The 230,686-nt window shown below is 72.5% G+C and carries 185 protein-coding genes, 5 tRNA genes and 2 pseudogenes (2 of these 192 only partly in view); 83 read left to right on the forward strand and 109 right to left on the reverse strand.

Going from position 1 to position 230,686, the window contains the following annotated elements; all coding sequences use genetic code 11:
- A protein-coding gene (locus tag ACFC51_RS06345; RefSeq protein WP_376367240.1) for a SpoIIE family protein phosphatase crosses the window boundary here: on the forward strand, window positions 1-342 show its end. The gene continues 2,004 nt to the left of window position 1, outside the view; 342 of the gene's 2,346 nt are visible here — the last part of the coding sequence; its start codon lies off the left edge, out of view; it ends in the stop codon at window positions 340-342.
- Between the two features lie 100 nt (window positions 343-442).
- On the opposite strand, the gene ACFC51_RS06350 is transcribed toward ACFC51_RS06345, so the two are convergent.
- Window positions 443-649 (reverse strand): DUF4287 domain-containing protein, encoded by a 207-nt coding sequence (locus ACFC51_RS06350; RefSeq protein WP_376367238.1) that lies wholly within the window; start codon window positions 647-649, stop codon window positions 443-445.
- Window positions 650-905: 256 nt separating this feature from the next.
- Here ACFC51_RS06350 and ACFC51_RS06355 point away from each other — a divergent pair, with 256 nt between their 5' ends.
- From ACFC51_RS06355 to ACFC51_RS06365, 3 genes are read left to right on the forward strand one after another with little or no spacing between them, the layout of a single operon-like run.
- Entirely contained in the window at window positions 906-1,514 is a 609-nt protein-coding gene (locus tag ACFC51_RS06355; RefSeq protein WP_376527241.1) for a hypothetical protein, read from the forward strand.
- Window positions 1,515-1,519: 5 nt separating this feature from the next.
- Window positions 1,520-4,240, forward strand: a complete 2,721-nt coding sequence (locus ACFC51_RS06360) for a caspase family protein (RefSeq protein WP_376527244.1) — start codon at window positions 1,520-1,522, stop codon at window positions 4,238-4,240.
- Entirely contained in the window at window positions 4,237-5,673 is a 1,437-nt protein-coding gene (locus tag ACFC51_RS06365) for an extracellular solute-binding protein (RefSeq protein ID WP_376367232.1), read from the forward strand. The genes ACFC51_RS06360 and ACFC51_RS06365 overlap by 4 nt, the downstream gene beginning before the upstream one ends.
- 96 nt (window positions 5,674-5,769) lie before the next feature.
- Here the strand turns inward: ACFC51_RS06365 and ACFC51_RS06370 are convergent, their stop codons facing one another.
- A complete protein-coding gene (locus ACFC51_RS06370; protein ID WP_376367230.1) occupies window positions 5,770-6,777 on the reverse strand; it encodes an SEC-C domain-containing protein in 1,008 nt (335 codons plus the stop codon).
- A gap of 87 nt (window positions 6,778-6,864) precedes the next feature.
- Complete coding sequence (locus tag ACFC51_RS06375) at window positions 6,865-8,289, reverse strand: MFS transporter (protein WP_376527247.1); 1,425 nt, start codon at window positions 8,287-8,289, stop codon at window positions 6,865-6,867.
- 132 nt (window positions 8,290-8,421) lie between these two features.
- Between ACFC51_RS06375 and ACFC51_RS06380 the strand changes: the two genes are divergently transcribed.
- The 4 genes from ACFC51_RS06380 to ACFC51_RS06395 all read left to right on the forward strand — a co-directional run bounded on the left by ACFC51_RS06380 (window position 8,422) and on the right by ACFC51_RS06395 (window position 11,176).
- Entirely contained in the window at window positions 8,422-8,955 is a 534-nt protein-coding gene (locus ACFC51_RS06380) for a winged helix-turn-helix transcriptional regulator (protein WP_376367227.1), read from the forward strand.
- A gap of 44 nt (window positions 8,956-8,999) precedes the next feature.
- A complete protein-coding gene (locus tag ACFC51_RS06385; protein WP_376527249.1) occupies window positions 9,000-9,332 on the forward strand; it encodes a DUF6412 domain-containing protein in 333 nt (110 codons plus the stop codon).
- Window positions 9,333-9,419: 87 nt separating this feature from the next.
- Window positions 9,420-10,190, forward strand: a complete 771-nt coding sequence (locus tag ACFC51_RS06390) for a YidC/Oxa1 family membrane protein insertase (protein WP_376527252.1) — start codon at window positions 9,420-9,422, stop codon at window positions 10,188-10,190.
- A 125-nt stretch (window positions 10,191-10,315) separates the two neighbouring features.
- The gene (locus ACFC51_RS06395; RefSeq protein WP_376367221.1) at window positions 10,316-11,176 is read left to right on the forward strand and encodes a fumarylacetoacetate hydrolase family protein; all 861 of its coding nucleotides are present in this window, start codon (window positions 10,316-10,318) and stop codon (window positions 11,174-11,176) included.
- Window positions 11,177-11,242: 66 nt separating this feature from the next.
- Here the strand turns inward: ACFC51_RS06395 and ACFC51_RS06400 are convergent, their stop codons facing one another.
- On the reverse strand, window positions 11,243-11,722 hold the full coding sequence (locus ACFC51_RS06400) for a heme-degrading domain-containing protein (RefSeq protein WP_376367220.1): 480 nt from the start codon (window positions 11,720-11,722) through the stop codon (window positions 11,243-11,245).
- Complete coding sequence (locus ACFC51_RS06405) at window positions 11,719-12,825, reverse strand: Gfo/Idh/MocA family oxidoreductase (protein WP_376367218.1); 1,107 nt, start codon at window positions 12,823-12,825, stop codon at window positions 11,719-11,721. Before ACFC51_RS06405 ends, ACFC51_RS06400 begins: the two co-directional genes overlap by 4 nt.
- Before the next feature lie 56 nt (window positions 12,826-12,881).
- Here ACFC51_RS06405 and ACFC51_RS06410 point away from each other — a divergent pair, with 56 nt between their 5' ends.
- The 5 genes from ACFC51_RS06410 (at window position 12,882) to ACFC51_RS06430 (ending at window position 17,408) form a co-directional block, all read left to right on the forward strand.
- On the forward strand, window positions 12,882-14,021 hold the full coding sequence (locus ACFC51_RS06410; protein WP_376527254.1) for an ROK family protein: 1,140 nt from the start codon (window positions 12,882-12,884) through the stop codon (window positions 14,019-14,021).
- A 217-nt stretch (window positions 14,022-14,238) separates the two neighbouring features.
- Window positions 14,239-15,144, forward strand: a complete 906-nt coding sequence (locus tag ACFC51_RS06415; RefSeq protein WP_376367214.1) for a hypothetical protein — start codon at window positions 14,239-14,241, stop codon at window positions 15,142-15,144.
- A gap of 142 nt (window positions 15,145-15,286) precedes the next feature.
- Entirely contained in the window at window positions 15,287-16,081 is a 795-nt protein-coding gene (locus ACFC51_RS06420; RefSeq protein WP_329229234.1) for an HAD-IIA family hydrolase, read from the forward strand.
- Between the two features lie 66 nt (window positions 16,082-16,147).
- Complete coding sequence (locus ACFC51_RS06425; protein ID WP_376367212.1) at window positions 16,148-16,708, forward strand: hypothetical protein; 561 nt, start codon at window positions 16,148-16,150, stop codon at window positions 16,706-16,708.
- Between the two features lies 1 nt (window position 16,709).
- Entirely contained in the window at window positions 16,710-17,408 is a 699-nt protein-coding gene (locus ACFC51_RS06430; protein ID WP_376367210.1) for a class F sortase, read from the forward strand.
- Window positions 17,409-17,879: 471 nt separating this feature from the next.
- Here the strand turns inward: ACFC51_RS06430 and ACFC51_RS06435 are convergent, their stop codons facing one another.
- The 4 genes and pseudogenes from ACFC51_RS06435 to ACFC51_RS06450 form a co-directional block, all read right to left on the reverse strand.
- Entirely contained in the window at window positions 17,880-19,076 is a 1,197-nt protein-coding gene (locus ACFC51_RS06435) for a CU044_5270 family protein (protein ID WP_376527257.1), read from the reverse strand.
- A complete protein-coding gene (locus ACFC51_RS06440; protein ID WP_376527259.1) occupies window positions 19,073-19,741 on the reverse strand; it encodes an RNA polymerase sigma factor in 669 nt (222 codons plus the stop codon). The genes ACFC51_RS06435 and ACFC51_RS06440 overlap by 4 nt, the downstream gene beginning before the upstream one ends.
- Before the next feature lie 142 nt (window positions 19,742-19,883).
- A pseudogene (locus ACFC51_RS06445) lies at window positions 19,884-20,251 on the reverse strand (glycosyl transferase); the annotation flags it as partial.
- Between the two features lie 508 nt (window positions 20,252-20,759).
- Window positions 20,760-20,833 (reverse strand) — tRNA-Lys (locus tag ACFC51_RS06450).
- Window positions 20,834-21,002: 169 nt separating this feature from the next.
- Between ACFC51_RS06450 and ACFC51_RS06455 the strand changes: the two genes are divergently transcribed.
- The 3 genes from ACFC51_RS06455 to ACFC51_RS06465 all read left to right on the forward strand — a co-directional run bounded on the left by ACFC51_RS06455 (window position 21,003) and on the right by ACFC51_RS06465 (window position 25,042).
- Complete coding sequence (locus ACFC51_RS06455) at window positions 21,003-22,289, forward strand: peptidoglycan-binding protein (RefSeq protein ID WP_376367204.1); 1,287 nt, start codon at window positions 21,003-21,005, stop codon at window positions 22,287-22,289.
- Between the two features lie 37 nt (window positions 22,290-22,326).
- The gene (locus ACFC51_RS06460) at window positions 22,327-24,294 is read left to right on the forward strand and encodes an SPFH domain-containing protein (RefSeq protein WP_376528004.1); all 1,968 of its coding nucleotides are present in this window, start codon (window positions 22,327-22,329) and stop codon (window positions 24,292-24,294) included.
- A 157-nt stretch (window positions 24,295-24,451) separates the two neighbouring features.
- Window positions 24,452-25,042, forward strand: coding sequence for a lytic polysaccharide monooxygenase (locus ACFC51_RS06465; RefSeq protein ID WP_376367200.1), 591 nt, complete (start codon window positions 24,452-24,454; stop codon window positions 25,040-25,042).
- Window positions 25,043-25,100: 58 nt separating this feature from the next.
- Here ACFC51_RS06465 and ACFC51_RS06470 read toward each other — a convergent pair.
- Window positions 25,101-25,174, reverse strand: a tRNA-Lys gene (locus ACFC51_RS06470).
- A gap of 213 nt (window positions 25,175-25,387) precedes the next feature.
- Here ACFC51_RS06470 and ACFC51_RS06475 point away from each other — a divergent pair.
- From ACFC51_RS06475 to ACFC51_RS06500, 6 genes are all read left to right on the forward strand, one after another.
- A complete protein-coding gene (locus ACFC51_RS06475; RefSeq protein ID WP_376527262.1) occupies window positions 25,388-26,398 on the forward strand; it encodes a LacI family DNA-binding transcriptional regulator in 1,011 nt (336 codons plus the stop codon).
- A gap of 158 nt (window positions 26,399-26,556) precedes the next feature.
- On the forward strand, window positions 26,557-27,930 hold the full coding sequence (locus tag ACFC51_RS06480) for an ABC transporter substrate-binding protein (protein ID WP_376367196.1): 1,374 nt from the start codon (window positions 26,557-26,559) through the stop codon (window positions 27,928-27,930).
- Between the two features lies 1 nt (window position 27,931).
- Window positions 27,932-28,906 carry a carbohydrate ABC transporter permease gene (locus ACFC51_RS06485; RefSeq protein ID WP_376367194.1) on the forward strand — a complete coding sequence of 325 codons (975 nt, stop codon included), beginning with the start codon at window positions 27,932-27,934 and terminating at the stop codon, window positions 28,904-28,906.
- 15 nt (window positions 28,907-28,921) lie between these two features.
- Window positions 28,922-29,809 (forward strand): carbohydrate ABC transporter permease, encoded by an 888-nt coding sequence (locus ACFC51_RS06490; RefSeq protein WP_376367192.1) that lies wholly within the window; start codon window positions 28,922-28,924, stop codon window positions 29,807-29,809.
- A gap of 30 nt (window positions 29,810-29,839) precedes the next feature.
- Window positions 29,840-32,788, forward strand: coding sequence for a carbohydrate-binding protein (locus ACFC51_RS06495; protein WP_376527264.1), 2,949 nt, complete (start codon window positions 29,840-29,842; stop codon window positions 32,786-32,788).
- A gap of 49 nt (window positions 32,789-32,837) precedes the next feature.
- Window positions 32,838-34,481, forward strand: coding sequence for a glycoside hydrolase family 13 protein (locus ACFC51_RS06500; RefSeq protein ID WP_376527266.1), 1,644 nt, complete (start codon window positions 32,838-32,840; stop codon window positions 34,479-34,481).
- A 67-nt stretch (window positions 34,482-34,548) separates the two neighbouring features.
- Here the strand turns inward: ACFC51_RS06500 and ACFC51_RS06505 are convergent, their stop codons facing one another.
- From ACFC51_RS06505 to ACFC51_RS06530, 6 genes are all read right to left on the reverse strand, one after another.
- On the reverse strand, window positions 34,549-35,307 hold the full coding sequence (locus ACFC51_RS06505; protein ID WP_376367186.1) for an IclR family transcriptional regulator: 759 nt from the start codon (window positions 35,305-35,307) through the stop codon (window positions 34,549-34,551).
- Between the two features lie 176 nt (window positions 35,308-35,483).
- Complete coding sequence (ehuA, locus tag ACFC51_RS06510) at window positions 35,484-36,317, reverse strand: ectoine/hydroxyectoine ABC transporter ATP-binding protein EhuA (protein ID WP_376367185.1); 834 nt, start codon at window positions 36,315-36,317, stop codon at window positions 35,484-35,486.
- Entirely contained in the window at window positions 36,307-36,948 is a 642-nt protein-coding gene (gene ehuD, locus ACFC51_RS06515) for an ectoine/hydroxyectoine ABC transporter permease subunit EhuD (RefSeq protein WP_376367183.1), read from the reverse strand. Before ehuD ends, ehuA begins: the two co-directional genes overlap by 11 nt.
- A complete protein-coding gene (gene ehuC, locus ACFC51_RS06520) occupies window positions 36,945-37,679 on the reverse strand; it encodes an ectoine/hydroxyectoine ABC transporter permease subunit EhuC (RefSeq protein WP_376527268.1) in 735 nt (244 codons plus the stop codon). Before ehuC ends, ehuD begins: the two co-directional genes overlap by 4 nt.
- Window positions 37,680-37,698: 19 nt before the next feature.
- Window positions 37,699-38,601: an ectoine/hydroxyectoine ABC transporter substrate-binding protein EhuB gene (gene ehuB, locus ACFC51_RS06525; protein ID WP_376367179.1), complete on the reverse strand. Its 903-nt coding sequence runs from the start codon at window positions 38,599-38,601 to the stop codon at window positions 37,699-37,701.
- A 209-nt stretch (window positions 38,602-38,810) separates the two neighbouring features.
- On the reverse strand, window positions 38,811-39,779 hold the full coding sequence (locus tag ACFC51_RS06530; RefSeq protein WP_376367177.1) for a D-2-hydroxyacid dehydrogenase: 969 nt from the start codon (window positions 39,777-39,779) through the stop codon (window positions 38,811-38,813).
- 184 nt (window positions 39,780-39,963) lie between these two features.
- Here ACFC51_RS06530 and ACFC51_RS06535 point away from each other — a divergent pair, with 184 nt between their 5' ends.
- Window positions 39,964-40,728, forward strand: coding sequence for a decarboxylase (locus ACFC51_RS06535; protein ID WP_376367175.1), 765 nt, complete (start codon window positions 39,964-39,966; stop codon window positions 40,726-40,728).
- 114 nt (window positions 40,729-40,842) lie between these two features.
- The gene (locus tag ACFC51_RS06540; protein ID WP_376367173.1) at window positions 40,843-41,943 is read left to right on the forward strand and encodes an LLM class flavin-dependent oxidoreductase; all 1,101 of its coding nucleotides are present in this window, start codon (window positions 40,843-40,845) and stop codon (window positions 41,941-41,943) included.
- A 43-nt stretch (window positions 41,944-41,986) separates the two neighbouring features.
- Here the strand turns inward: ACFC51_RS06540 and ACFC51_RS06545 are convergent, their stop codons facing one another.
- Window positions 41,987-43,825: a putative bifunctional diguanylate cyclase/phosphodiesterase gene (locus ACFC51_RS06545; protein ID WP_376527271.1), complete on the reverse strand. Its 1,839-nt coding sequence runs from the start codon at window positions 43,823-43,825 to the stop codon at window positions 41,987-41,989.
- A 424-nt stretch (window positions 43,826-44,249) separates the two neighbouring features.
- On the opposite strand from ACFC51_RS06545, the gene ACFC51_RS06550 reads away from it, so the two are divergent.
- A complete protein-coding gene (locus tag ACFC51_RS06550; RefSeq protein WP_376367169.1) occupies window positions 44,250-45,491 on the forward strand; it encodes a M6 family metalloprotease domain-containing protein in 1,242 nt (413 codons plus the stop codon).
- A gap of 56 nt (window positions 45,492-45,547) precedes the next feature.
- Here the strand turns inward: ACFC51_RS06550 and ACFC51_RS06555 are convergent.
- From ACFC51_RS06555 to ACFC51_RS06585, 7 genes are all read right to left on the reverse strand, one after another.
- A tRNA-Lys gene (locus tag ACFC51_RS06555) sits at window positions 45,548-45,621 on the reverse strand.
- Window positions 45,612-46,310: a hypothetical protein gene (locus tag ACFC51_RS06560; protein WP_376367167.1), complete on the reverse strand. Its 699-nt coding sequence runs from the start codon at window positions 46,308-46,310 to the stop codon at window positions 45,612-45,614. The genes ACFC51_RS06555 and ACFC51_RS06560 overlap by 10 nt, the downstream gene beginning before the upstream one ends.
- Before the next feature lie 162 nt (window positions 46,311-46,472).
- Entirely contained in the window at window positions 46,473-46,814 is a 342-nt protein-coding gene (locus ACFC51_RS06565; protein ID WP_376367165.1) for a hypothetical protein, read from the reverse strand.
- A gap of 73 nt (window positions 46,815-46,887) precedes the next feature.
- Complete coding sequence (locus tag ACFC51_RS06570) at window positions 46,888-48,222, reverse strand: AAA domain-containing protein (protein ID WP_376367164.1); 1,335 nt, start codon at window positions 48,220-48,222, stop codon at window positions 46,888-46,890.
- A complete protein-coding gene (locus tag ACFC51_RS06575) occupies window positions 48,219-49,952 on the reverse strand; it encodes a hypothetical protein (protein WP_376527274.1) in 1,734 nt (577 codons plus the stop codon). Before ACFC51_RS06575 ends, ACFC51_RS06570 begins: the two co-directional genes overlap by 4 nt.
- A complete protein-coding gene (locus ACFC51_RS06580) occupies window positions 49,943-51,127 on the reverse strand; it encodes a hypothetical protein (protein WP_376367159.1) in 1,185 nt (394 codons plus the stop codon). Before ACFC51_RS06580 ends, ACFC51_RS06575 begins: the two co-directional genes overlap by 10 nt.
- Window positions 51,024-51,971 (reverse strand): phosphatase PAP2 family protein, encoded by a 948-nt coding sequence (locus tag ACFC51_RS06585; protein ID WP_376367157.1) that lies wholly within the window; start codon window positions 51,969-51,971, stop codon window positions 51,024-51,026. The genes ACFC51_RS06580 and ACFC51_RS06585 overlap by 104 nt, the downstream gene beginning before the upstream one ends.
- Window positions 51,972-52,287: 316 nt before the next feature.
- Between ACFC51_RS06585 and ACFC51_RS06590 the strand changes: the two genes are divergently transcribed.
- A complete protein-coding gene (locus ACFC51_RS06590; RefSeq protein ID WP_376367155.1) occupies window positions 52,288-52,884 on the forward strand; it encodes a histidine phosphatase family protein in 597 nt (198 codons plus the stop codon).
- A 61-nt stretch (window positions 52,885-52,945) separates the two neighbouring features.
- Here the strand turns inward: ACFC51_RS06590 and ACFC51_RS06595 are convergent, their stop codons facing one another.
- Window positions 52,946-54,295, reverse strand: coding sequence for a tetratricopeptide repeat protein (locus tag ACFC51_RS06595; protein WP_376367153.1), 1,350 nt, complete (start codon window positions 54,293-54,295; stop codon window positions 52,946-52,948).
- Window positions 54,296-54,547: 252 nt separating this feature from the next.
- On the opposite strand from ACFC51_RS06595, the gene ACFC51_RS06600 reads away from it, so the two are divergent.
- Window positions 54,548-54,910 (forward strand): hypothetical protein, encoded by a 363-nt coding sequence (locus ACFC51_RS06600; protein ID WP_376367151.1) that lies wholly within the window; start codon window positions 54,548-54,550, stop codon window positions 54,908-54,910.
- Between the two features lie 85 nt (window positions 54,911-54,995).
- Window positions 54,996-55,883, forward strand: coding sequence for a spermidine synthase (locus ACFC51_RS06605; protein ID WP_376367148.1), 888 nt, complete (start codon window positions 54,996-54,998; stop codon window positions 55,881-55,883).
- 20 nt (window positions 55,884-55,903) lie between these two features.
- Here the strand turns inward: ACFC51_RS06605 and ACFC51_RS06610 are convergent, their stop codons facing one another.
- On the reverse strand, window positions 55,904-56,449 hold the full coding sequence (locus ACFC51_RS06610; RefSeq protein WP_376527277.1) for a hypothetical protein: 546 nt from the start codon (window positions 56,447-56,449) through the stop codon (window positions 55,904-55,906).
- Between the two features lie 78 nt (window positions 56,450-56,527).
- On the opposite strand from ACFC51_RS06610, the gene ACFC51_RS06615 reads away from it, so the two are divergent.
- The 9 genes from ACFC51_RS06615 (at window position 56,528) to ACFC51_RS06655 (ending at window position 69,323) form a co-directional block, all read left to right on the forward strand.
- A complete protein-coding gene (locus ACFC51_RS06615; protein WP_376367144.1) occupies window positions 56,528-57,238 on the forward strand; it encodes a response regulator transcription factor in 711 nt (236 codons plus the stop codon).
- Entirely contained in the window at window positions 57,235-58,698 is a 1,464-nt protein-coding gene (locus tag ACFC51_RS06620) for an ATP-binding protein (protein WP_376367142.1), read from the forward strand. The genes ACFC51_RS06615 and ACFC51_RS06620 overlap by 4 nt, the downstream gene beginning before the upstream one ends.
- A gap of 129 nt (window positions 58,699-58,827) precedes the next feature.
- A complete protein-coding gene (locus ACFC51_RS06625) occupies window positions 58,828-60,315 on the forward strand; it encodes a cellulose binding domain-containing protein (RefSeq protein WP_376527279.1) in 1,488 nt (495 codons plus the stop codon).
- A 646-nt stretch (window positions 60,316-60,961) separates the two neighbouring features.
- Complete coding sequence (locus ACFC51_RS06630; protein ID WP_376527282.1) at window positions 60,962-62,284, forward strand: ABC transporter substrate-binding protein; 1,323 nt, start codon at window positions 60,962-60,964, stop codon at window positions 62,282-62,284.
- A 169-nt stretch (window positions 62,285-62,453) separates the two neighbouring features.
- The gene (locus tag ACFC51_RS06635) at window positions 62,454-63,452 is read left to right on the forward strand and encodes a carbohydrate ABC transporter permease (RefSeq protein ID WP_376367134.1); all 999 of its coding nucleotides are present in this window, start codon (window positions 62,454-62,456) and stop codon (window positions 63,450-63,452) included.
- Between the two features lie 15 nt (window positions 63,453-63,467).
- Window positions 63,468-64,391 carry a carbohydrate ABC transporter permease gene (locus ACFC51_RS06640; protein WP_376367132.1) on the forward strand — a complete coding sequence of 308 codons (924 nt, stop codon included), beginning with the start codon at window positions 63,468-63,470 and terminating at the stop codon, window positions 64,389-64,391.
- A 191-nt stretch (window positions 64,392-64,582) separates the two neighbouring features.
- Window positions 64,583-66,040 carry a GH1 family beta-glucosidase gene (locus tag ACFC51_RS06645; protein ID WP_376367129.1) on the forward strand — a complete coding sequence of 486 codons (1,458 nt, stop codon included), beginning with the start codon at window positions 64,583-64,585 and terminating at the stop codon, window positions 66,038-66,040.
- Window positions 66,041-66,261: 221 nt separating this feature from the next.
- Window positions 66,262-67,308 (forward strand): LacI family DNA-binding transcriptional regulator, encoded by a 1,047-nt coding sequence (locus ACFC51_RS06650; protein WP_376367127.1) that lies wholly within the window; start codon window positions 66,262-66,264, stop codon window positions 67,306-67,308.
- A gap of 182 nt (window positions 67,309-67,490) precedes the next feature.
- Window positions 67,491-69,323: a TerD family protein gene (locus ACFC51_RS06655; protein WP_376528006.1), complete on the forward strand. Its 1,833-nt coding sequence runs from the start codon at window positions 67,491-67,493 to the stop codon at window positions 69,321-69,323.
- A gap of 213 nt (window positions 69,324-69,536) precedes the next feature.
- On the opposite strand, the gene ACFC51_RS06660 is transcribed toward ACFC51_RS06655, so the two are convergent.
- From ACFC51_RS06660 to ACFC51_RS06670, 3 genes are all read right to left on the reverse strand, one after another.
- Window positions 69,537-69,609, reverse strand: a tRNA-His gene (locus tag ACFC51_RS06660).
- A gap of 129 nt (window positions 69,610-69,738) precedes the next feature.
- Window positions 69,739-70,344 carry an oligoribonuclease gene (orn, locus tag ACFC51_RS06665; RefSeq protein ID WP_376527285.1) on the reverse strand — a complete coding sequence of 202 codons (606 nt, stop codon included), beginning with the start codon at window positions 70,342-70,344 and terminating at the stop codon, window positions 69,739-69,741.
- A gap of 10 nt (window positions 70,345-70,354) precedes the next feature.
- Window positions 70,355-71,587: a helix-turn-helix domain-containing protein gene (locus tag ACFC51_RS06670; protein ID WP_376367122.1), complete on the reverse strand. Its 1,233-nt coding sequence runs from the start codon at window positions 71,585-71,587 to the stop codon at window positions 70,355-70,357.
- Window positions 71,588-72,410: 823 nt separating this feature from the next.
- On the opposite strand from ACFC51_RS06670, the gene ACFC51_RS06675 reads away from it, so the two are divergent.
- The gene (locus ACFC51_RS06675; RefSeq protein ID WP_376367120.1) at window positions 72,411-72,932 is read left to right on the forward strand and encodes a universal stress protein; all 522 of its coding nucleotides are present in this window, start codon (window positions 72,411-72,413) and stop codon (window positions 72,930-72,932) included.
- A 69-nt stretch (window positions 72,933-73,001) separates the two neighbouring features.
- Here the strand turns inward: ACFC51_RS06675 and glmS are convergent, their stop codons facing one another.
- From glmS to ACFC51_RS06740, 13 genes are all read right to left on the reverse strand, one after another.
- Window positions 73,002-74,831, reverse strand: coding sequence for a glutamine--fructose-6-phosphate transaminase (isomerizing) (glmS, locus tag ACFC51_RS06680; protein WP_376367118.1), 1,830 nt, complete (start codon window positions 74,829-74,831; stop codon window positions 73,002-73,004).
- Window positions 74,832-74,890: 59 nt separating this feature from the next.
- Window positions 74,891-75,166 carry a hypothetical protein gene (locus ACFC51_RS06685; protein WP_329229136.1) on the reverse strand — a complete coding sequence of 92 codons (276 nt, stop codon included), beginning with the start codon at window positions 75,164-75,166 and terminating at the stop codon, window positions 74,891-74,893.
- 148 nt (window positions 75,167-75,314) lie between these two features.
- Complete coding sequence (locus ACFC51_RS06690; RefSeq protein WP_376527288.1) at window positions 75,315-77,096, reverse strand: IucA/IucC family protein; 1,782 nt, start codon at window positions 77,094-77,096, stop codon at window positions 75,315-75,317.
- Window positions 77,093-77,686 carry a GNAT family N-acetyltransferase gene (locus tag ACFC51_RS06695; RefSeq protein WP_376527291.1) on the reverse strand — a complete coding sequence of 198 codons (594 nt, stop codon included), beginning with the start codon at window positions 77,684-77,686 and terminating at the stop codon, window positions 77,093-77,095. The genes ACFC51_RS06690 and ACFC51_RS06695 overlap by 4 nt, the downstream gene beginning before the upstream one ends.
- Window positions 77,683-78,969 (reverse strand): lysine N(6)-hydroxylase/L-ornithine N(5)-oxygenase family protein, encoded by a 1,287-nt coding sequence (locus ACFC51_RS06700; protein WP_376367112.1) that lies wholly within the window; start codon window positions 78,967-78,969, stop codon window positions 77,683-77,685. The genes ACFC51_RS06695 and ACFC51_RS06700 overlap by 4 nt, the downstream gene beginning before the upstream one ends.
- A complete protein-coding gene (locus ACFC51_RS06705) occupies window positions 78,953-80,401 on the reverse strand; it encodes a pyridoxal phosphate-dependent decarboxylase family protein (RefSeq protein ID WP_376367110.1) in 1,449 nt (482 codons plus the stop codon). Before ACFC51_RS06705 ends, ACFC51_RS06700 begins: the two co-directional genes overlap by 17 nt.
- 159 nt (window positions 80,402-80,560) lie before the next feature.
- Window positions 80,561-81,415, reverse strand: coding sequence for a siderophore-interacting protein (locus ACFC51_RS06710; RefSeq protein ID WP_376367108.1), 855 nt, complete (start codon window positions 81,413-81,415; stop codon window positions 80,561-80,563).
- 81 nt (window positions 81,416-81,496) lie between these two features.
- Window positions 81,497-82,525, reverse strand: a complete 1,029-nt coding sequence (locus tag ACFC51_RS06715) for an ABC transporter substrate-binding protein (protein WP_376367106.1) — start codon at window positions 82,523-82,525, stop codon at window positions 81,497-81,499.
- Window positions 82,526-82,725: 200 nt separating this feature from the next.
- The gene (locus tag ACFC51_RS06720; RefSeq protein WP_376367104.1) at window positions 82,726-82,857 is read right to left on the reverse strand and encodes a hypothetical protein; all 132 of its coding nucleotides are present in this window, start codon (window positions 82,855-82,857) and stop codon (window positions 82,726-82,728) included.
- A 16-nt stretch (window positions 82,858-82,873) separates the two neighbouring features.
- A complete protein-coding gene (locus ACFC51_RS06725; protein WP_376367102.1) occupies window positions 82,874-84,040 on the reverse strand; it encodes an acyl-CoA dehydrogenase family protein in 1,167 nt (388 codons plus the stop codon).
- Between the two features lie 7 nt (window positions 84,041-84,047).
- Window positions 84,048-84,968: a hydroxymethylglutaryl-CoA lyase gene (locus ACFC51_RS06730; protein WP_376528009.1), complete on the reverse strand. Its 921-nt coding sequence runs from the start codon at window positions 84,966-84,968 to the stop codon at window positions 84,048-84,050.
- Between the two features lie 17 nt (window positions 84,969-84,985).
- On the reverse strand, window positions 84,986-87,034 hold the full coding sequence (locus tag ACFC51_RS06735) for a biotin carboxylase N-terminal domain-containing protein (protein ID WP_376527293.1): 2,049 nt from the start codon (window positions 87,032-87,034) through the stop codon (window positions 84,986-84,988).
- 13 nt (window positions 87,035-87,047) lie between these two features.
- Window positions 87,048-88,664 carry a carboxyl transferase domain-containing protein gene (locus tag ACFC51_RS06740; protein WP_376527296.1) on the reverse strand — a complete coding sequence of 539 codons (1,617 nt, stop codon included), beginning with the start codon at window positions 88,662-88,664 and terminating at the stop codon, window positions 87,048-87,050.
- Window positions 88,665-88,772: 108 nt separating this feature from the next.
- Between ACFC51_RS06740 and ACFC51_RS06745 the strand changes: the two genes are divergently transcribed.
- On the forward strand, window positions 88,773-89,387 hold the full coding sequence (locus tag ACFC51_RS06745; protein ID WP_376527299.1) for a TetR/AcrR family transcriptional regulator: 615 nt from the start codon (window positions 88,773-88,775) through the stop codon (window positions 89,385-89,387).
- 24 nt (window positions 89,388-89,411) lie between these two features.
- Here the strand turns inward: ACFC51_RS06745 and ACFC51_RS06750 are convergent, their stop codons facing one another.
- Window positions 89,412-89,906, reverse strand: a complete 495-nt coding sequence (locus tag ACFC51_RS06750) for a MarR family winged helix-turn-helix transcriptional regulator (RefSeq protein WP_073746696.1) — start codon at window positions 89,904-89,906, stop codon at window positions 89,412-89,414.
- 97 nt (window positions 89,907-90,003) lie between these two features.
- On the opposite strand from ACFC51_RS06750, the gene ACFC51_RS06755 reads away from it, so the two are divergent.
- Window positions 90,004-90,411, forward strand: a complete 408-nt coding sequence (locus ACFC51_RS06755) for an HGxxPAAW family protein (RefSeq protein WP_376367094.1) — start codon at window positions 90,004-90,006, stop codon at window positions 90,409-90,411.
- Between the two features lie 55 nt (window positions 90,412-90,466).
- Entirely contained in the window at window positions 90,467-91,252 is a 786-nt protein-coding gene (locus ACFC51_RS06760; protein ID WP_376367092.1) for a phosphatase, read from the forward strand.
- 97 nt (window positions 91,253-91,349) lie between these two features.
- On the opposite strand, the gene ACFC51_RS06765 is transcribed toward ACFC51_RS06760, so the two are convergent.
- The 9 genes from ACFC51_RS06765 to ACFC51_RS06805 form a co-directional block, all read right to left on the reverse strand.
- Complete coding sequence (locus ACFC51_RS06765) at window positions 91,350-92,318, reverse strand: helix-turn-helix domain-containing protein (RefSeq protein WP_376527301.1); 969 nt, start codon at window positions 92,316-92,318, stop codon at window positions 91,350-91,352.
- A 576-nt stretch (window positions 92,319-92,894) separates the two neighbouring features.
- Window positions 92,895-94,118 carry a cytochrome P450 gene (locus ACFC51_RS06770; protein ID WP_376367088.1) on the reverse strand — a complete coding sequence of 408 codons (1,224 nt, stop codon included), beginning with the start codon at window positions 94,116-94,118 and terminating at the stop codon, window positions 92,895-92,897.
- Between the two features lie 1,213 nt (window positions 94,119-95,331).
- Complete coding sequence (locus tag ACFC51_RS06775) at window positions 95,332-95,931, reverse strand: ATP/GTP-binding protein (protein ID WP_376367086.1); 600 nt, start codon at window positions 95,929-95,931, stop codon at window positions 95,332-95,334.
- Complete coding sequence (locus ACFC51_RS06780; RefSeq protein ID WP_376367084.1) at window positions 95,909-96,259, reverse strand: DUF742 domain-containing protein; 351 nt, start codon at window positions 96,257-96,259, stop codon at window positions 95,909-95,911. Before ACFC51_RS06780 ends, ACFC51_RS06775 begins: the two co-directional genes overlap by 23 nt.
- On the reverse strand, window positions 96,256-96,678 hold the full coding sequence (locus tag ACFC51_RS06785; RefSeq protein WP_103514904.1) for a roadblock/LC7 domain-containing protein: 423 nt from the start codon (window positions 96,676-96,678) through the stop codon (window positions 96,256-96,258). The genes ACFC51_RS06780 and ACFC51_RS06785 overlap by 4 nt, the downstream gene beginning before the upstream one ends.
- Window positions 96,675-98,141 (reverse strand): ATP-binding protein, encoded by a 1,467-nt coding sequence (locus ACFC51_RS06790; RefSeq protein WP_376527303.1) that lies wholly within the window; start codon window positions 98,139-98,141, stop codon window positions 96,675-96,677. The genes ACFC51_RS06785 and ACFC51_RS06790 overlap by 4 nt, the downstream gene beginning before the upstream one ends.
- Window positions 98,142-98,640: 499 nt before the next feature.
- A complete protein-coding gene (locus ACFC51_RS06795) occupies window positions 98,641-99,600 on the reverse strand; it encodes a cation diffusion facilitator family transporter (RefSeq protein ID WP_376367079.1) in 960 nt (319 codons plus the stop codon).
- A 29-nt stretch (window positions 99,601-99,629) separates the two neighbouring features.
- The gene (locus tag ACFC51_RS06800; protein WP_376367077.1) at window positions 99,630-100,505 is read right to left on the reverse strand and encodes an acyl-CoA thioesterase; all 876 of its coding nucleotides are present in this window, start codon (window positions 100,503-100,505) and stop codon (window positions 99,630-99,632) included.
- Between the two features lie 21 nt (window positions 100,506-100,526).
- On the reverse strand, window positions 100,527-101,684 hold the full coding sequence (locus ACFC51_RS06805; RefSeq protein ID WP_376367075.1) for an acyl-CoA dehydrogenase family protein: 1,158 nt from the start codon (window positions 101,682-101,684) through the stop codon (window positions 100,527-100,529).
- Between the two features lie 277 nt (window positions 101,685-101,961).
- Between ACFC51_RS06805 and ACFC51_RS06810 the strand changes: the two genes are divergently transcribed.
- Window positions 101,962-102,396 (forward strand): Asp23/Gls24 family envelope stress response protein, encoded by a 435-nt coding sequence (locus ACFC51_RS06810; RefSeq protein ID WP_376367073.1) that lies wholly within the window; start codon window positions 101,962-101,964, stop codon window positions 102,394-102,396.
- Window positions 102,397-102,447: 51 nt separating this feature from the next.
- On the opposite strand, the gene ACFC51_RS06815 is transcribed toward ACFC51_RS06810, so the two are convergent.
- The 7 genes from ACFC51_RS06815 to ACFC51_RS06845 form a co-directional block, all read right to left on the reverse strand.
- Window positions 102,448-104,787, reverse strand: a complete 2,340-nt coding sequence (locus ACFC51_RS06815; RefSeq protein WP_376527306.1) for a glycoside hydrolase family 3 N-terminal domain-containing protein — start codon at window positions 104,785-104,787, stop codon at window positions 102,448-102,450.
- A gap of 38 nt (window positions 104,788-104,825) precedes the next feature.
- Complete coding sequence (locus tag ACFC51_RS06820) at window positions 104,826-106,760, reverse strand: cellulase family glycosylhydrolase (RefSeq protein ID WP_376527308.1); 1,935 nt, start codon at window positions 106,758-106,760, stop codon at window positions 104,826-104,828.
- A gap of 52 nt (window positions 106,761-106,812) precedes the next feature.
- Window positions 106,813-107,865: a LacI family DNA-binding transcriptional regulator gene (locus ACFC51_RS06825; protein WP_376367068.1), complete on the reverse strand. Its 1,053-nt coding sequence runs from the start codon at window positions 107,863-107,865 to the stop codon at window positions 106,813-106,815.
- Entirely contained in the window at window positions 107,862-108,689 is an 828-nt protein-coding gene (locus tag ACFC51_RS06830) for a carbohydrate ABC transporter permease (protein ID WP_329229080.1), read from the reverse strand. The genes ACFC51_RS06825 and ACFC51_RS06830 overlap by 4 nt, the downstream gene beginning before the upstream one ends.
- Before the next feature lie 13 nt (window positions 108,690-108,702).
- A complete protein-coding gene (locus ACFC51_RS06835; protein ID WP_376367066.1) occupies window positions 108,703-109,644 on the reverse strand; it encodes a carbohydrate ABC transporter permease in 942 nt (313 codons plus the stop codon).
- Window positions 109,645-109,676: 32 nt separating this feature from the next.
- Complete coding sequence (locus ACFC51_RS06840) at window positions 109,677-110,969, reverse strand: ABC transporter substrate-binding protein (RefSeq protein ID WP_376527311.1); 1,293 nt, start codon at window positions 110,967-110,969, stop codon at window positions 109,677-109,679.
- 325 nt (window positions 110,970-111,294) lie between these two features.
- Entirely contained in the window at window positions 111,295-111,930 is a 636-nt protein-coding gene (locus ACFC51_RS06845; protein ID WP_376527314.1) for a TetR/AcrR family transcriptional regulator, read from the reverse strand.
- A 159-nt stretch (window positions 111,931-112,089) separates the two neighbouring features.
- On the opposite strand from ACFC51_RS06845, the gene ACFC51_RS06850 reads away from it, so the two are divergent.
- From ACFC51_RS06850 to ACFC51_RS06860, 3 genes are all read left to right on the forward strand, one after another.
- Window positions 112,090-112,650 carry a hypothetical protein gene (locus ACFC51_RS06850; RefSeq protein WP_376527316.1) on the forward strand — a complete coding sequence of 187 codons (561 nt, stop codon included), beginning with the start codon at window positions 112,090-112,092 and terminating at the stop codon, window positions 112,648-112,650.
- Window positions 112,651-112,864: 214 nt separating this feature from the next.
- A complete protein-coding gene (locus ACFC51_RS06855) occupies window positions 112,865-113,314 on the forward strand; it encodes a hypothetical protein (RefSeq protein WP_376527319.1) in 450 nt (149 codons plus the stop codon).
- A gap of 220 nt (window positions 113,315-113,534) precedes the next feature.
- Window positions 113,535-116,426 carry a BTAD domain-containing putative transcriptional regulator gene (locus ACFC51_RS06860; RefSeq protein ID WP_376367056.1) on the forward strand — a complete coding sequence of 964 codons (2,892 nt, stop codon included), beginning with the start codon at window positions 113,535-113,537 and terminating at the stop codon, window positions 116,424-116,426.
- Window positions 116,427-116,722: 296 nt separating this feature from the next.
- Here the strand turns inward: ACFC51_RS06860 and ACFC51_RS06865 are convergent, their stop codons facing one another.
- A complete protein-coding gene (locus ACFC51_RS06865) occupies window positions 116,723-117,298 on the reverse strand; it encodes a M23 family metallopeptidase (protein ID WP_376527321.1) in 576 nt (191 codons plus the stop codon).
- Window positions 117,299-117,567: 269 nt separating this feature from the next.
- Window positions 117,568-119,076, reverse strand: coding sequence for a PucR family transcriptional regulator (locus ACFC51_RS06870; RefSeq protein ID WP_376527324.1), 1,509 nt, complete (start codon window positions 119,074-119,076; stop codon window positions 117,568-117,570).
- 125 nt (window positions 119,077-119,201) lie between these two features.
- Here ACFC51_RS06870 and ACFC51_RS06875 point away from each other — a divergent pair, with 125 nt between their 5' ends.
- From ACFC51_RS06875 to ACFC51_RS06885, 3 genes are all read left to right on the forward strand, one after another.
- On the forward strand, window positions 119,202-120,665 hold the full coding sequence (locus ACFC51_RS06875; RefSeq protein WP_376527327.1) for a sodium:solute symporter: 1,464 nt from the start codon (window positions 119,202-119,204) through the stop codon (window positions 120,663-120,665).
- A gap of 168 nt (window positions 120,666-120,833) precedes the next feature.
- Window positions 120,834-121,802, forward strand: a complete 969-nt coding sequence (speB, locus tag ACFC51_RS06880) for an agmatinase (protein WP_376367048.1) — start codon at window positions 120,834-120,836, stop codon at window positions 121,800-121,802.
- Window positions 121,799-123,481: a thiamine pyrophosphate-binding protein gene (locus ACFC51_RS06885; RefSeq protein ID WP_376527329.1), complete on the forward strand. Its 1,683-nt coding sequence runs from the start codon at window positions 121,799-121,801 to the stop codon at window positions 123,479-123,481. The genes speB and ACFC51_RS06885 overlap by 4 nt, the downstream gene beginning before the upstream one ends.
- Window positions 123,482-123,516: 35 nt before the next feature.
- Here ACFC51_RS06885 and ACFC51_RS06890 read toward each other — a convergent pair whose 3' ends face one another.
- Window positions 123,517-123,873, reverse strand: coding sequence for a hypothetical protein (locus ACFC51_RS06890; protein ID WP_376367044.1), 357 nt, complete (start codon window positions 123,871-123,873; stop codon window positions 123,517-123,519).
- Window positions 123,874-124,061: 188 nt separating this feature from the next.
- Between ACFC51_RS06890 and ACFC51_RS06895 the strand changes: the two genes are divergently transcribed.
- From ACFC51_RS06895 to ACFC51_RS06905, 3 genes are all read left to right on the forward strand, one after another.
- Complete coding sequence (locus ACFC51_RS06895) at window positions 124,062-127,805, forward strand: ABC transporter ATP-binding protein (RefSeq protein ID WP_376527332.1); 3,744 nt, start codon at window positions 124,062-124,064, stop codon at window positions 127,803-127,805.
- Between the two features lie 120 nt (window positions 127,806-127,925).
- A complete protein-coding gene (locus ACFC51_RS06900) occupies window positions 127,926-128,351 on the forward strand; it encodes a hypothetical protein (protein WP_376367040.1) in 426 nt (141 codons plus the stop codon).
- 77 nt (window positions 128,352-128,428) lie between these two features.
- On the forward strand, window positions 128,429-129,925 hold the full coding sequence (locus tag ACFC51_RS06905) for a S28 family serine protease (RefSeq protein ID WP_376367038.1): 1,497 nt from the start codon (window positions 128,429-128,431) through the stop codon (window positions 129,923-129,925).
- A 73-nt stretch (window positions 129,926-129,998) separates the two neighbouring features.
- On the opposite strand, the gene ACFC51_RS06910 is transcribed toward ACFC51_RS06905, so the two are convergent.
- The 4 genes from ACFC51_RS06910 to ACFC51_RS06925 all read right to left on the reverse strand — a co-directional run bounded on the left by ACFC51_RS06910 (window position 129,999) and on the right by ACFC51_RS06925 (window position 134,909).
- Window positions 129,999-131,837, reverse strand: coding sequence for a glycoside hydrolase family 3 protein (locus ACFC51_RS06910; RefSeq protein ID WP_376527335.1), 1,839 nt, complete (start codon window positions 131,835-131,837; stop codon window positions 129,999-130,001).
- 146 nt (window positions 131,838-131,983) lie between these two features.
- Window positions 131,984-133,285: an MFS transporter gene (locus ACFC51_RS06915; RefSeq protein ID WP_376367035.1), complete on the reverse strand. Its 1,302-nt coding sequence runs from the start codon at window positions 133,283-133,285 to the stop codon at window positions 131,984-131,986.
- Window positions 133,282-133,890, reverse strand: a complete 609-nt coding sequence (locus ACFC51_RS06920; protein ID WP_376367033.1) for an ArsR/SmtB family transcription factor — start codon at window positions 133,888-133,890, stop codon at window positions 133,282-133,284. The genes ACFC51_RS06915 and ACFC51_RS06920 overlap by 4 nt, the downstream gene beginning before the upstream one ends.
- A 104-nt stretch (window positions 133,891-133,994) precedes the next feature.
- Window positions 133,995-134,909, reverse strand: a complete 915-nt coding sequence (locus ACFC51_RS06925; protein ID WP_376367031.1) for a LysR family transcriptional regulator — start codon at window positions 134,907-134,909, stop codon at window positions 133,995-133,997.
- A 98-nt stretch (window positions 134,910-135,007) separates the two neighbouring features.
- Between ACFC51_RS06925 and ACFC51_RS06930 the strand changes: the two genes are divergently transcribed.
- Window positions 135,008-135,910, forward strand: a complete 903-nt coding sequence (locus ACFC51_RS06930) for an EamA family transporter (protein ID WP_376367029.1) — start codon at window positions 135,008-135,010, stop codon at window positions 135,908-135,910.
- Between the two features lie 23 nt (window positions 135,911-135,933).
- On the opposite strand, the gene ACFC51_RS06935 is transcribed toward ACFC51_RS06930, so the two are convergent.
- The 7 genes from ACFC51_RS06935 to ACFC51_RS06965 form a co-directional block, all read right to left on the reverse strand.
- Window positions 135,934-136,722: a sugar phosphate isomerase/epimerase family protein gene (locus ACFC51_RS06935; protein ID WP_376367027.1), complete on the reverse strand. Its 789-nt coding sequence runs from the start codon at window positions 136,720-136,722 to the stop codon at window positions 135,934-135,936.
- Window positions 136,723-136,827: 105 nt separating this feature from the next.
- Entirely contained in the window at window positions 136,828-137,403 is a 576-nt protein-coding gene (locus tag ACFC51_RS06940) for a GAF domain-containing protein (protein ID WP_376367363.1), read from the reverse strand.
- 4 nt (window positions 137,404-137,407) lie between these two features.
- Window positions 137,408-138,289 carry a S8 family serine peptidase gene (locus ACFC51_RS06945; RefSeq protein ID WP_376367025.1) on the reverse strand — a complete coding sequence of 294 codons (882 nt, stop codon included), beginning with the start codon at window positions 138,287-138,289 and terminating at the stop codon, window positions 137,408-137,410.
- A gap of 3 nt (window positions 138,290-138,292) precedes the next feature.
- Window positions 138,293-141,451 (reverse strand): adenylate/guanylate cyclase domain-containing protein, encoded by a 3,159-nt coding sequence (locus ACFC51_RS06950; protein WP_376527337.1) that lies wholly within the window; start codon window positions 141,449-141,451, stop codon window positions 138,293-138,295.
- Window positions 141,452-141,585: 134 nt separating this feature from the next.
- Window positions 141,586-141,831 (reverse strand): aroma-sacti cluster domain-containing protein, encoded by a 246-nt coding sequence (locus ACFC51_RS06955; RefSeq protein ID WP_376367021.1) that lies wholly within the window; start codon window positions 141,829-141,831, stop codon window positions 141,586-141,588.
- The gene (locus tag ACFC51_RS06960; RefSeq protein WP_376367019.1) at window positions 141,828-142,562 is read right to left on the reverse strand and encodes an iron-containing redox enzyme family protein; all 735 of its coding nucleotides are present in this window, start codon (window positions 142,560-142,562) and stop codon (window positions 141,828-141,830) included. The genes ACFC51_RS06955 and ACFC51_RS06960 overlap by 4 nt, the downstream gene beginning before the upstream one ends.
- Window positions 142,559-143,644: a radical SAM protein gene (locus ACFC51_RS06965; RefSeq protein WP_376527339.1), complete on the reverse strand. Its 1,086-nt coding sequence runs from the start codon at window positions 143,642-143,644 to the stop codon at window positions 142,559-142,561. Before ACFC51_RS06965 ends, ACFC51_RS06960 begins: the two co-directional genes overlap by 4 nt.
- A 322-nt stretch (window positions 143,645-143,966) precedes the next feature.
- Between ACFC51_RS06965 and ACFC51_RS06970 the strand changes: the two genes are divergently transcribed.
- The 3 genes from ACFC51_RS06970 to lanKC all read left to right on the forward strand — a co-directional run bounded on the left by ACFC51_RS06970 (window position 143,967) and on the right by lanKC (window position 148,265).
- Window positions 143,967-144,125, forward strand: coding sequence for a hypothetical protein (locus ACFC51_RS06970; protein WP_198959660.1), 159 nt, complete (start codon window positions 143,967-143,969; stop codon window positions 144,123-144,125).
- Between the two features lie 174 nt (window positions 144,126-144,299).
- Window positions 144,300-145,607: an MFS transporter gene (locus ACFC51_RS06975; protein ID WP_376527342.1), complete on the forward strand. Its 1,308-nt coding sequence runs from the start codon at window positions 144,300-144,302 to the stop codon at window positions 145,605-145,607.
- A gap of 72 nt (window positions 145,608-145,679) precedes the next feature.
- Window positions 145,680-148,265 carry a class III lanthionine synthetase LanKC gene (gene lanKC, locus ACFC51_RS06980; RefSeq protein ID WP_376367013.1) on the forward strand — a complete coding sequence of 862 codons (2,586 nt, stop codon included), beginning with the start codon at window positions 145,680-145,682 and terminating at the stop codon, window positions 148,263-148,265.
- On the opposite strand, the gene ACFC51_RS06985 is transcribed toward lanKC, so the two are convergent.
- The 5 genes from ACFC51_RS06985 to ACFC51_RS07005 all read right to left on the reverse strand — a co-directional run bounded on the left by ACFC51_RS06985 (window position 148,252) and on the right by ACFC51_RS07005 (window position 158,077).
- Complete coding sequence (locus ACFC51_RS06985) at window positions 148,252-150,135, reverse strand: BTAD domain-containing putative transcriptional regulator (protein ID WP_376527344.1); 1,884 nt, start codon at window positions 150,133-150,135, stop codon at window positions 148,252-148,254. The two genes, lanKC and ACFC51_RS06985, sit on opposite strands and share 14 nt — an antisense overlap.
- Window positions 150,136-150,449: 314 nt before the next feature.
- Window positions 150,450-153,365 (reverse strand): AAA family ATPase, encoded by a 2,916-nt coding sequence (locus ACFC51_RS06990; RefSeq protein ID WP_376367009.1) that lies wholly within the window; start codon window positions 153,363-153,365, stop codon window positions 150,450-150,452.
- Between the two features lie 80 nt (window positions 153,366-153,445).
- On the reverse strand, window positions 153,446-153,640 hold the full coding sequence (locus ACFC51_RS06995; protein ID WP_376367007.1) for a hypothetical protein: 195 nt from the start codon (window positions 153,638-153,640) through the stop codon (window positions 153,446-153,448).
- Between the two features lie 11 nt (window positions 153,641-153,651).
- Window positions 153,652-156,876 (reverse strand): type 2 lanthipeptide synthetase LanM family protein, encoded by a 3,225-nt coding sequence (locus tag ACFC51_RS07000; RefSeq protein ID WP_376527347.1) that lies wholly within the window; start codon window positions 156,874-156,876, stop codon window positions 153,652-153,654.
- A gap of 136 nt (window positions 156,877-157,012) precedes the next feature.
- Window positions 157,013-158,077: a LacI family DNA-binding transcriptional regulator gene (locus tag ACFC51_RS07005; RefSeq protein ID WP_376527350.1), complete on the reverse strand. Its 1,065-nt coding sequence runs from the start codon at window positions 158,075-158,077 to the stop codon at window positions 157,013-157,015.
- Between the two features lie 111 nt (window positions 158,078-158,188).
- On the opposite strand from ACFC51_RS07005, the gene ACFC51_RS07010 reads away from it, so the two are divergent.
- From ACFC51_RS07010 to ACFC51_RS07020, 3 genes are read left to right on the forward strand one after another with little or no spacing between them, the layout of a single operon-like run.
- The gene (locus ACFC51_RS07010) at window positions 158,189-159,340 is read left to right on the forward strand and encodes a Gfo/Idh/MocA family protein (protein ID WP_376367001.1); all 1,152 of its coding nucleotides are present in this window, start codon (window positions 158,189-158,191) and stop codon (window positions 159,338-159,340) included.
- Window positions 159,337-160,479 (forward strand): dihydrodipicolinate synthase family protein, encoded by a 1,143-nt coding sequence (locus ACFC51_RS07015; RefSeq protein ID WP_376527352.1) that lies wholly within the window; start codon window positions 159,337-159,339, stop codon window positions 160,477-160,479. Before ACFC51_RS07010 ends, ACFC51_RS07015 begins: the two co-directional genes overlap by 4 nt.
- Window positions 160,476-161,318 (forward strand): sugar phosphate isomerase/epimerase family protein, encoded by an 843-nt coding sequence (locus tag ACFC51_RS07020; RefSeq protein ID WP_376527354.1) that lies wholly within the window; start codon window positions 160,476-160,478, stop codon window positions 161,316-161,318. The genes ACFC51_RS07015 and ACFC51_RS07020 overlap by 4 nt, the downstream gene beginning before the upstream one ends.
- Window positions 161,319-161,543: 225 nt before the next feature.
- Here the strand turns inward: ACFC51_RS07020 and ACFC51_RS07025 are convergent, their stop codons facing one another.
- Complete coding sequence (locus tag ACFC51_RS07025) at window positions 161,544-161,927, reverse strand: winged helix-turn-helix transcriptional regulator (protein ID WP_376366995.1); 384 nt, start codon at window positions 161,925-161,927, stop codon at window positions 161,544-161,546.
- Window positions 161,928-162,055: 128 nt separating this feature from the next.
- Between ACFC51_RS07025 and ACFC51_RS07030 the strand changes: the two genes are divergently transcribed.
- On the forward strand, window positions 162,056-162,463 hold the full coding sequence (locus ACFC51_RS07030) for a RidA family protein (protein ID WP_376527357.1): 408 nt from the start codon (window positions 162,056-162,058) through the stop codon (window positions 162,461-162,463).
- A 570-nt stretch (window positions 162,464-163,033) separates the two neighbouring features.
- Window positions 163,034-164,068: a hydrogenase expression protein HypA gene (locus ACFC51_RS07035; protein WP_376366992.1), complete on the forward strand. Its 1,035-nt coding sequence runs from the start codon at window positions 163,034-163,036 to the stop codon at window positions 164,066-164,068.
- Window positions 164,069-164,107: 39 nt separating this feature from the next.
- Here ACFC51_RS07035 and ACFC51_RS07040 read toward each other — a convergent pair whose 3' ends face one another.
- The 3 genes from ACFC51_RS07040 to ACFC51_RS07050 all read right to left on the reverse strand — a co-directional run bounded on the left by ACFC51_RS07040 (window position 164,108) and on the right by ACFC51_RS07050 (window position 166,215).
- Complete coding sequence (locus tag ACFC51_RS07040) at window positions 164,108-164,872, reverse strand: class I SAM-dependent methyltransferase (protein WP_376366990.1); 765 nt, start codon at window positions 164,870-164,872, stop codon at window positions 164,108-164,110.
- Between the two features lie 307 nt (window positions 164,873-165,179).
- Complete coding sequence (locus ACFC51_RS07045; protein WP_376527360.1) at window positions 165,180-165,404, reverse strand: DUF397 domain-containing protein; 225 nt, start codon at window positions 165,402-165,404, stop codon at window positions 165,180-165,182.
- Complete coding sequence (locus ACFC51_RS07050) at window positions 165,397-166,215, reverse strand: Scr1 family TA system antitoxin-like transcriptional regulator (RefSeq protein WP_376527362.1); 819 nt, start codon at window positions 166,213-166,215, stop codon at window positions 165,397-165,399. The genes ACFC51_RS07045 and ACFC51_RS07050 overlap by 8 nt, the downstream gene beginning before the upstream one ends.
- Window positions 166,216-166,384: 169 nt before the next feature.
- Here ACFC51_RS07050 and ACFC51_RS07055 point away from each other — a divergent pair, with 169 nt between their 5' ends.
- Window positions 166,385-166,726, forward strand: coding sequence for a hypothetical protein (locus ACFC51_RS07055; RefSeq protein ID WP_376527365.1), 342 nt, complete (start codon window positions 166,385-166,387; stop codon window positions 166,724-166,726).
- Window positions 166,727-166,756: 30 nt separating this feature from the next.
- Here ACFC51_RS07055 and ACFC51_RS07060 read toward each other — a convergent pair whose 3' ends face one another.
- Window positions 166,757-167,140 (reverse strand): VOC family protein, encoded by a 384-nt coding sequence (locus ACFC51_RS07060; protein WP_376527368.1) that lies wholly within the window; start codon window positions 167,138-167,140, stop codon window positions 166,757-166,759.
- A gap of 101 nt (window positions 167,141-167,241) precedes the next feature.
- On the opposite strand from ACFC51_RS07060, the gene ACFC51_RS07065 reads away from it, so the two are divergent.
- A complete protein-coding gene (locus ACFC51_RS07065; protein WP_376527371.1) occupies window positions 167,242-169,509 on the forward strand; it encodes an ATP-dependent RecD-like DNA helicase in 2,268 nt (755 codons plus the stop codon).
- A gap of 197 nt (window positions 169,510-169,706) precedes the next feature.
- Entirely contained in the window at window positions 169,707-171,005 is a 1,299-nt protein-coding gene (locus ACFC51_RS07070; RefSeq protein ID WP_376366978.1) for a citrate synthase, read from the forward strand.
- Window positions 171,006-171,617: 612 nt separating this feature from the next.
- Here the strand turns inward: ACFC51_RS07070 and ACFC51_RS07075 are convergent.
- The 3 genes from ACFC51_RS07075 to ACFC51_RS07085 form a co-directional block, all read right to left on the reverse strand.
- Window positions 171,618-174,077, reverse strand: coding sequence for a heavy metal translocating P-type ATPase (locus ACFC51_RS07075; protein WP_376527373.1), 2,460 nt, complete (start codon window positions 174,075-174,077; stop codon window positions 171,618-171,620).
- A 189-nt stretch (window positions 174,078-174,266) separates the two neighbouring features.
- Window positions 174,267-174,569, reverse strand: coding sequence for a heavy-metal-associated domain-containing protein (locus ACFC51_RS07080; protein WP_376366974.1), 303 nt, complete (start codon window positions 174,567-174,569; stop codon window positions 174,267-174,269).
- A 96-nt stretch (window positions 174,570-174,665) separates the two neighbouring features.
- A complete protein-coding gene (locus ACFC51_RS07085; RefSeq protein WP_376527376.1) occupies window positions 174,666-175,409 on the reverse strand; it encodes a TetR family transcriptional regulator in 744 nt (247 codons plus the stop codon).
- 157 nt (window positions 175,410-175,566) lie between these two features.
- On the opposite strand from ACFC51_RS07085, the gene ACFC51_RS07090 reads away from it, so the two are divergent.
- Together ACFC51_RS07090 and ACFC51_RS07095 are read left to right on the forward strand one after the other, a co-directional pair.
- Complete coding sequence (locus ACFC51_RS07090; protein WP_376527378.1) at window positions 175,567-177,813, forward strand: MMPL family transporter; 2,247 nt, start codon at window positions 175,567-175,569, stop codon at window positions 177,811-177,813.
- 55 nt (window positions 177,814-177,868) lie between these two features.
- On the forward strand, window positions 177,869-178,924 hold the full coding sequence (locus tag ACFC51_RS07095) for a zinc-dependent alcohol dehydrogenase family protein (protein ID WP_376527381.1): 1,056 nt from the start codon (window positions 177,869-177,871) through the stop codon (window positions 178,922-178,924).
- Between the two features lie 162 nt (window positions 178,925-179,086).
- Here ACFC51_RS07095 and ACFC51_RS07100 read toward each other — a convergent pair whose 3' ends face one another.
- Both ACFC51_RS07100 and ACFC51_RS07105 read right to left on the reverse strand, forming a co-directional pair.
- Window positions 179,087-179,278, reverse strand: coding sequence for a helix-turn-helix transcriptional regulator (locus ACFC51_RS07100; protein ID WP_376527383.1), 192 nt, complete (start codon window positions 179,276-179,278; stop codon window positions 179,087-179,089).
- 189 nt (window positions 179,279-179,467) lie between these two features.
- Entirely contained in the window at window positions 179,468-180,394 is a 927-nt protein-coding gene (locus ACFC51_RS07105) for a sugar phosphate isomerase/epimerase family protein (protein ID WP_376366966.1), read from the reverse strand.
- Window positions 180,395-180,562: 168 nt separating this feature from the next.
- Here ACFC51_RS07105 and iolC point away from each other — a divergent pair, with 168 nt between their 5' ends.
- From iolC to ACFC51_RS07140, 7 genes are all read left to right on the forward strand, one after another.
- A complete protein-coding gene (iolC, locus tag ACFC51_RS07110) occupies window positions 180,563-181,585 on the forward strand; it encodes a 5-dehydro-2-deoxygluconokinase (protein WP_376527386.1) in 1,023 nt (340 codons plus the stop codon).
- Window positions 181,582-182,472, forward strand: coding sequence for a deoxyribose-phosphate aldolase (locus ACFC51_RS07115; protein ID WP_376527389.1), 891 nt, complete (start codon window positions 181,582-181,584; stop codon window positions 182,470-182,472). Before iolC ends, ACFC51_RS07115 begins: the two co-directional genes overlap by 4 nt.
- Window positions 182,473-182,673: 201 nt before the next feature.
- Complete coding sequence (iolB, locus tag ACFC51_RS07120; protein WP_376527392.1) at window positions 182,674-183,555, forward strand: 5-deoxy-glucuronate isomerase; 882 nt, start codon at window positions 182,674-182,676, stop codon at window positions 183,553-183,555.
- Window positions 183,552-185,465, forward strand: coding sequence for a 3D-(3,5/4)-trihydroxycyclohexane-1,2-dione acylhydrolase (decyclizing) (gene iolD, locus ACFC51_RS07125; protein WP_376366958.1), 1,914 nt, complete (start codon window positions 183,552-183,554; stop codon window positions 185,463-185,465). Before iolB ends, iolD begins: the two co-directional genes overlap by 4 nt.
- Window positions 185,466-185,477: 12 nt before the next feature.
- Window positions 185,478-186,986, forward strand: a complete 1,509-nt coding sequence (locus tag ACFC51_RS07130) for a CoA-acylating methylmalonate-semialdehyde dehydrogenase (protein ID WP_376366956.1) — start codon at window positions 185,478-185,480, stop codon at window positions 186,984-186,986.
- Between the two features lie 216 nt (window positions 186,987-187,202).
- The gene (locus ACFC51_RS07135) at window positions 187,203-188,147 is read left to right on the forward strand and encodes a DUF5829 family protein (protein WP_376366954.1); all 945 of its coding nucleotides are present in this window, start codon (window positions 187,203-187,205) and stop codon (window positions 188,145-188,147) included.
- 106 nt (window positions 188,148-188,253) lie between these two features.
- Window positions 188,254-188,847, forward strand: a complete 594-nt coding sequence (locus ACFC51_RS07140; protein WP_376366953.1) for a DUF4291 domain-containing protein — start codon at window positions 188,254-188,256, stop codon at window positions 188,845-188,847.
- Here ACFC51_RS07140 and ACFC51_RS07145 read toward each other — a convergent pair.
- Both ACFC51_RS07145 and ACFC51_RS07150 read right to left on the reverse strand, forming a co-directional pair.
- Complete coding sequence (locus ACFC51_RS07145) at window positions 188,813-189,382, reverse strand: hypothetical protein (protein WP_376528011.1); 570 nt, start codon at window positions 189,380-189,382, stop codon at window positions 188,813-188,815. The genes ACFC51_RS07140 and ACFC51_RS07145 overlap by 35 nt on opposite strands.
- A 186-nt stretch (window positions 189,383-189,568) precedes the next feature.
- Window positions 189,569-190,003 carry a GNAT family N-acetyltransferase gene (locus ACFC51_RS07150; RefSeq protein WP_376527394.1) on the reverse strand — a complete coding sequence of 145 codons (435 nt, stop codon included), beginning with the start codon at window positions 190,001-190,003 and terminating at the stop codon, window positions 189,569-189,571.
- A gap of 131 nt (window positions 190,004-190,134) precedes the next feature.
- On the opposite strand from ACFC51_RS07150, the gene ACFC51_RS07155 reads away from it, so the two are divergent.
- From ACFC51_RS07155 to ACFC51_RS07165, 3 genes are all read left to right on the forward strand, one after another.
- The gene (locus tag ACFC51_RS07155; RefSeq protein ID WP_376527395.1) at window positions 190,135-192,924 is read left to right on the forward strand and encodes an alpha/beta fold hydrolase; all 2,790 of its coding nucleotides are present in this window, start codon (window positions 190,135-190,137) and stop codon (window positions 192,922-192,924) included.
- Window positions 192,921-193,808: an ABC transporter permease gene (locus tag ACFC51_RS07160; RefSeq protein WP_376527398.1), complete on the forward strand. Its 888-nt coding sequence runs from the start codon at window positions 192,921-192,923 to the stop codon at window positions 193,806-193,808. The genes ACFC51_RS07155 and ACFC51_RS07160 overlap by 4 nt, the downstream gene beginning before the upstream one ends.
- A 126-nt stretch (window positions 193,809-193,934) precedes the next feature.
- On the forward strand, window positions 193,935-195,527 hold the full coding sequence (locus tag ACFC51_RS07165) for a von Willebrand factor type A domain-containing protein (RefSeq protein WP_376527401.1): 1,593 nt from the start codon (window positions 193,935-193,937) through the stop codon (window positions 195,525-195,527).
- A 77-nt stretch (window positions 195,528-195,604) separates the two neighbouring features.
- Here the strand turns inward: ACFC51_RS07165 and ACFC51_RS07170 are convergent, their stop codons facing one another.
- The 8 genes and pseudogenes from ACFC51_RS07170 to ACFC51_RS07205 form a co-directional block, all read right to left on the reverse strand.
- Window positions 195,605-195,919, reverse strand: a complete 315-nt coding sequence (locus tag ACFC51_RS07170; RefSeq protein WP_376366944.1) for an L-rhamnose mutarotase — start codon at window positions 195,917-195,919, stop codon at window positions 195,605-195,607.
- A gap of 17 nt (window positions 195,920-195,936) precedes the next feature.
- A complete protein-coding gene (gene rhaS, locus ACFC51_RS07175; protein WP_376527404.1) occupies window positions 195,937-197,022 on the reverse strand; it encodes a rhamnose ABC transporter substrate-binding protein in 1,086 nt (361 codons plus the stop codon).
- Window positions 197,023-197,103: 81 nt separating this feature from the next.
- Window positions 197,104-198,159, reverse strand: a complete 1,056-nt coding sequence (locus ACFC51_RS07180) for an ABC transporter permease (protein WP_376527407.1) — start codon at window positions 198,157-198,159, stop codon at window positions 197,104-197,106.
- The gene (locus ACFC51_RS07185) at window positions 198,143-199,195 is read right to left on the reverse strand and encodes an ABC transporter permease (RefSeq protein ID WP_376366938.1); all 1,053 of its coding nucleotides are present in this window, start codon (window positions 199,193-199,195) and stop codon (window positions 198,143-198,145) included. The genes ACFC51_RS07180 and ACFC51_RS07185 overlap by 17 nt, the downstream gene beginning before the upstream one ends.
- Entirely contained in the window at window positions 199,192-200,715 is a 1,524-nt protein-coding gene (locus ACFC51_RS07190; protein WP_376366936.1) for a sugar ABC transporter ATP-binding protein, read from the reverse strand. Before ACFC51_RS07190 ends, ACFC51_RS07185 begins: the two co-directional genes overlap by 4 nt.
- Window positions 200,716-201,020: 305 nt before the next feature.
- Entirely contained in the window at window positions 201,021-201,590 is a 570-nt protein-coding gene (locus ACFC51_RS07195; protein ID WP_376366934.1) for a GNAT family N-acetyltransferase, read from the reverse strand.
- 133 nt (window positions 201,591-201,723) lie between these two features.
- Complete coding sequence (locus ACFC51_RS07200) at window positions 201,724-202,998, reverse strand: phosphoribosyltransferase family protein (protein WP_376527410.1); 1,275 nt, start codon at window positions 202,996-202,998, stop codon at window positions 201,724-201,726.
- A gap of 282 nt (window positions 202,999-203,280) precedes the next feature.
- A pseudogene (locus tag ACFC51_RS07205) lies at window positions 203,281-203,532 on the reverse strand (TerD family protein); the annotation flags it as partial.
- Window positions 203,533-203,621: 89 nt separating this feature from the next.
- Here ACFC51_RS07205 and ACFC51_RS07210 point away from each other — a divergent pair.
- Window positions 203,622-204,692: a hypothetical protein gene (locus ACFC51_RS07210; protein WP_376527413.1), complete on the forward strand. Its 1,071-nt coding sequence runs from the start codon at window positions 203,622-203,624 to the stop codon at window positions 204,690-204,692.
- A 30-nt stretch (window positions 204,693-204,722) separates the two neighbouring features.
- Here the strand turns inward: ACFC51_RS07210 and ACFC51_RS07215 are convergent, their stop codons facing one another.
- Entirely contained in the window at window positions 204,723-205,439 is a 717-nt protein-coding gene (locus tag ACFC51_RS07215) for a hypothetical protein (RefSeq protein WP_376366928.1), read from the reverse strand.
- Between the two features lie 372 nt (window positions 205,440-205,811).
- Window positions 205,812-205,884: transfer RNA gene (locus tag ACFC51_RS07220), tRNA-Arg, on the reverse strand.
- A 318-nt stretch (window positions 205,885-206,202) separates the two neighbouring features.
- On the opposite strand from ACFC51_RS07220, the gene ACFC51_RS07225 reads away from it, so the two are divergent.
- The 7 genes from ACFC51_RS07225 to ACFC51_RS07255 all read left to right on the forward strand — a co-directional run bounded on the left by ACFC51_RS07225 (window position 206,203) and on the right by ACFC51_RS07255 (window position 215,333).
- A complete protein-coding gene (locus ACFC51_RS07225) occupies window positions 206,203-207,846 on the forward strand; it encodes an ATP-binding protein (RefSeq protein WP_376527416.1) in 1,644 nt (547 codons plus the stop codon).
- The gene (locus ACFC51_RS07230; RefSeq protein WP_376527418.1) at window positions 207,843-209,816 is read left to right on the forward strand and encodes a GTPase; all 1,974 of its coding nucleotides are present in this window, start codon (window positions 207,843-207,845) and stop codon (window positions 209,814-209,816) included. Before ACFC51_RS07225 ends, ACFC51_RS07230 begins: the two co-directional genes overlap by 4 nt.
- A 438-nt stretch (window positions 209,817-210,254) precedes the next feature.
- Window positions 210,255-210,680 (forward strand): single-stranded DNA-binding protein, encoded by a 426-nt coding sequence (locus tag ACFC51_RS07235; RefSeq protein WP_376366922.1) that lies wholly within the window; start codon window positions 210,255-210,257, stop codon window positions 210,678-210,680.
- Window positions 210,681-210,868: 188 nt separating this feature from the next.
- Window positions 210,869-212,341, forward strand: a complete 1,473-nt coding sequence (locus ACFC51_RS07240) for a Cys-Gln thioester bond-forming surface protein (protein WP_376527421.1) — start codon at window positions 210,869-210,871, stop codon at window positions 212,339-212,341.
- Between the two features lie 207 nt (window positions 212,342-212,548).
- On the forward strand, window positions 212,549-214,213 hold the full coding sequence (gene ettA / locus ACFC51_RS07245; protein ID WP_376366918.1) for an energy-dependent translational throttle protein EttA: 1,665 nt from the start codon (window positions 212,549-212,551) through the stop codon (window positions 214,211-214,213).
- A 5-nt stretch (window positions 214,214-214,218) separates the two neighbouring features.
- Complete coding sequence (locus ACFC51_RS07250; protein WP_376366916.1) at window positions 214,219-214,641, forward strand: acyl-CoA thioesterase; 423 nt, start codon at window positions 214,219-214,221, stop codon at window positions 214,639-214,641.
- Window positions 214,638-215,333 (forward strand): hypothetical protein, encoded by a 696-nt coding sequence (locus ACFC51_RS07255; RefSeq protein ID WP_376366914.1) that lies wholly within the window; start codon window positions 214,638-214,640, stop codon window positions 215,331-215,333. The genes ACFC51_RS07250 and ACFC51_RS07255 overlap by 4 nt, the downstream gene beginning before the upstream one ends.
- A 27-nt stretch (window positions 215,334-215,360) precedes the next feature.
- Here ACFC51_RS07255 and ACFC51_RS07260 read toward each other — a convergent pair whose 3' ends face one another.
- From ACFC51_RS07260 to ACFC51_RS07300, 9 genes are all read right to left on the reverse strand, one after another.
- The gene (locus tag ACFC51_RS07260) at window positions 215,361-216,335 is read right to left on the reverse strand and encodes an ABC transporter ATP-binding protein (RefSeq protein WP_376366912.1); all 975 of its coding nucleotides are present in this window, start codon (window positions 216,333-216,335) and stop codon (window positions 215,361-215,363) included.
- Window positions 216,332-219,103, reverse strand: coding sequence for an ABC transporter permease (locus tag ACFC51_RS07265; RefSeq protein ID WP_376527424.1), 2,772 nt, complete (start codon window positions 219,101-219,103; stop codon window positions 216,332-216,334). The genes ACFC51_RS07260 and ACFC51_RS07265 overlap by 4 nt, the downstream gene beginning before the upstream one ends.
- A gap of 1 nt (window position 219,104) precedes the next feature.
- The gene (locus ACFC51_RS07270; protein ID WP_376527427.1) at window positions 219,105-222,446 is read right to left on the reverse strand and encodes an FtsX-like permease family protein; all 3,342 of its coding nucleotides are present in this window, start codon (window positions 222,444-222,446) and stop codon (window positions 219,105-219,107) included.
- A 159-nt stretch (window positions 222,447-222,605) separates the two neighbouring features.
- Window positions 222,606-223,010: a globin gene (locus ACFC51_RS07275; protein ID WP_376527430.1), complete on the reverse strand. Its 405-nt coding sequence runs from the start codon at window positions 223,008-223,010 to the stop codon at window positions 222,606-222,608.
- 76 nt (window positions 223,011-223,086) lie between these two features.
- A complete protein-coding gene (locus ACFC51_RS07280; protein WP_376527433.1) occupies window positions 223,087-224,541 on the reverse strand; it encodes an FHA domain-containing protein in 1,455 nt (484 codons plus the stop codon).
- Window positions 224,542-224,653: 112 nt separating this feature from the next.
- Window positions 224,654-226,015, reverse strand: a complete 1,362-nt coding sequence (locus ACFC51_RS07285; RefSeq protein WP_376373996.1) for a VWA domain-containing protein — start codon at window positions 226,013-226,015, stop codon at window positions 224,654-224,656.
- A gap of 252 nt (window positions 226,016-226,267) precedes the next feature.
- Entirely contained in the window at window positions 226,268-227,626 is a 1,359-nt protein-coding gene (locus ACFC51_RS07290; RefSeq protein WP_376527436.1) for a protein phosphatase 2C domain-containing protein, read from the reverse strand.
- A gap of 2 nt (window positions 227,627-227,628) precedes the next feature.
- On the reverse strand, window positions 227,629-230,400 hold the full coding sequence (locus ACFC51_RS07295) for a tetratricopeptide repeat protein (protein ID WP_376527438.1): 2,772 nt from the start codon (window positions 230,398-230,400) through the stop codon (window positions 227,629-227,631).
- On the reverse strand, window positions 230,397-230,686 hold the 3' portion of the coding sequence (locus tag ACFC51_RS07300) for a hypothetical protein (RefSeq protein ID WP_376527440.1). 1,045 nt of this gene lie beyond the right edge of the window; only the last 290 of its 1,335 coding nucleotides appear in the window; its start codon lies beyond the right edge, outside the window — the gene reads right to left on this strand; it ends in the stop codon at window positions 230,397-230,399. Before ACFC51_RS07300 ends, ACFC51_RS07295 begins: the two co-directional genes overlap by 4 nt.

Raw genomic sequence — 230,686 nt, forward strand, 5'->3', positions numbered from 1 at the left:
TCCGACTGGCACGTCGACGACGACACCGGGGACGCGACCGAGCTGATCGTCAGCGAACTGGTGACCAACGCCGTCCGCTACGGCAGCCCGCCGGTGGAGCTGCGTCTCATCCTCGACCGGGGGCTGACCTGCGAGATCCGGGACGCCAGCACCACCGCCCCGTACATGAAGTACGCCGGAGCGGTGGACGAGGGCGGGCGAGGGCTCTTCATCATCTCCCAGCTCGCCTCGCTGTGGGGCACCCGGTACGCGGCCGAGGGCAAGACCGTCTGGTCGGAGCAGACCATTTCCCCCGAGGACGCGGATCCCCCCGACGACACGGGCCCCGGCGACGAGACGTGAGCCACGGCCGGGGCCTCCGGGACCTCTGGAGCCTCCATGGCCTCCGGGAGCTCCGGCAGCTCCGGGACCTCCCGGACCGCTGGGGCCCAGCGGCCTCGGCCTACGCGCCCTCGGCGAGGGTGTGTGCGACCAAGGCGTTGGCGTGGCCGTGGCCCAGGCCGTGCTCGGTCTTCAGCCAGGCGACGAGCTCCATGTGCCGGGTCAGCGGCGACGAGCGGATGAGGCCCTTCCACTCCTCGACCGGCCGGCCGTACTTCTTCTCGATCGAGGGGAAGTAGCTCGCGGGGCCCTTCACTGCACCGGTCATGTCCTGTGTCCCATCCCTGAAGTCCTTCGCGGCGAGCATCGGTGTGGTGCTCGGTGCCTTCTCGGTATCTGGACCGGCGGCGGAGGGAAAAGTGATCGCCGGGCGGAAAAATATCCGGCCGGCGTACAGCCGACCGATGAGTGGGTCGCCCCCCGACCGAAGTGGAACAGAGGGGTGCCCCGTGTCAACTCCCGTGAAATAATTGCATGTTGGTGATCAGTCCCACCGTGGGGCTACGGGGTCGATGGGGGCGGGAATGACGGACGGGGCGAGCACGCGTGAGCCGGAGCCGGGGCACGGGAGAGTCGCTTTACGGATCAGCCTCAGCGGGACGCACACCCGGCGCGACGACCTCGAAGCGCTGCACGTCTGGCTGAAGAACGCCCCGGTCCTCGAGGACGCACTGGAGCGCGACGAACTCGCCCTGGAACGGGCGGACTCGCTCACGCAGACGGAGGCGATGGGCGGGGAGCTGATCCAGGACATCATTCTCGTCGTCTCCGTCGAGCTGGCGCGCTCCGTGGCCGAGAACGCGTGGCGTTCCGTGGAGACCTGGCTGCGCAACCGGCGCCGCTTCGCCGATCCCGAGGAGACGCCCCGCGTCACGCTCGACGCACCGCCGCAGGGGCCGGGCTCCGATCTGAGCCGCGACACCGGCCGTGACGGCGACCGCAGGACCAGCCGTGCCGACGAGCCCGGGGCCGACCCCGCTCCCGGCACCGGCGGTGACCGCGCTTCCGGCCCCGGCACCGGCCCCACTCCCGGCACCGGCGGCGACGGGGACGACGACGGGGGCCCGGACGCCGGGCCGGGGTCCGGTGGGCGGAACCGAACGCGCGGCGGCGACGAGCCCGGAGAGGTCTAGTCACCGTGCCGCCGTACAACGCGCGCGGCGAGGAGAACGGGACCAAGCGGCACAGGGCCGTGCTCATCGGGGTGGAGCACTACACCGGCAGCCGGAACGACCTCCCGGCGGTCACCACGAACCTCCGGCTCATGCGCGAGGCACTGACCGCCGAAGGCACCGGAGTGATCGACCCGGAGGATCTGGTCGTCATCCCGGAGCAGGACGGCCCGGCGGTCACCGTCGATCCGCTCCGGGTGAGCGCCGAGCTGAGGAACGCCCGGGACCAGGTGACCGGACTGCTGGTCGTCTACTTCGCCGGGCACGGCATCGTGCGCCCCGACGGCAGCGACCTCAACCTGATGTTCACCGACTCGCGGGTGACCAGGGACCGTCGCCACCCTTTCGTCGACACGCTGTCCTGGCGCGACGACGTCATGCCCGACCTGCGCAACTCCCGCGCCGACTGGGTCGTCGTCATCCTCGACTGCTGCTTCGCCGGCAACGCCCTCTGGGCCTTCAGCCCCGCGGCCGGACAGAACTTCGCCCTGCTCACCGCGGCGGAGCCGGGGGTGGAGATCCCGCCCGGTGATCCCCGTACCGGCACGGAGTTTACGGCCGCCCTCCACCGTCTGCTGACCACCGGGGAGGGGCAGCCCGTCACCTTCACCCGGATCGTCACCGGCATCCGCCGGGAGATGGCCGCGCTGAAGGCCGTCGACGGCCACCCCTGGATCCCGGACGAACTGAGGCACGGCGACGACGTGGTGCTCGCGCTCCCCGCGGACGTGGGACCTCCGCCCGTGGTGCCTTCACCGCCCCCTCCGGTGCCGGCGCCCTCGGGCGGCCGGGGGGCGGAGCACACGGGGCGACGGGCGTGGCCGGCGGTCACGGCCCTGCTGCGCCGCCTGCTCCCCGTCCGCCGTGCGACACGTGCGACGGCCGTCGTCATAGCGGGCGTCGCCGCACTCGCCGGAGCCGGTGCGTGGTACCTCCTCGGCGGGAGCCAGAGCGGCGGATGCGCCTCGCCCCTGGAGCTCCGCGTGCTCACCGACCCCGATCTGCTGCCCACCGTGCAGAAGGCCGCCGACGCCTACCCCAAGCGGGACGGCGACGGCTGCCGGACCGTCGGCATCAACGTCTACGACGTCAAGGCGACCGACGCCGTGGCGGGCTTCCGTTCCTCGTCCCTCTGGCAGGAACCGCCCGCCACCTGCCCGGCCTCCGGCGACTGCCTGCGGCCCCAGCGGGACATCGGCGCACAGCCGGACATCTGGATCCCGGCGGCCGGCACGGCGTGGCAGAGGGCGACGGCCCGCGGGACCAGCGGCGGCGACGCCTCCGCCGGACCCGCCGCGAGTGCCGCGAGGAGCGTCGTGGACCTCGACCGGCTGGGCTCCGTCGCCTACACGCCGATGGTCCTCGGCGTGCCGGACACCCTCGCCCTGGCGCAGTCCCTGCAGACCGACGACCCGCTCGGTGCCATCGTCTCCGGGCTGGAGGACGCCCAGCCGGACACGGTCGAGATCCTCCGCCCCGACCCCGAGGGCACCGAGGGCGCCCTGCTGTCGACCCACGCGCTCTACGCCTCCTCCGGCGCAGGGCACGCGTCCACGGTGGAGCAGGACATGGCCCAGGCGCTGCGGACCGTGCCCTCCACCGCGAGGGAGCTGATGTGCACCCTGGCGGACGGCACGCACAACCCACTGGAGGACCGGGCGGCGGTCCTCGTGCCGGAGCAGACGCTGGCACTGTTCAACCTGTCGGCCGGCGAACCGGGGCGCCCCGACTGCGCGACGGAGGCCCTGGCGCACCGGGTCGCCCACTACCCGGCCGACGTACCGATGCTGGACCTGCCCTTCGTCCGGGTCACCTGGGCGGGGGCCGACCGGGACGCCGACGCGCGGACGGCAGCCGTCGAGGACTTCTACGACTGGCTGGCCACCGACCCGGCCGCACAGAGGTGCTTCACCGACGACGGCTTCCGGGGCGTACAGCAGCAGGGCGCGCAGAAAGGGAGGCCGGCCCCGCCCGGTGAGGCGTCCGTGCTGAGGGCCGAGGACAACAAGGCAGCCGTGCGCGAACTGATCCCGGCGACCGGCGTCGGCACCGACGTCTCGCCGTCCCTCGGCTCCACCCTGAGCCGCTACCGGGGCGCGCTCGGGCCCGGCCGCGTGCTCTACCTGCTCGACGACTCGACCTCGATGGCCGACAAACGGGTCTGGGACGGCACCGGCGGTGCCAAGGCGCTGGTGAGCCGCTCGATGAGCTCCCTGGGGTCCCGGGACGCGTACGGGGTACGCACGGCCGCGGTCCGGAAAGGGGAACAGGCCGCGGACCTCGTGACGTTCGGGCAGCACACCCGCTCCGACGTGCAGCGGGCGGTCGCCGGCGCGAAGGCCGTCGGTCTCGACGCCCGCTTCGCGGACGCCATGCACGCGGCGCTCGGCACCCTGCGCGAGGAGCCGGTCGAGGCGGAACAGCCACGGCTCCTCGTCCTGGTCACCGACGGCGAGGACTTCGAGGGCGTCACGGCGAAGGAACAGAAGGAGCTGGTCACCGAGGCCGGGCGGTCGCCGCTCGTCAGGATCGTGACCGCCTCGCTCCAGGACGGCGCGTGCACGCCGGGCCGGTTCGGCGAGCAACTCGCCGCGGCGAGCGGCGGGCGCTGTCTGGACCCGGCCGGCGACATCGCGGCCGAGCTGGCGGCGGAGGTCGCCAAGGCCGGAACGGGGGACGCGGAATGACCTACGGCGACCGGAGTGCCGGCCGGCGGTTCAGGACCGCGGTCGTCCTCGGCTGTCTGCTCGCCCTCGCGTCCGCCGCCTGTACGGGAGGACCGGGGCGGTCCCGGTCGCCGGGCGGGCAGGAACACGCCGCGGAGGGGCCCCTCGTCGTGGCCAGCGGGCTCGACGTGACCGGCTCAGGCAGCGTACGGCAGCAGCTCATCGAGGAATGGAACCGCCGGCACGCGGGGCCGGGGGACCGGCAGGCCAAGCTCGTCGAGCTGCCCGGAGGAGCCGACCAGCAGCGCAGCCAGCTGCTGGGTGCGCTCCAGTCGGGCAGCGCCCGCTACGACGTGGTGAACCTCGACATCACCTGGATCCCCGAATTCGCCGAGGCCGGACTCATCAGCCCGATGCCGGATCCGGAACCGGGTGCCGCCGCCGACGACGCCCTCGACTTCATCCGGCAGGTGCACGCCACCACCGTCTGGAAGGGCCGCTCCTACGCACGGCCGTTCAACACCGACGTGGGTCTCCTCTACTACCGGACCGACCTGCTGACCCGGGCCATGGCGGCGGACAGGCTCCCCACCGCCACGTGGACGTGGGAGCAGCTCTACTCCTCCGTCAAGACCCTCGGGCTGAACCCGGTCCGTCCCGGCGAGCGGGCGGGCTGGACCACCCAGCTGAAGCAGTACGAGGGGCTCACCGTCAACACCGTCGAGGCCTTCGCCGACGCGGGCGTCGAACTCACCGACGACGAGGGGCGGTACACCTCCAGTCCCGGAGAACTCAAGAAGGGGCTCGACGCGCTGCTCGACCGTGTCGACCGCGGCCGCGTCCAGCCCGCCGCGTCCGGCTCCGACGAGACCGCGTCCCTCACCGACTTCGTCGAGGGCCGCGCCGTCTTCCTGCGCCACTGGCCCTATGCGTACGGGGCTCTGGGCGGCCTCATGGACCCGGCCGCCTACGACGTGAACCGGCTGCCGGGGAAGGCCGTGCTCGGCGGGCAGAACCTCGCCGTGACCGCCGACTCGCCCCGCGCCGACGACGCCCGCGCGCTCATCACCTTCCTGACCTCGCGCGAGAGCGAACGCTGCCTGCTCGACGCGGGCTTCGCAGCGACCCGGGACTCCGCGTACCACCACGTGGAGGAGCGCTGCTGGCCACGCGTCGCCGCGGCGCTCGCCCCGGCCGGGGACGCACCGAAGGCGGCGGCCACGGAGGAGGAGACGCCGGAGGAACAGCCCCCGGCGGAGCGCGACGCGTACATCCGGACCCTCGGCGCGGCGCTGACCGAGGCGGTGCAACGGCCCCGGACCCCGTACTACGGCGCGTTCACCCAGGTCCTGCAGACCCAGGTGCACGCGCTGCTGACCGCCGGGCGACCCGACCTCGACGAGGCCGCCGCGAAGCTGGACGCGGCGCTGCGGGACGTGTTCGCGGGCCGGTGAGAGCGGGCCCGGCCCTCCTCGGTCAGGAGGAGGGCCGGGCCCTCCCGGTCAGGAGGAGGCCTGGCCTCCCCGGGCGGGCGGGAGGGCCGGCGCCTCTCAGGCCGCCCCGTGGCACTCCCGGTACGAACGCTCCGAGCCGCACCAGCACGCCGCGCTGCGCGCCGGGGGCCACGGGACGGCCCGGCCGCGGGCCGCCAGCGTCGTGGCGTACTGGGGGAGCAGGTCGGGGTCGGACGGCGACGCCGCCTCCGACGCGGCGAACGCCTCGTAGGAGGGGACCGTGCCCGTCACGATGCCGAGATTCGGCGTGCCGGCGGCGTGCAGGTCCCGCAACGCCGCCTCCAGACGGGCCAGATGGTCCTCGTGCGAGACGTACTCCTGGGCCAGCTCCGGGTAGGTGGTGAGCAGTTCGCGCAGCTCGTCCTCGGGCCAGTGGAGCACGGCGACGGGGAACGGGCGGGACAACGCCGTGCGGTAGGTGCCCAGTTCGGCGCGGAGGCGGGTGATCTCCGCCTGCAGCTCGCCCGGGTCCGAGGAGCCGAGGGACCACAGGCGCTTCGGGTCGTGCAGTTCGTCCAGGGGGACGGCGGCCGTGTGCAGCGTGTCCGCCAGCTCGTCCCACGCGTCGTGGGCGACCCCCATCAGCCTGCGCACCCGGTGCCGCCCGATCAGCAGCGACTGGGTGGCGTAGGGGACCTCCTCGCCCGGGGCGAGGAGCAGCCTCAGCGCGGTCGAGAAGAAGTCGTGGGCGGCCTCCAGCTCGTCGTGCGCCTCGAGCGTCTCCGCGGCGATCTCCCACGGTGCCGCGTCGAGCGGTCCCGCGGTGCGGATGCCGTCGATGATCGCGCGGGCCTCCGCCTCGTGGCCGTACTCCCAGAGGTTGGCGGCCTTGAGCGCTTTGACCAGGTGCGGGCGGTCGACGGCGGTCTCGGCGGAGCCGAGCAGTTCGTCGTAGAGGGTGCTCGCGCGGGCGCGCTCACCCGCGAGCTCCAGATGGGCCGCGGCCTGGAGGAACAGCGGTTCGTGGTCCTCGGGGTACTGCGCCGCGGTGCGGAGCAGACGCTCGGCTTCGGTGATGTGGTCGGCAGGCGTGTCGGGGCGCATGGACCACACGGTACTGCGGGACGGGTGGGAGGTGAGAGGGCGCGTGCCGGAGTGCCGGTGAAGGCCCGGCGGCGCCGGGGAGAACACTCAGCGCTCCCGCAGGAACAGGACGCCCGCCGTGCCCGCCAGCGCCACCGCTGCGGACAGCAGGATCGCCCGGTCGGCGCCCGCGGCGGTCGGGGCCACCGCGATCGTCAGGGCGACGCCCGCGGAGGAGCCGAGATAGCGGGCGGTGTTGTTGGCGCCGGACCCCATGGCCGCACGCTCCGGCGGTACGGACTCGACCGCGAGGCGGGGCAGCGCCGCGTTGATCAGGCCGCTGCCGGCCCCGGCCACGATCAGGGCAGGGACGAGACGCAGCCACACCGAGGTCCCCGCGCCGCCCGGTGTGCCGGTCAGGGTCCCCAGCAGCGGGAGCAGCGCCACCGCGTGGAGCGCGAAGCCCGCGGCGAGCTGGTGGCGGGCCGGGATCCGGCCGGTGAGCCGCCGCGACTGGAGCGCCGCGACGAACGCCGCACCGGACCAGAGGAGGAACAGCCAGGCCGAGTCGAGGGCCGAGAGGCCGAGGGAGTGCTGCAGGAGGGTCGGCAGGTAGCTGAACAGGCCGATCACGGAGAGCCCTGTGACGAGGCCGCCCAGGGAGGCCGCCAGGAAGGTGCGGCTGCGCAGCAGCGACAGCGCGATCAGGGGGGCGGCCGCCCGGCGCTCCACCGCGGCGAACACGGCGGTCAGGGCGAGGGCCGCGAGCAGCAGCAGGCCGACCGGCGTGCGCAGCCAGCCGTCCCGGCCGAGCGTCAGGGCCGTCAGAAGCGCGGTCATCGCCAGTCCGAGCACGGCGGCGCCCGCCAGGTCGGGGCGTCCGGGGCGGGGTGCGCGGGACTCGGTCAGCGCGGGGAAGGCGAAGGCCGCAGTGGCGAGGGCGCCGGCTCCCAGGGCGAGATAGGTCAGGCGCCAGTCGACCTGGCCGAGCGAGCTCGCGAGCAGGGGGCCGAGTGCGATCCCCGCGCTCACGAAGGCGCCCCAGACGCCCATCGCCTTGATGCGTGCGTGGCCGGCCGGATACGCGCCGACCAGGAGCCCCAGGCTGGCGGCGAGGATCGCCGCACTCGCGGCGCCCTGGCCCGCCCGGGCGAGGGTGAAGCCGAGGGTGTTCGTGGTGAGGGCCGCGAGTGCGGTGGTGAGGCCGAGACCGAGGGTGCCGATGAGGAAGAGCCTGCGGCGCCCGAAGTCGTCGGCGAGGCTCCCCGCGACGAGCAGGAGGACCGCGAGGCCGAGCGGGGCTCCGTTGAGGAGCCAGGCCTGGGCGGCGGGCGGAGTGGCGAAGGCCGCCGAGAGGGCGGGCAGCGCCGCCATGGGCGCGGTGTAGTTCATCAGGGCGACGGCCGTGGCGGCGCTGGTCACGGCAAGGGTCGCGCCGGGGCGGTGCGCCCGACGGGGGCCGGCGGGAGGCCGCACGCGGGTGGGTCCGGTCCGCGCGGGGGCGGCTCCGGTCTGTACGGGCTGCTGGGTCATGACGTCCCTCCGGGGGATCGGCCCGCCTGATGTCCAGGTCCATGGCCAAGGTTCGGTGAATGAACCTACTGGAGATCCGACGCTAGCACGGGTCGGTTCATTCACCGAACCGAAAGGAGTAAAGTGATTGCCATGGCTCTCGGCAAGGACTACGCGGCGCAGCAGTGCTCGATCGCCCGCGCGCTCGAAGTGATCGGCGAGCGCTGGACCCTGCTCGTCGTGCGCGACGCCTTCTACGGGGTGCGCCGCTACAACGACTTCCTCGGCCACCTCGGGATCCCCCGCGCCGTCCTCGCCTCCCGCCTCCAGGCGCTCACCGAGGCGGGCGTCCTGGCCAGGCGGCGCTACCAGGAGTCGCCCCCGCGCGACGAGTACGTCCTGACCGACAGCGGCAAGGCGCTCTGGCCGACCCTGCGCTCCCTCGGCCTCTGGGGCCGCGAGCACATCGAGGGCACCCTCCCCATGCGCCACTTCGTCCACGCCGACTGCGGCACCGAACTCGGGGCGTTCGGACAGTGCACGGCCTGCGGCAACACCGGCGTACCGCTGGAGGACGTGGAGATGCGGCCGGGCGCCGGACTCGACCCCGACCCCGCCGACCCCGTCAGCCGCGCCCTGCTCGCCCCCCGCCGTCTCCTTCAGCCGCTGGACACCGATCGTGTATAACGGCTGAAGGACACAACCGGGCGAAACGTGAAGGGGGAGGGCTGATGGACGACGCTGTGAACCGCGTACGCCGAGCGGTCGGCCGCCTGCTCCGCCCCGCCGCCTTCCTGGTCCTGTTCCTCACCGAGGTCCTGCTCGCCGAGGGCGGCAGCCTCTCCGCCGCCGTCGCGCTCGCCGCCACCGCGGCCGCCGGCTCGGCCCTCCTCGTCTGCTCCGTCATCAGCGCCCGCTGCGCCGCCCCCGTACCCCGTACGAGCGTGCGCACCGCCATGCGCGACCGGGAGAAGCGCACCGCCTTCCTCCCGCAGCGCGACCCCGACGCCCGGGGCCGCACCAGGCCCCGAGCACCCGGGGCCGCCCTCCTGACGGCCGCGTAGAGGGCACACCTTCCACGACCTTCTGCGCGGGTCGTCCTGCCGAGTCGCTCGTTCCCCGGCACGACGAGACCCCCGGAGGGCTCACCCATGTCCGCATTCATGTCCGCTTTCGCGAGCCTGGTCGGCGCATTCGCCGACCTGCTCCAGCCCCTGTTCCAGAACGCGTCCACCGCCGCCGCGATCGTCCTCTTCACCGCCCTCGTGCGGCTCGCCGTCCACCCCCTCTCGCGGGCGGCGGCGCGCGGGCAGAAGGCCCGCACCAGGCTCCAGCCGCAGATCGCCGAACTGCGCAAGAAGCACGCCAAGAACCCCGACCGGATGCAGAATGCGCTCATGGAGCTCCACGCGAAGGAGAAGGTCTCCCCCCTCTCCGGCTGCCTGCCGAGCCTGCTCCAGATGCCCGCCTTCTTCCTGCTCTACCACCTGTTCTCCAGCCGGCGGATCGGCGACGACCCGAACTCGCTGCTCGGCCACGAGCTCTTCGGTGCACCGCTGGGCGAGCGCTGGCACGACGCACTCGCCGACGGCGGGGTCTTCGGGCAGCAGGGCCTGGTCTACCTCGGGCTCTTCGTGATCGTCGCCGCCGTCGCCACCTTCAACTACGGACGCACCAAGCGGCAGATGGCTGCGAACCCGATGACGCCGGCCACCGGCCCGGACGGACAGCCCGTGCCGGGCATGGGTGCGATGACGAAGGTCATGCCGCTGATGTCCTTCCTCACCCTGGTCTCCGTCGCCTACGTGCCGCTCGCCGCGGCCCTCTACATCGTCACCAGCACCACCTGGACCGCCGTCGAGCGCGCCTACCTCTACCGCGACTCCCCGGCGGCCGAGGCCGCGGCCGTGCCCGCCGTCTAGGGCTTCCGGGTCCAGGGTGTGAACAGGGTCTTGCGGAGTGATCCGATGTCTTGGAGGATCGGCCAAGCCTCTCGCTGGCCGCAACCCATCGACGGGCTCGATCTCGACCAAGGGGAGATGGACCGTTGAAGCTTCTTCGAGTGGGTACGGCGGGCTCGGAACGCCCCGCGCTGCTTGACCGTAACGGGACCTTGCGTGACCTTTCGGGCCTCGTCACCGACATCGACGGCGAGCTCCTCGCCGACGCCTCGGCGCTCGCACGCGTACGGGAGGCGGCGCAGACGCCCGACGTCCTCCCGCCGATCGAGGCGGACGGCCTGAGGGTCGGACCTCCCCTCGGCCGGATCGGCAAGATCGTGTGCATCGGGCTGAACTACCACGACCACGCCGCCGAGACCGGGGCGGCGATCCCGGACGAGCCGATCCTGTTCTTCAAGGCCCCCGACACCGTCGTCGGCCCCGAGGACACCGTCCTCGTGCCGCGCCGCAGCCGGAAGACCGACTGGGAGGTCGAGCTCGCCGTCGTGATCGGCCGCACCGCCCGCTACCTGGACTCCGCCGAGGAGGCGCTCGGGCACGTCGCCGGATACGCGACCTCGCACGACGTCTCCGAGCGGGAGTTCCAGATCGAGCGCGGCGGCACCTGGGACAAGGGCAAGAACTGCGAGACGTTCAACCCGCTCGGTCCCTGGCTCGTCACCGCGGACGAGATCCCCGACCCGCAGGCGCTCCCGCTGAAGCTGTGGGTCAACGGGGAGCTCAAGCAGGACGGCACGACGGCCCGGCAGATCTTCCCGGTCGGCGAGGTCGTGCGCTACCTGAGCCACTTCATGACGCTCTACCCCGGCGACGTCATCAACACGGGCACCCCGGCGGGCGTGGCCATGGGACGGCCCGAGCCGAAGCCCTACCTCCGCGCCGGTGACGTGGTGGAGCTCGAGGTCGAGGGGCTGGGACGCCAGCGCCAGGAGCTCAAGGACGCGTAGGCGGACACGACGGAGCGGCCGCCGGGATCACCCGGCGGCCGCTCCGTCGTCGTGGGCGGTCCGCCCTCAGGTCCGGGGGAGCGCCGTGAACTGCTCCAGGGCCTCCACCACCAGCGCGTGGTCCTCGGCCTGCGGCAGACCCGAGACCGTGACCGACCCGATCACTCCCGCACCTTCGACGGCGATAGGGAACGAGCCGCCGTGCGCGGCGTAGATGTCCGGGTCCAGCCGCGAGGACTCCTCGAACGTCGTCCCCTTCGCCCGGAACCGCGTCCCGACCAGGTAGGAGCTCTCCCCGTACCGCTCCACCACCCGCCGCTTGCGGTTGATCCACGCGTCGTTGTCCGCGCTCGACCCCGGCAGGGCGGCGTGGAACAACTGCTGGCCCCCACGCCGGATGTCGATCGCGACCGGGGCGTGCCGCTCACGGGCCAGCGCGACCAGCAGGCCGCCCAGTACGTACGCGTCGTCGTAGCCGAAGCGGGGCAGCGTCAGGCGCCGCTCCTGCGCGATCAGCTCGGAGATGGTCGGAGCGCTGGGGCTCATGCGTGCTGCTCCTCTTCGTGGTGGGGAAGGAGGGTCACGGACACGCCCTCGCGGGCCGAGCGCCGGGCCGCCTCCAGGACGTCGAGGGCGGCGGCGGCCTGGAGTGCCGTCACCGGGTTCTCCCCTGTGCCGCGGAGCGCCGAGGCGACGGCGGCGTAGTACGCGGGGTAGTCGCCCGGCACCGTACGGACGGGGTCGCCGCCGCCGGTCAGCGCGGACTCGCCGGAACCGACCCGGCCCCACAGCGACTCCGGCTCCTCGCCCCACGGCTTCCCCGCCGCCGGACGCGCACCCTCGCGCAGGGCGGCCTCCTGCGGGTCCAGGCCGTACTTCACATAGCCCGCCTTCGAGCCGAGCACCCGGAAGCGCGGGCCCAGCTGCGCCGTGGTGGCGCTCACGTACAGGTGGGAGCGCACCCCGTTGGCGTGGGTGATCGCGATGAAGGTGTCGTCGTCGGCCGCCGCACCCGGGCGGCGCACGTCGGACTCCGCGTACACCTGCACCGCGGGACCGAACAGCGTGAGGGCCTGGTCGACGACGTGGCTGCCCAGGTCGTAGAGGAGCCCGCCGATCTCCTCCGGGTCGCCCGACTCGCGCCACCCGCCCTTCAGCTGCGGACGCCACCGCTCGAAGCGGGACTCGAAGCGCTGCACCTCGCCGAGCTCGCCGTCCTCGATCAGGCCGGCCAGCGTGAGGAAGTCGTTGTCCCAGCGGCGGTTCTGGAAGACCGAGAGGAGCAGACCCCGCTCGGCGGCCAGCGCGGCCAGCTCGCGGGCCTCGGCCGCCGTACCGGCGATCGGCTTGTCCACGACCACCGGGAGCCCCGCCTCCAGCGCCGCCCTCGCGAGGGGGACGTGGGTCTTGTTCGGCGAGGCGATCACGATCAGGTCCAGCTCGTCCGCGCGCGGCCACAGCTCGTCGGGCGAGGCCGCGAACCGTACGCCGGGGAACTCGGCGCGGGCCTGCGCCTGCCGCTCCTCGTTCGACGTGACGACCGTGTCGAGGACGAGCCCCTCGGTCGCGGACACCAGCGGGGCGTGGAAGACGGAACCCGCCAGGCCGTAGCCGACGAGCCCGACGCGGAGAGGAGCGTTGGCAGTCATGCGTTCCACTTAAGCAACGCTGTTGCCAAAGTGCAAGCGATGAGGACAATGGAGCGGTGAACAGGAGCAACAGTAGGAGCGGCGGGGCGAATCTTCCGGCTCTGCGCCACCACAACGCGTCGCTCGTCCTCGATCTGCTGCGGACCGCCGGTGAGCAGGGCATCAGCCGCCTGGAGCTCGCCGAGCGCACCGGACTCACGCCGCAGGCCGTCAGCAAGATCACCACTCGGCTCCGGGCGGAGGGCCTCGCCGCCGAAGCCGGCCGGCTCGCCTCCACCGGCGGCAAGCCCCGCACCGTGCTGCGCCTGGTCCCGGACGCCGGACACGCCGTCGGGCTCCACCTGGACCGCGACGAACTCACCGCCGTCCTCGCCGATCTCGCCGGCACCACGGTCGCGACCCGCACCTTCCCGCTCGACCTCGGAGCCCCGGCCGCCGAGGTCCTCGCCTCGGCAGCCCGCGCGGTGCGGACCGTACGCGCGGAGATCCCCCGGGCCCCCGGGACCGAGACCCGCCCGGTCTTCGGCGTGGGCGCGGCGCTGCCGGGCCCCCTCGACCACCGCAGCGGGGTGCTGCACCGGGTCACCGGCTTCCCCCAGTGGGACGGCTACCCGCTGCGCGACGCCCTCGCCGCGCACACCGGGCTCCCCGTCGTCCTCGACAAGGACACCAACGCCGCCGCCCTCGGCCTCGCGCTCCGCGAACGCGCCGACGCCGACTTCGCCTACCTCCACCTGGGCACCGGCCTCGGCGCCGGGCTCGTCCTCGGCGGGGCCCTGCACCGGGGGGTCCGCACCGGGGCCGGGGAGTTCGGCCACCAGACCCTCCAGCTGGACGGGCCCCCGTGCGACTGCGGCGGCCGCGGCTGCATCGAGGCGCTCTGCCTGGCCGCCGCCGCCCGCGGGGACGTCGCGGAGGCGGCCAGGGTGCTCGGGGCGGGCGCCGCCAACCTCGTCGGGCTGCTCGACATCGACCGGGTCGTCCTCGGCGGCCGTACCGTCGCCGCCCACGAGGACGTCTACGTCGACGGGGTCCGCGCCGTCATCGAGGAGCGCGCCCGGCGGGAGGGTGTCACCGCCGCCGTGCCCGTCGCCGTGGCGGGCGGCGGCGACCGGCCGGTCGCCGAGGGGGCGGCCCACCTGGTCCTCGCCCCGCTCTTCGGCCGGGCGGGCGAGGACGGCGGCGCGGGGGCCTGAGACCTCCGCGTGCGCCACGCCCTGAGCCGTTCGGGCGGATTCCGGCGCCCGAACGGGCGGAGTACGCCGCCCGCAGGTGGCGAGCGCCCGCGCGCGCGTGACAGCGTCGCGGACGGAAACGTATTGCCATGGCCGTACGTCCGGCCCGGGTGTGGCGGTGCCGCCGCCGGAGCCGGCCACCCGCCCCGGCCGTTCGCGAGCAGCGAAGGGTGATCCCATGTCCACCAGACCCCCCGCACGACTGCGCGACGGCCGTGCCCTGACCCGTCTCGGACTGGCCGCCGGACTGGTCGTCCCGGCCGGACTCCTCGGTGTCCCGGCGGCCATCGCCATCCCGGTCACCGCCCCCGCCGTCACCCCCGTCGTGGCGGGCGCGGCGAGCGGCACCGCCGGAACCGCGGCCGCCGGCCCGGACCTGCCGGCCTGCGGCGATCCGGACAGCGAGGACTTCCCCCTCACGACACGGATCCACGGCGGCCCCGACTCCTACGCCTCCGGCGGCGGCTACGGGACCTGGTACCTCGACCTCACCAACACCACCGCCGAACCGTGCCACTCCATCCACCCCGTCCTGGTCCTCACCGACGAGGACCGGACGCTGACCGCCGAACAGATCCAGCTGGAGTTCACCGAGCGGGCCCACCCGGACGAGGAACACCGCGTGAGCTGGGAGTCCACCGACCGCGACGAGCAGATCGGCGTCTTCGGCAGCGGCGAGCAGGGCGACGACTTCCCCGGCTTCACCGTCCCCGCGAAGAAGACCGTCACGGTCGAGGTGCGGATGGCGTTCACCTCCGACACCAGGCCCGGCAAGGTCACCGCCCGCGCCGCCATCGTCCAGCGGCACACCGCCCGGGACGAGGCCGAGCAGGCGGGCGCGGCCGCCGACGGGGACTGGGTGGGGGAATCGGCCGCGTACGAGTTCGTCATCGCCGAGAGCGGTATCGAGGCGCCCGAGGACACCGGGACCACGAGGGACGCGGAGGGCGACCCCGTGCCCGAACTCGCCCGCACCGGCCAGGCCGCCCGTGCGCGCTGGGCCGGCCTCGCCTCCGGAGCGCTCGTCCTCGCCGGTGCGGCCGCGATGATCCACGCCAGACGCCTGCGGGCCGGACACCGCTGACCCACCGCGGACGGTTCACCGTGATCAACCGGTTCCGTCCGGCGGAACGGGCAGCCTAAAATCGGGGCGTCGGCGCTGCACAACGCGGTGCCGCCGGCGTCCAGCACCCCGGTGCACAGCGCGTACGGCAGGAGCCCGTCCCATGGCAGAGCGCAAGCCGATCGAATCCTGGCTGACCGACATGGACGGAGTCCTCATCCACGAGGGCACGCCGATCCCCGGCGCCGACGCCTTCATCAAGCGGCTGCGGGACTCCGGACTGCCCTTCCTCGTCCTCACCAACAACTCCATCTACACCGCCCGTGACCTGCACGCGCGCCTCAAGCGCATGGGCCTGGACGTGCCCGTGGAGAACATCTGGACCTCCGCCCTGGCCACCGCCCAGTTCCTGGACGACCAGCGCCCCCGCGGCACGGCCTACGTCATCGGCGAGGCCGGTCTCACCACCGCGCTGCACGACATCGGCTACGTCCTCACCGACCACGAGCCGGACTACGTCGTCCTCGGGGAGACGCGTACGTACTCGTTCGAGGCGCTCACCAAGGCGATCCGGCTGATCAACGGCGGCTCCCGCTTCATCTGCACCAACCCGGACGAGACCGGTCCGTCCGCCGAGGGCCCGCTGCCCGCGACGGGTTCGGTGGCCGCGCTGATCACCAAGGCCACCGGCAAGGCCCCCTACTTCGCGGGCAAGCCCAACCCGCTCATGATGCGGACCGGGCTCAACGCCATCGGCGCCCACTCCGAGACCTCCGCCATGATCGGCGACCGGATGGACACCGATGTGCTCGCCGGACTCGAAGCGGGCATGCAGACCTTCCTCGTCCTCACCGGCCTGACCACCGAGGCCGACATGGACCGTTACCCCTTCCGGCCCTCCACGGTCGTCGAGTCGATCGCCGACCTCGTGGACCTGGTCGACCTGCCCGTGCCGTAACCCGACCGGGCTACAGCGGATGCGGGATGCGGCCCCACGCGTGAACCTTCCTTCAGGAGGTTTACGATGCGTTCACTGCCCCTCACGTTCTGTGCCGCACTGGTGGCCGGGACGATAGCCCTTCCCGCGTCCGCCGCTCTGGCCGAGTCGAAAGCCGACGACACCAGGGACGAGAAGCGTTCGGGAACGGTCTCGGTCAGCCCGTCCCGCGTCTCCCCCGGCGGGGAGGTGGAGCTCCGGGTCGACATCTGCGGCAGGGGGAAGTCGGCCCGGGGCAACTCCGAGGCGTTCGCTTCCGAAGCGCGCTTCGAGCCGGCCGGCGGCAAGGGCCTCGTCGCCGAGGCCCGGATCCGCTCCGACGCCGCGCCCGACGACTACGAGGTCTGGGTGACCTGCAAGGACGGCCACGGCAAGGCCACCGGCACGGTCACTGTCGTCCATCACAGCCGCCCCTCGCCCGTCGCCCCCGTCCGGGCCGGCGGCGGAGGCACCGCGGTGCTCGCCGAGGGAGCCGCCGACGAAGGCCCGGGGACCCGCCACGCCGTGATCGGCCTCGGACTCGGTGCCGTCGCGGCCGTCGCCGTCGCGTTCCGCAGCACACGACGCCGCCGTTCGGCGCAGCACTGACATGACCGCCACGGACCGTCCCGCCGGAACGGGACGACTGCTGACCGGGGTCGCGTGGGCCGTGCTCCTGCTGGGGCTGTGGCTGTGGGGCCGGGCCGCCACCGCCGGCAACTCCGCCCCGACGACCGGTGACGTCGCGGCGGTCGGCCGCCCCCTGGGCGTGCCGCTGCCCCCGGCTCACGACCCCCTCGACGGGGCGTCGCCGCAGCGGGTGGAGATCCCCTCCGTCGGGATCGACGCGACCGTCGTGCGGCGAGGGCTGGACGGGGAAGGGGCGATCGAGCCCCCGCCGTTCGAGACACCGAAAGCCGTCGGCTGGTACGCCGCGGGCACCGAGCCCGGCACGGAGGGGGCGGCGCTCTTCGTCGGCCACGTCGACACCGAGACGAAGCCCGCCGTGTTCTACGGGCTCAGTGCCGCCAGGCCGGGCGAGAAGGTCCGGGTGAGCCGGTCGGACGGGAAGACCGCCGAATTCACCATCGACGACGTCCAGGTCTTCACGCGGGAACGCTTCGACGCGCAGAAGGCGTACGGGCCGCGCAAGGACGGGCGGGCCGAGCTCCGCCTGATCACCTGCGGCGGCACGTACGACCACACGTCCCACGCGTACACGGCCAACGTCGTCGTCTCCGCCTATCTGACGGCGGAGAAGAACACGGAGAAGAGCACGGGGGAGGGCGGCGCGGAGAACCGCGTCTGACGTGCCCGACACGGGAAAACCTGGCCCGGCCGGCGCCCGCTCCCTCTGGGAGCCGCCGGCCGGGCCGGTTCCTCGACCGCGGTGACCGGGCCGCGGGAGTGGCCCGGTCACGACGCGGGAGGTCGGGTCGTTCGTGCTGATACGCCACTGTAGGCCGACAGGGCGTGGCACCCGGCGCGTTCTTGGCAGGATGTCCTGATCCGGGCGGGAGCGTCCGGGGACGGACCCGCCGTGCGACGATGGGTCCGACCGGCAGTGCGTCAGTACAAGGCGGAGCGGATGTACGGCAGTTGCACCGGGACGCGTGTGCGTGCCGCAGTCGGGACGGGCCTCGTCGGACGGCGACTGCAAGGGCGGGCCGATGGCCGGGGACTGGTGGCCGGAGTACGCGCTGGGGCTGGCCCGCGCCACGACGTGGGCGGGCCGGCCCCGGTGCGCTGCCGGGCACGCCCCGGCAGCGCACCGCCGGGATCAGGTCGTCGTCGACGGCCGCCCGTGCGAGGCGTTCCCGGTCGAGGTGCTCCCGCTCGACGGCTGCCCGTGCGAGGTGCTCCCGCTCGCCGCCTTCCCGCTCGCCGGCTTCCCGTTCGCGGGCTTCGCGCCTACCGGCTTCTCGCGGAGGGTGTCGACGACCGCCCGCTCCAGGACCGCCGATGCGTTGACCAGGGTGCCCTTGCCGCCCATCGAGGTGTCCCTGATGAGGTAGGTCCGTTCGCCCAGGTACCCCAGCGTGGCCGGGTCGAAGATCCAGGCGGTGCGCCATCCGGCCCGGGTGTCGTCGCGCGCCACGCCGATCCCGTGCCGGCCGGCCGCGTCCACCGCGTCGGGGTCCACGGTCACGCCAGGGATCTTCGCCGCGGCCTTGTAGAGGGCGGCCGCGGTCCTCGGCGGCATCAGGGTCTCGCGCAGCAGCTCACCGATGGTGTCGAAGGTGTCCTGGGCCCGGTTCCGCTCCTCGGCCGGGGTGTCGCGCGCGTCCTGGTCCCGGGTGATCTCGGTGGCGAGCCGCCTGAGCAGGACGTCGGGGTCGGTGGGCAGCGAGGCCAGCCACGTGTACGTCGGCCGGCTGAGGCCCGCCGGAAGGCCGACGGGGGTCTCGCCGTCCGGCACCCCGACCTCGATCGGGACGTACGCGCCGTCCTCGTGGATCAGGCCGACCTGGATCACGGGTCCTGCCGTCTGCGCCATCCAGACCTCACGTGCGCGGGGCTCCGTCAGTTCCACCGGGCCGCCGAAGACGCCCTCGTTCTGCGTATGCAGTGTCCTCACGTAGACGAACTGGTCCCCGGTGACGGTCTGTCCGCCACTCTCCTCGGCGACGGCGGCGATCCGGTCGAGCAGTACGGCCGCGCCGCGCGGGGCCGTCGCGTGGGAGCCGTTCCCCGCGACGGACGGGGCCGGAGCGCGGCCCTGGCCGGTCACGGCGAGCGTGGTCAGCAGCACCCCGCCCAGGGCGAGTCCGGCGGCGGGCAGCAGGACGGCGGGGCGCAGGAGGCGGCGGCGGGGCCGTGCGGTGGCGCGGTCGCCGTCCTGGTCGATCAGACGCATCAGGGTGTCCTTGTGGTGGAGATGGCGGCCCGGGGGCAGGTCCCGTTCGGCCGGGGCCGGCAACAGCTGCGCCAGCTCCTCGCGTTCGGCCCGGTCGGGGCCGGAGGTGCGGTCGTTCATCGGGCTTCCTCCTGGATGGGCAGGGCCACGAACGCGGCCCTGCTCTCTCCCTCTCCGCGGCGGGGACGGGGTTCCCGTCCGGACCTGGCTGCTCCTTCGGGGTGTGTGCCGGGCGCGGCCCCGTCCGGGGTCCGGCGCAGCTGCTCGTCGGTGAGCCGGCGCAGCCGTGCGCGGGCCCGGGACAGCCGTGACCGTACGGTGCCGACCGGGACGCCCAGGGCCTCGGCGGCCTCGGCGTAGTCCAGATCGGACCAGACGCAGAGGGCCAGCACCTCGCGGTCCTGGCGGCGGAGTCGGCCCAGCGCCTGCGGGATCGCGGCGAGCCGCCGTGTGTCGTCGACGCGTCCGGCCGTGGTGTCCGCGATGTCCGCCACGGGTTGCGGGGCGGGGTGGCGGGAGAGGAAGGCCAGGCGCCGTCCGGTACCGCGGTTCGCGTTGCGGGCCTTGTTCGTGGCGATCCCGAGCAGCCACGGCCGCAGCGAGTCCCCTTCCGGCTCGACGGCGTGACGGGTGCGCCAGGCGGCCAGGAAGGTCTCGGACAGCACCTCCTCGGCCGCCGACCAGTCACCCGTCAGCCGGTAGGCGTGGTTGTAGACCGCCCGCGCGTACTCCTCGTAGAGCGCGGCGAACGCCTCCCGGTCGCCCGCCCTGATCCGTGCGCGCATGCGCTCCCGCTCTCCTTGCTCATCACTTCTCACACCACCTTGCTCTCCGGCCCGGCCGGGAAGTTCCCGTGAGCCGCGCCACACCAGGGGGCGCGGGGACGGGCCGCCTCCTCGGTGACATGGCACGGCGCCTCACGGCGGCCGACACCAGCATCACGACGTCGAGGACGAGCAGGGTGTCGTTCCGGAGGTTCGGGTCGCGCTCGGTCCAGTGCTCGGGCTGCATCAGCCAGGCGAAGAGGCCCAGGGAGACGAGGGGTGCGGCGCCCAGCAGCAGGGCCGCGCGTATCCGGTGGGGCTCCTGCGAGAGCAGCGAGCGGTAGCGCACGGTGTACGGCCGGGCCGGGTCAGAGGCCCGGCCAGCCGGCTGTGGTGCTCGTAGTCGTAGCGGGGCGGCGCCGTGCCGGGCTGCCGTCCCGGTCTCGCGGCGCGCGACTGCGGAGGCAGCCGCAGCCGGATGGTGTGGGCAGGGTCGTGGTGCTGCCGGTCGCCTGACGGCGTCGACGTCATGGTCGTGGGGGGGGGGGGGGGGGGGGCGGCGGGGGGGGGGGGGGGGGGGGGGGGGGCGGGGGGGGGGGGGGGGGGGGGGCGCGGTGGGGGCGGGCGGCGGGGGGGGCGGCCGCCGCCGGCGGGTGGGGGGGGGGGGGGGGGGGGGCGGCGGCCCGCCCGGGGCGGGCCCGTCCGGGGGGGCGCCCCCCCCCCCCCCCCCCCGCACGCAGGTAGCCCTGCGTGATGTCCCGCTGTCCGTACCCGAGCGGCCCCCGCCCCGGGAGGAGGCCGCTCGTCGTCCCCCGGCACCGGGGTATCCGCGGATCCCCCGGACGGCGCCAGGTCAGATTGTCCGGTGAGCGACGCGAACGCAAGGGCGAAACAGGCGGTTCACCAGCCATATATGCGATGTGAGGGATTGCCGCGAGGAGGCGCGCGTAGGTGACGAAAGGCGCCCTGGCGGCGCTTGCGCCCCGGGCGGACACGAACAAGGCCCCCTCACGCTCGGTGAGGGGGCCTTGCTGGTGCGTGCGCCGTCAGGGACTCGAACCCCGGACCCGCTGATTAAGAGTCAGCTGCTCTAACCAACTGAGCTAACGGCGCCTGCTGACCTGGAGAACATTACCCGATCCGCGGGGGTGCTCCTGACCAATTCCTTTCCGCCCCGGCCTGTCGGATGGTCGTTTTTTCCCTTTAGTCCGTCACCATGAGATATGCCCGGAAAGTTGAGATGCGGAAGATCTGGACGAGTGCCGAGAGGAAGAGGAGGCGCATGACTGTGCCGGTCTTCGAGGAGTACGAACCCGACGCCGACTGCAGCTGCCCGGGCTGCGCCCAGCGGCGTCGTACGGCCGCCGCGCTGCCCGTGCGCCACGGCGGTCACCCGGCCGCGCACGGCGCGCGAAGGGCGCTGGTGCTGGTCACCGCGGCCGGCGTGGTCCTGTCCTGCGGAGCGGCCCAGGCGGCCGCCACCGCCGCGGGCCGGACCACCCGGGCCGGGACGGAGGCCGACCCCCAGCCCGTCACCCCGCAGGGCGCGGTCGGGCCGCTGACCAGCGACGGAGCCTCAGGGGCGCCCTCCGCTCCGGGCACGGCCCAGCGGACGACGACCCGGACCGAGATCATCAACCGCGCCAAGAAGTGGGTGTCGGCGAAGGTCCCGTACGACATGGCGGCGTACTGGTCGGACGGCTACCGGCAGGACTGCTCCGGCTTCGTGTCGATGGTGTGGGACCTCGGCAGCAACGAATGGACCGGCAGCCTCAGCACCTTCGGTACGAAGATCGCCCGGGCGGACCTCCAGCCCGGCGACATCCTCCTCTTCCACAACCTGGCCGACCCCGCGGTGGGATCGCACGTCACGGTCTTCGGCGGCTGGACCGACCACACGCACAGCCACTACCTGGCGTACGAGCAGACCCGCCCGAACGCCCGCGCGGCGACGACGCCCATGGCGTACTGGAGCAACTCCTCGAAGTACGTGGCCTACCGCTACAAGGGCATCGTCAGCGGCACCGGCGGCAGCGGCTCGGCGACGGCGTTCCCGGGGGCGGCCGAGTTCGGCGCGGGCGCGGACAACGCACACGTGACCAGGCTCGGGACGATGCTCATCGCCCAGGGCGGCAAGCGCTTCTACACCCAGGGCGCGGGGCCTCGCTGGAGCGACGCGGACAAGCGGGCGACCCAGGCGTTCCAGCTGGCACAGGGCTGGAAGGGCGCGGAGGCCGACGGCGTCCCCGGCCCGCACACCTGGCGCCTGCTGGTCAGCGGCACCGGCCGCAGGATCCCCGCCGCCGGAACGGGCGGCAGCCCGGGCGGGACGGCGGCGTACCCGGGGCGGAGCTCCTTCCGGCCCGGACAGACCGGCAGCCACATCCAGCAGCTCGGCGCCCAGCTGGTGAGGAAGGGATACGGCGCGCACTACGTGACGGGCCCCGGCCCGCGCTGGACGGAGGCGGACCGCCGCAACGTCGAGGCCTTCCAGCGCGCCCAGGGGTGGACCGGGAGCGCGGCGGACGGATACCCGGGGCCGGAGACATGGCGCCGGCTCTTCGCGTGACGGCTGAAGCAACGGAACGGACATGACGGAGGCGGGAATGCGGTCGACGGAGAACGTACGGGGCGAGTGGGACGAGCTCGGCGAGCGGGACACGCGGGTGATCGTGCCCGGGCCGGGGCCGGGGGACGGGCAGGACGAGCGGCTGACGGAGGTGCTGCCGGTGACGGACGCGACGCGTACGGCGGATGCCCGCGAGACCGGGGTGCCGGGGCCGGGCAGTGAGCCGGACCCGGCACCGGCGGAGGAACGGCCTGCCCGGCCTGGGACGGAACGTCCCGCCCGGCCTGGGGAGGACGCGGCTGCTCCGGCGGACGCCGATCCCGGGGCGGCGGCGCCCGCGGTGACCGGCACGCCCGCCGGGGCGGCGGCGCCCGCGGTGGTCGTCGTGCCCGTCGAGGCGCACGGCCCTTCCGGGGCCGACGGCCCCTCCCCGGCGGACGGCCTCAGGGTGAACGGCCTCCGGGTGGAAGGTCTCCCGGTGGACGGCTCCCCGGTGGACGGCCTCCCGGTGGACGACGACGAGATCCCCGCCGACCTGGGACCCGCCCTCGACGCGGTGGCAGTGGTGGGCCGCACCCCCGCCCCCGCCGGAATCCCCGTCGATCTGGACCTGGAGCTGGAACTGCAGCTGGACCCGGAGCCGCCGCAGGGGCCGGAGTTCGACCCGGAGCCCACGGCCGACTGGGAGCTGCCGGGTCCGGTGCCGGCCCCCGCCTGGGGCGCCCGCCCGTACGCGGGGGAGGAGAAGGAGGGGGCGGCCCCGTCGGAGCCGAAGGCCGGGCCGCCGGAACTCCGGAAGCCGCTGCCCGGCGGGACCGGCGTGCCTGCCGGGGGTGAGCGCGCCCCGGTGACGCTGACCGTCGGTGCCGCGGACCCGGTCGCCTGGTGGGGGGCCGGACGCAGGCAGCCCGTCATCGCCACCGAGACCACCGCGCCCATCCCCGTGCACCTGCTCTTCCGTGACGAGGGCCACGACGCCGGGCAGGGCGGTACGGGCCGCACCGCCGAGGTTACCGGCGCCGCGCGGCGGTCCGGTGAGCGGCGCCCGCCCCTCCAGCGTTCCGCCCAGGTCCCGGCGCCCGGCCGGACCGCGCCGCTCGCCGACCCCCGGCTCACCGAACGGCCGGGACCCGCGCTGCCCGGCTGGGCCGCGCTGCTCACCGCTGCGGCGGGGGTGTCCGCAGGGCTCGCCGTGCTGTGGTGGCAGGGCGCGGTGCCCGTCACGCTCGCCGGCCGGCTCGGGCTCGCGCACCGCCCGTACGACGGGCTCGGGAGCGGAGCCTGGGCGCTGCTCTCGCTCCTGGCGGCCGTGGCGCTGTTCGCGCTCTGCGGTCTCGGCCGCGGACGGGCCGGACACGCCTCGGTGCTGACCCTTTTCGGTGACTACCGGGGCAGCGTCCGGCGCACCGGTCTCCTCTGGATCTCCCCGCTGCTGCTGCGCCGTCGGGTCGACGTACGCCTGCGGCACTGGCGCAGTGAGCCGCTGCCGGCCGTGGACGCGAGCGGTACCGCTCTGCGGGCGGTCGTCCTCGTCGTGTGGCGCGTGAGGGACACCGCCCGGGCCGTGTTCGGGGTCGCGGACCACGAGCACTACCTGAGCGACCAGGTGGAGGCGGCGCTGGCGCGCGTGCTCTCGCAGCTTCCCGCCGACGCCTTCCACGAGGACACCCGCACCCTGCGCGACGCCGAGGCGGTGGGCGACGCCCTGACCAGGATGCTGGCGGCGGAGTGCGCGCCCGTGGGCATCGAGGTGTACTCGGCGCAGCCGACGGGGATCGAGTACGCCCCCGAGGTGGCGGCGGCGATGCAGCGCTGCCGGGTCGCCGCCATCGACGCCAAGCACCGGGACGGGGTGCTGACGTCCGTGGTCGACGCGGTGGACGACACCGTCGGCAGGCTCACCGCGCGCGGCATCGTCGAGCTGGACGCCTACGAACACAAGGCGCTGGTCCGGGATCTGACGGTGGCTTTCTACACGGGTCGCAGCGGTGGAGAGGGAGCCTGATCGCTCCGCACGACAGCGGCAGCGTGTTGGAACCGGAATCACATTGGTCTGGACATGTTCATGGCGCGTCAATAATCTGGACTTGGTCTAGACCGCACCAACAATGCGCAAAGCAGTGCCCCGGAACATCCCCCACGTTCTTGAGGAGCGACACAGCATGCGGAAAAGGGCAAGCGCGGCCGTCATCGGCCTGGCGATAGCGGGCGTCTCCATGTTCGCGACGAGCGGTGCCAGCAGCCACGGCTACACGGACTCACCCATCAGCCGGCAGAAGCTCTGCGCCAACGGCACCGTCACCGGCTGCGGCAACATCCAGTGGGAGCCGCAGAGCGTCGAGGGCCCCAAGGGCTTCCCGGCGGCAGGGCCGGCCGACGGCAAGATCTGTTCCGGCGGGAACAGCCAGTTCGCCCAGCTCGACGACCCGCGCGGTGGCGGCTGGCCCGCCACGAAGGTCACGGCGGGGCAGGGCTACAGCTTCCGCTGGCAGTTCACCGCGCGCCACTCCACGAGTGACTTCCGGTACTACATCACCAAGAACGGCTGGGACTCCACGAAGCCGCTCACCAGGGCCGCCCTGGAGTCGCAGCCCTTCATGACCGTGCCGTACGGGAACCAGCAGCCCCCGGCGACGCTGACCCACCAGGGCACGATCCCCACCCAGAAGACGGGCAAGCACATCATCCTGGCCGTCTGGAACGTCGCGGACACCACCAACGCGTTCTACGCGTGCTCCGACGTGCAGTTCTGATACAGCGCAACGCACAGTGGGCGGTCTCCTCGGAGGGAGACCGCCCACTGTCGTGTCGTGCGCCGTCAGGGACTCGAACCCCGGACCCGCTGATTAAGAGTCAGCTGCTCTAACCAACTGAGCTAACGGCGCCTGCTGACTCGAAAATAATACCTGCTCCTCAGGGGTGCTGGTGACACGTGCCCGGCCGCCCCCGCGTGACCCTCCCCACGCTCCGGACCCGTGCCGGTCCCACGCTGCTTCCGCGGCCGCTTCCACGGCCCGTCCGGGACCGCTCCACAGGAAAAGTCATTTTCTTTCGTAAGTGATCTTCATTTTTGCGTAGCTCTTTGTAGGGTGAGCTCCGTGACGAAACGACGACTCTCCCAGGTGGCCGAGTACGCGGGTGTCAGCGAGGCGACGGTCAGCCGTGTCCTCAACGGCAGCCCCGATGTGGCGGGCACGACCCGCGAAGCGGTGCTGAGTGCGCTGGACGTGTGCGGGATCGAGCGGCCGAGCCGCTACCGGGCCGAGCGGGCCGCGCTCATCGGCCTGGTCGTGCCCGACCTGCAGAACCCGATCTTCTCCGCCTTCGCCGAGGCGTTGTGCGGACTGCTCAACAAGCGGGGGCTCATACCCGTGCTCTGCACCAGGACGGCCGACGGCGTCTCCGAGGCGCACTACATCGAGATGCTGCTGCGGCAGAACATCGGCGGCATCGTCTTCATCGGTGCCAGCTACGCCGACGCCGGCCCCGAGCACGGCCGTGCGCTGCGGGAACGCAGAATCCCGATGGTGCTGCTCAACGCGGCCGACGAGAACACGGGCGTCCCCCAGGTCAGGGTGGACGACGCGCTCGCCGCCGACCAGGCGCTGTCGCACCTGTGGGCCCTGGGGCACGAGCGGATCGGTGTGATCCTCGGTCCGGTGGGGCACGTGCCCTCGGCCCGGAAGCTCGCCGGGTTCGCCGCCTTCTGTGCGCGCCGGGGCATCCCGGCGGACGACTGGCGGCGGCTGGTCGCGCACGCCCTGTTCACCATGGAGGGCGGCGCCACCGCCCTGCCCCGGCTGCTGGCCGAAGGGGTCACCGGAATCGTTTGCGCCAGCGACGCCCTGGCGCTCGGGGCGGTCCGGGGCGCCCGCCGCCAAGGGGTCTCCGTGCCGCACGACCTCTCGGTGGTCGGCTTCGACGACTCGCCGTTCATGGTGGCCACCGACCCGCCGCTGACCACGGCGCGACAGCCGATCCACGCGATGGCCTCCGCGGTCGTGGCCTCCCTGATGGCGCAGATCGACGGTCATGCGGGAGCAAACGAGCTGATGATGTTCGACACCGAGCTGATCGTCCGGGGGTCCACCGCAGCCCGGCCCCACTGAGCGGTCCGGGGGTCTTCCAGGTTTCTTGCACAAGCCGCTGAGATTACTTTCTTGCGTAGATGCATTGACTTCTTGCGTAACCGGCTTCTACCTTCGGCGCAGCTCAGTGCTCGGGGTCCGACAACCCCGCAGCGGACCCCCAGGAAGGCACGATCCCCATGGTTGGCATGCCCGGCATCAGCAGACGTCAGCTTCTCGGCTCGGCGACGGCCGTCGCCCTCTCCGTCGCCCTCACGGCCTGCGGCGGCTCCGGATCCTCGCCGTCCGGCGTGGACAAGAACGGCGTGGTCACGATCAGCGTGAACGGCATGCCCGCCAAGACGCAGGCCGTCGACCGCAAGAACTTCATGGAGGACGTCCGGGCCTTCGAGAAGAGCCACCCGAAGATCAAGATCGACGCCCGTGAGGGCCAGATGGACCCGAAGACCTTCGCGGCCAAGCTCGCGGGCGGCCAGCTGGAGGACGTGTACTACGTCTACTTCACCGATCCGGCCGGACTGATCCAGCGCCGTCAGGCGGCCGACATCAGCGACTACGTCGGCGACGTGCCCTACTTCGAGGACATCGACCCGGCGCTGATGAAGGTCTTCAAGGACGCCGAGGGCAAGACGTACGGCCTGCCCACCGGCAACTACTCGATGGGCCTGCTCTACAACCGCGAGCTGTTCACCGAGGCCGGGCTCGACCCCGACAAGCCGCCGGCCACCTGGGAGGAGGTCCGCACCGCCGCGAAGAAGATCAGTGCGCTCGGTGACGGCACGGTCGGATACGCCGACTACAGCAAGAACAACCAGGGCGGCTGGCACCTCACCTCGTGGATCTACTCCATGGGCGGGGAGGTGGCCACGAAGCAGGACGGCCGCTGGAAGGCCGCCTTCGACAGCGAGGCGGGCCACAAGGCGCTCAACGCCCTGCACGACATGCGCTGGACGGACAAGAGCATGGGCACCCGCCAGCTCCTGGAGATAGCCGACGTCCAGAAGATGATGGGCTCCGGCAAGCTGGGGATGTACATGGCGGGTCCCGACAACATCCCCACCATCGTCAAGCAGTTCGAGCGCGAGTACGAGGAGTACGGCCTCGCCGCACTGCCCGGCACCGCGACCCTCGGTGGCGGCGACGGCTTCATGTTCAACCCGAAGGCCTCGCCGGAGAAGATCAAGGCCGGGCTGCAGTGGGTCCAGTGGAAGTACCTGCGGAGCCCCGAGCGCGAGAAGGTCGACAGCAAGCGGTCCAAGGAGACGGGTGTGCCGATCGGGCTGCCGCAGCCCCGTCTGCTCGCCGGTGAGGCGCAGGCGGAGATCGACAGGATCCACGAGCAGTACGCCAACACCCCGGTGAAGAACTACCAGCCGTTCATCGAGCGCAACGCGCAGGTGGAGACCAAGGTCGAGCCGCCCAACGCCCAGCAGCTCTACACCGTCCTCGACGGCGTCATGCAGGCCGTGCTCACCAAGGAGGACGCCGACATCGACGCGCTCCTGGCCGAGGCGGCCAAGAAGGCCGACACCATCCTCGCCTCGGTGAAGTGACGTGACGATGTCCCTCCAGCCGCTCTCCACCGCAGCGGAGAAGGCCACCGACGACAGCTCCCCGTCCGGGCCGGCACCCCGGACCGGGGCGCCGGCCGCGCCGTCCCGGCTGCGCCGGACAGTGCGGGAGAACCTGGTCGCCTACCTCTTCCTCGCCGCGGGAGTGCTCTGCTTCGCACTCTTCTCCTGGTACCCGATCGTGCGCGGGATCCTGCTCGGCTTCCAGCAGGTCACCTTCGCCGAACCCGCGCGGTGGGTGGGCCTGGACAACTTCCGGCGGCTGGTGGACGACCCGCTGTTCCTGACCGCCTGGCAGAACACCGGCTACTTCACCCTGCTCGCCCTCCTGTTCGGCTTCGCCGCCCCGTTCGCCACCGCCGTCGTCCTGAACGAACTGCGGCACGGGCGCTCGTACCTCCGCATGACCGTCTACCTCCCGGTCATGCTGCCGCCGATCGTCACCATGCTGCTCTGGCGCCAGTTCTACGACCCCGGGCCCGGCCTGTTCAACAACGCGCTGGAGGTCCTCCAGCTGCCGGCCCAGCAGTGGCTGGAGTCGGAGAACCTCGCCATGGTGTCCCTGGTCCTCGTCTCCACCTGGGCCAACATGGGCACGACCACCCTGATCTACCTGGCGGCTCTCGGCGGCATCCCCGGCGAGCTCTACGAGGCGGCGGAGCTCGACGGTGCGTCGATCCGGCAGCGGCTGTGGCACGTCACGATCCCGCAGATGCGCTTCATCCTGATGATCACCCTGCTGCTGCAGGTCATCGGGACGATGCAGGTCTTCGTGGAGCCGTTCGTCCTCACCGGCGGCGGCCCCGACGACGCCACCGTCACCGTGCTCCTGCTCCTGTACCGCTACGCCTTCGTCTACAACGACTTCGGCCTGGCCAGCGCCATGAGCACCCTGCTCTTCGTGGTGCTCGGCCTCTTCTCCGTCGTCTATCTGCGCCTGACCCGCAGCAAGGGCTGAGAGGAACCCGTCGCCATGGCCGCCGAAACCCCCGTACGCACCCTGATCGCGCCCGCCGAGATGAACCGGCGCACCGGCCGCTTCCTCCACCGCTTCGTGCTCGTCGCCACCCTGACCGGCTTCACGATCGCCTTCGTCTTCCCGCTGTACTGGATGACGACGGGAGCGGTGAAGTCGTCGTCCGAGCTCGCCGACCCGAACCCCGGCCTCCTCCCCGAGAGCTGGCACCCCGAGAGCTACACGGACGCCTGGACCAACGTCGGACTCGGCCACTTCTTCCTCAACACGCTGGTGCTGGCCCTCGGTGCCTGGCTGACCCAGCTGCTGGTCGACGTGTCCGCCGCCTACGCCCTGTCCAAGCTGCGGCCCCTGCTCGGCAACGTCGTCCTCGGCATGATGCTGGCGACCCTGATGCTCCCGGTGTCGGCGCTGCTCGTCCCGACGTACCTGACGGTGGTCGACGTGCCGCTGTTCCACGTCAACCTCATCAACACGCCGTTCGCGGTCTGGCTGCCCGCCGCCGCCAACGCCTTCAACATCTTCATCCTCAAGCGCTTCTTCGACCAGATCCCCGCCGAGCTCCTGGACTCCGCACGGATCGACGGGGCGGGCACGCTCCGGGTCCTGGTCTCGGTGGTCCTGCCGCTCTCCCGGCCGGTGCTCGCCGTGGTCTCGATCTTCGCCGTCGTGGGGGTCTGGAAGGACTTCCTCTGGCCGATGCTCGTCCTCCCCGACGAGGCGAAGCAGCCCATCACCGTCGCGCTCAACCGGCTCTCGGAGTTCATGCCGGCCAATCAGCTGCTGGCCGGGATGGTCATGGCGAGCATCCCCCTGCTCGTCCTCTTCCTGATCTTCCAGCGCCACATCATCGCGGGTCTCACCGCGGGCAGCCTCAAGGGCTGACCCCGCCCCCCACAGGAAGGACACACAGACGTGTCTCCTGCACCAAGAAAGCGCTCCCGAGCCGCCGCGCGGTTCACCTACCCCGTCCTTCTGTCCCTGCTCGGCACCGTCCTGTACGCGACGGCGCCGGCCCAGGCGGCGGCCGTCACGCTGGAAGCCGAGTCGGCCCGGCTGTCGGGCGGCGCCGCCGTCTCCACCGACCACGGCGGCTACACCGGAACCGGCTTCGTCGGAGGGTTCACCGACGCCAACAAGGGCGCCGCCTCGGTGTCCTTCGGCGTGACGGCGGAAGCGGCCGGCAACGGGACCGTGACCCTGCGGTACGCGAACGGGACCGGCGCGACCATGACGCTGAGCCTGTACGTGAACGGGGCGAAGGTCCGCCAGGTGAGCCTCCCGGCCACCGCGAACTGGGACACCTGGGCCACACGCCAGGAGTCGGTGACGTACGCGAAGGGCGCCAACACCGTCGCCTGGACGTTCACCACCGCCGACAGCGGCAACGTCAACATCGACAACGCCACCGCGGCGACCTCCACCGGCGGCACGGGAACACCGACGCCCTCCGGCGCCCTCGAAGCCGAGTCCGCCCAGCTGTCCGGCGGAGCCGTCGCGGGTTCCGACCACACCGGCTGGACGGGCACGGGCTTCGTCGGAGGCTTCACCGACGCCAACAAGGGCTCCGCCTCCGCCTCCTTCGGCGTGAACTCCGCCGAGGCCGGAGCCGGTGCGGTCACCCTGCGGTACGCGAACGGGACCGGCGCGACCATGACGCTGAGCCTGTACGTGAACGGGGCCAAGGTCCGCCAGGTGAGCCTCCCGGCCACCGCGAACTGGGACACCTGGGCCACCGTCCAGGAGTCGGTGACGTACGCGAAGGGCGCCAACACCGTCGCCTGGACGTTCACCACCGCCGACAGCGGCAACGTCAACATCGACAGCATCACCCCGGCCACCCCCACCGAGCCCACCGACCCGGGCGGCCCCGCCACCCTGACCCACCAGGCCGAGGACGCCTTCGTCTCCGGGGGGCCGGCACGCGCCACCGCCGCCACCGGCTACGAAGGAAGCGCCTACCTCTCCGGCTTCACCACCACGGGCGCCCGTGCCGTGTTCGCGGTCGCCGCCCCGAGCGCGGCCACCTACCCGGTGACCGTCCGCTACCGCACCCCCGACACCGCGGCCTCCACCGTCACCCTGCTCGCCAACGGCACCACCGTCCGCCGGCTCACCCTCCCGGGCACCGGCGGCGCCTGGAAGAGCGCCTCCACCGACGCCCCGCTGCGGGCCGCGCTCAACCACGTCACCCTGCGCACCGCCTCCGGGGACAACGGCACCCTCCAGCTCGACGGCATCGGCGTCAGCGGCTCCACACCCGGCAGCACCCGCGGTGCCACCCTGCCGTACACCACGTACGAGGCGGAGAGCGGCAGCACCAACGCCGGTTCCGTCGGGCCCGACCGCACCTATCTCACCGTCCCGTCCGAGGCGTCGGGCCGCAAGGCCGTCGTCCTGGACGCCACCGGCGAGTACGTGCAGTTCACGCTGACCAAGCCGGCGAACGCCCTGACCCTGCGCTACTCCGTCCCGGACAACGCGGCGGGCACCGGCATCGACTCCACGCTCAGCGTCTACGCCGACGGCACCCAGCTCCGCGACCTCGCCGTCAGTTCCAAGTACAGCTGGGTGTACGGCGGCTACCCGTACACCAACGACCCCTCCCAGGGATCGGGCCACCACTTCTTCGACGAGACCCGCACCCTGCTGACCGGGACGCTCCCGGCGGGCACCGTGCTGAAGTTCCAGAAGGACGCCGCCGACACCGCCGCCTCCTACACGCTGGACCTCGTCGAGACGGAGGCCGTTCCCGCCGCGCTGACCATGCCGTCCACCGGCTTCGTCTCCGCGACCACCCTCGGCGTCACCCCGAACGACGCCGGCGACGACACGAGTGCGCTCAACTCGGCCATCAGCACCGCCACGTCACAGGGCAAGGGCCTCTGGCTGCCCACCGGCACGTACGACATCTCCGGGCACGTCGACCTCGCCGGAGCCGACGTGCGCGGCGCCGGCCAGTGGTACACCGTGCTGCGCGGCAAGAACGGCAAGGGCGGGCTCTTCGGGCGCGGCGGCACCAGCAACGTCCAGGACCTCATGATCGCCGGGGACGTCTCCTACCGTGACGACGCCAACTTCGACGCCGCGATCGAGGGCGACTTCGGCAACGGCTCCACCCTGACGAACCTCTGGATCGAGCACACCAAGGTCGGCCTCTGGATCGACGCCCCGACCACCGGGCTCTACGCCTCCGGGCTCCGCATCCGCGACACCTTCGCCGACGGCGTCAACCTCCACAAGGGCACGAAGACCACCGAGGTCTCCCACAGCAGCGTCCGCAACACCGGTGACGACGGGCTCGCGATGTTCTCCGAGGCCCAGGCGGTCACGGACAGCGTGTTCCGCTTCAACACGGTGCAGCTCCCGCTGCTCGCCAACACCGTCGGCATCTACGGCGGTCACGGCAACCGGGTCGAGGACAACCTCCTCGCCGACACGGTCACCGGCTCGTCCGGCATCGCGATCAGCAGCCGCTTCGCGCCGGTGCCCTTCAGCGGCACGACGTCCGTGCAGCGCAACACCCTGACCCGCACCGGCGGTTACGAGCCCAACTGGCAGAGCAAGCTCGGCGCCCTGTGGATCTACGCCGACTCCTCCGACATCACCGCACCCGTCCTCGTCAAGGACAACGAGATCCTCGACAGCACCTACAGCGGGCTGCTCGTGTCCTGGCAGAAGAACGTCAGCGCGCTCACCGTCGACGGACTGAAGATCGACAAGGCCGGTTCGTACGGCATCGAGATCAATTCCGCGGGGGCCGGGACCTTCTCCCGCGTGACCGTGGGCGGAGCGGCCGCCGGCGGTCTCTCCGCTGCGGGTGGCTTCACGATCACCCGGGGCGCAGGCAACACCGGCTGGTAGCCCGAAACCGGTGCGGGCCCGCCCCTGACCTGCGGGCCCGCACCACCCCATGTATACCGAGCAAGGAGTCTCAGTGACCACCCACTGGTGGCGGCACGCCGCGATCTACCAGATCTACGTACGCAGCTTCGCGGACGGCGACGGGGACGGCACCGGCGATCTCGCCGGGGTCCGCAGCCGTCTCCCGTACCTGCGCGAGCTCGGCGTCGACGCCCTGTGGTTCAACCCCTGGTACACCTCGCCGATGGCCGACGGCGGCTACGACGTGGCGGACTACCGCGACATCGACCCGCTCTTCGGGACCCTCGCCGAGGCCGAGCTGCTCATCGGCGAGGCCCATGAACACGGGCTGCGCGTCCTGATCGACCTGGTGCCGAACCACTGCTCCGACCAGCACGACTGGTTCCGTGAGGCGCTCGCCGCCGGTCCCGGATCCCCGGAGCGGGAACGCTTCTGGTTCGTCCCCGGCCGGGGACCGGGCGGTGAGCTGCCGCCCAACGACTGGACCTCGTACTTCGGCGGCAGCGCCTGGACCCGGGTGACGGAGGCGGACGGCACCGCAGGGCCCTGGTACCTCCACATGTTCGCGCCCGAGCAGCCCGACCTGAACTGGGAACACCCGGAGGTGCGCGCCGAGTTCGAGGACATCCTGCGCTTCTGGCTGGACCGGGGCGTGGACGGTTTCCGCATCGACGTCGCCCACGGCCTGGCGAAGAAGCCCGGCCTGCCCGACGTCGGCCCGGACCCGGACATCACCGACCTGCCCTACCAGGACTGCGACGCCGTCCACGACATCTACCGGTCCTGGCGCAAGATCCTCGACACCTACGACGGTGACCGCACGTTCGTCGGGGAGGTCTGGCTGCCGACACCCGAGCAGTCCGCCCGCTATCTGCGCCCCGACGAGCTGCATTCGGCGTTCAACTTCGACTTCCTGTGCTGCGCGTGGGACGCGGACGTCCTGCGCCGGGTCGTCGAGGAGACCTTCGCCGGGCACGCGCCGGTGGGGGCGCCGCCCACCTGGGTCCTGTCCAACCACGACACGATCCGCCACGTCACCCGGTACGGCCGCGAGGACACGTCGTTCGACATGGGCGACAAGCGGCTGCTCGACCCGAGCGACCCCGTGCTCGGCCGCCGCCGGGCGCGGGCGGCGGCCCTGCTGACGCTGTCGCTGCCGGGCGGGGTGTACGTGTACCAGGGCGACGAGCTGGGACTGCCGGAGGTGCAGGACCTGCCCGACGCGCTGATCCAGGACCCCACCTTCGTACGGTCGGGCGGAGCGGACCGGGGGCGCGACGGATGCCGGGTGCCGCTGCCGTGGAACGGGTCGGGTGCCTCGCTCGGCTTCTCGCCGGAGCCGGCGACCGCCTCCCCCTGGCTCCCGCAGCCCGCGGACTGGGCCGCGCTGAGCGTCGCCGCACAGGAGTCGGACCCTGACTCCTTCCTCAGCCTCTACCGGGCCGCGCTCGCCCTGCGCCGTGAGCGTCTGGCCGTCCTGCCGGAGTCGCTGACCTGGGTCGACGCGGGTCCGGGAACGGTGTGCTTCGACCGGGACGGCGGCTTCCGCTGCGTGGTGAACGCCTCGGAGTCCGCCGTGGCGCTGCCGGAGGGCGCGGAGGTCCTGATCGCCAGCGGCCCGCTCACGGACGGGGAGCTGCCCCCGGACACGGCGGTCTGGCTCTCGCTGTAGGGACCTCGCCCCGCACGAAGTCCCCGGCCGCCGTCCTGGCGGCCGGGGACTTCCGGTCCTCCGGGGCTCAGAGGGCCAGCGACAGCAGCACCGGTGCCGCGCGCCGGTTGAGTGTGGCGGCCGCGGCCCGCAGCCGGTGCGCGTGCTCGATGGGGAGGGACAGGGCCAGGCAGCCCGCGGACGAACCCGCCGTCAGGGGGACCGCCGCGCAGACCGTGCCCACGGCGTACTCCTGCAGGTCCAGGACCGGCACCGTCGCCGGCTGGCTGTCCAGCTTCGAGAAGAGCACCTTCTCGCTGGTGATCGTCCGGGAGGTCAGCCGTGCGATCCGGTGCCTCGCCAGGTGGTCCCGCCGGCCGTTCTGGTCGAGCTGGGTGAGCAGGCACTTGCCGATCGCGCTGGCGTGCGCCGCCGAGCGGAAGTCCACCCACTCGTTGACCGCGGGCGTACGCGGGCCGTCCGCGACCTGCGTGACGCGGATCTCCCCGTCGACGTACCGGCTGACGTAGACCGCCGCGCCGACCGAGTCGCGCAGCTGCACCAGCGTCTGCTGGAGCTTCGCCTCCAGGGCCCGCTTGCGGGCGGCGCCGGAGCCGAGCTCCAGCAGCGAGGAACCGAGGATGTAGGCGCCGTCGGCGACCTGCTCGACGTATCCCTCCCGGCGCAGCGTCAGCAGGAGAGGGGCCAGATGGCCGGGCGGCAGTCCCGTCTCCCGGGAGATCCGGGCCTCGGTCACGCCGCCGCCGTGCGCCGACACGGACTCGAGCACACGCAAGGCGTACTGCACCGAATGGAACGGTGCCTTCGGCTCGGGCTTCAACGCCACGGTTCCCCCTTCAGGGCCTCTACCAGGTTGCGACCACAAGCTCACGACCCACGATAGTCCTGAACAGGCCGATATGGAGGGGGTGCAGGGGAGTTGATGGTGCGCCCCGGAACCGTCAGCTGGGGCGCACCCGCCTGGCATATGCCGAAGTCACGGGCGTGATGCCGCGTACATGGTCACAGCACCGCGTTGAGGAACTCGCGCGTACGTTCGTGTTCGGGATCGGTGAACATCTTCTCCGGGGAGCCTGACTCCACGACCCGTCCCGCGTCGAACATCAGTACCTTCTCGGACACGTCCCGGGCGAAGTTCATCTCGTGGGTCACGCAGAGCATCGTGATGTCGGTGGTCCTGGCGATGTCGCTCAGCAGATCCAGTACGCCGGCGACGAGTTCGGGGTCGAGCGCCGACGTCACCTCGTCGAGGAGCAGGATCTCCGGCCGCATCGCCAGCGCGCGGGCGATGGCGACACGCTGCTGCTGGCCGCCGGAGAGCTGCGACGGATGGGCGTCGGTCTTCCCCGAGAGCCCGACCAGGTCGAGCAGTTCCCTGGCCCGTGACTCCGCCTCGTCGCGGTCCATCCCCAGCACGCTGACCGGGGCCTCGGTGATGTTCTGGAGCACCTTCATGTTCGGGAAGAGGTTGAACTGCTGGAAGACCATCCCGATCTTCTTCCGGGACTCCCGCAGGTCCTTCTCACCCGCCGGCTTCAGCGCACCGGACGGCGTCCGCACGTGCGACAGCGGCGAACCGTCCACCCAGATCACGCCGTCGCTGACCCTCTCCAGGGTCATCAGCAGCCGCAGGATGGTGGTCTTGCCCGAGCCGCTCGGCCCGATCAGCGTGACGTGCTCACCGCGCCGCACGGTGAAGTCCAGTTCGTCCAGGACCACATGGTCGCCGTAGCGCTTGACGACCTTGTCGAAGCGGACCAGTGGCTCGACCCCGGTCACCAGGGGGTCCGGAGCCGCGTCGGTGATCTTCTCCAGGGGGGCGGGTTCAGTGGCCAAGGCGCTTCTCCAGCTTTCTCATCAGCAGCGACGTGGGGTAGCTCGCGACCAGGAACACGAGTCCGGCGAGCGTGAATGCCTCGGTGTACGCGAAGTGGTCGGCGCCGTAGCCGCGGGCCTCGAAGACCATCTCGTGCACCGTGATCACGGCGAGGAACGGGGTCTCCTTGAACATCGAGATCGCGTAGTTGCCGAGGGCGGGCAGCACGTTGCGCACCGCCTGAGGCAGGATCACGGCCTGCCAGGTCCGCCGGGGGGAGAGCGAGAGCGCCCGGCAGGCCTCCCACTGGCCCTTGGGCACACCGTCGATGCCCGCCCGGTACACCTCGGAGGTGTACGTGGCGTAGTGGACGCCCAGGACCACGATGCCGATGGTCAGGGGCTCCACGGAGGTGAAGAGAGCCGCCGCGCCGACCAGCTGCACCAGCAGCGGGGTGGCGCGGACGAACTCCATCACCGCCTTCACCGGCACCGTCACGAACCGGGAGGGCGCGCGGCCGGCCACTGCGATGGCGAGCCCGAGCAACGCGGCGACGAGCGTGCCGAGCACGGTCGCGAGGAGGGTGACCCGGAATCCTTCGAGCAGCAGGGGGAGCGCGTCCCCCGCCGCTTCCCAGTCGAACGTGTTCACCGGGCACCTCCGGCCGTGGCGACGGCTTCCGCCGTACGGGTCCTGAGCAGGCCGCGTGCCCCGGTGTGGAGGCCGAGCCTGCGCTTGGCCTGCCGCTCCAGCAGGTTCATCAGCAGCGTCAGCGCGTAGGCGAGCACGAAGTAGACGGCCAGCAGCAGCAGATAGGCGGTGAGGGTCTCGCCGGTCAGGCTGCGGATGTGCTCGATCGTGGTCATGAAGTCGGCCGCGGAGATCAGCCACAGCAGCGGCGTGCACTTCAGCAGCTGGATCAGCAGGTTGGTGAAGGACGGGATCATCTGCACCCAGGCCTGCGGCAGGATCACCTTCCGCATCCGGTGCAGCGGCGTCATGTTCAGGGCCACGGCCGCCTCGTACTGGGCGCGGGGCACCGAGTTGACCGCGCCCCGCACGATCTCCGAGCCGTACGCGCCGTAGTTCAGGCCGAAGGCGACCACGCCGCAGAGGAGCGGGGTCAGTTCGTACCCCGTCAGCTGCGGCATCGCGTAGTAGAGCCAGAACAGCTGGATGTAGAGGGAGGTGCCGCGGAAGAACTCCACGACGGTCCGGGAGACCCCGCGCACCAGCAGCAGGCCGCTGCCCGCGGCGAGACCCAGGGCGAACGACAGGAGCAGTGCGAGCAGGGAGCCCAGGACGGTGGCCTGGACGGTCACCCACAGGCCCGATCCGACCTGGGGCAGCTCGTCGAGGAGTGTGGAGAAGAAGTCGCTCATACGGTGTGGTCCGCCCCCGTCAGCCCTTGCACAGGTCGGCCGTCTTGAGCGTGGCCGGCGGGATCTCGGTGGCGCCGAAGCCGTAGGGCCGGAGCAGCTCCACGTAGCGGGACCTGTCCGACACGATCTTCTTGAGCTCCCGGTTGAAGGAGTCCCTCAGGTCCTCGTTGCCCTGGCGGAACACCGCGCCGCCGGGGGAGAACTGCTGCTTCCCGTCGAGCTCCGGCACGAAGGCCTCGGTGACCTCGGTCTCCGGGTTGGTCTTGGCGAGCCAGCGCAGCGAGATGCCGGTGAGCAGGAACGCGTCGACCCGGCCGCCCTTGACGGCGTCCGCGCCGTCCTGCGGCTTCTGCAGCGTCTTGATCTTCCCCTCGGCGATGCCCGCACCCTTGGCGTACGCGCTCTCCACCGCACCGGACATCACACCGACGGTGGCCCCGGCCGCCTTCGCGGAGGCCAGGTCGGTGAGCTTCCTCGGGTTGCCCTTCTTCACCATCAGGGCGGTGGGGGAGATGAACTCCGGCTCGGAGAAGAGGGCGTTGGCGCAGCGCTCGGGGGTGATCGCCATGCCCGCGCTGACCACGTCGTACTTGCCGGCCTGGAGACCCGGGATGAGGCCGTCCCACTCGGAGAGGGTGGGCTTCAGCTCCTCGACGCCGAGCGCCTTGAATATCTCCCGGTGCAGGGTGGGCGCCTCGCCCTTGAGCTCCTTGCCCTCCATGTAGCCGTACGGGGCCTCGTTGGCGTAGGCGACCCGGACGAATCCCTGCTTGCGCAGCTTGTCGAGCGCGCCCTCACCGTCCGCGGCGCCCGCGTCGGTCTTGCTGCACGCGGAGAGCAGGCCGGGGACGACGAGCAGACCTCCCACGGCCGCCGATCGATTGAGGAAGCCCCGACGGGACAGGTGAGGGAAGTCAGCCATGGTTCGCAATCTCCTGGAGAAATCGGGGTGTCGAACAGTCCGGACAGGGTGAGCACCTGCCCGATCCCGGACGCCTATGCAGGAAGCGCTGTCATGTGACCGAACGGTGGCCGGAGGGTGACCTTCCCGTTTCTCGTCATGGGCGGAGGGCGACGGGCGGTGTGCAGGGCGTATGCCCGGCAGGGCGCCCGTGCATGACGTGTCGTCAATCAGGCCTGTCGTGCGTCGATGTCCGGAGAAGGGACGTAACCACGCCGTATGTCCACCACGTTGGGGAGCGGCTCGCCCTCCGCCCACAGCTCGTACATCGACACGAACTGCTCGCCCAGCCGGTCCCGCCAGCCCGCGGTGTCCCCGCTCATGTGCGGGGAGACCAGCAGGCCCGGCACGTCCCACAGCGGGCTGGACGGCCCCAGGGGCTCCTCCTGGAACACGTCGAGCGCGGCCCCCGCGATCCAGCGGCTGCGCAGCGCGTCGGCCAGGTCCTCCTCGACGGCCAGCGGGCCGCGCCCCACGTTGACGAAGTGGGCGGAGGGCTGGAGCAGTCCGAAGAAGCGGGCGTCGAACATCCCGCGCGTCGCGTCGGTCAGCGGCGCCGCGGCGATCACCCAGTCCGCGCCCGCCGCCAGCCGGTCCAGATCCTCGATGCCGTGGATGGTGCGCCGCGCCGTGCGCCCGACGAGCGCGACCCGGACGCCCAGGCCGTGCAGCAGCCGCATGATCTCCCGGCCGACGGGGCCCGCGCCGACGACCACGGCACGGGTGCCGGCGAGCCCCCGGGTCTCCCGGTGGCGCCACCTGTGCTGCCGCTGGAGCTCCAGCGTGCGGGGGAGGTCCTTCGCGAAGGCGAGCACGAGCCCCGCGACGTACTCGGCGATCGGCAGCTCGAAGACGCCCCGGGCGTTGGTGACGACCGCGGGGGAGCCGGCCAGCTCGGGGCAGAGCAGCCGGTCGACCCCGGCGCTCGCCGTGTGCACCCAGCGGGGCCGCGGCCCGTCGCCCGGCCAGGCGGCCCGTACGGCGTCGGAGGTGAAGTCCCAGACCAGCAGGACGTCCGCGCCGGGCAGCAGCGCGGCCAGCGTCCGCTCGTCGGCGTACCGTACGACGGCCCGGCCGGTCAGCCGGCCGAGGCGCGGTGACGGGTCGGCGTCCAGGACGAGGATCACAGGAGTGGTCATCAGGAATGACCACGCTCGCACCGGGTGCCACCCCCGTCAACCGGGCCTCGGCGACACGGGAGAAACCGCAGCTCACGGCTGTTGCGGGCGACGGCACGGGGCCATGAGGGGAATACTTGTCCCAGGCAGGGGCACCGGTGACGGGAGTGCCGGCAGGGCATCCGGACCCAGGGGAAGGATGGACATGACGACCGTAGGACTTCTTTATCCGGGCCACGCCGCGGAGGACGACTTCCCGCGGATCGAGGTCATGCTCGACAGCGACATCAGAGTGCCGCTCTTCCACACCGACATCGACGAGGACGCCCGCAGGACCGGGAACCTCCGAGCGGCGGGCACCCCCGACCGGCTGGCCGCCGGCGTCGAGGAACTGCGGATGGCCGGTGCCGAATCGCTGGTCTGGGCCTGCTCCGGCGGCAGTTTCGCCTACGGCTGGGACGGGGCGCACGAACAGGCCGCCGAGCTGGCCAGGGCCGCCGGGCTCCCCGCCTCCAGCACCTCCATCGCCTTCGTCCACGCCGTGCGCGAACTGGGCGCCACCCGGGTCGCGGTCGCCGCGACCTACTCCGAGGACGTCGCCGCGCTGTTCGCGGGCTTCCTGGAGTCCGGCGGTGTCGAGGTGGCCGCCACCCGCGGCGGCGGCATGATCACGGCGTCCGACGCGGCCGCCGCCGACGTGGAACTGGTGAAGGAGCTCGCCGTGGCCGGGGACCACCCCGACGCCGAGGTGGTCCTGCTGCCCGACAACGCCCTGCACACCGCCGCGCACGTCCCCGAGCTGGAGGAACTCCTCGGGAAGCCGGTCCTCACCGCCAACCAGGTGGCGGTCTGGGAAGGGCTCCGGCTCGCCGAGCGCAGGACCTGGGCACCCACCCTCGGCACCCTGTTCGCCACTCGCGAGCCCCCGCTGGGTGCCACCGAGCCCCGGGGCATCGAGGTGCGGGAGTAGGCGTACGGGGCCGTCCCGCGCGGGCCGCGAAGGCGCCCGTACGGGAATAAGCGGAGCCATCCTCCTGTTGGCACCCTCCGGTACACAGCACGCAGCACCGGAGAGGCCAGACACGTGGACGAGAACCGAGGCGACGAGATTCGCGGCACGGCGAGCGGGACGGCCTCCGTACCCCTCTCCGTGCTCGACCTGGTGACCGTGGGCCAGGGGCGCACCGCGACCCAGGCACTGCGCACCGGCGTGGACATCGCCAAGCTGGCCGAGAGCCGCGGATTCCACCGCTACTGGGTCGCCGAGCACCACTCCATGCCCGGCGTCGCCTCCTCGTCCCCCGCCGTGATCCTCGCGCACCTGGCCGCCCACACCGAGCGCATCAGGCTCGGCTCGGGCGGCGTGATGCTGCCCAACCACGCCCCGCTGGTGATCGCCGAGCAGTTCGGCACCCTGGAGGCGATGGCACCCGGCCGCGTCGACCTCGGCCTCGGCCGTGCCCCCGGCACGGACGGTGCGACCGCCGCCGCCCTGCGCCGCACCGACCGGCTGAACGAGGGAGCCGACGACTTTCCGCAGCAGCTCGCGGAGCTGACCCGCTTCCTGGACGACGACTTCCCGGACGGGCACCCCTACGCCCGGATCCACGCCGTCCCGGGCCCCGTGCAGGCCACCTCGCCCGGCGGGGTGCAGTCGGCCGCCCGGCCGCCCGTCTGGCTGCTGGGCTCCTCCGGATTCAGCGCCCGGCTCGCCGGCGTCCTCGGCCTGCCCTTCGCGTTCGCCCACCACTTCTCGGCCCGGAACACCGTCCCGGCCCTGGACCTCTACCGGGAGTCCTTCAAGCCGTCCGCGGTGCTCGACGCCCCCTACGCCCTCATCGGGGTCGCGGCGCTGGCCGCCGACGACGAGCGCGAGGCACGGCGCCAGGTCCTCACCGGCGCCCTGTCCATGGTCAGGCTGCGCACCGGACGCCCCGGCCTCGTGCCGACCCCCGAGGAGGCCGAGGCGTACGACTTCAGCCCCATGGAGCGCGAGTTCGTCGACGGCTGGCTGAAGGACATCGTCCACGGCACGGCCGACGAGGTCCGCAGCGGCCTGGACGACCTGGCCAAGCGGACCGGCGCCGACGAGCTGATGATCACGGCCAACGCGCACGGCGGCGACGCCCGGCTGCGTTCGTACGAGCTGATCGCCGACGCCTACGGGATGCCCACGGCGGTCTGACCACCCGCGTCCGGGGTTCCGGGGGGTCCTCCGGAGCGGCCGGTCAGCCCTCCGGAGGCCTGGCGCCGATCAGCTCGGCGATCCGCTCCGGTGCCACCGCGCGCGAGTACAGCCACCCCTGCCCCGTGTCGCAGCCGATCCGCCGCAGCCGCTCCGCCTGGCCGGAGGTCTCCACGCACTCCGCGGTGACCGTCAGGCCGAGGCGGTGCGCCAGCTGCACCATGGCCTCGACGATGGTCTCGTCGGCGGGGCTGGGGTGCGCGCCGTCCTCGTAGCGGAAGCCGCGCACGAAGGAGCCGTCCAGCTTGAGGACGGAGACGGGCAGCCTGCTCAGATAGGCGAGGTTGGAGTAGCCGGTGCCGAAGTCGTCGATGGCGATACGCACGCCCATGTCGCTCAGAGCCTGAAGGACCCGCAGCGGCCGGCCCGACGAGCCCATGACCGCCGATTCGGTCAGCTCCAGCTGGAGCAGCCCGGGTGCCAGGCCGGTCTCCGCGAGGATCTCCGCCACCTCGGCGACCAGATCGGAGTCCCGCACCTGCCGCACCGCGACGTTGACGCTGATGAACAGCGGCGGCTCCTCCGGGTGCTCCAGCTGCCACCGGCGGGCCTGGCGGCAGGCCGTGCGCAGCACCCACCGGCCGAGCTGGACGATGGTGCCGTCCTCCTCGGCGATCGGGACGAACCTGCTCGGCGCGAGCAGCCCGAACCGGGGGTGGTTCCACCGCACCAGGGCCTCCACACCCCGTACGACCTCGTCCGCCATGCCGACCAGCGGCTGGTACTCCAGCGTGAACTCACCGCGGTCGACGGCCGGGCGGAGCGTGGAGGAGAGCGCCTGGCGGGTCATGCGGTGCGCGTTGCGCTCGGGGTCGAAGAGGGTCCAGCGGGCACGGCCGTCGGCCTTCGCCCAGTACAGCGTGGTGTCCGCCGCCTGCATCAGGGCGGTGGCCGAGGTGCCGGCCGACGACCGCTCCACCACCCCGATCGACGCGGAGACGGACAGCCGGTGTCCGGCCACCTCGAACGGCCGCTGGAGGGCGGCGAGCACCGAGCGGGCGAGTTCGGTGAGCTGGTGCGTGCCCGAGGAGTCGTCCACCAGGATGGCGAACTCGTCCCCGCCGAGGCGTGCCACGAGATGGCCGCCGGTGCGGTGGTCGTCGGCCTCGGCGCAGTCGGTGAGCCGTCCGGCGACCGCGGCGAGCAGCCGGTCGCCGGTGCGGTGGCCGAGGGTGTCGTTGACCGCCTTGAAGCCGTCGATGTCCAGGTAGCAGAGGCCGATCCGCCCGTGGCGGGGCGCCGGACCGTCCGCGGGCGGCCCGCTCTCCAAGGCGGTCGCGAGCCGTTCGAAGAACAGCGTGCGGTTGGGCAGCCGGGTCACGGGGTCGTGCATCCGCAGGTGGCGCAGCCGCTCCCGCAGCTCCCGCCGGTCGCTGACGTCGGCGACGGTCAGCAGGACCCGCCCCGCGCCGCCCGCCGGTTCGCCCATCGGCGCGACGGTGATCTCGGCCCACAGCGGCCGGCCGTCGGCGTGCTTGAGCCGCCGGGTGCACCGCAGCTGTGGGCGGGTGCCGCGCAGGACCTCGGTGTACTCCTGCCGGGCGGGACTGTCCTGGGTGAGCCCGACGAGGTCCGCCGCGAGCCGGCCGGTCAGGGACGCGGGGTCGGCGCCGAGCAGCCCGCCCAGCGCCTCGTTCGGCCGGACGATCCGGCCGAGGTGGTCGACGACGGCCATCGGGAGCGCGGCTGCGGCGAACGCGGCGCGGTATTCGCGCAGCTCGGAGAGGTCGGACCCCTGGTGATCACGCTGCGTGACCTCCGGTGGCCCGACGCCCGGGGACACGCCCGCCCGGGGCGTCGGCCCTTCGGAGGTTCCGCTCACCGCTCGCTCCCGCTGTGCAGATTGTCGTGAACAGGTGTGGCCGGGCAGGGGCGTGGAGTGGAGCGCCGCGCCGGAGGCGGGAACCACGCAGGAAAACGAGGTGAAGCATAGAGGGTGGCGCGCCGGCCGTTCCAACGCGCCCGCCGTTTCGGAGACGCGGCACGCGCATGGCCCACGCCTGTTCCACGCCTGTCCCGTGCGGAGCGCCCTCATGCGTTTTGACCGCAGATGACTACTTCTGCGCTGATCTGGTGTTTTCGGATTCCGGAGTGAGCAAATGTGACTGTCCGTGAGGGTGGTCATCTGCTCCAGGGTGATCAGCCCGAACCGTGGCTGACCCGTGTGGGGCAGCACAACAGGGCGTGCGCCGCCGAACCGGCACAGGGTGAGGGGGAAGTCCCGCACTCGCCACCCGGAGGTAGATGTGCCGCGTCCGCACGGATCCCGGGGAGTGGAGAGGCCGAGCCTGCGCAGTGCGGCGGCTGCTCTCACCTCCCTCCTGGCGCTCGCCGCCACGGGGCTCGTCGCCGGCCCCGCCGTGGCGGCCTCACGCGACGCGGGACCGTGCGCCCTGCCCCGGACGGGGGCGCACCACTCGCTGGGCCTCGACACCTGGAACGACGCCTACCCGCGCCCCGCTACCGGCCTCGACGCGGTCATGGTCTTCCTCTCCTTCCCCGACTCCGAGCCCGTCGTCTCCCCCGACGTGCTGGCCGCCGACTACTTCCCCTCGACGACCCGCTTCTTCCAGCGCGCCTCGTACGGGAAGTTCACCCTGCGCGCCCACCCCCAGCGCCAGTGGACCCGGATGCCGCACCCCTCCACCTGGTACGGCATACGGCGCGACTGGGGCTCCGAGCGCCGCAGCGCCTATCTGCGCGACGCGATCCGGGCCGCCGACGAGCAGACCGACTTCTCCGCGTACGACATCGTCTACCTCGTCGCCGACCCGGACGCGCCGGGTGTCGACTCCGACGCCACCAAGGTCGTCAACTTCGACCGGCCGCTGCGCGCCGACGGCACGGACATCAGGCGCGTCGTCACCGTCTTCGAGGAACACCCGCCGGACCGGAACGTCCTCGCGCACGAGACCGGACACGTCTTCGACCTGGCGGACCTCTACCACCGCCCGGAGGACGGCAAGGGCGACTGGGACACCTACGTCGGCGACTGGGACGTGATGGGGAGCCAGTTCGGTCTCTCGCCGGACCTGTTCGGCTGGCACAAGTGGAAGCTCGGCTGGCTGGAGGGCCAGGAGGTCGTCTGCGTGCAGGGGGCCGCGGACCTCACCCTGCAGCCCATGGCCGAGGTGCCCGTGCCGGGCGCGTCCGTCGGGACCCGGCTCGCGGTCGTGCGGACCGGCACCGGCAGCGCGCTGGCCATCGAGGCCCGCAGCGCCACGGGCAACGACCGTACGACCTGCACCGAGGGGGTCCTCGTCTACCGCATCCGCAACGCGACGCCGTCCGGCGGCGGCCCGGTCGAGGTGCTGGACACCCATCCCGCGTCCGACGCCTGCTGGGACCGCTCGGTCTACCCGCCCCTCGCGGACGCCCCGCTCCGGGAGGGCGAGCGCTTCACCGTGCCGGGCGAGCGCATCCGTATCGACGTCGCCGGCCGGACCCCGTCGGGGGCCTGGACCGTGCGGGTCACCACCGGCACCTGAACCGGTGCGCGCACGAAGAAGCCCCCTCGCTTCCGCGAGGGGGCTTCTTCCGTCGGTGCGCCGTCAGGGACTCGAACCCCGGACCCGCTGATTAAGAGTCAGCTGCTCTAACCAACTGAGCTAACGGCGCCTGGTGACGTCGTAGACATTAGCACCCGCATCGGCGGGAGGAAAAATCGAATTCCCGGTGGTCGACGGGGCCGCCGACCTGCCCACCCGGACACAGGCCCACAGCAGCACGTCCGGGCCCGGCAGCCAGGGGTTACGGGTGTCCGGGGCGACCACCCAGCGGGGCCCTCCGGAGCCCGCCCCGCCGGTCAGGGGCGGGACGGTGACCGCGTCCCCCGTGCCGTGGCAGAGCACCGGGGGCAGGGCTCCCTGGTGCCCCTCCACGCTGTCCGCGGAGCCCGTGCCCCACTCCTCCCAGGCCAGCAGGGAGGGCAGGCGCTGCGCCGTGCCCGGGGAGGCGAACAGCAGCATCCGGCCGCGGTGCGTGGCGACCGGGCCCGAGCCGGGCCCCTCCGCCCAGAGCCGCTCCAGCATGCGCCTGCCGAACAGGGCCGGCACGTTCACGACGTCGAAGGAGGAGCCGCAGGGCAGCACGCCGGGGGAGGAGGGGCGCGCCTCCCACTGCGAGAGTGTGCTGCGCGGGTGGGGCGACGCGCCCGCCAGCCACGCGGCCCCGGACGCCGTGACCTGAGCGGCCCGGTCGTCGGCCAGGTGATCGGAGCGGTCCCGGAGCAGGGCGAAGATGTCGACGCCGTGGTGCGGAGCGGCGTCGGTCCGCAGAGTCGTTCCGTCGTTCAGCCATGCGCTCATGGCGTCATGTCTACCGGCCGTGACGCTCCTGTCTCCCAGAGTTGCCGAAAGCCGGACAGGGTGCGGGGCGACGGGGTATCTTGCCCGACGGCATATGCCAGAGGTGTACCCGTAGTGACAGGGCGGCGCGGCGCCGGGGGGCCCGGCCGCCGCGTGCGGCGGTCAGGGCGCGGGGTCGTTCAGCAGGGACCGGCCGAACTCGATCATCTTCTTGGCGTAGTCCTCGGTCCACTCCGCCCGGGCGGCTATGTCCGCGGCCGTCAGCCGGTCGAACCGGCGCGGGTCGGCGAGCTGGGCGGCGGCCACGGCCTGGAACTCCACGGCCCGGTCGGTCGCCGCCCGGAAGGCGAGCGTCAGCTCCGTCGCGCGGGCGAGCAGCTCCTTCGGGTCCTCCATCGACTCCAGGTCGAAGAAGTGCTCCGGATCCGCCGCCGCCTCCGACGGCTCGAAGAGCAGCGGCGCCGGACGCAGCCGCTGCCGCTCGTTCCGCTCGGGCTGTGCCATGTGGTGTTCCTCCCTCGTACGGCCGGACGGCCACCTTCCATTGTCCAGCCCGGCGCAAGAGCGCTTCCCAGGATCAGGGCGCCCCATGCACACGGTGCTCGGCGAGGTGGGCCAGGACCGCGTGGTTCGCCTCCCAGCCGTCGGGGAACTTCACCGTCACACCCAGCTGGACCGGCTCCGTCGACGGGTGCTCGTCCAGCAGGTCGGCGACCCCCGCACGGCACACGACGACACACGCGTGCCGGTGGCGCGAGGCCAGTACGCACAGCCGGCCCGTCTCCAGATGGAACGCCGTGGCGTCCGGCCGGCCCGACAGCGGGTGCAGCACCACGGTCACGTCGAACTCGCGGCCCTGGAGACGGTTGGCCGTGTCCACCGCCACGCCCGTCACCCCGAGCTCCGCGAGGGCCGCCCGCACCGCCGCGGCCTGGTCGCGGTGGGCCGTGCCGACCGCGACCCGCTCCGCCGTCACCGGCACCGGGCCGGAGGCCCGCTCGCTCGTCGCGACGCCGCCCCGGTCCAGCAGCCGCCGGACCACCTGGGCCACCGCCCGCACCGCCTCGGGGTCCGTGCGCGGGGTGTGCCGGGCCGGGAGCTCCAGCAGCCCCCAGCCGGACTCCGCCGCCTCGTCCAGCACCCGGTCGGGACCCGAACCGTCCGAGGGCACACCGAACGACAGCCGCCGGTCACCGTGGTCCGTACCGCTGCGGAAAGGGGTGTACGGGTAGAACGCGGCCGAGACCAGCGGCGCCGCCGAGGCAGGCAGCCGCCACGACACCGGCAGCCGGTGCTGCGGCAGCTCCGGGTTGTGCGCGAGCAGGGTCGAGACGGCGCTCGCCGACGGGTCGTACGACAGGCCCGCCCACTGGTCGGCGCCCACGATCGAGAAGGGGTCCAGCTGGCCCGGGTCCCCGACGAACAGCGCCCGCTCGAACAGCCCGGCCACGGCCAGCAGGGCGTCCGACCGCATCTGGTAGGCCTCGTCGACGATCGCGTGCCCCCACGGCTCGACGTTCTTCACGTGGGCCCACTTGGCGGCCGTCGAGATGACGATGTCGAGACCCGCCAGATCCGCCGCCTTCGCCGACTTCCGGACGTTGTCCAGGCCGTCCAGGACCTTGTCGTACGGGTCGGAGTCGCTGCTGTGCAGCCGGCCCACCGGCAGCTCGGGTGCCTTCTCGGCCAGCCGCACCACCAGGTCGTCCACCTGCGCGTTGGTCTGCGCCACCACCATCAGCGGGCTGCCCGCCGCGGCCAGCTCCAGCGCGGCCCGTACCACCAGCGTCGACTTCCCCGCGCCCGGCGGCGAGTCCACGACGATGCCGCGCGCCGTCCCGCGCAGGGTGTCGGCGAGGATCGCGTCGGTCGCCCGCGTCGCCGCGGCACCCGGGTCGAGTACGGATGTCACAGGAGGTCCTCCGCGGTCACGGGGTCGGGCTGTTCGGCGGGTCCGCCGCCGGCCCCCGGCGGGCCGCCGTGGGTCCACGGGGTGTCCTCCGGGTCGGGCAGCTTCGGGCCGCCGCGCTGGTCGTGCTCGAAGAGGGTCCAGGCGATGCGGTCGCCCGGCTCGGGCAACGAACCGGGCGCGGGCTCCTTGCCCCGGCCCATCCGGTCCGTGATCCGCAGCACCAGGTGGACCGGGCCGCCGCCCTCCGTGTCCGGGTCCCCCACGGAGTCCGGGCCGCTCCCCGTGTCCGCGCCGGCCTCGGTGTCCGGGCCGCTCCCCGTGTCCGCGCCGGCCTCGGTGTCCGGGCCGCTCCCCGTGTCCGCGCCGTCCGGCACCGCGTACCGGACGAACTCCGCCGTCTGCGGCTTCCCGTCCAGCGAGCGGTAGACCTTGGTCCGCTCACCGAGGTGCGGGCGCTCGACGGTCCGCACCGTGACCAGGGGGCGCGGGGAGGGCCGCTTCGACTCGCTCCAGGCCATCTCCACCTCCGTCACCTCCCCGAGGAACGCCTCGCCCGCGAGCCTGCGCCCCGCCAGTACCAGCGGGTCGTCGAGCGCCTCCTGGGCGTCCAGCTGTGCCTGGGCCGTCTCCCGGGAGGCCAGCTTCTGCGCCGCCGTCACCGCGTCGTCCCGGCGCGGCTGCGGGGGCTCGCCCGCACGCACCCGGTCCCGGTGCGCTGTGAACGACCACCGGTCCCTCGTCCACCGGTCCTCGGCCCGGGACCCCTCCGGCAGCTCCTCCAGGAGGTCGAGCCCCCGCCACACCGCGTCCCAGGTCGGCAGCAGCACCCCCGCGAGCAGCGATCTGATCTCCCGCTCGGCACCCGTCAGCTCGCCGAGCCGGGTGTCGGCGTCGAGGCCGTCCTCCGCGGCGGCGTGCGCCGTGCGCGCCCGGTCGTACCGTTCGATCGCGGGCGCCAGCAGCCTGTTGTCGAAGGCCGGGTCCGTCGGCGGACCGGCGGGCGGGCAGACCAGCTGGCCCGCACCGTCCCGCTCCAGCTCGGCCCGGAGCGCCGCCGCCGCGCCCGACCCGCCGCCCGGCGGGTCGACCCAGGCGAGCAGCGCCCCGAGGTGCTGGTCCTCCAGGCTGCTCTGCCCCGTCGCCCAGTGGCGGTTCAGCAGATCGGTCGCGGCCAGCAGCAGCGAGGAACCGGGCACCCTGGCCCGCTCCCCGTAGTGAGTCAGCCAGCGGCCGAGCAGTGGCACGCGGGCGGGCGCCGGGTAGGGGGTGTCCGGGTCGTCCTCCGCCGTGCGCCGGAAGCGCATGGACCGCCCGAGCAGCCGTACGAAGTCGATGCCGGCCCTGCTCGGCACGATCAGCTGCGCCGCGTCCGCGCACAGCTCGACCTCGACCTTGACCTTCTTGCCGGTCGCGGGATCGGTCTCGCTGCGCTCGGCGGGCTCGACGACATCGGCGTACTCCTCGATGTGCGGCAGCACCGCCTCGGCCAGCTCGGCGAGGAAGGCGAACCGCAGATCGCGGTCGCGCGGCTGGGGCACGGCCAGGAGGCGGGGTGCCGCACGGTCCGTGCCCACGAGCGCGCCGAGCGGCGCGCCCGCCTCACCGGCGGTCGTCAGCGGTACGAGCACGAGCGGCCGGCCGGTCAGATGGCGGTGGCGCACGGTGGCCAGCGGCTGGGCCCGCCCGCTGTCGACCGCCTCGAGCCGGGCGAGGGTGGTGATCAGCGACACGGGACGCCGCCGTCCACCCCGGCCAGGGCCTCGGCCCGCAGGGCGGCTGCCCTGCGCAGGGCAGCGACCGTCGGGTCGGCCGGATCGCCCTCCTTGCCGGCCGCGGCGGCCAGCACCCCGGCGACCGTCGTCAGGCCTCCGAGCTCGCCCCGCACGCTCCGGCCCAGCGACTCCACCGCCCCCTCGGCGCGGGCCTTCGCCCGGCAGTGGAAGGCCAGCTCGCACGCGGCCAGGCACTCGGGGGCGTAGGCGGCGGGGACGGCCTCGACGGCGCTGCCGAGCGCTTCGGGGGAGCAGCCCGGGTCGAAGGTGGTGCCCTCGGGCAGGGCGGCCGCGATGTCCTCGACGCGGGTCAGCCTGGTCAGCTGGCGGCTGGTGACGGCGCGCTGCTTGCGGACGTCCACGACCGAGGCGGTCGGCAGGTTGGAGAAGTCCTTCGGGCAGACCAGCAGGACCCGGTGGGCGACCTCGGCCCCTTCGGTCACGGCGGCGATCCGCTCCAGGGCCAGGACGTAGACGGCGGACTGGCGGGCCGCGGCGCCGACCTTGGCGGCGTCCGCGGAGCTGTCGATCATGGGGAAGGACTTGATCTCCACGACCGTCCAGGTGCCGTCCGGGTGCACCACCACGGCGTCCGGCTCCAGATAGGCGGGGGAGCCCGCGACCTCCAGCACCAGCATCGGATGGTCGAGCAGGGCCCAGCCGCCCGCCTCCGTGGCCTCGCGCAGGGCCAGCGCGGTCCGCGCGGCGCGGCCCTCGGGGCCGGCGGCCGTCAGATCGGGGACCGCGGCCCGGGCCGGTGGTTCGGCGCCGCCTCCGAGCCGCTCGAACAGCAGGCGCAGCAGCTCCGTACCGCCGTCGGCCTTGACCTTGGCCTCGAAGGCGTTGCCCCGGACGAACGCGAACTGGGACTGGCCGAATGCCGCGGGGGAGCCCAGCGCGGTGGCCAGCACGGCCTTGTCGACGCCCGCGCCGTCGAGCAGGGCGCGCCGCTTGCATCCCGGGTTGGCGGCGAGCGCCGCCAGTGCGCGCGCGTCGAGCGGATGCGGCGCGACGGACGGGCCGCGCAGCTCAGCGAGCCGCTGCCGGAGCGTCGTCGTCGGCTTCGGCCGTGGAACGGGTGCGCGCGTCGCGGGAATCTGCGGAGGCGGTCCGCTGGCCGGGTATTCGCTCACCCGCGGAAGTCTTGCATCCGTCACTGACAATCGGGGATTCCGCGGGGGTGAGGGATGCGGGCGCGTGTGCGAACACCGCCCTCACCCGGTCCTTGACCCGGTCCGCGATCCGCATGACCGGCCTGGTCAGCAGGGCGCCGACGGCCATCACCGCGGCACCGGCCACGGCGTCGAGGAAGTAGTGGTTCGCCGTGCCCATGACGACGAGCACGGTGATCAGCGGATAGGCGACGCCCGCGGTCCGGACGAGCGGGTGGCGGCCGTGGCGCCACAACAGGACCCCGCACCACACCGCCCAGCCGACGTGGAGGCTCGGCATCGCCGCGTACTGGTTGGTCATCCCGCTGAGTCCGCGCGGGGCACTCGCGCCGGCGCCCCACCAGCCGTACGCGCTGTACTGCGCCATCGTGTCGACGAATCCGTGGTGGGCTTCGAGGAGCCGGGGCGGACAGGTCGGCATCAGCGTGAAGCCGACCAGCCCGAGGAGGGTGGAGGTCATCAGCCAGGTGCGGGCCGCCCGGAAGGCGGCGGCACGGCGCCGGAAGATCCAGACCAGGATCGCCGGGGTGACCAGGTAGTGCAGGGAGGCGTACGCGAAGTCGGCCGGTATCCCGAGCGCGGGGTGGTCCGTCAGCAGCCGGTTGAGCGGGTGCTCCGCGTTGATGTGCAGCGCCTTCTCCAGGCGGAGTATCGCGAGGCCGTGCTCCACGGCCCCGGGTATGTCCTCCCGGACCAGCAGCCGGCCCGTCGAATAGAGCCCGTACACCACGGCGATCAGCGGGAGCTCCGTCCACCAGCGTGGCCGGTGACCGGAGGGCGGTGTCACGGCGATGGCGTGCGGCATCCGGTAGCTCTCCCCATGTTCATGCGGTCGACGGCGGGCGTTCAACCGTACGGCGGTCGTATGCCCTGATTTCCCTCGGGTCCACGTCCGCGGCGGACCGGCCCTGGTCATGCGCTGGAAGGGACGCGGGCGCCGCCCCGCGGGTTGCCCGTGGGCCGGGTGCGGGATGATGGGACCGGGGTGTCCGCCCGCACCGGTCCCCAGCCGGCCGCCCGCGCACGCCACCCCGTCGCCGTCCCGGACACCGCTGTCCCGGACCCATCAGATCCTAGGGTCCCCGGATCATCGGATCTCAGTATTTTCAGGGAGAGCCGTCATGGCACCGCGAATCCTGCTCGCCCGGCACGGCCGGACACAGTGGTCCGTCCAGGGCAATCACACCGGCAGGACCGACATCCCCCTTCTCGACTCCGGCCGCGAGGGCGCCAAGCTGCTCGGCGAGCGTCTGCACCGGCAGCCCTGGGACGGGCTGCCCGGCGTGGAGGTGCGGACCAGTCCGCTCGTCCGGGCCGCGGAGACCTGCGAGATCGCCGGCTTCGGCGACCGGGCCCAGCCGTGGGACGCGCTGATGGAGTGGGACTACGGCGACTACGAGGGCCTGACCCCGGCACAGATCAAGGCGGACCGGCCGGACTGGTTCATCTGGCGCGACGGCGTCCCGGGGGGCGAGACCCTGGCCGGCCTCACGGCCCGGGCGGACGAGGTCGTCGCGTGGGCGCGGTCGGCCGAGCGCGACGTCCTGGTCTTCGCCCACGGGCACATCCTGCGGGCGATCGGGGCGCGGTGGCTGGGCGAGGACATCTCCTTCGCCGCGCGCATCCGCCTGGAGCCGACCTCGCTGTCCGTGCTGGGCTGGGCGTACGGACTCCCGGCGCTGGAGCGCTGGAACGACACGGGCCACCTGGACCGGTAGGGCGTCCGGGTCCGGAGGGGCCGGGACGGCCCTTCCGGCGCACGGGCCGCCGCGCGGTCCTTCAGGTGGCCGGGGGGAGCTCCTCGTAGCGGGCCAGCAGCGCCGCCACCTCCGGACCGCCCTGCGGCCGGAGCACCCGCACGGCGCCGGAGAGCATCCCCCTGATCCGCGAGGACTGCACCCGGTCCAGGAGGTCCAGCACCTCGTGGCCCGCCGCCGACGCCTCGTCGGCCGTGCCCGCCCGCGCCAGGTCGCCCGCGAGCTGCGCGCGGTACAGCGCGAGGTTCCGGGTGAAGTGCGGATCCTGGAGGCGCGTCGCCCGCCGGGCGTGCCGCGCCGCCCTCGGCCAGTCACCCAGCGCCGACCAGCACTGCGCCTCCAGCAGCTCCAGCTCCGCCTCCCGGAAGAAGCTCATCCACTCCGGGTCCGCCTCGCACGGCCCGTGCCCGAAGGCCGTCTGCGCCCGGCCGATCGCCTGCTCGCACCCCGTACGGTCCCCGAGCCAGGCCCTCGCCCCGGCCTCCCGGAGCGCCAGCAGCGACAGGAGCCGCGGTGAGCCCAGCGGGCGGGCCGCCCGCTGGCCGGCCTCCGCGGCGCGGACCGCCTCGCGGGCCCGCCCCATGTCGCGCGCCAGGAACGACGCGTTGCAGAAGGCGTGCGCCTCCAGCGCGGCGTCCCCGGCCAGCCGCGCCGTCGCCAGCGCCTCCGCGTAGTGGGAGCGCGCGTCCTCGAACCGCCCCGAGTCGTGGGCCAGCCAGCCGACCGAGATCGCCAGTTCACCGGCGCCGGCGTGCAGCCGGTCGGCCGTGCTGCGCCGGGTCGCGGTCCCGGCGTCGAGCAGGGCGTACGCCGCCCGGAGCGGCTGCGAGGCCTGCCGGTAGAGGCCGTCCGCGCCGTGCCGGTCGTCCAGCAGCCGGATCCGGCGCACCGCCTTCTCGACGGCGCTCACCTCGGCCTCGCCGACACGGCGTTGCGCGGGCACGGCGAGCGGGCCCGCGGCGGCCGGCCGGCAGGCCGCGCCCAGGGATGCGGCTGCCACCGTGGTGGTGCCGCTGGTCATGAACACGCGACGCAGCACGTCGCTCTCCTCGTAGATGTCACTGTCGAGCGTGGGGGGTGTGGTGGGAGGGGGCGCCGGGCGGGCTCCCCGGCCGCGCACGCTCTCGCGGGCCGAGAAGCCCAGGTCCTCGAGGCTCGCCCCGGGGAACATATGCAGGAACACCCGTTCGTACGCGTAGTTGGGACAGCGGATCTCACCGGACTCCACGCGCCCGATGTACCGGGCGTCGCACGCGACCTGTTCACCGATCTCGCGGGCGGCCCGGCGGACCGCGGCCGCGAACTCCCCGGCGGAGCGCTGTCCGCGCAGCCGCCGGAAGGCGAGGTTGGGAACTGCCCGTGTCGACACCATGGCGGGGCCCTCTCTGGTGCAGCCGGGTTCCTGCTTCCGGTGTCCCGGCGGAGCAAGAACGTACCTGCTGTGACGGGACGCACACACAGCGTTTGCTTACAAACCGGGCATCTCGCCCGTGATCCGCCATGAACTGCCACCCTTTGCGGCGGCGTGCCGCCGTAGCCCTTGACGCCGTCGGCGCGTTGGTCCATGCGGAGACGGGGCGTGGTCCTGTCGCGTCGAACGAGAAGAGGGGTTCCCTTGCCTCATATGGATCCGGAAACCACACCGTGCGATCTGGTGACCGTCCCGGCGCGTCAGGGCCTCGAGGCCGTCGACATCCTGCGCAGGGGAGCGGAGGGCGACCCCGTCGGCCCGGTCCTGCACGACGGGGCCTGCGCCGTCCTCGGCTTCCTGGTCCCGTCCGGCACGGCCGAGGCGTGGGACGTGCCCGGCAGCGCCTGCACGCGGACGGACGGCCGCGGGCTGCGCATCCCCGCCGAGCCGCCCGCCGTCGGCGGCGGCTGGCTCCTGCCGCCCGCAGCGGAGACCCCGGTCACCGACCCGGCCGTACTCCGGGCGGCCCTCGACCAGGCGGCCCGGCTCATCGAGGCGGCCGACAACTGCCGCTGAGGCCATAATGGCCGGGTGGGCAAAGTTGCCGCCGTCGCCGGTTCCCGCAGGTGGCCGGCGCGAACCGGTGAGTGAGGACCAGCACGTGGCACGTCGAGGAGCGACCCGGGGCGCGAGCGACCGGAAGCGGTCCGAGCGCCGGCAGGAGCCCGTCTCCGCGACGGTCGACGGCGGGGTCGCGGAGCTCGTGCCCGACCGTGAACGTCCGCGCGCCTGGACCCTGCTGCTGGACGGCGCGCCGCAGTCCCACGTGGACCTCGACGACCCCTCGTACCTCTCGTTCGAGTACCAGCGCAGGCTCGGCCACGTCATCGATCTCGCGGCTCCTCCCGGCCGCCCCCTCCAGGTCGTCCACCTCGGAGGCGGCGCCCTCACGCTCGCCCGGTACATCGCGGCGGGCCGTCCCCGCTCCACCCAGCAGGTGGTGGAGATCGACGCGCCGCTCGTCCAACTCGTCCGCAGGGAACTGCCTCTGGACCCGCAGGCCCGGATACGGGTCCGCTCGGCGGACGCCCGCGCCGGACTCGGCAAGGTCCAGGACGGCTGGGCGGACCTCGTCATCGCCGACGTCTTCAGCGGCGCCCGCACCCCCGCGCACCTCACCTCCGCCGAATTCCTCGCCGAGGTGCGCCGGGTGCTGAGGCCCGGTGGCCAGTACGCCGCCAACCTCGCCGACGGTCCGCCGCTGACACACCTGCGCGGGCAGATCGCCACGGCCGCCTCGCTCTTCCCCGAACTGGCCCTGGCCGCCGATCCGACCGTCTGGCGCGGCCGCCGCTTCGGCAACGCGATCCTGGTCGCCTCCGACCTGCCCGTCGCAGTCGCCGAACTGACCCGTCGGGTGGCGAGTGACCCGCACCCTGGCCGCGTCGAACACGGCCGGGCGCTCGCCGACTTCACCGGTGGCGCCGCCGTCGTCACCGACGCGGACGCCGCCCCCTCCCCGGCCCCGCCGCCCGGCGCCTTCACCTGAGGGCACCGCCCCCGGCCCGGTCACTGGTCGACGGTCTCCACGATCGGCGGGTGGCCGTTCCAGGTGCAGAAGACGGACACGGTCGCGCCCGACCCGTCGCCGAAGTCCACCCGGATCCACTCCGGCTCCGTCCACACCTGCATCGACCACCCCGGCTCGGGCGTCGCCGAGACCAGCTTCGCGGAGTGGTCCGCCAGCTCCAGGACGACCCGGCCGCCGCGCGTCGGATAGCTCTTCACGTCCCCTGCGGGCGCCTCGGGCTCCGCCGGGGCCGGACTCGAGGCCGGCGGACGCGAGGACGGCGTCCGGGAGGGCCGGGGGGAGGGCGGAGGCGTGGTGCGGGAGGCGGTGGCACTCGGTGACGGCGTGGGCAGCGCGCGGTGCGTCGAGGACGACACCGGCTCGGTCGTCGACCGGCCGCCCCGTGCCTCCACCGAGATCGGGACGGCACGCGGAGGGTCGTACGCCGTCCCGGACATGACGGTGTGGACACCCCACCACGACAGGGTGACCGCGGCGCCCGTGGCGAGCGACCACGCGATCGCGTGTACGAGTCCTCGTTGCATCGGGCACATCCTGCCGCACCGGCACCGGTGCTGTCCTGGAGGGGACCGCGTTCCTCCGTATGGGTTACGGTGCGGCGCATGCCTAGTGTGCTCGTGGTCGAGGACGACCAGTTCGTGCGTTCCGCCCTCATCCGGCACCTGACCGAGGCCTCGCACACCGTGCGGAGTGTCGGCACCGCCCTCGAAGCGCTCCGCGAGGTCGCGCACTTCCGCTTCGACGTCGTCGTCCTCGACCTCGGGCTGCCCGACCTCGACGGCGCCGAGGCGCTGAAGATGCTGCGCTCCATCACCGACGTACCCGTGATCATCGCGACCGCGCGGGACGACGAGGCCGAGATCGTCAGGCTGCTCAACGACGGGGCCGACGACTACCTGACCAAGCCCTTCTCGGTCGAGCACCTCTCCGCCCGCATCGCCGCCGTCCTGCGGCGCACCCACGGAGCCGGCGCCCAGGCGCCGCCCCCGCGCGTCCTCCAGGTCGGCGGCCTCTCCATCGACCCGCTGCGACGCCAGGCGGAACTGGACGGCTCGGCCCTGGACCTGACCCGCCGCGAATTCGACCTGCTGGCCTTCCTCGCGGGCCGCCCCGGTGTCGTCGTGCCGCGCCGTGAGCTGCTGGCCGAGGTCTGGCAGCAGTCCTACGGCGACGACCAGACCATCGACGTCCACCTCTCCTGGCTGCGCAGGAAGCTGGGCGAGACGGCGGCCCGGCCGCGCTATCTCCACACCCTGCGCGGCGTCGGCGTCAAACTCGAACCGCCGGGCGCGGCACCGGGCCGGCCCGCATGAGATGGGCCCTGGTCAAGGTCTGCCTGGCCGTCACCGCGATGGTCGTGATCGCGTTCGCCGTACCGCTCGGACTCGTCATCCGGGAGATGGCGCGCGACCGCGCGTTCTCCGACGCCGAGCGGCAGGCCGCCACCATCGGCCCCACGCTCACCATCACCACCGACCCCGAAGAGCTCACCCGGGCTGCCCTGTCCACCGAGCCCGGCGGCCGCGGACGCCTGGCGGTGCACGTCCCCGCCACCGAACCGGGCGGCTCCCGCCTGGAGATCGGCACCCGGCGCGCCACCCGCGAGGACGTCGAGACGGTACGGAAGTCGGGGCGCGCCTCCATCGCCGAGGTGCCCGGTGGCTCCACCCTGCTCCAGCCCACCGCCCTCGGCTCGGGGGGCATCGCCGTCGTCGAGGTGTTCGTGCCCGAGGGCGAGGTCTCCAACGGGGTCGGCACCGCCTGGCTGGTCCTGGCGGGCGTCGGTGCCGCGCTGATCGTCGGTTCCGTGGCCGTGGCCGACCGGCTCGGGGTGCGCATGGTGGAGCCGGCCCAGCGGCTCGCGGGCGCCGCCCAGGACCTCGGGGAGGGCAGGCTGGGGACCAGGGTCCCCGAGGCCGGCCCCACCGAACTCCGTTCCGCGGCCGTCGCGTTCAACTCGATGGCCGACCAGGTGGTCCAGCTCCTGGCCAACGAGCGGGAGCTCGCCGCCGACCTCTCGCACCGGCTCCGCACCCCGCTGACCGTGCTCCGCCTCAACGCCGCGTCCCTGGGGGAGGGCCCCGCCGCCGAACAGACCCGGGCCGCCGTCGAACAGCTGGAGCGCGAGGTCGACACGATCATCCGCACGGCGCGGGAGCAGCGCCCGCAGACCCAGGGCGGACCACCGGGCGCGGGCGCCGGGTGCGACGTCTCCGAGGTCGTCAGGGAGCGCATGGGGTTCTGGTCGGCGCTGGCCGAGGACGAGGGGCGCACGGTGCGCCTGGCCGGGGTGGACCGCACCGTACGCATCCCGGTGGCCCGGCCCGAACTGGCCGCGGCCCTGGACGCGTTGCTCGGCAACGTCTTCCGGCACACCCCGGAGGGCACGGCCTTCGCCGTCGACGTGCACCACAGCGGTGACGCGGTGCTGGTGCTGGTCTCGGACGCCGGACCCGGGATACCCGATCCGGAATCCGCCCTGGCCCGGGGCGCCAGCGGAGGCAGGGGCGCACCGGGCGCGGTGGGGTCGACCGGCCTCGGCCTCGACATCGTCCGCAGGGTCGCCGAGTCCACCGGCGGTGACCTGCGGATCGGGCGTTCGGTGCTCGGCGGCACGGAGGTGCGCATCTGGATCGGGCTCGACGGCGGCCCGGCCGAGCGCGCGCGCCGGGGACACCGGGTCGGCCGGCGGAACGGAAGGCGGGGACCGCGGGGACAGAGGTCCCGGAGCGCGGAATTCCGCGGAGCAGCCGGAAAGGGCCCGAATCTTTAACCGGCGCCGATGCCCTCCTTAAGCAAACCCTAAGAACATCAACTCAGGTCCCAAGAATGCCTTTTGTCCGGATCGCGGCGGCTAGCGTGCAGACGCAATCACCCCCGGCAGGACAGAGGCAGGAACGCGATGGGCACCAGCACGCACCGCCGTACGACGAGCACCCGCACGAAGGCGGTCGGCGCCCTGGTCGCGGCGGCGGTCGTCGGCGGCACGGTCCTCCTGGTCACGGGCACGGCGCAGGCCGCCGCCGTCGGCGCCACGTACACCAGGGCCAGCGGCTGGGACGGCGGGTACACCGGGCAGTACGTCGTCTCGAACGAGACCGGGACCGTCCAGTCCGGGTGGACGCTCGAATTCGACCTGCCCGCCGGTACGAGGATCGACTCGCTCTGGAACGGTGAGCACACCGTCAGCGGCAACCACGTCACCGTGAAGCCCGCGAGCTGGAACAAGGACATCGCGCCGGGCGCGTCCGTGACGGTCGGCTTCGTCACCACCTCCGCCGGGAAGGCCGCCGATCCGGAGGGCTGCCTCATCAACGACGCCGCCTGCTCCGCGGACGGCGGCACCGCACCGGAACCCAGCGGCCGCCCCACCGGTGACCCCACGCCCACGTCCGCCCCCACCTCGGCGCCCACGTCGACGCCGGCACCCTCGGGGAGCGCCACCACCGAGCCGGCACCGACGGCCGAGCCGTCCGGGACCCCCGGCGGTACGGCCGGCGGAGCCGGGTTCGCCCCGTACGTCGACACGTCCCTCTACCCCTCCTACGACCTGCTGGACACCGCGTCCAGGACGGGCGTCAAGGAGTTCAACCTGGCGTTCATCACGTCGGGCGGCAGCTGCGCCCCGCTGTGGGGCGGCGTCACCGGGCTCGCCGACGACAAGGTGGCGTCCCAGATCGACGCGCTGCGGGCCGAGGGCGGCGACGTGCGGGTCTCCTTCGGCGGAGCGGCCGGGGCGGAACTGGCGCTGCACTGCTCCTCGGCGGCCGAGCTCGCCACGGCGTACGGCAAGGTCATCGACGCGTACGGGCTGACCAAGGTGGACTTCGACATCGAGGGCGGGGCGCTGCCCGACACCGCCGCGAACTCCCGCCGCTCGCAGGCCGTCGCCCGGCTCCAGAAGGAGCACCCCGGCCTGGACGTCTCCTTCACGCTGCCCGTGATGCCGGAGGGCCTGACCCAGCCGGGCGTGGACCTGATCGCGGACGCGAAGAAGAACGGCGTCACGGTCGACGCGGTCAACATCATGGCCATGGACTACGGCGCCTCGTACAGCGGGGACATGGGCGACTACGCGGCCCAGGCGGCCACCGCCACGCAGGCCCAGATCAAGGGCGTGCTGGGGCTCTCGGACGCGGCGGCGTGGAAGGCCGTCGCGGTCACCCCGATGATCGGCGTGAACGACGTCGCCACCGAGATCTTCACCGTCGAGGACGCCGGACAGCTGGTGAAGTTCGCCCAGGAGAAGGGCATCGGCCGGCTGGCGATGTGGTCGGGCACGCGGGACGTGCAGTGCGCGGGCGGCGCGAAGCCGACCGCGGACGCCGTCTGCAGCTCGATCCTCCAGGAACCGCTGGCCTTCACCAAGGCGTTCGGCACCTTCGGGTAGCCCTGCCCCCCTCGGACCGTCACTCCGACCCGCGCGCCCCGGCCGGCCCCACACCCCCCACATCCGGCCGGGGCGCGCGCCCCCATGTGCGCAGCCCGAAGCCGTCCTGGCCACATAAGCGGAACGGCCGGGCGGTGCAGCGGAGTTCGGGGAAAGAACGCGGAAGAGCCGTGCGGCCCCCCTCCGCACCCTCACGGGGCCTCACCCCGTTCATTTTCCGGCGGGCGTCTTCCAGCCCGCTCCACCGTCTCGAACCCGGCACGGGAATCCCCGCCGGATGCCGCGTTTCAGGCGGTCCGACGGGCCCGGATCCCGCCCAACACACCCTGACCTGCGGTGATTCGAGCGACCGTGGGCGACGCATGCAGGGCGTGCGGGTTAACGCAAGACCTCCGCCGGACACGGTCGCGTGACTTGCAGGACACACTCGGGCAACGGAAGCGTCTTCAACTCTTGACACCCACCCCCTTGAGGCAGCAATCTTCCGGCATCAGCGCATGGGAGCGCTCCCATATCGAACGAGGTTTTTCGCTCGTACGGGGACGGCACCGCCCATGTCCTCTCCGTACCCCTGGCACCCGCGCCCACCAGTGCGTATGCCGAGCAGATCGAACGCCAGTCCCACCCTGGAACAAGGAGTAGTGGAATGCGCATCACCCGCACCGTCGCAGGTCGAAGCCGCAGAACCGCCGTCATGGTCACCACGGGCCTCACCGCCACCGCCCTGCTGCTGACCGGCTGCAGCGACTCGGACTCGGGCTCGGACGAGGCCGACGCGAACGGCAACATCACCCTGACCGTGGCCGACTTCGGCCAGTTCGGCTACAAGGAGGCGGGGCTCTTCGCGAAGTACCACGAGCTCCACCCGAACATCACGGTCAAGGAAAACGTCACGGCCGACGAGAAGGTCTACTACCCCAAGCTCCTCCAGCAGCTCAACACGGGCAGCGGCCTGGCGGACGTCCAGGGCATCGAGGTGGGCCGCACCAAGGAGCTCGTCGACACCAAGGCGGACGCCTTCGTCGACCTGGCCAAGGTCATCGACACCGACCAGTGGGTGAACTGGAAGGCGCTGCAGGCGAGCACCGACGAGGGCAAGGTCATCGGCGCCGGCACCGACATCGGCCCGATGTCGATCTGCTACCGCCGTGACCTGTTCGAGCAGGCCGGCCTGCCGGCCGACCGCGAGGAAGTCGCCGCGAAGTTCGCCGGCGGCTGGGAGGACTACCTCAAGCTCGGTGAGGCGTACAAGGCGAAGGCGCCCAAGGGCACCTTCTTCATGGACTCCGCCAGCGCCATGTACAACGGCGTGGTCAGCTCCGACTCGGAGCAGTACTACTCCAAGGACGGCGAGCCGATCTACAAGGAGAGCGCCGGCGTCAAGGCGGGCTGGAAGCTCGCCACCGAGGCCGTCGACAAGAAGCTGACCCAGGGCCTGGCCCAGTTCAGCCCGCCGTGGCAGGCGGCCCTGCGCAAGGGCACCATCGCCACCGTGGCCTGCCCCGCGTGGATGGCCGCCCAGATCTCCACCTACTCCGGTGACGAGTTCAAGGGCAAGTGGGACATCGCCCGCACCCCCGGTGAGACCGCTGCCAACTGGGGCGGCTCCTTCCTCTCCGTGCCCGCCAAGGGCAAGCACGTCAAGGAGGCCGGCGAGCTCGTCAAGTGGCTGACCGCCCCCGAGCAGCAGGCCGCGGTCTTCAAGGCCGTCGGTGTGTTCCCGTCGAACAAGGGCGCCTACGACCTCCCCGACGTGAAGAACGCCAAGCTCCCGTACTTCAACAACGCCCCGATCGGTGAGATCTACGCCGAAGAGGCTCAGGTCATCCCCGCGGCCGTGCTCGGCCCGAAGGACGGCGTCATCAAGGACACCATCTCCACCCAGATCAACAACATGGAGCAGCGTGGCACCGACCCGGACAAGGCCTGGGGCGACGCCACCGACGCCATCGACAAGGTGATCGGCTGATCCTCGCCGGTGCGGGCGGCCGGGACGTCTTCCACGCGTCCCGGCCGGCCCGCACCGGTGCCGGTTCCCCCATCGGCACCGCGCACCTTCTCCGACACCTCCGCCGGGCCTGAACCAGGTCCGGCCTGCCCCTGCGGTGTCGGCACACCCCAGGGAAGGACTCCCACCTGTGGCAACCACCACCCCCACCCGGGGCGCACACGGCTCCCGGCCCAGCCGCCGGGCTCCGAAGCCCATGACCCCCGGCCGCCAGGCCTGGCGCAGCCGGCTGTGGCGATTCGACGACAAGGCATCGCCCTACGCCTACATCGCGCCGTTCTTCCTGGTCTTCGGCGCCTTCGGGCTCTACCCGCTGATCTACACCGGCTGGATCGCCCTCCACCGGGTGGAGATGACCGGCCTCGACCAGATGGAATGGGTCGGCTGGGACAACTTCAGCACCATCCTCCAGGACGACGAGTTCTGGACCGCGGTCACCAACACCTTCGTCATCGGCGTCATCTCGACCGTGCCGCAGCTGATGATGGCGCTCGGCCTGGCCCACCTGCTCAACTACAAGCTGCGGGCCAGCACCTTCTGGCGCACCGTGATCCTCACGCCCTACGCCACCTCGGTGGCCTCGGCGGCCCTGGTCTTCGCCCTGGTGTTCCGGGCCGACGGCGGCCTGCTGAACTGGGTCCTCGGCTTCTTCGGCGCCGGCGAGACGAACTGGGCGAACGGCCACTGGACGTCCAACATCGCCATCGCCGTCATCGTGATCTGGCGCTGGACGGGCTACAACACGCTGATCTACCTGGCCGCGATGCAGGCGGTCCCGTCCGACCTCTACGAGGCGGCGTCGCTCGACGGAGCCTCGCGCTGGCAGCAGTTCCGCAATGTGACGATCCCCGCGCTCCGGCCGACGATCCTCTTCACGATCGTCATCTCGACCATCGGGTCCATGCAGCTGTTCGGTGAGCCGCTGCTGCTCGAAGGCGGCCAGATCGGAGCGCAGGGCGGCACCGAGAACCAGTACGAGACGCTCAGCATCTACCTCTACAACTACGGCTGGAACCTCGGACACCTCGGTCCGGCCGCCGCGGTCGCCTGGGCCATGCTCGTCCTGCTGCTGCTCATTGCCGCGATCAACTGGCTCGTCGGGCGCTTCGCGCGCAAGACCGCGGCCTGACGGGGAGCGATATCCATGACCACCACCAGCACCGTCACCGCTCCGGACCACCGGCGCGTCTCCAAGGCGTCCGTCCGCCCCGAACCGCCGCGCCGCCGCCGGTTCAAGCCCGGAGCCGGACGCCAGCACCACGCCGGCCCCTTCGCCTACGTCGCCCTCGCCGTCGTCGGCCTCGGCTCTCTGTTCCCGCTCTACTGGACGCTCGTGGCCGCGTCCCGCACCCAAGACGAGGTGCTGGACACCACGCCGCCGCTCCTCCCGGGCGGCAACCTGTTCAACAACCTCCAGGCGGCCTGGGAGCAGGCCAACCTCGGCAAGGCCATCGTCAACACGGTGATCGTCTCGGCCAGCATCACCCTGGCGACCCTGTTCTTCTGCACCCTGGCCGGCTACGCCTTCGCCAAGATGCGGTTCAAGGGCCGCGGCGCGCTGATGACCATGGTCATCGCGACGCTGACGATCCCCCCGCAGCTCAGCGTCGTACCGCTGTTCATGATGATGTCCGACATCGGCTGGGGCGGACAGCTGGAGTCGGTGATCTTCCCGACCCTGGTCAGCGCGTTCGGTGTGTTCTTCATGCGCCAGTACCTCCTGGAGGCGCTGCCGTACGAACTCATCGAGGCGGGCAGGGTGGACGGTGCCAACAACCTCCGCATCGTGTGGAGCATCGTGCTGCCGGTCGCCCGCCCGGCGATGATGGTGCTCGGCATGCTCACCTTCGTCCAGGCCTGGAACGACTTCTTCTGGCCCTACCTCGCGCTGAACCAGCAGAACCCCACGCTCCAGGTGGCCCTCGGCCAGCTGAGCGCGTCCTACGTGCCCGACCAGAGCATCGTCATGGCGGGCGCCCTGATCAGCACGCTGCCGCTGCTCGTCGTCTTCGTGATCTTCGGCAAGCAGATCGTCGGAGGCATCATGTCCGGCGCCGTCAAGGGCTGACCCCGGCCCGCCGCACCACCCCGGTCCGACCCCGGGCCCGCGGACCCCACCCGGTCCTGTCCGGTTCCGTTGTCCCGTCCCCGGTCCGGCCTCCGGCCGTCCCGTACGGCCTGTACCTGACCACGGGCCGTACGGGGCCGGGGCCCCCGCACTTCCCGTCCCTGTCCCTCCACCCATGGGAGCGCTCCCGCATGACTGCCGTACGACCCGACACCACCCCGAAGCAGGCGCCCGGGACACAGTTCCCCACGGGCTTCATCTGGGGCGCGGCGACCGCCTCCTACCAGGTCGAGGGCGCCGCCGCCGAGGACGGCCGCACGCCGTCGATCTGGGACACCTTCAGCCGTACGCCGGGCAAGGTCCGCAACGGCGACACCGGCGACATCGCCGCCGACCACTACCACCGCTACCGCGACGACGTCGCGCTCATGAAGCAGCTCGGGCTGAAGGCGTACCGCTTCTCCGTCTCCTGGTCCCGGGTCCAGCCCACCGGCCGCGGCCCCGCCGTCGAGCGCGGGCTGGACTTCTACCGCAAGCTCGTCGACGAGCTCCTGGACGCCGGCATCATGCCCGTCGCCACCCTCTACCACTGGGACCTGCCCCAGGAGCTGGAGGACGCCGGCGGCTGGCCCGAGCGCGTGACCGCCGACCGGTTCGCCGACTACGCCGCGATCGTCTCCGGCGCCCTCGGCGACCGCGTAGGCATGTGGACCACCCTCAACGAGCCGTGGTGCTCGGCCTACCTCGGCTACGGATCGGGAGTGCACGCCCCCGGCCGCACCGAGCCCGCAGCGGCGCTGCAGGCGGCCCATCACCTCAACCTCGCCCATGGCCGGGCGATCGAGGTTCTGCGCGCCCAACTCCCCGCTGCTGCGCAGACCTCGGTCACCCTCAACCTCCACCAGGTCCGCCCGCTGACCGACAGCGAGGCGGACGCGGACGCCGCGCGCCGCATCGACGCCGTCGGCAACCGCGTCTTCACCGGCCCGATGCTGCGCGGGGAGTACCCCGAGGACCTGATCACCGACACCTCGCACCTGGTGGACTGGTCGAAGCTGGTCAAGGACGGCGACCTCGCCACCATCTCCCGCCCGGTCGACGCCCTCGGCATCAACTACTACACGCCGACCCTGGTCTCCACCCCGGTGGAGGGGGCCAGTTACGCCCGCAGCGACGCGCACGGCACCAGCGCGCACTCCCCGTGGCCGGGCTCCGAGCACGTCGCCTTCCACCTCGCCGAGGGGAAGGAGCGCACCGCCATGGACTGGTCGATCGACCCGAACGGGCTGTACAACCTGCTCATGGACGTCAGCCGTGACCACCCCGGCCTGCCGCTGATGGTCACCGAGAACGGCGCCGCCTTCGACGACTACGTCTCGCCCGAGGGCAAGGTCGAGGACCCCGAGCGGGTCGCCTACCTCCACGGCCACCTCGACGCCGTGCAGCGGGCCGTCGCCGACGGTGCGGACGTCCGTGGCTACTTCCTCTGGTCGCTGATGGACAACTTCGAGTGGGCCTACGGCTATTCGAAGCGCTTCGGCGCCGTGTACGTCGACTACGCCTCCCAGCGCCGCATCCCCAAGGCGAGCGCCCACTGGTACTCCGACGTGATCCGCCGCCACGCACTGCCCCCGGTCGGCACCGTCTGACCCCGACCAGGACGAACAGCGGGACCCGGCACGGCGCCGGGTCCCGCTTTTCTGTGCCCGCCCTGCGTGTTCGGCATCCGGACCCCGTAGGCTTGGGAGCGCTCCCAAGAGTTGTGGCGCTTCCGGGGACCGCTGGTTCCGCACGAGTGTCGGGGGATCGTACGGCGGGACTTGGTTTGGCCAACCCGCTGTGAGAAATTGACCGCGAACGGGAGGCAGCCATGGCGGCAGCGCGAGTACGGAGTGGCGGGCGGCCCACGCTCGAAGAAGTAGCGGCCCGGGCCGGAGTGGGGCGCGGCACTGCCTCGCGCGTCATCAACGGCTCACCGAGGGTCAGTGCCCAGACCCGGGAAGCTGTCGAGGCGGCCGTCGCCGAGCTGGGCTACGTGCCCAACCGTGCGGCCAGGGCGCTCGCGGGGAACCGCACGGACGCCATCGCGCTCGTCGTGCCCGAGTCCGAGACCCGGTTCTTCGCCGAGCCCTACTTCTCCGACATCGTGCGCGGTGTCGGGGCCGCTCTCGCCGACACCGAGATGCAGCTGCTGCTGACCCTCGCGGGCAACGACCGCGAGCGCCGCCGGCTCGCCCAGTACCTGACCGCGCACCGGGTGGACGGGGTGCTCCTGGTCTCCGTCCACGCGGACGACCCGCTGCCGGACCTCCTCGAACAGCTCGGCATGCCCTCCGTCATCAGCGGCCGCAGGCATGCGGCGGAGACGCTGCCCTCCGTCGACTCCGACAACTTCGAGGGCGCCCGCGCGGCCGTCGACCACTTCATATCGCGAGGCCGCCGCTCCATCGCCACGATCACCGGCCGCCTCGACGTCTACGGCGCCCAGCGCCGCCTCGACGGCTACCGCAAGGCTGTCGCCGGGGCGGGCCTCGACCCCGACGAGCGGCTCATCGCGCCCGCCGACTTCAGCGAGGAGGGCGGCGCCCGCGCGATGCGGGAGCTGCTGGAGCGCCGCCCCGACGTGGACGCGGTCTTCGCCGCCTCCGACGTCATGGCGGCGGGCGCCCGCCAGGTCCTGCGCGAGTCCGGCCGGCGCATCCCCGACGACGTCGCCCTGATCGGCTTCGACGACTCCGCGGTCGCCCGTCACATGGACCCGCCCCTGACGAGCGTGCGCCAGCCGATCGAGGAGATGGGCCGCACGATGACCCGCGTCCTGCTCCAGGAGATCGCGAACCGGGCGTCGGGGGACGACACCCAGGAACGCCCGAGGATCGTGCTGCCCACGGAGCTGGTGGTCCGGGAGTCGTCCTGACCTGCGCGACGGGGGCGGAGCGCTCGTGCGGACGCCTCTCTTTCACAACTCCTCCATAAGTCGCCCGCCCGGCCGATAGGATTCCGCGCGTACGACGAACGTGTGACGCACCACACACCGTCACATACCGCTGCCGTGCGTGCGCTCCGGTCCGGCAGCGCGCGGGGGGACGCGTGCAGAAGATGATCAAGGGCGCCAACGTCGCTCTGTCCACGCTGGGCGAGGACATCGGGTCCGTCGTGATGAGCCTCCGCTGGAGCAGCGTGACCGACGAGGGGAGCGCCGATGTCTCCGTGCTCCTGCTCGACGGCGACGACAAGGTGCGCGGCGCCGCCGACCTCTGCTTCCACGGCAACCCGACGGCCGGTGACGGCAGTGTGCGGCTGCTCGGGAAGATCCCCACGGCCGACGGCGACGAGAACCGGATCGGTGTCGATCTGGCCGCCGTACCGCCGGAGGTCGAGCGGATCGTGGTGGCGGCGAGCCGATCCGACGGGTCCCTGTTCGGGGACTTCGACGACCTGCTCCTGACCGTCGCCGACGGCTCCGGCACGGACCTGGTCCACTTCGCCGTCGAGGACGCCGGGGCCGTGGGCGCCTTCGTCTTCGGGGAGCTCTACCGGCGGGCCGGGGAGTGGAAGTTCCGGGCCGTGGGCCAGGGGTACGCGTCCGGCCGGGCCGGACTGGCGGCGGACTTCGGGGTCGACCTGGCCGACGGGACCCCCGGCCCGGGCGAGGGCCCCGCCCCGCGGGGAGCGTCGCCCGCGGCTCCCGTGCCCCCGCCCCGGGCGGCGGAGGCCGCTGCGGAGGCCGCGGAGGTGCGGAGCCAGGAGGCGGCAGCGGGGAGTGCCGGCTCCGCGCCGGACGGTCCGGAGGGCGTCGCGCTGTCCGAGGGCCCTGCGGACGCCGGCCACGCCGAGGAGGCCGGAGACACCGAGAAGGCCGACCGGGATGCCGTCGAACGCGAGAGGGCCGAACTGAAGGAGTTCATCAAGGGGCTGAGCTCGGACGACATCAAGTCGGGCGGCTGGTTCACCAAGCTCAGCGCTCAGGCACTCAGCTCCTACACCGACAGGATCGACTGGGCGTACTTCCAGGAACGCTACGAGGGCGTACCCCCGGATGCCGTCGTCGATCAGCGGATCAAGATGGCCTCCCGGTACGCCGCGCTCGAAGGCGGGCTCTCCGCCGGGGCCTACACGGCGACCGTCGCCGCCACCCTCGGGAGTCTCGGCGGAGCCTCGCCGGCGACGGTCCCGGCGGCCGTCGCGACCATGATGGTCGACGTCGCCTTCGTCACCCGGCTCCAGCTTCGTCTGGCCCACGACGTCGCGGTCCTCTACCGGGTCCCGCTCGACCTGTCCGACCCCGACGACATGTGGAAGCTCATCAGGGTGGCCTTCACGATCAAGGGCGGGGAAGCCGCCCGGGAAGGCGTGGTCAAGGCGGTGCCGGCCCTCGTGCGGCCGATGATCAAGCGCTTCTACTCCGGAGGGGTGCTGAACGCCACGAAGGGGTTCCCGGTCGTCGGGAAGTACCTCCTGCAGCGCAACGTCATCAAGATCGGTATCCCCCTGGTCGGCGTCCCCCTCGCCGTGGTCCTGAACCGCTGGACGACGCTGCTCGCTGGGCGGCACGCGCGAGCGGTCTTCCGGAACGAGGCGCGGGTGATCGAACTCGCCGAAGGGCTGAGCAGGCGGAGCCGGCACCCCCAGCTGATGCTGTGGGTCGCGTGGCTCGTCATCAGGGCGGACGGCAGGATCACCGACGACGAGACACTGCTGATGCGGCACCTGGTGAGGCTGGTCCGGGAGGAGCATCAGGTGGTCGACGAGGAGCTCGCCCGGCTCGTCGACATCGACCCGGCCGAGGTGTGGAGACGCCTGGACGCCGAGCCCGGGGACCTGGGCGACCTCCTCGAGGTGGCCGAGAGGGTGGCCGCTGTCGACGGGGACGCCAACGCGCTCGAGACAGGGGTCATTGCCGGGCTCCGGGGCCGCTGCGCCCGCGTCTGACGCTCCTGCCGGGTCCTCGCGCGAAGGGGGTGCGGGGGCGAGGCGCTGAGAGGGGCGGCCCCGCCGCGTCGGGGGAAAGCGCGGCGGGACCGTTCTCTCGGATGCCCGGTCGGCGGTGTTCCATGCCGGGTCCGGTGTGCCCGTCGGGTTCCCGAAGATCCGGACACGACGAAGGCCCGACCTGTTCTCACAGGTCGGGCCTTGATCGATCAGGGTGAGTAACGGGACTTGAACCCGCGACATCCTGGACCACAACCAGGTGCTCTGCCAGCTGAGCTATACCCACCATGTCGCCCGGTCGCTTTCCTGACCGGCCGAGAAAAAGTGTACAGGGTCCGGGCGGGTGCTCGCGCCCGAGTTCCCCAGGAGCGACTCACGGGCCCCGGAGGGCCCGTGAGCAGCGGGATTCGTGTGCCTACTGGCCGGTGTCCGGCGTGTGGCGCGCCGCGATCTCCTTGGCGCGGGCCGAGTCCGGGCCGGGCTGCGGCACGAAGACCGCGTCCCGGTAGTAGCGCAGCTCCGTGATGGAGTCGCGGATGTCGGCCAGGGCCCGGTGGTTGCCGTTCTTGTCCGGACTGTTGAAGTACGCCCTCGGATACCAGCGGCGTGCCAGCTCCTTGACCGAGGACACATCGACGATCCGGTAGTGGAGGTAGCCCTCCAGGGACGGCATGTCCCGCGCGAGGAAGCCACGGTCCGTGCCGACCGAGTTCCCGCACAGGGGAGCCTTGCCCGGCTCCTTCACGTGCTCGCGGATGTAGGCCAGGACACGCTCCTCGGCGTCGGCCAGGGTCGTGCCCCCGGCCAGCTCGTCGAGGAGGCCCGAGGCGGTGTGCATCTGCCGCACCACCTCGGGCATGGTCTCCAGGGCCGCGTCCGGCGGGCGGATCACGATGTCCACCCCTTCGCCGAGCACGTTCAGTTCCGAGTCGGTGACCAGCGCGGCCACCTCGATGAGTGCGTCGTCCGTCAGCGAGAGCCCGGTCATCTCGCAGTCGATCCACACCATGCGGTCGTTCATGCGCCCCACCCTACGGGGCGCTGCGCTGCCCCGGCAGGGCCGGGCGGCCCGGAACATACGCCTCAGGACCCGCTCCGAGACGCTCCACGGGGCCGCCGGAGGCGGTCGTGGCGGTGACCGGGGACAGCCCGGACGCGGACGCCGCGGCGGCGCGGCGGCTCGACGCCGTCCCCTGGATGGGGACGGACGTCTCCAGCACCGCCGTGACGCTCTCCAGCGGACCCCCTTGCGGACGGCGGGCCCGGTAGGCGGCCCGGTACGCGGCGGGGGAGGACCCCAGCTGACGGCGGAAGTGCCCGCGCAGCGCGACGGGTGAGCGGAAGCCGCAGCGGCCCGCCACCTCGTCGACCGAGTAGTCGGAGGTCTCGAGCAGCCGCTGCGCCTGCAGCACGCGCTGGGTGATGAGCCACTGGAGCGGTGCGCTGCCCGTGAGCGAACGGAACCTGCGGTCGAAGGTCCGCCGGCTCATGTAGGCGCGCGCGGCCAGGGTCTCCACGTCGAACTGCTCGTGGAGGTGCTCCAGCGCCCAGGCCACGACCTCGGCGAGCGGGTCGGAACCGATCTCTTCAGGTAAAGACCTGTCGAGGTAGCGCTCCTGACCGCCACTGCGCCGCGGCGGTACGACGAGCCGGCGCGCCAGCGCCCCGGCCGCCTCGGTGCCGTGGTCGGTGCGGACTATGTGGAGGCACAGGTCGATCCCGGCCGCGGTCCCGGCCGAGGTGAGCACGTCGCCGTCGTCGACGAACAGCTCACGCGGATCGACGTGCACCGACGGATAGCGCTTGGCCAGCGTCGGCGCGTACATCCAGTGCGTGGTGGCCGGGCGCCCGTCGAGCAGGCCGGCCGCCGCGAGGACGAAGGCCCCCGTGCAGAGTCCGACGATGCGGGCACCCTCCTCGTGGGCGCGGCGGAGCGCGTCCAGTGCCTCTGCGGGCGGCGGCGAGGTGATGGACCGCCAGGCAGGCACCACGACGGTGCCGGCCCTGCTGATCGCCTCCAGGCCGTACGGCGCGCTGAGTTCGAGTCCGCCGGTGGTGCGCAGCGGTCCTTCCTCGCCCCCGCACACCAGCAGGCGGTAGCGCGGAACTCCCGCGTCCTGCCGGTCGATTCCGAAAACTGAGAGCGGAATGGAGCTCTCGAAGATAGGGCCGCCACTGAACAGCAGTACGGCTACGACTTCCCGGCGTCGCCGCCCGGTCAGTTTCCGTGCGGCCTCCGTTGCGGTGGCGGAGTCCTGGCTCATGACGCTAAGCCCCCCTCGGTGTTCGCGTCTTCCTGGTCCCTACGGGCCTGTCGCTCCTGCACGTTTCCCCTCGGTCTCGCACGCGTCCCAGTCCTCGACACTCAAGATCGAATCTACTGCGTCCCGTGGTCCCGACGTGACACGTTCCCCCAGCGGCACTATGTCGACAAGGCAACGTGGCCCGAAGCGTTCGATCACGAAGGGTTCCACTCGTGAGCGCCACAGGGAAGTGCGCATCGCGATCATGGCCCGTCCCCGTAGGGTCAAAGCGTACCGCGCGGTCTATTCCTGCCTGGTGGCATGCGGGTTGGGCAGCCCTGACGCCAGGAACAGGGGGTGCAGGTGAAGTTGGCTGAAAACCGATGGTCGCGTGCGCGCATTCCAGTCATGCGACCGGCGCACGCCCTCTGTCCCCGGAAGCCCCCATGCGCCTCAGACGCCACTGAAGGGCGTCCGGACTCCGGTGATCGACGGTGCGCGATGACCCCATGGCGGGGTGTGACGACTCCCGCAGGGGATCCTGGTGGCGCATTCGGCCGCCTTGCGCGGATCGCGACGGCGGCCGGCCGGACAGCGTGACCTGAACCCGCCGGAGCCTCCACGAGCTGGATGTACGACGCAACCGGCATTGCCATCCGGGTCCGTCTCCGGCATGCTCCCTCCATTGCCGCATGCGCCGTGCGAGGGCTGGGCAGTGGAGGAGTGGCGCCGTACCCTTGGGGGTAGGGGGTTGGGAAGATGTTTCCCGGACACAGCTCCACCGCTCGCAGGTACACCTCCAAACCGCTCCCTCCTCACGAGGACTCTCTTCGCCGAGACACCGATGGCCGGTCACGAAATCCCTGAACCCGCAGACCGCAAGCAGGTAGCCGACCCCGGGTCGGAGCCGCGGACGGTCGAAGAGTCGCGCCCTTCCTGCGATCCGGCCTTCCGGCACGGCGTCGTGGTCGGATTCGACGGCTCCATGTCCAGCGAACGAGCCCTCGCCTACGCCATCGGAATGGCGCACCGGCACGGCTCGGGGCTGATCATCGTCCATGTGGCCAACCGGCTGCCCACCACGGTGTGGGCCGGCTGCGAGCCGCCCGTCTTCGTCGACGTCCCCGACCACCGCACCGAGGTCCTCGGGCTGGAGCTGGCCTGCGCGGACTATCTCGCGGAGATCCCCTGGGTGCTCGTGGAGCGCGGCGGGGACATCTGCCACGAGCTGGAGGAGGTCGGCCGGGAGTACTCGGCCGACGCCATCGTCGTCGGCTCGACGCACGGGATCGTGGGCCGCATCTTCGGATCCGTGGCCGGCCGTCTCGCGCGCCGGGCGCAGCGCCCGGTCATCGTCATCCCCTGAGGACGCCGAAAGGCCCCTGACGCGCCGTCAGGGGCCTTCGTGCTGCCCTGGGGTGAGGGCGGGGCCTGTCTACTCGACCGTGACCGACTTCGCCAGGTTGCGGGGCTTGTCGATGTCCCGGCCCATGGCCAGCGCCGTGTGGTAGGCGAGCAGCTGCAGCGGGATGCCCATGAGGATCGGGTCCAGCTCGTTCTCGTTCTTCGGGACGACGATCGTGTGGTCGGCCTTCTCCTGCTCGCGGTGGGCGACGGCGAGGATGCGTCCGCTGCGGGCCTTGATCTCCTCCAGCGCGGCGCGGTTCTTCTCCAGCAGGTCGTCGTCCGGGACGATCGCGACCGTGGGGAGCGCCGGCTCGATGAGGGCGAGGGGTCCGTGCTTGAGCTCCGAGGCGGGGTAGGCCTCGGCGTGGATGTAGGAGATCTCCTTGAGCTTCAGGGAGGCCTCCAGTGCGACGGGATAGCCCCGGACGCGGCCGATGAACATCATCGACTGCGCGCCCGCGTACTCCTCGGCCAGCTTCTTGATCTCGTCCTCGGCCGCGAGGATCTCGCCGATCTGCTCGGGCAGCTTGCGCAGGCCCTCGATGATCCGCTTGCCGTCGGACACCGACAGGTCTCGGATGCGGCCCAGGTGCAGGGCGAGCAGTGCGAAGGCCACCACGGTGTTGGTGAAGCACTTGGTGGAGACGACGCAGACCTCGGGGCCCGCGTGGACGTACATGCCGCCGTCCGCCTCACGGGCGATCGCCGAGCCGACGACGTTCACGACGCCCAGGACGCGGGCGCCCTTGCGCTTGAGCTCCTGCACGGCGGCCAGCACGTCGTAGGTCTCGCCGGACTGCGAGACGGCCACGTACAGGGTGTCGGGGTCCACGACCGGGTTGCGGTAGCGGAACTCGGACGCGGGCTCGGCGTCCGCGGGGATGCGGGCCAGCTCCTCGATGAGGCCGGCGCCGATCATGCCCGCGTGGTACGAGGTGCCGCAGCCCAGGATCTTGATCCGGCGGACTCCGCGTGCCTCGCGTGCGTCCAGGTTCAGGCCGCCCAGGTGCACGGTGGAGAAGCGGTCGTCGATGCGGCCGCGCAGCACGCGGTCCACGGCGTCGGCCTGCTCGGAGATCTCCTTGTGCATGTACGTGTCGTGGCCGCCCATGTCGTACGACTCGGCCTCCCACTCCACGGTGGTCGGCGTGGCCGTCGTGGTCGAGCCCTCCGTGGTGTACGTACGGAAGTCGTCGGCCTTGAGGGTGGCCATCTCGCCGTCGTCCAGGGTGACGATCTGGCGGGTGTGCGCGACCAGGGCGGCCACGTCGGAGGCGACGAACATCTCCTTCTCGCCGATGCCGAGCACCACGGGCGAGCCGTTGCGGGCGACGACGATGCGGTCGTTGAAGTCGGCGTGCAGGACGGCGACGCCGTACGTGCCCTCGACCAGCTTCAGGGCCTCGCGGACCTTCTCCTCCAGCGTGAGCGCCCCGGAGCGGGCGACCAGGTGGACGAGCACCTCGGTGTCGGTCTCCGACAGGAACTCGACGCCGTCGGCGACGAGCTTCGCGCGGAGCTCGGAGGCGTTGTCGATGATCCCGTTGTGGACGACGGCGACCTTGCCCTCGGCGTCCAGGTGCGGGTGGGCGTTCTCGTCGCTCGGGGCGCCGTGGGTGGCCCAGCGGGTGTGCGCGATGCCGGTGGTGCCCGCGAAGCGCTTGGGTACGCGGGCCTCCAGCTCACGCACCCGGCCCTTGGCCTTGACCATCTTCAGCGTGCCGGGTTTGCCCGCGGGGGCCTTGCCCGTGATGACGATGCCCGCGGAGTCGTAACCCCGGTACTCCAGCCGCTGCAGCCCTTCCAGCAGCAGCGGAGCCACGTCACGCTTCCCGATGTAACCGACGATCCCGCACATAGAGTCTCTGCCCCTCCATCGACGTACAAAAGTCCGGTGCCCGTCCCGCCCCTCCGGGCTCAGCCGTAGACGATGCGGCGCAGCTGGCGGAGCGACAGCTCCTGCGGTGCCACCGCGCGGTGCGGCAGCTCGGCCGCGATCCGCTCGAAGATCTCCGTGTTGACCAGGCCGCCCGCCTGCAGTTCGCGGTGGCGGCGCCGGACGAAGTCCTCCGTCGTCTCGTCGAAGTACGCCAGCACGTCGAGGATCACCCGGGCGGCCTCGCCGCGCTGGAGCGCGGTGGAGCGCACGAGGTGGTCGATGAGGTCGTCATGCGTGGGGCGGCGTTCGAGCACTCGTCGATAGTGCGTGGATCGGGATCGTTGTGCAAGAATTCTGCCCGATATCGGGCAGGAATCTCATGTAGTGGTGCCCTTATGTCGCAAATGGGCCGTACGTTCTCATCCGGCCCCGCCTGTGAGGAGCGGGGCCGGACGCCCCGCCTCAGTACGCCGCGATCGGGTTCCGGAGCCGGCCGGTCAGCTGGAGCGCGCCCGCCGGGTCCTCCAGGTCGACCATCTGCCGGTTGTTGCGCAGCTGCAGCCGGTTCAGGCAGGAGAGCGCGAAGTCCTCCGTGAACATGTCGTACTGCTCGAACTTGTCCGCGAGGTGCGGCACCGACTCCTGGTAGCCCCGGACGCACTCGGCGACCGTCCGCCAGAAGGTCTCCTCGTCGAGGGCACCCTCCGTGGCCAGGCCGGCCCCCAGGAAGCGGAAGAAGCAGTCGAAGACGTCGGTGAGGACCGAGAGCAGTTTCATGTCCTCGGGGACGTCGGCGCGGATGCGCTCCACCTGGGGCGGAAGCACCGCGTCCGGGTCCATGACCGCGATCTCCTCGGCGATGTCCTTGAAGATCGTCCGGCGCACGACGCCGTCCTCGACGACCAGGATCACGTTCTCGCCGTGGGGCATGAAGACCAGGTCGTAGGCGTAGAAGCTGTGCAGTACCGGCACCAGGTACGCGTCCAGGTAGCGGCGCAGCCAGTCGGCCGGCTCCAGTCCCGACTCGGTGATCAGGGCGCCCGCCACCGAGCGGCCCTCGCCGTCGGTGTGGATCAGGGAGGCCATGGTGGCGAGGCGCTCGTTCCCGCTCAGGGAGGGGACCGGGCTCTCCCGCCACAGGGCGGCGAGCATCTTCAGGTACGGGGAGCCCTTGGCGGTCGCCGCCTCGTAGGTCCGGTGGCGGTAGCCGATGGCAGCCCGCTCCCGGATGATCGAGAACCCGATCCCGCTCAGCAGCCCGTCCCGCTCGATCAGACCGGCCAGCCAGTCGTTGATCGCGGGGGTCGCCTCCATGTACGCGGCGGAGAGCCCCCGCATGAAGCCCATGTTCAGCACGGACAGCGCCGTCTTGACGTAGTGCTTCCCGGGGTGGTCGGCGTTGAAGAAGGTCCGGATCGACTGCTGGGCCAGATAGGCGTCGTCGCCCTCGCCCAGGCACACCAGGTGCTGCCTGGCCACCTCGCCCGCGAAGGTGACGGCGAGCTTGTTCCACCACTGCCAGGGGTGGACCGGGATCAGAAGGTAGTCGTCGAGGTCGAGCCCGAGGTCCGCCATCCGCGCAGCGAACCTGTCCAGGGTCTTCTCACCGAGTTCGCCGGCGACCAGGGTGGGGTAGTCCAGTCCGGCACCCGCCGTGAAGGTGGCGCGATCGCGCCGGGCCGCCAGCCAGACCAGCTTGATTCCGGTCGCCGCCTCGGGGGCGTAGGAGCGGTATTCGCCGACGCCGAAGCCGAGCCGCCCGTTGTTGGCGACAAAGCAGGGGTGACCCTCGGTCATGCCGGTCTCGACGGCCTGGAAACCGGCCACGGCGAGCTGGGCGGACGTGGTCGGTTCCTTGGTCAGCTTGTACGCGCTTCCGGCCAGGGTGGAGGAGATCTCCTCCAGGTACACCGGCAGGATCTCCGCCGACAGCCCCAGCGTGGAGCGCAGCTCGACGAAGAACTCCAGGGCGTCGAGCGGGAGCTCCGAGCCGTGCCGGTGCCGCGTGACCGAGGCGGCGTCGACCTGCCAGTGGTCCAGAGCGAAGCGGCGCGCGGCGAAGCGGTACTCGACCGTCCCGTCGTCGCTCTGCACGCGGTAGCGGCCGTCGTCGAGCGCGGCGGGGGTCAGCAGCCTCTCGTGGGAGAACTCGGCCAGCGCCTTGCGGATCAGCAGCCGCTCGGCGGCGGCCCACCGCTCGGGGGTCAGGTGGCCGACGGCGTCGGTGGTGGGGTGCGTGGTCATCGGTGGTCTCCCGTGGTCGCGGCCTCGAACTGCTCGCGGGTGCAGGTGCTGAGCAGGGCCTGCTTCTCCGGCTTGGTGATCTCGCGGACCGTCTCGAAGCCGACGGCCTTGTTCAGCGCGTGGACCGCGGTGTTGGTGACGTCCGGCTCGACGACGACCCTGCGCACCCGGGGGTCCGCGAACAGCGTCTCCATGACGGTGGTGATCACGGCGCGTGTGAAGCCGTGCACCGGCTTCTCGGGCGGGGCGACCAGGAAGTGCATCCCGACGTCGCCCGGCTCCGCCTCGTACAGCCCCTTGAGCTCGACCTCCGTCGGGTCGTAGCGCTCCATCAGGAAGGCGGGCTCGCCCTCGTGCAGGCCGATGAAGGCGTCGTGGTGCGGGTGGGCGGCGATCGCCATGTACTCCCGCTCGACGTCCTCCAGCCGGGCGTCGCCCATCATCCAGAAGGCCGACCGCGGGTGGGTGACCCACCCGTGGACCACTTCGGCGTCCGACCTGCGGCCCGCTGTGCCGGGGGAGGGGTCCATGGGGCGGACGGCGAGCGTCCCGATCTGTTTCGTGCTGGTCGTGCTGGTCCTGCTGGTCATGCGGCGAACTCCTGGAAGGCGACGGACTTCTCGACCGGGTAGTACTCACGGCCGAGCAGTTCGCCGATGATGTACGCGTTGCGGTACGCACCCATGCCCAGGTCGGGCGAGGTGATCGAGTGGGTGTGCACCCCGGCGTTCTGCAGGAAGATCCCGCGGCCGGTGGTGTCGATGCTGTAGTTGCGGGCCACGTCGAAGCGGCCCCGCCCGTCGTACCGGATGCGGTCGGTGACGGGCTCCAGGAAGGCCGGCGGGGTGTAGCGGTAGCCGGTGGCGAGGATCAGGCCCTCGCTGTCGAGCTCGTACTCCCTGCCCTGCTCCTCCTGGCGGAGGCCGAGTGTGTACGTGCCCGTGGATTCCTCGTAACGCGCGCTTCTCAGAGCGGAGTTGGTGAGCAGGCGGGTGGGGACGGGGCCCGGCAGGTTCTTCTGGTAGAGCAGGTCGAAGATCGAGTCGATCAGCTCGCCGTCGATCCCCTTGAAGAGCCCCTTCTGGCCGGACTCCAGCCCGTAGCGGGTGTCCTCGGGCAGGGCGTGGAAGTAGTCCACGTAGTCGGGCGAGGTCATCTCGAGCGTGAGCTTGGTGTACTCCAGCGGGAAGAAGCGGGGCGAGCGGGTCACCCAGTTCAGCCGGTAGCCGTGCACATCGATCTCGGAGAGCAGGTCGTGGTAGATCTCCGCCGCGCTCTGCCCGCTGCCCACCAGGGTGATGGACTTCTTGGCCTGCAGCGCCTCCTTCTCCTGGAGGTAGCGGGAGTTGTGCAGGAAGTCGCCGCCCAGGCCCTGGCATGCCTCCGGGATGTGGGGCGGGGTGCCGGTGCCCAGGACGAGGTGGCGGGCGCGGTAGGCGCTGCCGGCGGTGCGGACGGTGTACAGGCCGTCGCCCTCGTCGTAGGTAACCGACTGTACGGTTTGGTTGAATCGGATACTGCTCAATTTGGCCGCAGCCCACCGGCAGTAGTCGTTGTACTCCGTCCGCAGCGGGTAGAAGTTCTCCCGTATGTAGAACGAGTAGAGCCTGCCCCGCTCCTTCAGGTAGTTCAGGAAGGAGTACGGGGAGGTCGGGTCGGCCATGGTCACCAGGTCCGACATGAACGGCGTCTGGAGATGGGCCCCTTCGAGGAACATCCCCGAATGCCACTCGAAGTCCGGCTTGGACTCCAGGAAGACCCCGTTCAGCTCCTCGACCGGCTCGGTCAGACAGGCGAGTCCGAGGTTGAACGGGCCGAGCCCGATCCCGACGAAGTCGTACGGAGCGGTGCGGGGCTCAGGAAGCGCGGTCAAGGGACTCTCCCAGGTACTGCTCGGCATGGCCGGCGATCAGATCGAGGACGGCGGCGATGTCGGCCGCGGTCGTCCCGGGGTTGAGCAGGGTGAATTTGAGGTACTGGCGGCTGCCGACCTTCGTGCCCGCGACCACGGCCTCGCCCGAGGCGAAGAGCGCCTTGCGGGCGTGCAGGTTGGCGCGGTCGATGTCGGCGGGCGCGGTGACGCGCGCCGGGACGTAGCGGAACACCAGAGTGGAGAGCCGCGGCTCCACGACGACGTCGTAGCGCGGGTCGGCCGCCAGCAGCCGCCAGCCCTCCACGGCGAGCTCGCAGACCTCGTCGAACAGCTGCCCGATGCCGTCCGCGCCCATGGTGCGCAGCGTCATCCACAGCTTGAGCGCGTCGAACCTGCGGGTCGTCTGGAGGGACTTGTCCACCTGGTTGGGGATGCGCTCCTCGACCGTGCGCTCCGGGTTGAGGTACTCCGCGTGATACGTGGCGTGGCGCAGGGTGGCCCGGTCGCGGACCAGCACGGCGGACGAACTCACCGGCTGGAAGAAGGACTTGTGGTAGTCGACGGTCACCGAGTCCGCGCGCTCGATGCCCTCCAGGAGCCCGCGCCGGGTGGGCGAGGCGAGCAGTCCGCAGCCGTAGGCGGCGTCCACGTGCATCCAGGTGGCGTACCGCTCGCAGAGCGCGGCGATCTCGGGCAGCGGATCGATGGAGCCGAAGTCCGTGGTGCCCGCGGTGGCGACGACGGCCATCGGCACGCCGCCCTCGGCCAGGCAGCGTTCGAGTGCGGCGGCCAGGGCGACGGTCTGCATCCGCTTCTCGCGGTCGACGGGGACCGACACGACGGAGTCGGGGCCCAGTCCCAGGAGTTTCGCCGACTTCTGGACGCTGAAGTGGCTGCACTCGGAGGTGAGGATCCGCAGCCGGGTGAACTCCTCCGGGCGGAGCTTGGCCTCTTCGCGCGCCAGGAGCAGCGCCTGGAGGTTGGACTGGGTGCCTCCGCTGGTGAAGACGCCGTCCGCGGCCGGGCCGAGACCGATGCGGCCTGCGGTCCAGTCGATCAGCCGGCGCTCGATCAGCGTGCCGCCCGCGCTCTGGTCCCATGTGTCCAGCGAGGAGTTGACGGCCGAGAGCACGGCCTCGCCGACCAGTGCGGGGATGACCACGGGGCAGTTGAGGTGGGCGAGGTAGCGGGGGTGGTGGAAGTACACGGCGTCGCGGAGGTAGACCTCGGCGAGCTCGTCCAGGGCGGCAGCCGTGTCGCCGAGGGGCCGGTCGAGGTCGACGGCGTCGACGACGGGGGTGAGGGTGTCGACGCCGATTCCGCTGAACGGCTGCTCGGTGGAGGCGAGTGTGGCTGCTACCTGTTCGACTCCCGCGGTGACGGAGTGACGGTAGTCCTCCGCCGTCGTGCGGTTGAGCAGGTGGGAACGCATGTGGGGGGCCTCCCGGGTGGGGACGTCATCGCGACCCTCCGGGCAGAAAAGGGGGGACGAGGGCGCGACCGTTAACTTAGGCAAGCCTAACCTAACAAAATTGCGCTTCTCGTCCCCGGGGGGAACCGTCACAGGAACCCCACACAACACGCAGGGGCGTTACGCGGCCGCCCGCGCCGCCGCCTCCTCGCGCAGCTGTTCCTCGCTCATCCCTCGCCGCCAGTAGCCGACGAAGGTGACGCGCCTGCGGTCGAACGCCCGCTCCTGGACCAGGTGGCGGCGCAGTCCGCGGACCTCCGACGACTCGCCGGCGATCCAGGCGTACGGGACGCCCCCGGGCAGCTCGGCGGCGCGTACGGCCTCCACCGCGGAGGGAGCCCCCCGGCCCCGGACGAGCCAGTGGACCGTCACGTCGGCCTCCGTGCGCAGCTCCAGGCGGTCCTGTGCGTGCGGGACCTCCAGCCAGACATGGGCCTTCGTGCCGGTTGGAAGCCACTCCAGGGCGGCCGAGGCCGCGGGCAACGCCGTCTCGTCGGCCCAGATCAGCACCCAGTCGGTGTCCCGCGGCGGGCGGAAGCGGACCGACGCGTTGTCCTCGACGGCCGGGCCCAGTGCCTTGAGCAGCCGGCCGGGGCGGGCGGTCTCCGCCCAGCGGCAGGCGGGCCCGCCGTCCTCGTGCAGGGCGAAGTCGATGTCGATCTCGGTCGTGCCGTCGTCGGCGCGGCGCTGGGCGCGCACCGTGTACGCGCGCATGACGGCCCGTACGTCCTCGGGGGCGGCGCGCCAGGCGTCGAACCAGGTGCCGTCCTCGGCCACCGGGACGAAGGGCTCGTGCTGGCCGGGGTGCGGGAGGAACAGCGAGAGGCTCTGGTCCCGGCCGCCCGCGGCGAAGCCGGCGAGCCCGGGGCCGCCGAAGGTGACCCGTTGCATGGAGGGACTCAGCCGTTCGGTCCGCAGGACCGTCAGGCCGAAGAACCGGAAGGGTGCGGCGGCGGGTGCGGTGGCGGTCGTCATGCGAGGGGTCTCCTCCCCGGGACGGGAAAAGCGGAGGGCCCGGCTCCCGGAGGTGAACTCCAGGAGCCGGGCCCGGGGGGATCAGCCGACCTTCTTGGCCTTCTCGATGGCCTCGGCGAGGGCGTCGAGGATCGGTGCGCACTTGTCGTACGAGTAGATGGGCTCCGTCGTACGCGGTATGACCTGGCCCGCCTTGACGGCCGGCAGCTTCGCCCAGGTCGGCTTGGAGGTCAGGGCGTCGGGCTGGAGGGCCGAGGAGCGGTTGTCCATCATGATGATGTCCGCTTCGTACTTGTCGACGTTCTCCCAGCTCAGCTCCTCGAAGAAGCCGGCCTCGTTGACCTTCGGCTCGACGAACTGCACCCCGAGCTCCTGGAAGTACAGGGTGTCGGCGGACATCTTGGCGAGCGAGACGTAGAACAGGTCCTGACTGGCCGAGCCCACCAGGACCTTGATGTTCGGCTGCGACTTCGCGGCGGCGCGCAGCCGGGCCGCGGCCTTCTCGAAGGCGGCCTTGGCGTCGGTGACCTTCTTGGCCTTGACGTCGGCGCCGAGGGAGGCGGCCAGGTCCTCGTGGCGCTGGATCGCCTTCGGGACCGTGGTCTGCGCGGCCCACAGGGCGACGCTCGGAGCCAGCTTGAGGATCTTGTCCTTGGACTGGTCCGGCACGTACCAGAGGGCGTCCTTCTCCCACATGGAGGTGACGAGGAGCTCCGGCGCCAGGCCTGCGTACTTCTCGACGTTGAACTCGCCCCAGACGTTTCCGAGCACCTCGACCTTGCTGATGTCGAGGTCGCCGGCCTGCACATCGGCCTTGCCGTCGGAGGTCTTCGTCGGGCCGAAGACGCCCTTGACCTCGACGCCGTAGTCGTGGAGCGCGGCGGCGACTCCGACGAACGCGACGACGTTCTTCGGCACGGAGTCGGCCTTCACCGTCTGGCCGCGGTCGTCCTTGAAGGACCAGGGGCCGGATTTCTCCGCACCCGAACCCGAGGCGGAGCCCTTCTCGTCGCTGTCGCCGCAGGCTGCGAGGACGGCACCGAGACCGACGGCACCACCGGCGGCCAGCAGGCCGCGGCGGGAGAGTGAGCTGGTCCGGACGTTGGGCATGAGTGTGTCTGCTTTCGTACGCGCCGAGGGCGCCCGCTGACGATTCAAAGGAAGGCTAGCCTAACCTCACACATGGGGCGGGCCGGGGGCAAGGGGGGCTGCCCATCCGTTACCTGAGCTGCGAAAAGCCGCCCTCCCGGCACCGGGAGGGCGGCTGTCGTCCGTGTCCGCAACGGCCGAGGGGGCCTGTGGGGTCCGTGCTAGCCGGTGACCGGCTGCAGGCGCAGCATCTCGATGTCCGGGCGGACCTTGGCGATCGCACCGAAGCCGTCGTCCACGTGCAGCACGGTGAGCCCGTGCTGCCGGGCGGTCAACACGACGAGGATGTCCATCGGCCGCCCCGTCCGATCAGGCGTCCATCCCCAGCTCGCGGGCGATCAGCATCCGCTGGACCTCGCTCGTGCCCTCGCCGATCTCCAGGATCTTGGAGTCGCGCCACATCCGGGCCACCGGGTACTCGTTCATGAAGCCGTAGCCGCCGTGGATCTGCGTCGCGTCACGGGCGTTGTCCACCGCCACCGTCGAGGAGTACAGCTTCGCGATCGCCGCCTCCTTCTTGAAGGGCTCGCCCGCCACCAGCCGGGAGGCCGCGTCGCGCCAGCCGATCCGGGCCATGTGCGCCCGCGTCTCCATGTCGGCGATCTTGAACTGGATGGCCTGGTTGGCGCCGATCGGCTTCCCGAAGGCGTGCCGTTCCTTCGCGTACGTCAGCGACTCGTCCACACAGCCCTGTGCGAGGCCCGTCGACAGCGCCGAGATGGCGATCCGCCCCTCGTCCAGGATCCGCAGGAACTGCGCGTACCCGCGGCCCTCCTCGCCCAGCAGGTTCTCCTTCGGGACGCGCACGTCGGAGAAGGACAGCTCCCGGGTGTCCGAGGCGTTCCACCCGACCTTGGAGTACGGCGCGGCGACCGTGAAGCCGGGGGTGCCGGACGGGACGATGACCGCCGAGATGCGCGGGGCGCCGTTCTCCTTGCGGCCGGTGACCGCCGTCACCGTCACCAGCTCCGTGATGTCCGTACCGGAGTTGGTGATGAAGCACTTGGACCCGTTGATCACCCACTCGCCGGTGGCCTCGTCGAGCACGGCCGTCGTCCGGGTGCCGCCGGCATCCGAGCCGCCGTCCGGCTCCGTCAGGCCGAACGCGCCGAGTGCCTCGCCCGAGCAGAGCTTCGGCAGCCACCGCTGCTTCTGCTCCTCGGTCCCGAAGCGGAACACGGGCATGGCGCCGAGGGAGACCCCCGCCTCCAGGGTGATCGCCACGGAGGAGTCGACGCGGGCCAGCTCCTCCAGGGCGATCCCGAGGGCGAGGTAGTCGCCGCCCATGCCGCCGTACTCCTCGGGGAAGGGCAGGCCGAACAGGCCCATCCGGCCCATCTCCGCGACGATCTCGTACGGGAACTCGTGCCGCTCGTAGAAGTCGCCGATCTTCGGGGCGATCACATCGTGTGCGAACTCCTCGACGGTGCGGCGCAGTTCCTCGTGCTCGGCGGTCAGCCGGTGGTCCAGGGACATGGGTGCTTCACTCCTTGTGGGACAGCGCACGGACGGTTCGGGACGGGCTCGGACGGCCCAGCTGTTCGGCCATCCACACGCTTGTGGCGGTGAGTGCGCCGAGATCGACCCCGGTGGCGACACCGAGGCCGTCGAGCATCCACACGAGATCCTCGGTGGCGAGATTGCCGGTCGCGCTCCTCGCGTACGGGCAGCCGCCGAGGCCGCCCGCCGAGGCGTCCACCGTGGTGACCCCGTGCTGGAGCGCGGCCAGGGTGTTGGAGAGCGCCTGGCCGTACGTGTCGTGGAAGTGCACCCCGATCGTGCCGGTGTGCACGCCCTCCCTGTTCAGCGCGGAGAGCAGCTCCCGCACATGGCCGGGGGTGGCCACACCGATCGTGTCGCCGAGGGAGAGCTCGTCGCAGCCGAGGTCCATCAGCGCCTTCGCGACCCGGACGACCTGGGTGACGGGCACGGCGCCCTCCCACGGGTCGCCGAAGCACATGGACAGATAGCCGCGCACATGCACCCCGGCGTCCTTGGCCCGGGCCACGACCGGCTCGAACATGGCGAGCGACTCGTCCACCGTGCGGTTGAGGTTGCGGGCGGCGAACGTCTCTGTCGCCGAACCGAACACGGCGATCCGGCGGGCGCCGAGAGCGAGTGCCCGGTCCAGGCCGCGTTCGTTCGGCACGAGGACGGGCAGCGCCACCTCCCCGACGTCCCCGAGCATCGGGAACAGCTGCTCCGCGTCCGCCAGCTGCGGCACCCACTTCGGGTGCACGAAGCTGGTCGCCTCGATGGTGGAGAGCCCGGCAGCCGCGAGCCGGCGGACGAACTCCGCCTTCACCACGGTCGGTACGACGGTCTTCTCGTTCTGCAGCCCGTCGCGCGCGCCGACCTCGTGGATGCGGACCCGGGCGGGCAGCCCCGGCGCGGGCACCGTCATCGGCAGTCCGGTGTCGGTCACGATTCCTCCCCCGGGGCCACCACGGCCAGGATCTGGTCCATGGCGACCGTGGTGCCCGCGGTGACGTCCAGTGCGGTGACGGTGCCGGCGTGCGGGGCGGAGATGACGTGCTCCATCTTCATCGCCTCGACGACCAGCAGGCTCTGCCCGGCGACGACCTCGTCCCCGACCGCCACCTTGACCACCGTGACCGTCCCGGGCATGGGGGCGGCGAGTGTGTCCGCGCCGGAGCGGGCCGCGCCGCTGAGGGACGCCTCCACCGGGTCGTGGTCCTGGACGTGCCAGGTGTCGCCGTCCCGGCCGAGCCAGACGCCGTCCCGGGACGCGGCCCTGCTGAACGTGTGGGTCAGCCCGTCGAGTTCGACGACGACACGGGCCCCGGACGCCTCGACGAGCCGGGACGCCCCGGCGCCGGGCAGGGAGGGCACGGGGCCGCACGCGTCCGCGGTCCCCTCGCGGTCCCCGGCGTGGCCGAACGTCAGGGAGACGGTGCCCTCCGCGCCCGTACGCAGCCCCACCCGCACCGGGTCGTGGCCCGGGACGCGGAGGTGGTGGAAGGTTTCCGCGGGTGTGCCGCCGAGCCGCCAGCCGCTGGGTACGGAGAACGGGTCGACCCAGCCGTCGGCGGATGCCGGGGCCGGCTGCCGCAGCAGCGCCGCCGCCGCGTACACCTCCTCCGGGACCCCGTCCGGCACCAGGCCGTCCGCCTCCCGCTCCACGAGGCCGGTGTCCAGCTCCCCGGCGGCCACCGCCGGATGGGCCAGCAGCCGCCGCAGGAACCCGGCGTTCGTCGGGACGCCCAGCACCACCGTCTCCGCCAGGGCCGCCCGCAGACGGCGCAGCGCCGTGGAACGGTCGGGGCCGTACGCGATGACCTTCGAGAGCATCGGGTCGTACGTGCTGCCGACGGGCACGCCCTCGCTGAGGCCCGAGTCCGTCCGCACCCCGCCGCCCTGCGGCTCGCGCAGCGCGAGCACCGTGCCGCCGGACGGCAGGAAGCCGCGCGCCGGGTCCTCCGCGCAGACCCGGGCCTCGACGGCGTGCCCGGTCAGCGCGATGTCCGCCTGGGCGTACGGCAGGCGCTCGCCGGAGGCCACCCGCAGCTGCCACTCCACCAGGTCGAGTCCCGTGACCAGCTCGGTGACGGGGTGCTCCACCTGGAGACGGGTGTTCATCTCCATGAACCAGTACGAGGCGGGATCGTCGCCCGGGACGATGAACTCGACCGTCCCGGCGCCGACGTAGCCGCAGGACCGTGCCGCCTGTACGGCCGCCTCGCCCATCGCGGCACGGGTGCGCTCGTCGAGCAGGACCGACGGCGCCTCCTCGATGATCTTCTGGTGGCGGCGCTGGAGCGAGCACTCGCGCTCGCCGAGGTGCACGACCTCGCCGTGCCCGTCGGCCATGACCTGGATCTCGATGTGCCGGGGCCGGTCGATCCACCGCTCGACCAGCAGGGTGTCGTCGCCGAAGGAGGCACGCGCCTCGCGCCGGGCCGCCGCGATCTCGTCGGCGAGCAGCGCCTCCTCGCGCACCAGCCGCATGCCCTTGCCGCCACCGCCCGCCGAGGGCTTCAGCAGCACCGGCATGCCGATCTCCCGCGCGGCTGCGCCCAGCTGGGCGTCGGTGAGCCCGCTCCCCGAGGAGCCGGGCACCACGGGGACCCCCGCCGCTGCGACGGTCTCCTTGGCGCGGATCTTGTCGCCCATCAGTGAGATCGCCTCGGCGGGCGGACCGATGAAGACCAGGCCCGCCTCCGCGCAGGCCCGGGCGAAGCCCGCGTTCTCCGCGAGGAAGCCGTAACCGGGGTGGACGGCCTCGGCGCCCGTCCTGCGGGCGGCGTCCAGCAGCCGCTCCACGGACAAGTAGCTCTCCGCGGCCGGAGCGGGCCCGATCCGTACCGCCGTATCGGCCTCCCGTACGTGGCGGGCGTCCGCGTCGGCGTCGCTGAAGACGGCGACCGACCGCACGCCGAGCTCGCGCAGGGTCCGGATGACCCGGACCGCGATCTCGCCACGGTTGGCGACCAGAACAGTGCTGAACATGGAGGTCCTCACATCACATCCGGAAGACGCCGAACTGGGGGTCGCCCAGAGGGGCGTTGGCACACGCGGTCAGGGCGAGCCCCAGCACCTGCCGGGTCTCCGTCGGGTCGATCACGCCGTCGTCCCAGAGCCGGGCGGTGGCGTAGTAGGCGCTGCCCTGCTGCTCGTACTGCGCGCGGACCGGAGCCTTGAAGGCCTCCTCCTCCTCGGCGGGCCACTCCTCGCCCCGGCCCTCGATCTGGTCCCGCTTGACGGTGGCCAGCACGGAGGCGGCCTGCTCACCGCCCATGACGGAGATCTTGGCGTTCGGCCACATCCACAGGAAGCGCGGGCTGTACGCCCGGCCGCACATGGAGTAGTTCCCCGCGCCGTACGACCCGCCGACCACCACCGTCAGCTTCGGCACCCGGGTGCAGGCCACGGCCGTCACCATCTTGGCGCCGTGCTTGGCGATGCCCCCGGCCTCGTAGTCCCGGCCGACCATGAAGCCGGAGATGTTCTGGAGGAACACCAGCGGGATGCCGCGCTGGTCGCACAGCTCGATGAAGTGGGCGCCCTTCTGGGCGGACTCCGAGAACAGGATCCCGTTGTTGGCGACGATGCCGACGGGATGGCCGTGGATCCTGGCGAAGCCGGTGATCAGCGTCTGGCCGTACTCCGCCTTGAACTCCTGGAAGCGGGAGCCGTCCACCACCCGTGCGATGACCTCCCGCACGTCGTAGGGCGTACGCGAGTCGACCGGCACCGCACCGTACAGGCCCGCGGGGTCGGCCTTCGGCTCCTCGGCGGGCTCCACCGACCAGGGGAGCGGGCCGCGGTCCGGGAGTGTCGCGACGATGTTCCGCACGATCCGCAGCGCGTGCGCGTCGTCCTCGGCGAGGTGGTCGGTGACCCCGGACGTACGGGAGTGCACCTCGCCGCCGCCCAGCTCCTCCGCCGTCACGACCTCACCCGTGGCGGCCTTCACCAGCGGCGGGCCGCCCAGGAAGATCGTGCCCTGGTTCCGGACGATGACGGCCTCGTCGCTCATCGCGGGGACGTACGCCCCGCCCGCCGTGCAGGAGCCGAGAACCGCCGCGATCTGCGGGATGCCGGCGCCCGACATCCGGGCCTGGTTGTAGAAGATCCGCCCGAAGTGGTCCCGGTCGGGGAAGACCTCGTCCTGCATCGGGAGGAACGCGCCCCCCGAGTCCACGAGGTACAGGCACGGCAGCCTGTTCTCCAGGGCCACCTCCTGGGCGCGGAGGTGCTTCTTCACCGTCATCGGGTAGTAGGTGCCGCCCTTGACGGTCGCGTCGTTGGCGACGATCACGCACTCCCGGCCGCTGACCCGCCCGATCCCGGCGATCACCCCGGCCGCCGGTGCCGCGCCCCCGTACAGCCCCTCCGCCGCCAGCGGTGCCAGCTCCAGGAAGGGCGAGCCCGGGTCGAGCAGGGCGTCCACCCGCTCCCGGGGCAGCAGCTTGCCGCGCGCCACATGCCGGGCGCGGGCCTTCTCACCCCCGCCGAGCCGTGCCGTGGCGAGCCGCGTGCGCAGCTCCTCGGCGAGCGCGTGATGCGCCGCCTCGTTGGCCTGCCAGGCCTCCGAGGCGGGATCGGCCGCACTCACCAGGACCGGTGCCTGCTGCATCCTGTCGAGCCCCCTTGCCCGTACCGCGTAGTCGAACGACGTTAGTGACCGTTAACGCATGGCGCTCAGGTTAACGAGCGCTAACCCCCCTGTCTAGAATGAATCCCCATGAGCACCCATGCCGCCGCCCGTGTCGCGGCTCCCACCCGCCGCGAGCAGATCCTCAGGGAGGCGGCCCGCCTCTTCGCCGAGCGCGGCTTCCACGGTGTCGGGGTCGACGAGATAGGGGCGGCGGTCGGTATCAGCGGCCCCGGCCTCTACCGCCACTTCCCCGGCAAGGACGCCATGCTCGCCGAGCTGCTCGTCGGCATCAGCGAGCGCCTGCTGGCCGGCGGCAGGCTGCGCGTCACCGAGGACGACGCCTCGCGCGGCGGCTCCCCGGAGGCGCTCCTGGACGCCCTGATCGAGGGCCACATCGACTTCGCCCTGGACGACCGTCCGCTGATCACCCTCCACGACCGCGAGCTGGACCGCCTGCGGGACACCGACCGCAAGCGGGTCCGCCAGCTCCAGCGGCAGTACGTGGAGGTCTGGGTCGAGGTCGTCCGCGCGCTCTACCCGGCCCTCGCGGAGAACGAGGCCCGGGTCACCGTCCACGCGGTGTTCGGCCTGCTGAACTCCACCCCTCACCTGACCCGCCCCGAGGCCCTCCCGGACCGCACGGCCACGGCGGCCCTGCTGCACCGGCTGGCGCGGGGGGCCTTCGCGGCGGCGGCGTCCTGACGCCCGCCGGGGCGAACGGCGGGATCAGGCGTCGCCGGCCCCGCCGTCCCGGATCTCCTCCAGTGAATCCCGCATGACCTCCCGCGCACGGGTGAACCAGTCCGCGAGCACGGCCATCTCCTGCGGCCCGTAGTCGGCCGCCAGGGTGCACAGGCGCGCGTAGAACGGGCCGTAGACGGCGAGGACCCGCTCCCGGGCCTCCTCGTCCATCACCACGCGCACCCGCCTCCGGTCCCCGGGATCGGGCGCGCGGCGGACGTAACCCGCCTTCTCCAGGCGGTTGAGCACCCCCGTCACCGCCCCTGTGGTCAGTCGTGCCTGCTCGGCCAGGTCGCCGGCGGCCAGGGTCTTCCCGGCGAGCGACGCCTCCATCAGAAACCCCACGCAGGTCAGGTCGGTGGTGTTCAGGCCGAGCCGCTCGGCGATGTCGTGCTGCCCGGTCTGTGCGAGCGCGATCAGCCGGTCCATCGCCCGGAGCATCTCGTCGTAGGCCACCTCGGGGCGCTCCTTGCCGTCCACCGAAATTCCCCTTAGTGTCTAAGTAGCTTAGGTCGTGAGTTAACTGGAGCCGTGTGCGGTTCCGGTCGCTGAACTATCACACCCCGAGGGAGCCGAAGTGAGCGCACATGGGGACGCCGATCTGGGACACACGCTCGCCGGCTGGACCGGTACCGCCCTCGGCGCCCTCGGGAGCGCGGTGCTGGGAGCAGGTCTGGTCATCGGCTCCGCCGCGGTGCTCCTGGCCGGCACGGTCGTCGTCGCCATGGCCGCACTGACCTGCTGGGTGCTGCACCTGGCGGGCTGGGGCAAGGGCTCCGGGCCCCGTCCTTCGGCCGAGCGGCACTGGCGGACCCGCGACTCCGCCGCGCGGCAGGGCCACCCGGGATGCCTCGGCTGCCGGACGGCCGGCCGCGGCCGGGGTGTCGGGGACGGCAGGTCCGCCCCGCACCGGACCCCGGTCCAGGCGGTGGGCGACGCGGCCCCAGCGGTCCAGGGTGCGGGAGGTACCCGGGCCGCCCGCTGATCCCGCCGTACGAGACACCGGGCACACGGCGCGGTCCCGACGGCACAATGGGTGCATGCCGATACCCAGCCGCGCCGCCCTCGTCGAGCACCTCGTCCGCACCCGTATCGCGGGCGACGTCGCCACTCCCCGCGACAACAACCTCTCCCACTACCGCCAGCTCGCGAACGGCAACCGCCACTTCTGGCTGGGGCTGGAGCTCGGTGACCGGTGGACCGACGAGCAGGACGTCCTGGCCGTGATGGCCGAGAGATGCGGTGTCAGCGACGACCCGGAGCACCGGCAGGGCCAGGACACCATCGACCCGGAGCTGACGGTCGACGCCCTGGACCGGATGGCGGCCCGGCTGCGCAAGGCGGCCGCCGACGGCGAGCGGGTGCTGTTCGCGACCGGGCACCCGGGCGGTCTGCTCGACGTGCACCGGCGGACGGCGGACGCCCTGCGGGCCGCCGGGTGCGAGATCGTCCGGATCCCCGGCGGCCTGATGGCGGACGAGGGCATGGTCTTCCAGTTCGCCGACGTCGCGGTGCTGGAGCGCGGGGCGACTTTGTGGCACACGCACTCGCCGGTCCCGATGGCCGCCGTCCTGGACGGCCTGGAGCGCGAGGGCCGCCCCGCGCCCGACCTCGTCGTCGCCGACCACGGCTGGGCCGGATGCGCCGGACAGCGCGGGATCGACTCGATCGGCTACGCGGACTGCAACGACCCCGCGCTCTTCCTCGGCGAGGCGGAGGGCACCCTCCAGGTCACCGTGCCGCTGGACGACCATGTGGCCGATCCGCGCTACTACGACCCGATGACCGACTACCTGCTGGACGCGGCCGGGCTGCTGCCCGCCTGACCGCTCTCGGCGGACCGGGCGGCGGACCGGTCACCGGGCCCCCGGGTGGGCCCCTCCGTGTCCGCCGGTGCCCTGCGCGCCCGTCGCCCAGGCCGGTTCACGGGGAGGAGCCGGGGCGGTTCGCGTCGCGCCAGGCCCGGGGGGAGACGCCGTAGGCCTGTTTGAACACCTTGCCGAAATGGGACGCGTCCACGAAGCCCCAGCTCCGTCCGACCGCCGCCACGGTCCGGGTCCGGCCCCGGGGGCCGGCCAGCTCCCGCTTGCACTCCGCGAGGCGGTGGGAGCGGATCCAGTCCCCGAGGGAGATGCCCGACCGGGCCAGCACCGTGTAGAGGTGACGCACCGAGATGCTGTGCGCGGCGGCGATCCGTGCGGCCGACAGGTCGGCGTCAGCCAGGTGTGCGCGCATGTACCGCGTGATCCGCAGGCTCAGCGTGGCCTCCATCGGCGCCCTGGCCAGCTCCTGGCTTCCGAGCTGCGTCGCCACGACGGCACGTACGAGTTCGATGCTCGGTTCCGCCACCGCGTCGGCGTGCGGACCGCTGCGCAGCCCTTCGCTGGCGAACAGCTGGCCGAAGTAGGTGGAGGCGAGGGCCGCCAGCGGGTTGCCCGGGCCGAGCGTGACCGCGGTGATGTCCCTGAGCGACCGCTCCGGCAGTGCGAGCGCCGCGCGGGGGAACCGCAGGAAATGATGGTCCACCCCCTCGTCGAAGAGGAGTGTGTAGGGGGTGACCGTGTCGTAGAGGGCGAAGTCCCCGGGCCTCAGCAGAGCCTGGCGGCCGTTCTGCGCCACCAGGCTGGTGCCCGACACCTGCAGGCCGAGGAAGACGGCCGGCTCCTCGTCCTCCCGCGCCAGACGCGGGGTCCGCCGGATGGTCATCGAGGTCGCGCGCGCCGAGCAGATCTCCAGGGGACCCGCGGTGTCCAGCCCGATGCGGGCCACGAGGTCCTCGGGCGGCAGGTGGTGATCGATGTCGATCCGCACGAGGGATTCCCACACCGCGTGCCGGAGCGTCTCCTCGCGATCCCGCACCGGGATGCCCGTGGTGTCCAGGACCGAGCTCACCGGAAGGGCCTTCGCCGGTGCGGGCCGCGAGGCCCGCCGGATCCGTACGCTGCGTCAGGTCCCTCTGCTGTGCCGGAGCCGCACGGCTCGCCGGAACAGCACGGTGTGCAGGGAAGAGCCTTGGCCCGTTCCTCCATGATCCACCCCCCACGCATGACCCGGCCGACAGGATGGCAGGGTTCCGTTACCCCGCGCAACGCTGTGGGGGCAACTCCGGGCCCCTGCGCCGCCATCGGCCGAGAGAGCGCGGACGACGGCCGGTGGAGGGCCCGCCCTCGCCTCCGCGCTGCTGACACAGTTCCGTGCACGACGGGAACAGGGTGCGCCCCCCGTTCGCCCTATCGTCGGTCGGGCAGGCCGCGGCCGGACCGGAGACGGCAAGGCCGCGGCGTCGTGGCCGGCCCCGGCTCAGGGCGGGGCACGGCTCACGATGCGGCTCCGCTCCACCGGTCACGGGGGTGTGGAGCGCAGCCGCGTCGAGCATCACCCGGTCACGCCGCGGCACGACGCGACGAGCGGTCCGCCTCCCGCCCTGCCGACGCCGCACCCGGGCGGGGGACCGCCTCCCGCGGGCCCTCAGGCCGGGGTGGGACGGTCCAGCGTGACGTCGATGCGCTGGGATCCGTTGACGATGAACGACTCGACCTGGGGGAGGTCCGCCGCGGGCGACGCCAGGGCGAGGTCCGGGTACCGGGCGAACAGGGTGGTCAGGGCCACATCGGCCTCCAGCCGCGCGAGCGGCGCCCCGAGGCAGAAGTGGACGCCGTAGCCGAACGCCAGGTGCTCCCTGCCGTACCGGTCGATGTCGAACCGGTCGGCGTCCGGGCCGTGCTGGGCCGGCTCCCGGCCCGCGGCGGCGTAGGACGCGAGGATCGCCTCGCCCCGGGTGATGCGCCGGCCGTCCGGGAGATCGATGTCCTCGACGGCGTACCGCAGGGGCAGATGGGCCACGCTCGGCTCCCAGCGCAGCGTCTCCTCGATGACGTCGTTCCAGCGCTTCGCACCCTCCGCGGTGACCTGCCGGAGCTGCTCGGGGTGTTCCAGCAGCGCGCGGACCGCGTTGCCGATGAGGTTGACGGTGGTCTCGAAGCCGGCACTGATGATGAGCAGCAGGGTGTCGGTCAGCTCGGCTTCGCTCAGACGGGTGCCGTCCTCGTCGCGGGTGGCGATCAGCACGCTGGTCAGGTCGTCCCCGGGGTTCTGCCGCTTGGCCCCGATGAGTCCGGTCAGCATCTGCTGGAGCTCCGCGAAGTTCGACGCGGCGTCCTCGATGGTCGTGTCGAAGACCTTCTCGACCAGCTGGGCCATGCGCGGCCGGAGTTCCTCCGGCAGTCCGAACAGGTGGCAGATGACCTGCATGGGCAGCGGGTGGGCGTACGAGGCGCGCAGGTCCACCGCGCCGTCCCGGGAGCGTGCCACGTCGTCCAGCAGCCGGTCGGCGATCTCCTGGATGACGGGCCTCAGCGCTTCGATGCGGCGTGCGGTGAAGGCGGGGGTGATGAGTTTGCGCAGGCGGCGGTGGTCCTGCCCCGCGGCGGTGAACATGTTGGAGACCGCCACCCAGGTGTAGACCCACATGTCCGGGGTGATCTCGCCGCGCTGCCAGGCGTCCCAGGCGCGGGGGTCCTTGGTCACACGGTCGTCGGTCAGGAGTTCCTTCAGGAGCGAGTGGCTGCTGACGGCCCAGACGTCCAGGCCGCCGGGGAGTACGACCCGGGTCGCGGGCCCGCGCTCCCGGAGGAGAACGGACTCTCCGTGGACGTCGCGGCCGGCGGGGTCGAGGACGAGGGGCTGCTCCATGGGGTGACTCCAGTTTTCTGCGGCGTGATGGGACCGAAGCGGGCCGGGAGGTGCGCCAGTGCGCGGTGGAAGGGGCCGGGGCGCCATTGCAGGCTCTCGCGCGGCACGGCGAGTTCGAGGTCCCCGAGGTGGCTGGTGAGCCTCTCGATCGCGGTGATCGCGATGAGCAGGGCGGGCTGCTTGACGGGGCAGGCGTGCGGCCCGGAGGACCAGGCGAGGTGCGCGCCGCCGTCGGTGCGCTCGCCGTCGTGGCCGTCGGGGCCCTCCGGGGCGGTGTTCGCCGCGTGGTACGAGATGAGCACGAGGCTGTCGGCGGCGATCCAGGTGCTGCCGATCTGCACGTTGCGGCGCGGGTAGTGCGCGCTGTAGTTCGCCATCGGCGGCTCGTGGCGCAGCACGTCGTTGATGGCGTCGCGTGCGGTGCGCGCGCCGTTGGAGAGGCTGCTGTAGTAGTCCGGATTGGACAGCATGCGCGAGAGCGCGTTCGAGATCAGGTTCGTGGTCGGTTCCTGCCCCGCGGCCATCGTGAGGATCACCTGGTGGGCGAGCTCCTCCGGCGCCAGACCGGCGGGGTGGTCCATGAACCAGCTCGTCAGGTCCTCGCCGCGCTCCTGCACCTTGAGCGCGATGAGCTCGTCCATGTACCGGCCGAAGTCCTCGTTCGCCTTGACGGCGTGCTCGGGCTCGGATTCGAACAGGCCGCCCATGGCGGCCACCAGACGGGGTCCGTCCTCGGGCGGCATGCCGAACATCGCGTTGAACAGCACCAGCGGCAGCGGGCGGGCGTACTGGCCGACCAGGTCGGCCTCACCCGTGCCGGCGAAGTCCTTGATCAGGCCGTCCGCGATCTCCGCCACCTGCCTGCGCAGGTCGTGCGGCTCGATCCGGCTGAAGCTGTCGGTGATGACCGACCGGTAGCGGCGGTGCGCGGCGCCGTCGTTGAACAGGGCGTTGGGCCGCCACCCCATCATCGGCTTCACCGGCGAGTCGGCCGGGAGCCCGCTCTCCCAGGCCCGGGGGTCCTTCGACCAGACGCCCGGGTCGTTGAGCACGGCGAGAGCGGCGTCGCGGTCGGTCACCAGATAGCCGCTGACGCCCGGGGACACCTCGACGGGGGCGACCGGCCCGAACGCGCGCAGGCGGGCGTAGACGCGCCCGGGGTCCGCGGCGAAGTCGGCGCCGTACAGCGGGACCGCCAGGGGCAGATAGGTGCTCATGAGGCTTCCAGGACGGGGTGGGCGGTGAGCAGGTGGGTCACCAGCGCGATCAGCACGTCCACGGCCGACGTCGACTCGCGGGCGTCGCAGACCACCAGCGGGGTGTGCGGCTCCAGGTCCAGGTGGTCGCGGAGCACCTCGGGAGGGTGGTCGGGCGAGTCGGGGAAGTGGTTCACGGCCACGGCGTAGGACAGGCCCTGCTGCTCGATCATGTCGATGACCTCGAACGAGTCGTCGAGACGGCGGGTGTCCACCAGGACCACCGCGCCCAGGGCGCCGCGCGCGATGTCCTCCCAGAGCGGCTTGAACCTCTTCTGGCCCGGGGTGCCGAACAGGTACAGCACCAGATCACCGGGCAGGGTCCTGCGGCCGAAGTCGATGGCGACCGTGGTGGTGGCCTTGTCCCGTACGCCGGCGAGGTCGTCTACCGCCGCACCGGCCTGGGTCATGACCTCCTCGGTGTGCAGCGGCGCGGTCTCGGAGAGCGTGTTGATCAGCGTCGTCTTCCCGACGCCGAAGGGTCCGGTCACCACGATCTTCACCAGCGTCTTCTCGTCGCTGTCGAGGAAGGTGTTATCGGATACTGCGGAGTCCATCGAGCACCTTCTCTAGCAACTGGGGATCGTGTGCCTTCGCCTCGGGGATGGGGGCGCGGGCGTGCAGGTGCGAGCTGTCGACGAGGTCCGCGACGAGGACGCGGACCAGGCTCACCGGCAGTACGAGGCGGGCGGCGACCTCGACGAGGGCCAGCGGCCCGCCCTGGAGGAGTTCGACCAGCCGGCGCTGCGCGTGTGTCAGGTCGTCCAGGGCGGTGATGCCGGTGGACGACAGCAGGGTCAGGCGGTCCAGGGTGTTGCGGGTCGGCTGGACGCGGTCGGTCGCCAGGAACGACGGCACGAGCCGCCTGCGGGGAGCCGGCGTCATCCCCGGGCCCGAGCAGGCGAGTTCATCACCTTGTCGCCGAGCTTCGAGACCTGCACCTGCATGGCGTGGGCGATGACGCCCATGTCCACGGTCGGCTGCGCGAAGACCGCCATGACCGTGTTGTCGCCCGCGGGGATCAGGAAGGCGAACCCGTAGTTCGTGCTGACCACCACCTGGTGCAGCACGGGGCTCTCCTCCTGCCCCGCCAGCTTCCTGACCAGTTCCTTGCAGGCGCCCTGGACGGCCGAGGCCATGGCGGAGGCACCCTCCCCGGCCTCCCGGGTGAGGGCCTGGGTGGCGCCCTGGATCATCCCGTCGCCGGACAGGACCAGAGCGTGCACGACCCCGGGCACCTCCAGGAGCGGCGTGAGCACCCAGGACATGTCCCTGAGGAGGGGGCGCTTGGGAACGACGGTCATGACTGCGTGCCTTCTTCCTGGTCGGTGTGCGCGTCCTCGAATCCGCGCAGGGTGCCGGTCTGCCAGGCGCCCCATGTCTGGGCCGCCTGGTCCGGGCTGATCGCCGGCGCGGGGTCCGGAGCCTGCAGGGCCGCCCGGTCCGTGTCCGGAGCGGCCCGCTGGCGCCGCCGCCGCGGCAGCTCGATCGCACCGGCGGGCCCGGCGGCCGGCTCCGGCGCAGGGCTCTCCTGCCTGGGGGGCTCCGGCTTGCGCAGGGCGGGGGACATGGCCGACATGGGCTGGGCCACCTCATCCATCAGCATGAGCAGGTGATCGGGGACGAAGGCCACGGCCCGTACACCGCCGTACGACGAGGGCTTGTCCACCGTGACGGTGAAGCCGAACTGCTGCACCAGACGGCCGATCGTGGCGAACCCCGCGCGCGGCGGGTCTCCCAGATGGGTCAGCAGGACCCCCTGCTGGCCGGAGAGCATGCGCGCGGCGAACTCGCGCTCCTCGTCCGTCATGCCCACGCCGGGGTCGTCGATGACGACGCACGCCCCTGCCTGCACCTGGTGCAGGCTGACGTCGACGGGCCGCGTGCCCTGGGGAGTGTGGTGCACCGCGTTGGCGAGCAGTTCGGCGACGATCACGGCGAGCGGCTCCACCGCCCGGGCCACCACCCCGACCGGGTCGGAGAGCTGACTGGTGATCTGGACGCGCTGGTAGCCGGCGATGCGGGACTGGGCTCCGGCAACGATGTCACCCAGGTGGGAGTCGCTCCGTGTCAGCCCCGGCCAGGCTCCGCAGAGCACTCCGGTCGCCTGGATCTGCCGGAGGTTCTCCTCGTTCGTGCGGTCCATCGCGACCAGCCGCTTGGCGATCTCCGGATCGTCGAAGGCGAACTGCGCCTCCTCGATCATCTCCTGGAGGCGGTAGGACTTGGCCTGGATGTCGGCGGTGGTGTCCCGCAGCACGGCCTGGGCGCCGGCGTCGACCCGCTGCTCGGTGTCGACGACGACCTGGGCGACCTGGTTCAGGGCGCGTTCCAGGAGTGCCCCGATCTCGGTGTGGGCGAGCGCCGGGTCCTGCGTTCCGGGGACGGGCACATGACGGTGCTTCAGATGGGTGATGAGGGCCGGCAGCCGCGTGTCGACGAAGTACGCCAGCTCCCCCGCCGTCCGGCCGGCCTGCTGCTCGGCGCCGAGCCTGGCGCGCTCGGCGTCCTGCGCCTCCGCGAGGAGGGTGGATTCCATGGACTGGTAGCGGGCCTCCGCGGCCTGGGCCGCGGCATGGGCGCCGGACCGCGCGTCGGCCTCCAGGGCCTGGTACCTGCTGGCAGCGGCCCGTGCTTCGGTGCGGGCCTCCGCGCGCAGTGCCGCGTTCGACCGGCGCGTGCGGAGGTGGAGGAGCGCCAGGGCGAGGGCAGCGGCCGTCATGGCCAGCGCCAGCACCCAGGGACCGGCCTCCGATATGTCCGTCATCAAAAGGTCCTCGGTGGATGGGGGGATGCGCCTGCCCGCCTGCGGGTAGGGCTCGTTGAGGCGACCTCACGAAGGACATCGGTTCCCGACCGCAGATGCAATGAATCCGCGGATCATGGCTGGAATTCGAGTCTCCGGGTCAGGCGAATCCATCCATGAGGTACGTCAAAGATCGACATGCGAGGTAAAGGGCCACATGACGGAATGCAGGAGGGCCGGCATCTCGGGCCCGGCTGAAAGGCCAGCATTTGGGAGGGTCTGACCCCGGGGCCGCCGAGGTGCACGGCCACCGGTGCGGCGACGCGGCGGACGGGCCGCGCGCCGGAGACACCGGGGGTGGCGGTGAGTAAGGGCGATCACCGGTGCGAGGGTCCCGGACGGGTCCCGACGCTGTCGCGGTGTAGTCCGTTTCGCCACCGAATGCCCTGCCGGACACGCTCCTGGCCGGATCCGGCCGGTAGCAGACAGTGGTCCCGGTGCCGGCCGCCCGCGCCCCGTCTCAGCCGCCGGAGCGCGCCGCCTGCCGCTGCGCACGCCCCGGCGTCGGGTCCAGGTACACGCGCCGGATCGACGGGTAGCGCTCCCGCAGCTGCTGCTCCGCCTCCTCGCACGCCCACTCGATCTGCTCGGCCGTCGACGCGTCCCGGAAATCGACCTTCGCGGCGACCAGCAGCTCGGAAGGCCCCTGGATCAGGGTGGTCAGCTCCATCACCTCGACGACGTGCGGCACGGACATCAGCTCCTCGCGCACCCCGGCCCGCATCGCGGCCGGGATCGGGCGGCCGATCAGCAGCTGGGCGTTGGACCGGCAGAGCACCCACGCCACGTACACCAGCAGGACGCCGATGAGGACCGAGGCGACGCCGTCGTAGACCGCGGAGCCGGAGAGCTGCCCGCCGAGCAGGCCCCCGGCCGCCAGCAGCAGTCCGGCCAGCGCGGCCGAGTCCTCCATCACCACGGCCTTGACCGCGGTGTCGGGGGTCCGCCGCAGATAGCGCGGCGCGGGCATCCGCAGCCGCGCCGCCTCGCCGCGCACCTGCCGGATCCCCGTGCGCAGCGAGAAGCCCTCCAGCAGGAAGGCCACCGCGAGCACCAGGTACGAGACGAGCGGGTCGCCGAGCTCCTCCCCCTTCAGCAGGGTGTGGATGCCGTCGTACAGGGAGAACACGGCGCCACCGACGAACGTCGCGACGGCGGCGAGCATGGCCCAGATGTAGCGCTCGGGGCCGTAGCCCAGCGGATGGTCCTCGTCGGCGGGCTTCTCGCTGCGCCTCAGCGCGGTGAGGAGCATGACCTCGGTGACGGTGTCGGCGACCGAGTGCGCGGCCTCGGAGAGCATCGCGCTCGAACCACTGATCAGCCCCGCCACCAGCTTCGCCACGGCGATGCCGAGATTGGCGGCCGCCGCGACGACGACGGTGGACGTGGACTCGCTGCCGCCGGACCGGTCGTCACTCATGGGGGGCAGTATGTCCGAATGTGCGGTCCTCAGTCCCTCGGGACGCGGACCAGGCCCTCCTGGATGACCGTGATGGCCAGCTTGCCGTCGGCCGTCCAGATCCTGGCCTGACCGAGACCCCGCCCGCCCGACGCGGACGGCGACTCCTGGTCGTACAGCAGCCACTCGTCCGCCCTGAAGGGGCGGTGGAACCACATCGCGTGGTCCAGGCTTGCGCCCACCACGTCGCCGACCGACCAGCCGCCGCGCCCGTGGGCGAGCAGCACCGAGTCGAGCAGCGTCATGTCGGAGACGTACGTCGCCATGCAGACGTGCAGGAGCGGGTCGTCGGCCAGCTTGCCGTGCGTCCTGAACCAGACCTGGGAGCGCGGCTCGCGCGGTTCACCGGCGGTGGCGAACGGCGGGGCGTCCACGTACCGCAGGTCGACCGCCGCCCGGGCCTCCAGCAGCCGGCCGACCATGCGCGGGTCCGTGAAGCGGTCCGCGTACCGGGGCAGCATCTGCGCCGCCGTCGGCAGGGTCTCCGGGTCCGGGGCGGCGGGCATGACCGCCTGGTGGTCCATGCCGTCCTCGTACACCTGGAACGACGCCGAGAGGTGGAAGATCGGCTTGCCGTGCTGGACGGCGACGACCCGGCGGGTGGTGAACGACCGCCCGTCGCGGATCCGGTCCACGCTGTAGACGATCGGTGCGCCCGGGTCCCCGGGGCGCAGGAAGTACGCGTGGAGGGAGTGGGCGCCCCGGTCGTCGGGGACCGTCCGCCCGGCGGCGACCAGGGCCTGTGCCGCCACCTGGCCGCCGAAGACGCGGGGCACGACCGCCGAACGGCTCATGCCCCGGAAGATGTCCTGCTCGATCCGCTCCAGGTCGAGCAGATCGAGCAGGGAGTCGAGTGCTTCGCTCATGAAGGAGAAACGTAGCCGTTCTCAGAGACCCATGGACTTGGCGATGATCGACTTCATGACCTCGCTGGTGCCGCCGTAGATGCGGTTGACCCGGTTGTCCGTGTAGAGACGCGCGATCGGGTACTCGTTCATGAAGCCGTAGCCGCCGTGCAGCTGGAGGCAGCGGTCGATCACCCGGTGCGCGACCTCGGTGCAGAACAGCTTCGCGGACGCGGCCTCGGCGGGGGTGAGCTCGCCGGCGTCCAGGGCCTCGATGGCGCGGTCGCAGACGGCCTCGGCCGCGTCGACCTCGGCCTTGCAGGCGGCCAGCTCGAACTTGGTGTTCTGGAAGGACGCGACGGTCTTGCCGAAGACGGTGCGGTCCTGCGTGTACTGCTGGGCGAACCGCACGGCCGACTTCGCCTGCGCGTACGCGCCGACGGCGATGCCCAGGCGCTCCTGCGGGAGGTTCTGGCCGAGGTAGGAGAAGCCCTTGTTCTCCTCGCCCAGCAGGTCCTCGACGGGCACCTTGACGTCCACGAAGGCCAGTTCGGCGGTGTCGGAGACCTTCAGGCCCAGCTTGTCGAGCTTGCGGCCGACCGAGTAGCCCTCGGACTTGGTGTCGACCACCAGGAGCGAGATGCCGTGGCGGCGGTCGTCGGCCTTGGGGGCGTCGGTGCGGGCGCAGACGATGACCTTGTCGGCGTGCACGCCACCGGTGATGAAGGTCTTGGCGCCGTTGAGGACGTAGTGCGTGCCGTCCTCGGAGAGCTTGGCGGTCGTCTTCATGCCGGCCAGGTCCGAACCGGTGCCCGGCTCCGTCATGGCTATCGCGTACATGGACCTGCCGGAGACGAAGTCCGGCAGCCAGCGCTTCTTCTGCTCCTCGGTGGCGTACGCCTTGAGGTACGGCAGGCAGAGCAGGACGTGCACTCCGGAGCCGCCGAAGGAGATGCCCGCGCGCGCGGTCTCCTCGTACAGGATCGCCTCGAACTTGAAGGACTCCACGCCCGCGCCGCCGTACTCCTCGGGCACCTCGATGCCGAAGATGCCCAGCTCGGCGAGCTTGTAGTAGAAGTCGCGGGGCGCCTGGCCCGCCGCGAACCACTCGTCGTAGACGGGAACGACCTCGGACTCGATGAAGGCGCGGATGGTCTCCCGGAACGCCTCGTGGTCCTCGTTGTAAACCGTACGGCGCACGGGATGCCTCCTGGTGTCAGCTTCAGCGTCGGTCGCGGTGGCTAAGCGCTTGCTCAGTCCTGGTCAAAAGTTACCCGGCGGTCACGGTGGCTGTCCAGGGTGATGCTGAGCACGCCCGGCTCCGGTACGGGGACGGGGCGCGGACGGTCGCTGAGCGTGGCCGCGGCGAGCGCTGCGTATGCCTCGATGGCGGGGGACGCCGGGCAGGCGCACAGTGAAATGAGGAGCCGGCGAGGATGCGAGCAGCCTCGCCGCATCAACTCTCTGTGAGGCAGTCATGGCTGAATTCGAAACCTCGGGCGGCAGTTCGGGTGAGAAGACGCGTGGCAGGACCACCATCGCCGACGGCGTCGTGGCCACCATCGCCGGAATCGCCATCCGGGAGACCGAGGGCGTGCACTCGGTGGGCCGGGGCGCATCCAAGGCGATGGGCGCGGTGGCGGGACGCGTGGGCGGGTCCTCCGGCGGAGGGCGTGGTGTGAAGGTGGAGGTGGGGGAGAAGCAGACCGCGGTCGACGTCGACATCGAGGTCGAGTACGGCATACCGATCCATGAACTCGCCGACAAGGTCCGCACCCATGTGACCGACGCGGTGGAGACGATGACCGGCCTGGAGGTCGTCGAGATCAACATCAACGTCTTCGACGTCCACATCCCGGGTGACGATGACGACGACGAGGAGGACGGCCGCTCCAGCGCCCGCGTGCAGTGACCGGCCCGCCCGTCCCGGGGCCGCCGCCACGGGTCCGGGCCGCCGGGCGCCTCACCGTGGGTCCGGTGCCGTCACCACCAGCCGGGCGGCATCGGTGCGGTCCGAGGACGGGCCCGTCCCGATCGCGAACTCGCCCCGTTCCACGGCCCACGCACCGGCGTGCGTGAACGAGGCCAGGGTTCCCGCACCGACCAGGAAGGCGACCTCGGCGCTCTCGCCGGGCGCCAGGCCGATCCGGGCGAAGCCCCGCAGTTCACGCACGCGGGGCCACGACGTCCCGCCGGACACCCGGCGCACGTACAGCTGGACGGTCTCCCGCACCGGACGGCCCCCCGTGTTGGTGACGCGGACCGTGCAGCTGAGCGGGGGCACCGCCCCGTCCGCGCTTCCGTCCGGGCCGTCCGGCCCGTCCGCCGCCACGGACGGCCGGGAGAGCCGGGGCGCTCCGTAGGCGACCGTGGTGAGGGACAGCCCGTGGCCGAACGGGTACAGGGCCGTGGCCGGCTGGTCGACGTAACCCCGGTAGCCGTGGTCCTTGCCGTTGTAGAACACGGGCAGCTGGGCCGCCGAGCGGGGCACGGAGACGGGCAGCCTGCCCTGCGGCTCGGCCGCCCCGAACAGCACGTCCGCGAGGGCCCGCCCGCCCCACGGCCCGGGGTACCAGGCGCTCAGCACCGCCGCAGCCTTCCCTGTGAGGTCGGGCAAGGCGTGCGGCCGGCCCTGGACCAGCACCACGACCACCGGGGTCCCGGTCGCCGCGACGGTGTCCAGCAGTGCCGACTGCCCTTCGGGAAGCCCGAGTTCGGCCAGGTCGACGCCCTCTCCGCATGTCATCCCCACCGGGTTCCCGGCGGCGACGACGGCCGCCCCGTTGGCGTCGAAACGCGTGTCCGGCTCGCGTGCGCTCGACCCGCCGAGGACCAGCACCGCCACGTCGGCGGCGGCGGCGAGGGCCGCCGCGGCGGGAAGGCCCGACCGGTCACCGCCGACGAGGCCGCAGCCCGGGGCGTACGTGACGGTGGTGCCCTCGGGAGCCGCTGCCCGCACACCGGCGAGCACACTGCTGCCGGTGCCGGGCCGCTGGGGCGCGGTGTAGTCGCCGATCTGCTGGGGCACGGAGTCGGCATTCGGCCCGATCACCGCGACGGTCCCGGCACGACGGCCGGCGAGCGGCAGCGTCGCCCCGTCGTGTTCGAGGAGGGTGACGGACTCGCGGGCGATGTGCTCGCTCAGCCGCTCCAGGCGCCCGGGCGCCGGGGGCGGCACCGTGGTGTACGGGCGCTCGAACAGGCCGAGGCGGAACTTGAGCGCCAGCACGCGCCCCACCGCCCGGTCCAGCTCGGACTCGTCGACCAGACCCCGGCGGACCGCCTCCGCCAGCCGCGGGTAGCAGTCGTCCCAGAGGCTCAGATCGGTCCCTGCCCGCAGCGCCATGGCGCCGGCCGCCACGGGATCGCCCGCCATCCGCACCAGCCGGTCGATCGCGAGCCCGTCGGCCATCACCAGCCCGCCGAAGCCCCACCGCTCCCGGAGGACCTCCGTCAGCAGACGGCGGCTCGCCGCGCACGGAACACCGTCGAACTCGTTGTACGCGGCCATGACGCCCGCGGCCCCGGCCCGTACGCCCGCCAGCGCCGCCACGAGGTGGATCTCGTGCAGCTCCCGCGCACCCAGCTCGGTGGCCGCGCTGTTGCGGCCGCCGACCGTGGCGCCCTGCCCGGCGAAGTGCTTGAGGACGACAGCGGCGCGGTCCGGCCCGATGCGTTCCCCGGCCGGGCCCTGCACACCCCGCACCAGCGCCTCGGTGAAGCGCGCCGCCAGATACGGGTCCTCGCCGAAGCACTCCTCCGCGCGGCCCCAGCGCGGGTCCCGCACCAGGTCGAGCGCGGAGACCAGCGCCACATGGCCGCCCCGGGACCGGAGCTCGGAGGCGGCGAGCGCCGCCGCCTCCTCGTACAGCTCCGGGTCCCAGGTGGCCCCGACCGCCAGATTCACCGGCAGCAGGGTCCCGTCCAGGGCCTGGAGGCCGTGCGGCATCTCCTCGACGAGCAGGACGGGGATCCCGAGCCGGGTGTTCTCGACGACATGGCGCTGCACGGCGTCGGCGACCCGCGCCCCGTCCCCGGCGCCGATGCCCGTCTCCGCCGTCACACCCGACCAGGGGTCGGCGCGCTGGAGTCCGTACAGCGCCCCCATTCCGTCGAAGCGGGCCACCTCCGTCCGGAACGCGTCCGTCAGCCGGTGCCCGGACGGGGTGCGCTCATAGGCGTCCCAGCCGTACATCCGCTGGTTGACCTGGCCCACCTTCTCGGTGAGCGTCATCCGCGGCAGCAGATCGCCCACCCGGTCGGCGACGGGCGCCGCGGGGTCGCGGAACAGTGGCTCGGACATGGGACGACTCACCTCGGCAGCAGGGACGGGACGCGGGATCAGCGCAGTTCGAGGACGTGCACGCCGTACGGGGCAAGGGTCACGTCGCGCACCGGGCCTCCGCCGGTCAGTTCGCGCAGCTCCCCGTCCGCCGACGGCGACACGGTCAGCTCCTCGCCGGACTGGCTCACCAGCCACAGGAACCGTGCGCCGTCCTCGCGGACCAGCGTGTCGGCACCGACGTACGGAGTGTCCACCGTCACCGGCCGTGCGGCACCGGCGAGTTCGGCGAGCGCCGCGTACAGCCGGTGGGTCTGCTCGGGGTTGGCGCGGGCCGTACGGGCGGCCATGTGCTCCAGCGGGTACGTGGCCAGGACGGTGCGGCCTGCGCCCGTCTCGTAGCGCAGGAGCGCCGGGCGGCCGTGCGCGTCGGTGGCCACGACCCGCGCGCCGTCCGGGACGACGGGCAGGTAGGCGCGGCTGTCCTCGTTGCCCGCGACCGGGAAGGCCAGCACCTCGCCGGCGGCGATGGAACCGAAGTCCTCGGCGAAGGTCATCTCCAGGACGTCGTCCTCGATGGGCTCGGCGACCCCGTACGAGAGCTGGAGCTCCACCCCGAACAGCCCGTCGAGGTCGTGGAACCAGGGGCCCCGGGTCGTCGGGTACTCACCCGAGCAGAACGACAGATAGACGGTGGCCCCCTCCTTCGCCCGGCGTTCCAGCGCCCGGCGGGTGCGGGTCGTCAGCTGGCGGGTCGAGGGCAGCAGGTACAGCGAGGCGTCGTCCGGCAGCCCGTCCGCCTCGCGGGCGAACGCCACCGGCAGGTCCGCGCCGCGGGCCGCCACGTACCCCTGGTGCAGCGAGGTGAAGATCAGCGGGCGGTCCGCCGGCCGGCTGTACGGGTAGCCCCGCTCCAGGAAGGCGGGGACCACGAGTGCGGCGTCCGCGTCGGTGCGGCGGCAGCGCGGGAAGTCCACCTGCTCCAGGACCTCCGCGAAGGCGGCCAGTTCGCGCAGCGGCTCCTTCGGGCGTCCGGAGCCGTCGGTGATCCCGAAGTGCATCTCGAAGGGGTGGTGGTCGTACGGCGACTGCTCCCACAGGTCGTCGTAGTCCGTGTTGTTCCACGCCATCCAGCCGGTCGCCCCGCCCAGCAGCGAGTTGTGCAGGGTCTGCCGGTAGAAGATCCCCGCGTTCGCCGCCGAGACGGTGTCCGTGGAGAGCCCGAACTCCTCCAGGACGACGGGCTGCCCTGTGACGGCCGCGAGCTCGCACTCGAAGGCGGCCCGGTGGTGCTGGCGCGGCCGGTCGGTGTCGGAGCGGTAGACGTGCGGCCCGACGAAGTCGACGTACTCGGCGGTCTCCCGCAGAGAGAAGCCGTTGTCGCGGCCCGTCACCTCGATGCCCCACGCGCCGTCACCGAGCGACACGGGCTGGGTGCCGCCCGCCGCGCGCACCGCGTCGCACATGAACTGCGCCCAGGCGGTGACCACATCGCTCGACGGCGGATCGACCTGGTAGATCCGGCCGTACCCGGGCATCTCGTTGGTGATCAGCCAGCCGGTGACCGCCGGGTGGTCCTTGAAACGGCGGGTCATCTGCGAGACGAACCACGCCTGCCGGCCGACGAGCCACACGTCCTCGTACAGATCCCGGTCACCGCGCCAGGCCGGGTCCCAGTTCTCGCCCGACATGTGGCCGACGATGAAGGTGGGGACCGTGCCCATGCCCTGCTCGTGGTGGGCGTCCAGGAAGTCGCGGAAGCGGTCGCAGAGCTCCTCGTCGATCCGCCCCGGCTCCGGGTGGAAGTCCGGCCAGTAGAAGAACGACCGGGTCATGTTCAGACCGTGCTCCCGGAGCACGGCCAGTTCCTCCCGCACCGTCTTCGGGTCGTAGTTCCGCCACATCAGCGGACCGCCGGTGCGGGACCAGAAGTTGGCGCCGAGCCACGGGAGTACGGCGGAGTCGTGGGTGAGCTGGGCGCTGTGGCGTCGCATGGTGTGTCCGGGTCCTCTTCGGTGTGCGGGTGGTGCCGGGTGGTGCGTCGGATCAGGTCGGGGGTCTCAGCGGGCCGGTCGACTCACGTACGACCAGGCGCGGGCGGCCGTCGAGCACCGGCGGCGGCACGTCCTCCCCGCACCCGGCGAGCAGGGTGCGGGCGGCGGCGGCGCCGACGCGCTGCACCTGCTGGTCGACGGTGGTGAGCCGGGGGTGGACCCAGCGGCCGAGCGAGAGGTTGTCGTAGCCGACCACCGACAGGTCGCCGGGCACACGGAGTCCGGCGCGCTGCGCCGTGCCGATGCCGCAGACGGCCATGGAGTCGTTGGGGAAGACGAGGGCCGTCGGCCGGTCGGGCAGCGCGAGCAGCTCCTCGGTGACCTCCACGGCTGCCTGCTCGGTGAAGTCGCTGTGCCGTACGGCGACGGTGCCCAGCCCCGCCTCGGCCAGCGCCTCCTCGAAGGCGTCCAGGCGCAGCCGGGTGTGCAGGAGTTCGGCCGGGCCCGCGATGTAGGCGACGCGCCGGTGGCCGAGCTCCAGCAGATGGGTGACCGCCTCCTTCATGCCCGCACCCTGCTGCCCGAGCCCGACCCGGGGGACGGGCGAAGCGGCATCGGGGGCGCCCAGCAGCACGGCGGGCAGCCCGAGGCCCCGCAGCAGCTCCGGGCGGGGGTCGTCGGCGCGGGCGTCCGTCAGCACGGCGCCGTCGATGCGGCCCTCCGCGACCAGACGCTCGTACAGCGCGCTCTCCTGCGCCATGTCGGCGACCAGGTGGAGCAGCAGGCCGTAGCCGCGGGGGGCGAGTTCGCCCTCCAGACCGGTGATCAGCTCGCTGAAGTGCGGGTCGGAGCCGAGCACATCGGTGGGCCGCCGGACGACGAGCGCGATCGTACGGGTACGGGCCCGGCGCAGCGCCGTCGCGGAGGCGCTGGGGGACCAGCCCAGCTCGGTGGCCGCGGCCATGACCCGGCGGCGGGTGGCCTCCGAGATCCGTCCGGTGCCGTTGACGGCCTGGGAGACCGCCGCGGTCGAGACTCCGGCCGCGGCCGCGACGGCCTTGATCGTGGGGCGTACGGCGGTACGCGTTTCCTGGGGCTGGTTCACATCTTCACCGCTCCGCTGACGAGGGCCTGCTGCATCCGCTTCTGGAGCACGGTGTAGACCACCCAGACAGGGACGAGAGTCAGCACCGTGCCCGCCGTAAGGATGCCGTAGTCCGTGCCGGTGAGGGACTTGAGCGTGGGCAGCGCGACCTGGACGGTCCGCAGGTCCGGGTCGGGGCCGATGATGACGAGCGAGTAGAGGTACTCGTTCCAGAAGGTCAGGAAGTTCAGCAGCAGGATCGTCGCGATGCCCGGCATGCACATCGGTGTGTAGACGTGCCGCAGGACGGCGAAGGTGGACGCGCCGTCCATGCGTGCGGCCTCCTCCATCTCCCGGGGGATGGTCCGCATGAACTGCACCAGGATGACGACGGAGAGCGGCATCGCCGTGGCCGGCAGGAACAGCACCATGAACGCGCGGGTGTGGAACAGCCCGGTCGCAGCGGCCAGCAGGAACGTCGGGAAGAGCGCGGCGAACGTGGGGACCAGGAAGCCCAGCGAGAACACCCGCTCGACCAGCGCCCCGATCCGGCCCTCCGTGCGGGCGATGGCGAAGGCGGCCGGTATCGCGAGCGCCAGGGTCAGCACCAGCGCGAGCGCCGTCACCAGCAGCGAGTTGAGGACGGCCGGACCGAGGTGGGCCGAGGTGAACGACTCGGTGAAGTTGGCGGTGGACAGCGAGGTGGGCAGGGAGAACGGGCTCCCGAAGATCTGGTCGTTCGTCTTGAACGCCGAGACCAGCAGGTAGTAGAGGGGGACGACCAGCAGCACCATGTACAGCCAGGCGAAGATGTGCGCCGGCAGCCAGGACCTTCCGAATTTCATGGAACCGCTCCGATCAGTAGTTCTGGCGGAAGACGCGACGGATGGTCAGCAGCCCCGCCAGACCGACCAGGAAGAGCACCACGCCCACGGTCTGGCTGTAGCCGAGGTCGGCCGCGATGAACGCCTTCTGGTAGACGAGGAAGGACAGCGTCGTCGACGAGCTCCCCGGGCCGCCCTGGGTCAGCAGCAGCACGTTCTGCGCGGAGCCGAACAGCGTCCAGAGGAACTGGAGCATCGTCACCACGCCCACGAAGTCCCGGATGACGGGGAAATGGATGCGCCACATGGCACGCCAGTGGCCCGCGCCGTCGAGCTGCGCCGCCTCGCCGATCTCGTCCGGCACGCTGCCGAGGCGGGCGGCGAACAGCACGGCGGTGAACCCGATGCCGCTCCACACGTCGAGGACGATGAGGGAGGCGAGGGCCGTGGAGGGCGAGGCCAGCCAGGCGTCGGTCACCGAGCCGAGCCCCACCTTGTCCAGCGCCCCGTTGAGCAGGCCGTCCGGGGAGAGGACCGCGTAGAACACCATCGCCTTGGCGGGGGTGGAGATCAGCCCGGGGATGAAGAGCAGGTACCGCAGGACGCGGTGGCCCGGCGGCTTCTGCGCGACGTAGTAGCCGAGCATGTACGCCCCGACGATCATCAGCGGGAGTGCCACGGCGAGCTGTACGGCGGTGTTGCGCACCGCGTCCCAGAAGACCGGGTCGTCGAGGACGGCGGTGACGTTGCCGGTTCCGGCGAAGGAGACCGGCTGGAGCATGCCGGGCCAGTGCAGCACGGCGATCACGAAGATGGCGGCCAGCGGGCCGACCATGAAGACCAGGTACCAGGCCAGCGCGGGCAGGGCGAGGACCGTCCCGCCCTGGGTGCGGCGCTTCGTGGTGGTGGCGGAGGGTGCGGGGGCGGCCGGGCCGCGGACCGAGGCGCCGCCCGGGGCGGACGAGAGCATCGTCATAGGAGGACTCGCAGAAGGCTCGGGCGCGCGGATCAGGCCGTGCGGTAGGCGGATTCCAGGGCGGAACGCACGGAGGCCGCGCTCGTCCCCCGGGTGAAGGCGGTGCTGGTCGCGGTGATCAGCGGCTGCGTGGCGGTCGGCGGGACGTACAGGTCGGGCAGGAGCACCTGGCCGACGTCGTCGCCGAGCCGCTGGGCGTCGGCCACCAGCGGGAAGTTTTTGCTGACCGTGTCGGTCACGAGCGCCATGTCCCGGCCGCTCTCGGTGATGAAGCGCGCCACCACGTCGGGGCGGTACATGAAGCGAAGGAACTTCTCGACGGTGGACAGCTTCTTGACGCCGTTGGGACTGATCCAGAAGCCGATGAGGGTGTACGAGCGCAGGATGGTCGGCTTCGCGTGGGCGGCACCCGGCGCGAGCGGCCAGCCGCCGATCTCGGTGTGCCCGGCGGCCTTCGCGGGGACCTTGGCCAGCGCGGAGGACATCGCGGACTGGATGGCCGCGGCCTCCGTGTTGTACTGCGTGGTCATCGTGTCGGAGGTCAGTCCCTGCGCCTTGTCGGCGAAGACACCGGCGTCGCGGAGCGTCACGAAGTAGTCGATGCCCTCGCGGGCGCCCCGGCTGCCGCTGAAGTCGCCGGTCGAGTAGACCTGCCGGGCCTCCTCGCGGCTGAGGAAGGTCTGGATGATCTGGGCCAGCAGCTTCTGCCCGGTCCAGTCGTTGCCGCCCACGGTGACGGGGGCGATGCCCTTGGCCCGCAGCTTCCGCGCGGCGCCGATGAGCTGGTCCCCGGTGGTCGGCACGGAACCGACGCCGGCCCGGTCGAGCAGGTGGGTGTTGAAGGCGACGGGCCAGTTGGTGGCGAAGTACGGGAAGGCGCGCAGCCTTCCCTCACCGTCGGTCCATTCCGCCAGGGCCGCGGGCAGGACGCGCTCGCGGAGCCCCCAGTCGTCGAGATGGTCCTTGACGTCGACGGTGGCACCGACCTCGGTCCAGGCGAGCGTCTTGTCGTACAGGTTGACCATGACCACGTCCGGCTCCTTACGGGCCAGTCGCGAGGTCTCGTACACCTGGGGAAGGTCGTCGCCGTTGACGAGGTTCTTGACCCGGAGGCCCGGGTTCTCCTTCTCGAAGGCCTTCACGGCGGCGGTGTAGGTGGGGGAGCCCGGCGCGGTGGTCCCGAGCTGGGTGTGGACGACGAGGGTGCCGGGGTCGGAATCGGCCGAGGCGAGGGTGGTGCAGCCGGACATTGCGGGCAGCGCGGTAGCGGCGGCGAGGCCGGAACCAGCAGCAAGGAAACCGCGCCGACTCAGGGGTGAGCGCACAGCGGGATGTCTCCAACCAGGACGTTGACCAGGGTGGTTAATCGATGTACCAGCGGGCTGCGAGAAACCTAGGTGCGGGGGAGGGAATGGTCAACCCCTGGTTGCACATGCTGGAAGGGGCGACATTCCGGGCGACGGGCGCGCGTGCTGGGCGCCTTGAGGGGCGGGGCGCCGTGGCGCGTCGCGTGATGCAGGGGCGCCGCGTGGTGCAGGGGTGCCGTGCCGGGCGCCGCGTGGTGTGGGGGTGCCGGGCGTGTCGTGGTGTGGGGGTGCCGTGCGCGGGAGTGCGGGAGTGTCCGGGCCCGACGGGGGAGGTCCGCCTCGGTCAGGTGGTTTCGGCGTCGGAGGCGGTGGCGCCCGGCGCGGGCGCCGGGTCGGTGCGCGCGGTGAGGATTCCCTCGACGCCGTGCAGGAAGGTCTCGGACACCAGTACCGGGTCGAAGAGGCAGCCGGCTGCCATGGCGCCGTCCCGGAGCATGACGAGATGCCGGGCGGCGGGCTCCGCGGGGGTGTCGCCGGTCTGGGCCAGCAGGTCCGTGACGGTGTCCAGGAACCATTGGCGGTGGGCCAGGACGGCCCGGTGGACCGGGTGTGCGGGGTCGGGGTACTCGGCGACCGCGTTCAGGAAGGCGCAGCCGCGGAAGCCGGGGGACCGGATGCCCGCGGTGATGGACCCGGCCACCGCCCAGACCCTGTCGGCGGCTGACCGGCCGTCCGCCACGGCGGTGGCGACCTGGCCTCGGATCCCCTGGTCGGCCTGGTCCAGGTAGGCGAGCACGAGATCTTCCTTGCCGGTGAAGTGCCGGTACAGCGTCGCCCGGGTCACCTTCGCCTCCGCGGTGATCCGGTCGATGCCGACGGAGTGGATTCCTTCCGCGTAGAAGATCCTCGTCGCTGTGGAGAGCAGTCGCGCCCGCGCCTCGGACGTGTTGCGGCCTCCGCCTTCTGTGCTCCGGCTCATGCCGCCAGGCTAGCAAACCGCCGAGGGAGAACGTTCGGTCTTGACAGGCTCCGGCAAGGCGCTTGTAATGCAACGAGACCGAACGTTCTCCCTCATTGCTTGCCGCGCGTCAGAACTCGACCGTTCGGCAGCAACGGGCCCTCGATGAAAGGCACCTTCGTGGACACTCTCGTCAGCACCGCGTCCCCCAGCGTTCCGGCGACCCTGCGCAAGCTGTACTTCGTGCGCTTCGCGTTCGCCGTCGTCTGGGCCGGCCTCCTGTTCGCGACCGCCGGCACCCTGGGGCCGGTGGGTGTCACGCTCCTGGTCGTCTATCCCCTGTTCGATGTGGCGGCGGCGATCGTCGACGTCCGCTCCGCGAAGGTGAACGGCGCCAAGGCGCCGGTCCTGTACGTGAACATCGTGATCAGCTCACTGGCCGTGATCGGCCTGGTGGTCGCCGTCGCGTCAGGTGTCCCCGACGTCCTCCGGGTCTGGGGTGCCTGGGCCGTCGCGTCCGGGATCGTCCAACTGGTCGCGGGTGCCGTGCGCCGGACGCTGGGCGGGCAGTGGCCGATGATCATCAGTGGCGCCGTCTCGGTGCTGGCCGGCACCTCGTTCGTCACGCAGGCGGGCAGTGACGATCCCACGCTCACGAACCTCGCCGGCTACGCCTTCCTCGGAGGCGTGTTCTTCCTCGTCTCGGCGCTGAGGCTGGACCGCGCCCGTAGTGGGGAGTGAGCGGGGGTACGGGGCAGGGTCCCGACGTCTGTTCATGTGAGGCCCTGAGCACCAGACGTGAGGCCTGCACGGGTTCGGTGGTGGTGGCGACCGGTGTCGTGGACGCGCTGCCGTTCCGGGAGGCGTGCGTGTTCTGCACCGCCGGGGCCGGAAGGCGGTGACGGGGTCAGCTCCGGTGGTGTCCCTGTCCGAAGTGCGTGCCTACGCTGCGGGGATGGGTGACCTGTATGCAGTCGATCTCGCGCTGAACCTCCGCGCCACGGTGCCGAGCGCGCTCGTGGACGAGCTGAGGTGGCACCTCGGCTCCGCTCCCGGCGGTCACGCGGACGAACTGACCGGACCGGACGACGTGTTCCCCCTCCTCGCCGAGCGTGGGCCCGCGGCGCGCATCGGGGGCCTGCTGACCGGAGAGCTGCACCGGACAGGCACCGGATGGGCCCTCACCGCACGCCAGGAGGTGCACGCGGAGTCGCTCCCCGGCCTCGATCCGCTGCTGGAGCAGTTGGCACGGCACTCCGCGACCGAGGGCGTCATCGGGCAGATCCGTTTCCACGAGGAGCACGTGCCGGAACTGCTGATCAGCGAGTCCGGGTGTCTGGTGCGGCTGTCCCTCCGGCCTGACGGGGCCGGCGCCGCACCGACACGCCTCCCTGAGCAGGACTGATCGCGCCTTCCTGAGCAGGACTGATCGCGCCTTCCTGAGCGGGGTTGATCGCGTCTCCCCGGGGCGGTGGAGGCGGCTGGTGCGTGGCGCCGGAGCGGGGCCGGCGCGGCTGCGCCCGGTGCGGGCGGATCGAGGAGGAGCCGTCACCCGGAATCCGCATCGGCGGACTTCGAACATCGTTACGCTGCACCGCAGTTGCCGACATTCACGGAGGCGCGCGGTGGGGGAGCCGACATTCGGGGTCCTGGGGCCGCTCCAGGTGAAGGCGCACGGTGTCCCGGTACGGATCGGAGGGGCCAAGCCCAGGGCCGTGCTGGCGACCCTGCTGCTCCAGCCGAACGGCTTCGTCTCGGTCGACCTGCTGACGGAGGTGCTCTGGCCGGGCGGCGCGCCCCGGTCCGCGGTCGCCAACGTCCGGACCTACGTGCGGACCCTGCGGCAGCTGCTGCCTCCCGCCTCGGTCGACGGGCTCCGCACCGAGCCCTCCGGATACTCCCTGGACGTCGCGCCCGGTGAGGTGGACCTGCTGCTCTTCGAGCAGCGGCTCGCGGCGGCCCGTGCCGCCCGGGACGGTGGTGAGGACTCCGGCGCACTGCGTGCCTACGAAGCGGCGCTGGGGCTGTGGCGCGGTGGAGTCCTCCAGGACGTGCGCTCCAGCGTGGTGTGGGATCCGGCCATCACCCGCCTGGAGGGGCTGCGGTCCCTCGCGGCCGACGAGTGCCTCGAACTGCGGCTCCGGCTCGGGGACTACGCCCACCTCGTCTCCGGACTGCGGTCGCGGCTCACCGAGAGCCCTCTGCGCGAGGACCTGTGGCGCATGCTCGTACACGCCTTGTACGACGCCGGCCGGGGTGCCGAGGCGCGGTCCGCGTACGCCGAGGCGGAGCGGGTGATCGCCGCCGAACTCGGGATCGAGCCGAGCGCGTCGCTGCGGGCCATCGGTGCCGAGGTCAACGGGTACGCCGGGCGGCGGCGGGCCGCGCCGCCCGCTCCCGTCCGCCAGCTGCCGATGGACATCCCCGACTTCACCGGCCGCGCCGTCGAGGTCGCCGACCTGGAGGCGCTGCTGTCCACCGCTGTACGGCAGCCCGTGGTCGCGGCGGTGTCGGGACCGCCGGGGGCCGGGAAGTCCACCCTGGTCGTCCATGTCGCCCACCGGGTCAGTGACGCGTTTCCCGACGGCCAGCTCTTCGTCGATCTGGCCGGGACGAGCGAGTGCCCCCGCGAACCGGCGGACGTCCTGGCGGAGATGCTGCGCGGACTCGGGGTCATCGACAGCGCGATCCCCGGTGAGCAGGGTGAACGTGCCGCGATGTTCCGCTCCCGTCTGGCGCAGCGGCGTTTCCTCGTCGTGCTCGACGACGCCCTGGGGAGTGCACAGGTGAGCCCTCTGCTCCCGGGGACGGGTGGCTCGGCGGTGCTGGTCAGCTCACGCCGCCGGATGCCCGGGCTGCCCGCGCACGCCTGCCCGCTGGGACTGATGCGGCACGACGACGCCCGCGCCCTGTTCGGGGCGGTCGTCGGCCAGGACCGGCTGCGCCGGGAGGGTGCCGACGCCGACCGTGTCCTGGCCGAGTGCGGGTCGCTTCCCCTGGCGGTGCGGATCGCGGCCGCGCGGCTGGTGAACCGGCCGGGCTGGAGCGTGGGCACCCTGGCCGACTCGCTGCGGGACGAACGAGGGCGCCTCGGGGAGGTCCGCTCCGGCGGGACGGAGGTGCGCGCCAGTGCCGAGCTCAGCTACCGCCACCTGCCCGAGCCCGCCGCCCACGCCTTCCGTGCCTTCGGCGACCTGCCCGACGACGCCGTCCCGGGCTGGCTCGTCGCCGTCGCCACGGGGGGCGACGGTACGGCGGCCGGGGGGCTGGAGACGCTGCTCGACGAGCACCTCGTCGAGGTCGTCGGCCGGGACGAACTCGGCCTGAACCGCTACCGCATGCACGATCTGCTGCGGTCCTACGCCCGGGAGCTGGCCCTGACGGAGAACCAGGAGACCCGGCTGCGGCGGCGGCTGCGGGTCATCGACGCCCTCATCGGTCTCGCCCGCCCGGCCAACGCCGCCATGCCCACCCGCTTCCTCGGCGTGCTGGGCGAACCCGACGAGCGCGGGCTGCCGGACGGACCGGCGCGCGATGTCGCTCCCGTGGTGCTCGCCCGGCCCGTGGACTGGTTCGAGAGCGAGCACCGCAACCTCGTGGCCGGTGTCGACGCCGCCGTACGGCTCGGGCGCACGGACCGGGCGGCCGACCTCGCGATCGAACTGGCGGGCTTCTTCGACATGCGCGGCTACTACGGCGACTGGCTGCGCACCCACCGGCTCGTCCTCGACGCCATGCCGCGGCACGACGACTTCCGGGCGGCGGCCCTGTTGCGCAACCTCGGCCAGCTCCACCTCTACCAGGACCGGTACGCGGACGCGCTCACGTCCTTCGACCGGGCCCATGCGCTCTTCGCCGGGCTCGGCCACCCGACGGGCAAGGCGGTCGCCGCGGTGGGGTCCGGCTCGGTCCACCGGGTCGTGGGTGATCTCGGCACCGCGCTGGGCATGTTCACGGACGCGCTCCGGGACTTCGCCGCGGCGGACGACCCGCACGGTGAGGCGGTGGCACGGAACGCGATCGCCTCGGTATGGCTGGAGCGCAAGGACCCGGAAGCCGCGTCCGCCTGGCTCGGCGGCGCCCTGGAGCTGTCCCGGGCGGTCGGGGACCGGCACCGTGAGGCGCAGGTGCTCCGCAGGGTCGCGGTCCTGCACGAACTGCGGGGCGATCCGCATGCGGCGCGTGGCGAACTGGAGCACGCCCTCGGCATCTTCGACGATCTGGCCGATCTGCACTGCGCGGCCTACGTGCAGCAGAGCATCGCCGAACTGTGCTTGCGTCAGGGCGAGTCGGGCGAGGCATCGGCGCTGCTGGTCGGGGCGCTCGCCGTGCAGCAGCAGCTCGGGGACCGCAGGGCCGAGGCGCGGGTGGCCGGTCTGCTGGGGGAGCTGCACGACGCCACCGGGCGCAAGCAGACCGCCCGGCACTACTTCCACCGCTCGCTGGCGACCTGGAGGCGCCTGGACGTACCCGACGAGGCGGGGCTGGTGGACGCCAAGCTGCGCGCCATGCACTGAGCCGGCGGCGGGGAGGGCGCGGAGGACACGGAGGGTGCGAAGGACACGGAGAGCACGGAGAACACGGAGAGCACGGAGAACACGGAGAACACGGAGGGTGCGAAGGACATGCAGGGTGCGGAGGACATGCGGGGTGCGGGTGCGACCGCCGTCGCACCCGCACCCAGCCCGGGATCACCGGATCCCGGCCGCCCTCCGGGAACCGGGACGGGCCCCGGTGCGGATCCCGGGACAGGTCCCGGTGCGGAACCCGGAGCGGACCCCGCGAAGGGCCCCGGAGCGGGACCCGCGACGGGTCAGCATCTGTTGGTGCTCTTCTGGGTGCGCTTCGTGAAGTCGCTCCAGGTCACTCCCTGGACGACGGCGACCACGACCGCACCGTTGAGCTTCTGCTCGTAGTGCAGGTGGGGGGAGAGGTCGTAGAGGGCGGAGGTGGCGCCGACCTTGCCGATCAGCTGGCCCACGTTCACCGTGTCGCCGGCCTGCACCTCGCGGGTCTGGAGGTGGGCGTACCGCGTCTGCCAGCCGTCCCCGTGGCCGATGACTATGGTGTTTCCGTAGCCGCTGCCCGTCGAGTAGTACGACTCGAGGACCGTGCCACCTGCGCTGGCGAACACCCGGCGGCCGAGATCGTCCGGGGTGCCGTTGGCGTCGTAGTGGTTCCAGTCGATGGAGTGCGCGGGACTGTGGCCGTCCCAGTTGCTGCCGGTCCACACCTGGTCGCAGTCGAACGGCATCTTGAAGGCGGGCCTCGCGGCCACGGAGGCCTCCGATGCGCCCACGACCGGCGCGGCGACCGAGACCGGGCCGATGACCACGGCGGCGGCGCACACGCTCAGGGCGGTGAGGGCACGGCGGACATTCCTGTGCATGGTTCTCCCCTTGTCGTCGGACGACCCGTCGTCGGGTGACGCGGCGATTCAAGGGGCCGGGCATACAGAGCGGATACATTTCCGCCCCTCGCACGGGAGGCCGAGGGGCGGAAAGGGGAGGCAGGTCCCGGGAGCGGGCGGCCAGGGACTGGGCGGGGACGGGCACCGGACAGGTCCGGGGAGCGGGCAGCGTCCGGCTCCGGCCGTGTCCGCGTCCAGATGCGTCCGGATGCGTCCAGATGCGTACGGCCCCGTCCGGCTCCGTCCTGTTACGTCCGGCTCCGTAGGGCGAACCACAGCTCCGTCCGTACATCCATGTCGTCCAGGTCCATGCCGAGCAGCGCCGCGCACCGGGCGACGCGCTGGCGGACGGTGTTGCGGTGGACCCGGAGGGCGGCGGCGGTACGGTCCCAGCTGCCGTGGAGGCTCAGCCAGCAGCGCAGGGTCTCGGCCAGGGGCCCGGTGAGGGGGGCCAGCAGGGCGCGGGCGTGGGCCTCGGCACGGCCGGGCGGGACGAGCCCGGCGAGACCTCCGACCCCGGGGCGGTACGCGCACACCGGGACGCGGGTGGCCACGGCGTGGCCCAGGGCGCGGGCCGCCTGCGCGTCGGCGTCGGGCAGGGCCTCGACCGGGGACGGCTCCGAGACGCCTATGGTCCAGCCCGGCTGCGGGGGTACCGTGCGGCGGCCGTGGAGCAGGACCCGTACGGTCTCCCGGTCCCCGTCGGACAGGGCCGAGCCCAGCGCCGCGCCCAGCGCCCCGGCGTTCAGCGGGTCGGCGGGGGCGCCGTCGGTGCGGCGGGCGTGGACCACCGTCCAGGTGTCGCCGTCACCCAGCAGCGGAGCGACCTCCGGCGGTGCCGCGCCGAGCAGCAGCCGCACCAGCGCCGCCGAGCGGCCCGCCGCGTCGGCGCCCTGGTGCGGGGCGGTGAGCAGGGAGAGGAGCACCACGGCGATCCCGGCGACGGTGTGGTCGCCCGCGTCGCGCCGGGGTGTCGCCAGGGCGAGGGCCAGCCCCTGCCCACCCCCCAGGGCGTACGCGAAGAGGTGGACGCCGCCCCTGGACTCGGCGGCCGAGGAGGGGCTGGGCTGACGGCCGGCGGTCCCGGCTCCCGGGGCGGTCCCGGCGGTCCCGCCGGTCCCGGCCCCCGGGGCCGTGGACGGGACCACCACCCGTGCCAGCCTGGCCAGAGCCGTCTGGACGTCCGGGGCGGTGCGGTCGCCCGCCGCGTGGAGCACCCCGCCGTCCGCGGTGAGCAGCGCGACCCGGCCCTCCAGCTGCACGGCGAGCTGGCGCAGTACCGCCGGCACCGGGTCGGGGCGGGCCGCCGCCGTCGCCAGCGCCTGCTGGGCGCGGGTGACCCGGCGCAGCTCGCGGTGCCGGGCCTCCGCCATCAGCCGCCACACCGCGCGGGCGATCGCGGTGAACCGGGTCTCGGGAGGCACCTCGACCAGCGGCAGACGGTGCCGTTCGCAGGCCGCCACCAGGGCGTCCGGCACGGTGTCGTACACCGGGGTCACCCCGAAGCCCAGTGCCGAGGCGCCCGCCTCGACCAGCCGGGCCACATAGGTGTCCGCGTCACTGAGCTGGACCCCGGCGGTCAGCAGCAGCTCCCCGCCGAGCAGATACGGGTACGGGTCGGCCATCTCCGAGGTGTGCACCCAGAGCAGATCCGCCTGCTCCGGTCCCGCGAGCAGCCGCAGCCCGAGCTCCTGGCTGCCCAGCAGTTCGGTCAGGAGGATCGGCGGGGTGGGAGGCCCGGCGGGCGTGTCGGGCATGGATGATCCATCCATTCTTCTGAGTGAGGATGGAGAAAACGTACACTTCAGCGTCGGCTTCCGGCCACCTACCGTCTTCATGACCACCCCCGACCCCTGAGCGGAAACGAGACGGAGGAAAGCCCATGGCTGTCGACTACGCGGTGATCGTGGTCTATCTGGCCGGCATGCTCGCCATGGGCTGGTGGGGCATGCGCCGCGCCAAGTCCAAGAGCGAGTTCCTGGTCGCGGGACGGCGGCTCGGCCCCTGGATGTACTCCGGCACCATGGCCGCGATCGTCCTCGGCGGAGCCTCGACGATCGGCGGCGTGGGCCTCGGCTACCAGTACGGGCTCTCCGGCGCGTGGATGGTCTTCACGATCGGCCTCGGGCTGCTCGCGCTCTCCGTCTTCTTCTCCGCGCGCATCGCCCGGCTGAAGGTCTACACCGTCTCCGAGATGCTCGACCTGCGCTACGGCGGACGGGCCGGAGTCATCTCCGGCGTCGTCATGTGGGCGTACACGCTGATGCTCGCGGTCACCTCGACCATCGCCTACGCCACCATCTTCGACGTCCTGTTCGACGTGAACCGGACCGTCGCGATCATCCTGGGCGGCGCCATCGTCGTCGCGTACTCGACGCTCGGCGGCATGTGGTCGATCACGATCACCGACATGGTGCAGTTCGTCGTCAAGACGATCGGCGTCCTGCTGCTCCTCCTGCCGATCGCCGTCGTCAAGGCCGGCGGCTTCAGCGAGATGAAGGCGGAGCTGCCCACCGAGTACTTCGACCCGCTGGGCATCGGCGGCGAGACGATCTTCACGTACGTCCTGATCTACACCTTCGGCATGCTGATCGGCCAGGACATCTGGCAGCGCGTGTTCACCGCCCGCAACGACCGCACGGCGCGCTGGGGCGGCACCGTCGCCGGCACGTACTGCCTGGTGTACGCGGTCGCCGGTGCGGTCATCGGCACGGCGGCGAAGGTCATGTACCCGACGCTGCCCAGCGCGGACGCGGCCTTCGCGACGATCGTGAAGGACGAACTGCCGGTCGGTGTGCGGGGGCTGGTGCTCGCCGCCGCGCTCGCCGCGGTGATGTCCACGTCCTCCGGCGCCCTGATCGCCTGCGCGACCGTGGCCAACAACGACATCTGGTCGCGGCTGCGGGGTGTGGTCGCCAAGGACGACGGCGTGGAACGGGACGAGGTGAAGGGCAACCGGGCCTTCATCCTCATCATGGGCGTCGCGGTCATCGTGATCGCCATCGCGCTCAACAACGTCGTCGAGGCGCTGACCGTCGCCTACAACCTGCTCGTCGGCGGGCTGCTGGTGCCGATCCTCGGCGGGCTGCTCTGGCGCAGGGGCACGGCGGCGGGCGCGCTGGCCGCCGTGGCCGTCGGCGGTGCCGCGGTGATCGGGCTGATGGCGGGATACGGAATCCTCGCCAACGAGCCCGTCTACTACGGACTGCTCGCCTCGCTCGCGGTGTACGTCGTCGTCTCCCTGGCGACGAAGCCGACGGACGCGGCCGTGCTCAGCGCCTGGCGCGAGCGGCTGGCGGGACGTGGGACCGAGGAGACGGCCGCCCCGGACCCCGTCGGCGTCTGACCGGCCACCGAAGCGGGCCCGCAGGGCCACCGAAGCAGGGCCCGAACGGCCACCGAGGCAAGGGCCCGCAGGGCCACCGAAGCAGGGGGTCCGAACGGCCCCTGACAGACTGAACACCGTATGAACGCCCACAAGGCGTGCATGGCTGAACGAAAGGCACCCGCACCCATGAGCAGCAACGAAGCGCCGCGCGGCCCCGTCGACTCCTCCCGCGTCCCGCGGTACGCCGGACCCGCGACGTTCGCCCGGCTGCCGCGGCTCGACGAGGTCGGCACCGCCGATGTCGCCGTCGTCGGCGTGCCCTTCGACACCGGTGTCTCCTACCGGCCCGGCGCCCGCTTCGGCGGCAACGCGATCCGCGAGGCATCCCGGCTCCTGCGCCCCTACAACCCGGCGCAGGACGCCTCCCCCTTCGCGCTCGCCCAGGTCGCCGACGCGGGTGACATCGCGGCCAACCCGTTCAACATCAACGAGGCCGTCGAGACCATCGAGGCCGCCGCCGACGACCTGCTCTCCACCGGCGCCCGGCTGATGACGCTCGGCGGCGACCACACCATCGCGCTGCCGCTGCTGCGCTCCGTCGCCAAGAAGCACGGCCCCGTCGCCCTGCTCCACTTCGACGCGCACCTGGACACCTGGGACACCTACTTCGGCGCGGAGTACACCCACGGGACCCCGTTCCGCCGCGCCGTCGAGGAGGGCATCCTCGACACGGAGGCGCTGTCCCACGTCGGCACCCGCGGCCCGTTGTACGGCAAGCAGGACCTGGACGACGACGCCAAGATGGGCTTCGGCATCGTCACCTCGGCCGACGTCATGCGGCGCGGGGTCGACGAGATCGCCGACCAGCTGCGGCAGCGCATCGGCGACCGGCCGCTCTACATCTCCATCGACATCGACGTGCTCGACCCGGCGCACGCCCCCGGCACCGGCACGCCCGAGGCCGGCGGCCTGACCTCGCGCGAGCTCCTGGAGATCGTGCGCGGACTCTCCTCCTGCCACCTGGTCTCGGCCGACCTCGTCGAGGTCGCCCCGGCGTACGACCACGCGGAGATCACCTCCGTCGCCGCCTCGCACACGGCGTACGAGCTGACGACGATCATGTCCCGCCAGATCGCGGAAGGCCGCACCAAGTGAGTCACGACCACGACGACCGGCCGCAGCTCACAGCCGCGCAGGCGGAGGCGGCCCTGAACCCGCCGCCCGGCCGCAACGGCGGCGACCTGGTCGTCGAGACCCTCCAGGGACTCGGCGCCACCACCGTCTTCGGGCTGCCCGGCCAGCACGCGCTCGGCATGTTCGACGCCCTGCGCCGCTCCTCGCTCTCGTACGTCGGCCTGCGCGTCGAGAACAACGCGGGCTTCGCCGCCGACGCCTACGGCCGGATCACCGGTGAGGTGGCGCCCCTGCTGCTCTCCACCGGTCCCGGCGCCCTGACCTCGCTGGCGGCCCTCCAGGAGGCGGCCGCGGCCTCGGCGCCCGTGCTGGCGATCTCCAGCCAGATCCCCACCGCCGGACTCGGCGGTGGGCGCCACGGCTACCTGCACGAGCTCCGCGACCAGAAGGCGTCCTTCCGCGACATCGTGAAGTCGGTGCACACCGTACGCACGGCCTCGCAGGTCCCCTCCGCGATCGCCGCCGCCTGGGAGTCCGCGCTGACGGCCCCGCACGGGCCGGTCTGGGTCGAGATCCCGCAGGACGTGCTGCTCGCCGAGACCACCCTGCCCGTCGTCAGCGCGCTGGACGCCACGCCCCGTGAGCTGTACCCGCGCCCGGAGCTGACCGTCGCGGCCGCCCACCTGCTGTCGAAGGCCGAGCGCCCGGCGATCATCGCGGGCGGCGGGGTCGTGCGCTCCGACGCGGCGGGCAAGCTGCTTGCCCTCGCCGAGAAGATCGACGCCCCCGTCGTCGCCACCTTCGGCGGCAAGGGTGCCTTCCCCTGGGAGCACCCGCTCTCGCTCCAGTCGTGGCTGGAGGACCGCTGGACCACGGACTTCCTGGAGTCCGCGGACGTCCTGCTGGTCGTCGGCTCGGGACTGGGGGAGCTCTCCTCGAACTACCACACGTTCGCCCCGCGCGGCCGCGTCATCCAGATCGAGGCCGACGCCGGGAAGCTGGAGTCCAACCACCCCGCGCTCGGCATCCACTCCGACGCGCGCGAGGCGCTCGCCGGCCTCCTGGACGCGGTGGAGCCGCGGAAGGACGACACCGCGGCGGAACGCGTCCGGGAGCTGCTGGAGCGGGTCCGCGAGCGGATCGCCGCCCAGGACCTCACGCTGGAGCAGCGGGTGATCGCCTCCGTCCGCGAGGCACTGCCCGACACCTCGCCCAGCTTCTGGGACATGACGATCCTCGCCTACTGGGCCTGGTCCGCCTTCGACGCCCGCCATCCGAACACGATGCACTCGGCGCAGGGCGCGGGCGGTCTCGGCTACGGCTTCCCTGCCGCCATCGGCGCCGCCGCGGCCGACCGCACCAGGCCCGTGCTCGCGGTCTCCGGCGACGGCGGCGCGATGTACTCGATCGCCGAGCTCGCCACCGTGCGCCAGTACGACCTGCCGGTCACCTGGCTGATCGTCGACGACGGGGGCTACGGCATCCTGCGGGAGTACATGACGGGCGCCTTCGGCGAGGCCACCGCGACCGAGCTCTCCCGCCCGGACTTCGTCGCCCTCGCCGAGTCCTTCGGCGTCCCCGCGGTCCGTACGACCCCGGAGACCCTGGCCGCCGACCTCGGCAAGGCCCTCGCGGCCCCCGGCCCGTCGGTGGTGGTGCTTCCCGCGCTGCTGAAGATGTTCGAGCCGACGCACCTCTAGCGGAGAGGGGGCCGGGCTCCGGCCCGGCCCCCGCTTCAGCCGGCCTTGCCGATCGTGGCCTCCTGCGTCGTGCGGCCCTCGTGGAAGCGGCCCTGCAGCACGGTGTCGCGCAGCGAGCCCGGCAGGCCCCTCCCGGAGGGCAGCAGATCCGGGAGCGACCGGAACACCACGGCGGCGGTGGCGCCCTGCCCCCTGTTCCTGGCCGCCAGCAGGTACTTCCCGGCCATGTGGAGGTGCTCGGTCAGGTGCTTCGACGGCTCCAGGGCGAGCTTCTTCAGGACCTCCGCCCTGCCGAGCGAGTGGTGCTCGCCCTCGCCCAGGCGCTGCAGTTCCGCCAGTGCCGCGTACAGCCGGCCGCAGAGGTGGGCCTCCGCCCCGAGATCGTTCGCCATCGCCTGCCCCGTCCTTCGGTCCCGTACCGGTAGGTGCGTGATCATCCGTACCCCGGAGGTCCTAGGACCACCCGCCCTCTTCTCCGCCCATCGGCCGAGAATTGTTGCGGAAGGATGAAATCCGCATCCGGCCGCGTTGGGGACATGCGGTAGGTCAGGCGGGGCGACGGGGACATCAGGAGGCACGGGTGGCGGGCGCGGAGCAGCAGGGCGCGGAGCAACAGGGGTGGGGCAGGCGGCTGGGCGGATACGCCTGGCGCTACCGCCGCAACGTCGTGCTGGCCCTGGGGTCCTCCCTCGCGGGCATGGGCGTGATGGCCCTCGTCCCGCTCATCACCAAGGTGATCATCGACGACGTCGTCGGCAGCCACACCCGCTCCCTCGGCGTGTGGACCGGCCTGCTCATCGGTGCCGCCCTCATCGTCTACGCCGCCACGTTCGTGCGCCGCTACTACGGCGGCCGGCTCGCTCTCGACGTCCAGCACGACCTGCGGACCGAGATGTACGACACCCTCACCCGGCTCGACGGGAAGCGGCAGGACGAGCTCTCCACCGGGCAGGTCGTGGGGCGTGCCACCAGCGACCTGCAGCTGATCCAGGGCCTCCTGTTCATGCTCCCGATGACCATCGGGAACGTCCTGCTCTTCCTCATCTCCCTGGTGATCATGGCGTGGCTCTCGCTGCCCCTGACGCTCGTCGCCCTGGCCGTCGCCCCCGCCCTCTGGTTCATCGCCCGCCGCTCCAAGGCCCGGCTCTTCCCCGCCACCTGGTACGCCCAGAGCCAGGCGGCGGCCGTGGCCGGAGTGGTCGACGGAGCCGTCTCCGGCGTCCGGGTCGTCAAGGGGTTCGGCCAGGAGGAGCAGGAGGCCGGGAAGCTGCGCGAGGTCAGCCGCAGGCTCTTCGCAGGCCGTCTGCGCACGATCCGGCTGAACTCCCGCTACACCCCGGCCCTCCAAGCCGTCCCGTCGCTCGGACAGGTCGCGATGCTCGCCCTCGGCGGCTGGCTCGCCACCAGGGGCGAGATCACGCTCGGCACGTTCGTCGCCTTCTCCACCTACCTCGCCCAGCTCGTCGGCCCGGTCCGGATGCTCGCCATGGTCCTCACCGTCGGCCAGCAGGCCAGGGCCGGTGTCGAGCGCGTCCTGGAGCTGATCGACACCGAGCCGTCGCTGAAGGACGGCACCAAGAGGCTCCCGGCCGACGCGCCCGCGAGCGTCGAGTTCGACGACGTCCGCTTCGGCTACGACGAGGACCGCCCGGTCCTCGACGGGTTCTCCCTCACCATCGAGCCGGGCGAGACGGTGGCCGTCGTCGGAGCCTCCGGCAGCGGCAAGTCCACCGTCTCGCTCCTGCTGCCCCGCTTCTACGACGTGTCGCACGGCGCCGTACTGGTCGGCGGCCACGACGTCCGGGAGCTGACCCAGGACTCGCTGCGGGCCGCGATCGGCCTCGTGCCGGAGGACAGCTTCCTCTTCTCCGAGTCCGTCGGCTCCAACATCGCCTACGGCTACCCGGGTGCCACCCAGGAGCAGATCGAGCGGGCCGCGCGTGCCGCCCAGGCGCACGGCTTCATCTCCGCCCTGCCCGAGGGGTACGACACCAAGGTCGGGGAGCACGGGCTCACCCTCTCCGGAGGGCAGCGCCAGCGCGTCGCGCTCGCCCGCGCCCTCCTGACCGACCCCCGACTCCTGCTGCTCGACGACGCCACCTCCGCCGTCGACGCACGCGTCGAGCACGAGATCCACGAGGTCCTGGCCCAGGTCATGGAGGGCCGCACCACCCTGCTGATAGCCCACCGCCGCTCCACCCTCGGCCTCGCCGACCGCATCGCCGTCCTCGACCAGGGCCGGCTCGCCGACATCGGCACGCACGCGGAGCTGGAGCGCCGCTCGGCGCTCTACCGCAGGCTGCTCACCGACCCGGACGAGATGGGCGGCACCTCTCCCGGGCACCTGCCGACGGTCGCCCCGGCGCCCGAGGACGACCGCGCGCTCCAGGAGGAGCTGGACGCCGAGTTCGACGCCGAGACCGGTGTCACCCCCGGGCTGTGGATCCGCAAGGAGGAGCAGCGCGACGCGGCCGCCTCCGGCATGCCCGCCACCCCGGAGCTCCTCGCCCAGGTCGAGGCGCTCCCGCCGGCCACCGACACCCCCGCCATCGACGAAACGAGCGCGGCGCGCCCGGAGAAGTCGTACGGCCTGCGCCGGCTGCTGCACGGCTTCGGCCTCCCGCTGCTCGTGAGCCTGGGGCTGGTGGCCGTCGACGCGGGCATGGGCCTGCTGCTGCCCGTGCTGATCCGGCACGGGATCGACGACGGTGTCACCAAGATGGCGCTCGGCGCCGTCTGGGCGGCTGCCGCCCTCGGCCTGCTCGCCGTCCTCGTGCAGTGGGCGGCGCAGATCGGCGAGACCCGGATGACCGGACGCACCGGTGAACGCGTGCTGTACTCGCTGCGCCTCAAGATCTTCGCGCAGCTCCAGCGGCTCGGCCTCGACTACTACGAGCGCGAGCTGACCGGCCGGATCATGACCCGCATGACGACCGACGTCGACGCGCTGTCCACGTTCCTTCAGACCGGTCTGGTCACCGCCTTCGTCTCTCTCGTCACCTTCCTCGGCATCACGGTCGTGCTCCTCGTCCTCGACGTCGAGCTGGCCCTGGTCGTCTTCGCGACGCTGCCGCTGCTGATCGTCGGCACGTTCTTCTTCCGCCGCAAGAGCGTCACGGCGTACGAGCTGGCGCGGACCCGCATCAGCGTCGTCAACGCCGACCTCCAGGAGTCCGTCGCCGGGCTGCGGATCGTGCAGGCGTTCCGGCGCGAGCGCGACGGGGCCGAGCGGTTCGCGGCGCGCAGCGACCACTACCGCCAGGCCAGGGTGCGCGGGCAGTGGCTGATCTCCGTCTACTTCCCGTTCGTGCAGCTGCTGGCCTCGGTCGCGGCGGCCGCCGTGCTGATCGTCGGCGCGGGCCGCGTCGACAACGGCACCCTGACCACGGGCGCGCTGGTCGCCTATCTGCTCTACATCGACCTGTTCTTCGCCCCCGTGCAGCAGCTCTCCCAGGTCTTCGACGGCTACCAGCAGGCCAGCGTCTCCCTCGGCCGGATCCAGGAACTCCTGCGGGAGCCGACCTCCACGGCCGATCACGACGAGCCGCAGGACGTGACGTCGCTGCGCGGCGAGATCGCCTTCGAGGACGTGTCCTTCGCCTACACCGGCGAGGAGGAGGCCCTCACGGGGATCGACCTGCGCATCCCGGCGGGCCAGACGGTCGCCTTCGTCGGCGAGACGGGAGCGGGCAAGTCCACCCTGGTCAAGCTCGTCGCCCGCTTCTACGACCCGACGAGCGGACGGGTCACGGCCGACGGCACGGACCTGCGCCGGCTCGACAGGACCGCCTACCGCCACCGCCTCGGAGTCGTGCCGCAGGAGGCCTACCTCTTCGAGGGCACGATCCGCGACGCCATCGCCTACGGCCGGCCGGAGGCCACCGACGCACAGGTGGAGGCGGCGGCCAGAGCGGTCGGCGCGCACGAGATGATCGCCACGCTGGAGAGCGGCTACCTGCACGAGGTGGCCGAGCGGGGCCGCAACCTGTCCGCCGGGCAGCGCCAGCTGATCGCGCTCGCCCGGGCCGAGCTGGTCGACCCGGACATCCTGCTGCTCGACGAGGCGACCGCCTCCCTCGACCTGGCCAGTGAGGCGCAGGTCAACCAGGCAACCGACCGGCTGGCGGGCCGGCGCACCACGCTGGTGGTGGCCCACCGGCTGACGACGGCCGCGCGCGCCGACCGGGTCGTGGTGATGGACGGGGGCCGGGTCGCCGAGGACGGCACCCACGACGAGCTGCTGGCCAGGGACGGCGCGTACGCCCGGCTGTGGCGCACCTTCATAGGGGAGGGCATCGGGGAGGACACCCCGGCGGGCGTCTGACCTCGTGACCCCGTCCCGCAACCTCCGGACGCCCTTCCCGCGTCGTAGACCCGTGCGTACGTGCGTCCGGCCAGGGAAGGTGTGTTCGATGAAGCGGGCGGGGTGGACAGGGTGGACGGTGTGACGAGGCCGGTGAGGCCGGTGGGTCCGGAGAGGCGGCCGGGAGGCCGGCGTGCGGCGGTGGTGCTGCTCGTCCTGCCGCTGCTCGGGGCCCTCGGCCTCGTGACGGGTCCCGCCGGCTCGGCCCCCGCCCACGCCGCGTCGGCCTGCTCCGGGCGGCTGGTCAAAACGGTGACGTTCCCGACCGGTTCGCTGCGTGTGTACAAGAGCCGCGCCTACGCCTGCGCCGTCACGGTCGCCAGGAAGCCGGGGGCGCGACGGGCGATGCGGGTGTCGCTGCAGCCGAGGGGCGGACACGCGGTCGTCGACAGCGGCGGCTTCACCAGGCTGGCCGGCCCGGTCACGGTGCACGCGCTCAACCGCTGCGTCCGTGCCTCGGGTGCGGTCGGAGGGTCCTCGGGGTCCACCGGGTGGATCCTGTGCTGACACGCGGGTGGGTCTGGCGTGGCAGGCGGTGCCCCCGCTAGGTTCACGGCGACTGTCGTGAATCAAGGGGAGGGTGCATGCGCAAGGCGCTCAGAGGCATTCTGTCGCTCGCGGTGCTCATAGGCACAGTGAGTGCGACCGGGGCCTCGGCCGGTGCGGCCACCGCCGCGGAACCGGCCGCGAAGCAGAGCAGCTCGACCGGCAGCGGCTCGGCCACCAGCGGCGAGAACAGCAGCGAGGACATCAAGGACCGCATCCTGGCCATCCCGGGCATGAGTCTGATCGAGGAGAAGCCGTACCCCGGTTACCGCTTCTTCGTCCTGAACTACACCCAGCCGGTGGACCACAGGCACCCCTCCAAGGGGACCTTCCAGCAGCGCGTCACGCTGCTGCACAAGGACACGGCCCGGCCCACGGTCTTCTTCACCAGTGGCTACAACGTCTCGACCAACCCCAGCCGCAGTGAGCCGACGCAGATCATCGACGGCAACCAGGTCTCCCTGGAGTACCGGTTCTTCACCCCGTCCCGCCCGTCACCCGCCGATTGGTCGAAGCTCGACATCTGGCAGGCGGCCAGCGACCAGCACCGCGTCTTCACGGCACTGAAGAAGATCTACTCGGAGAACTGGCTCACCACGGGCGGCTCCAAGGGCGGCATGACCGCCACCTACTTCGAGCGCTTCTACCCCAAGGACATGGACGGCGTCGTCGCCTATGTCGCGCCCAACGACGTGGTCAACGACGAGGACTCCGCGTACGACCGGTTCCTCGCGCGCGTCGGCACCGAGGAGTGCCGGGACAGGCTGGCCGGGGTCCAGCGTGAGGCGCTCGTCCGCCGTGCGCCGCTGGAGAAGAAGTACGAGGCGTACGCAGCCGGGAACGGCCTCACCTTCGACACGGTCGGCACGCTCGACAAGGCGTACGAGGCCGTCGTCATGGACTACGTCTGGGCCTTCTGGCAGTACAGCCTGCTCGCCGACTGCGAGAGCATCCCGGCCGACGCGGCGCACGCCACCGACCAGGAGATCTGGGACTCCGTCGACGGCATCTCGGGCTTCTCCGCCTACGCCGACCAGGGGCTGGAGACCTACACGCCGTACTACTACCAGGCCGGCACCCAGCTCGGTTCGCCCGACATCCGGCAGCCCTGGCTCGGCAAGCTCAGCCGCTACGGCTACCAGCCGCCGCGCAGCTTCGTGCCCCGCTCCATCCCGATGACGTTCCAGCACTCGGCGATGCGTGACGTGGACAGCTGGGTCAGGAACAACGCCCGGCACATGCTGTACGTCTACGGCGAGAACGACCCGTGGGGCGCCGAGCCCTTCCGCCTCGGCAAGGGCGCCAGGGACAGCTACGTCTACACCGTGCCCGGCGGCAACCACGGCTCCAAGGTCGCCGGCCTCGTGGCCGACGAGAAGGCCCGGGCCACCGCGGCCATCCTCCGCTGGGCCGGGGTCGCCCCCGCGGCCGTCGAGGCCGACCCGGCGAAGGCGAAGCCGCTCGCGAAGTTCGACGCCCGTCTCGACAAGCGGGACGACGAACTCCAGCGGAACCGGGGCACGCTGAGGCCGTAACAGGCCCGTACGGCTCCGAGGCGGGCCGCGTCCGCCGGGTGTGAGCACACCCGGCGGACACGGCCCGCCGGTCTCAGGACCTGTACGACAGGCCGTAGCCGACCGGGTAGAGCGCCTGCGCGGGGGCGTCCGCCCGCTGCACCGGCACCGGGAGCCGGCCCTTCGGTTCCGCCCGGCCCGCGATCACCCGTACGGCCGCCCGGAGTTCGACATCGGTCCAGGAGTAGGCGGCCAGGCTCGCGGTGTACCCCGTCCCGGCCAGCTGGGCGATGTCGTACGGATTCCGGATCGCGACCGTGATCACCGGGACGCCGGTCGCCGCGAGGGCGCTGACCAGGGTGCGCTGCGTGCTGGTCGCCGTGACGTTGTACGTGCCCACGACCACGGCGTCCTTGCCCTGTGCCGCGGCCACCGCCTCCGCGATCTTCGCCTGGGTCGGGGCGGTGCCGGTGGACAGCGCGGTCGCCGTGTACCCCAGCTCCGTGAAGGCCCCGGCGAGGGTGGTCGTCGGGGGACCCGTCGTGCCGCTGGGGGAGGCGGGATCGGCCCCGACCACCAGCAGGTTCCTGTGGGACCGGCGGGACAGCGGCAGCAGCGCGCCGGTGTTGGCGAGCAGCGTCGTCGTGCGCTCGGCGATCCTGTCCGCGTCGGCGAGGTGCGACCGGATGCCGACGGTGCGGTCGACGCCCCGGTGGGTGACGTACGGGTCGCGGAACAGGCCCAGCTTCGTCTTCAGCCGCAGGATGCGCAGAATCGATTCCTCGATGCGGGCCTCGCTGATCTCGCCGCTGCGCACCGCGTTCAGTACGGCGTTCCAGGCGACCTTCAGGTCCGGCGGGTTCAGCAGCTGGTCGACGCCGGCCAGCAGCGCGAGGACGGGCACCCGCTCGTCGCCGTACTTCGTGCGTACGCCCTCCATCCCGAGGGCGTCGGTGACCACCACACCGTCGTAGCCGAGTTCCTCGCGCAGGATGCCGGTGAGGATCGGGTGCGAGAGGGTGGCCGGGTCCTCCGACGGGTCCAGGGCCGGCACCACGATGTGGGCCGTCATGATCGAGTCGATCCCGGCGGCGACGGCGGCCCGGAACGGCGGTGCGTCCAGCTCGGCCCACTGCTCGCGGGTGTGGCTGATGACCGGCAGGCCGGTGTGGCTGTCGGTGCTGGTGTCCCCGTGGCCCGGGAAGTGCTTGGCCGTCGAGGCGACGCCCGAGCTCTGATAGCCCTTCACCTGCGCGGTGACCATCCCGGCGACCGAGTCCGGATCGGAGCCGAAGGAACGCACGCCGATGACCGGGTTGGCCGGGTTGACGTTGACGTCCGCGTCCGGCGCGTAGTTCTGGTTGATGCCCAGGGCCGCGAGCTCGGCCCCGGCGATCCGGCCCGCCGTGCGCGCGTCGGTGCGTGAACCGCCCGCACCCAGCGCCATCGCGCCCGGCAGCAGCGTCGCGGGCTCGCCCACCCGGCACACGATGCCGTGTTCCTGGTCCGTGGAGACGAGGAGCGGCACCGGGGTGGGTCCGGCGAGCCCGGCCCGCTGGATGCCGTTGGAGAGGTCGGCGATCTGGTGCGGGTCGCGGGTGTTGTGCGCCCAGGCGAAGTAGATGATGCCGCCGACGTGGTACGTGGAGATCAGCTCGGTGGCGTCGCGGACCCCGATCTCCTTGAGGTTGGCGTCGATGTCCGCCTGGTCGGGCTCGGTGGCGGAGTGGCCGTACACCCGCATCACGAAGAGCTGGCCGACCTTCTCCTCCAGGCTCATCCGGGCGATGAGCCGCTTGAGACGGCTGTCCGAGGACGTGCGGGCGGCGGCTGCCTGCGCGGTGCCGGGGAGGGCGGCGACGCCGGTGGCCGCGGCCACGGCTGTCGCCGCGGTGGCGGTGAGGAGGGTGCGTCTGGAGGTGCGGTGGTGCACGTGAGCCCCTTCCGGTGCTGAAAGAAACTTCCAAGAAGGTACGGATATATGGAAAGTAACTACCAGTCAAGAGGGCCGCCCGAGAACGGCCGGGACACGCGGGGAGCAGGGGGGACATGCCCGGACATGGGTGCGGCGACCGGGCCTCAGCCTCCGGCCGGGCCGGAAGGCACCGCCGTGGTTGCTCCCGCTCTCGTCCCCGGCAGCTCGGCGCACCGCAACGACCGGGTGCTGAATCCGACGAGTGCCCCGAGCGCCACGAACGCGGCGCTGACGGTGAAGACCGGCTGCGTCCCCCATGCGGCGATGGCCGCTCCGCTGAGGGGATACGTCAGCGGAGCGAGGCCCAGCGAGGACAGGGCCGCCACCGAGCTGACCCGGCCGAGGTACGCGGGATCGGCGGCCGTCTGCAGAAGGGCCGCGCACAGGGCCCCGCTGAGTCCGGCGGTGAGGCCGATGGTGATTCCGACCCCGACCGCGACGCCGAGGGAGGGGGCGAAGGCGAGCGCGCCGATGGCCACCGCCCCGAGAGTCAGACAGCCCTGTTGCACGAGCCCCGCGCGCGGGAGGTGGCCGCGGGCGGTCAGGAGGAGGGAGGCACCGGCCGCCCCCAGGCCGAAGCCGCCCACGATCCAGCCGAGTCCGGCGGCGCCCCAGCCGTGCTCGTCCGCCAGGAGGGTCAGGCCGATGTTCAGCGGTCCGGCGAAGCCGAGGTCGCCTATCGCGATGACGAGCACCAGCGGAGCCAGGACCCGGTCGCGCCGAATGTGCCGGAGCCCGTCGGCGAGGTCGTGCCACGGGGTGCCACGCGCCCCGGCCTGCTCGCCGTCGGCCCGGGGGAGGGGTGCGACCTTCAAGGCGATCAGTAGCGGCACTGACACGGCGAACATGGCACCGGCGACCGCGAATGCGGAGGCCGGACCCCCCATTGCCAGCGCCAGACCGCCGAGCGGCGAACCTCCGATGGTGGCCGCACGGGTGGCGAGGCCCCGGAGGCCCTGCACACGGGCCAGTTGGTCCGGCCCTGTGATCCGTGGCGGCAGAGCGCCGACCGAGGGCAGGAACAAGGCGTCCACCGCCCCGAAGACCAGACCCAGCAGCACCAGCAACCACACGCCCGGGGTCGAGACGGCCAGGATGCCCGCCATGGCCAGGATCACCGCGCAGCGCGTCAGGTCGCTGCCGATCATCACCCTGCGCGGCCCCAGCCGGTCGGCCAGCACGCCTCCGCCCAGCATGAGGACGACGCGCGGCAGGGATCCTGCGGCCAGGACCATCCCCGCCTCGGCGGGGCCGCCGACGTGGATCGCCGCCCAGGAGAGGGCCAGGAAGTACACGTTGTCGCCCAGGAGCGAGAGGGTGAGCGCGCCGAGCCAGCGCAGCACGTTCGCGTCCCGGTGGGCGGGCGGCGATCCGGCCGGGGCCGGTATCGCGCCGGGCTCCGTCATGCCGTGCCGCCGGGGGAGCGGTAGGGGAAGCCGTACAGATGAAGGGCGACATGCTCGCGGCCCGTGGTGCCGCCGGCGGCCTCGGCAGCCCGGCCGCGTTCGCCGTAACGCTGCACGAGCGCTGCGATCTCCTGGCCCAACTCCGCCAGTTCCGCCGCGGTCAGCCGCGGTGTGTACTCGGAGCTGAACGCGGCGTCGGTCCACTCCTCGGACCATGCCGCCTGCTGGTCGAGATAAGCGGAGTACCGCTCCGCCCGGGTCGAGAGCAGATGGCGTGTCACCTGTCCGACCACCGCCGCGCCCTCGGGGTCCCCCGTGAAGTCGGAGCTGCGGAAGCTCCACCCCCGGTCCGACGTGAGCTTCCACCAGCGTTCGCGACCGTCCGTGCTCAGCTCCGGTGCCTCGACGAGAAATCCGTGGGCCGCCATCTTGCGCAGGTGGTAGCTGACCAACGCCACTGCCTCGTCCACCTGCTCCGCGAGCTGGGAGGCGGTGGCGGCCTCCTTCGTCCTCAGGTGTCGGTAGAGGGCGATGCGCAGGGGATGGGCGAAGACCTTCAGCGCGTCGAGATCGGTGATGCTCTGCGTCTTCTTCTCCGTGGCCATGTTCCTGAGCCTAGGCAGAGAGGAAAATATGCACAATAAAAATTGCGCAATAATTGTTGTGTATTCATGAGAGGTCGTCAGGAGTGCCGCTCCGCTCCATCCCCTCACCGGGCCGTGCGGAGCACCTCGGCCGCCGCTCCCCGCAGCGTCGCCACCGCCGCGATGATCGCGGGCCGCCGCGCCGCCTCCGTCCGCCACAGCGCGTACAGCCGCCGCACCGGCACGGGGTCCAGGTGCACCGCGACCACGCCCTCCGGCAGCGGACCCCTGCCCAGCCGGGGCATCATCGCCACGCCGAGCCCGGCGGCGACCAGGGCCAGCTGGGTGTGGTTCTCCTCGGCCTGGTGCCGGATGTCCGGCTCGCACCCCGCCGCACGCAGCGTCCGCAGGAGCCAGTCGTGGCACACCGTGCCCGGCGGCTGGCACACCCACCGCTCGGAGGCCAGCTCCTCCCGCCGGACCGCCTGGCGGCCGGCGAGCGGATGCCCCTGTGGCACCAGCAGGTCGCACCGGTCCTCACCGAGCACCGCCTGTGCGAGGCCCTCCGGTGCGGGCAGCGGGCTGATGTCCCAGTCGTGGGCCACCGCCAGATCGACCACGCCCTTCGCCACCAGGTCGACGGAGAGGTGCGGATCGACCTCGGTGAGCCGTGCGTCCAGCGCCGGATGCTCCCGCCCCAGCTCCGCCAGTACCCCGGGCAGCAGTCCGCGCGCGGCGGAGGCGAACGCGGCGATGGAGAGCCGTCCCGTCGGCTGCCCCCTGCGCTGTTCGAGCGTCGTCTCGGCCTGCTCCACGATGGCCAGCAACCGCTGTGCGGTGGACGCCAGATGGAGCGCCTCCTCGGTGAGCGCCACGCCGCGACCGCGGCGTTCCAGGAGCGTCGTGCGGGTCTCCCGCTCCAGCTTGGTGATCTGCTGCGAGACCGCCGACGCGGTGTAGCCGAGCGCGGTCGCCGCGCCCGCGACCGAGCCGTGGACGGAGACGGCGTGCAGGGCGCGCAGCCGGGACAGATCGAGCACCGGGACCCCCGAACGGAAGGAAGCGTGAGCAGCGCTTAATCCAACCATGAAGAAATCCGCGCTGGTGCTACATGGTCCCGGCGTCGGATGCTCGGTCCATGCGTCCCCTCCACATCGCCCTGGCCGCGCTGGTCGCCGCCGTCTGGGGTGTGAACTTCGTCGTCATCGAGGTGGGTCTCGCCCACTTCCCGCCCCTGCTCTTCTCCGCCCTGCGCTTCCTCGTCGCGGCGCTGCCCGCCGTGTTCCTCGTCGGCCGGCCCACGGTGGCCTGGAAGTACGTCATCGGCGTCGGCCTGGCACTGGGCGTGGCCAAGTTCGGGCTGCTCTTCATCGGGATGGACCAGGGCATGCCCCCCGGGCTCTCCTCCCTCGTCCTCCAGGTCCAGGCCGTCTTCACCGCCCTGTTCGCGGCCCTGGTCCTCTCCGAGAGGCCCGGCAGGACACGGGTCCTGGGGATGGGGGTCGCGCTCGCGGGGATCGGGGTCGCCGCCGTCGACGAGGGGGCGGGCGGGCCCGTGCTCGCCTTCGCGCTGGTGATCCTGGCGGCCGCCTGCTGGGGCGTCTCCAACGTGATCACCCGCAGGGCGGCCCCGCCGGACTCCCTCAACTTCATGGTGTGGGTCTCGACCGTCCCCGTACTGCCGCTCCTCGGCCTCTCCCTGCTCTTCGAGGGGTGGGACCGTGACGCCGAGGCCCTGACCTCGCTCGACTGGGCCGGCGCCGGAACCGTCGTCTACGTCGCCTGGATCTCCACCGTCTTCGGCTTCGGAGCCTGGGGCTTCCTGCTCCGCCACCACCCGGCCTCGTCCGTGGCCCCCTTCACCCTGCTGGTGCCCGTCTTCGGCATGTCGTCGGCCGCGCTCCTCCTCGGCGAGGAGGTCGGCCCGCTGCGGTGGTGCGCCGCCGCGCTGCTGGTCGGCGGGGTGGCCCTGACCTCCCTGACCGGCCCCCGCCGTGCCGCCGCACCACCCGTGCCGGTGATCGAGGAGGCGCGGGTCTGACCCGGCTCCGGGGGAGCTCCTGCCTACTGCTTCGGGGCGCCGAGCCCCAGCAGGTGCTCCCGGCCTGCGGCCAGCAGGCCGGGCAGCTCGGCCGCCTCCGGGTACCAGCGCTTCTCGTACTCCCAGCAGACCCACCCGTCGGAGGCGGGCGTGTCCAGGCACTCCTTCAGCGGCAGCGTCCCGGCACCGAGCGCCAACGGCGTGGTGTCCTCGGCCGACGCGATGTCCTTCACCTGGACGTATCCCAGGTGCGGGGCCAGCACCGCATGGGTGGCCGCGGGCTCCTCGCCCGCGAGCCAGGTGTGCATCACGTCCCAGATCGCACCGATCTGCCCGTGCCCGACCGTTCCCACGACCCGCGCCACATCCGCCCCGGCCCGGTGCGAGTCGTGGGTCTCCAGCAGGATCCGCACACCCAGGTCGGCGGCGTGCGGCGCGGCCGCGCCCAGCCGCCGGGCGGCGGTCGCGTCCGCCTCCGCCGCGTCCTGGTCCCCGCCGCCCGGGAACACCCGGACGTACGCGGCCCCCAGGTCCCGGGCCAGCTCCACCAGCTCGGTGAGCGCCGAGAGCACCGGCCCGTCCTCGCCCTCCGCGGCGACCCTCACATATCCGGCGACGGTCAGCACCTCGACCCCGCCCCGCTTGAACTCCTCCACGACGGCGGCCCGTTCGGGAGCGGTGAGACCCGGGTGGACCGGCTCCTCGGGATGGGCGCGCAGCTCCACCCCGTGGTAGCCGTTCCCGGCGGCGAGCCGCACCACGTCCGCCACGGGCATCCCCGGAACTCCGAGGGTCGAGAAAGCGAGCTTCACGGTGTGTCCTTCCACAGGGGGCCGGCGCGCGGAACCGCCCGGCTCCCCGGCTCCTGCCCTACGGACCCGGCCGTCACTCCCGCGCGACGCCCAGCGTACGGGCCCTCAGCCCGTGCCCCGCAGGAGCCGTTCCAGGCTGCCGAGCAGCTGCAACGCGTCCTCGCGCCGTTCGCCCTCCAGCACCCCCGCGTCCGCCTGCTGCGGGGCGAGCACCCGCAGCGCGGCCGCCGCCTGCCGGGCGAACATCGCCAGCAGATCCAGTTCACGGACGTCCGACCGGGCCTGGGGCGAGGGGTCCAGCACCTCCAGCACCCCGAGGACACGCGCGTCGCTGATCAGCGGGGCGGCCATCAAGGCGTCCGGGACGTACTCCGTCGACTCCGCCAGCGACCGGTCGAAGGACGTGTTCCGGCTCAGGTCGTCGACGATCATCGGCTCGCCCGAGGTCGCCACCCAGCCGGCGATGCCCCGCCCCGCGGGGAACCGGCGCCCCACCAGGAACTCCTCGCCCTCTCCGGAGACCGCCTGGAAGACCAGTTCGTCCGCCTCCTCGTCCAGCAGGCAGACGGAGCTCGCCGCCGCCCCGAAGATGGCGCGCGCCACGTCGACGACCGACTGGAGCAGCTCGTGCCGGGCGGCATCACCCGGGCCGGGTACGGGGAAGGACGCCGGAGGGAGCATGGCGTCAGTTCTCGGAGTCGTCACGGGTATCTCCTGCCGCAGTGGAGGGACGCGGGTCCGCGTGCACGTTGGCCGCGGACAGGTAAAGGGCGTTCTTGAGCTGAAAGGCCGTCATCCTGGGGTGCCCGGACAGGACACGGGCGCAGAGCCCCGCGACGTACGGGGTGGCGAAGCTGTTGCCGGTGGTGCGGATCGTCGTGCCGCCCAGCCACGGCACCGACACGTTCTGCCCCGGCCCGAAGAACTCCACCGGCGGCTGCGGGTTGTACAGGTGAAGCTCGTCGTCCTCCTGGTGGCTGCCCACGGAGATCACCGAGGCGAACCGCCAGGGGAAGCTCTCCACCGGCGTGTTGTGCGCCGACGCGACGATCACCGTACGGCCGAAGTAGGCCTGGTCGGCCAGCCCGTGCAGCTCGGGGGCGAAGCGGGACCGGGTGGTCGACAGGCTCAGGTTCACCACGTCGAAGCGCTGCTCCACGGCCCACCGCAGCCCGGCCATCAGGACGTCACCGGTGCCGGAGAAACGCTCGCCGAGCACCCGCACGCTGTGGATCTCGCAGTCGGGCGCGGTGCGGCGGATGATCCCCGCGCATGCCGTCCCGTGCCCGCAGGTGTCGCCGGTGTTTGTCGGCTCGACCGTGACCGCCCCGCTCCCCGGGTCCTTGACCACCACCCACGAACTCTCCACGGGACCCACCAGCGGGTGGTCGAGCTCCACGCCCGAATCCACCACGCACACCCGCACACCGCGCCCCGTCGCCTGCTTCGCGGGCAGACCGCCCGGGGGCCCCTCGTCCGCGGGCACCGGTACGTCTTCGGGGCCGCGCCCGCGCAGGCTCCAGGTGAGCCCCTGCCCCGGCACCGTGCCTGTTCCGACGGTTCCCATCGGTCAGCTCCTCTCCGTCGTGGTGACCATGGCCTCGTCCGGCACGCAGCCGGCGGCCAGGCGGGCACCCGGAAGGTGCCCCTTGCTCACGAAGTGCTCCCGCGCCGCCCGTGCCGAGGCCAGGGCGGGAGCCCGCCGCCCCAGCGCGAACAGGGTCCGGGCCCGGTCCAGCTCCGCCGTCGCCCGGACCAGCGGGGAGTCCGTCAGCAGCGACGCCCGCACCGCCCGGTCGGCGTGACCGGCCGCCTCCGCCGGACGCCCGTCGGCGGCGGCCAGCCGGCCCCGCAGCCCGTTCAGGTCGACGGCGTCCGCGGGGCTCAGCTCCGCCGCCTCCCCGACGCCCGCGACCCAGGCCGCCGCCCGCCGGGTCCGGCCCCCGTCGAGCTCGATCCGGGCCGCGTCCAGCGCGACCGCCGTCCGCAGCCCGCCCGCGTCGGCGCGCCGGGCCGCCTCGTCCGCCCGCGCCAGCAGGGCCAGCGCCGCCGGGCCGTGGCCGAGCAGCGCCTCCACCGCGGCCCCGAACACCGGCAGGAACACCTCGGCCTCGGCGAACCGCAGCTTCCCGGCGAGATCCCGGGCCTCGGCGATACAGGCACGCGCCTCACGCGGCCGGTCCTGGAGGGCGTACAGCACCGCGAGCGGGCAGTTGAGGGTGAGCCGGACCGTCGGGCGGCCCTCGCCGTGCGCCGCGAGCAGCGCACGGCAGCGGGCCACCGCCTCGGGGGCCGGCACCGGACCGCGCCACAGCGAGATGCCGATGGCGCCGAGAGCGCCGGCCCGTTCCGGCTCGGCCCCCGCCAGGACCGCCTGCTCCAGGGCGCACGCCTGGTCGCGTTCCGCCTCCTCGTGCCGGCCTGCCTGCTGGAGGTGCTGGGCGAGCCTCAGATGCGACCTGGCCCGGCCGACCGCGTCCCCGGCCGCCTCGAAGACCGGGAGCACCGCCCGCGCCGTGGCCGTGAGACCGGGGCCCGGGCCCGAGGGATCCAGCACCGCGAGCGCGAGCCTGGCGTGCGCGGACTCCACCGGCACCGCCTCCATCCCGCTCACCCGGCGCAGCAGTCCGGCGCCGCTCGCGGTGCGCCCGAGGGCCACCCGGACCTCGCCGAGCCTGCGGACCGAGCCCGCGTCCTCCGGGTCCAGCTCGACCGCCCGCTCCAGCAGGTCGTCCGCCCAGGTGAGGTCGGACCGGGACGCGGCCTGGGCCCCGGCGCGGCCCAGCGCGGCCGCTGCACGGCCGCGGAGCTGCCCGGTCCGGTCGTCGAGCAGCCCGAGCTCGGTCCGGTAGCGGCAGGCCCGTTCGAGATGGCCGCCGACGGCGCCGTCACCGGCCCGCAGCACCCGGGGCAGTTCGGCCGCCCAGGCGTGGCGGTCGGCCTTGGCCCGCTTGGACAGCGACGCGTACGTCACCTCGTGCACCAGACCACTGCTGAACCGGTAGCCCGACTGCCCCGTCCCCGGAGCGGGTTCCACCAGGCGCCGCCCGGTCAGCGCCGCCAGCACCTCCTCGATGCGACCCAGGTGGTGAGCCCGTTCCGCGGGGGACACCTCCACCACCGCGGGGCCCCGCCGCTCCGCGAGCCGCGCGGACGTCTCCAGCAGGAGGAGCTCCACCGCGGTGAACTCGCGGCCGACCACGGCGGCGAGATCGACCACGGTCCGCTCCGTCCGGGCCAGCGCACCGATCCGGGCGCCGAGCAGGGCCTGGAGCGTGGGCGGCAGCCCGCCGCCTCCGTCCGAGGCGACCCTGTCCACCCCGCCGCCGACCAGCAGCTGTTCCAGATGGAGGGGATTGCCCTCGGCACGCGACAGGAGCCGCTCGTCCACCGGGCCCGCGCCGCCGTCGAGCCCCGCCAGCAGTTGGGCGAGCCGGAGACTCTCCTCGCGGGGCAGCCCCGTGAGCTGGAGGCAGCCCTCGGTGTCGGCCGTCCCGTCCGGGCGGCCCACACAGACCATCAGCACACCGGCCGGCCCCGTACCGTCCGCCAGCCGCTCCAGCGTGCGCATCAGCAGGGGCGCCGCCTCGTGGGTGTCGTCGAGCACCAGCACGTAGGGCCGGCTCCGGGCGGCCCGGCCCAGCGTCGTGGCCAGGGCGGCGCACAGGTCCTCGAACGGGGCGTTCGGCGTCCCGTCGCGCAGTACGCCCGCGGAGAGCAGGGCCGCCGCGTCCTCGGCCGCCGTGCCCGACCGGGCGGTACGGCCCCGCGGCCGCTCCGGGGCGGCGGTGAGGTCCGGCACTCCGCGCAGGGCGTCGGCGAGGGGGGTGAGCGTGCCCTGGTCGCCGTGGGCACGGCACCGGCCGGCCCCGTAGGAGAGGAGTCCCGAGGCGGAACGCCGTGCCAGCCACTCCCGGATGAGCCGGGTCTTGCCGATGCCGGGCTCGCCGGAGACGCGCAGCAGACGGGCACTGCCCTCGCTCACCGTGTCCGACAGGGCCGCGTCCAGCGCACCCTGCTCGGAGTGACGTCCGACGAAGGGCACGTCGAAGCGGCGCAGCAGCGCCGGATCGTCCGCGCCCAGGGCCAGCAGCCGGTAGGCCTCCACGCTGTCCTGCTTGCCCTTCAGCCGGAGCGGCCCGGTGGGCTCGGCGGAGACCGTGGGCCCGGCGGCGAGCAGGGTGTCCGGGCCGAGGAGGATCTCGCCGGCGCCGGCGTGCTGCTCCAGGCGTGCGGCGATGTTGACGGTCTCTCCCGAGACCAGGGCCTGACGGGCCGTCGCGTCGCCACCGGCGACCACCTGGCCGGTGTTGACGCCGATCCGGGTCGCCAGGGTGATGCCGAGCGTCGCGCTCAGCTCCTCGTTGAGCGCGGCCAGGGCGTCCCGCATGCCGAGCGCGGCGTCCAGCGCACGCCGGGCGTCGTCCTCCCGGACCACCGGCACACCGAACACCGCCATCACGGCGTCCCCGATGAACTTCTCCGGAGTGCCGCCCCGCGCCACGATCTGTGCGCTCATCGCCTCGAAGTACCGCAGCGTCACCGTGCGCAGGGTCTCCGGGTCCAGGACCCCCGACAGGGCGGTGGAGCCGACGAGGTCGCAGAAGAGCACCGTCACCGGCTTGCGCTCGTCCTCCCCGGGGGCTGCGGCGACGGCGCACGGCGTCCCGCAGGACGAGCAGAACCTGGCGTCCTCCGGCAGGTCCTGGCGGCACGTGGGGCAGTTCATGACGATCCCTTCTCTGCGGGGCCGGGCGGGGCGGGGCTGTCGGGCGGGCAGGGCCGGTGCGTACCGGCCCTGCCCGCCGGGTCCGCGGGGTCCGCCCCCGGGCCCCGGGACCGGCCGGACCGCGCGGACACGGCTCAGAACAGGGCGCCGCCGGCGATCTCGCCGTGTGCCCGGACCTCGGGTTCGACCGCGTCCAGCCGGCTCTTGATGTCCAGCAGCACGGCGAGTTCCTCCTCCGTGAGCTGGCTGAGCACGAGCCGCTGCTCGTCGGTGAGCATGTCCACCGGCAGACCGGCCTCGTGCAACGCGGCCGGCAGCACGGGCGGTTCACCGTGCCCGGGTGTCCCGGGGAGACCGCTGCTGTCGGGTGGTCCTGTCATGGGGTGACTCCCGTCGGTGAGAGAGGTCCGGCCCTCCGCGGCGGCGGCGCCGCCGCGGAGCGCCCGAGCCGGACGAACAGCCTGGTGAGCGCGTCGAGGGAGTGGAGGGCGCTGACCGTCACGTCGGACTCCTGGCCGCGGGTCAGCGGCAGCCGGTCCAGCAGCGCGTACAGCTCGTCCAGGTGGCCCGTGTCCAGCGCCGCGTGCTCCCGCACCGTCCGCAGGGCGGTCTCCGGCAGACCGGTCGTGCGCGCGATGCGGGAGGTCAGGCCTGCCGGGGGCGCGTACCCCTCCAGCACCGCGATGTAGCCGAGCAGGGCCACCGGGTGGTGGTGCTCGATCCAGTAGTACTGGGAGCCGGCGAGCGCGGCGACGACCGGCGAGGGCATCGGGGCGAGGGCGTCGGCGGGCAGCGAACCCGTCGCACGGATGTCCTCCAGCAGCCAGACGTCGTGGCCCTCCTCCTCCCGGATGTGCTCGCGGAGGTACGCCGCCAGCGGACCTGCCAGCGGATCGCCGCAGACGTCCAGCAGCACGGCCCGCTCCAGGGCGCGTTCCATCAGCGGGACGGAGGCCCGCACCACGGCGTGCATGGCGCACAGATAGCGCCGGTAGCGCGGCAGCAATTCCTCCTCGCGCCACATGTGCCCCATCGCGCGCAGCAGTTCCGCGTCCAGCAGCCCCAGGGTGACCCGCAGCCGTGCCGATGAGCTCGGCCCGGCGGCGCTCACCGGGAACCGCCCGCGGCGGTCACGCGGGCCGTGACCAGCGGCGCGTACGCGGCGCAGCCGTGATGCCGTACGACACCCACCGGCCCCTCGGCCGCTCCGCGGTGGGCCGCGGCCAGGTCCAGCAGCGCACCCGCGGCCCCCGCCGCCACCGCGTCCGCCTCGGCGGCGACCCTGCCGTCGGACCCCAGGGACCGGCAGCCGTCGCAGTAGGAGGCACCCCGGGAGGGGACACCGGAGCGCGCGGCCAGATGGGCGGGGCCGACCGTGCGGATCATGCGCAGCACGGGAGACTCCAGGGCCCGCCGGCGTACGGCCGCCCAGTCGTCGGTGGCGAGGTGCCCGAGGCGCAGGTGGGCGGGGGCCGGCCGCCGGTCCACGGTGTCCTGGTTGCAGCAGGCGAGCACCGTCCCGTCGAAGGCGACCACCGGCCAGGCGGCCATGGCGCACGGGGAGACCGCGCCCGCCTCCGGACCGGTGCGGGCGGACGCCGCCCAGGAGGCGGCCCGGCCGAACGGCCGCACCTCGTTGACGAGCGAGGGGACCTGACCGCCGAACTCCTCGTCCACGGCGCGGGTGATGTCGGCGAGGTAGGGGTCGTCCGCCCCCGCTCCGGTGAGGTGGAAGCTCACCGCCACACCCGCCTCCCGCACCCGGTGCACGGCGCGGAACACGTCGGCGCGGGGGATCTCCCGCTCGTGGTGGGCGTCGAGACTCGCGGAGAAGTGGTCCACCCCCGCGATGGCGCGCAGGACCGACGGAGGAATCTCCCGCGAGCGGGCGAAGAACATGCCGCTGAGCAGCGCCGTGCGCGAACCGGCGGCACGGGCCAGGGCGCTCAGCTCCTCGACGAGCGCGGGCAGCAGCAGTGGCTCGCCCCCGGTCAGCATCACCACGTCGGGCCGGTTCGCGGTGGTGAACGAGCTCACGAAGCGCACCAGTTGGCGCGCGTCGGGCTCCTCCCGCACGGCCAGGGACGATCCGGTCGAGCAGTGGGCGCAGCTCAGGGGGCAGCGCCGGGTGAGGCCGAGCAGCAGACCGGCGGCCGGGAAGGGCCGCCGTCCGACGAGTTCGCCGAGTTCCATGCGGGGCCGCCTCCTTCAGAGGGCCGGGGCGCGTCAGGCGCGTACCCAGGTTCCGGCGCGCCGGTTCGGAGGCGGTCCACGGCCGGTTCGGGAGCGGTATGGGCCCAGCTCACCGGCCCCGCCGGACCCCTCAGGGCCACCCCGTCCGGGCCGTGCACAATCTCCGAACTGCCCGGATACCACTGCCATACCGCTGCCGAAGCGTCTCCCAGGCCGGCCGTCCTAACTTTCTCGGCAACGGCAGGCAGCAGCCCGCCGCACCGGACCGCGGGACATCCCGCCGGCCCCGGGCCAGTGCAGTCACGAGTGGACGGAGACCACCATGTCCGAGAACACCCAGCCCGTCGCCGACGACAACAACGACGAGACCCCCGAGGTCGAGGCGCACTCCGTGCTGGACCTCCAGGAGACGGCCAACAAGGAGATCGAGGCGCCGGGCGGCAGCTGCGTCAGCGTGATCAGCGTCGTCCTCGCTGACTGACCGGGCACACCGGGGCGGCGCCACGGAGGACGGGGCAGGACCTCCCGCCGTGGCGCCCGGCCGGCCGGTGATGTGGGGCGGTTCCGTCGTGACGGAGCCGCCCCGCCGTCGCTTCCGCGGCCCGGACGGGCCCGCACCCCTCGTCATGACCCAGACCGTCCAGGGGAGTTCACGATGACCACGCCGCTGCGCGGCAACAGGGATTTCCGGCTGCTCTGGCTGAGCGGCCTCTTCGCGGTCCTGGGCGGACAGATGAGCTCCCTCGCCCTTCCGCTGCTGGTGCTCAAGGAGACCGGATCGGCCGTGCAGGCCGGAGCCGTCGGAACGGTGTCCGTGGGCGCCGTGCTGATCACGATGCTGCCCGGCGGGGTGATGGCCGACCGTGTCGAACGCCGCCGGCTGATGCGGGTCTGCGACGTCGGCAGCCTGATCGCCGTCACCGCCCTCACCGCGGCCGTCTGGTCCGGGCACGTCCCCATGGCACTCGTCCTGCTCTGCGCCACGGCGGGAGCGGTCATCGGCAGCGTCTACGGGCCTGCCGTCTTCGGCCTCATGCGCGCGGTCGTCCCGGCCGACCAGATGGGCACCGCCACCGCGCGGCTCCAGGCACGTACCCAGACCGCCCGGCTCGTCGGACCCCTCGTCGGGGGAGCGCTGTTCGGCATCCATCCGGCCCTGCCCTTCGCCGCAGAGGCGCTGGGCCTGCTCCTGTCGACCGTCTGCGTGGCCCTCGTACGCACCCGGTCCCGGGCCAGGGCGAAGGCCGGCGCTGTGTTCAGCAGGCGCGAGCTGCTGGCGGGCCTGACCTTCCTGTGGGGCCTGCCCTACCTCCGCACGGTCCTCCTCGTCTTCGGCCTGGGCATGAACTTCGCGTTCGGGGCACTCACCTTCACCGCCCTGACCGCGTTCTCCGACGGCGGCACGTCCGGCGTCGGCGGCGGCTTCGTCCTCACCTGTGTCTCCGCCGGGGCGCTGTCCGGGGCACTGCTCGCCCCGCGGCTCCGCCCCGCCCGGCACTCCCGGGTCCTGATCGTCGCCACCTGCTGGACCTGTGTGGCGGCTGCCGGGGTGATGGCCTGGATCAGCCTGCCGGTGGTGGCCGGGCTCATGTGCGCCCTCACCATGTGCCTGTCGACGATCGCCAGCATCGGATTCCTCTCGAAGCTCCTGGTCGTGACCCCGGAGGAGCGCGTGGGCCGGGTGCAGAGCGCGGCGGGCTTCCTGTCCTCGATGGTCCAGCCCTTCGGGCCGCTGGCCGGAGGAGCCCTGCTGACCGCCTTCGGCGCCCGATGGGCCTTCGCCCTGACGGGCTGCGTGCTGGCCGTCTCCGCCCTCGTGGTCACCTTCGCCCGCTCGGCGCGCACGGAGCCCTCCCCGCACCGGGCGGAGGAGCCCGCCGTCCCGACGGAGCCCGGCACCGGGCCCGCCCCGGACCCGGACCACGCACCGGCGGGCGCGAAGCCCGCCGTCACCGGGGACTGATCCGCGAACCGGGGCCGCCGCCCACACCCACCGTCCGCCGCCCCCGCGGGCTTCGAGAAGAGAGAGCCGAGCGTGCCAGGCATCCAGGAAACCCAGCTGTACTGCCTCGCCGACCGTACGTACTTCGACACCCCGGCCCGGCTGCCCGACGAGGAGTCGCGGTACCGGCTCGACACCGATCCGCCTCCGCCGGGCTGGCGCCGCGAGGCCGTGGGCCTGTGGACCTCGCTGGTGCCCGAACACGCCGAGCTCGCCGAACAGGGGTGGAAGATCCATGTGTCCACCGTCCCCGGCGAGGCCGAGGACACCCTGCGGGACACCGCCCGGATCTGCGTCCGCCACGGTGTGCCCTTCAAGTTCCTGCGCAGCGAGCAGGCGCTGCTGCTGATGGCGGGCAAGCACATCAACCGCAGCGGCGCGGGCAAGTTCATCGCCGCCTACCCGCCCGACGAGACCGTGTCCCTCGCCCTGGCCGACGAACTGTCCCGGACCCTGGCGGGACGCAGCGGCCCCTACATCCTCAGCGACCTGCGGATCGGCGACGCACCGGTCTACACCCGCTACGGCGCCTATGTGCCCCGCTGGTGCGACGACGCCGAGGGCCGCCGGGTCCTCGCCCTGCGCGACCCGTCCGGGAAACTCGTCCCCGACGAGCGCGGGGTGGTGTTCCGGGTTCCCTCGTGGGTCGAGGTCCCCGAGGCCCTCCGGCCGCACCTCGCGGCGCGCGCCGCCGCACGCGACGACTCCTTCCCGTACACGGTCACCGGGGCCCTCCAGTTCTCCAACGCCGGAGGGATCTACCTCGCCGAGGACCGGGGGACGGGGCGGCGCGTGGTCCTGCGCGAGGCGCGCCCGCACTGCGGCCTCGACGGCGTCGGCGACGACGCCGTCACCCGCCTGCGCCGCGAGCACCGGGCGCTGACCGCGCTGGCCGGACTGGACTGCGTACCCGAGGTGTACGGGGTGCGGACGGTGTGGGAGCACCACTTCCTCATCGAGGAGTACATCGAGGGGAACACCCTGCTTGAGGAGATCGTCGCCCGCTTCGCCCTCGTACGCGGGGCGGACTCGGCGGACGAACTCGCCCCCTACGTCGCGTGGACCGAGGCGGTGACCGGTGAACTCACCCGGGCACTGGAGGAGATCCACGCGCGGGGGCTGCGCTTCGGCGATCTGCACCCCTCCAACATCATCGTCCGGCCCGACGGCCGGATCGCCCTCGTCGACTTCGAGTACGCCACCGCCCTGGACGACCCGGACATCCCGCTGGCCGGTGGCCAGGGCCTCCAGGCCCCTCAGGGCACCCCCGGGGCGGAGGCCGACGCCTACGCGCTCTGGGCGACCTGGCTCTCCATGCTGATGCCGGTCATGGAGATGGCCGGACTCGAAAGGGCGAAGGCCCTCACCCTGGAGAGCTGGGCCCGCCGGCGGTACGGCCTTCCGGACGGGGCGGGACCCCGCAGGCCCGGACTGCTCGGCGGCCTCGACGCGTCACGGCGGCGGGAGGCCGAGGTGGCCGCCCTGTTCGAGGGGCCCGGGATCGACTGGGCGGGGATCCGCACCCGGCTCCTCGCCGGCATCCACGCCGGAGCCACACCCGGACGGACCGACCGCCTCTTCCCGGGCGGCCCGGATCTCTTCACGACCGGCGGGACCGATCTCGCGAACGGCGCGGCCGGCGTCCTGTACGCCCTGCACCGGACGGGCGCCCCCGTCCCCGGGGAGTGGGCCGACTGGCTCGCGGCGGCGGCGCTGCGCAGGGATCCCGCCGGGGCCGGCGGACTCTACGACGGGCTGCCCGGCGCGGCGCTGGTGCTCTCCCTCCTGGGCCGGACCGAGCAGGGACGGGAGGTGTGGGAGCGGGCGGAGTCCGTCGCGCAGGCGACCGGGTCGGCGGATCTGTTCACCGGCCGCGCGGGCACCGCGCTCGCCGCACTCCGCATGGCCCGCGTGGACGGCGCCGCTCCCGATTCCCGGCTCGTCGACGGCGCCCTGCGCACCGCCCGGGACCTGGACCGGCTGGTGCGGGGCGAACACGTCGACGGCATGAAGCCGCCGGAGTCGGCCGGGCTGCTGCGCGGTGCGAGCGGAGCCGCTCTCCTGCTCCTGGAGCTGCACGCCCTGACCGGTGAGGACTGGCTGCGCAGGGCCGCGCGCACCGCCCTGGAACGGGAGGCCGGACACCTGGTCACCATGGACGACGGATCGCTCCAGGTGAAGGACGGCCGGCGCCATCTGCTCTATCTCGGACAGGGCAGCTCAGGGGTCGCACTGGTCGCCCAGGCGTACACGGCCCGGTACGAGGACGAGGCACTGAGCGCCCTGATCCCGGGCGTGGCCAAGGGCTGCGCCATGGAGTTCGTCCGTGAACCGGGGCTGTTCACCGGGCGTGCGGGCCTCGCCGCGGCGGCGGGCCAGCTCGACCCCCTGACCCGGACCGGGCCCGGCGTCATGGCCTCCGTGCGCAACCTCGCCTGGCACCTCGTCGCTGACGAGGACGGGCTGCTCGTCCCGGGAGCGACACTGCGGCGCTTCTCCGCCGACCTCGGCACCGGGGCGGCGGGGCTGCTGCTCGCCCTGCACTTCCTGTCCGGGGCCCGGGACACGGCCGGCGCGGAGCGTCCCCCGGGTCTGCTGGACCTGCTCACCCTCGGCTGAGGAGGCGGGAAGCGCCGCTCCCGAAGGAGAGCGGTGCTTCCCGCACTCCGGCCGCACCGGGTCCCGCCGCCTCGCGGGCGTACAGGCAGAGCAGGCGCGGCACCTCGTACAGCGCGGCGTGTGCGGTGACCTCACCCGCGGGGGAGGTCACCGCGCCCGTGTCGATGAGCGCCTCGACGGCGCGTATGGTGCCCCGTTCGTCCCGGTCCAGCGCCGCCATCGCCCGCTCCAGGGTGAAGGCACCGTCCCCCGCGTCGCCCGCGAGCCTGGCCAGTGCCCCGCGGTTGTCCGCACTCAGGTCCCGCCAGCCCGCGGCGAGACGGGAGCGGACGGACACGTCTCCGGCCACCAGCTCGTCCAGGGCGGCCGTCGGGTCGTCGAGCCGGTCCGCGTACTCCGCCAGCGGGAGGTGACGCAGCACCGCCAGCCGCATCCCGCTCACCGCCACCGCCAACGGCAGGCATCCGCAGGCCCGCACGATGCGCAGCGCCGCCGTCCGGTCCGTCCGGACCCGGTCCTCGCCGATCAGCGTCCCCAACAGCTCCAGCGCCTCGTCGTCCCCCGGAGCGGCCAGGGCCGTACGGTGCACGGACTCCAGCCCGGCCAGCTGACGGCGGGCGGTGAGCACGACCGAGCACCGCCCGGACCGGGGCAGCAGCCCGCGCACCGAGGCCTCGTCGGCGACATCGTCCAGCACGACCAGCGCCCGGTGCCGCGACAGCCAGTCCTGCCAGGCGCTCTCGGCCCGCACCGGATCCGGCCGGCCCGGTCCGCCCACGTCGCACAGCCGCCCCAGCTCGTCCAGCATGTCGTTGCGGTCGCGGGGCGAGCCGTCCTCCCGCCGGGCCCGGACATGGACACGCCCGTCGGGGAACCCGTCCGCGAGAAGGTGGGCGGCGCGGACGGCCAGCGCCGACTTCCCCACCCCGGCCGGACCGGAGACCACCAGCACGGATCCGTCCGCACCGCCGGACACCTGGAGCAGCCGCGCCAGTTCGTCGTCGCGGCCGGTGAAGTGCCTGCTGTCCGCGGGCAGCGACGCACCACAGGCGGCGCCGCGGGAGGCGGCGGGACGGGTGGCCCGGCCACCTCCGAGCATCGACCGGTAGAGGGCCGCCACCGCCGGGCTGGGCTCCAGACCCAGTTCCCTGGCGAGCAGCTGGCGGTAGTCCTCGTACACCGCCAGGGCCTCCGCCTGACGCCCGGTCTGGTGCAGGGAGTTCATCCACGCCGCCCGGAGCCGCTCCCGGAACGGGTGACGCTCCACCAGGTCCCGCAGGCCGTCCAGCGCCGAGCCCGCCCGGCCCGTCTCGATCTCGGCCTCGGCCCAGTCCTCGTAGACCGTGAGGCAGCGGGCCTCCAGCCGCTCGGCCTCCTCCGCCACACCGGCACTGTCGCGGAGGTCGTGCAGCGGCGGACGCTCCCCCCACAGGTCCAGCGCCTCCCTGAGCAGCCGGGCGGCGGTGCGCAGGTCCCCCCGCTCCCCGGCCGCGCGGCCCGCGCGGGCCAGCGTCCGGAAGCGCAGCGTGTCGAGCTCGCCCTCCTCCACCCGCAGCCGGTAGCCGCCGCAGTCGTGCACCACCCGGCCCCGGTCGTCGCCGTCCGCGCCCCCGAACAGCGCGCGGGCGGCACTGACATAGACCTGAAGGTTCTTGCGCGCGGTCCGCGGCGGCCCCTCGGGCCAGACCACGTCGGTCAGCACGTCGACCGGTACGGGGGTGTTGGGACGGGACAGCAGGGTGGCCAGGACCAGCCTCTGCTTCCGTGGCCCGAGCGGCAGCGGCCTGCCGTCGATCACCGCCGTGAGCGGCCCGAGCAGCGAGAAGTACACGGTGCCGGCGGAGCCGGGGCGAACGGAGGATGGGGGCATCAGCGGGCCTCCTGGCCGGGGGAGGGGCGACGAGCTGCCGTACACCGGTCGATCCTGCCGCGGTGCGGAGCGGCGCACATCGGTACGCGGCCCGCATCTTCCGGGGCGCACCCCCGACCCCTGCCGCCCGGGGCCCCCATGTTGCGGGGGCCTTCCCCCACCCTCCCGGTCCCCGGCCCGCAGCCTCACCGACCGGCCGGCGCGACCCCACGGGCGGCCGGCGCCCACGGGGGGACGGTCAGCTTCACGGCGGCCGGCGCCCACGGGGGGGACGGTCAGCCTCACGGCGGCCGGCGCCCACGGCCGGCGCGGCCTCAGGGCTGGTCGACCGCGTACTCCGCGGCGAACTCGCACAGCGCCGTACGGTTGGCCCGGCCCGTCTTGCTGAGCAGGCTGGCCAGGTGCTTCTCCACCGTGCGGGGCGAGATGGACAGCCGCTGGGCTATCTGCTGGTTGCCCGGCCGCTCCGCCAGCAGGACGAACACCTCGTACTCGCGCGGAGTCACCCCGTTGGTCCGCAGCATCGGGGGGATGCGGTCCCGGCCGCCCCGGTGCTGGGTCACGCTCACCCCGGCCTGGCGCAGAGCCGCCCGGCACGCCGCCGCCGGGGGCTGCACCCCGGCTCCGTGGAAGTACTCCTCCGCCGTGCGCAGCCACACGACGGGCTCTCCCCACCCGTCGGCCAGTGCCGCGTCCGCGACCAGTCTCAGCCCGAGGTGGCGGGCGACGGGGAAGGCCGCGGACCGGGCGTGGAAGGCGGCCGTCCGCTGTGCGGCACCCGCGGGGTCGCCCTCACGGCCGAGCAGGACCGCCTCCGCCAGTTCGAGGAACTGGCGGTTCCAGGCCAGGGCGGCACCGGGGGAGCCGGCCACGTCCTCGTACTCCCCGCGGGCCGCGTCGCCCGCCAGCACCCGCAGCAGCGGGCGGAGTCCGTAACGGCCGCTCAGGTAGTAGTAGCTGGGATGGTCGAGCTCCCAGGCGAGGACGGCGTCCAGTGCCGCGAGGGCGCGGGGGCGGTCCTCGTCCAGCAGCGCCCCGATCGCCCCGCAGAAGCCCAGCCGCAAGGGCACCAGGGCGGACCGGTCACCCCCCGCCCTGCGGAACGCGGCCAGGGCCCGGTCCGCCTCCCGTCTTCGGCCGCGGTGCGCCGCCATCGCCGCCCCGGCCAGCAGCAGGTACCGGTGGGCGCCGTGGTTGCCGATCCTCGCGCTCGCCTCCACCGACCGTCCGGTGATCTCCTCCGCCTCGTCCCACCGGGCCGACATCACCGCGTTCATCGCGAGCAGCCCGTCGACCGTCTGCGCCAGCAGCAGCGAACCCAGCTCCGCCGCCGCGGTCCGTGCCGAGTGCAGACGGGCCGCGTCGCCGGTCCGCATGAAGCTGTTCACCCCCAGCCGTACGAGTGCCTCCACCCGCCACAGGGGCAGGGAGTGCTCCGTGGACAGGGCGAGCATCCGCTCCAGGCACGCGTCGGCGGCGTCGAACCCGCGCTCCCTGGACAACAGCGCCAGCAACTGCCATGCCTGGCAGGCCACGACCGGGAGCCCCTCCGCCTCGGCGGTCTCCGCGGCGGCGAGGGCGGCCCGTTCGGCCGCCTCCGGCTCGCGCCTGTCCTCACCGGGGAGCAGCGAGAGGTGGCCGTCGACGACCGCCAGCGACGCCCGGCGCGCCGGGGACGGGGACGCGCCGAACAGGTCGTTGGCCGCCTTGATCTGACGGGCCGTGTCGGCGGCCCGCTCCGCCATGACGGCCACCCAGGCGATCTTGATGTGGACGTCCCCCCGCCGGGCGGCCGCCTCGGAGTGGGCGGGGACCGGGGGCAGGGCGTCGGCGAGCGCCAGGGCGCCGTCCAGATCGCCGCCCTCGGCCCGGGCCACCGCCAGTGACTCGGTGATGCCGGCGGCGTCGGTCTCGGCCGCCAGCGGGAGGGAACGTTCCAGCAGGACCACGGCCGAGCCGTGCGAACCCGCCGCGAGCATCCGCCGCCCCGCCTCGGCGAGCTGGAGGGCCGCACCGGCACGGTTGCCCGCCGCGAGCTCCAAGGAGGCCAGGAGCTGCCGCCGGTCCTCGTCGAGCGGCTCCCCCGCGTGCTCGACGGCCGAGGCGGCACGGCGGGCGAGCGCGGCGCGCTCGGCCGGTGCGAGGGAGGAGACCAGGGCCTCGGCGGTGAGGGTGTGACGGAAGGTGTAGCGGTCGGGGGCCGCCCCGTCGGGGGCGATGGCACCCGTCTCGACCGCGGACCTCAGGTGGGTGAACAGGGCCCGGTCCTCCAGCCCCGTGACGGTCTGGAGCACCGTCACGGAGAACTGGCTGCCCAGGGTGGCCGCCGTCAGCAGCAGGTCCCGCACCGGCTCGTCCATCCGGTCGAGCCGCTGGGCCCAGCTCCGGAGGATGCGCGACGGAAGGATGCCGTCCGGCTGCTCCGCCGCTTCCCAGCCGTCCCCCGCACGCCGCAGTCTGCCCGTGTCGAGCAGGTCGTCGAGCAGCACCTCGACCAGGTACGGGTTGCCCGCGGCGCGTTCGACGAGCCGCTGGTGGACCGCCTCGGGTATCCGCTCGGGCGGTGTCTCCAGACAGGCACCGGTCAGCGTCCGGACCTCCGCGTCACCGAGCCCCCGTAACTCCACCACCGTCGCGGTGTGCCGCTGCTCGGCGGAGCGTACGAGGTCCTGCGCGGCCCCCGGTTCGGGGCGCAGGGTGCCCAGCAGCAGGACGGGGAGGTCGGCCAGGTTGTCCACGACGTACTCGACGACCGCCACGGTCTCCGTGTCGCAGTCGTGCAGGTCCTCCAGCAGCACCACGCAGCCGGTCTCCCGGCCCAGGACCGACAGCAGCCGCAGCAGCGCCTCGGCCAGCTCGACGACGGTCTCCGTGTAGCCGGCGGACGCCCCGGTCCGCCATTCCGGCACCAGCCGGGCCAACGCCGGGTGATACGGGGCCAGTTCCGGTTCGGACGGGGTGCCGGCCGACCGGAAGTGGGACGAGAGCGCCTCCATCAGGGGGCGGAAAGGGACGACCAGGCCGGTGGAGCCCGCCCGGCCGCGCAGCACCGGCATCCCCAGCCCGTACGCCCGGTAGGCGCACTCACCCACCAGCCGGGACTTACCGATCCCCGCTTCACCGACGAGGAACAGCGCGCGCCCCGAACGCCGTCGCGCGGCGTCCAGGGCGCTGCTCAGCAGGCCGATCTCCTCGTCACGTCCGACGACGACCGGCGAATTCGCACGCATGGCCGCAGGCTACTGGAGCCGTACAGAGTGCGGCAGTAGGCGCATTCCCGCTCATGACGGTGCGCCCCGTAGGGAAAGGGTTACATCGGGACCGTGAAGGTGGTCCACGGCAGGTCGGGGCCGGTCGGGTCCCCGTCGGAAGCGCTGAGGAGCCTGCTGCGCAGACCGAGTCCGCCCCTGTTCCCGAGCGATATCCGGCCCGCCGGGTGCTCGCATGCGCCCTCGTGCGCCGTGGCGGCGTCCGCGTATCCGGCCGATTCGCTGATCTGCGTCATCTCTGCCTCATCTACTGGTCGTTGGTCGACAACGTCATTGCGGAGGACCGGTCGGTCCCCGCCGAGTGGCGCATGAGCAGTGCCGGGCCGATCCGGTCGGGGAACCCCGCCCGCAGCAGTCCGTGTCCGATGCCCGACAGACCGGTGAGCAGTCCCGGGTGAGGTGTGTGTCCGGGCGTCCCGCAGTGCGTCTGCGCCCGGTCGGCGGCCGCCAGCAGGGTGCCGGTCCTGCGCAGCCAGTGGGGGCGCAGACGCGGCAGTCCGGCATGGCCGAGCAGTTCCAGCACGCCCAGCTCGCCGTGGCAGAGGCTGTCGTTCCCGGGCGGCGCGGACCGGGCCACGTCACCGGCCCGCTCCTCCAGCCAGGCGCGCAGTTCGGGGTCGGCCAGGGCGTCGGGGCTGTCGGCCACCGCGAGCGAGACCCCCGCCGCCCCCTCGCACCAGGCCCCGCCGGGGCCCGCGCCGCGCGCGGCACCGCGCAGGGCGTCCAGCCCGGCGCTCCGGTGGCGCGGCCCCCCGCCCGCCCCGGCGAACCGCAGCAGCGCCCAGCCGGTGCCCGCCGCCCCCTCCGCGAAACCGCCGGACGAGGGCGGCGCCGCCGCCAGGAGCCGTTCGGCGCAGAGTTCGGCGCCGCGCCATGCCTCGGCCCGGCCGGTCGCGCGGTGCACGGCGAGCAGCGACACCAGGCCGCCTGCCGCTCCGCCACGCACCCCGAGCCCCTCCTCGGCCGCGGCCGCGGCGGCGGCCAGCCGCGTGGCCGGGCCCGCCCAGTCCCGTATCCGCTCGTCGTCCAGCAGCGTCCCGACCTCGGCCAGGGCGTACGCGATGCCGCCGAGGCCCGAGAAGGCACCCGAGCCGAGCAGCGCGAGGTCCTCACCGCACCGGTGCAGCGTGTCGAGGAGTCCCGGTACCGGCGCCAGCGCGGCACGGGCTGCGTCGGCGTAGCGGGACGCGCCGGTCAGGGACGCCAGCTGCGCGAGGAACAACGCGGGACCGGTGTAGCCGCCCCCAAGATCGGCGGCCAGCGGCGTGAGACGCCAGTAGCGTTCGCCGAGCAGCTCCAGGCCGATCCAGTTGGTCCGGCTGCCGCTGTGGTACGCGAGCGAGACGAGCTGGTCGCCGACCGAGCGCGCGGCGGAGAGCAGGCGTTCCGGCTCCGGCGCGGTCGCCTCGGTCCGCGGCCTGCCGCCGCCGGCGGCCCGGTGCGGGGGCTCGGCGGAGGTGCTCACCATGGCCGTGCGGATGATCCGTTCCTGGTCCTGGCGGTCCACCGTGTCGAGGGCGCGGATCTTGGCCTCCACCCGCGCCAGCCCGGTGGGTCCGGCGAGTTCCCGCACCTCACGTCCGGTGCCGCTGTGCACCCGTGTGCTGTCCGGGCGCGTGGTGAAGACCGGCACATCGCCCTGCCACAGCTCCGCGATCTCCTCGTCCTCCAGGCCGGGCAGCGCGGGGGAGCCCAGGGCCCCGGTGCGCAGCAGCGCGAACACCTGCTGGCGCTCGGTGGCGTCCCGCATCAGGTCGGGGTGCGTCGACTCGTGCAGCAGCGTCGCGTACGTCCAGGTCGGCCGGGGGACGAAGCGGATCTCGTCGTCGGCGAAACGGCGCAACAGCCCCTCCGCCCCCAGCAGTTCGTCGCGCGAGTCGCTGACGGCCGTGTACGCCCCGCGGAATCCGTCGCAGAGCGCGTCGGTGAACCGGAACGGATCGGCCGGGGCCCCGTCGAGCGTGGGGCGGTTGGCCGATTCGGTGAACCGCCCCGAGGCGCGCACCAGGTGCATGGTGTCGGTGCCCGCCGCGGCCCAGGAGGCCGTCTCCAGCGGGGAGGAGGCCGCCCGGCCGCCGCCGACGGCGGACATGTCGAGCGCGGAGCTGTCCCCGACGAGCAGCTGAGGGAGCAGCCCGACGCGGTGGACGGAGGCGTGCAGGGCCCGGGCGGCCGGATCGGCGGGCGGGGCCTGCGTCAGCGGCGGGTGGAACAGCGTCTCCACGTCGACGAGGACGGGGTGCGGCCCGCAGGCGATGAGGTTCTCGTGGTGCAGGTCCGTGCCGTCCAGGACGTGCAGCAGCGCGAGCAGGGCGCCCAGCCGCCGGTAGAAGAGCGTGGTCTCGGCCGTCGAGAGGCAGGGAGCACTCGTGATGAACTCCGCCCAGCCGTAGGCGCCCCGGTCGAGGACACGCGGCGCGCGCAGGGCGGGCGTCCCGGCCGGGGAGTCGGCCGGGAGGTCTGCGGGGGAGCCGGCGAGGGATCCCGTGGGGAAGTCCGCAGGGGAGTCCGTACGGGTGTCCGCATGCGGGTCCGCATGGGAGTTGAACCACTCCACCAGCGCCTCGAAGTGCCGGTGGGCGGCGAGCGGGCGCGGCTTGTAGACGAGCCGGGCGCCGTCGGCGAACCGCAGCAGCATCACCGACCTGCCCCCGCGATGGCTGTCGCCCGAGCCGGACTCGACCCCGGTCAGCGTGTGCGGCCCGTAGCCGGCGGAGCCTCCCGCGCCCCGGTCCCCGAGCACCGTGGAGGACCCCAGGAGCTCGCGGTCCGCCGCGAGTCTGGCGAGCATCTCGGCGAAGGCGTCGGCCGCGTTCATGGCCGCCTGTGCGAGGACCCTGGCGAGGACCGGGTAGCGGGTGACCAGCGAGGTGAGACCGGCCCGGCCCGCGGTCAGCCGCAGGAAGTCCCGGAAGCGCTCACGGGGTCCCTCGCCGCTCAGCCTGCCTCCGGTCCGCGCCTCGTGCAGTTCCGAGACGAGGGTCCGGGCGGCCAGTACGGCCAGGCGCCGGGCGACGTCCTGCCGGAAGCCGTCCACCACGCCGGCCGGGCAGGAGGCCTGCCCCCGTGCGGTGTCCCCGGACACCGCACCCGCCAGCCGGTCCGCGGCCAGGGCCGCGAACGGAGCGACCACCAGGTGGAAGCCGGTCAGATCCGGGTACGCCCGGTCCGCGATCCGTGCCTCCCGCGGCGCCAGGGCGACGGCCTCACGGACGAACGCGGCCCAGCCGGGCTCCGTGTCCGCGCGGGGCCCGACAGCTCCGGGCACCCACCACGGATCACCGTGGTCCCGGGCGCCGAGGAGAGGAGCGGTGTCCGGCACCGGGGCGTGCCCGGCGCTGCCGTCGGCCGCCGGGCCGTGCGGTGCGGCCACCGGCTCGCGCGGTGCGGCGGCGGGGGCGTGCGGTGCGCCGGCCGGGGCCTGCGGTGCGGCCGTCCGGTCCGTGTTCCCGATCGCTTCCTTCTCCACCACCGCGTTCACCTCCCCGGTCGAGGGAGGCCTCAGTGGTCCTCCCACGCACATCCTGGAGGGCGGCCGGGTCCGGCACATGGGGGAGTCGCCCCCATCTTTACGGCCGCGAGGCCCCGGGGCGTACGGGTGCCGTGGTTCAGCGGGCCGGAGCGGCGGTCGATCCCCGTTCCATGAGCTCCGCGTGAATGGTCGCCACGCCTCCCGGCGGGGGTGTTTCCTTCCCCATCGCGAGCCGTCCGGCCTGCGCCCCCGCCTCGAACAGCGGCAGCCGTACGGTCGTCAGAGCCGGAACGGCGTCCACCGAGAACGGCAGGTCGTCGAAGCCGGCCACCGAGACGTCCTCCGGAATGCGGAGCCCCCGCTCCCGGACCGCCGCGCATGCACCCAGCGCCACGGTGTCGTTGGCGGCGACGACGGCCGTCACCTCCGGTTCGCGGCGCAGGAGTTCGAGCGTGGCGTCGTAACCGGAGCTCCGGTCGTACGGGCCGTGCAGGGTGACGCTCTCCTCGTCCCCGTAGAGCCCCGCCGCCTTCATGGCCTCGCGGTGGCCCTCCAGCCGGTGCCGGGTCGTGGTGCGCTCCAGGGGGCCGGCGACGTAGCCGATCCGCCGGTGCCCCAGGGAGATCAGATGCTCGGTGAGGCGCCTGGCACCGCCCCGGTTGTCGAAGGCCAGCGAGGCGGCCACCGCGTCGGTGTCCGGGAGCGGAGGCCGCCCGCAGAAGACGATCCGGGTGCCGGCGTCGGCGAGCTTCGCCAGCTTCGCCGCCATCGCGGCCTGGTGGGCCGGGTCCTCCAGCGCGCCTCCGGTGAGCACGACGGCCGCGGCGCGCTGGCGCTGGAGGAGGGTGAGGTAGGTGAGTTCGCGCTCGGGGGAGCCGCCGGTGTTGCAGACGACGGCGAGCTTCTCGCCGCCCCCGCGGCCGGAACCGTCGCCCGGACCGCCGATCTCGCTCTGCGCGGCCCCGGCCATGATGCCGAAGAACGGGTCGGCGATGTCGTTGACGAGGATGCCCACCAGGTCGGACGTGGCGGCGGCGAGCGAGCTGGCCGGACCGTTGAGCACGTAGTCCAGCTCGTCCACCGCGCGCAGGACCCGCTCCCGGGTGGACGAGGCCACCGGGTAGTTGCCGTTCAGGACACGGGACACGGTGGCCGGGGACACCCGGGCGCGGGCCGCCACGTCCGCCAGGGTGACTGTCATCGCTCTCCTCCGAGGAGTTGTGGAGCGGCCCCTCTTGTCCGGGCCGCTGTCGGCAGGCTAGCGTCATACCGGATAGAAAGCGCTTGCTACGGCTGTATGGAGGGAATCTTCGTGACACGCAGGACAGTGCGCATCGCCATGAACGGCGTCACGGGACGCATGGGATACCGGCAGCACCTGGTGCGCTCGATCCTCGCGATCCGCGAGCAGGGCGGCCTCGACCTCGGCGACGGCGAGGTGCTCTGGCCGGAGCCCGTCCTCGTCGGCCGCCGTGCCCACGCCCTGGAGGCGCTCGCCGCGCAGCACGGTCTGACCGAGTGGTCGACCGACCTGGACGCGGTGCTCGCCGACGAGTCGATCGACATCTACTTCGACGCCCAGGTCACCTCGGCCCGCGTCGAGGCGATCAAGAAGGCCATCGCCGCCGGCAAGCACATCTACACCGAGAAGCCCACCGCCACGGACGTCGAGGGCGCCCTCGACCTGGCCCGCCTCGCCCGCGACGCCGGCATCAAGCACGGCGTCGTCCAGGACAAGATCTTCCTCCCGGGCCTGCTCAAGCTGAAGCGCCTCATCGACGGCGGCTTCTTCGGCGAGATCCTCTCCGTGCGCGGGGAGTTCGGCTACTGGGTCTTCGAAGGCGACTGGCAGGATGCCCAGCGCCCCTCCTGGAACTACCGCGCGGAGGACGGCGGCGGCATCGTCGTCGACATGTTCCCGCACTGGGAGTACGTCCTGCACGAGCTCTTCGGCCAGGTCACGAGCGTCTCCGCACACGTGCAGACCCACATCCCGCAGCGCTGGGACGAGCAGGGCAAGCCCTACGCCGCCACCGCCGACGACGCCGCGTACGGCATCTTCCAGCTGGCGGGCGGCGCCGTCGCGCAGATCAACTCCTCCTGGGCGGTGCGCGTCAACCGCGACGAGCTCGTGGAGTTCCAGGTCGACGGAACCCACGGTTCCGCGGTGGCGGGCCTGCGCAACTGCCGTGTGCAGCACCGCTCGGCCACCCCCAAGCCGGTCTGGAACCCGGACCTCCCGGTCACCGAGCCGTTCCGCGACCAGTGGCAGGAAGTCCCGGACAACGCCGAGTTCGACAACGGCTTCAAGGCCCAGTGGGAGCTCTTCCTGCGCCACATCGTCCTCGACGAGCCCTACACCTGGGACCTCATGGCCGGCGCCCGGGGCGTCCAGCTCGCCGAGCTCGGCCTCAGGTCCTCCGCCGAGGGCCGCCGCTTCGACGTGCCGGAGCTGAGCCTGTGACCATCCATCTCCCGCAGGGTCCGTACGAACCCCGGACCACCCCGCTCGACCTGGCGCCGGACGGGGCGCCGCTCGCCTCCCGCACGGTCTTCTCCGCCGCCCATGTCGTCGCCGACCCGTACGCCGACATCAGCCCCGGCGACCCGGCCGCCGTCGACTGGGACGCCACCCTCGCCTTCCGCCGCCACCTCTGGTCGCACGGCCTGGGCGTCGCCGAGGCCATGGACACCGCACAGCGCGGCATGGGCCTGGACTGGGCCGGAGCGGCGGAGCTGATCCGCCGCTCCGCCGCCGAGGCGAAGTCCGTGGGCGGCAGGATCGCCTGCGGCGTCGGCACCGACCAGCTCACCGGACCCGCCACCCTGCCGGAGGTGCGCGCCGCGTACGAGGAGCAGCTCGCCTTGGTCGAGGGGAGCGGCGCCCAGGCCATCCTGATGGCCTCCCGCGCGCTGGCCGCCGCGGCGGACGGCCCCGAGGACTACCTGGAGACGTACGCCCATCTCCTGCGCCAGGCCACCGAGCCGGTCGTCCTGCACTGGCTCGGCCCCATGTTCGATCCGGCGCTGGAGGGCTACTGGGGCAGCGCCGACCTCGACGCCGCCACCGACACCTTCCTGAAAGTCATCGCCGAACACCCGGACAAGGTCGACGGCATCAAGATCTCGCTCCTGGACGCCGAGCGCGAGATCGACGTACGGCGCCGGCTTCCCGGCGGGGTGCGCTGCTACACCGGCGACGACTTCAACTACCCCGAACTGATCGCGGGCGACGACCGGGGCTTCAGCCACGCGCTGCTCGGGATCTTCGACCCGCTCGGACCGCTCGCCGCCCACGCGGTGCGGGTCCTGGACACCGGCGACGTCCAGGGGTTCCGCGATCTGCTCGACCCCACGGTCGAGCTGTCGCGCCACCTGTTCAAGGCCCCCACCCGCTTCTACAAGACGGGCGTGGTCTTCCTCGCCTGGCTGGCGGGCCACCAGGACCACTTCACGATGGTCGGCGGACTCCAGTCGGCGCGGTCGCTGCCACACCTGGCGAAGGCGTACGAACTGGCCGACGGCCTCGGTCTGTTCCCGGACCCCGAGCTGGCCGAGTCGCGCATGCGCGCACTGCTGACCGTCCACGGAGGACGCCGATGAGCACCGGACTCTCCCGTCTCTCCATCAACCAGGAGACGGTCCGGCAGCTGTCCCTGCCGGAGCTCGTCGAGGGCTGCGCCAAGGCCGGCATCGGGCAGGTCGGTCTCTGGCGGGCTCCCGTGCAGGAGTACGGCGTCGAACACGCCGGACGGCTGATGAAGGACGCGGGCCTGACCGTCACCAGCCTCTGCCGAGGCGGATTCCTCACGGCGTCCGACCCGGCGGAGCGGGCCCGCGCGCTGGACGACAACCGTGCGGCCGTCGACGAGGCTGCGGGCGTCGACACCGACACCCTGGTCCTGGTCTCGGGCGGACTCCCTGCCGGGGAGAAGGACCTGCACGCCGCCCGTGAGCGGATCGCCGACGCACTGGCCGAGCTGGCGCCGTACGCGTACGAGCGGGGTGTCCGGCTCGCGATCGAACCGCTGCACCCGATGTTCGCCTCGGACCGCTGCGTGGTCTCCACCCTCTCCCAGGCCCTGGACCTCGCGGAGCGCTTCCCTGCCGAGCAGGTCGGGGTGGTCGTCGACGCCTACCACCTCTGGTGGGACGACCAGGTCGCCGCCCAGATCGCCCGGGCGGGCGCCGGGGGGCGGATCCACTCCTTCCAGCTGGCCGACTGGATCACCCCGCTCCCGGCGGGTGTTCTGGTGGGCCGGGGTCAACTGGGCGACGGCTGCGTGGACTTCCGGGCGATGCGCCGGCAGGTCGAGGCGACGGGCTTCGACGGGCCGATCGAGGTCGAGATCTTCAACGAGGGACTCTGGGCCCGCGACGGCGCCGAAGTGATCGCCGAAGTCGCCGCGCGCTACCTGGAACACGCCTGCCTGCCGGCCTGACGACCGACCCGGGTAAAGAGACGGTCAAGCCGTGCAACCATTCGGCACCCTCCCCGGTCGTACTCAGCGTCGGGACTTCCGGGGAGGGGTCCGGGGGGATCGGGAAGCCCGACGGAGGGGGAAAGCGAGGGGGGTCCGGCCTGTGGGCCGGGCCCCATTCCGCTGTCCGGGCATGGTTCGCCCGAAGGGGGCGACCAGCCGCCGGCGCGCCCGGTCCGTGACGTCTCAGCCGCCGTCGAAGCCGCTCCGCGCCGCCTCGATGTGACCCAGGTTGCGGTGGGTCCACTCGCACATCACGTCGACCGTCTTCCGCAGCCCCTGACCCGGCTCCGTGAGGGTGTACTCGACCTTCGGCGGGACCGTCGGGTACACGGTCCGTCCGACGAGACCGTTGCGCTCCAGCATGCGCAGGTTCTGGGTGAGCATCTTGTGACTGATCCCCTCGACCGCGCCCCGCAGTTCGCTGAAGCGCAGGGTGCCGTCGCCCAGTGCCTCGATGATCAGAAGCGCCCACTTGTTGGCGACGTCCGAGAAGATCTCCCGCGCCAGCGAATCCGCGCGCCTCAGGTCGGCCTGCTCGTCCTGTGCACCGCTGTACTGCTTGCTCACCTTCTGGTTCCCCTGTCACTGAAAAGTGCGTTCTTCCACGTCAGCGCTGACTCTCTTACGGTTTCCCAGTAACCACAAGAGAGCACGTGCCGTCCCTGCCGGGACCGCGCGACGAGGAGGCGGACAGCATGGCCATCACCCTGACGAACCCCTCGGGGCTGCCGGAGAACGACGTCTACCGGCAGGTGTCGGTCGCCACCGGCTCGAAGCTGGTCTTCGTCGCCGGGCAGGTCGCCTGGGACGGTGACGGCGTCACGGTCGGCGAGGGCGACCTGGCTGCCCAGGTCGAGCAGTGCTACGTCAACGTCGCCACCGCGCTGGCAGGCGTCGGCGCCTCCTTCGGCGACGTGGCGAAGCTGAACGTGCACGTCGTCGACTGGACCCCGGAGAAGATGCCCCTGCTCCTGGAGGGGATCTCCCGGGCATCGGCCCGGCTGGGGACCACGCCGACGCCGCCGGCCACCCTGCTGGGCGTCGCCGCGCTGGACGTCCCCGGGCACCTGGTCGAGGTCGAGGCCACGGCCGTCATCGACTGAGGGGACGGGGCGAGGCCCCGGCCGGGCGCCCCTCCGGTGTTCCCGAAGGGGTGTGCCGCCGGTGCGGGCTGCGTCGGCCGACCATGGTCGAGGGAGTTCCTGTACCGTCGTCCCGGGCCCGGACCGGTCAAGCGTGTCAGCCCTTGATGCCTGCCAACACACCTGCGGTGACCGGGACTTCGCTCATCCGACGGACGGGGAGGGGGAGTCCGGTCGTGCGTGGACGCGGAGCGCGACACGCTGCCGAACCTCCATATGAGTAAGGACATTGGCATGGCACGTCAGCATGATCCTTCCAGACGCATACCGCCGGGTCCCGGCGCGTCGTCCACGGCGGCAGACCCCGGGACCGGCGCCCAGGACCCGGAGAGCGGGAGCGTGAGGAACGGGAGTACGGAGAGCGGGAGCCCGGGGAGCGGGAGTCCGGAGAGCCGGGGCTCCGAGAACGAGGCGGGGGAGGGTACGGGCGCCCGGACGGGGAGCGCGCGGCGAGCGGGCTCCGCCGGAGCTGCTGCCACGGCTGCCGGTGCCGCGCCGGACACCGGTGTCCCGGAGCCGTCGACGCAGGAGGTGCCCGAACCGGCCTCGGCCGACCCCGAGGAGGAGAAGGCGACCCCGGCTTCGACGGCCCCCGCCTCCGCCCCCGACCCCGTTTCCGCCCCCGACCCCGGTCCGGCTGCCGTGCAGGCGACCACCGGCGCCGTCGGCGGGGCCCCGGGCACGGCGGTCGCCGTCGCCGCGGCGGGCAGCGGTGGTGCGGGCACGGGGACGCGCACGACAGGTGAACTGGCCGGCAGCCGGCCGAAGAAGCCGATGCTGGCCGCAGCGGCGGTCATCGGCGCGATCCTGGTCTCCGTGCCGTTCCTCGTGGCGGGCCAGGACGACCGCAAGCCCGAGAGCGACCGCACGCAGAACGCGGCAGGCACCGTCCTGGGCGCCGAACGCTCCGAACAGCCGGAGAACTACACCAGCGCGTCACCGAGCCCCTCCGCGTCTCCGAGCAAGGAGAAGGAGAAGGAGAAGCCGTCCGAATCACCGGCCGCCAAGCCGGTGGCCGTACCACCGCCGGCCACGCCCGCGCGCAGGCCCGCGGCCACGGTGACGGCGAAGGCGCCGCCGGCCACGGCTGCCGGCGCGTTGAGCGGCCTCGCCAAGAGCGACCCCGAGGGGCGGCACATCTGCTACCGGGCCTTCGTGTCCGGAAGCGGCTGGCAGACACCGGTGTGCGACGGGACGATGGCCGGGACAGCGGGCCAGGGCAAGCAGATCACGGCCCTCAACATCGCCGTGTGGAACGTCGGCGGGTCCTCCGCCAACGCCCTGCTGCACGACCAGGGTTCGACGAACGGCAGCGCCACGTGGGCCCCGAGCTGGACGGCGACCGTCGCGGACGGCAAGGACAACTACATCGGCAGTGCGAAGAGGGGCGCCGCGTTCCTGACGGGCTTCGCCATGAACATCGGCAACGGCAGCGTCTGCCACACGGCCAGGCTGGACGGCGGCGGCTGGGGCCCGCAGTACTGCAAGAACAGCCGGCCGGAGTACATGTTCGTCGGCACCACGGACAACACCAAGTGGTTCGAGGCCGTGAAACTCACGGTGTGACCACGGGGCTTCGGCCCGCGAGGGGGAGCCCCCCGGTCGTCACCGGGGGGCTCGCCCGGCCGAGGAGGGCGCGCCGTCCGGCTTCCTGAACAGCGCGGTCCAGAGGAAGTCCTCACCGAAGTGCGGGGATTCGGCCGGCTCGTCCCGCATCCGCCGCAGCTCGATCTCCTCCATCCCGGAGAAGATCCGGCGCAGCGACTCGGGCGTGTAGGCGAGGCCGCCCCGCAGCCCCGCACCGTCGTAGAACTCGGCATCGGGCAGTTCGGAACCCATGGAGCCGGAGGCGAAGCAGCTGAGCGCGAGATGCCCGCCGGGAGCGAGGACGCGGTCCACGAGGGCGAGGTAGCTGACGCGCCGGTGCGGTGGCAGGTGGTGGAAGCAGCCCGAGTCGTGGATCAGGTCGTACGGTCCCTCCGGCGCGCCCTCGCCCGCCGCGAAGGCGTCGCCGCAGTGGAAGCGGATGTCCGCCCCCGCCTCTGCGGCCCGTTCCCCGGCCCAGGCGATGGCCCCCGGTGAGAGGTCGACGGCGTCCGTCTCGAAGCCGAGCGAGGCGAGGTGCAGCGCGTTGCGCCCCGGCCCGCAGCCGAGATCGAGGGCGCGACCCGGTGCGATGAGCCCGCGCTCGACGTACGACACGAGGTGCTCGTCCGGCTTGGCCACGAAGAACGGCACAGGCTTCGACCGGTCCTCGTAGAACCCGTCCCACCAGTCGCTCGCGCCGCTGGTCCACCGGTCCGCATCCGGAGTGAACAGGCCGTCCAGGAGCTGCATGACATCGTCCACCGAGCGTATGTTCCGGTGCATCCGGAACCCCCTTCCCGAAGTGTCGATTCTAGCCAAGAACGGGCTATCACCGCAGGTCAGAGCCATTGTGGTGGGGGCGTGAGCGGGCGTCCGCGGAAGGCTGACGCGGGAGTGGGGCGGGGAGGGTCGGAGGGAGCCGGGACGGCCTCCAGCAGCCCGTGGACGGGCTGGACGGGGGTACGGGGCGGGCCGCCGGGGTGCGTTTCCCGATTACTTCCTCCATGCGGGATCCACCGGCTCCGCACACTCCAGTGGCCCGGACGCTCTCGGCGACCTGGCACCGCACGAGAGCGTCCGGGCGCACCGGTCACCCGTCGAACCTGCCCTCCGCGACGGCGGCGACGAAGGCTGCCCAGCCGCCGGCGGAGAAGACGAGGGCAGGGCCGTGCGGAGCCTTGCTGTCGCGGACGGGGACACTCTCGTAGGTGCTGGACACTTCGAGGCACTCGCCCTGACCGCCGCCGCTGAAGCTCGACTTGAACCACCCGGTGAGGGTGGAGGCGTCCGAGACGTTGCTTGCGCTGCTACTCATGTTCATGTTCCTCTGCTGCCGCCCGCACGAGGGCTAGCGATTCCTGGTGCGACATCGCATCACTCGACGCCAGATCGTAAGCGGCCTTACTGGCCATCACCAGAGCTGGATCATCCATCAGATGCCCGGTCAGGAAGCCCTCGACGTATGCCACAGGAGCGGCGTCATCGAAGCTGAGCAGTGACAACAGACTCTCCTGCAGGGCGTGGGCTCCCACCCCGAACGGCAGCACATGCAGCCGAAGCCGCCCCGCCTCCGCCATGTCTGCGATCTTCCTCAGCTGTTCGGCCATCACCTGAGGCCCGCCGACCTGTCGCCGGAGCACGGCTTCATCCAGCACGGTCCAGAGAACCGGGTTCAGCGGCCCATCAAGGATCCGGCTGCGCTCCGTTCGAATGACAACGTCCCTGTCAAGGTCCTCGGCTCGGTGGTTGGGCCGGTACGCACGGAACAACGCGCGGGCGTAACCCTCTGTCTGGAGCAACCCCGGTACGAGCGAGAGCGCGAACTGCTGAATGAGAACCGCCTGCCGTTCCAACTCGGCCACAGCGGCGAAGTGATCGGCGTACTTGGTGTCCAGATCCTCCAGCCAGCGGGCGAAGAAGCCATCCGTCGCCAAGGCGCGGTCGATCCGCTGGGCGTCACCAGGGCTCGGCAGCCGGCGTCCGGCCTCGAAGTGGCTGATCAACGTCGGCGAGCAGACGACCTGCTCGCCCAGAGCCTCCTGGGTCAGCTGTGCCGCCATCCGCTTGAGTCTCAGTTCCTCGCCGTACTTCGTGCGCGCTGTGCGTGGCTTTCGGTTGAGCTCCATGCGATCACCAACTCCCGTCCTGACGGGCGCACTGTCAAGCCCGAACCCCTGGAGCGTAGCCACGGGCGACCCCAGGCTGTGATGGGTTCGCCACAGAACGCATCCGATCGTGAACGTATCGCCAGAGGGAGAGCGCCCAGATGAGGAAGTACGGGACAGGGGCCGCCGCGTGAACGGACAGCGGTGCGAGCGCACCACGTTCCGGCTGCTCCCCGGGACCGAGGGGGAGGGCAAGCCGGGGTACGTCCTCGGGGACGGCAGTGGTCCGGCGTCGCGGATGGCCGAGCGCCTCGTACGCATCCGGCTCGACATGGCGGGCGATCTGCTGGATCACGCCACCGAACTGCTGCCGGACCGGCGGATCACCTGGGTCGAGCTGCACTTCCTCGCCAGTCGGCTGAGCGAGTCCCTGCGGGAGGTCCTCCGCGTCGCGGAGTGCCGTGGTGCGGCCCCGCCCTGCGCGGACGGACCGTGCGAGCCCGGCCTCCTCATGGAGGAGGCAGACGAGTGAGGACAGGAGCCGGCCCCGGACCCGGCGGCCTCAGGAAGCCGTCGCGGCGCGGTCGGCCGTACTGCGGAGGACACAGAATTCGTTGCCCTCGGGGTCTGCGAGGACGGCCCATCCGGCGCCACCGGGCTCCCGGCGGTCGTCGAGCAGGGTGGCCCCGAGACCCAGCAGCCGCTCGACCTCCTCCTCGCGTGTGGTCTCCGGGCGCAGGCACAGGTGAAGCCGGTTCTTGATCGTCTTCGGTTCCGGCACCTGGTTGAAGTGCAGCAGGGGCCCCTGCGCCAGCATCACGTCGATCTCCGGATCGCCCGGGGCGTCGTCCGGATGGAGAGGGCGACCGAGCGCCTCGCTCCAGAATCGAGCCAGCTCATAGGCGTTCGCACAGTCGACCGCCACGTTCTGCAACACCGAGACCATGTACAAGAGCTTGCCCGGAACACCCAGGACCATCAAGCCCTCTGTCGGTGGCGGGCGATAGCCTCACAGGGTTCGGGGATCCGGGATGAGCAGGTGAGGTCGTGCCCAGTGCGGGAGTTGAAGCCGAGCGGGGCGGCCGCGCAGGAGTCTGTGAGGTCACCGGCGTCCTGGAGCGGATCACCTACGCCAACGAGGAGAACGGCTACACCGTCGCCCGTGTCGACACCGGACGGGGCGCCGGCGACCTGCTGACCGTCGTCGGCTCGCTGCTCGGCGCGCAGCCCGGCGAGTCCCTGCGGATGGAGGGGCGTTGGGCCTCGCACCCGCAGTTCGGCAAGCAGTTCCAGGTCGACAACTACACGACGGTCCTCCCGGCGACCATCCAGGGCATCCGTCGCTATCTCGGGTCCGGGCTGATCAAGGGCATCGGGCCGGTCATGGCCGACCGGATCACCACCCATTTCGGCGTCGACACCCTGGACATCATCGAGCAGCACCCGAAGCGCCTGGTCGAGGTCCCGGGACTCGGTCCGAAGCGGACGAAGATGATCGCCGCGGCCTGGGAGGAGCAGAAGGCGATCAAGGAGGTCATGGTCTTCCTCCAGACCGTCGGCGTCTCCACCTCCCTCGCCGTACGCATCTACAAGAAGTACGAGGACGCGTCGATCTCCGTCGTGAAGAACCAGCCCTACCGGCTGGCCGCCGACGTCTGGGGCATCGGATTCCTCACCGCCGACCGCATCGCCCAGGCCGTCGGCATCCCGCACGACAGCCCCGAGCGGGTCAAGGCCGGGCTCCAGTACGCCCTGTCGCAGTCCACGGACCAGGGGCACTGCTTCCTCCCCGAGGAGCGGCTGATCGCCGACGGGGTGAAGCTGCTCCAGGTCGACACCGGGCTCGTCATCGACTGCCTGGCCGAGCTCGCCGAGGACCCGGAGGGCGTCGTACGGGAGAAGGTGCCGGGGCCCGAGGACGGGCAGCCCGTCACCGCCGTGTACCTGGTCCCCTTCCACCGCGCAGAGATCTCCCTGGCCTCCCAGGTGCAGCGCCTGCTGCGCGCACCGCAGGACCGGATGCCGGCCTTCCAGGACGTCGACTGGGACAAGGCGCTGGCCTGGCTCGCGCGGCGTACGGGGGCGACGCTCGCCCCCGAGCAGGAGGCGGCCGTCCGGCTCGCGCTCAGCAGGAAGGTCGCCGTCCTCACCGGGGGACCCGGCTGCGGGAAGTCGTTCACCGTCCGCTCCGTGATCGAACTGGCCCGCGCCCGGAACGCGAAGGTCGTGCTGGCCGCCCCCACCGGACGGGCGGCGAAACGGCTCTCGGAGCTGACCGGCGCCGAGGCGTCCACGGTGCACCGGCTGCTGGAGCTGAAGCCGGGCGGTGACGCCGCGTACGACCGGGACCGGCCGCTGGACGCCGATCTGGTCGTCGTCGACGAGGCCTCCATGCTCGACCTGCTGCTCGCCAACAAGCTGATCAAGGCGGTGGCACCCGGTGCCCACCTCCTGCTGGTCGGCGACGTGGACCAGCTGCCCTCGGTCGGAGCCGGGGAGGTGCTGAGGGATCTGCTCGCCGAGGGCGGACCGGTGCCCGCGGTGCGCCTGACCACCATTTTCCGGCAGGCGCAGAAGTCCGGCGTCGTCACCAACGCCCACCGGATCAATTCGGGGGTGCCGCCGCTGACCCAGGGGCTGGACGACTTCTTCCTCTTCGTGGAGGACGAGACGGAGGACGCCGGGGTGCTCGCCGTGGATGTCGCGGCCCGGCGCATCCCCGCCAAGTTCGGTCTGAACCCCCGCCGCGACGTGCAGGTTCTCGCCCCGATGCACCGCGGCCCGGCGGGCGCCGGCCACCTCAACGGACTGCTCCAGCAGGCCATCACCCCGGGGCGCCCCGGGGTTCCCGAGAAGCGGTTCGGCGGCCGTGTCTTCCGGGTGGGTGACAAGGTGACCCAGATCAGAAACAACTACGACAAAGGGGAGAACGGGGTATTCAACGGTACGGTCGGTGTCGTCACCGCTCTCGACCCCGACGAGCAGAAGCTGACGGTCCTGACCGACGAGGACGAGGAGATCGTCTACGACTTCGACGAGCTGGACGAACTGGCCCATGCCTACGCGATGACCATCCACCGCTCCCAGGGCAGTGAGTACCCGGCGGTCGTCATCCCTGTCACCACCAGTGCCTGGATGATGCTTCAGCGGAACCTTCTGTACACCGCCGTGACCAGGGCCAAGAAGCTCGTCGTGCTGGTCGGTTCACGTAAGGCGATCGGGCAGGCGGTCCGCACGGTTTCCGCTGGCAGGCGCTGTACGGGACTGGATTTCCGGCTCCGGGGCGGTGCGGCCGGAGAGGTCCCGGAAAAATGATCGATCAAAACGGTGGGAAACATCACTGAGCCCTTCCGGAACCGGGGTCCAGGGGGCAGGATGAGAAAGTTGACGGCACTCAGTGCCGCCAGTAGGTCCAATGGACGACCCCGAGTGCACTCTCCTGAGCCAAATGGGGGAGGGTGGAGACAGTCAGGGCACCTCGAAGAAGAGGCACTACGTCGGTGAGGGATGACGTGAGCGAGCACACCAACAACGCTGTAGTACTGCGGTACGGCGATGACGAGTACACCTACCCGGTGATCGACAGCACCGTCGGCGACAAGGGCTTCGACATCGGGAAGCTCCGGGCCAATACGGGCCTGGTCACGCTGGACAGCGGATACGGCAACACGGCCGCGTATAAATCCGCCATCACCTACCTCGACGGCGAGCAGGGCATCCTGCGGTACCGCGGCTACCCGATCGAGCAGCTCGCCGAGAGCTCGACGTTCCTCGAGGTCGCCTACACGCTGATCAACGGTGACCTTCCCAAGGTCGACGAGCTGTCGGCCTTCAAGAACGAGATCACCCAGCACACGCTGCTGCACGAGGACGTCAAGCGCTTCTTCGACGGCTTCCCGCGCGACGCGCACCCGATGGCCATGCTGTCCTCGGTCGTCAGCGCCCTGTCGACGTTCTACCAGGACAGCCACAACCCGTTCGACGAGGAGCAGCGTCACCTCTCGACGATCCGGCTGCTGGCCAAGCTCCCGACGATCGCGGCCTACGCGTACAAGAAGTCGATCGGTCACCCGTTCGTCTACCCGCGCAACGACCTCGGCTACGTCGAGAACTTCCTGCGCATGACGTTCTCCGTGCCGGCCCAGGAGTACGTGCCGGACCCGGTCGTCGTCTCGGCGCTCGAGAAGCTGCTCATCCTGCACGCGGACCACGAGCAGAACTGTTCGACCTCCACCGTGCGTCTGGTCGGCTCCTCGCAGGCGAACATGTTCGCCTCGATCTCCGCCGGCATCTCGGCCCTGTGGGGCCCGCTGCACGGTGGCGCCAACCAGTCGGTCCTGGAGATGCTCGAGGGCATCCAGGCCAACGGCGGCGACGTCGACTCCTTCATCCAGAAGGTGAAGAACAAGGAGGACGGCGTCCGCCTGATGGGCTTCGGCCACCGGGTGTACAAGTCGTTCGACCCGCGCGCCAAGATCATCAAGGCTGCCGCCCACGACGTGCTGTCCTCGCTCGGCAAGTCCGACGAGCTGCTCGACATCGCGCTCAAGCTGGAGGAGCACGCGCTCTCCGACGAGTACTTCGTCCAGCGCAACCTCTACCCCAACGTGGACTTCTACACGGGCCTGATCTACCGCGCCATGGGCTTCCCGACCGAGATGTTCACCGTGCTGTTCGCGCTCGGCCGTCTCCCCGGCTGGATCGCCCAGTGGCACGAGATGATCAAGGAGCCGGGTTCCCGCATCGGCCGCCCGCGCCAGATCTACACCGGCGAGGTCCTGCGCGACTTCGTCCCGGTCGAGGGCCGCTGACCCCGTAGTACCGCTGCTCCACCCCGGCCGCTCCGGCCGGCATCCTTCGCCCCGCGTGCCGCGCTCGTCCTTCAGAGCGCGGTGTCCGGGGCGATTCGGCGTTCCGGGGGTCTGAGGGGGCTGGCCTGTGTTCCCCGGTGCGGCTTCGGCGTCCCCGCCGCCCCTCCGGACGGCACCGGCCCTGCCGTGGCGCCGTCGCCCCTCCCCGGCGCCTCTCGGCGGGCGTGGTGGCGGCCGTGGTGCGGCGCCGTACATGCGAGAAACGCCCCGCCGTCGATCCCCCCACGGGTCGACGGACAGGGCGTTTCCCATATCCCGGAGCGGATTCCCCCCACGGGATCCGGCCGGGCGTCTGAAGGGAGCCTGAACTCCCGTTGTTTTTCCGGTGGTGCGTATTCAGTTCGGTCCTGCTGTGCGGGCCGCCGGGGTACGTACGGGAGGGCCGCTCAAAGCTCCCCGGTGCACGCGCCCCGGCCAACACTTGCCATGGAGCGTCCCCCAAGACACTCCATCGGACGTCCCCCAAGACATCCTTGGCATCGCACTCTTAGACTCACCAACCCATCAGATGGTTACCCTCGAATCGGTGTGATCTAAGTCTCTTTGTAGAAATTATGTGAAGGAGCGCAACCTCAGACTGTTCGTCACGACGAAGACCGACGAAAACGCCATCGCCGCACCTGCGATCATGGGGCTGAGCAGCCCGAACGCAGCCAAAGGCAGTGCGGCCACGTTGTAGCCGAAGGCCCAGAAGAGGTTGCTTCTGATGGTGGACAGAGTACGCCTCGACAGGCGGATGGCGTCAGCGGCAACCTTAAGATCTCCACGAACCAGTGTGAGGTCGCTCGCTTCGATCGCCGCGTCGGCCCCGGTGCCCATCGCCAGGCCCAGATCGGCCACCGCGAGCGCCGCCGCGTCGTTGACCCCGTCGCCGACCATCGCGACGGACCGGCCCTCGGCCCGCAGTCGCCGGACCACCTCGGCCTTGTCCCCCGGCAGGACCTCCGCGTGGACCTCGTCGATCCCCACTGCATGGGCCACGGCGTCCGCCGCCGCCCGGTTGTCGCCGGTCAGCAGGATCGGGTGGAGGCCCAGCGCGCGGAGCTCGGCGACGGCCTCCGCGCTGCTCCCCTTCACCGTGTCGGCCACCTCCAGCACGCCACGTGCGGCGCCGTCCCAGGCGACGGCGACCGTGGTCCGGCCCGCAGCCGCGGCCTCGGCCAGCGCCTCGGCCAGGGAGGGCGGGAGGGCGATCCCGGCGTCGGCGAGGAGGCGTGGCCTTCCGACCACCACGTGGTGCCCCTCGACGGTGCCGCGCACCCCGAGGCCGGGGACGTCGGTGAGGTCCGCCGGTGCGGGCGCAGCGGAGTCCGTGCGGGCTGCGGCCCCTGCGGCGACCGCGCGGGCCACCGGGTGCGCGGAGGCGTGTTCGAGGGCGCCCGCGAGACGGAGCACCTCGTCCTCGGCCGTGCCAGGCGCGGTGTGGACACGTCCCAGCGTCATGCGGCCGGTGGTGACCGTGCCGGTCTTGTCGAGGACGACGGTGTCGATCCGGCGGGCCGTCTCCAGGACCTCGGGGCCCTTGATGAGGATCCCGAGCTGAGCGCCGCGTCCCGTACCGGCCATGAGGGCGGTGGGCGTGGCGAGGCCCAGGGCGCAGGGGCAGGCGATGATCAGCACGGACACGGCGGCGGTGAACGAGGCCGTGATGTCGTCGGTGGCGAGCAGCTGGGCCACCAGCGTCCCCAGGGCGATCAGGAGCACCACGGGTACGAAGACCGCGGAGATCCGGTCCGCGAGGCGCTGCGCGGCGGCCTTGCCGCTCTGGGCGTCCTCGACGAGGGCGGCGATCCGTGCCAGCTGGGTGCCGGCGCCCACGCGGGTGGCCTCGACCACCAGACGGCCGGACACGTTGAGGGTGGCGCCGGTGACGGAGTCGCCCGGGGCGGTGTCCACCGGGAGGGACTCCCCGGTGAGCAGGGAGGTGTCGACGGCCGAGCGGCCCTCGACGACGGTGCCGTCGGTCGCGATCTTCTCGCCCGGCCGCACGACGAAGCGGTCGCCGACGAGGAGCCGGCCGACGGGGACGCGGACCTCCACGAGGCCGGGCCCCGCGTCGGGGAGCGCCCCCGTGGCGCTGCGGTTCGGCCCGGCCGGAGGGTGTGTCCCCGCGGGTCCGTCGGCCGGTGCCTCCGGGCGGAGGACTGTGACGTCCTTCGCGCCGAGATGGAGCAGTGCGCGCAGGGCGGAGCCGGCCTTCCGCTTGGACCTGGCCTCCAGATAGCGGCCGAGCAGGAGGAAGGCGACGACTCCCGCCGCGACCTCCAGGTAGATGGTGGAGGCGGGAGCGGACCGGGCGCCGGTGACGTCGAAGCCGTGCCGCATCCCGGCGGTGCCCGCATCACCGAGGAACAGGGCCCACACCGACCAGCAGAAGGCCGCGAGCGTGCCGATCGACACCAGGGTGTCCATCGTCGCGGTGCCGTGGCGCAGGTTCGCCCAGGCGGCTCGGTGGAAGGGCAGTCCGCCCCAGACCACGACGGGGGAGGCGAGGGTGAGGGAGAGCCACTGCCAGTTGTCGAACTGCATCGCGGGGACCATGGCCAGGAGGATCACCGGCGCGGCGAGGGCCGCCGAGACCAGGAGGCGCTGCCGGAGGGCGGCGAGGGACTCGTCGGCCCTGCGGCCGGCCTCGTCGCGGGGATCGTCGGCCGGGCCGCCGTCCTTCTCCTGGAGGCCGTCGTCGGTGCCGTCCCGGTACGGGCCGGCGGTGGCCGGCGGGCTGTCGGCCCCGGGCGTCCGGATGCGTGACGCGGGTGCGGGGCGGACGACGGGCCGTGCCGTGTAGCCGGTCTTCTCCACGGTGGCGACGAGGTCGTCGAGCGTCGTTCCGGCGCCGTAGGAGACGCGGGCCTTCTCGGTCGCGTAGTTGACGGTGGCGGTGACGCCGTCCATCCGGTTGAGCTTCTTCTCGACGCGGGCCGCGCAGGAGGCGCAGGTCATCCCGCCGATCACGAGCTCGGCGTCGGAGGTCTCCGCCGCCGGGACCTCGGCTGCCGTGGTGCTGGCCATGTGTGCGGACTCCTGGGTCGGACAGTCGGGCCGTCTCCCCACCAGTATCAGCCTCTCCTGGTGACGGAACCGGCCCCACGGGAGGTGCGGGGCGACGCGGGCCCACGAGCAGGCCGTGCGGCCGCCGGCTGCACGGCCGAGGGTGCCCGTCGGTGGTGGGTGCGATCGGCCGGGGCGGAGCCGCCGGTCTCAGGCGCGGCCCACGAGTTCGTAGCCGGCCTCGTCGACGGCGGCGCGTACGGCGTCGTCGGTCAGCGGCGTCGCGGAGACGACGGTCACCCGTCCGCCGGCGGCCTCCGCCTTCACCGAGGTGACGCCTTCGAGCGCGGAGATCTCCTCGGTCACGGCCCCTTCGCAGTGGCCGCAGGTCATGCCCTTCACCTCGTACACCGCGGTGACGCCCGCCTGGGCGTCGGCGGTCCCGTCGTTGCGGGAGCCGGCGGACGAGCAGCAGGAGCCGGAGGTCCGGGGCGTGTCGGTCTCGGCGGTCATGGCGTTCTCCTCTTCACAGGCACATGGGGTGTCGCGGATGCGGCGCGAGGGGCGCAGGGGAGCCCGATGCGTCTACCCGCACCCGCCACTATACCCCTAGGGGGTATTTGCGCTCCCGGTCGGTGACCCCTCGGGCGTGTTGCACACCAGGGGCTCCAGGTAGCGGTGCATCACGTCCTTCAACTCCTTGACGTACGCGTCCCGTTCGTCGCCTTCGTGCTCCATGACCAGATCGAGGCCGGCCTTGAAGAGGACGAACGACATCGTGGCCGTGCGGGTGACCCGGTCCGCCGGGAGGTCCGGAAGCAGGGTGCGGAGGAGCTGCTCGGTCCGGGTGAGCATGTTCGCGTGCAGGGCGTCGTGCTCCCGGGTGATCACGCCGGGGATCTCGGAGCCGTGGGTGAGGACGGCGAAGGCCGGGTTCTCGCAGTTGAAGGCGATCAGCGGGTCGAGGACCGCGTCCAGGAGTCTGTCGAGCGGGAGTTCGAGGCGGCTGACGACGAACGCGGCGCCGTACGTCTCCTGCCAGCGGTGCGTGAGCCGCTCGCCGAGCTCGATGGCGATGGCTTCCTTGTTGGGGAAGAACTGGTAGAGCGTGCCCGGTGAGACGCCCGCCTCGCGGGCGATGGCGTTGGTGCTGGCGCCGTTGTACCCGTGGGCGGAGAAGACGTCGGCGGCGGCTTCGAGCAGCTGGGCGATGCGCGCCTCGCCGCGCGCCTGGCGGCGGCGCGGCCGGCCGCTCGCCTCGCCGCCCGTGTCCGGGCCCTGTTCCGCGCTCCTGTCGCGTCCGCCGTTCTTCGCTGCCGATGCGGCGGCTTCTCCGGCTCTGCCTTCCGGCATGGTCGATCCCCAGCTCTCGAGACGCGGTTGACAAACGCGAGCGACCACTCGCATTCTGATGAAACGCGAGCGGGGACTCGTGTTTGCCAGTGTACGTGGCAATGGCCGACCCGTGCTGCCCTGAGCGGCTCGGGTCCGGGTGAAGGGGGCACCACACATGTCGGACATCGGCAGATCGAGACGCATCGGGCGTTGGACTCGTTCCGTCACCGCAAGGCCACGTCTCGCCCTGCTGGCCGCCCTGGTCGTCACGGTGCTCGCCGTGTTCGCGGGCGGTGGAGTGGCCGATCGCATGGGCAGCGGCGGCGTGGAGGCGCCGGATGCCGAGTCGACGTACGCGACCCAGGTGCTCGAGCGGGAGTTCCCCGATTCGCAGCCCAATCTCCTGCTGCTCGTCGACAGCGGTGACGCCTCGGTCGACGACCCCGCGGTGGCAGCCGAGGGGGCCCGGCTGGCCGAGCAGCTGTCGGCCGAGCCGGGCGTCACCGGCGTCGGCTCGTACTGGCGGACGAAGTCGCCGGCCCTGCGCTCCGGCGACGGACACCAGGCGATCGTCGCCGCCCGGATCGCAGGCGACGAGAAGAGCGCCGGGGAGATCCTCGACCGGATCGCCCCCGCCTACAGAGGTGCGCAGGGCCCGGTGGAGGTCTCCGTCGGCGGCCCCGTCGCCGTACAGCACGAGATGCAGAGCATCATCGAGGAGGACCTCCTGAGGGCCGAGGTCATCGCTCTGCCGGTGACGCTGGTGCTGCTCGTCATGGTCTTCGGCAGTGCGATCGCCGCCATGCTGCCGCTGGCCGTCGGGATCGTCGCGATACTCGGCACCAACGCGGTCCTGCGCGGCATCACCGAGTTCACCGACGTCTCGGTCTTCGCCCTGAACCTCACCACGGCGCTGGGTCTCGGGCTCGCCATCGACTACGCCCTCTTCATCGTGCGACGGTTCCGCGAGGAACTGGCCGCCGGGGCGGAGACCCGGGCCGCGATCGGCACGACCCTGCGCACGGCGGGCCGCACGGTCCTCTTCTCCGCGCTGACGGTGGCCGTGTCGCTGGCCGCGATGATGGTCTTCCCCCAGTACTTCCTGCGCTCCTTCGCCTACGCGGGCATCGCCGTGGTGCTGCTCGCCGCCGCCGCTGCCCTGATCCTGCTCCCGGCCGCTCTGATGCTGCTCGGCCCACGGGTGAACTCCCTGGATCTGAGGCGCCTGCTGCGGCGTGGCGGGAAGGCGGGCCCCGGCGCCGGCGCGGCCGGCAGCCCGGGCAGGGGATGGGCCCGCCTCTCGCAGCTCGTGATGCGCAGGGCACCGGTCTTCGCCGTCGTCACCGCCGTCGGGCTCGTGCTGCTGGGGCTGCCGTTCCTCGGGGTGCAGTTCGGTACGGCGGACGACCGGCAGCTGCCGGCCACAGCGGAGTCCCGGGTCGTCCAGGAACACCTGCGTGAAGGCTTCCCCGGCAGTCCGGGCGGCGCACTCGACGTGCTCGCCGAAGGGGCGGCGAGCCCCCGCCGGTACGCCGAGTTCCGGGAGCGGCTCGAGGCGCTTCCCGGAGTGGCTCGCGTCGGCGGTCCTGTCACGGGGGACGGAGTCGCGTACTACGAGGTCCTGCCCGAGGGGGAGTCCGTCGGGCAGGGGGCACAGGACCTGGTCCGGGAGCTGCGGGCCGAACCCGCACCGTTCGACACCTCGGTGACCGGCGCGGCGGCCGTCCTGGTCGACTCCAAGGACGCCCTAGCCGACCGGCTGCCCTGGGCGGTGGGAATCATCGTGGTGGTGACGCTGCTGCTGGTCTTCCTGCTGACCGGCAGTGTCCTGATACCCCTCCAGGCGGTCGTCCTCAACGCCCTCAGTCTGACCGCGATGTTCGGAGCGGTGGTCTGGGTCTTCCAGGACGGGAACCTCTCGGGGCTCCTCTCCTTCACCAGCACCGGTGACATCGAGACGACCCTGCCCGTGCTCATGTTCTGTGTGGCCTTCGGTCTCTCCATGGACTACGGGGTGTTCCTGCTCTCCCGGATCAAGGAGGAGTACGACAGGAGCGGCGACCACGAGCACGCGGTGACCTTCGGGCTGCGCCGCACCGGCGGACTGATCACCGCGGCCGCCGTGATCCTGGCGGTGGTGATGGTGGCCATCGGCACCTCGCGCGTGACCAACACGAAGATGCTCGGACTCGGGATCGCGCTGGCGGTGCTGATGGACGCCATGGTGGTGCGCAGCCTGCTCGTGCCGGCCGTCATGAAGCTGACGGGCCGGATCACCTGGTGGGCCCCGGCGCCGCTGCGCGCCTTCCACGAGCGCTTCGGGCTCAGCGAGGGGGAGCCGGTCCGGGGCGGGTCCCGGGGCGACGGGGAGGTGTCCGGAGCGGACGGCCGGAAGCGGGACAAGGTCACGGCCGGGGCGTAGATTCACCGGATCGAGGAGCCGGGCGGCAAGAGCCGGACCATGGGAGGCGGGGCGTATGCGGGCAGTCGTGTTCGAGGAGTTCGGGCAGGAGGCCAGGGTCCGGGACCTCCCGGATCCCGCACCGCCGGCCGGGGGAGTCGTGGTCCGGGTCGAGGCCACCGGCCTGTGCCGGAGCGACTGGCACGGCTGGATGGGCCACGACCCGGACATCGTCCTCCCGCACGTCCCCGGGCACGAACTGGCGGGTGTGGTCGAGGCGGTGGGCGCCGGCGTGCACAACTGGCGCGCCGGCGACCGGGTCACCGTGCCCTTCGTCTGCGCCTGCGGCCGGTGCGCCGCCTGTGCGGCCGGCGCCCAGCAGATCTGTGAGCGGCAGACCCAGCCCGGCTTCACCCACTGGGGATCCTTCGCCGAGTACGTGGCGCTGGAGGCGGCGGACGTCAATCTCGTCGCGGTACCCGACGGACTGTCGTCCGCCACCGCGGCCGGGCTGGGCTGCCGGTTCGCCACGGCCTTCCGTGCCGTGGTGGGGCAGGGGAGGGTGGCGCCGGGCGAGTGGGTCGCCGTGCACGGCTGCGGCGGCGTCGGGCTGTCGGCCGTGATGATCGCTGTGGCGTGCGGGGCCCGGGTCGTCGCGGTCGACGTGTCCCGGCAGGCCCTCGAACTGGCGCGGGCCTTCGGGGCGTCGGCGTGCGTGGACGCCTCCTTCCACCCCGCCGGAGCGGACGAGGCCGTACGCGAACTGACCGGCGGCGGCGCGCATCTGTCGCTCGACGCGCTGGGCTCCCCGGTCACCTGTGCCGCCTCGGTGCGGAGCCTGCGACGGCAGGGCCGGCATGTCCAGGTCGGGCTGCTGCCGTCGGCCGCCGGCGACCCGGTCGTTCCGATGGCGCGGGTGATCGGGCTGGAGCTGGAGATCCTCGGCAGCCACGGCATGGCTGCCCACGCCTACCCGCCGATGATGGACATGGTCCGGGCCGGAACCCTGCGCCCCGATCTGCTGGTGACCTCCACCATTCCCCTGGACGCCGCCCCGGCGGCCCTCGCCGCGATGGGCACCACGCCCGGAGCGGGTGTCACCGTCATCGAACCGGCGAAGGAGTCCGGCTGACCTCCCCGGGCCGCCTCCGTGCTCCTCCGCCCTCCTTGGGCCGCCTCTGCCCTCCCCGGGCCGCCTCCGTGCTCCCCGGGCTGCGTCCGCCCTCCCCGGGCCGCATCCAGGGTCTCTGGACCGCCTCCGGGGTCCCTGGACTCCAGGGTGCAGCGGCCCGCCTCAGCGGCCCCGGTTGCTGGGCCTGGACGCGATCCACGCGAGGACGGTGTCCACGTACCAGTAGGGCTTTCCGTTCCGGACGTCGTCGGGAGGCGGGAGCAGGCCGTGTTTGCGGTACGAGCGGATCGTGTCCGGCTGGACGCGGATGTGCGCCGCGATGTCCTTGTACGACCAGAGCATTCTGTCCGGCATGGATGACACCTCTCTGTACGTCCGTGATGCACGCCCGTGATGCCCGGGCGTGCCCCCGCCCCTCTGTCCCGGTGAACGAGAGGGTTCCGGGCCGGGCAGGGGACGTCGCGAGCCCGTGACACAGGCTCAGCGGAACCCGGACATACGTGACGGAGAAGTGACTGCCGTGGCAGGAGGGGGTGGAGAGACTCAGGAGGACGGACGTGCCGGCCCGCAGATCCGGAGGAACTCGCGGGTGCGGCGGGCGATGGGCAGCGGCTTGTCGGGCGGACACGGATACATGTCCTGCTCGACGATGGCGAACAGATCGGTGCCCAGGGCGCGCGCGGCATCCAGCACGGGCTCCAGGGCGGGCACCCCGCCCGGCGGCTCGCACATCACACCGCGCGCGACGGCCGGGCCGAACGGCACCTCGTCCGCCACGACGTCGGCGAGCACCACGGGGTCGACCTGCTTGAGGTGGAGGTAGCCGATCCGCTCGCCGTACGTCCTGATGAGCTGCACGCTGTCCCCGCCGCAGTACGCGTAATGGCCGGTGTCCAGGCAGAGCGAGACCAGGTCCGGATCGGTCGCGTCGAGGAAGCGGTTGACGTTCTCCTCGCCGTCGATGTGCGTGTCGGCGTGCGGGTGCACCACGATCCGCAGCCCGTACCGGTCCTGGACCTCGCGAGCCAGGCGTTCCGTCTGCGTGGTGAGGTCGCGCCACTGCGCGGCGGTGAGCGTGCGCTCCTCCAGCACCTCGCCCGTCCTGTCGTCCCGCCAGAACGACGGGATGACCACCAGATACCCGGCGCCCATCGCCCGGGTGAGTGCCGCGATGCCCGCAACATGCTCCCAGGTCCGGTCCCAGACCGAAGGGCCGTGGTGCAATCCGGTGAAGACGGTGCCCGCGGAGACGGCGAGGTTCCGTCGGGCGGTCTCGTCCGCGAGCCGTGCGGGGTCGGTCGGCAGATAGCCGTAGGGGCCGAGTTCGATCCACTCGTACCCCGCCTCGGAGACCTCGTCGAGGAATCGCTCCCAGGGCACCTGCTGCGGATCGTCGGGGAACCAGACGCCCCACGAATCGGGTGCCGAGCCGATGCGGATGCGGGCCGGAGAGGGTACGGAGGAGGTCATATCGCCCACCCTCCAGTCCTCCGGAGGGAGTGTCAAGAGTTCGTCCGAATGTCCGGACAAAGTGTTGACAGCGTTCCGGGCGAGGGCTAGACCTGGGAGCGGCCGTCCGGCCGTGGTCGACTCCCGGGACGTTGCGCCGGGCCGGAGTACCGGGTCGAAGGGAGTTGTATGCCTGAGCCGTACGACGTGATCACCATGGGGCGCATCGGGGTGGACATCTACCCGCAACAGACCGGTGTACCGCTGGCACGGGTCGAGACCTTCGCGAAGTTCCTCGGCGGCTCGCCGTCCAACGTGGCCGTGGCCGCCGCCCGTCTGGGGCGGCGTACGGCTGTGATCACCCGGACCGGCAGGGACGGCTTCGGCGACTATCTCCACCAGGCGCTGGAGGAGTTCGGGGTGGACGACCGCTGGGTGGGCGACGTCGTGCAGTATCCGACTCCGGTCACCTTCTGCGAGATCTTCCCGCCCGACCACTTTCCGCTCTACTTCTACCGGCAGCCCAAGGCCCCCGATCTGGAGATCCACCCGGAGGAGCTCGACCTCGAAGCGGTGCGGTCCGCCCGGGTGTTCTGGATGACCGGCACCGGGCTGTGCGCCGAGCCCAGCCGCACCGCCACCCTCACCGCCCTCCGGGCACGCAGCGCGGCGGCCATCGCACCGGACGCCGTCGGAGCCCCGCGCGTCACCGTCTTCGACCTCGACTGGCGCCCGATGTTCTGGGGCGACGGAAAGGGCGGGGGCGACGAGGCCGCCCGCGTCCACTACCGCGAGGCGCTCGCCCACGCCACGGTCGCCGTCGGCAACCTCGACGAGTGCGAGATCGCCACCGGGGAACGCGAACCGCACGCGGCCGCCCGCGCCCTGCTTGCCGCCGGACCCGAACTCGCCGTCGTCAAACAGGGACCGGGAGGCGTCCTCGCCGCCCGCAGGGACGGCACCGTCGCCGAGATCCCGCCCCTCCCCGTCGACGTCGTCAACGGCCTGGGCGCCGGGGACGCGTTCGGCGGCGCCCTCTGCCACGGGCTCCTCGCCGGCTGGGACACGGACCACGTCATGCGCTACGCCAACGCGGCCGGGGCCATCGTCGCCTCCCGCCTCGCCTGTTCGTCCGCGATGCCGTTCCCGCACGAGGTCGAACAGGCCCTCGCCGACGGGGCGGTCGGCGCAGCTGCGGGGCCCACGCCGTGACCCCGCCCGCCGCGGCCGGCGTCGCCGATCTCGTCCTGCTCCGCGCCCGTCACCCCGAGGCCGTCGCCGAGGCCGCCGCGACCCGCCGCAGACGCCCCCTCGTGGGACCCACAGGACGCCTGATGATCATCGCGGCGGACCATCCGGCCCGCGGCGCCCTCGCCGTCGGCGACGACGACCTGGCCATGGCCGACCGGTTCGACCTGCTGGAACGCCTCTGTCTCGCCCTTGCGCGCCCCGGCGTCGACGGGGTGCTCGCAGGCGCCGACGTCCTGGAGGACCTGCTGCTCCTCGGCGCACTGGAGGACAAGGTCGTCCTCGGTTCGATGAACCGCGGCGGGCTCGCGGGAGCCGCCTTCGAGCTCGACGACCGCTTCACCGGCCACCGCCCCGCCGACCTCGCACGCCACGGGTACGACGCGGGCAAGCTCCTGCTGAGGATCGACCACGACGACCCGGGCTCCCTGGACACCCTGCACACCGCCGCGCGCGCGGTCGACGAGATGGCCGCGCTCCGGCTGCCGGTCTTCATCGAGCCGTTCCTCTGCCACCGCACCCAAGACGGGCTCCGCACCGACCTGGGCGCCACCGCCGTGACGACCTCCATCGCCATCGCCTCGGGTCTGGGCGGCACGTCCGCGTACACCTGGCTCAAGGTCCCGGTCACCGATGACCCCGGCGACATGGACCGGGTGATGCGTGCCTCCACCCTCCCCGCCGTCCTGCTCGGCGGGGAGGTCGCCGGTGACCCGGACACGGCGTACGAGAAGTGGCGCGGCGCGCTGCGGCTGCCCACCGTGCAGGGGCTGGTGGTCGGCCGCTCGCTGCTCTACCCCGCGGACGGTGACGTGGCGGGCGCGGTCGACACGGCGGTGGGGCTCCTGTGAACCCGCTGACGCGGGACCCGGGGAGGCGCGGCGACCGTCCGGCGCGCACGGTCAAAGGCGCGGCGACCGTCCGGCGGACACGGTCAAAGGCGCGGCGACCGTCCGGCGGACACGGTCAAAGGCACGGCGGCCGCCCTGCGCACCCCGACATCGAGCCTCCGTGTCCGTGGAAGGAACGGGACGACGGGTAGGGATGGAGCCATGACGACCACCGACGAGCAGCAGAGGCACCACCTCCGGGCCGGACACGCGTCACGCGGCCCCTACGCCCTCGACATCGACCCGGAGAGGGCCGGATGGGAGCGGTCGGGGCTGCGCGTCCTGGAGCTGGGACCGGGTGATGTTCACACCCTCGTCACCGGGGAGAGCGAATGGATCGTCCTGCCGTTGTCCGGCGGCTGTACGGTGCGCACAGCAGGTGAGATCTTTGAACTACGGGGCAGGAAGAACGTGTTCGGCCCGGTGACGGATTTCGCCTATGTCCCACGCGACGCCCGCGCCCAGATCGCCTCCGGCGCAGGAGGCCGCTTCGCCCTGGCAGGAGCGAAGTGCGAGCGACGACTCCCCGCTCGCTACGGCCCCGCGCCGGAGGTACCGGTCGAGCTCCGCGGGGCGGGCACCTGCTCGCGCCAGGTGCACAACTTCGCCGCCGCCGACGCGTTCGAGTGCGACCGCCTCATCGCCGTCGAGGTCCTCACCCCCGGGGGCAACTGGTCCTCGTACCCGCCGCACAAGCACGACGAGCACCACCCCGGCACCGAGTCCGTCCTGGAGGAGATCTACTACTTCGAGGTCGAGGGGGACGGCCTCGGCTACCACCGGGTCTCGCCGTCCCGCCCCGGCGGCACGGACGTCCTCGCCGAAGTCGCCACGGGCGACGCGGTCCTCATCCCCGACGGCTGGCACGGCCCGTCCGTCGCCCCGCCCGGCCGCAGCATGTACTACCTGAACGTGATGGCGGGACCCGGCGCGCGCGAGTGGCTCATCCGCGACCACCCGGACCACCGCTGGATCCGCGACACCTGGCTCGGGCAGCCCGTCGACCCACGGCTGCCGCTCGGCGCTCCGGAGGCCGTCCGGTGACCTCACCCCGCCGCACCTCCGAGGCGCCCGGGCCCACCCGCAGGCTCACCACCGCCCAGGCCCTGATCGCCTTCCTCGCCCGCCAGTACACCGAACGCGACGGCCGGCGCCACCGCCTGATCGACGCGACCTGGGGCATCTTCGGCCACGGCAACGTCGCCGGCATCGGACAGGCGCTCGTCCAGGCCGGACCGGCGATGCCCTACCTCCAGGGCCGCAGCGAGCAGGCCATGGTGCACGCCGCCGTCGGATACGCCCGGCAGTCGGGCCGGCTCTCCGCCCACGCCGTCACCACCTCCATCGGCCCCGGCGCCACGAACCTCGTCACCGGCGCCGCCCTCGCCACCGTCAACCACCTGCCCGTGCTCCTCCTCCCCGGCGACACCTTCGCGACCCGCCCCGCCGACCCCGTGCTCCAGCAGCTCGAAGTGCCCCACGCGGGCGACGTGTCGGTCAACGACTGCCTGCGCCCCGTCTCCCGCTACTTCGACCGGATCACCCGCCCCGAGGCGCTGATCCCGGCTGCCCTGCAGGCCATGCGCACCCTCGCCGACCCGGCGGACACCGGCGCCGTCACCCTCGCCCTGCCGCAGGACGTGCAGGCCGAGGCGTACGACTGGCCGGCGGAGTTCTTCGCGACGCGCGTCTGGAACGTGCGCAGGCCCGCCCCCGATCCGTACGAGCTGGAGCAGGCCGTCCGCGCGGTCCGCGCCGCGCGCCGCCCCCTGGTGGTCGCGGGCGGCGGCGTCCACCACAGCGGGGCCGAGGAGACGCTTGCCGCCTTCGCCGCGGCCACCCGCATCCCGGTCGCCTCCACCCAGGCGGGCAAGGGATCCCTGCGCCACGACCACCCCGCCGACGTCGGCGGCATCGGTCACACCGGCACGGCCCCGGCCGACGCGCTCGCCCGCGAGGCCGACCTCGTGATCGGCGTCGGCACCCGCTACACCGACTTCACGACGGCGTCCGGCACCCTCTTCGCCGACCCGGCCGTACGCTTCCTCAACCTCAACATCACCGGCTTCGACGCCCACAAGCTCGCCGCGCTCCCCCTCGTCGCGGACGCCCGCACCGCCCTCCAGGCGCTCGGCGAGGCGCTCGGTGCCCGAGGCCACCACGTCGACCCCGCGTACGAGAGCGAGTACACCGACGCCAAGGACCGCTGGGAACGGCGGGTGGACGCCGCCTACGCCGCCGCCGACCCGGACGCCCGTCCCACCCAGGCCCAGGTACTCGGCCTGCTCGACGAGCTGGTCACCGAGGACGACGTCCTGATCAACGCCGCCGGCTCGCTCCCCGGGGACCTCCACAAGCTGTGGCGGGCACGCTCCCCGCGCCAGTACCACGTGGAATACGGCTACTCCTGCATGGGATACGAGATTCCCGCGGCTGTCGGCGTACAGCTCGCCGCGCCCGGCAGGCCCGTCTGGGCCCTCGTCGGCGACGGCACGTACCTGATGAACCCCACCGAGATCGTCACCGCGGTCCAGGAGGGGCTGCCCGTCAAGCTCGTCATCCTGCAGAACCACGGATACGCCTCCATCGGCGGACTCTCCGAGGCCGTCGGTGCCGAACGCCTCGGCACCGCCTACCGGCACCGCACGGCGGAGGGGGCCTTCGACGGTGCCCCGCTGCCCGTCGACCTCGCGGCCAACGCGGCCTCGCTCGGCATGCGGGTGCTGCGGGCGGGCACGGTGGGGGAGCTGCGCGGGGCCCTCGCCGAGGCACGGGGCGCGGACCGTCCCACTTGTGTCTACGTCGAGACCGAAACGGCAGACACAGTGTCGGGGCCTCCTCCCGCACAGGCGTGGTGGGATGTTCCCGTAGCCGAAACCGCGACCCGCCCGACGGCGGTCGAGGCCAGGAAAGAGTACGACCGGCAGATCGCAGCCCGACGCCGCCACCTGTGAAGGAGCACTGTCATGAAGACCGTCCACCACTGGATCGGTGGCAAGACCTTCGAGCGGGCCGAGGGCACGTCGGGCGCCTACGGACAAGTTACCGACCCGGCGACCGGTGCAGTCACCACACAGGTGGCGCTCGCCTCCGCCGAGGACGTCGACGCCGCGGTCTCCGCCGCGAGGACCGCGTACGAGACCTGGGGCACCTCCTCGCTCTCCGCGCGCACCGCCGTCCTCTTCCGCTACCGCGCCCTGCTGGACTCCCACCGCGACGAGATCGCCGCGCTGATCACCGCCGAGCACGGCAAGGTGCACTCCGACGCGCTGGGCGAGGTCGCCCGCGGCCTGGAGATCGTCGAGCTGGCCTGCGGCATCACCACCCAGCTCAAGGGGGAGCTGTCGACGGAGGTGTCCAGCCGCGTCGACGTCTCCTCGATCCGCCAGTCGCTCGGCGTCGTCGCCGGCATCACGCCGTTCAACTTCCCGGCCATGGTGCCGATGTGGATGTTCCCGCTGGCCATCGCCTGCGGCAACACCTTCGTCCTCAAGCCCAGCGAGAAGGACCCGTCGGCAGCCAACCTGCTGGCCGAGCTGGCCTCGGAGGCCGGCCTTCCCGACGGCGTCCTGAACGTCCTGCACGGGGACAAGGTCGCCGTGGACGGCCTTCTCGCCCACCCCGACGTCGCCGCCGTCTCCTTCGTCGGCTCCACCCCCATCGCCAAGTACATCCACGCCACCGCCTCCGCGAACGGCAAGCGGGTCCAGGCGCTCGGCGGCGCCAAGAACCACATGCTGGTCCTCCCCGACGCCGACCTGGACGCCGCGGCCGACGCCGCCGTCTCCGCCGCGTACGGCTCCGCCGGTGAGCGCTGCATGGCCATCTCGGCGGTCGTCGCCGTGGGCTCCGTCGCCGACGACCTGGTGGCAAAGATCCGCGAGCGCGCCGAGAAGATCAAGATCGGCCCCGGCGCGGACCCCACCTCCGAGATGGGCCCGCTCATCACCGCCGCCCACCGCGACAAGGTCGCCTCGTACGTCACCGGGGCGGCGGCGCAGGGCGCCGACGTCGTCCTCGACGGCACCGGCTACACGGTCGAGGGTTTCGAGGACGGCCACTGGATCGGCCTGTCCCTCCTGGACAACGTCTCCACGGACTCCGACGCCTACCGCGACGAGATCTTCGGCCCTGTCCTCTGCGTCCTGCGCGTCGCCACGTACGAGGAGGGCGTCGCCCTCATGAACGCCTCGCCGTTCGGCAACGGCACCGCGATCTTCACGCGCGACGGCGGCGCGGCCCGGCGCTTCCAGCTGGAGATCGAGGCCGGCATGGTCGGCGTCAACGTCCCGATCCCCGTCCCGGTGGGCTACCACTCCTTCGGCGGCTGGAAGGACTCCCTCTTCGGTGACCACCACATCTACGGCAACGACGGCGTGCACTTCTACACCCGTGGCAAGGTCGTCACCACCCGCTGGCCCGACCCGGCCGACGCCCCCGCGGGTGTCGACCTCGGTTTCCCCCGCAACCACTGACGCCGCGCCCCGCTCCTGAACCCCTGCCCGGTGGGACCTCCCTCCTCACCGGGCAGGAACGGGGGTGAACAGGGCCGCCGGGATCTCCGCGGGTACGTGCGCCCGGCTCTGTCCGCGAAGCACCGAGGACCACCGCGCCGGTGGTCATGTGTCAAGCACTTCGGCCCGCGGCACAACGAAGGGCAGGGGTGTGCACCCCGTCCTACGATTCCCCGCATGCTGATTCACCGGACATTACGGACGATCATCGTGTGCGCCCTGGCTCTCGCCGGAGCGATCGGGGGCGGCGTGGGGACCGCGGAGGCGGAGGGCGGCACCTCCTCGCACGAGGGGCAGGTGCTGTACTTCAACCACTCCTACGGAGTCCTCGACCGGGAGACGGCCGACGCCGTCGAACACTCCGACTACCTCCGGGACTTCGCGAGCTTCCAGGTCCGCACCACGACCGGCGCCGACGGACAGGTCTGGACGGGGCGCTATCTGATGGGACGCGAGACCTACCTGGAACTGCTCGGAGTCGGCGACCTGGCGGGCCAGGACGGCACCCTCGGCTCCGCCGGGCTGGGCCTCTCGACCGAGCGCGCGGGAGACCTGGCGACGGTCACCGAGCGGCTGAAGGAAGAAGGCGTCGCCGAACCGGTCGAGTTCCTCCAGACCCGCGACTTCGGAGACGGCGTGCCCGTGCCGTGGTTCGACGCCCTCCTCACCACCACCACGTACGACGCCTTCGGGGCCTGGGCCATGGAGTACCGGCCGGAGTACTTCGCCGATCCCCGCAGCAACACCGAGCCGGCGAGCAGCCCCGGCGACGTCGGCCGGGAGCGCTACCTCTCCGACGACTACCGCACCCACCTGATGCGGGACGTGACCTCCGTCCGCCTCGCGGTCACCGAGGGAGACCTGGCCGACACCGTTCCGCTGCTGCGGGCGGGCGGGTTCGCCGTCAGGAGCGTCGCCCACGGTGGCGTCGTCGCGGAACGCGGTGGCATCACCCTGCGGTTCGACGTCGTCACACGCGAACAGGCGGGGTTGCGACAGGTCGGGATGTCTCTCAACCGGTCCGTGACGGAACGGCATGTGGAGCCGATCGGCCGGTCGACCCTCACGGTCGGCCCCGGCAGCCGTGCCCTCTGGACGTTCGCCCCCAACGGCACCCGGTAGCCGGCGAGGGTGCGCCCCCGGAGGGGCGCACCTGCGCGGGGGCCTTGGGCCCGCGTCGCGGAAAACCCGTGGCCGAGGGCGCGGCACCCCCGACATCCTGGGGGCCATGACCGCACCGCAGCACGAGATCCGCGCCCGGCACACGGACACCACCGTCACCGTCTACCAGGCGTACCGCCCGGCCATCGGGCTGCCCGCCGCCCGCGACGGCCGCTTCCCGCCGGCCTGGAAGCGCGACCGCATGACCTGGATCAAGCCGAGCTTCCTCTGGATGATGTACCGCTGCGGCTGGGGTACGAAGGAAGGCCAGGAGACCGTGCTGGCCGTCGAGATCACCCGTGAAGGCTTCGCCTGGGCCCTGGAGAACGCCGAACTCTCGCACTACGTGAGGGGTGTGCACCCCGACCGGGCCACCTGGCAGCGCGCCCTGCGCCACAGCCCCACCCGTGTCCAGTGGGACCCGGAGCGCGATCTCCACCTGAACGCGCTGCCGTACCGATCCCTCCAGCTCGGACTGAGCGGCGAGGCGGCACGGCGGTACGCGGACGAGTGGACCGTGTCCGTCAGGGACGTCACGCCGCTGGCCCGTGAGATCCACGCGGCGGTCCGGGCGGGGGACCGGGAGAAGGCCGCCGGTCTGCTGCCGGTGGAGACGCCGCTCGGCCTCAGGGCTCCCCGGCCGGTCCCCGCCACCCCGTGAGCGCCAGTACCTCCGACGCGATCTCCACCACGGTCCGGCCGTCCGTGGCCACCCGGACCGTGTCAGGCGGGGCGTGCTCGTCCAGCAGCCTGGCCTTGCGCGCACTGCCCGCGATCTCCCGGTCCAGGGCGGAACCGATCTCGCGGGCCGAGAGCCGTTCCACAGCCGTGGCGTCCGTCGCGGTGAGCAGGACCCGGACGATCCGCACGCCGGTGCCCAGCACCCGCTCGAACATGGGGGCCGAGCGGGGCAGCACGCTCACCGTGTTCGTGTAGACGAGACGGTGGTGGCCGAGTGCCGCGAAATTCCGCCACATCGCCGCGAGGTTGGCCTCGGTGATCGCCGCGCAGTGCGGGTCTCCGGCCGGTGGCGGGTGGACCTGGCCGAGGTAGTCCCCCTCGACGACCGCGTGCGCGATCCCCTCCGCCCGCAGCCGGTCCGAGACCTCCCAGCCCACCGTCGTCTTGCCGACGCCGGCCCGGCCGCCGATGAGGAGCACTTCGGGTCGCTCGGAGCTCACGGCCTCCGCGTTCATGACCTCCGCGTTCATGGCCTTCGGTTCCACGGCCTCCGCGTTCATGGCCTTCGGTTCCACAGCCATCGCGTTCATGGCTTTCCTGCCCACGGCCTCCGCGTCCACAGCCTTCGGTTCCATGACCGGAGCCTGGCAGCGGGCCGGGCGCCGCTGCCACCGTTTTTCCGGCGACGACCCGTTCCGCGCTCAACCCCGACCGTGCGCGTCCCTCTCATCGGACTCCCAGGTCAGCATGGCGAACACCCCGTCGTCCGCCGCTCCCGTCGAGCGGTAGGTGGCGAGGGCCGGCGCGTTGTCGCGTTCCACGCCCACCCACATGTCGTAGCAGCCGCGCTTCCGGGCCTCGGCGGCCAGTGCCTCGGTCAGGGCGCGCCCGATGCCCCGGCGGCGGTGCGCCTCGTCGACGGAGAGCTCGTACAGGCACATCTCGGTGCCCTTGTCCGGGTGGAGCATCTCGATGCCCGAGACGAACCCCGCCGGGGCGCCGTCCACGTAGGCGATGAGCATCAGGTGGCCGTCCGCCGCCAGGAAGCGGGCGGCCCACTCCTCGCGGGGCGGAGCGTCGTAGAGGTGCCCGGCGGCGAGGAGCTCACCGGTGGTGACGGCGGGGCGAATGTCCATCCACGGGCCTTTCGTCGCACAGGTGTACCGCGTCCGGAGTACGGGGCGGCCATGACGTACCTCTCAGGGATGCGGGACACCTCACCCTGGCGGTATCCGGGGGCCGAGCGCGAGCCCTTTAGGGTCGAGTCATGGAGAAACCGACTTCCCGGTGGCGGCACCGGCTGCCCCGCACCCCAGGCCGGTGGGCCGCGGTCGTCGCCGCCCTCGCCGTGCTCGTGGGCGCCGGTACCTGGACCGCTGCCGCCGCAGACGACGACGGTAAGCCGTCCGTGCACCGGCAGGACCGGATGATGAAGATGAACGGGGTGTCGGTCGACACCTCTTACTTCACCACCGGGGGTGCGGAGCGCCGCCCTGCCGTCCTCATCGGGCACGGCTTCGGCGGCAGCAAGAACGACGTGCGCGCCCAGGCCGAGAAGCTGGCCGCCGACGGGTACGCCGTGATGACCTGGTCCGCCCGAGGGTTCGGGAGGACGACCGGGGAGATCACGCTCAACGCACCCGACGCCGAGGTCAAGGACGTCTCCGGACTCATCGACTGGCTGGCGCAGCGCCCCGAGGTGGAGCTCGACGCGAAGGGCGACCCGCGTGTCGGCGTCACCGGCGCGTCCTACGGCGGTGCCATCTCGCTGCTCGCCGCCGGGCACGACGACCGGGTCGACGCCATCGCCCCGGTGATCAGCTACTGGAACCTCGCCGACGCGCTCTTCCCGAACGGTGTGTTCAAGAAGCTCTGGGCCGGGATCTTCGTCAGCTCCGGCGGCGGCTGCGAGAGGTTCTCGAAGCAGCTGTGCGCGATGTACGAGCGGGTCGCGGTCAACGGCAAGCCGGACGCCGCCGCGCGCCGGCTCCTGACGGAACGTTCCCCCGAGGCCGTGGCCGACCGCATCGACGTACCCGCGCTGATCGTCCAGGGACAGAGCGACTCGCTCTTCCCGCTCGGCCAGTCCGATGCCATGGCCAAGGCCGTCAAGGCCAACGGCGCCCCCGTCTCCGTCGACTGGATCGCCGGAGGCCACGACGGCGGCGACGACGAGGGCGACCGCGTCCAGGGCCGGGTCGGCGACTGGTTCGACCGCTACCTGAAGGACGACAAGGGCGCCGACACCGGGCCGGGCTTCCGGGTGACCCGGACCGGAGGCGTCGACTCCACCGACGGCGCCGCCCTCAAGCGGGGCGCGAGCAGCGCCACGTACCCGGGCCTGACCAGCGGCGGCCGGAAGATCCCCCTGACCGGTGCGGGGCAGCCGCCCGGCGCGGGACCGCAGGGCATCACACCCGGCGGCCAGGACGCCCCCGCGGCCGGCGGGCAGGACGACTCCTCCGCCGGTGGCCAGGGCGGCGGGGGCAGGAGCGCCGCGGCCGGCGGCTCCACCCAGACCTTCCGCAACCCCGCAGGGGCCAACCCGCCCTCCATCTCCGCCGTCCCCGGCGTCGGAGGCGGACTCTCCCAGCTGTCCTCGCTCGGCGTCGGGTTCTCCCTCGACTTCCCCGGGCAGTACGCGCGCTTCGAGTCGGCACCCCTGGACGGAACCGTCCACGTCACCGGATCGCCCACGGTCCGTGTGAACGTCGAGGCGGACCGGGGCGACGCGGTGCTCTTCGGCAAGGTCTACGACGTGTCGCCGGACGGCAAGCAGCAGGTGCTTCCCTCCCAGCTCGTCGCCCCCTACCGGATCACACCCGGTGAGCAGGGCAAGCCGGTCGAGCTGACCCTTCCCGCCGTCGACCACGAGGTCGAGGCAGGGCACCGGCTCCGCCTCGTCCTCTCCGCGACCGACCTGGCCTACGCGTCACCCGCCGAGCCCGCGACGTACACCGTCTCCCTCGACGGGCCGCTGACCGTGCCCACGGCACCCGCCGTGAGGACCGCGGCCGCCACGCTGCCCTGGTGGACCTGGGGACTCCCGGCCGCCGCGCTCGTCATCGCCGCCGTGCTCCTGCTCACCGCGCGCCGGCGCACCGCGACCCCCGTCCCCGACCCGGCGCTCGCCGACGTGCCGCTCCAGATCACGGACCTGTCTAAGAAGTACGCGAAGTCCTGGGACCGGTACGCCGTACGGGACCTCGGCTTCCGGGTCGAGAAGGGGCAGGTCCTCGGCCTGCTCGGACCGAACGGCGCGGGCAAGACGACCACCCTGCGCATGCTGATGGGGCTCATCACCCCCGACGCCGGTGAGATCCGAGTCTTCGGACACGCGATCCGCCCCGGGGCGCCCGTGCTGTCCCGCGTGGGGTCCTTCGTCGAGGGCGCGGGCTTCCTCCCGCACCTGTCGGGCCGCTCCAACCTGGAGCTGTACTGGCAGGCGACCGGACGGCCCGCCGAGGACGCCCACATCGACGAGGCCCTGGAGATCGCCGGACTCGGTGACGCCCTGGCCCGCGCCGTACGCACCTACTCCCAGGGCATGCGGCAGCGCCTCGCCATCGCCCAGGCCATGCTCGGCATGCCGGACCTCCTCATCCTCGACGAACCGACCAACGGGCTGGACCCGCCCCAGATCCGTGAGATGCGGGACGTGATGATCCGGTACGCGGCCGGCGGCCGGACCGTGATCGTCTCCAGCCACCTCCTCTCCGAAGTCGAACAGTCCTGCACCCACCTCGTCGTCATGGACCGAGGTCAGCTCGTCCAGGCCGGTCCGGTCGCCGAGATCACCGGATCCGGCGACATGCTGCTCGTCACCACCGAGGGGGAGGTCCCCGAAGCGGTCGTCGAGAAGGTGGCGCAGCTCCCGGGCATCGGCTCCGCCGTCCCCCTGGACGAAGGCCACGGTCTGCTGGTCCGTCTCGACGGCGCCACGGCCGCGCAGCTGGTCTCCGAACTGGTGCGTCTCGACGTGCCGGTGACGGGGGTCGGGCCCCACCGCCGCCTGGAGGACGCGTTCCTCACCCTCATCTCCCAAGGATCCGCATGAGCTCCGCACCAGAGATCCAGGCGCTCGCCGAAGCCCCCGGATACCACGCCCGCCGCACGCTGCCGCTGCGCGTGGAGGCGATGAGACAGCTGCGCAGGCGGCGCACCCTGCTCATGGGCGGGGTGCTGGCGGCCCTGCCGTTCATCCTGATCATCGCGTTCGCCGTCGGCGGCACCCCGGGCGGTGAAGGGGGCGGCGGAGGCGGCGGCTCGCGGATCAACCTCATGGACGTCGCGACGGAGTCCGCGGCGAACTTCGCGGCGACCTGCCTCTTCGTCTCCGCCGGCTTCCTGCTGGTGGTGCCGGTGGCCCTGTTCTGCGGCGACACCGTGGCCTCCGAGGCGAGCTGGTCCTCGCTGCGCTACCTGCTCGCGGCGCCGGTGCCCCGGTCCAGGCTCCTGTGGAGCAAGCTCGTCGTGGCACTCGGATTCAGCCTCGCGGCGATGGTGCTGCTGCCGCTCGTCGCGCTGGCCGCGGGAGCCGCCGCGTACGGCTGGGGGCCGCTCCGACTGCCCACCGGAGGCGCCCTCGCCACCTCCGACACCGTGCCGCGCCTCGCGCTCGTCGTCGCCTTCGTGTTCGTCTCCCAGCTCGTCACCGCCGGGCTGGCGTTCTGGCTGTCGACGAAGACGGACGCACCGCTCGGCGCGGTGGGCGGCGCGGTCGGGCTGACCATCGTCGGCAATGTCCTGGACGCCGTCACCGCGCTCGGTTCCTGGCGCGAGTTCCTTCCCGCGCACTGGCAGTTCGCCTGGGCCGACGCGCTCCAGCCCGACCTCGAATGGGGAGGGATGGCGAAGGGAGCGGCCGTATCGGTGACCTATGCCCTGATCCTGTTCGCGCTCGCCTTCCGGGGGTTCAGTCGTAAGGACATCGTGTCCTGAAGCTGATGTTCCGCCGCTCCTCCGCCCGCCGTTGCGGCATCGAGACGGTTCCGCAACACTTCCGACGACTCCCGGCGGCGGCCTCGCACGTCACATTCACAGATGTCGACGACATGGGGGGTACGGATGGAACGCAGGGCAAGGACGTATCGGGGAGCGCTCGCGCTGATCCTGGCGGGCGGTGTCCTGATGACGGGCTGTGCGGGGTCGGGCCCGGGAGGGGACTCCGCCGCCGACCGCGGCAACGGGCCGGCCGGGGGCAGGCAGCCCGCCCCCGCCGCCCCCTCCGCCGAGGCGGGACAGCGCGAGGACGGCGCGAGCGCGGCGGAGGACGCCCCCGCCCGGGAGAGCGCGGCCCCCGACTACCTGTCGACCTTCGCTCTCGACGTGGACACCGCCAGCTACGGGTACGCGCGCCGCACCCTGGGCGACGGGCGGATGCCCGCGGCGGAGACGGTGCGCCCGGAGGAGTTCGTCAACAGCTTCCGCCAGGGCTACGAGCCACCGGAAGGCAACGGTTTCTCGGTGTCCGTCGACGGCGCGAAGCCCGGCGCCGGCGCCTCCGACTGGTCGCTGCTCCGGGTCGGGCTGGCCACCAGGCCTGCGTCGGAGACCGGCGAACGCCCGCCCGCCGCGCTGACCTTCGTCGTCGACGTCTCCGGATCGATGGCCGAACCCGGCCGCCTCGACCTGGCGAAGACCTCGCTGGGCATCCTCACCGACGAACTGCGTGACGACGACTCCGTCTCCCTGGTGACCTTCAGCGGCGAGGCCGAGACCCGGCTGCCGATGACCAGGCTCCAGGGCAACCGCACCAAGGTCAGGGACGCCGTCGAGGCGATGGAGCCCGCCGACTCCACCAATGTGGCGGCGGGCGTCCAGCAGGGCTACGACGAGGCGGTCGAGGGCCACCGCAAGGGCGCCACCAACCGGGTCGTCCTGCTCTCCGACGCCCTGGCCAACACCGGCGAGACCGACGCCGAGGCGATTCTGGAGCGCATCGACGACGCGCGCGAGGAGTACGGCATCACGCTGTTCGGCGTCGGCGTGGGCAGCGACTACGGCGACGCGCTGATGGAACAGCTCACCAACAAGGGCGACGGCAACACGACGTACATCGCCGACGAGACCCAGGCCAGGAAGGTCTTCGTCGACCAGCTGCCCGCCCATGTCGAGCTGCGCGCCAGGGACGCGAAGGCGCAGGTGGCCTTCGACCGGGAGACCGTCGAGCAGTTCCGGCTCATCGGTTACGAGGACCGCAAGGTCGCCGACGAGGACTTCCGCGACGACGGCGTCGACGGCGGAGAGGCCGGCCCCGGGCACACGGTGACCGCGCTCTACGCCGTACGGCTCCGCGAGGACGCCTCCGGCCACGTGGCGACGGCGACGGTGCGGTGGCTGGACCCGAAGACGCGGAAGGCGCACGAGGCGACCGGATCGGTGGGGACCGGGGCGATCGGCGGGAAGCTCTGGGACGGCGCCGGCGCGCGGCTCCAGGTGGCCGCTGTCGCCGCGTACTTCGCGGACACACTGCGCGGCGGCGACCTGCCGGGGACACCCGCGCTCGGGGAACTCGCCTCCCGGGCGAGGAAGCTGGCGTCCTCCACCGAGGACAGCTCCGTGGAGAAGCTCGCGACGGCGATCGAGCAGGCCGACCGGATCAGGAACGGCGGGGACGACGGACCGCCGGGTGACGGCGGCGAGGGCGAGGTCGGCTGACACCGGTCGTAGGGCGCGGCGGCGGATCGTTCCGCCGCCGGGCCCGTCCGTGCCCGGCATGTCCGCGCGGGCCCCGCTCAGGCCAGGTGGAACACCTCGGTCAGCGGGACCATCGCCTCGTCGGCCGCCTCCGGCTGCTCGAAGAACCCGGCCATGTCCCGCTGCCAGCGCCCGTTGACCTCCGTCGCCGCCATCGCCCCGCGGGCCGTGTCGAAGTCCTCCGTCTCCAGGTAACCGACCAGCAGGCCGTCCTCGCGGAGGAACAGCGAGTAGTTGTGCCAGCCCGCCTCCGACAGGGCGGCGAGCATCTCCGGCCACACCGCGGCATGGCGCTCGCGGTACTCGTCCAGGCGGTCCTCACGGACCTTCAGCAGGAAACAGACGCGCTGCACGGAGCCGTTCCTCCCGCTCAGAAGTCGAACGTGTCGATGTTCTCGGAGTCGAAGACGGTCGGCTCGCCCAGGATGACCTCGCCGTCCTTGCCGACGGTGTACTCGCCGAGCTTGCCCGCCTCGAACTTCTCGCCCTCCGCACCGGTGATCCGGCCCGACGCCAGCGCGGCCGCCGCGTACGAGCCGAGGTAGCCGAGCTCCTCCGGGTTCCAGAGCGAGAACTGCTCGACGGTGCCGTCCTTGACGTACGAGCGCATCTGGTTCGGCGTGCCGAGCCCGTTGAGCACGACCTTGCCCTTGTACGAGGAGTCGCTCAGGTAGCGCGCGGCCGCGGCGATACCGACCGTCGTGGGGGAGATGATGCCCTTGAGGTCGGGGTAGGCCTGCATGAGGCCCTGCGTCTGCTGGAAGGACTTCTGGTCCGCGTCGTCGCCGTATGCGACCTTGACCAGCTGCATGTCCTTGTACCGGGGGAGCTTCAGCTCCTCCTTCATGAACTCGATCCAGGTGTTCTGGTTCGTCGCGTTCTGGGTGGCCGACAGGATCGCGATCCTGCCCTGGTAGCCGATCTGCTCACCGAGGTGCTGGACGAGACTGCGGCCGATCTCCTCGGAGCTCGCCTGGTTGATGAACAGCTGGCGGCAGTCCTTCGCCGTGTCGGAGTCGTAGGCGACGACCTTGATGCCCTTCTTCATCGCCTGCTTGAGCGGGCCGCACACCGCGTTCGGGTCGTTCGCCGCGATCAGGATGGCGTCCTGGCGCTGCTGGATGAGGGTGTTGATGTAGGAGACCTGCGAGGAGGCGTTCGCGTCGGACGGGCCGACCTCCTTGCCCGTGCCGCCGTACTCCTTCGCCGCCGCGATACCCGCCTCGTCGACGATCTTCTCGTACGGGTTGTTGATCTGCTTCGGCAGGAAGCCGAGCTTCAGGCCCTTCCTCAGCGGGGCGTCCGGGTCGGCCTTCGCGGAGCTGCCGGCCTTCGCGCCGCCGGCGTCCTCGCTGTCCTTCGTGGTGCCCGAACAGGCCGTGAGAGCGAGGGCGAGGGAGGCGGCGGTGGCTGCGGTCGCGACGGCGCGGAGCCCGGCGGCATTGCGGAGCATCATGGCGGCGTGTGCCTTTCGAAGGGGTAGGGGAGTACGGGGTGCGGACAGGGGCGTCACGGCGTTCGGGGCGCGGACAGAGCGTCACGGCGTTCGGGGCGCGGGGGCGTCCGCGGCCCGCCTGTGCCGTCGTCCGACGACCGCGGCGATGACCCGTGGTGTCAGGACCGAGGCCACGAGCAGCAGACCGGTCACGATGACCTGCACCTCGTTGGCGACGTCGTTGAGCGTGAGCAGGTTCTTCAGCAGGCCGATCAGCAGGACACCGGCGACCGCGCCGAAGAGCGTGCCCCTGCCGCCGTCGAAGTCGATGCCGCCGAGCAGGACGGAGGCGATGACGAGCATCTCGAAGCCGAGTCCGTTGTCCGCGCGGGCACTTCCGTACCGGAGGGTGAAGACGACACCCGCGAAGGCCGAGAACAGGCCGGTCACCACGAAGAGCAGCAGCTTGATCCGCTTGACCCGGATGCCCGCGAAGTACGCCGCCTCCTCCTGGGCGCCGATCGCGAAGAGGGAGCGGCCGAACCCGGTGGCGTGCAGCACCACGGCGGTGACCGCGGCCAGGACGGCGAAGAGCAGCACCGGATAGGTGAGGAAGGTGCCGGGGACGGTCGTCGTGTCGACGGCCCAGTCCGCGTAGACCTGCGGGAAGTCCGTCACCGCGTCGCTGCCGAGCGCCACCGAGGCCAGCCCCCGGTAGAGCGCCAGGGTGCCGATGGTCACGGCCAGGGACGGCAGCCCCACCCTGGTGACCAGCCAGCCGTTGAGGAGACCGCCCGCGACACCGACCAGGAGCACCACCGGCACGATCGTCTCGAAGGCCCAGCCGGCCTCCCACAGCGCACCCGTCAGCGCACTGCCCAGACCCAGCATGGAGGCGACGGACAGGTCGACCTGCCCGGCGACGACCAGCAGGGTCATCGGCAGGGCGATGAGGGCGACCTCGGCGATGTCGTTGAAGGCGAACGCGAGGTTCGCGGCCGAACCGAACCCCTCGGTGGTGCCCAGCCCGACGACGAGGACCGCCACCAGCAGGACACCGACCGCGGTGTCCCAGCGCAGCGCCAGGCCGCGCACGGAAGAGGGTTTCGGCACGGCCCGCGGTGCGGAAGCCGTCTTCGTGTCAGGCGCCGTGGTCATGGCGGGCGTTCCTCTTCCTCAGGGCGGCGGTCATCCGCAGGTTCACGATCCGGTCGACGCTGATGGCCAGCAGGAGGAGCGCACCGGTGATGGCGCCCTGCCAGAAGGAGTCCACCTTGAGCACGACCAGGACGCTGCCGATGGTGGTGAGCAGCAGGGCACCGAGTGCGGCCCCCCAGACGGTGCCGGTGCCGCCGGTGATCGCGACACCGCCGACGACGACGGCGCTGACGACGGTCAGCTCCCAGCCGTGCGCGTTGTCCGCGACGACCGTGCCGAAGCGGGCCAGCCACAGGGCACCGGCGAAACCGGCGACGGCCCCGGAGAAGGCGTACGCGGCGAGGACCCGGCGGCGGATCGGGATGCCGGCGAGACGGGCGGCCTCGGGACTCGACCCGATGGCGTACAGCTCACGCCCCGACCGGTAGCCGCGCAGGAAGTACGCCGTCGCCGCGAGCAGGACGAGTGCGATCAGCGGCAGGTACGGGATGCCCAGCACGCTGCCGCTCCCGAGGCCCAGGACCGCGTCCGGCACGTCGGAGGCGCTGATCTGCTCGCCCTGCGCCCACCAGTAGTCGACGCCCTGGATGATGTAGAGCATGCCCAGGGTCACGACGAGCGCGGGGACCCTGCCGAAGCTGACGAGGGCGCCCGAGACCAGCCCGCAGACGATCCCGATGGCGGCGCCGAGCAGCATCACCGTCAGCACACCGTGGTCGCTCCCCGCGGCGAACTTGCCGCAGGCGAAGGCGGACAGGCCGACGACCGAGCCGACGGACAGGTCGATGTTGCGCGTGATCACGACGGCGGACTGGCCGACCGCGAGCAGCACCAGGATCGAGGCGTTGAGCAGCAGGTCCTTGACGCCCTGATCGGACAGGAAGCGCGGATTGGCCAGGTAGGTACCGGCGATCAGCACGACCAGGGCCCCCGCGATGGAGATCTCGCGCGCCCGGAAGACCGCGTCCACGAACGAGGAGGCACTGCGCTCCGTGGCCTTCGCCGTGTCCGGGGGGCTCTCGACGGTGCTGGTCATGCCGCTGCCCTCTCGTCGCGTCCGGTGGCCGCGGCCATGACCGACTCCTCGGTGGCGCCGGCGCGCGGGATCTCGGCGACGAGGCGGCCCTCGTGCATCACGAGCACCCGGTCGGCCATGCCGATGACCTCGGGGAGGTCGGAGGAGATCATCAGGACGGCGAGGCCGTCCGCCGCGAGCGAGGAGAGCAGCCGGTGCACCTCCGCCTTGGTGCCCACGTCGATCCCGCGGGTCGGCTCGTCGACGATCAGCACGTCGGGGCCGGTCGCCAGCCACTTCGCGAGGACGACCTTCTGCTGGTTGCCGCCGGAGAGCACCCCCACGGTGTCGGCCAGCCGGTTGTACTTGAGCTGGAGCCGCACCGCCCAGTCGGCGGCCCGGTCGTGCTCCAGGGCCCGGCTGACGAGCCCGCGCTTGCGGACCTCGGTGAGGCCGGTCAGGCCGATGTTGCGCTCGATCGACAGGTCCGTCACCAGCCCGCACCGGCGCCGGTCCTCGGGCACGAGCGCGAGCCCGGCGTCCATCGCGGCCGTCGGCGAGCCGGGGCGCAGCGCCCTGCCCGCCACCCTCACCTCGCCCGCGTCGGCACGGTCGACGCCGAAGACCACCTGGGCGACCTCCGTGCGTCCGGCGCCGACCAGTCCGGCGAGGGCGACGATCTCGCCGCGGCGGACCTCGAAGGACACGTCACGGAAGACTCCCTCGCGGGTCAGCCGCTGCACCGACAGAGCGACCTCGCCGACCTCGGCGTCCTGCTTGGGGTAGAGGTCGTCGAGGTCACGCCCCACCATCCTGCGCACCAGGTCGTCCTCGGTGAGGCCCTCCAGCGGCTCGGTGGAGATCCACCGCCCGTCGCGCAGGGTCGTGACGCGCTGGCACAGTGCGAAGATCTCGTCGAGGCGGTGCGAGATGAACAGCACCGCCGCGCCCTCGGAGCGCAGAGCCCGTACGACGGAGAAGAGCCTCGCGGTCTCGCTGCCGGTCAGGGCGGCCGTCGGCTCGTCCATGATCAGCACGCGCGCGTCGAAGGACAGCGCCTTGGCGATCTCCACGATCTGCTGGTCGGCGATCGAGAGTCCGCGGGCGGGCCGGTCCGGAGCCAGGTCGACGCCGAGCCTGCGCATCAGCGCGGCGGTCGTCCTGTGCACGGCCCCGCGGTCGATCCGGCCCAGGGATCTCCGCGGCTGGCGGCCCATGAAGATGTTCTCGGCGACGGAGAGGTCGGGGAAGAGCGTCGGCTCCTGGTAGATGACGGCGATGCCGGCGTCCCGTGCGTCCGCCGGGCCGTGGAAGACGACGGGTTCGCCGTCGAGGAGCACCTCGCCGCTGTCCGGCCGGTGTACTCCGGCGAGGGCCTTGATCAGGGTCGACTTGCCGGCACCGTTCTCACCCGCGAGAGCGTGTGCCTCACCGGGGAACAGTTGCAGGGACACGTCCTGAAGGGCCCGTACGGCTCCGAAGGACTTGCTCACGCCCTTCAGGGCCAGGACCGGGGCCGGGTCGGGGGCGGACTGGTTCATGGGAGCTCCTCAGCGGTGGACGGGTTCCGCTCCACTCGCCGTGAAAGGTTTCAATGAAGTTGCTCGGAAGCTAAACGGGGATTGCGGGCGCAGTCAATGGGTTGATGGCGAGAAGTTCCGGGGAGAAAGGCGATGTGTGAACTGAATGGAGGGATCGGATGGGCACTCCCGGCGGTGCTCTTGACAGGGTTCGGGGCGGCCCACTATCTTCCCCGTTTTTGAATCGATTCACGTCACTTCGCGCATCGCTCCACCACACGGGCGCGCTGAGGGCGCCCCCAGGGCCGCCGCCGGGTGATCCCGTCTCAACGGCTGGGCGCGGGCAGCCCGGCGGCCGCCGGATGGTCCGGCCCGAGGAGGACGACCAGTCCCGCCCTGCCGGGCACGGACACCGGGACCCGGTGCCACCCCGCGCGCCGGTAGAAGCGCAGCGTCGCCTCCGCCCCCGCGTACGTGAGCAGCCAGCACCGTCCGTCCGGGGCGGCCCCGGTGACCGCCGACAGCAGCGTCGCGCCCACCCCGGTGCCGCGTGCGGCCGGGGCGACCGCCAACTCGTCGACCTCCACGGCCCCGCACAGCCACGCCTCGACCCGGTCGGGCCCCAGGGCCTCGGCGACATGCCCGTAGCTGCGTCCGGAGGGGAAGGGGCGGGGCGTGGTCCAGGCGGTCGCGAAGCCGTGCACGGTGTCCCCGTCGAGGGCCAGTGCGGAGGTGAACCCCGGGCGTCCGGCGTCGGCGGCGAGCCGCTCGGCGTACTCCGCGGCCGCCGAGGGGTCCTCGTTCCACGGCGGGGCCGAGAACACGTCGGCGTAGACCCGCCGGATTCCGTCGGCGTACGCCGGGAGGCTCCCGCTCCCGGCCGTCCGGATCCGCATGACCGCACCACTCCCCGCCCCTGGACCGATCCGCACAGGACAGGACGCACTCCTGTGGCGCCTGCGGCAGCCGATGGCCCGTCACATCATCCCTTGAGACGGTGGGTTCACCCATCAGGTGCGTCCCGGGAGGTTACGGCCGGACCTCGAAGAGGTGCCGTGTGAACCACTCCTGGGCGAGGTCCGCGACCCGGTCCAGAGCGCCCGGCTCCTCGAACAGATGCGTCGCGCCCGGGACGATCTCCAGCCGGTTCTCGCAGTGCAGCGCCTTCTGCGCCTGACGGTTGAGGTCGATCACCGTGGTGTCGTCGCCGCCGACGACGAGCAGGGTGGGGGCCCGTACCCCGGAGAGGTCGGTGCCGGCCAGGTCGGGCCGCCCGCCCCGGGAGACCACGGCGCCGATGCCGGAGTCCGTCGCGGCGGCGGCCCTCAGTGCGGCCGCCGCACCGGTGCTCGCCCCGAACGAGCCGACGGGGAGGTCCACGCGGCTCCTCAGCCAGCGGGTGGTGTCCGCCAGCCGCCCGGCGAGCAGCCCGATGTCGAAGACGTTCGCGCGGTAGACCTCTTCGCCGGGCGTGAGCAGGTCGAAGAGGAGGGTCCCGAGGCCGGCGTGGTTCAGGGCCGTGGCCACGGAGCGGTTGCGCGGGCTGTGGCGGCTGCTGCCGGAGCCGTGGGCGAACACCACGACCGCGCCCGCGTCCGGTGGCAGCGCGAGGTCCCCGGCGAGCGGGACCCCTCCCGCGTCCACCTCGACCTCCTCGGCCGCGACGGCGCCTCCGGCGGCCCGCGCCAGCAGGGCGACGACCTCCTCGTCGGAGGTCTGGGAGAAGTCCGTGTACCACTCGCCCACGGCGGAGAAGAGGCTCGGTGTGGCGAGGCACACGACCTCGTCGACGTCCTCGCGCAGCCGTGCGGCCGTGTCCGGCGACGCGACCGGCACGGCCAGTACGACACGGGTGGCGCCCTGCGCCCGCACCACCCGGCAGGCGGCCCTCGCCGTCGCCCCGGTGGCCACCCCGTCGTCCACCACGACGACCGTCCTCCCCCTCAGAGGAAGACGTGGCCGCCCCTCCCGGTACGCCCGGGCCCTCCGGAGGAGCTCCGCCTCCTCGGCGCGCTCCACGGACAGGAGATCCCTCTCGCGGACCCCTGCGCGGCGGACGATCTCGTCGCTGATGACCCGTACCCCGCCCTCGCCGATGGCGCCGAAGCCCAGCTCGGGGTGGGACGGCACGCCGAGTTTCCGGACCACGATCACATCGAGCGGGGCGCCGAGGGACCGGGCCACCTCGAACGCGACCGGGACGCCGCCGCGGGGCAGGCCCAGGACGACGGGCCGGAGCGTCTCCAGGCGGCCGAGTGCCCGGGCGAGCTGCCGCCCGGCGTCCGTGCGGTCGGTGAACAGCACAGTGGTTCGCCTCCAGGGAGGAAGACCGGAACACACACCCCCACTTCCGAAACAAACCCATGTGCACCCGTTCGGCAAGTCGGGGACCGCCGACGGTACGGAGGTGACCGGGGCGGTCCTGATCGACGTCGCCGGCGTACTCACCGTGTCCCGGGAGCCGTTGCCCGGCGCCCGGAAGCGCCGCCCGGTGTCCGGGGAGCCTGCGGAACCACCGCGGGCTGCGGAAATCCCTCCCTACGACACCGCTCACCGGCAGTACCGGACGTGCAGGCCTCGGGACCGTCAGCCGGCCACGTCGACTCCGTACCCGCGGGCGAGGGCGCCCAGCCTGTGGTCGTACCCCTGCCTGATGGCGCGCAGTCGCCACAGCGGTCCCCGGCGGTAGAACTCGGCGAGCAGCATGGTGCGCTCCGTGGTCGCCGCGTCGAGGGCGGCCTGTGCGAGGGGTGCCGCGCTCGTGCCGGGGGCAGCGGGGATCTGGATCGCCCCGACGTAGCCGAAGGTCAGGTCGCCGTCGAGGGCAGCCGCGAGGACGGATGCGCAACCGCTGAACCTGGTGGGTGCCGCCCTGGCGATTCTCGGAACCCCTGCTGCGCAAGCCTTCGCCTTGTCAGGATGTGCGCATGGACACTTCACCGCGCCTGCCGGATCCTCTCCGCGCGATCGTCTTCGACGCCAATGCGCTCGGCAACGGACTGCCTCATCTGGGGAAGGTGCGGCGAATCGCGGCCCTGGCGTCAGACGCAGGAGCCGGGACATGGATTCCGGAGCTCGTGGCCCTGGAGTGGGCGGAGCACCTCGTCCGCGAGGTCGACGCCTTCCGCGTCGCAGCGAAGTCCGCAGTGAAGATCATGTCTGCGGCAGGCATCGACGCGCAGCTCCCTGTACTCCCTTCGGACGGCCAAGCCGTCGTCGAGGGCTTTCTCAGGGAGCTGGAAGCCGTGCCGGGCGTCACGATCGTGGAGCTGAGCGGCGACGCGGCACGTGCTGGACTGAAGGATCAGATCATGCAGACCGGGCCCGGCCGGAAAAAGCAGGGAGTCAAGACCGGCGGCTCCGACTCCGCCTGGCTGCGGGACGTCCTGGCAAAGGCCGGTGGCTCGTTCGACGACGTCGTCCTGCTCAGCCAGGACGGCGATGTGCAGGCTGCCTGCAAGGCTCTTCGAGCGGCTCCTCCCCGGATGATGAACTGGAAGGACTTCAACCAGGCGCTGTTCAGGCTGGTGAAGAGCCCGCAGGTACTGGAACGCAGGATCACCGCCTACTTCTCCTCGCTGGTGGACGACTCGAAGCAGACTCATCACGACGGGGCCGAACCGGAGATGGATCTCGGGGACTTCGAGGCCGATGAGGCGCTCCTGCTGGCCGGCAGCTATCAACACCAGCCCGAACTGAATGACGTCAGCCTGAGCCGGGTGTACGAGGTGCTCGATGTGTCGGACATCCGCATGGAGTACGCGGCGACGAGCGAGAAGGCCGGCGACGACCCTCGGAACGCCACGCTGGAGGCGACCGTGGCGTTCCGTGCCGACCTGGACGTGTCCACCTATGAACTCACAGTGGATGGTGGCGTAGAGATGGGCTCTCACCCCGTGGACGACGTACGCGTCACCAGTTCGCTCATCATCGAGGTCTCCGACGGAGAAATCCGCTCCTACGAGCCGGTCGACCGCTTCCGTGTGACGCGTATGTGATCGTGTCCTCGCTCGTGAGGCACGGCTCCGTCACCGGATCGGCTGTCGTGGAGGATCTACGGGCGGCCTCACGGCTTCCGGTGGCTGATGCAGTGCTGTCGGCGACACCGCTCGGCCGATCCCGGTGTCGACAACCGCTGAGTACGCGGGTATCTCCAGCTTGGAGAGGGATACCCAGGCGGCAAGGGCCAGCTGAGTCAGACCAGGTACGGATTGCGCGTGGACTGCACCACGAGAGCGGCTCTGCGCGAGGTTCCGCGGTTGCCAGTCGCCCGATGTACGTCGTCGGCGACTGTTCAACGGCGGTGCAGTTGCCACCTGTAGGGCGTGCTCCAGCGCGAGGCCGCAGACAGTCGGGCCCATCTCCTCGACCAGAGAGCGTTCGTCCACAGGTGCTTCGGGAATCAGCAGCGGCCAGCGGATCACCACCACCCTCTCCCAGAGTTCGGGTGGCACCGTGTTGGCCAAGTGGTGGCTCTCGCCTACGGGCAGGTCCCGCAGACGGCGCTCAGCCTCCTGCGTCTGTCCCACGTAGCAAAGGCCCGCACCAGCGGCGAACACCCCGTAGAGGGCGGGCCCTGTGACGGTGGGGCCCGCTCCCTGCGCCTCGGTCAAGAGGGCTCCGACACGATGGGCGAACTGGAAGCGCCGCTCCTGCCATCGTGCCAGCAGTGCGGGATCAGCCAGCAGGGTCGTCAGTGACGTTCGCCACCCGCGGTAGGCATCGTCGTAGGTCTGATCATCCACGCACCGCAGCGTAGACCTAGGCGCAGGCAGTGGGAGTTCGCTTCAGGACAGGTGCCGAGAACTGTCCGAGGGCCAAGCTCGTACGCGACAAAGCCACTGGTGTCACGTGAGCGGCTGACGACGTGTTGAGCCTCTGTGGAGACCCCCCCCGAGCTGCCCGACGCGGGCTGACGAGAAGCGCGGACATGTCTCCGTGGATTCTCCGTGGCCACCCGCGGAAACCCGGTGCCGGCCCGGACGGCGCCGGACCGTCCACGCCGTCGCAGGGGCCGGTCCGGTGCTTACGTCCTCGCTACGCCGTGCTCGGTAGCATGCCCCTGACCAGCGAAAAGGCCCTCCGGGTCGGAGGGCCTCACAGTGGTGCGCGATGTGTGCCCCCGGCAGGACTCGAACCTGCGGCCAAGCGCTTAGAAGGCGCCTGCTCTATCCACTGAGCTACGGGGGCCGGGTGCCGGCCTGGTGTCCCGGAGGGCGCTGGTTCAAGCCATCCGTGACCTTGCCGGGACAAGGATAGGGCTCAGATCCCCTCGTCCCGGTTGCTTCACCTGCGTGGCACGATGTGGAGGTTCGGTGAAGCGAACCGATAATCGCAGGTGGGTGCGATTCATGCATCGCTTTTCGCGCCTCGCGCCCCGGGTGTTGTGCACTCGTTATGCCTGCGCCCTACTCGTCCCCTCTGTCCCCCGGGACGGATCCGCCGCGCAGAGAGGCCTATACGCTTCAAAAAGGCGTCAAAATTGGGCATTCTTCACATGTGGTAACCATGGATGTACGGCCCCAGCTCATCGACGCACTTTCCGCCCTGCGCGACCGTGTCGCTGCCGTGCGTCTTCCACTTCCGCTGCCGGGTGCCCCGCGCGCCCGGCAGACGCGGACCGAACTCCTCGCCCAGCTCGACGACTACCTCGTACCCCGGCTCAAGGATCCCGAGGCGCCGCTGCTCGCGGTCATCGGGGGATCCACCGGCGCGGGCAAGTCGACGCTCGTCAATTCGCTGGTGGGATGCCGGGTCAGTGAGGCCGGTGTGCTGCGCCCGACGACGCGCACGCCCGTACTCGTCTGCCACCCCGACGACCACCACTGGTTCGCCGGGGTGCGGGTGCTCCCGCAGCTGACCCGCGTGTGGCTGCCCCCGGGACAGGTCCCGGACCCGGACGGGCTCGACCACCTCGGCGCCGACGGCCGGCGCGACGACAGCGTGCTGCGCGTGGAGACCGCCGCGACCCTCCCCAGGGGGCTGGCGCTCCTGGACGCCCCCGACATCGACTCGCTCGTCGTGCAGAACCGGGTCCTGGCCGCCGAGCTCATCTGCGCCGCCGACGTGTGGGTCATGGTGACCACGGCTTCCCGGTACGCGGATGCCGTGCCGTGGCATCTGCTGCGCACCGCGAAGGAGTACGACGCCTCCCTCGTCACCGTTCTGGACCGGGTGCCGCACCAGGTGATCGGTGAGGTGTCCCGGCAGTACGCCGCCCTGCTCACCCGCGCCGGCCTCGGCGAGGTGCCGCGCTTCACCATCCCGGAGCTGCCCGAGTCCGCGGGCGGCGGCAGCGGGCTGCTGCCCACCACCGCCGTCGCGCCCCTGCGCGCCTGGCTCACCCACCGGGCGCAGGACCCGGCGGCCCGTCAGCAGGCCGTGGGGCGCACGGCGTCCGGGGTCATCGACTCGCTCAACGTGCGGATGCCCGAGCTCGCCGGGGCGGTGGCCGCGCAGTACGCGGCGGCCGTGCGGCTGACCGGGGTCGTCGAGGAGGCGTACGGGAAGGAACTGGCGCGCGTGCGGCGGCGGCTCCGGGACGGTGCGGTGCTCGCCGGGGGCGCCCGCACCCGGTGGCGCGGATACCCGCTCTACAGCACCGCCGGAGAGCTGCTGGACGCCCTCGTGGAGAGCCTGGTGGCCCTGTTGCAGTGCGCCGTGGCGGCGTCCGACGAGCAGATCCGTACGACCTGGCAGCGCGAGCCGGCCGCCGGGATCTTCCGGTTCGAGGACGCCGGCCGGGAGGCCGGCGGGTGGGGACCGGCCGAGGACATCCAGGGCCGGATCGGCATGGCCGTACGCCGATGGCGGCGGGTCCTGGAGGAATTGGCCGAGGAGGAGACGCGGCTGCTCGAACGCAACGCCGCGCCCGACGCCGAGACGGTGGCGGCGCTCCTCGCCGCCGCCCTGCTCGGCGGGCGCCGTGCACGCGGCGCCGGGGAGCAGCTCGCCGAACGCATCGGCGCCCAGGGGGCGCTGAGGCTCCGCGACGAGGGCGGGGCCCTGCTCGCCGGCTGCCTCGACCAGGTCATGCACGGTGAGCGCGACCGGCGGCTCGCCCCGCTGGACGCCCTCGAAGTCGCCCCCGAGCCACAGGCCGAACTCATCGCCGCACTGTCCCTACTGCAGAAGGAGAGGTGGCAGCGATGACTGCCGTCACTGACCAGGGCCGGGACCACGGGCAGGGGCAGGAGCCGGAGCCGGAGCCGGAGCGTGACGGTGCGGGGCGGCCCCGGGCGGAGGAGGAGCGGCGCTGGGACGACGGACTGATCGCCCGCCGCGCCGCCGACGCCGCGCAGGACGAGCGGCCTCTCCGGGAGGAACCCGGTGCCCAGGACGAGCCCGGGCCCCAGGTCGAGGCGTACGGACTGCCCGGCAGCCCCCTGCGGCCGCGACTGGACGCGCTGCGCGAGCTGGTCGGACTCTCCCGCGCCCGGCTCGACGGGGACACCCTCGCCGAGGCGGGGCGGGTGCTCGACGAGGCGTCGGCGCGGCAGCGGCTCTCCTCCCGGCACACGGTCGTCGCCATCGCCGGAGCCACCGGCAGCGGGAAGTCCACCCTCTTCAACGCGCTCGCCGGCGTGCAGATCTCCGACACCGGACTGCGCAGGCCGACGACGTCGGCCCCGATCGCCTGCAGCTGGACGGACGGCGCCGCCGGGCTGCTCGACCGGCTGGCCGTCCCGGGCCGGCTGCGGCGCAGGCCGGTGCAGGGCGGCACGGCCACGGACGAGGCGCTCCAGGGCCTCGTGCTGGTGGACCTGCCCGACCACGACTCGGCGGCGACCGGCCACCGGGAGCAGGTGGACCGGGTGCTCGCCCTGGTCGACGCGGTGATCTGGGTCGTCGACCCGGAGAAGTACGCCGACGCGGCTCTGCACGAGCGCTATCTGCGCCCGCTCGCCGGGCACGCCGAGATCTCCTTCGTCGTGCTCAACCAGATCGACCGGCTCTCCGGTGAGGCCGCCGACCTGGTCCTGGACGATCTGCGCAGGCTGCTCGACGAGGACGGCATGGCGGTGGGGGAGCACGGTGAACCCGGCGCCACCGTCATCCCCCTGTCGGCACTGACCGGAGCCGGGGTGGGCGACCTGCGCGAACTGCTCGGCCGGTTCGTCCAGGCCCGTACGGCTGCCGCCCGCAGGCTCTCCGCCGACGTGGACGCCGCCGCCGCCCGCCTCCGGCCGGTGTACGTCGCCGAGGGCCGGCCCGGACTCGGCGAGCGGGCCCGCGAGCAGTTCACCGACCGGCTCGCCGAAGCCGTCGGCGCGGCCGCTGCCGGACAGGCGGCGGAGCGGGAGTGGCGCAGGAACGCGGGACGGGCCTGCGGGACGCCCTGGCTGCGGCTGTGGCGCTGGTACGAGTCCACCAGGCAGCTCGGCGGTCTCGACCTGATGGCCCAGGCGCTCGCGCCGCCGCCGGAGGAGGAGCTCACCGCCCGGCAGCGGGTGGAGCAGGCCGTGCGGAAGCTGGCGGACGACGCGGTGGACGGGCTGCCCACCCCGTGGGCGCAAGCCGTGCGGGAGGCCGCGGTCAACGGGGCGAAGGGGCTGCCGGAGGCGCTGGACGATCTCGCACGGACCGCCCAGGCGGGAGCCCCCGGCCGCGGGCGTGGGAGGAGCGGGGACACCGGATCCACCACCGCGGGGGCGGCCGGGAAGGGCCCGGCGACGGGATCGGGCCGGCGTGGCTCCGGTCTGCCGGGCACCGCCGCCGCTCCCGCCACGGGGGCACAGGGGGCGCGTGCGGCCAGGCCGCCGCGCCCGGCGTGGTGGCCGGCGGCGGTGCTCGCGCAGGCCTCGATGACGCTGCTCCAGATCTTCGGCGGACTGTGGCTGCTGGGTCAGATCGTGGGGGTGATCGAGCCCGGCCTGCTCGTCCCGGCGCTGCTCATGCTGGCCGGGGTGGTCGGCGGGCCGCTCGTCGAGTGGTCGTGCGCGGCCGCCGCCCGCGGGCCCGCCCGCCGGTACGGGCAGGAGGCCGAGCGCCGGCTCCGCGAGGCTGCGGCCGGCTGCGGCCGGGCCAGGGTCCTCGACCCGGTGGCGGCGGAGCTCGCGCGCTACCGCGAGGTGCGGGAGCGCTACGTGGCGGTGACGGAGTTGTCCACAACCGGCGGTTGATCCACAGGGCCCGGCGGGATTCGCGGATCCCGTCCAGGATGGTGCGCAGCGGATCGGACGGACGCCGGGAATCGGAAGGGCACCGGGAATCGGACGGACACCCGGAAAGCGGGCGGACGCCGGGAATCGGATGGACTCCCGGGGAACGGGCGGACGCCGGAAAGCGGGCGGACGCAGGGAATCGATGGACGCCTGGGATCGGACGGACGCCCGGAAAAAGGGTGGTTGCCGGGAATCGGATGGACGCCCGCAAAACGGGCGGGCGCCGGAACTGAGGACGGGTGCCCGGGAGTCGGCCTGTTCCCGGGACCGGTCCGGCGTCCGGGGGATCCGGCGGACGGACCGGATCGCACGTCCCCGCACCGCATCGGTGCAGGGGGTGGCGGGACGGCGGGACCGAAAGCGTACGGAAAGCGGCAGGGAAACGGGGGACGGTACATGAACGAGACCTTGGTGACGCTGGTGGGAAACGCCGCGACAGCGGTGGACTTCCGGGAGACGGCGACCGGAGCGACGGCCAGATTCCGTTTGGCGGTGACACCCCGGCGGTGGGACCGGGAGCAGCAGAACTGGACGGACGGCCGTACCGGTTTCTACACGGTGTGGGCCCGGCGGACCCTCGCGGCGAATCTGTCCGGATCGGTCTCGGTCGGTGAGCCGCTCGTCGTGCACGGCCGCCTGAAGGTGCGCGAGGAGGAGCGGGACGGGGTGTGGAGGACCTCGGTGGACGTCGAGGCCGTGGCCGTCGGGCACGACCTGACCAGAGGGACGGCCGCGTTCCGGCGGGTGGCCAGGGCCGATCCGACCCTGACGGCGCCTACGCATCGTCAGAAACCAGCCACGGAAATGGTATCGCTGTCCTGAAGGAGAGGGGGCGCGCCGAACGGAGCGATAACGATTACGAGTCGGAATGCTTATGTGACGGCATGAAGGGGGATTCCCCTTCGCTCGCTCCTTACGATTCCCCAGTACTCATGCGGCACTTGAGTTTGCTGGCGAGACACCTCCCACACGCAACCCAAGCGTGAAGGTCTCGCCCGGAGGGGAATTCTGTGTTTTCTGTGTCTTCAGCATCCACTTCGTCGTCCACGGCGGCGGAGGGCTCCCCAGGGGGCCGGAGCAAGGGTCACGGCCGCGGTCTCGTCAGGACGGCCGCCGCGGTGCTGGCCTCCGGGCTGGTCGCTGCGGGAACGATCGTCGGAGCGACGGCCGCCACGGCCGCGCCGACGGACGAGACGGGTCAGCACCAGGGCGGTGCGGTCGCCGTACTGGACGGTCTGAAGACCTACGGCACCGCCGAGCTCAACACCGGTGAGGGCAAGAAGCCCCAGGAGCTGCCCGCCGGCCTGTTCGAGATGAAGGTCGACGGCGGCGGCACCATCCAGACGTACTGCATCGACTTCCACACGCCCACCAAGGACGGCGCGAAGTACCTGGAGACCCCCTGGGACCAGTCCTCCCTCGGCGCCAACCAGGACGCGGGCAAGGTGCGCTGGATCCTCCAGCACTCCTACCCGCAGGTCAACGACTTCGCGGCGCTCGCCGAGAAGGCCGGAACCGGCCCGCTCGACGAGAAGACCGCCGCCGCCGGCACCCAGGTCGCCATCTGGCGCTTCTCGGACAAGGCCGACGTGACGGCCAAGGACGCGAACGCCGAGAAGCTCGCCGACTGGCTGGAGGCGAACGCCCAGAACGTCGCGGAGCCCAAGGCGTCCGTGGGGCTGTCCCCGGCCGCGGTCTCCGGCAAGGCCGGTGAGAAGCTCGGCCCGGTCACCGTCCACACCGACGCAGGTCAGGTCTCGGTGGCACCGCCCGCCGACGCCGCCGCCAGCGGGGTCCAGGTCACCGACAAGGCCGGCAAGCCCGTCACCGAGGCCGCCGACGGCACCGACCTGTACTTCTCCGTCCCCGAGGACGCCACGGACGGCTCCGCCGCGTTCTCCGTCCAGGCCTCGACCTCCGTGCCCGTGGGCCGGGTCTTCGCCGGGCTGATCAAGAGCCAGACGATGATCCTCGCCGGCTCCAGCGAGTCCACCGTCTCCGCGACGGCGACCGCCACCTGGGCCGAGAAGGGCGCCGTCCCGGCGGTGACCGCGGAGAAGAACTGCGCCAAGGGCGGCGTCGACATCACCGCGAGCAACACGGGTGACGAGGAGTTCACCTTCGAGCTCGCCGGCACCGAGCACACCATCCCCGCCGGAGAGACCCGCACGGTGACCGTCCCGGTCGGCGAGGACGAGGCCTACGACTTCACGATCACCGGCCCCGGCGGCTTCAGCAAGAACTTCAAGGGCGTCCTGGACTGCGAGACCGCAGGCACCCCCGCCCCGGGTGACGACGTGACCACGCAGACCGGCTCCGAGCCCACGCCCGCCGCGAGCACCCCCGCCACCGAGGGTGACCTCGCCGCCACCGGCGGCTCCAGCGCCACCCCCGTCATCGCGGGTGTCGCCATCGCCCTCGTCGTCCTCGGCGGCGGCGCGGTCTTCTTCCTCCGCCGGAAGAAGACGCAGACCGGTGAGTGACTGAACACGGGCGCAGCGGTAAGGCGCCGCTGAAGTGCCTGGTACGGACCCCCGTACCAGGCACTTCGCGTTCCCGGGGCCCTCTGCGGGGGCGTGTGGGGGCGTGCCGGGCGCGTTCCGGGGACCGGACGGGTTTCCGTCCGGGTGCGGACGTCAGGCAAGATGGGTGTATCTGCCCACACCTCTATTGCTGCCGGACGGTTTCTCTTGGCTGAGTTCATCTACACCATGCGCAAGACGCGCAAGGCGCACGGCGACAAGGTGATTCTCGATGACGTCACCCTGAACTTCCTGCCCGGCGCGAAGATCGGTGTCGTAGGGCCCAACGGTGCCGGTAAGTCCACGGTGCTGAAGATCATGGCGGGCCTGGAGCAGCCGTCCAACGGTGACGCGTTCATCACCCCCGGCTTCAGCGTCGGCATCCTCATGCAGGAGCCGAAGCTCGACGAGTCGAAGACCGTCCTGGAGAACGTCCAGGACGGCGCCGCCGAGATCATGGGCAAGCTCAAGCGCTTCAACGAGGTCGCCGAGCTCATGGCGACGGACTACTCCGACGCGCTGATGGAGGAGATGGGCAAGCTCCAGGAGGACCTGGACCACGCCAACGCGTGGGACCTGGACGCCCAGCTGGAGCAGGCCATGGACGCCCTGGGCTGCCCGCCCGGCGACTGGCCGGTCACCAACCTCTCCGGTGGCGAGAAGCGTCGCGTGGCGCTCTGCAAGCTCCTCATCGAGGCCCCGGACCTGCTCCTCCTCGACGAGCCCACCAACCACCTCGACGCCGAGTCGGTGAACTGGCTGGAGCAGCACCTCTCGAAGTACTCGGGTGCCGTCGTCGCCGTCACCCACGACCGGTACTTCCTGAACAACGTCGCCGAGTGGATCCTCGAACTCGACCGCGGCCGCGCGATCCCCTACGAGGGCAACTACTCCACCTACCTCGACAAGAAGGCCGCCCGCCTCAAGGTCGAGGGCCGCAAGGACGAGAAGCGCCAGAAGCGGCTCAAGGAAGAGCTCGAGTGGGTCCGGTCCAACGCCAAGGGCCGTCAGACCAAGTCCAAGGCCCGTCTCGCGCGGTACGAGGAGATGGCGGCCGAGGCCGACAAGATGCGGAAGCTGGACTTCGAGGAGATCCAGATCCCGCCGGGCCCGCGGCTCGGTTCCATCGTCGTCGAGGTCGAGAACCTCTCGAAGGCCTTCGGCGACAAGGTCCTCATCGACGACCTGTCGTTCACGCTGCCCCGCAACGGCATCGTCGGTGTCATCGGTCCGAACGGCGCGGGCAAGACCACGCTCTTCAAGATGATCCAGGGCCTGGAGACGCCGGACAGCGGTTCGGTCAAGATCGGTGACACGGTCAAGATCTCCTACGTCGACCAGTCCCGCGCCAACATCGACCCGAAGAAGACCCTCTGGGCCGTCGTGTCGGACGAGCTGGACTACATCAACGTCGGCCAGGTCGAGATGCCCTCGCGGGCGTACGTCTCCGCGTTCGGCTTCAAGGGCCCGGACCAGCAGAAGCCGGCCGGTGTCCTCTCCGGTGGTGAGCGCAACCGCCTCAACCTGGCGCTGACGCTCAAGGAGGGCGGCAACCTGCTGCTCCTTGACGAGCCCACCAACGACCTCGACGTCGAGACCCTGTCCTCGCTCGAGAACGCCCTGCTGGAGTTCCCCGGAGCAGCGGTGGTCATCTCCCACGACCGCTGGTTCCTGGACCGCGTCGCCACACACATCCTGGCGTACGAGGGCGACTCCAAGTGGTACTGGTTCGAGGGCAACTTCGAGTCGTACGAGAAGAACAAGGTCGAGCGTCTCGGCGCGGACGCGGCCCGCCCGCACCGTGCCACGTACAAGAAGCTCACGCGAGGCTGATCGAGTTGGCCCGTCACCTCTACAGCTGCCCGCTGCGCTGGTCGGACATGGATGCCTTCGGCCACGTGAACAACGTGGTCTTCCTCCGCTACCTGGAGGAGGCGCGCATCGACTTCATGTTCCGGCTGGCGCCGGGGGACGGCTCGCCGTCCTTCTCGGGCGGCTCCGTCGTGGCCCGGCACGAGATCGACTACGTGCGCCCGCTGGTCCACCGGCACGCGCCGGTGACCATCGAGTCCTGGGTCACGAAGATAACCGCCGCGTCGCTGACGATCGCCTACGAGGTCAAGGACCCCGAGCAGGTCTACGTCCGCGCGTCGACGGTCGTCGTGCCCTACGACCTGGCGGAGGGGCGGCCCCGGCGGATCACCGCCGAGGAGAAGCTCTTCCTCCAGGAGTACCTGGACCAGGAGCCCGCCGTCGTATGACAGTGCCCGTACGGTCGCTGCGGTTCGCCGACGCGAGGGAGGCGGCGGATCTCGCCGCCTTCCTCGGCCGGCTCCTGCACTACGACCGGGCCGCCGCCGTCCGTCTCCAGGCGGGCGGCGGCGCTCTGGCCGTCTTCGGCCGGCCGCCGTCCTTCGAGGTCCTCGCGATCCGCACGGTCCGGCTGTCCGGGATCCACGACTTCGACGTGACGGTCTCGGCCGGCGAGCTCCTCGAAGCGGTGGACACGGACGGTGCGGGGGAGGCGCCCGGTGTGAGCGCCCTGCCCGCGCCTGTCACCGGGCCGCCGTGGGCGGGGATGCTGCCGCCGCGCGGCGGCTGGCGGGAACGCCCCGGCCTGCCGGGCCCCCTCGACCTGCGCGCCGGTCTCACGGACGCCGTGGCCGAGTTCCGGGCCCGCGACGCGGCACTTCCCGAGGACCGGCGCACCCGCGCGGAGCGCGACCTGATCGGCCGCGACATCTGGTCCCGGACGGTCGGGGAGACGGAGCTCCCGCTGCGCGCCGTGCATGCCGCGCAGTCCCTCGGCTTCCTGCGCCCGGCACCCGACTTCCCCGTCGCGCTGCTCACGGCCGGATCCTGGCTGCGGCTGCGCACGCCCTTCGGGTCGGTGGCCCTGCGGGGCACGGGCGGCGGCCTCGGCACGCTCGCCGTGACCGTCGGCACCGTCTGAGGCGGACGGCTCCCGCCGCAGCCCGCTCTACTCCTTCGAGGTGTCCGGCTCCGCGGGTGCGTCCGGCCACACCCCGATGTGGTCCCGCTCCAGCTCGAGCATCACCCGGTGCTCCATCCGCAGCGCCTCGGTGTACTCCGCGGGCAGCTGCAGCCGGCCCGCCCGGTCGAGCATCGCGTACTCCCGCGCCACCTGGGACTCCTGACCCGTCGCCGCGTCCACCTCGGTGCGCCGCAGCACCTCGGAGGACGTACGGCCGTCGCGGATCGCGACCGTACGGCGCACCTCGTTCGCCACCGCCTGGTCGTGGGTGACGATCACGATCGTCGTGCCGAGCTCCTCGTTGGCGCGGCGGAACGCGGCGAACACCTGCTCGCCCGTCGCGGAGTCCAGCTCGCCGGTCGGCTCGTCGGCGAGCAGAACCGAGGGGTTGTTGGCCAGGGCCACGGCGATCGCCACCCGCTGCTGCTGGCCCCCGGACATCTGGGCGGGGCGGCGGTCGCGGCAGTCCGCGACATCGAGCATCTCCAGCAACGACTGGGCCCGCGCGGCCCGTTCACGGTTCCGCCCCCCGCCGCGCAGCTGCATGGGCAGCGTGACGTTCTGGACGGCCGTCAGGTACGACAGCAGATTGCGCGAGGTCTGCTGCCAGACGAAGCCCACGACGTCGCGGCGGTAGCGCAGCCGCTCCTTCGGTCCCATCGCCAGCAGATCGCCGCCCGCGACCTTCGCCGAGCCCGCCGTGGGCACGTCCAGGCCCGCGAGGATGTTCATCAGGGTCGACTTCCCGCTGCCCGAAGCGCCGACCAGTGCCATCAACTCACCTTCGGTCACCAGCAGATCGAGGCCCTGGAGCGCCTGCACCTCCACGCCGTCCGCGGAGAAGATGCGCACCAGCCGGTCGCAGGCGATCAACGCGTCGTGCCCGTACGACGGGCGGTCGCGGCGCGCGGCGGCCCGCTGTTCGAGCTCCGCCAGGGTGGTCTCTGTCGATGATGTCACCGGGTGTCTCCTGCCCTGAGTTCCTTGATCGATCCACGGCGGCTCGCCCACCAGGCCTGGACACCGGCCACGCCGGCGGTGAGGACGACCACGCCCACCGCCGGGAGCGCCAGCGACCCGAGGTCGGCCCGCAGCGCGGCCGTGTGCGAGCCGGGGGCGGTGGCACCGGCCAGGGCGAGTGACCCGAGGTCGACGCCGGGTGCCAGCAGGGCGATGGTCGCCCAGCCGACGAGGAGCCCGCCGAACGCGGCCAGCAGCGCCTGCGGCATCGCCTCGAACGCGAGCAGCCGCCGCCCCTGCCGGGTGGTGAGACCCATGGTCCGCAGCCGGGCCAGGAGCGTCGTGCGCTCGGGTGCCGTCTGCAACAGGGAGAGCAGCACGGCGAGCAGCGCGTACCCGGCGCCCGCCACGACCGCCGCACCGTAGATCCGTTCGGCTCCCGACTGCATCGGGGTGTCGACGAACCGTTCGCGCTCCGCGGACCGCAGTTTCACCGTGAAGTCCGGCCCGGCCTTCCTCGCGGCGGCCCGCAGCTGCCGGCCGTCGAGCGAGGAGCCGGTGACCAGGAGCGTCGTGGGACCCGGCCGGGCGAGCCGCTTCGCGTCGACGACCAGGAACTCCGCGTCGCTCACCGCGGAGGTGCGCGCGAGGACCGCGGCGACCCGCACCGTGATGTCCCCGGCCTGCGAGCCGATGGTGTGCGGACGCTCACCGAGCCGGTCCGCGAGCGCCGGAGAGACGACCGCGGGCAGCACCTCGTCCTGCCCGGGTCCGCTCCGCAACGAGGCCGCGGGGAAGGCCGGCAGACCGCCGCCGCGGGCCAGCCGTGCGTACGACGCGGGGTCGACGCCCACGAGCGTGGCGCGCTTCGTGTCCGACCTGACGTCCCCTGAGGCGGCGAGAGGGGTCCTGTACTCGATGCGCACGGGGGCGACGTCCTCGACGCCGTCCACCGCCCGCACCTGGCTCAGGGCGCCGTCGGTGACGGGGGAGAGCGCGCCCTCCCCGCTGATCCTGGCGTCCGCGCCGACCGCCCGCAGCGCCGCCTCGTCCCGCGCGTCCGCGACCCCGGCGAGAACCGAACCGCCGAACGCCGCCGTCGTCAGCGCGATCAGCAGGGCCAGGAGCGGCAGGGTGCCGCTCGACGAGGCCCGGCCCGCGCGGGCCAGCGACAGGAAGCCGACGGCACCCCGCAGCCGCGCCACGGGGCGGGCCGCCAGCCGGAGCGGCAGGGGATACAGCCGCACGAGGACGAGCGCGGCGATCAGCCCCACGAGTACCGGCGCGGCGCTGACCAGCAGATCGGTGCCGGAACCCGTCGACGTGCCCCGCCGGCGCAGCGCCACGACGGCGCCCGCGGCCAGGACGAGCAGGGTCAGCTCGGCCACCGTACGGCGCCGGGAGGGCCTGGCGTCCGCCATGTCGTCGCGGGCGCCGTGCAGCAGCGGCCTGCGGTGGTGCAGCGCCGTGCGGAGCGGGAGCGCTGCACCGACGAGAGCCGCGACGACGCCGGCGCCCAGCAGCGCCGGCAGGAAGCGGGCCTCCCCGACGAGCAGGACGGCGAGCAGCAGTCCGGCCGCCGCCGCGGGCAGCACGGCCACCGCGGTCTCGGCGAGCAGCCGCCCGCCGATGCCCCGCAGCGAGCCGCCGCGCGAGCGCAGCAGAGCCAGCTCGTGGTGGCGGCGGGCGCCGATCAGCCCGCCCGTCATCAGGAGGACCACGGCGGCCACCGTGCCGACGCCGACGGCGGCGACGGTGACGACGGGGCCGATGGCGGCGCGCATCGAGGTGTACGCCCCGAGGATCGCGTCCAGGTCGGTGGTGAGCGTGGTGTTCGGTCCGGCGATGTCGCGCAGCCTCAGCAGACCGGGGCCGTTCTCGAGCGTCGCGATTCCGGACGCCAGCGCGGGCACGTCGGCCGCGGTGAGCCCGGAGGCGTCCGGTGCCAGGCGCCAGTACAGCTCCGGCTCACCCGTGGTGGCGAGCAGCGCAGGACCCGTGTCCGGAGGCAGGAGCAGCGTCCCCCGCCAGTAGAAGACGGGCGTCGGGGACCCGGGGTCCCGGACCAGGGACGGGGCGCGGAACAGCGGGTCGATGGCCCAGTAGCCGCTCTCCGGCCGCAGCGGCGCGACGATGCCGGTGACCCGTACGGTGAGCGGGCGCCCGCTCGGGGTGGGCACCGCCACGGTGGAACCCGGCTTCATCCGCAGCGCCTTCGCCGTCTCCTCCGTGACGGCCGCCTCCACCTCACGGGTGCCCGGCGTCACCTGGCCCCGGGCGGCGGGCCAGCGCCCCGACCGCAGGGTGCTGTGGCGGGGGAGCGCCGACGGGGCGGCGTAGGTGAGCTGCGGCGGTATCGCGTCGGGGCGCGGGAGCCAGGGTTCGTCCGCGGTCAGGGGCTTCGTGGTGTGCACGCCGTACGAGGACTCGGGCAGGTCGGCGCGCACCGGGCCGGGGAGCGTCTCCACCAGCGCGTCACGGGCCGAGGACAGGGCCTTCTCCCGCACCGCGGCCTCACGGACCGAGGAAGCCTGTCCGAGCGAGGGCGGCGGCGTCGTCACTTCGAGCACGCTCTGCCCGGGCGGCGCCGACGTGACGTCGTGGCGCAGCGCCTTCGTCTCGTACGCGTCCACGGAACGCGGGAACGCCGCGGCGAGAAAGGCGGTCAGGAGGACCAGGACGGCCAGGGCGGCGGAGATCCCGGGGGCGGTGCGCAGCCTCGTACGCACCCAGGGGGCGCAGGCGGCCGGGAGCTTGGCGGCGGTCATGTCAGTTGTCCCCCTGGTGGCGCAGCGACACCGCAGGGTCGCCGCGGCGCAGTGTGATCGCGGCGACGGTCAGCAGCGGCAGCGCGGCGACCGATGCCAGCAGGACCGCGACCTGCCCGGCCGGAAGCAGCACCAGCACGTCCGGCACGGGCCTGGCCGCCTGCCCGGTCAGCACGACGAGCGGTACGACGGCCCTGGTGAGCACCGCCCCGAGGGCGAGCCCGATCAGCAGGGCCAGGGTGATCAGCACCCCTTGCTCGGCCGCCATCATCCGGGCCAGCCCTCTGCGGGGCGCGCCCAGGGCGCGCAACACGGCGAATTCGGCGCCCCGTTCGCGCTGCGAGCCCACGAGACCCACGGCGAATCCGACGGCGGCCAGGGCGGCGGCCACCACGGCGACCGCCAGCATCGCGGACTGCGGCCCCGCCCCCAGCGGATCGTCCGTCAGCTCCCGCGCCACCTCGTCACGGACCCGTACCTGCGCCGGATCGGTGCCGGGCAGTGCGCGCAGCCCGGCCGCCACCTTCGCGCCGTCGCCGGGCGCCGCGCTCAGCCACCACTCGGTGGGTGCGAGGGTGGCCCCGGACCGGTGGGCGAGCACCTCCGACACCGCCCTGAGGTCCAGAAGGAGGGCGCCGCCCGGCTTGGCGGACGAGTCCTCCGAGGCGCCCCCGGACGCGGCTTCGAGCGCGTCGGAGGCGGCACCGGGACCGGTCGTCGGGAGCTGCCGCACCGCCTCGACGAGCTTCACCCGCACCGTGTTGCCCGCCAGCGTGACGTCGACCTCCTGGCCGAGCTCCGCACCCGCATACGTCAGATAGGCGTCGGTGGCCACCGCCTTCAGCGCGGGGGCCGCCGGACGGACGGCGGTGATCCGGAGGGTGCCGACCGCGTAGCCGCTGCCGAAGAAGGAGTCGTCGGGCGGGACGGCCCCGGTGTCGTACCGGAAGGAAGGGGCCGCGCCCGAGCCGGTCACCGCCCGGGCCTCTTCGCCGGGGTGGGTCTCGCTCCCCTCGGACACGGTCGTGTCGGCGCTCCAGCGCACCCCGGCCGCGGAGGGAGCCTGCCGCTCGCCCTCCGCGGTGCGGGCCCGGAGGCCGGTCACCGCCACCAGCCGCTTCTCGGAGCGGGCGGACGGTACATCACCGTCCACCTCGAAGCCCGTCACCGCCAGCCCGCCCGGGGCCGACACGGGGAACGACAGGACGTGCGCCCGTCCGTCGACCGGGACCGTCCCCGCCCCGACCCGGTAGCCGACGCCGTAACGGTCCTCCAGCAGCACGCTGACCATCGGGGCCGAGCCGGACGGTGACCTGCCGCCGGGCGCCGCGGTGTCCCTGATCCGCATGTCGAACAGCACCCGCTCGCTGCCCTCGGGCAGGACCACCCCGGTCCGTGCCGTCCTCGGCGGGGCGATCGTGTCGAACAGCTTCTGCGACGACGTACCGGAGAGGTCGTCCCGCATCAGCAGCCCCTCGTCCGCGTGGCCGGTGTCCAGAGCGAGCACCTCGGCCGTACGCCCGCCGGACAGCTCGGCCGTCGTGCGGAACGCCGGGGCCGCCTCCCGGACACCCGGCAGATCCGTGTACACGGCGGCCTTCGCCGGATCGCCGGACGGCGTGCCGACCACCCGCACCGACGCACCCGACCGGAAGTCGGCCTGGTCGCCCTGCGAGCGGTCCCAGGAGGCGCTCTGGCCGATCGCCAGCATGCCCATCGCGACCGACAGGACCAGCAGCAGGACCGGACCCGCGCCGCGCAGCGGCCGGCGGCTGAACTGCCAGCCCGCCAGAGCCGCCGGCAGCCCCCGGCCGCCCGCCGCCCGCCGCTCCGCGAGCCGGGCGGCCGGGGGGAGCAGGCGCAGGGTCAGCACCGTGCCCGCGAGCAGGGCCAGCGCGGGGGCGGCGACCAGCAGGGGATCGATGCCCAGCTCGCCCTCCCGGTCACCGCTGAGCGCGCCGCCGCCGGACGCCCCGGTCTGCCGGTCGAGCTGCCAGTAGGCCACCCCGGCGATCAGCAGCAGCCCGATGTCGGCGCCCGCCCGCACCGGAGTGGGCAGCGACGCCGTGCGGGCGCCCCGGCGCCCTCCCAAGCCCGCCGTGAGCGCGGGCGCCACCACGGCGAGCGCGCACGCCAGCGCGACGGCACCGGCCACCAGCCAGACCGTGCCACCCGCCCCGCCGTCGAGCCGCAGCCCGATCCGGCCGAGCTCGCTGCGCTCCGCGAGCAGCCGGGTCAGCGGACCGGCCAGCAGGGGCGCCACGACGGCGGCGGGGACCGCCAACAGGACCGCCTCGATCGCGGCCGCCGAGGCGATACGGCCCCGGGAACCGCCCCGGGCCCGCAGCAGTTCGGTCTCGCCGCCGCGCTCGCTGCTCAGCAGCCGGGCCACGAGCAGCAGGGTGTACCCGGCGAGCAGGACGAGCTGTACGGCGACGATCATGATCGTGGAGCGGGACACCAGCAGGGCCCGGTCGATCTGGTCGATGACGGTCGGCAGCGAGGTCCTCACCGTTGCGCCGTCCCCGAGCGCCGCCGAGGCGGACAGCGCCTTCGGCCCGGCCGTCGAGGAACGGCGCAGCGCCTCGGTCCGGCCGGTGGTCACCGAGCGGAAGTCGGCGGCAGCCAGCCAGGAGACCGGACCTGAGCCGACCCGGCCGGAGCCCAGCACGGACGGGTCGGCCAGCAGCGGGCCGTAGGTCGTGAAGACGACCTTGCGGACGCCGCGCCCGCCGAGCGGGTCCAGCCGCCAGTACGGGTCGTCCAGGTCGGACGCCTCGTAGAGACCGGTGATCTCGATCGGCAGGGGCGTCCCGCCCAGCCGGTCGGTGAGGGTCAGACGGGCGCCGGCCTTCAGCTCCAGCGCCTCGGCGGCGGCGCGCGGGAGCGCGACCTGCACGGGGCCGTCGGTGCCCCCGGCCCCGGCCTCCGGCATACGTCCCGCGGTCAGGCGGACACGGCTGCGGTCGAGCGAGGCGAGATGGGTCAGATCGGGCTGGCCACTCCGTGCGGCGGGAGCCCGGAGCCCCCGCGGCAGCGCGTACGGCCCCGAACTCTCCAGCTTCCGTACGGCCACCGGCAGCCCGTCGAACGTGTCGCGGGCCGCCTCGCGCACGGCGGCGTCGGCCTCTTCGCGTCCCTCGCGGTCCACCTCGGCGGAGACGACGAGGGAGGCCCGCTCGGCGGAGCGGTGGGTGAGCGTGTGACGCAGGGCGGCGTCGCCCGTCGAGCCCGAGAACGCCGTCAGCGCGGCCAGCACACAGGTGGTGAGCAGGACGGCGAGGAAGGCGGCGGCGAGCAGGAGCCGATGGGCGCGCGCCCGTAGAAAGACGAACCCCGTCACCCGATCCCCCGTACCTCAGCTGCCCCACGCCTCGCACGCCCCCCGGCGCACTCCGGATGCTTTCAGAGTGCACGGGCTCCTGGGAACCGCTCGGGGGCGCACCTTGACGGGATCGTGATCGTTATCCGGCGGTGGAGCACCGGATTCCGCACACCGGGATCAGCCTGCGGTGTTGACCATCGAGGCGGCGGCGTAGGTGAGGTAGTCCCACAACTGCCGCTCGTGCTCGGCGGGAAGGCCGAGCTCGTCGAGGGCCGCCCGCATGTGACCGAGCCAGGCGTCGTGCGCGGCCCTGTCCACCTGGAACGGGGCGTGCCGCATCCGCAGCCGGGGGTGTCCCCGCTGGTCGCTGTAGGTGCGCGGACCGCCCCAGTACTGCATCAGGAACAGCGTGAACCGTTCCTCGGCCGGGCCGAGATCCGCCTCCGGGTACATCGGCCGCAGCAGCGGGTCCTCCGCGACGCCCTGGTAGAAGCGGTGCACCAGGCGCCGGAAGGTCTCCTCGCCGCCGACCTGCTCGTAGAAGGTCTGCTCCTGAAGCGTGTCGCGCGGAATCTCTGTCACCCGTCCATCGTCGCAGACGCACCGGCCGAGGACCGGGGTCCTAGGACCCCGGTCCTCGGCCGGCGGGCGTCGTGCGTCAGCTCGGTCGGTCGCGGCGGACCGTGATCGTCGTCCAGGCCCCGACATGCACCTGGTCGCCGTCCTGGAGCGGGACGGGGACGTAGGGCTGGATCGGGTCCTCGGCGCCGTTGAGCGTGGTGCCGTTGGTGGAGTTCTGGTCGACGACGGCCCATGTGCCGTCCGGCTGCTGCACCAGCACGGCGTGCTGGTGCGAGACACCCGGATCCTCCGGCGGCACGGCGAGATCGATGTCGGGGGACTCGCCCGTGCTGTGCCGGCGGCGTCCGATGGTGATCTGGCCGCCGGTGAGCTGAAGCTGCTGCTCCGGGGAGTACGCGGGCAGGTTCAGCCCCGTCGCCTCGGGGCCGCTGCGCTGCATCATCGCCAGGAAGTAGTCGCGGTCCGGTGCGATGACGGCCGTCCAGCTGCCCGGTCCCTGGTCCGGCCCGCCCTGGACGGGGCCCTGGCCGGGGAACTGCTGCTCAGGTGCCTGCGGAGCCTGAGGCGCCTGCGGGCCCTGCGGGTCCTGCTGGAAGCCCCGCGGAGGCTGCTGCTGCGAGGGCGGCGGCAGCATCCAGTCGTCGCCCCCACCTGTCTGCGGCGCCTGGGGACGCTGGGGCGCGGGCGGCGCGGACAGCTGCTGGAACGACGGCGGGGGCGGCGGCCCCTGCCGCTGCGGCTCGAACGGCGAGGGCGGGCCGGCCTGGTGGCCCGGCCCCTGCGACCCGGGACCCTGCTGGCCCTGCGACCCGGGACCCTGCTGGCCCGGCTGACCGGGACCTTGCGGACCCGGCCGGCCCTGCGGATCGAACGGCGACGGCGGGCCGGGCTGGTGGCCCGGACCCTGGTGACCCGGCACCTGCGGCCCGGGACCCTGCGGACGCGGCCCCGAGCCCTGCGGACCCGGACCCTGCTGGCCCGGCCGGCCCTGCGGATCGAACGGCGACGGCGACTGCTGCTGGAAGGACGGCGGGGGCGGCGGCCCCTGCTGGAAGGAGTGCGGGGGCGGCGGGGGGCCCTGCCGGTCGTCCTGCTCCGGCGAGAGTGGCTCGGCCGGCCTGTTCATCTGCGAAGGCCGGGAGCCCTGGTACTCGAACGGGTCCCGCTGCTGAGGCGGGCCCTGCTGCGCCTGGAAGCCGGGCGGCAGGTTCAGTCCGGGCGGTGCGCCGACGCCGCCCTGCGGGGCGAGCGGGGTGTACGACGTCGCCGTGTTCGTGAGGAAGTTCCAGCGGCACTCCTCGCAGTACGGAGCCATCGCCTCACGCGGGGTGCGGCACTGCGGGCAGAGCTCCGCCTGGACGGTCTGCTGTCCGGGGCCGGGGCCCTGCGGATAGCCGTAACCGGGTGCGGGCGGCGGGGGAGGCGGCGGCGGGACGGCGCCAGCGGGCGCGCTGGTCCCGGCCATGCGATGTCCGCAGACCTCGCACCAGTCCTCGGAACCCGACTGGTGTCCGTTCGGGCAGGTCGGCATGTCGGCGCTTCCCCCTCTCCTCGTCCGGCCCGGAGGCCGTCATGCGTGTCGGTGCACCGCCCGGTCGGCCGGGACGGCTCTTCGTGCGGTTGTGTCGTTGTCGTCCGCGTCGCTATTTCTTGACGCGAACTGTCTTGGTCGAGCGCGTTTCGAGTGTCATCTCGTCCGCTTCCGCGACCCTTGCTTTCAGTCGCACAGTACCGGTCGCCGCGTCGACGACGTCGACCACCTTCGAAAGCAGTTTCGCAGTATCCGCGTTCCCGGAGGCCGACGCGAGCTGCACCGCGCGCCCCAGTTTCGCCGTCGCGCCGTCGAAGTCTCCCGATTTGCGCGCGTCCAGTCCTTGCTGGATGACTTGTGCCAGTTCGGCCTGCCCCGTGTAGTGCGCCACCTGGGGGTTGATCGACGTCGAAGCAGCCATGTCGTCCGTCCACACCGCGCGGACGAGCCCCTGGGAGAGGTTCTGCGGGGCTCCGCCGCCCGAAGGGGCCGGAAGGATCAGCGAGACCCGGGCCGCCAGCATCTCCTGGCCGATCCCGGCCTCCGGAACCCGCACGCACACGTGGTAGTCGCGGGACTCGTCGCCCCAGGAACCGGTCGGGTAGTCACCGGACCGGGGCCCCGACTCGCTGCGGCGGCCGGTCAGTTCGGCGACCGTCGGTGCGACCTGCTTGACGAACACGATCTCGACGCCGACGGGCGTCCAGAGCCGCAGCGCCACGTCCGCGACCTCCTTGCCCATCGCGTTCTCCATCATCCGCGTGAAGTCCGCGGCGAGACCGGCCGGATCGGCGACGATGTCCGCCGTACCGAGCAGCGCGGAGGCGATCCCTGTGACCTCTTTCACCTCCCAGTCGGTGCCGACGCCTCTCGCGTCACAGGTGAACCGGCCCGCACAGGAGTCGAGGGCGGCCCGCAGGTCCTCCGGGGACTCGTGCTCGTTGCGTCCGTCCGTGAGGAGGATGCCGTGCCGGATGTCCACGTCGGCGGCACCCAGCAGCCGGTCGGCCAGTCGCAGCCAGGTCCCGATGGCCGTGCCCCCGCCCGCGCTCAGCCGGCGCAGGGCCTCCTTCGCCTGTGCCTTGGTCTGCGGATCGGCCGTGGCGAGCCGCCCGTTGCCCGGGTACACGTCCTTGGCCACATGGGTTCCCGCCACCACGGCGAAGTGCGTGCCGTCCCGCAGGGTGTCGATGGCCGCAGCCGTCGCGTCGCGCGCGTTGCGCATCTTCGTCGGCGGGTAGTCCATCGAGCCCGAGCAGTCGACCATGAGGACCACGGCGGCGTCCGGCGCCCGCCCCGGGACGCGCACGGCGGCCTGGACGCCGTCGGTCAGGGGGACACCGCCCGTCGTGCCCCCGCCCGTGGACGTGACGGTGACGATCGCGTTGACGTCACGGCCGCCCTCGGGCAGGAATTCGTTCTGGTACACCTCGACGGAGAACTGCGGCACGTTGGACTTGGAGAAGTTGGCCATCTGAGCGGCTCCTTGAGGCTCCACGGAGGTCGGGCGAAGACAGGTGTGCGGACGGACGGACTTCAGTGCGAGGGGCGCGGCCCAGCGGTGCGCGGACGGAAAGGCGTAGGAACAGCAGGCGTCAGGGCGGAAGGCGTAGGGACGGCAGGCGTCAGGGCGGGAAGCGTAGGGACGGCAGGCGTCAGGGCGGGAGGCGGTAGGGGACGACGGCCGGCCGGACCACCGGCCGGGCGCCCGCGGACCGGGCGTGGCTCAGGCCGATCCTGCCCCTGGTGCGGCCACGGCGAACGGGAGCAGCGCCACTGTTACGTTGTCGTGGCCCCCGCCGTCGAGCGCATGACCGACCAGCACCTGGGCTCCGTGCAACGGCCGTTCGTACGCGTCGGGCGGCACGGCCGCCGCCATCTCCGCCGCGGCCTCCGCGTAGTTCCACAGGCCGTCGGTGCACACCACGACCAGGCCCGGCCGGTCCGGTTTGAAGGAAGCGGTGTGCGGTTCCAGCTCGTACGCGTCGGCGCCGAGCCAGCCCGTGATGGCGTGGGCGCGCTCGTCGGCGTACGCCTCCGCCTCGTTCATCAGGCCGGCCGCCACCATCTGCGCGGCCCAGGAGTCGTCCTCCGTGAGCCGGGCCGGCGGATGGGCGCGGTCCTCGGGGACCCAGTAGACGCGGCTGTCACCGACCCAGCCGACGACCAGCAGACCGCCCGCCGCGATCGCGCCGACCAGCGTGCACGCCGGGGCGTTCTGGTGGCGGTGCTGGTCGTGCTCCATGGCCTGACCGGGTTCCTGGGCCAGCGCGTTGACGGCCTCCGAGGCCGCCAGGATCGCCTCGTGCATCGCCGTCTGCGGATGGGTCCCGCGCGGCAGCGACTCCAGCAGCGCCTCGTTGGCCGCGCCGGCGGCCGCGGCCGAGGCCTCGTCGGGGCGGCTCGCGGAGGACACGCCGTCGCAGACGACGGCGACGACCGCCGGCGAGCCGTCCGGCAGGGCGGTGCACGACACCGCGAAGGCGTCCTCGTTGCGGTGGTGGCGCAGGCCGCGGTCGCTGACCGCCGCCACCGAGCCGAGCTCCTGCTCCATGTGGTCGCGCTCGCGGGGCTGGGCGTGGCCGCAGTTCTCGCAGTAGCCGTCGGGGTCCACACGGCCTGATCGACAGGCCACACAGATCTTGGCGCCGGCCGGCGGCCCACCCGCGGCGGTGTGCTCGGCGGTACGGGGGTCGGGCGCGGCCAGCTCGAAGTCGCCCGACGGCTCGCCGGGCTCCTCCGGTGCGGTGCCGCCGGGCTCGTCGAAGTGGACCGCCGGCCGCTCCGCGGTGGGCAGGGGCCGCCCGCCCGAGTCCACGCCGGGGAGGTCGGCCGGGCGGTGCGTCGGAGCGGGCAGGTCGGAGCTGTCCGTCTCGGAGGCGGCCGGCCACTCCACGGGACCGTCGGCCGACGCGGCCACTCCCTGTGCGGGCACCGTGATGGCGACCGTCGGGCGGTCGCCCGGCGGTGCGGGCACAGCCGAGAGGTCGTACCCGCACGCCCCGCAGAACAGGTCGCCCGATTCCAGCGGTTCCTCGCAGCCGGGGCACCCGGCCAGGGAGGCCCGCCCGTGGATCTCTGCCATCTTCACACCCAGGTCCGGGGGCGGAAACGGTTGGCCCGCTCCACCAGTTCGATCCTCTCGTCGCCCCGCTGCGCGAGCCGGGCGAGCATCCGGTACGAGCTTTCGAGACCGAACCTGAGGCCCCGCTCGTCCAGCTCACTGCCCAGCACCGTCCTCGGCGCCGCCGTCGCGGGAGAGGTCGGAGCAGCCGGCTGAGCCGTGGGACTACCGGAGAGTACCCAGTCGAGTGCCGTACCCAGTACCTCGGTCGACAACTGCTCGCGCCTCACCGCGTCCAGGCCGTAGGCGCGCAGCGCGGTCACCTGGTCCGCGGCCGCGGAGAGGTCCTGGATCAGAGGTTCGTGCGGGGCCCGCTCACGGAGCCGTGCCCGCACCGCCGCCACCCGGGCCGCCGTGTAGTGGATGGACGACTCCGGCACGGACTCCAGGGTGTGCACCGCCGCTGCCCTGGTGCCGGCGGCGAGCTGCACCCGGGCCAGACCGAACGCCGAGCTGACGAAACCCGGGTCGGTCGCCCAGACCAGGCGGTAGTACTCCGCGGCGTTGTCCAGTTGCCCCAGCACCTCCGCGCAGATACCGAGCGCGAGCTTCGGGGCGGGCTCGCCGGGGAACGCGTCGTACACCGCGTCGAAGGAGAGTGCGGCGTTCTCGCGGTCACCGGTCACCAGCGAGGCGATCCCGCGGTACCAGACGACCCGCCAGTCGTCCGGGTACTCCGACTCCACCGCCGTCAGCACCTGTACGGCGGCGCCTGGTTCGTTCATCTCCAGACGGGCGCGGAGCTCCCTCAGCCGGGTCTCCAGCGAGGCCGCCGGCACGGAGTGCAGCGCGGTGATCAGCTCCGCGGGGGCCGAGGACATCACTCCGGCCAGGAAGCCGGCGTTGGGGTCGTTCGGGTCCACCCGGGGGACCGGCAGGGCCAGCGAGGTCGCCCGCGCGTCGAACGCGGCGAGCCGGGGGCCCGCGTCCTGGTACGCCCCCGGGGCGTGGCCGGGCTCCGCGACCGCGGTCCGGGGAGCCGGAACCGGGGGAACGGGAACGGCCGGCGGCACGTACGCCTGTGCGCCGCCCGTCGCCGTGCTCCCGGTGCTTCCCCTGACATGGGTGGCGGGTGCGTACAGGGGTCCCGCGCCGGCCGGAACCGGCTGCGGGGCGGCGACGGCCGGGGCGACGGGAGGGACAGCCGCCAGGGCCGGTGCGGGGAGGGGCGTGGTGACGGCCGGCCTGCGGCGGCGCCCGAAGAGCCCCGCTCCACCGGACGGACCCGTCCGGGCGCCGAGGCGGGATGCCTCGCCGGTCAGCTCCGCGAACAACTCCGTGTCCGTCACGCGCAGTTCCGTACCGAAGAGCGTCGAGAGCGCCGGGCGCGGCCGGCCCGTCTGGAGGGCCACCACCTCCCGCAGGACCCCGGTCAGCTGTTCCGCCATCTCCGAGGCCGAGGAGAAGCGGCGGGCGGGGTCCGGGTCCGTGGCCCGCACGAGCAGGCGGTAGAACGACTCGTACCTCCGGAACACGTCGATGTTGTCCGGATCGGGCAGCGAGTCCACGAAGACGTTCGTGTACCCCTGGAAGTCGAAGGTCAGCACCGCGAGCGTCCGCGCCACCGTGTAGAGGTCGGAGGCGACGGACGGACCGGCCTCGGCCACCTCGGGCGCCTGGTAGCCGACGGTGCCGTAGATGGCCGACTCGTCGTCGTCCATCCTGCGGACCGCGCCCATGTCGATGAGCTTGAGCTGGTCCTCGGTCTGGATCGCGTTGTCGACCTTGAAGTCGCAGTACAGCAGGTTGCGGCTGTGCAGGTGCCCCAGCGCCTCCAGTGCCTCGATCCCGTATGCGCAGGCCTGCTCGACCGGCAGCGGGTCCCGCCTCCCGTCCGGTGACCGGCGCTCGTTGGCGATCTCCTTGAGCGCCTTCCCGCCGACGTACTCCATCACTATGTAGCCGTCGAGCGAACCGGTGCGCTGGTCCAGGTGCTCCACGAAGTTGTAGATGCGGACGATGTTGGAGTGCTCGATCTCCGCGAGGAAGCGGCGCTCGGAGATGGCCGCGGCCATGGCGTCCTGGTCCCCGGTGTCCAGCAGGCCCTTGAGGACCACCCAGCGGTCGGAGACGGCGCGGTCCACGGCGAGGTAGACCCAGCCGAGCCCGCCGTGGGCCAGGCAGCCGGCGACCTCGTACTGGCCGTGCACGATGTCGCCGCCGCGCAGCTTGGGCACGAACGAGTAGGGGTGACCGCACTTGGTGCAGAACCCCTCGGTGCGCCCGGGCCGGTCCCCGCGGGCCCGTCCGACCGGTGCCCCGCAGTCGGAGCGCGAGCAGAAGCGCTTCCGCTCGGGGACCTCGGGGTTCTCCATCACGGCGGTCTGCGGGTCGGGCCGGGGCACGTCGGGGACGAGCACCAGGCCCGCGCCCAGCCTGCCGCGCCCGGAGGTGGAGCCCGTGGAGGTGCCCGAGGAGCGCACCGACACCGAGCGGGACGTGGAGCGGCCGGACAGCGAGCGGGAGAGCCGCCCGGAGACCGAACGCCGCGAGGTCGACGAGCGGGACGACGAGCGGGCGGACGCCTGCGAACCGGTCCGCTGCGAGGTGCTGCCGCTCCCCCTGCCGCTGCCGCCCGCCGCCCTGCCACCGCCCGCGATGCCGGTGGGCGGTGAACTCACCATGCCCGTCGGCGACACGACCGGCGCGAGGCCGCAGGTGGAGCAGTACAGCTCGCCGCCGCCCATGTCCTCGTAGCTGCCCTCGCACGCGGGGCGCTGGCACTCCGTACTCATGATGTCTCCCCCTGGCCGTCGGGCCCGCCCGGACGCGGTGCCAGCAGATCGGTGGCGGCCAGCTGGTAGCGCAGCACCGCCTGTTCGGCGACGCGTAGATCGCACGGCGCGCTCCACAGCATCCGGCGGGCCGCGTCGTACCGCTCGATGAGCAACGGGTCCTCGGCCAGGCCGTGCCGGGCCACCTTCGCCTTGTACGCGTCCAGCCTGCCGCGCAGCTCCGCGCGGACCGCGAGCGGTGCCGTGACGGACGTCAGCGACTCGCGGGCGCGCAGCAGTTCGTCCT

The sequence above is a fragment of the Streptomyces sp. NPDC055962 genome (assembly GCF_042270185.1).
GTDB lineage: Bacteria > Actinomycetota > Actinomycetes > Streptomycetales > Streptomycetaceae > Streptomyces.

What these genes read in the sequence shown, in the direction of transcription:
- rhaS (WP_376527404.1), bottom strand. Translation starts at nt 197,022, where the DNA reads ATGATGCTCCGCAATGCCGCCGGGCTCCGCGCCGTCGCGACCGCAGCC.
- ACFC51_RS06870 (WP_376527324.1), bottom strand. Translation starts at nt 119,076, where the DNA reads ATGCCCGACACGCCCGCCGGGCCTCCCACCCCGCCGATCCTCCTGACC.
- ACFC51_RS06640 (WP_376367132.1), top strand. Translation starts at nt 63,468, where the DNA reads ATGACCACCACCAGCACCGTCACCGCTCCGGACCACCGGCGCGTCTCC.
- ACFC51_RS06735 (WP_376527293.1), bottom strand. Translation starts at nt 87,034, where the DNA reads ATGTTCAGCACTGTTCTGGTCGCCAACCGTGGCGAGATCGCGGTCCGG.
- ACFC51_RS06940 (WP_376367363.1), bottom strand. Translation starts at nt 137,403, where the DNA reads ATGCTCCCTCCGGCGTCCTTCCCCGTACCCGGCCCGGGTGATGCCGCC.
- ACFC51_RS06835 (WP_376367066.1), bottom strand. Translation starts at nt 109,644, where the DNA reads ATGACGATGCTCTCGTCCGCCCCGGGCGGCGCCTCGGTCCGCGGCCCG.
- ACFC51_RS06890 (WP_376367044.1), bottom strand. Translation starts at nt 123,873, where the DNA reads ATGGCGAACGATCTCGGGGCGGAGGCCCACCTCTGCGGCCGGCTGTAC.
- ACFC51_RS07265 (WP_376527424.1), bottom strand. Translation starts at nt 219,103, where the DNA reads ATGACCGCCGCCAAGCTCCCGGCCGCCTGCGCCCCCTGGGTGCGTACG.
- ACFC51_RS07060 (WP_376527368.1), bottom strand. Translation starts at nt 167,140, where the DNA reads ATGGTCTCGGTGTTGCAGAACGTGGCGGTCGACTGTGCGAACGCCTAT.
- ACFC51_RS06610 (WP_376527277.1), bottom strand. Translation starts at nt 56,449, where the DNA reads ATGCAACGAGGACTCGTACACGCGATCGCGTGGTCGCTCGCCACGGGC.
- ACFC51_RS06565 (WP_376367165.1), bottom strand. Translation starts at nt 46,814, where the DNA reads ATGGCACAGCCCGAGCGGAACGAGCGGCAGCGGCTGCGTCCGGCGCCG.
- ACFC51_RS06390 (WP_376527252.1), top strand. Translation starts at nt 9,420, where the DNA reads ATGTCCGCATTCATGTCCGCTTTCGCGAGCCTGGTCGGCGCATTCGCC.
- ACFC51_RS06480 (WP_376367196.1), top strand. Translation starts at nt 26,557, where the DNA reads ATGGTTGGCATGCCCGGCATCAGCAGACGTCAGCTTCTCGGCTCGGCG.
- ACFC51_RS06930 (WP_376367029.1), top strand. Translation starts at nt 135,008, where the DNA reads ATGCGTCCCCTCCACATCGCCCTGGCCGCGCTGGTCGCCGCCGTCTGG.
- ACFC51_RS06350 (WP_376367238.1), bottom strand. Translation starts at nt 649, where the DNA reads ATGACCGGTGCAGTGAAGGGCCCCGCGAGCTACTTCCCCTCGATCGAG.
- ACFC51_RS06670 (WP_376367122.1), bottom strand. Translation starts at nt 71,587, where the DNA reads ATGAGCCAGGACTCCGCCACCGCAACGGAGGCCGCACGGAAACTGACC.
- ACFC51_RS06820 (WP_376527308.1), bottom strand. Translation starts at nt 106,760, where the DNA reads ATGCGACGCCACAGCGCCCAGCTCACCCACGACTCCGCCGTACTCCCG.
- ACFC51_RS06455 (WP_376367204.1), top strand. Translation starts at nt 21,003, where the DNA reads ATGACTGTGCCGGTCTTCGAGGAGTACGAACCCGACGCCGACTGCAGC.
- ACFC51_RS06720 (WP_376367104.1), bottom strand. Translation starts at nt 82,857, where the DNA reads ATGGACATCCTCGTCGTGTTGACCGCCCGGCAGCACGGGCTCACCGTG.
- ACFC51_RS06975 (WP_376527342.1), top strand. Translation starts at nt 144,300, where the DNA reads ATGACCACGCCGCTGCGCGGCAACAGGGATTTCCGGCTGCTCTGGCTG.
- ACFC51_RS07140 (WP_376366953.1), top strand. Translation starts at nt 188,254, where the DNA reads ATGACCGCACCGCAGCACGAGATCCGCGCCCGGCACACGGACACCACC.
- ACFC51_RS06995 (WP_376367007.1), bottom strand. Translation starts at nt 153,640, where the DNA reads ATGACGCAGATCAGCGAATCGGCCGGATACGCGGACGCCGCCACGGCG.
- ACFC51_RS07165 (WP_376527401.1), top strand. Translation starts at nt 193,935, where the DNA reads ATGGAACGCAGGGCAAGGACGTATCGGGGAGCGCTCGCGCTGATCCTG.
- ACFC51_RS06355 (WP_376527241.1), top strand. Translation starts at nt 906, where the DNA reads ATGACGGACGGGGCGAGCACGCGTGAGCCGGAGCCGGGGCACGGGAGA.
- ACFC51_RS07285 (WP_376373996.1), bottom strand. Translation starts at nt 226,015, where the DNA reads ATGGCCAACTTCTCCAAGTCCAACGTGCCGCAGTTCTCCGTCGAGGTG.
- ACFC51_RS06760 (WP_376367092.1), top strand. Translation starts at nt 90,467, where the DNA reads ATGCCGATACCCAGCCGCGCCGCCCTCGTCGAGCACCTCGTCCGCACC.
- ACFC51_RS07190 (WP_376366936.1), bottom strand. Translation starts at nt 200,715, where the DNA reads ATGAACCAGTCCGCCCCCGACCCGGCCCCGGTCCTGGCCCTGAAGGGC.
- ACFC51_RS07135 (WP_376366954.1), top strand. Translation starts at nt 187,203, where the DNA reads ATGCTGATTCACCGGACATTACGGACGATCATCGTGTGCGCCCTGGCT.
- ACFC51_RS06425 (WP_376367212.1), top strand. Translation starts at nt 16,148, where the DNA reads ATGCGTTCACTGCCCCTCACGTTCTGTGCCGCACTGGTGGCCGGGACG.
- speB (WP_376367048.1), top strand. Translation starts at nt 120,834, where the DNA reads ATGAGCAGCAACGAAGCGCCGCGCGGCCCCGTCGACTCCTCCCGCGTC.
- ACFC51_RS06810 (WP_376367073.1), top strand. Translation starts at nt 101,962, where the DNA reads ATGGCTGAATTCGAAACCTCGGGCGGCAGTTCGGGTGAGAAGACGCGT.
- ACFC51_RS07235 (WP_376366922.1), top strand. Translation starts at nt 210,255, where the DNA reads ATGAACGAGACCTTGGTGACGCTGGTGGGAAACGCCGCGACAGCGGTG.
- ACFC51_RS06430 (WP_376367210.1), top strand. Translation starts at nt 16,710, where the DNA reads ATGACCGCCACGGACCGTCCCGCCGGAACGGGACGACTGCTGACCGGG.
- ACFC51_RS07005 (WP_376527350.1), bottom strand. Translation starts at nt 158,077, where the DNA reads ATGACAGTCACCCTGGCGGACGTGGCGGCCCGCGCCCGGGTGTCCCCG.
- ACFC51_RS06435 (WP_376527257.1), bottom strand. Translation starts at nt 19,076, where the DNA reads ATGAACGACCGCACCTCCGGCCCCGACCGGGCCGAACGCGAGGAGCTG.
- ACFC51_RS07185 (WP_376366938.1), bottom strand. Translation starts at nt 199,195, where the DNA reads ATGACCAGCACCGTCGAGAGCCCCCCGGACACGGCGAAGGCCACGGAG.
- ACFC51_RS06595 (WP_376367153.1), bottom strand. Translation starts at nt 54,295, where the DNA reads ATGGTGTCGACACGGGCAGTTCCCAACCTCGCCTTCCGGCGGCTGCGC.
- ACFC51_RS06985 (WP_376527344.1), bottom strand. Translation starts at nt 150,135, where the DNA reads ATGCCCCCATCCTCCGTTCGCCCCGGCTCCGCCGGCACCGTGTACTTC.
- ACFC51_RS06365 (WP_376367232.1), top strand. Translation starts at nt 4,237, where the DNA reads ATGACCTACGGCGACCGGAGTGCCGGCCGGCGGTTCAGGACCGCGGTC.
- ACFC51_RS06695 (WP_376527291.1), bottom strand. Translation starts at nt 77,686, where the DNA reads ATGACCAGCAGGACCAGCACGACCAGCACGAAACAGATCGGGACGCTC.
- ACFC51_RS06800 (WP_376367077.1), bottom strand. Translation starts at nt 100,505, where the DNA reads ATGAGCGAAGCACTCGACTCCCTGCTCGATCTGCTCGACCTGGAGCGG.
- ACFC51_RS06375 (WP_376527247.1), bottom strand. Translation starts at nt 8,289, where the DNA reads ATGACCCAGCAGCCCGTACAGACCGGAGCCGCCCCCGCGCGGACCGGA.
- ACFC51_RS06440 (WP_376527259.1), bottom strand. Translation starts at nt 19,741, where the DNA reads ATGCGCGCACGGATCAGGGCGGGCGACCGGGAGGCGTTCGCCGCGCTC.
- ACFC51_RS06715 (WP_376367106.1), bottom strand. Translation starts at nt 82,525, where the DNA reads ATGCCCAACGTCCGGACCAGCTCACTCTCCCGCCGCGGCCTGCTGGCC.
- ACFC51_RS06590 (WP_376367155.1), top strand. Translation starts at nt 52,288, where the DNA reads ATGGCACCGCGAATCCTGCTCGCCCGGCACGGCCGGACACAGTGGTCC.
- ACFC51_RS06905 (WP_376367038.1), top strand. Translation starts at nt 128,429, where the DNA reads ATGCGCAAGGCGCTCAGAGGCATTCTGTCGCTCGCGGTGCTCATAGGC.
- iolC (WP_376527386.1), top strand. Translation starts at nt 180,563, where the DNA reads ATGCCTGAGCCGTACGACGTGATCACCATGGGGCGCATCGGGGTGGAC.
- ACFC51_RS07150 (WP_376527394.1), bottom strand. Translation starts at nt 190,003, where the DNA reads ATGGACATTCGCCCCGCCGTCACCACCGGTGAGCTCCTCGCCGCCGGG.
- ACFC51_RS06675 (WP_376367120.1), top strand. Translation starts at nt 72,411, where the DNA reads ATGGCCGGTCACGAAATCCCTGAACCCGCAGACCGCAAGCAGGTAGCC.
- ACFC51_RS06585 (WP_376367157.1), bottom strand. Translation starts at nt 51,971, where the DNA reads ATGCCGCACGCCATCGCCGTGACACCGCCCTCCGGTCACCGGCCACGC.
- ACFC51_RS06730 (WP_376528009.1), bottom strand. Translation starts at nt 84,968, where the DNA reads ATGACGGTGCCCGCGCCGGGGCTGCCCGCCCGGGTCCGCATCCACGAG.
- ACFC51_RS07230 (WP_376527418.1), top strand. Translation starts at nt 207,843, where the DNA reads ATGACTGCCGTCACTGACCAGGGCCGGGACCACGGGCAGGGGCAGGAG.
- ACFC51_RS06855 (WP_376527319.1), top strand. Translation starts at nt 112,865, where the DNA reads ATGGGTGACCTGTATGCAGTCGATCTCGCGCTGAACCTCCGCGCCACG.
- ACFC51_RS07195 (WP_376366934.1), bottom strand. Translation starts at nt 201,590, where the DNA reads ATGCGGATCCGGACGGCCGGGAGCGGGAGCCTCCCGGCGTACGCCGAC.
- ACFC51_RS06775 (WP_376367086.1), bottom strand. Translation starts at nt 95,931, where the DNA reads ATGGACTCCGCAGTATCCGATAACACCTTCCTCGACAGCGACGAGAAG.
- glmS (WP_376367118.1), bottom strand. Translation starts at nt 74,831, where the DNA reads ATGTGCGGGATCGTCGGTTACATCGGGAAGCGTGACGTGGCTCCGCTG.
- ACFC51_RS06955 (WP_376367021.1), bottom strand. Translation starts at nt 141,831, where the DNA reads ATGACAGGACCACCCGACAGCAGCGGTCTCCCCGGGACACCCGGGCAC.
- ACFC51_RS07080 (WP_376366974.1), bottom strand. Translation starts at nt 174,569, where the DNA reads ATGACCGCCGAGACCGACACGCCCCGGACCTCCGGCTCCTGCTGCTCG.
- ACFC51_RS06465 (WP_376367200.1), top strand. Translation starts at nt 24,452, where the DNA reads ATGCGGAAAAGGGCAAGCGCGGCCGTCATCGGCCTGGCGATAGCGGGC.
- ACFC51_RS06950 (WP_376527337.1), bottom strand. Translation starts at nt 141,451, where the DNA reads ATGAACTGCCCCACGTGCCGCCAGGACCTGCCGGAGGACGCCAGGTTC.
- ACFC51_RS06625 (WP_376527279.1), top strand. Translation starts at nt 58,828, where the DNA reads ATGGGCACCAGCACGCACCGCCGTACGACGAGCACCCGCACGAAGGCG.
- ACFC51_RS07290 (WP_376527436.1), bottom strand. Translation starts at nt 227,626, where the DNA reads ATGGCAGAGATCCACGGGCGGGCCTCCCTGGCCGGGTGCCCCGGCTGC.
- iolB (WP_376527392.1), top strand. Translation starts at nt 182,674, where the DNA reads ATGACGACCACCGACGAGCAGCAGAGGCACCACCTCCGGGCCGGACAC.
- ACFC51_RS07255 (WP_376366914.1), top strand. Translation starts at nt 214,638, where the DNA reads ATGACAGTGCCCGTACGGTCGCTGCGGTTCGCCGACGCGAGGGAGGCG.
- ACFC51_RS07045 (WP_376527360.1), bottom strand. Translation starts at nt 165,404, where the DNA reads ATGAGTAGCAGCGCAAGCAACGTCTCGGACGCCTCCACCCTCACCGGG.
- ACFC51_RS06385 (WP_376527249.1), top strand. Translation starts at nt 9,000, where the DNA reads ATGGACGACGCTGTGAACCGCGTACGCCGAGCGGTCGGCCGCCTGCTC.
- ACFC51_RS07075 (WP_376527373.1), bottom strand. Translation starts at nt 174,077, where the DNA reads ATGGCCAGCACCACGGCAGCCGAGGTCCCGGCGGCGGAGACCTCCGAC.
- ACFC51_RS06535 (WP_376367175.1), top strand. Translation starts at nt 39,964, where the DNA reads ATGACGACCGTAGGACTTCTTTATCCGGGCCACGCCGCGGAGGACGAC.
- ACFC51_RS06875 (WP_376527327.1), top strand. Translation starts at nt 119,202, where the DNA reads ATGGCTGTCGACTACGCGGTGATCGTGGTCTATCTGGCCGGCATGCTC.
- ACFC51_RS06615 (WP_376367144.1), top strand. Translation starts at nt 56,528, where the DNA reads ATGCCTAGTGTGCTCGTGGTCGAGGACGACCAGTTCGTGCGTTCCGCC.
- ACFC51_RS06630 (WP_376527282.1), top strand. Translation starts at nt 60,962, where the DNA reads ATGCGCATCACCCGCACCGTCGCAGGTCGAAGCCGCAGAACCGCCGTC.
- ACFC51_RS06500 (WP_376527266.1), top strand. Translation starts at nt 32,838, where the DNA reads ATGTATACCGAGCAAGGAGTCTCAGTGACCACCCACTGGTGGCGGCAC.
- ACFC51_RS06405 (WP_376367218.1), bottom strand. Translation starts at nt 12,825, where the DNA reads ATGACTGCCAACGCTCCTCTCCGCGTCGGGCTCGTCGGCTACGGCCTG.
- ACFC51_RS07090 (WP_376527378.1), top strand. Translation starts at nt 175,567, where the DNA reads ATGTCGGACATCGGCAGATCGAGACGCATCGGGCGTTGGACTCGTTCC.
- ACFC51_RS06970 (WP_198959660.1), top strand. Translation starts at nt 143,967, where the DNA reads ATGTCCGAGAACACCCAGCCCGTCGCCGACGACAACAACGACGAGACC.
- ACFC51_RS07145 (WP_376528011.1), bottom strand. Translation starts at nt 189,382, where the DNA reads ATGAACGCGGAGGCCGTGAGCTCCGAGCGACCCGAAGTGCTCCTCATC.
- ACFC51_RS07295 (WP_376527438.1), bottom strand. Translation starts at nt 230,400, where the DNA reads ATGAGTACGGAGTGCCAGCGCCCCGCGTGCGAGGGCAGCTACGAGGAC.
- ACFC51_RS07085 (WP_376527376.1), bottom strand. Translation starts at nt 175,409, where the DNA reads ATGCCGGAAGGCAGAGCCGGAGAAGCCGCCGCATCGGCAGCGAAGAAC.
- ehuC (WP_376527268.1), bottom strand. Translation starts at nt 37,679, where the DNA reads ATGAGCGACTTCTTCTCCACACTCCTCGACGAGCTGCCCCAGGTCGGA.
- ACFC51_RS06705 (WP_376367110.1), bottom strand. Translation starts at nt 80,401, where the DNA reads ATGCGTTCCCACCTGCTCAACCGCACGACGGCGGAGGACTACCGTCAC.
- ACFC51_RS07040 (WP_376366990.1), bottom strand. Translation starts at nt 164,872, where the DNA reads ATGCACCGGAACATACGCTCGGTGGACGATGTCATGCAGCTCCTGGAC.
- ACFC51_RS06380 (WP_376367227.1), top strand. Translation starts at nt 8,422, where the DNA reads ATGGCTCTCGGCAAGGACTACGCGGCGCAGCAGTGCTCGATCGCCCGC.
- ACFC51_RS07095 (WP_376527381.1), top strand. Translation starts at nt 177,869, where the DNA reads ATGCGGGCAGTCGTGTTCGAGGAGTTCGGGCAGGAGGCCAGGGTCCGG.
- ACFC51_RS07050 (WP_376527362.1), bottom strand. Translation starts at nt 166,215, where the DNA reads ATGGAGCTCAACCGAAAGCCACGCACAGCGCGCACGAAGTACGGCGAG.
- ACFC51_RS07155 (WP_376527395.1), top strand. Translation starts at nt 190,135, where the DNA reads ATGGAGAAACCGACTTCCCGGTGGCGGCACCGGCTGCCCCGCACCCCA.
- ACFC51_RS06945 (WP_376367025.1), bottom strand. Translation starts at nt 138,289, where the DNA reads ATGGGAACCGTCGGAACAGGCACGGTGCCGGGGCAGGGGCTCACCTGG.
- ehuB (WP_376367179.1), bottom strand. Translation starts at nt 38,601, where the DNA reads ATGGCTGACTTCCCTCACCTGTCCCGTCGGGGCTTCCTCAATCGATCG.
- ACFC51_RS07180 (WP_376527407.1), bottom strand. Translation starts at nt 198,159, where the DNA reads ATGACCACGGCGCCTGACACGAAGACGGCTTCCGCACCGCGGGCCGTG.
- ACFC51_RS06990 (WP_376367009.1), bottom strand. Translation starts at nt 153,365, where the DNA reads ATGCGTGCGAATTCGCCGGTCGTCGTCGGACGTGACGAGGAGATCGGC.
- ACFC51_RS06770 (WP_376367088.1), bottom strand. Translation starts at nt 94,118, where the DNA reads ATGGAGCAGCCCCTCGTCCTCGACCCCGCCGGCCGCGACGTCCACGGA.
- orn (WP_376527285.1), bottom strand. Translation starts at nt 70,344, where the DNA reads ATGAACGACCGCATGGTGTGGATCGACTGCGAGATGACCGGGCTCTCG.
- ACFC51_RS06420 (WP_329229234.1), top strand. Translation starts at nt 15,287, where the DNA reads ATGGCAGAGCGCAAGCCGATCGAATCCTGGCTGACCGACATGGACGGA.
- ACFC51_RS07100 (WP_376527383.1), bottom strand. Translation starts at nt 179,278, where the DNA reads ATGCCGGACAGAATGCTCTGGTCGTACAAGGACATCGCGGCGCACATC.
- ACFC51_RS06400 (WP_376367220.1), bottom strand. Translation starts at nt 11,722, where the DNA reads ATGAGCCCCAGCGCTCCGACCATCTCCGAGCTGATCGCGCAGGAGCGG.
- ACFC51_RS06370 (WP_376367230.1), bottom strand. Translation starts at nt 6,777, where the DNA reads ATGCGCCCCGACACGCCTGCCGACCACATCACCGAAGCCGAGCGTCTG.
- ACFC51_RS06915 (WP_376367035.1), bottom strand. Translation starts at nt 133,285, where the DNA reads ATGACGGAGCCCGGCGCGATACCGGCCCCGGCCGGATCGCCGCCCGCC.
- ACFC51_RS06725 (WP_376367102.1), bottom strand. Translation starts at nt 84,040, where the DNA reads ATGTCCCTGGACCACCGGCTGACCGCCGAGCACGAGGAACTGCGCCGC.
- ACFC51_RS07020 (WP_376527354.1), top strand. Translation starts at nt 160,476, where the DNA reads ATGAGCACCGGACTCTCCCGTCTCTCCATCAACCAGGAGACGGTCCGG.
- ACFC51_RS06620 (WP_376367142.1), top strand. Translation starts at nt 57,235, where the DNA reads ATGAGATGGGCCCTGGTCAAGGTCTGCCTGGCCGTCACCGCGATGGTC.
- ACFC51_RS06740 (WP_376527296.1), bottom strand. Translation starts at nt 88,664, where the DNA reads ATGCAGCAGGCACCGGTCCTGGTGAGTGCGGCCGATCCCGCCTCGGAG.
- ACFC51_RS06920 (WP_376367033.1), bottom strand. Translation starts at nt 133,890, where the DNA reads ATGGCCACGGAGAAGAAGACGCAGAGCATCACCGATCTCGACGCGCTG.
- ACFC51_RS06815 (WP_376527306.1), bottom strand. Translation starts at nt 104,787, where the DNA reads ATGTCCGAGCCACTGTTCCGCGACCCCGCGGCGCCCGTCGCCGACCGG.
- ACFC51_RS06460 (WP_376528004.1), top strand. Translation starts at nt 22,327, where the DNA reads ATGCGGTCGACGGAGAACGTACGGGGCGAGTGGGACGAGCTCGGCGAG.
- ACFC51_RS06600 (WP_376367151.1), top strand. Translation starts at nt 54,548, where the DNA reads ATGGATCCGGAAACCACACCGTGCGATCTGGTGACCGTCCCGGCGCGT.
- ACFC51_RS06785 (WP_103514904.1), bottom strand. Translation starts at nt 96,678, where the DNA reads ATGACCGTCGTTCCCAAGCGCCCCCTCCTCAGGGACATGTCCTGGGTG.
- ACFC51_RS07280 (WP_376527433.1), bottom strand. Translation starts at nt 224,541, where the DNA reads ATGCCGACCTGCCCGAACGGACACCAGTCGGGTTCCGAGGACTGGTGC.
- ACFC51_RS06560 (WP_376367167.1), bottom strand. Translation starts at nt 46,310, where the DNA reads ATGAGCGCATGGCTGAACGACGGAACGACTCTGCGGACCGACGCCGCT.
- ACFC51_RS07160 (WP_376527398.1), top strand. Translation starts at nt 192,921, where the DNA reads ATGAGCTCCGCACCAGAGATCCAGGCGCTCGCCGAAGCCCCCGGATAC.
- ACFC51_RS06790 (WP_376527303.1), bottom strand. Translation starts at nt 98,141, where the DNA reads ATGACGGACATATCGGAGGCCGGTCCCTGGGTGCTGGCGCTGGCCATG.
- ACFC51_RS06490 (WP_376367192.1), top strand. Translation starts at nt 28,922, where the DNA reads ATGGCCGCCGAAACCCCCGTACGCACCCTGATCGCGCCCGCCGAGATG.
- ACFC51_RS06745 (WP_376527299.1), top strand. Translation starts at nt 88,773, where the DNA reads ATGAGCACCCATGCCGCCGCCCGTGTCGCGGCTCCCACCCGCCGCGAG.
- ACFC51_RS06780 (WP_376367084.1), bottom strand. Translation starts at nt 96,259, where the DNA reads ATGACGCCGGCTCCCCGCAGGCGGCTCGTGCCGTCGTTCCTGGCGACC.
- ACFC51_RS06830 (WP_329229080.1), bottom strand. Translation starts at nt 108,689, where the DNA reads ATGAAATTCGGAAGGTCCTGGCTGCCGGCGCACATCTTCGCCTGGCTG.
- ACFC51_RS06645 (WP_376367129.1), top strand. Translation starts at nt 64,583, where the DNA reads ATGACTGCCGTACGACCCGACACCACCCCGAAGCAGGCGCCCGGGACA.
- ACFC51_RS07105 (WP_376366966.1), bottom strand. Translation starts at nt 180,394, where the DNA reads ATGACCTCCTCCGTACCCTCTCCGGCCCGCATCCGCATCGGCTCGGCA.
- ACFC51_RS07210 (WP_376527413.1), top strand. Translation starts at nt 203,622, where the DNA reads ATGGACACTTCACCGCGCCTGCCGGATCCTCTCCGCGCGATCGTCTTC.
- ACFC51_RS06965 (WP_376527339.1), bottom strand. Translation starts at nt 143,644, where the DNA reads ATGGAACTCGGCGAACTCGTCGGACGGCGGCCCTTCCCGGCCGCCGGT.
- ACFC51_RS06415 (WP_376367214.1), top strand. Translation starts at nt 14,239, where the DNA reads ATGTCCACCAGACCCCCCGCACGACTGCGCGACGGCCGTGCCCTGACC.
- ACFC51_RS07030 (WP_376527357.1), top strand. Translation starts at nt 162,056, where the DNA reads ATGGCCATCACCCTGACGAACCCCTCGGGGCTGCCGGAGAACGACGTC.
- ACFC51_RS07225 (WP_376527416.1), top strand. Translation starts at nt 206,203, where the DNA reads ATGGATGTACGGCCCCAGCTCATCGACGCACTTTCCGCCCTGCGCGAC.
- ACFC51_RS06655 (WP_376528006.1), top strand. Translation starts at nt 67,491, where the DNA reads ATGATCAAGGGCGCCAACGTCGCTCTGTCCACGCTGGGCGAGGACATC.
- ACFC51_RS06530 (WP_376367177.1), bottom strand. Translation starts at nt 39,779, where the DNA reads ATGACCACTCCTGTGATCCTCGTCCTGGACGCCGACCCGTCACCGCGC.
- ACFC51_RS06845 (WP_376527314.1), bottom strand. Translation starts at nt 111,930, where the DNA reads ATGAGCCGGAGCACAGAAGGCGGAGGCCGCAACACGTCCGAGGCGCGG.
- ACFC51_RS06795 (WP_376367079.1), bottom strand. Translation starts at nt 99,600, where the DNA reads ATGAGTGACGACCGGTCCGGCGGCAGCGAGTCCACGTCCACCGTCGTC.
- ACFC51_RS06865 (WP_376527321.1), bottom strand. Translation starts at nt 117,298, where the DNA reads ATGCACAGGAATGTCCGCCGTGCCCTCACCGCCCTGAGCGTGTGCGCC.
- ACFC51_RS06650 (WP_376367127.1), top strand. Translation starts at nt 66,262, where the DNA reads ATGGCGGCAGCGCGAGTACGGAGTGGCGGGCGGCCCACGCTCGAAGAA.
- ACFC51_RS07130 (WP_376366956.1), top strand. Translation starts at nt 185,478, where the DNA reads ATGAAGACCGTCCACCACTGGATCGGTGGCAAGACCTTCGAGCGGGCC.
- ACFC51_RS06690 (WP_376527288.1), bottom strand. Translation starts at nt 77,096, where the DNA reads ATGACCACGCACCCCACCACCGACGCCGTCGGCCACCTGACCCCCGAG.
- ACFC51_RS06710 (WP_376367108.1), bottom strand. Translation starts at nt 81,415, where the DNA reads ATGACGACCGCCACCGCACCCGCCGCCGCACCCTTCCGGTTCTTCGGC.